This window comes from Microbacterium sp. TPD7012, assembly GCF_003075395.1.
Lineage (GTDB): Bacteria > Actinomycetota > Actinomycetes > Actinomycetales > Microbacteriaceae > Microbacterium.
The window spans coordinates 112,233-337,947 of sequence record NZ_QDFV01000005.1; the positions used below are offsets into that span (position 1 = coordinate 112,233).

Annotated in this window: 228 protein-coding genes and 1 riboswitch (2 of these 229 only partly in view); of the genes, 112 read left to right on the top strand and 116 right to left on the bottom strand. The window is 67.9% G+C overall.

Features of this window, described 5'->3' with window-relative positions; all coding sequences use genetic code 11:
• Positions 1–1,761 carry the 5' portion of a beta-galactosidase gene (locus DC434_RS14790; protein ID WP_116636076.1) on the bottom strand. Its footprint begins 339 nt before the window's first position, so only the first 1,761 of its 2,100 coding nucleotides appear in the window; it begins with the start codon at positions 1,759–1,761; the stop codon falls past the left edge of the window.
• Positions 1,762–1,909: 148 nt separating this feature from the next.
• Here DC434_RS14790 and DC434_RS14795 point away from each other — a divergent pair, with 148 nt between their 5' ends.
• Positions 1,910–2,566, top strand: a complete 657-nt coding sequence (locus tag DC434_RS14795) for a GntR family transcriptional regulator (protein ID WP_116636077.1) — start codon at positions 1,910–1,912, stop codon at positions 2,564–2,566.
• 1,001 nt (positions 2,567–3,567) lie between these two features.
• Here the strand turns inward: DC434_RS14795 and DC434_RS20165 are convergent.
• Entirely contained in the window at positions 3,568–3,717 is a 150-nt protein-coding gene (locus DC434_RS20165) for a hypothetical protein (RefSeq protein WP_165808087.1), read from the bottom strand.
• 564 nt (positions 3,718–4,281) lie between these two features.
• Here DC434_RS20165 and chvE point away from each other — a divergent pair.
• From chvE to DC434_RS14835, 8 genes are all read left to right on the top strand, one after another.
• Positions 4,282–5,436, top strand: a complete 1,155-nt coding sequence (gene chvE, locus DC434_RS14805) for a multiple monosaccharide ABC transporter substrate-binding protein (RefSeq protein ID WP_116636079.1) — start codon at positions 4,282–4,284, stop codon at positions 5,434–5,436.
• Between the two features lie 67 nt (positions 5,437–5,503).
• Positions 5,504–7,045, top strand: a complete 1,542-nt coding sequence (gene mmsA, locus DC434_RS14810) for a multiple monosaccharide ABC transporter ATP-binding protein (protein ID WP_116636080.1) — start codon at positions 5,504–5,506, stop codon at positions 7,043–7,045.
• Positions 7,042–8,220: a multiple monosaccharide ABC transporter permease gene (gene mmsB, locus DC434_RS14815; RefSeq protein ID WP_116636081.1), complete on the top strand. Its 1,179-nt coding sequence runs from the start codon at positions 7,042–7,044 to the stop codon at positions 8,218–8,220. The genes mmsA and mmsB overlap by 4 nt, the downstream gene beginning before the upstream one ends.
• 37 nt (positions 8,221–8,257) lie before the next feature.
• Positions 8,258–9,436, top strand: coding sequence for an ROK family transcriptional regulator (locus DC434_RS14820; protein ID WP_116636082.1), 1,179 nt, complete (start codon positions 8,258–8,260; stop codon positions 9,434–9,436).
• Positions 9,433–10,203: an ATP-binding cassette domain-containing protein gene (locus DC434_RS14825; RefSeq protein ID WP_116636083.1), complete on the top strand. Its 771-nt coding sequence runs from the start codon at positions 9,433–9,435 to the stop codon at positions 10,201–10,203. The genes DC434_RS14820 and DC434_RS14825 overlap by 4 nt, the downstream gene beginning before the upstream one ends.
• 37 nt (positions 10,204–10,240) lie before the next feature.
• Positions 10,241–11,047 (top strand): cyclic nucleotide-binding domain-containing protein, encoded by an 807-nt coding sequence (locus DC434_RS20365; RefSeq protein ID WP_243408946.1) that lies wholly within the window; start codon positions 10,241–10,243, stop codon positions 11,045–11,047.
• A 5-nt stretch (positions 11,048–11,052) separates the two neighbouring features.
• Positions 11,053–11,934 (top strand): NAD(P)/FAD-dependent oxidoreductase, encoded by an 882-nt coding sequence (locus tag DC434_RS20370; protein WP_243408947.1) that lies wholly within the window; start codon positions 11,053–11,055, stop codon positions 11,932–11,934.
• A gap of 10 nt (positions 11,935–11,944) precedes the next feature.
• On the top strand, positions 11,945–12,289 hold the full coding sequence (locus DC434_RS14835; RefSeq protein ID WP_116636084.1) for a UBP-type zinc finger domain-containing protein: 345 nt from the start codon (positions 11,945–11,947) through the stop codon (positions 12,287–12,289).
• A 25-nt stretch (positions 12,290–12,314) separates the two neighbouring features.
• Here the strand turns inward: DC434_RS14835 and DC434_RS14840 are convergent, their stop codons facing one another.
• From DC434_RS14840 to DC434_RS14860, 4 genes are read right to left on the bottom strand one after another with little or no spacing between them, the layout of a single operon-like run.
• Positions 12,315–14,045, bottom strand: a complete 1,731-nt coding sequence (locus DC434_RS14840; RefSeq protein WP_243408948.1) for a hypothetical protein — start codon at positions 14,043–14,045, stop codon at positions 12,315–12,317.
• Positions 14,045–14,989, bottom strand: a complete 945-nt coding sequence (locus tag DC434_RS14850) for a carbohydrate ABC transporter permease (protein WP_116636087.1) — start codon at positions 14,987–14,989, stop codon at positions 14,045–14,047. Before DC434_RS14850 ends, DC434_RS14840 begins: the two co-directional genes overlap by 1 nt.
• Positions 14,986–15,948: a sugar ABC transporter permease gene (locus tag DC434_RS14855; protein WP_116636088.1), complete on the bottom strand. Its 963-nt coding sequence runs from the start codon at positions 15,946–15,948 to the stop codon at positions 14,986–14,988. Before DC434_RS14855 ends, DC434_RS14850 begins: the two co-directional genes overlap by 4 nt.
• A gap of 2 nt (positions 15,949–15,950) precedes the next feature.
• Positions 15,951–17,261 (bottom strand): sugar ABC transporter substrate-binding protein, encoded by a 1,311-nt coding sequence (locus DC434_RS14860; protein WP_116636089.1) that lies wholly within the window; start codon positions 17,259–17,261, stop codon positions 15,951–15,953.
• A gap of 255 nt (positions 17,262–17,516) precedes the next feature.
• Here DC434_RS14860 and DC434_RS14865 point away from each other — a divergent pair, with 255 nt between their 5' ends.
• A complete protein-coding gene (locus tag DC434_RS14865; protein WP_116636090.1) occupies positions 17,517–17,960 on the top strand; it encodes a hypothetical protein in 444 nt (147 codons plus the stop codon).
• 155 nt (positions 17,961–18,115) lie between these two features.
• Here DC434_RS14865 and DC434_RS14870 read toward each other — a convergent pair whose 3' ends face one another.
• Together DC434_RS14870 and DC434_RS14875 are read right to left on the bottom strand one after the other, a co-directional pair.
• Complete coding sequence (locus DC434_RS14870; protein WP_116636091.1) at positions 18,116–19,324, bottom strand: hypothetical protein; 1,209 nt, start codon at positions 19,322–19,324, stop codon at positions 18,116–18,118.
• A gap of 51 nt (positions 19,325–19,375) precedes the next feature.
• Positions 19,376–20,608 (bottom strand): hypothetical protein, encoded by a 1,233-nt coding sequence (locus DC434_RS14875; protein WP_165808089.1) that lies wholly within the window; start codon positions 20,606–20,608, stop codon positions 19,376–19,378.
• 230 nt (positions 20,609–20,838) lie between these two features.
• Between DC434_RS14875 and DC434_RS14885 the strand changes: the two genes are divergently transcribed.
• The 7 genes from DC434_RS14885 (at position 20,839) to DC434_RS14915 (ending at position 25,352) form a co-directional block, all read left to right on the top strand.
• Positions 20,839–21,909 (top strand): M4 family metallopeptidase, encoded by a 1,071-nt coding sequence (locus DC434_RS14885; protein ID WP_116636094.1) that lies wholly within the window; start codon positions 20,839–20,841, stop codon positions 21,907–21,909.
• The gene (locus tag DC434_RS14890; RefSeq protein ID WP_116636095.1) at positions 21,884–22,198 is read left to right on the top strand and encodes a protealysin inhibitor emfourin; all 315 of its coding nucleotides are present in this window, start codon (positions 21,884–21,886) and stop codon (positions 22,196–22,198) included. The genes DC434_RS14885 and DC434_RS14890 overlap by 26 nt, the downstream gene beginning before the upstream one ends.
• Before the next feature lie 80 nt (positions 22,199–22,278).
• Positions 22,279–22,515 carry a hypothetical protein gene (locus DC434_RS14895; RefSeq protein ID WP_116636096.1) on the top strand — a complete coding sequence of 79 codons (237 nt, stop codon included), beginning with the start codon at positions 22,279–22,281 and terminating at the stop codon, positions 22,513–22,515.
• On the top strand, positions 22,505–23,194 hold the full coding sequence (locus tag DC434_RS14900; protein WP_116636097.1) for a hypothetical protein: 690 nt from the start codon (positions 22,505–22,507) through the stop codon (positions 23,192–23,194). The genes DC434_RS14895 and DC434_RS14900 overlap by 11 nt, the downstream gene beginning before the upstream one ends.
• A 42-nt stretch (positions 23,195–23,236) precedes the next feature.
• Positions 23,237–24,004 carry a ribonuclease H gene (locus tag DC434_RS14905; protein ID WP_116636098.1) on the top strand — a complete coding sequence of 256 codons (768 nt, stop codon included), beginning with the start codon at positions 23,237–23,239 and terminating at the stop codon, positions 24,002–24,004.
• Positions 24,005–24,034: 30 nt separating this feature from the next.
• Positions 24,035–24,424, top strand: coding sequence for a DoxX family membrane protein (locus DC434_RS14910; protein ID WP_116636099.1), 390 nt, complete (start codon positions 24,035–24,037; stop codon positions 24,422–24,424).
• Positions 24,425–24,638: 214 nt separating this feature from the next.
• Entirely contained in the window at positions 24,639–25,352 is a 714-nt protein-coding gene (locus DC434_RS14915; RefSeq protein ID WP_243408949.1) for a Pr6Pr family membrane protein, read from the top strand.
• Here the strand turns inward: DC434_RS14915 and DC434_RS14920 are convergent.
• The 9 genes from DC434_RS14920 to DC434_RS14960 all read right to left on the bottom strand — a co-directional run bounded on the left by DC434_RS14920 (position 25,340) and on the right by DC434_RS14960 (position 36,044).
• A complete protein-coding gene (locus DC434_RS14920) occupies positions 25,340–26,695 on the bottom strand; it encodes an FAD-dependent oxidoreductase (protein ID WP_116636100.1) in 1,356 nt (451 codons plus the stop codon). The genes DC434_RS14915 and DC434_RS14920 overlap by 13 nt on opposite strands.
• 158 nt (positions 26,696–26,853) lie before the next feature.
• A complete protein-coding gene (locus DC434_RS14925) occupies positions 26,854–27,831 on the bottom strand; it encodes an SRPBCC family protein (protein ID WP_116636101.1) in 978 nt (325 codons plus the stop codon).
• A gap of 2 nt (positions 27,832–27,833) precedes the next feature.
• Entirely contained in the window at positions 27,834–28,220 is a 387-nt protein-coding gene (locus DC434_RS14930) for a metalloregulator ArsR/SmtB family transcription factor (protein WP_116636102.1), read from the bottom strand.
• Positions 28,221–28,282: 62 nt separating this feature from the next.
• Positions 28,283–28,975, bottom strand: coding sequence for a response regulator transcription factor (locus DC434_RS14935; RefSeq protein WP_116636103.1), 693 nt, complete (start codon positions 28,973–28,975; stop codon positions 28,283–28,285).
• Positions 28,972–31,488, bottom strand: coding sequence for a DUF4118 domain-containing protein (locus DC434_RS14940; RefSeq protein WP_116636289.1), 2,517 nt, complete (start codon positions 31,486–31,488; stop codon positions 28,972–28,974). The genes DC434_RS14935 and DC434_RS14940 overlap by 4 nt, the downstream gene beginning before the upstream one ends.
• A gap of 2 nt (positions 31,489–31,490) precedes the next feature.
• A complete protein-coding gene (gene kdpC, locus DC434_RS14945; RefSeq protein ID WP_116636104.1) occupies positions 31,491–32,105 on the bottom strand; it encodes a potassium-transporting ATPase subunit KdpC in 615 nt (204 codons plus the stop codon).
• A gap of 22 nt (positions 32,106–32,127) precedes the next feature.
• On the bottom strand, positions 32,128–34,275 hold the full coding sequence (gene kdpB, locus DC434_RS14950) for a potassium-transporting ATPase subunit KdpB (RefSeq protein ID WP_116636105.1): 2,148 nt from the start codon (positions 34,273–34,275) through the stop codon (positions 32,128–32,130).
• A 6-nt stretch (positions 34,276–34,281) separates the two neighbouring features.
• Positions 34,282–35,955 carry a potassium-transporting ATPase subunit KdpA gene (gene kdpA / locus DC434_RS14955; RefSeq protein ID WP_116636106.1) on the bottom strand — a complete coding sequence of 558 codons (1,674 nt, stop codon included), beginning with the start codon at positions 35,953–35,955 and terminating at the stop codon, positions 34,282–34,284.
• Complete coding sequence (locus DC434_RS14960; RefSeq protein WP_116636107.1) at positions 35,955–36,044, bottom strand: potassium-transporting ATPase subunit F; 90 nt, start codon at positions 36,042–36,044, stop codon at positions 35,955–35,957. The genes kdpA and DC434_RS14960 overlap by 1 nt, the downstream gene beginning before the upstream one ends.
• Positions 36,045–36,472: 428 nt before the next feature.
• Between DC434_RS14960 and DC434_RS14965 the strand changes: the two genes are divergently transcribed.
• Positions 36,473–37,018, top strand: a complete 546-nt coding sequence (locus DC434_RS14965) for a hypothetical protein (RefSeq protein WP_116636108.1) — start codon at positions 36,473–36,475, stop codon at positions 37,016–37,018.
• Positions 37,019–37,054: 36 nt separating this feature from the next.
• Here DC434_RS14965 and DC434_RS14970 read toward each other — a convergent pair whose 3' ends face one another.
• A complete protein-coding gene (locus tag DC434_RS14970; RefSeq protein ID WP_116636109.1) occupies positions 37,055–37,612 on the bottom strand; it encodes a DUF6611 family protein in 558 nt (185 codons plus the stop codon).
• A gap of 121 nt (positions 37,613–37,733) precedes the next feature.
• The gene (gene hisD / locus DC434_RS14975) at positions 37,734–39,050 is read right to left on the bottom strand and encodes a histidinol dehydrogenase (protein ID WP_116636110.1); all 1,317 of its coding nucleotides are present in this window, start codon (positions 39,048–39,050) and stop codon (positions 37,734–37,736) included.
• Positions 39,051–39,126: 76 nt separating this feature from the next.
• Between hisD (DC434_RS14975) and DC434_RS14980 the strand changes: the two genes are divergently transcribed.
• On the top strand, positions 39,127–40,053 hold the full coding sequence (locus DC434_RS14980) for a LysR family transcriptional regulator (protein WP_243408950.1): 927 nt from the start codon (positions 39,127–39,129) through the stop codon (positions 40,051–40,053).
• A 296-nt stretch (positions 40,054–40,349) separates the two neighbouring features.
• Here DC434_RS14980 and DC434_RS14985 read toward each other — a convergent pair whose 3' ends face one another.
• The 4 genes from DC434_RS14985 to DC434_RS15000 form a co-directional block, all read right to left on the bottom strand.
• Entirely contained in the window at positions 40,350–41,159 is an 810-nt protein-coding gene (locus tag DC434_RS14985; RefSeq protein WP_116636112.1) for a nitrilase-related carbon-nitrogen hydrolase, read from the bottom strand.
• Positions 41,160–41,226: 67 nt separating this feature from the next.
• On the bottom strand, positions 41,227–42,396 hold the full coding sequence (locus DC434_RS14990; protein ID WP_116636113.1) for a cupin domain-containing protein: 1,170 nt from the start codon (positions 42,394–42,396) through the stop codon (positions 41,227–41,229).
• A gap of 31 nt (positions 42,397–42,427) precedes the next feature.
• Positions 42,428–43,408, bottom strand: coding sequence for an ester cyclase (locus DC434_RS14995; RefSeq protein ID WP_116636114.1), 981 nt, complete (start codon positions 43,406–43,408; stop codon positions 42,428–42,430).
• Between the two features lie 134 nt (positions 43,409–43,542).
• Entirely contained in the window at positions 43,543–44,547 is a 1,005-nt protein-coding gene (locus tag DC434_RS15000) for a LacI family DNA-binding transcriptional regulator (protein WP_165808091.1), read from the bottom strand.
• Between the two features lie 99 nt (positions 44,548–44,646).
• Between DC434_RS15000 and hisD (DC434_RS15005) the strand changes: the two genes are divergently transcribed.
• From hisD (DC434_RS15005) to DC434_RS15015, 3 genes are read left to right on the top strand one after another with little or no spacing between them, the layout of a single operon-like run.
• Positions 44,647–45,975: a histidinol dehydrogenase gene (hisD, locus tag DC434_RS15005; RefSeq protein ID WP_116636116.1), complete on the top strand. Its 1,329-nt coding sequence runs from the start codon at positions 44,647–44,649 to the stop codon at positions 45,973–45,975.
• Entirely contained in the window at positions 45,972–46,730 is a 759-nt protein-coding gene (locus DC434_RS15010) for an SDR family oxidoreductase (protein WP_116636117.1), read from the top strand. Before hisD (DC434_RS15005) ends, DC434_RS15010 begins: the two co-directional genes overlap by 4 nt.
• The gene (locus tag DC434_RS15015) at positions 46,730–47,470 is read left to right on the top strand and encodes an aldolase/citrate lyase family protein (RefSeq protein WP_116636118.1); all 741 of its coding nucleotides are present in this window, start codon (positions 46,730–46,732) and stop codon (positions 47,468–47,470) included. Before DC434_RS15010 ends, DC434_RS15015 begins: the two co-directional genes overlap by 1 nt.
• 98 nt (positions 47,471–47,568) lie before the next feature.
• On the opposite strand, the gene DC434_RS15020 is transcribed toward DC434_RS15015, so the two are convergent.
• The 7 genes from DC434_RS15020 to DC434_RS15050 all read right to left on the bottom strand — a co-directional run bounded on the left by DC434_RS15020 (position 47,569) and on the right by DC434_RS15050 (position 53,672).
• Positions 47,569–48,279, bottom strand: coding sequence for an alpha/beta fold hydrolase (locus DC434_RS15020; protein ID WP_116636119.1), 711 nt, complete (start codon positions 48,277–48,279; stop codon positions 47,569–47,571).
• Position 48,280: 1 nt separating this feature from the next.
• Positions 48,281–49,174 carry a carbohydrate ABC transporter permease gene (locus DC434_RS15025; RefSeq protein ID WP_116636120.1) on the bottom strand — a complete coding sequence of 298 codons (894 nt, stop codon included), beginning with the start codon at positions 49,172–49,174 and terminating at the stop codon, positions 48,281–48,283.
• Positions 49,171–50,043: a sugar ABC transporter permease gene (locus tag DC434_RS15030; RefSeq protein WP_116636121.1), complete on the bottom strand. Its 873-nt coding sequence runs from the start codon at positions 50,041–50,043 to the stop codon at positions 49,171–49,173. The genes DC434_RS15025 and DC434_RS15030 overlap by 4 nt, the downstream gene beginning before the upstream one ends.
• Before the next feature lie 71 nt (positions 50,044–50,114).
• Positions 50,115–51,422 (bottom strand): extracellular solute-binding protein, encoded by a 1,308-nt coding sequence (locus tag DC434_RS15035; RefSeq protein WP_116636122.1) that lies wholly within the window; start codon positions 51,420–51,422, stop codon positions 50,115–50,117.
• Between the two features lie 142 nt (positions 51,423–51,564).
• Positions 51,565–52,818, bottom strand: a complete 1,254-nt coding sequence (locus DC434_RS15040) for an MFS transporter (RefSeq protein WP_116636123.1) — start codon at positions 52,816–52,818, stop codon at positions 51,565–51,567.
• A 51-nt stretch (positions 52,819–52,869) separates the two neighbouring features.
• Entirely contained in the window at positions 52,870–53,187 is a 318-nt protein-coding gene (locus DC434_RS15045) for a metalloregulator ArsR/SmtB family transcription factor (RefSeq protein ID WP_116636124.1), read from the bottom strand.
• The gene (locus DC434_RS15050) at positions 53,184–53,672 is read right to left on the bottom strand and encodes an SRPBCC family protein (RefSeq protein ID WP_243408951.1); all 489 of its coding nucleotides are present in this window, start codon (positions 53,670–53,672) and stop codon (positions 53,184–53,186) included. The genes DC434_RS15045 and DC434_RS15050 overlap by 4 nt, the downstream gene beginning before the upstream one ends.
• Positions 53,673–53,854: 182 nt before the next feature.
• Here DC434_RS15050 and DC434_RS15055 point away from each other — a divergent pair, with 182 nt between their 5' ends.
• Positions 53,855–55,462, top strand: a complete 1,608-nt coding sequence (locus tag DC434_RS15055) for an SDR family oxidoreductase (protein ID WP_116636126.1) — start codon at positions 53,855–53,857, stop codon at positions 55,460–55,462.
• A 329-nt stretch (positions 55,463–55,791) separates the two neighbouring features.
• Here the strand turns inward: DC434_RS15055 and DC434_RS15065 are convergent, their stop codons facing one another.
• From DC434_RS15065 to map, 5 genes are all read right to left on the bottom strand, one after another.
• The gene (locus tag DC434_RS15065; protein ID WP_116636128.1) at positions 55,792–56,247 is read right to left on the bottom strand and encodes a nucleotidyltransferase domain-containing protein; all 456 of its coding nucleotides are present in this window, start codon (positions 56,245–56,247) and stop codon (positions 55,792–55,794) included.
• Between the two features lie 87 nt (positions 56,248–56,334).
• Entirely contained in the window at positions 56,335–58,341 is a 2,007-nt protein-coding gene (locus DC434_RS15070) for a BCCT family transporter (protein WP_243408952.1), read from the bottom strand.
• Between the two features lie 259 nt (positions 58,342–58,600).
• Complete coding sequence (locus DC434_RS15075; RefSeq protein ID WP_116636129.1) at positions 58,601–60,445, bottom strand: AarF/UbiB family protein; 1,845 nt, start codon at positions 60,443–60,445, stop codon at positions 58,601–58,603.
• A gap of 84 nt (positions 60,446–60,529) precedes the next feature.
• Entirely contained in the window at positions 60,530–61,150 is a 621-nt protein-coding gene (locus DC434_RS15080) for a PadR family transcriptional regulator (protein WP_116636130.1), read from the bottom strand.
• Between the two features lie 97 nt (positions 61,151–61,247).
• On the bottom strand, positions 61,248–62,021 hold the full coding sequence (gene map / locus DC434_RS15085; protein WP_116636131.1) for a type I methionyl aminopeptidase: 774 nt from the start codon (positions 62,019–62,021) through the stop codon (positions 61,248–61,250).
• A 65-nt stretch (positions 62,022–62,086) separates the two neighbouring features.
• Here map and DC434_RS15090 point away from each other — a divergent pair, with 65 nt between their 5' ends.
• The 3 genes from DC434_RS15090 (at position 62,087) to DC434_RS15100 (ending at position 63,129) form a co-directional block, all read left to right on the top strand.
• On the top strand, positions 62,087–62,368 hold the full coding sequence (locus DC434_RS15090) for a helix-turn-helix transcriptional regulator (protein WP_116636290.1): 282 nt from the start codon (positions 62,087–62,089) through the stop codon (positions 62,366–62,368).
• Between the two features lie 138 nt (positions 62,369–62,506).
• Entirely contained in the window at positions 62,507–62,740 is a 234-nt protein-coding gene (locus DC434_RS15095) for a hypothetical protein (protein WP_116636132.1), read from the top strand.
• The gene (locus tag DC434_RS15100; protein WP_116636133.1) at positions 62,737–63,129 is read left to right on the top strand and encodes a type II toxin-antitoxin system VapC family toxin; all 393 of its coding nucleotides are present in this window, start codon (positions 62,737–62,739) and stop codon (positions 63,127–63,129) included. Before DC434_RS15095 ends, DC434_RS15100 begins: the two co-directional genes overlap by 4 nt.
• A gap of 65 nt (positions 63,130–63,194) precedes the next feature.
• Here the strand turns inward: DC434_RS15100 and DC434_RS15105 are convergent, their stop codons facing one another.
• The gene (locus tag DC434_RS15105) at positions 63,195–63,500 is read right to left on the bottom strand and encodes a helix-turn-helix transcriptional regulator (protein WP_116636134.1); all 306 of its coding nucleotides are present in this window, start codon (positions 63,498–63,500) and stop codon (positions 63,195–63,197) included.
• Positions 63,501–63,581: 81 nt separating this feature from the next.
• On the opposite strand from DC434_RS15105, the gene DC434_RS15110 reads away from it, so the two are divergent.
• Complete coding sequence (locus DC434_RS15110) at positions 63,582–64,823, top strand: MFS transporter (RefSeq protein WP_116636135.1); 1,242 nt, start codon at positions 63,582–63,584, stop codon at positions 64,821–64,823.
• Positions 64,824–65,216: 393 nt separating this feature from the next.
• Here DC434_RS15110 and DC434_RS15115 read toward each other — a convergent pair whose 3' ends face one another.
• Together DC434_RS15115 and DC434_RS15120 are read right to left on the bottom strand one after the other, a co-directional pair.
• Positions 65,217–66,638, bottom strand: coding sequence for a DHA2 family efflux MFS transporter permease subunit (locus DC434_RS15115; RefSeq protein WP_207769979.1), 1,422 nt, complete (start codon positions 66,636–66,638; stop codon positions 65,217–65,219).
• Positions 66,639–66,740: 102 nt separating this feature from the next.
• Complete coding sequence (locus DC434_RS15120; RefSeq protein ID WP_116636137.1) at positions 66,741–67,307, bottom strand: TetR/AcrR family transcriptional regulator; 567 nt, start codon at positions 67,305–67,307, stop codon at positions 66,741–66,743.
• 101 nt (positions 67,308–67,408) lie between these two features.
• Here DC434_RS15120 and DC434_RS15125 point away from each other — a divergent pair, with 101 nt between their 5' ends.
• Both DC434_RS15125 and DC434_RS15130 read left to right on the top strand, forming a co-directional pair.
• Complete coding sequence (locus DC434_RS15125; protein ID WP_116636138.1) at positions 67,409–67,897, top strand: DUF2975 domain-containing protein; 489 nt, start codon at positions 67,409–67,411, stop codon at positions 67,895–67,897.
• Positions 67,897–68,124 carry a helix-turn-helix transcriptional regulator gene (locus DC434_RS15130; RefSeq protein WP_116636139.1) on the top strand — a complete coding sequence of 76 codons (228 nt, stop codon included), beginning with the start codon at positions 67,897–67,899 and terminating at the stop codon, positions 68,122–68,124. Before DC434_RS15125 ends, DC434_RS15130 begins: the two co-directional genes overlap by 1 nt.
• A 177-nt stretch (positions 68,125–68,301) precedes the next feature.
• Here the strand turns inward: DC434_RS15130 and panB are convergent, their stop codons facing one another.
• The 5 genes from panB to DC434_RS15155 all read right to left on the bottom strand — a co-directional run bounded on the left by panB (position 68,302) and on the right by DC434_RS15155 (position 71,965).
• Positions 68,302–69,171 carry a 3-methyl-2-oxobutanoate hydroxymethyltransferase gene (panB, locus tag DC434_RS15135; protein WP_116636140.1) on the bottom strand — a complete coding sequence of 290 codons (870 nt, stop codon included), beginning with the start codon at positions 69,169–69,171 and terminating at the stop codon, positions 68,302–68,304.
• On the bottom strand, positions 69,168–69,560 hold the full coding sequence (gene panD, locus DC434_RS15140; protein ID WP_116636141.1) for an aspartate 1-decarboxylase: 393 nt from the start codon (positions 69,558–69,560) through the stop codon (positions 69,168–69,170). Before panD ends, panB begins: the two co-directional genes overlap by 4 nt.
• Entirely contained in the window at positions 69,560–70,417 is an 858-nt protein-coding gene (panC, locus tag DC434_RS15145; RefSeq protein WP_116636142.1) for a pantoate--beta-alanine ligase, read from the bottom strand. The genes panD and panC overlap by 1 nt, the downstream gene beginning before the upstream one ends.
• Positions 70,414–71,238 carry a DUF2520 domain-containing protein gene (locus tag DC434_RS15150; protein ID WP_116636143.1) on the bottom strand — a complete coding sequence of 275 codons (825 nt, stop codon included), beginning with the start codon at positions 71,236–71,238 and terminating at the stop codon, positions 70,414–70,416. Before DC434_RS15150 ends, panC begins: the two co-directional genes overlap by 4 nt.
• Positions 71,239–71,377: 139 nt before the next feature.
• Positions 71,378–71,965 carry a hypothetical protein gene (locus DC434_RS15155; protein WP_116636144.1) on the bottom strand — a complete coding sequence of 196 codons (588 nt, stop codon included), beginning with the start codon at positions 71,963–71,965 and terminating at the stop codon, positions 71,378–71,380.
• An 88-nt stretch (positions 71,966–72,053) separates the two neighbouring features.
• On the opposite strand from DC434_RS15155, the gene DC434_RS15160 reads away from it, so the two are divergent.
• The 4 genes from DC434_RS15160 to DC434_RS15175 all read left to right on the top strand — a co-directional run bounded on the left by DC434_RS15160 (position 72,054) and on the right by DC434_RS15175 (position 74,376).
• On the top strand, positions 72,054–72,281 hold the full coding sequence (locus DC434_RS15160) for a hypothetical protein (RefSeq protein ID WP_116636145.1): 228 nt from the start codon (positions 72,054–72,056) through the stop codon (positions 72,279–72,281).
• Between the two features lie 70 nt (positions 72,282–72,351).
• Positions 72,352–73,014 carry a stage II sporulation protein M gene (locus DC434_RS15165; protein WP_116636146.1) on the top strand — a complete coding sequence of 221 codons (663 nt, stop codon included), beginning with the start codon at positions 72,352–72,354 and terminating at the stop codon, positions 73,012–73,014.
• Positions 73,015–73,024: 10 nt separating this feature from the next.
• The gene (locus DC434_RS15170) at positions 73,025–73,705 is read left to right on the top strand and encodes a hypothetical protein (RefSeq protein WP_243408953.1); all 681 of its coding nucleotides are present in this window, start codon (positions 73,025–73,027) and stop codon (positions 73,703–73,705) included.
• Between the two features lie 110 nt (positions 73,706–73,815).
• Positions 73,816–74,376, top strand: a complete 561-nt coding sequence (locus DC434_RS15175; protein WP_116636147.1) for a dihydrofolate reductase family protein — start codon at positions 73,816–73,818, stop codon at positions 74,374–74,376.
• Positions 74,377–74,492: 116 nt separating this feature from the next.
• Here DC434_RS15175 and DC434_RS15180 read toward each other — a convergent pair whose 3' ends face one another.
• Complete coding sequence (locus tag DC434_RS15180; RefSeq protein WP_116636148.1) at positions 74,493–75,422, bottom strand: NADP-dependent oxidoreductase; 930 nt, start codon at positions 75,420–75,422, stop codon at positions 74,493–74,495.
• A gap of 92 nt (positions 75,423–75,514) precedes the next feature.
• On the opposite strand from DC434_RS15180, the gene DC434_RS15185 reads away from it, so the two are divergent.
• A complete protein-coding gene (locus DC434_RS15185; RefSeq protein ID WP_116636149.1) occupies positions 75,515–76,015 on the top strand; it encodes a MarR family winged helix-turn-helix transcriptional regulator in 501 nt (166 codons plus the stop codon).
• Positions 76,016–76,155: 140 nt separating this feature from the next.
• On the opposite strand, the gene DC434_RS15190 is transcribed toward DC434_RS15185, so the two are convergent.
• The 3 genes from DC434_RS15190 to DC434_RS15200 are packed head-to-tail and all read right to left on the bottom strand — an operon-like array spanning position 76,156 to position 78,123.
• The gene (locus DC434_RS15190; RefSeq protein WP_116636150.1) at positions 76,156–76,752 is read right to left on the bottom strand and encodes an HAD family phosphatase; all 597 of its coding nucleotides are present in this window, start codon (positions 76,750–76,752) and stop codon (positions 76,156–76,158) included.
• A 20-nt stretch (positions 76,753–76,772) separates the two neighbouring features.
• Positions 76,773–77,411: a TetR/AcrR family transcriptional regulator gene (locus DC434_RS15195; protein ID WP_116636151.1), complete on the bottom strand. Its 639-nt coding sequence runs from the start codon at positions 77,409–77,411 to the stop codon at positions 76,773–76,775.
• A 16-nt stretch (positions 77,412–77,427) separates the two neighbouring features.
• The gene (locus DC434_RS15200) at positions 77,428–78,123 is read right to left on the bottom strand and encodes an aspartate/glutamate racemase family protein (protein ID WP_116636152.1); all 696 of its coding nucleotides are present in this window, start codon (positions 78,121–78,123) and stop codon (positions 77,428–77,430) included.
• A 168-nt stretch (positions 78,124–78,291) separates the two neighbouring features.
• On the opposite strand from DC434_RS15200, the gene DC434_RS15205 reads away from it, so the two are divergent.
• Together DC434_RS15205 and DC434_RS15210 are read left to right on the top strand one after the other, a co-directional pair.
• Complete coding sequence (locus DC434_RS15205) at positions 78,292–78,852, top strand: hypothetical protein (protein ID WP_116636153.1); 561 nt, start codon at positions 78,292–78,294, stop codon at positions 78,850–78,852.
• A 63-nt stretch (positions 78,853–78,915) separates the two neighbouring features.
• On the top strand, positions 78,916–79,476 hold the full coding sequence (locus tag DC434_RS15210) for a GNAT family protein (protein ID WP_243408954.1): 561 nt from the start codon (positions 78,916–78,918) through the stop codon (positions 79,474–79,476).
• 101 nt (positions 79,477–79,577) lie between these two features.
• On the opposite strand, the gene DC434_RS15215 is transcribed toward DC434_RS15210, so the two are convergent.
• Complete coding sequence (locus tag DC434_RS15215; protein WP_116636154.1) at positions 79,578–80,087, bottom strand: hypothetical protein; 510 nt, start codon at positions 80,085–80,087, stop codon at positions 79,578–79,580.
• 626 nt (positions 80,088–80,713) lie between these two features.
• Between DC434_RS15215 and DC434_RS15220 the strand changes: the two genes are divergently transcribed.
• Positions 80,714–81,481: a G5 domain-containing protein gene (locus tag DC434_RS15220; protein ID WP_243408955.1), complete on the top strand. Its 768-nt coding sequence runs from the start codon at positions 80,714–80,716 to the stop codon at positions 81,479–81,481.
• A gap of 183 nt (positions 81,482–81,664) precedes the next feature.
• On the opposite strand, the gene DC434_RS15225 is transcribed toward DC434_RS15220, so the two are convergent.
• Positions 81,665–81,922: a PLDc N-terminal domain-containing protein gene (locus tag DC434_RS15225; RefSeq protein ID WP_116636156.1), complete on the bottom strand. Its 258-nt coding sequence runs from the start codon at positions 81,920–81,922 to the stop codon at positions 81,665–81,667.
• A 223-nt stretch (positions 81,923–82,145) separates the two neighbouring features.
• Here DC434_RS15225 and DC434_RS15230 point away from each other — a divergent pair, with 223 nt between their 5' ends.
• From DC434_RS15230 to DC434_RS15260, 7 genes are all read left to right on the top strand, one after another.
• On the top strand, positions 82,146–83,648 hold the full coding sequence (locus tag DC434_RS15230; protein ID WP_116636157.1) for a SulP family inorganic anion transporter: 1,503 nt from the start codon (positions 82,146–82,148) through the stop codon (positions 83,646–83,648).
• 109 nt (positions 83,649–83,757) lie between these two features.
• Positions 83,758–84,453 carry a hypothetical protein gene (locus DC434_RS19990; RefSeq protein WP_133192821.1) on the top strand — a complete coding sequence of 232 codons (696 nt, stop codon included), beginning with the start codon at positions 83,758–83,760 and terminating at the stop codon, positions 84,451–84,453.
• A 233-nt stretch (positions 84,454–84,686) separates the two neighbouring features.
• A complete protein-coding gene (locus DC434_RS15240) occupies positions 84,687–85,973 on the top strand; it encodes a hypothetical protein (RefSeq protein WP_116636159.1) in 1,287 nt (428 codons plus the stop codon).
• Positions 85,970–86,596 (top strand): HNH endonuclease signature motif containing protein, encoded by a 627-nt coding sequence (locus DC434_RS15245; RefSeq protein WP_207769980.1) that lies wholly within the window; start codon positions 85,970–85,972, stop codon positions 86,594–86,596. The genes DC434_RS15240 and DC434_RS15245 overlap by 4 nt, the downstream gene beginning before the upstream one ends.
• On the top strand, positions 86,596–87,783 hold the full coding sequence (locus tag DC434_RS15250; RefSeq protein WP_116636160.1) for a DUF6361 family protein: 1,188 nt from the start codon (positions 86,596–86,598) through the stop codon (positions 87,781–87,783). Before DC434_RS15245 ends, DC434_RS15250 begins: the two co-directional genes overlap by 1 nt.
• Entirely contained in the window at positions 87,761–89,560 is a 1,800-nt protein-coding gene (locus DC434_RS15255; RefSeq protein WP_116636161.1) for a phospholipase D family protein, read from the top strand. Before DC434_RS15250 ends, DC434_RS15255 begins: the two co-directional genes overlap by 23 nt.
• Entirely contained in the window at positions 89,550–92,621 is a 3,072-nt protein-coding gene (locus DC434_RS15260; RefSeq protein WP_116636162.1) for a helicase-related protein, read from the top strand. The genes DC434_RS15255 and DC434_RS15260 overlap by 11 nt, the downstream gene beginning before the upstream one ends.
• 12 nt (positions 92,622–92,633) lie before the next feature.
• Here the strand turns inward: DC434_RS15260 and DC434_RS15265 are convergent, their stop codons facing one another.
• Entirely contained in the window at positions 92,634–93,815 is a 1,182-nt protein-coding gene (locus DC434_RS15265; RefSeq protein ID WP_116636163.1) for an HNH endonuclease, read from the bottom strand.
• Between the two features lie 99 nt (positions 93,816–93,914).
• On the opposite strand from DC434_RS15265, the gene DC434_RS15270 reads away from it, so the two are divergent.
• The 5 genes from DC434_RS15270 (at position 93,915) to DC434_RS15290 (ending at position 103,778) form a co-directional block, all read left to right on the top strand.
• Positions 93,915–97,181 carry a helicase-related protein gene (locus DC434_RS15270; RefSeq protein ID WP_116636164.1) on the top strand — a complete coding sequence of 1,089 codons (3,267 nt, stop codon included), beginning with the start codon at positions 93,915–93,917 and terminating at the stop codon, positions 97,179–97,181.
• Positions 97,174–97,854, top strand: coding sequence for a DUF4391 domain-containing protein (locus DC434_RS15275; protein ID WP_116636165.1), 681 nt, complete (start codon positions 97,174–97,176; stop codon positions 97,852–97,854). The genes DC434_RS15270 and DC434_RS15275 overlap by 8 nt, the downstream gene beginning before the upstream one ends.
• The gene (locus DC434_RS15280; RefSeq protein ID WP_243408957.1) at positions 97,851–99,680 is read left to right on the top strand and encodes a site-specific DNA-methyltransferase; all 1,830 of its coding nucleotides are present in this window, start codon (positions 97,851–97,853) and stop codon (positions 99,678–99,680) included. Before DC434_RS15275 ends, DC434_RS15280 begins: the two co-directional genes overlap by 4 nt.
• A 4-nt stretch (positions 99,681–99,684) precedes the next feature.
• The gene (locus DC434_RS15285; RefSeq protein WP_116636167.1) at positions 99,685–102,774 is read left to right on the top strand and encodes a DEAD/DEAH box helicase family protein; all 3,090 of its coding nucleotides are present in this window, start codon (positions 99,685–99,687) and stop codon (positions 102,772–102,774) included.
• A gap of 176 nt (positions 102,775–102,950) precedes the next feature.
• Entirely contained in the window at positions 102,951–103,778 is an 828-nt protein-coding gene (locus DC434_RS15290; protein ID WP_116636168.1) for a hypothetical protein, read from the top strand.
• A 172-nt stretch (positions 103,779–103,950) separates the two neighbouring features.
• Here DC434_RS15290 and DC434_RS15295 read toward each other — a convergent pair whose 3' ends face one another.
• Complete coding sequence (locus DC434_RS15295) at positions 103,951–104,559, bottom strand: MerR family transcriptional regulator (protein WP_116636169.1); 609 nt, start codon at positions 104,557–104,559, stop codon at positions 103,951–103,953.
• A gap of 70 nt (positions 104,560–104,629) precedes the next feature.
• On the opposite strand from DC434_RS15295, the gene DC434_RS15300 reads away from it, so the two are divergent.
• From DC434_RS15300 to DC434_RS15320, 4 genes are all read left to right on the top strand, one after another.
• A complete protein-coding gene (locus DC434_RS15300) occupies positions 104,630–105,160 on the top strand; it encodes a DUF4188 domain-containing protein (RefSeq protein WP_116636170.1) in 531 nt (176 codons plus the stop codon).
• A gap of 6 nt (positions 105,161–105,166) precedes the next feature.
• Positions 105,167–105,274, top strand: a riboswitch (TPP riboswitch).
• A complete protein-coding gene (locus DC434_RS15305) occupies positions 105,268–106,539 on the top strand; it encodes an MFS transporter (protein ID WP_116636171.1) in 1,272 nt (423 codons plus the stop codon). (Overlaps the previous riboswitch by 7 nt.)
• Positions 106,540–107,012: 473 nt before the next feature.
• On the top strand, positions 107,013–107,984 hold the full coding sequence (locus DC434_RS15315; RefSeq protein ID WP_116636173.1) for a hypothetical protein: 972 nt from the start codon (positions 107,013–107,015) through the stop codon (positions 107,982–107,984).
• Positions 107,985–107,999: 15 nt separating this feature from the next.
• Positions 108,000–108,230, top strand: coding sequence for a hypothetical protein (locus tag DC434_RS15320; RefSeq protein WP_116636174.1), 231 nt, complete (start codon positions 108,000–108,002; stop codon positions 108,228–108,230).
• 71 nt (positions 108,231–108,301) lie between these two features.
• On the opposite strand, the gene DC434_RS15325 is transcribed toward DC434_RS15320, so the two are convergent.
• On the bottom strand, positions 108,302–108,952 hold the full coding sequence (locus DC434_RS15325; RefSeq protein WP_116636175.1) for a response regulator transcription factor: 651 nt from the start codon (positions 108,950–108,952) through the stop codon (positions 108,302–108,304).
• Positions 108,953–109,054: 102 nt separating this feature from the next.
• Between DC434_RS15325 and DC434_RS20175 the strand changes: the two genes are divergently transcribed.
• From DC434_RS20175 to DC434_RS15340, 4 genes are all read left to right on the top strand, one after another.
• Positions 109,055–109,201 (top strand): hypothetical protein, encoded by a 147-nt coding sequence (locus DC434_RS20175; protein ID WP_165808093.1) that lies wholly within the window; start codon positions 109,055–109,057, stop codon positions 109,199–109,201.
• 109 nt (positions 109,202–109,310) lie between these two features.
• A complete protein-coding gene (locus DC434_RS15330; protein ID WP_243408958.1) occupies positions 109,311–110,426 on the top strand; it encodes a histidine kinase in 1,116 nt (371 codons plus the stop codon).
• A gap of 216 nt (positions 110,427–110,642) precedes the next feature.
• Positions 110,643–111,803 (top strand): Cmx/CmrA family chloramphenicol efflux MFS transporter, encoded by a 1,161-nt coding sequence (locus DC434_RS15335; protein WP_116636177.1) that lies wholly within the window; start codon positions 110,643–110,645, stop codon positions 111,801–111,803.
• A gap of 32 nt (positions 111,804–111,835) precedes the next feature.
• Positions 111,836–112,135 carry a hypothetical protein gene (locus DC434_RS15340; RefSeq protein WP_116636178.1) on the top strand — a complete coding sequence of 100 codons (300 nt, stop codon included), beginning with the start codon at positions 111,836–111,838 and terminating at the stop codon, positions 112,133–112,135.
• Here DC434_RS15340 and DC434_RS15345 read toward each other — a convergent pair.
• A complete protein-coding gene (locus tag DC434_RS15345) occupies positions 112,121–112,570 on the bottom strand; it encodes a hypothetical protein (RefSeq protein WP_116636179.1) in 450 nt (149 codons plus the stop codon). The two genes, DC434_RS15340 and DC434_RS15345, sit on opposite strands and share 15 nt — an antisense overlap.
• 153 nt (positions 112,571–112,723) lie before the next feature.
• Entirely contained in the window at positions 112,724–113,293 is a 570-nt protein-coding gene (locus DC434_RS15350; RefSeq protein ID WP_243408959.1) for a TetR/AcrR family transcriptional regulator, read from the bottom strand.
• 75 nt (positions 113,294–113,368) lie between these two features.
• Here DC434_RS15350 and DC434_RS15355 point away from each other — a divergent pair, with 75 nt between their 5' ends.
• From DC434_RS15355 to DC434_RS15365, 3 genes are read left to right on the top strand one after another with little or no spacing between them, the layout of a single operon-like run.
• Positions 113,369–114,370 carry an SDR family NAD(P)-dependent oxidoreductase gene (locus tag DC434_RS15355; protein ID WP_116636180.1) on the top strand — a complete coding sequence of 334 codons (1,002 nt, stop codon included), beginning with the start codon at positions 113,369–113,371 and terminating at the stop codon, positions 114,368–114,370.
• Positions 114,371–114,392: 22 nt separating this feature from the next.
• Positions 114,393–114,818 (top strand): GNAT family N-acetyltransferase, encoded by a 426-nt coding sequence (locus DC434_RS15360; protein WP_116636181.1) that lies wholly within the window; start codon positions 114,393–114,395, stop codon positions 114,816–114,818.
• A 55-nt stretch (positions 114,819–114,873) separates the two neighbouring features.
• Positions 114,874–115,260 (top strand): VOC family protein, encoded by a 387-nt coding sequence (locus DC434_RS15365; protein ID WP_116636182.1) that lies wholly within the window; start codon positions 114,874–114,876, stop codon positions 115,258–115,260.
• Positions 115,261–115,263: 3 nt separating this feature from the next.
• Here the strand turns inward: DC434_RS15365 and DC434_RS15370 are convergent, their stop codons facing one another.
• From DC434_RS15370 to gnd, 10 genes are all read right to left on the bottom strand, one after another.
• Positions 115,264–115,698 carry a hemerythrin domain-containing protein gene (locus DC434_RS15370; RefSeq protein ID WP_207769981.1) on the bottom strand — a complete coding sequence of 145 codons (435 nt, stop codon included), beginning with the start codon at positions 115,696–115,698 and terminating at the stop codon, positions 115,264–115,266.
• A 199-nt stretch (positions 115,699–115,897) separates the two neighbouring features.
• Positions 115,898–116,371: a hypothetical protein gene (locus DC434_RS15375; RefSeq protein ID WP_116636184.1), complete on the bottom strand. Its 474-nt coding sequence runs from the start codon at positions 116,369–116,371 to the stop codon at positions 115,898–115,900.
• 79 nt (positions 116,372–116,450) lie between these two features.
• Positions 116,451–117,248: an alpha/beta hydrolase gene (locus DC434_RS15380; RefSeq protein ID WP_243408960.1), complete on the bottom strand. Its 798-nt coding sequence runs from the start codon at positions 117,246–117,248 to the stop codon at positions 116,451–116,453.
• A complete protein-coding gene (locus DC434_RS15385; RefSeq protein ID WP_116636296.1) occupies positions 117,203–117,727 on the bottom strand; it encodes a PadR family transcriptional regulator in 525 nt (174 codons plus the stop codon). Before DC434_RS15385 ends, DC434_RS15380 begins: the two co-directional genes overlap by 46 nt.
• Positions 117,728–117,803: 76 nt before the next feature.
• Positions 117,804–118,295, bottom strand: coding sequence for an SRPBCC domain-containing protein (locus DC434_RS15390; RefSeq protein ID WP_116636185.1), 492 nt, complete (start codon positions 118,293–118,295; stop codon positions 117,804–117,806).
• Positions 118,292–118,627, bottom strand: a complete 336-nt coding sequence (locus tag DC434_RS15395) for a metalloregulator ArsR/SmtB family transcription factor (RefSeq protein WP_116636186.1) — start codon at positions 118,625–118,627, stop codon at positions 118,292–118,294. Before DC434_RS15395 ends, DC434_RS15390 begins: the two co-directional genes overlap by 4 nt.
• 37 nt (positions 118,628–118,664) lie before the next feature.
• Positions 118,665–119,396, bottom strand: a complete 732-nt coding sequence (locus DC434_RS15400) for a 3-keto-5-aminohexanoate cleavage protein (protein WP_116636297.1) — start codon at positions 119,394–119,396, stop codon at positions 118,665–118,667.
• A 45-nt stretch (positions 119,397–119,441) separates the two neighbouring features.
• Complete coding sequence (locus DC434_RS15405; RefSeq protein WP_116636187.1) at positions 119,442–119,669, bottom strand: DUF2188 domain-containing protein; 228 nt, start codon at positions 119,667–119,669, stop codon at positions 119,442–119,444.
• A 79-nt stretch (positions 119,670–119,748) separates the two neighbouring features.
• A complete protein-coding gene (locus DC434_RS15410) occupies positions 119,749–120,939 on the bottom strand; it encodes an aminotransferase class I/II-fold pyridoxal phosphate-dependent enzyme (RefSeq protein WP_116636188.1) in 1,191 nt (396 codons plus the stop codon).
• Between the two features lie 82 nt (positions 120,940–121,021).
• Positions 121,022–122,086, bottom strand: coding sequence for a phosphogluconate dehydrogenase (NAD(+)-dependent, decarboxylating) (gene gnd / locus DC434_RS15415; protein ID WP_116636189.1), 1,065 nt, complete (start codon positions 122,084–122,086; stop codon positions 121,022–121,024).
• A 203-nt stretch (positions 122,087–122,289) separates the two neighbouring features.
• Here gnd and DC434_RS15420 point away from each other — a divergent pair, with 203 nt between their 5' ends.
• Complete coding sequence (locus tag DC434_RS15420) at positions 122,290–123,162, top strand: serine/threonine-protein kinase (RefSeq protein WP_116636190.1); 873 nt, start codon at positions 122,290–122,292, stop codon at positions 123,160–123,162.
• Here the strand turns inward: DC434_RS15420 and DC434_RS15425 are convergent.
• Positions 123,149–124,369 (bottom strand): MFS transporter, encoded by a 1,221-nt coding sequence (locus DC434_RS15425; protein WP_116636191.1) that lies wholly within the window; start codon positions 124,367–124,369, stop codon positions 123,149–123,151. The genes DC434_RS15420 and DC434_RS15425 overlap by 14 nt on opposite strands.
• A 141-nt stretch (positions 124,370–124,510) precedes the next feature.
• Entirely contained in the window at positions 124,511–124,705 is a 195-nt protein-coding gene (locus DC434_RS19995) for a hypothetical protein (protein WP_133192823.1), read from the bottom strand.
• A gap of 257 nt (positions 124,706–124,962) precedes the next feature.
• On the opposite strand from DC434_RS19995, the gene purL reads away from it, so the two are divergent.
• The 7 genes from purL to DC434_RS15460 all read left to right on the top strand — a co-directional run bounded on the left by purL (position 124,963) and on the right by DC434_RS15460 (position 130,380).
• Complete coding sequence (gene purL / locus DC434_RS15430; RefSeq protein WP_116636298.1) at positions 124,963–127,299, top strand: phosphoribosylformylglycinamidine synthase subunit PurL; 2,337 nt, start codon at positions 124,963–124,965, stop codon at positions 127,297–127,299.
• A gap of 23 nt (positions 127,300–127,322) precedes the next feature.
• The gene (locus tag DC434_RS20180; protein ID WP_165808094.1) at positions 127,323–127,469 is read left to right on the top strand and encodes a hypothetical protein; all 147 of its coding nucleotides are present in this window, start codon (positions 127,323–127,325) and stop codon (positions 127,467–127,469) included.
• A gap of 177 nt (positions 127,470–127,646) precedes the next feature.
• Entirely contained in the window at positions 127,647–128,369 is a 723-nt protein-coding gene (locus DC434_RS15435; RefSeq protein WP_165808095.1) for a DUF2786 domain-containing protein, read from the top strand.
• A 64-nt stretch (positions 128,370–128,433) separates the two neighbouring features.
• A complete protein-coding gene (locus DC434_RS15440) occupies positions 128,434–128,784 on the top strand; it encodes a TraR/DksA C4-type zinc finger protein (RefSeq protein ID WP_116636193.1) in 351 nt (116 codons plus the stop codon).
• 24 nt (positions 128,785–128,808) lie between these two features.
• Complete coding sequence (locus DC434_RS15445; protein ID WP_243408962.1) at positions 128,809–129,147, top strand: cupin domain-containing protein; 339 nt, start codon at positions 128,809–128,811, stop codon at positions 129,145–129,147.
• A 44-nt stretch (positions 129,148–129,191) separates the two neighbouring features.
• Positions 129,192–129,629, top strand: coding sequence for a VOC family protein (locus tag DC434_RS15450; RefSeq protein ID WP_116636194.1), 438 nt, complete (start codon positions 129,192–129,194; stop codon positions 129,627–129,629).
• A 127-nt stretch (positions 129,630–129,756) separates the two neighbouring features.
• The gene (locus tag DC434_RS15460) at positions 129,757–130,380 is read left to right on the top strand and encodes a hypothetical protein (RefSeq protein WP_116636195.1); all 624 of its coding nucleotides are present in this window, start codon (positions 129,757–129,759) and stop codon (positions 130,378–130,380) included.
• Positions 130,381–130,496: 116 nt separating this feature from the next.
• On the opposite strand, the gene DC434_RS15465 is transcribed toward DC434_RS15460, so the two are convergent.
• From DC434_RS15465 to DC434_RS15490, 7 genes are all read right to left on the bottom strand, one after another.
• Positions 130,497–131,579: a tartrate dehydrogenase gene (locus DC434_RS15465; RefSeq protein ID WP_116636196.1), complete on the bottom strand. Its 1,083-nt coding sequence runs from the start codon at positions 131,577–131,579 to the stop codon at positions 130,497–130,499.
• Between the two features lie 49 nt (positions 131,580–131,628).
• Positions 131,629–132,612 (bottom strand): oligopeptide/dipeptide ABC transporter ATP-binding protein, encoded by a 984-nt coding sequence (locus DC434_RS20000; RefSeq protein WP_243408963.1) that lies wholly within the window; start codon positions 132,610–132,612, stop codon positions 131,629–131,631.
• Positions 132,609–133,616 carry an ABC transporter ATP-binding protein gene (locus DC434_RS20005; RefSeq protein ID WP_133192825.1) on the bottom strand — a complete coding sequence of 336 codons (1,008 nt, stop codon included), beginning with the start codon at positions 133,614–133,616 and terminating at the stop codon, positions 132,609–132,611. Before DC434_RS20005 ends, DC434_RS20000 begins: the two co-directional genes overlap by 4 nt.
• Positions 133,613–134,515 carry an ABC transporter permease gene (locus DC434_RS15475; RefSeq protein ID WP_116636197.1) on the bottom strand — a complete coding sequence of 301 codons (903 nt, stop codon included), beginning with the start codon at positions 134,513–134,515 and terminating at the stop codon, positions 133,613–133,615. The genes DC434_RS20005 and DC434_RS15475 overlap by 4 nt, the downstream gene beginning before the upstream one ends.
• A complete protein-coding gene (locus DC434_RS15480) occupies positions 134,512–135,477 on the bottom strand; it encodes an ABC transporter permease (protein WP_116636198.1) in 966 nt (321 codons plus the stop codon). Before DC434_RS15480 ends, DC434_RS15475 begins: the two co-directional genes overlap by 4 nt.
• Before the next feature lie 43 nt (positions 135,478–135,520).
• Positions 135,521–137,233 (bottom strand): ABC transporter substrate-binding protein, encoded by a 1,713-nt coding sequence (locus DC434_RS15485; RefSeq protein WP_116636199.1) that lies wholly within the window; start codon positions 137,231–137,233, stop codon positions 135,521–135,523.
• Positions 137,234–137,340: 107 nt separating this feature from the next.
• Positions 137,341–139,200 (bottom strand): prolyl oligopeptidase family serine peptidase, encoded by a 1,860-nt coding sequence (locus DC434_RS15490; RefSeq protein WP_116636200.1) that lies wholly within the window; start codon positions 139,198–139,200, stop codon positions 137,341–137,343.
• Positions 139,201–139,342: 142 nt separating this feature from the next.
• Here DC434_RS15490 and DC434_RS15495 point away from each other — a divergent pair, with 142 nt between their 5' ends.
• A complete protein-coding gene (locus tag DC434_RS15495; RefSeq protein ID WP_207769982.1) occupies positions 139,343–140,086 on the top strand; it encodes a TetR/AcrR family transcriptional regulator in 744 nt (247 codons plus the stop codon).
• Between the two features lie 306 nt (positions 140,087–140,392).
• Here DC434_RS15495 and DC434_RS15500 read toward each other — a convergent pair whose 3' ends face one another.
• From DC434_RS15500 to DC434_RS15515, 4 genes are all read right to left on the bottom strand, one after another.
• The gene (locus DC434_RS15500; protein WP_116636201.1) at positions 140,393–141,487 is read right to left on the bottom strand and encodes a M20 family metallopeptidase; all 1,095 of its coding nucleotides are present in this window, start codon (positions 141,485–141,487) and stop codon (positions 140,393–140,395) included.
• Positions 141,484–142,359 (bottom strand): alpha/beta hydrolase, encoded by an 876-nt coding sequence (locus tag DC434_RS15505; protein WP_116636202.1) that lies wholly within the window; start codon positions 142,357–142,359, stop codon positions 141,484–141,486. Before DC434_RS15505 ends, DC434_RS15500 begins: the two co-directional genes overlap by 4 nt.
• 100 nt (positions 142,360–142,459) lie before the next feature.
• Positions 142,460–143,008, bottom strand: a complete 549-nt coding sequence (locus tag DC434_RS15510; RefSeq protein ID WP_116636203.1) for a hypothetical protein — start codon at positions 143,006–143,008, stop codon at positions 142,460–142,462.
• A 33-nt stretch (positions 143,009–143,041) separates the two neighbouring features.
• On the bottom strand, positions 143,042–143,551 hold the full coding sequence (locus DC434_RS15515; protein WP_116636204.1) for a hypothetical protein: 510 nt from the start codon (positions 143,549–143,551) through the stop codon (positions 143,042–143,044).
• A gap of 93 nt (positions 143,552–143,644) precedes the next feature.
• Between DC434_RS15515 and DC434_RS15520 the strand changes: the two genes are divergently transcribed.
• The 4 genes from DC434_RS15520 to DC434_RS15535 all read left to right on the top strand — a co-directional run bounded on the left by DC434_RS15520 (position 143,645) and on the right by DC434_RS15535 (position 147,216).
• Positions 143,645–144,160 (top strand): gluconokinase, encoded by a 516-nt coding sequence (locus DC434_RS15520; protein ID WP_116636205.1) that lies wholly within the window; start codon positions 143,645–143,647, stop codon positions 144,158–144,160.
• A 12-nt stretch (positions 144,161–144,172) separates the two neighbouring features.
• A complete protein-coding gene (locus tag DC434_RS15525) occupies positions 144,173–144,997 on the top strand; it encodes a hypothetical protein (protein ID WP_116636206.1) in 825 nt (274 codons plus the stop codon).
• Entirely contained in the window at positions 144,994–145,851 is an 858-nt protein-coding gene (locus DC434_RS15530) for an SDR family NAD(P)-dependent oxidoreductase (protein ID WP_116636207.1), read from the top strand. The genes DC434_RS15525 and DC434_RS15530 overlap by 4 nt, the downstream gene beginning before the upstream one ends.
• A gap of 363 nt (positions 145,852–146,214) precedes the next feature.
• The gene (locus DC434_RS15535; protein ID WP_116636301.1) at positions 146,215–147,216 is read left to right on the top strand and encodes a magnesium and cobalt transport protein CorA; all 1,002 of its coding nucleotides are present in this window, start codon (positions 146,215–146,217) and stop codon (positions 147,214–147,216) included.
• A 22-nt stretch (positions 147,217–147,238) separates the two neighbouring features.
• Here DC434_RS15535 and DC434_RS15540 read toward each other — a convergent pair whose 3' ends face one another.
• Positions 147,239–147,811, bottom strand: coding sequence for a dihydrofolate reductase family protein (locus DC434_RS15540; RefSeq protein WP_116636208.1), 573 nt, complete (start codon positions 147,809–147,811; stop codon positions 147,239–147,241).
• Between the two features lie 140 nt (positions 147,812–147,951).
• Here DC434_RS15540 and DC434_RS15545 point away from each other — a divergent pair, with 140 nt between their 5' ends.
• Positions 147,952–148,626 (top strand): HEAT repeat domain-containing protein, encoded by a 675-nt coding sequence (locus DC434_RS15545; RefSeq protein WP_116636209.1) that lies wholly within the window; start codon positions 147,952–147,954, stop codon positions 148,624–148,626.
• Complete coding sequence (locus DC434_RS15550; RefSeq protein WP_116636210.1) at positions 148,623–149,660, top strand: HEAT repeat domain-containing protein; 1,038 nt, start codon at positions 148,623–148,625, stop codon at positions 149,658–149,660. The genes DC434_RS15545 and DC434_RS15550 overlap by 4 nt, the downstream gene beginning before the upstream one ends.
• Before the next feature lie 72 nt (positions 149,661–149,732).
• Here DC434_RS15550 and DC434_RS15555 read toward each other — a convergent pair whose 3' ends face one another.
• From DC434_RS15555 to DC434_RS15565, 3 genes are all read right to left on the bottom strand, one after another.
• Positions 149,733–150,209: a cytochrome C5 gene (locus DC434_RS15555; protein WP_116636211.1), complete on the bottom strand. Its 477-nt coding sequence runs from the start codon at positions 150,207–150,209 to the stop codon at positions 149,733–149,735.
• A 69-nt stretch (positions 150,210–150,278) separates the two neighbouring features.
• On the bottom strand, positions 150,279–152,789 hold the full coding sequence (locus tag DC434_RS15560) for an ABC transporter permease (RefSeq protein WP_116636302.1): 2,511 nt from the start codon (positions 152,787–152,789) through the stop codon (positions 150,279–150,281).
• The gene (locus tag DC434_RS15565) at positions 152,789–153,556 is read right to left on the bottom strand and encodes an ABC transporter ATP-binding protein (protein ID WP_116636212.1); all 768 of its coding nucleotides are present in this window, start codon (positions 153,554–153,556) and stop codon (positions 152,789–152,791) included. Before DC434_RS15565 ends, DC434_RS15560 begins: the two co-directional genes overlap by 1 nt.
• A 108-nt stretch (positions 153,557–153,664) precedes the next feature.
• Between DC434_RS15565 and DC434_RS15570 the strand changes: the two genes are divergently transcribed.
• The 3 genes from DC434_RS15570 to DC434_RS15580 are packed head-to-tail and all read left to right on the top strand — an operon-like array spanning position 153,665 to position 155,963.
• Positions 153,665–154,900 (top strand): sensor histidine kinase, encoded by a 1,236-nt coding sequence (locus DC434_RS15570; protein ID WP_243408964.1) that lies wholly within the window; start codon positions 153,665–153,667, stop codon positions 154,898–154,900.
• Positions 154,888–155,526: a response regulator transcription factor gene (locus DC434_RS15575; RefSeq protein ID WP_116636214.1), complete on the top strand. Its 639-nt coding sequence runs from the start codon at positions 154,888–154,890 to the stop codon at positions 155,524–155,526. The genes DC434_RS15570 and DC434_RS15575 overlap by 13 nt, the downstream gene beginning before the upstream one ends.
• 44 nt (positions 155,527–155,570) lie before the next feature.
• The gene (locus DC434_RS15580) at positions 155,571–155,963 is read left to right on the top strand and encodes a VOC family protein (RefSeq protein ID WP_116636215.1); all 393 of its coding nucleotides are present in this window, start codon (positions 155,571–155,573) and stop codon (positions 155,961–155,963) included.
• 7 nt (positions 155,964–155,970) lie between these two features.
• On the opposite strand, the gene DC434_RS15585 is transcribed toward DC434_RS15580, so the two are convergent.
• Both DC434_RS15585 and DC434_RS15590 read right to left on the bottom strand, forming a co-directional pair.
• Positions 155,971–156,936: an acetylxylan esterase gene (locus tag DC434_RS15585; protein ID WP_116636216.1), complete on the bottom strand. Its 966-nt coding sequence runs from the start codon at positions 156,934–156,936 to the stop codon at positions 155,971–155,973.
• A 33-nt stretch (positions 156,937–156,969) separates the two neighbouring features.
• Positions 156,970–157,419, bottom strand: a complete 450-nt coding sequence (locus DC434_RS15590) for a putative immunity protein (protein WP_207769983.1) — start codon at positions 157,417–157,419, stop codon at positions 156,970–156,972.
• A 161-nt stretch (positions 157,420–157,580) separates the two neighbouring features.
• On the opposite strand from DC434_RS15590, the gene DC434_RS15595 reads away from it, so the two are divergent.
• Genes DC434_RS15595 through DC434_RS15610 form a run of 4 tightly spaced genes read left to right on the top strand, consistent with a single transcriptional unit; the run spans position 157,581 to position 159,857 of the window.
• Complete coding sequence (locus tag DC434_RS15595) at positions 157,581–157,925, top strand: PadR family transcriptional regulator (RefSeq protein ID WP_116636217.1); 345 nt, start codon at positions 157,581–157,583, stop codon at positions 157,923–157,925.
• Between the two features lie 2 nt (positions 157,926–157,927).
• Positions 157,928–158,293, top strand: a complete 366-nt coding sequence (locus DC434_RS15600; protein ID WP_116636218.1) for a DUF1048 domain-containing protein — start codon at positions 157,928–157,930, stop codon at positions 158,291–158,293.
• A gap of 2 nt (positions 158,294–158,295) precedes the next feature.
• Positions 158,296–159,093 carry an ATP-binding cassette domain-containing protein gene (locus DC434_RS15605; protein ID WP_116636219.1) on the top strand — a complete coding sequence of 266 codons (798 nt, stop codon included), beginning with the start codon at positions 158,296–158,298 and terminating at the stop codon, positions 159,091–159,093.
• Positions 159,090–159,857: an ABC transporter permease gene (locus DC434_RS15610; protein WP_116636220.1), complete on the top strand. Its 768-nt coding sequence runs from the start codon at positions 159,090–159,092 to the stop codon at positions 159,855–159,857. The genes DC434_RS15605 and DC434_RS15610 overlap by 4 nt, the downstream gene beginning before the upstream one ends.
• A gap of 322 nt (positions 159,858–160,179) precedes the next feature.
• On the opposite strand, the gene DC434_RS15615 is transcribed toward DC434_RS15610, so the two are convergent.
• The 4 genes from DC434_RS15615 to DC434_RS20375 form a co-directional block, all read right to left on the bottom strand.
• Entirely contained in the window at positions 160,180–161,100 is a 921-nt protein-coding gene (locus DC434_RS15615; RefSeq protein ID WP_116636221.1) for a glycine betaine ABC transporter substrate-binding protein, read from the bottom strand.
• On the bottom strand, positions 161,093–162,055 hold the full coding sequence (locus tag DC434_RS15620) for a proline/glycine betaine ABC transporter permease (RefSeq protein ID WP_116636222.1): 963 nt from the start codon (positions 162,053–162,055) through the stop codon (positions 161,093–161,095). The genes DC434_RS15615 and DC434_RS15620 overlap by 8 nt, the downstream gene beginning before the upstream one ends.
• On the bottom strand, positions 162,055–163,392 hold the full coding sequence (locus tag DC434_RS15625) for a glycine betaine/L-proline ABC transporter ATP-binding protein (protein WP_243408965.1): 1,338 nt from the start codon (positions 163,390–163,392) through the stop codon (positions 162,055–162,057). The genes DC434_RS15620 and DC434_RS15625 overlap by 1 nt, the downstream gene beginning before the upstream one ends.
• 308 nt (positions 163,393–163,700) lie before the next feature.
• Positions 163,701–165,077, bottom strand: coding sequence for a methyltransferase (locus tag DC434_RS20375; protein ID WP_243408966.1), 1,377 nt, complete (start codon positions 165,075–165,077; stop codon positions 163,701–163,703).
• 89 nt (positions 165,078–165,166) lie between these two features.
• On the opposite strand from DC434_RS20375, the gene DC434_RS15635 reads away from it, so the two are divergent.
• The 11 genes from DC434_RS15635 to DC434_RS15685 all read left to right on the top strand — a co-directional run bounded on the left by DC434_RS15635 (position 165,167) and on the right by DC434_RS15685 (position 175,693).
• On the top strand, positions 165,167–166,156 hold the full coding sequence (locus DC434_RS15635) for an ABC transporter ATP-binding protein (protein WP_116636223.1): 990 nt from the start codon (positions 165,167–165,169) through the stop codon (positions 166,154–166,156).
• Positions 166,156–167,778, top strand: a complete 1,623-nt coding sequence (locus DC434_RS15640; RefSeq protein ID WP_116636224.1) for a polyketide antibiotic transporter — start codon at positions 166,156–166,158, stop codon at positions 167,776–167,778. Before DC434_RS15635 ends, DC434_RS15640 begins: the two co-directional genes overlap by 1 nt.
• A 22-nt stretch (positions 167,779–167,800) precedes the next feature.
• A complete protein-coding gene (locus DC434_RS15645; RefSeq protein WP_116636225.1) occupies positions 167,801–168,307 on the top strand; it encodes a helix-turn-helix domain-containing protein in 507 nt (168 codons plus the stop codon).
• Positions 168,308–168,421: 114 nt separating this feature from the next.
• Complete coding sequence (locus DC434_RS15650) at positions 168,422–169,201, top strand: carbon-nitrogen hydrolase family protein (RefSeq protein ID WP_116636226.1); 780 nt, start codon at positions 168,422–168,424, stop codon at positions 169,199–169,201.
• Positions 169,202–169,251: 50 nt separating this feature from the next.
• Positions 169,252–170,694: an APC family permease gene (locus DC434_RS15655; protein ID WP_116636227.1), complete on the top strand. Its 1,443-nt coding sequence runs from the start codon at positions 169,252–169,254 to the stop codon at positions 170,692–170,694.
• Positions 170,695–170,727: 33 nt separating this feature from the next.
• Positions 170,728–171,438, top strand: coding sequence for an FCD domain-containing protein (locus DC434_RS15660; RefSeq protein ID WP_116636228.1), 711 nt, complete (start codon positions 170,728–170,730; stop codon positions 171,436–171,438).
• Positions 171,439–171,703: 265 nt separating this feature from the next.
• The gene (locus tag DC434_RS15665) at positions 171,704–172,111 is read left to right on the top strand and encodes a GntR family transcriptional regulator (RefSeq protein WP_116636229.1); all 408 of its coding nucleotides are present in this window, start codon (positions 171,704–171,706) and stop codon (positions 172,109–172,111) included.
• Positions 172,108–173,025: an ABC transporter ATP-binding protein gene (locus tag DC434_RS15670; protein WP_116636230.1), complete on the top strand. Its 918-nt coding sequence runs from the start codon at positions 172,108–172,110 to the stop codon at positions 173,023–173,025. Before DC434_RS15665 ends, DC434_RS15670 begins: the two co-directional genes overlap by 4 nt.
• Positions 173,025–173,711 (top strand): hypothetical protein, encoded by a 687-nt coding sequence (locus DC434_RS15675; RefSeq protein WP_116636231.1) that lies wholly within the window; start codon positions 173,025–173,027, stop codon positions 173,709–173,711. Before DC434_RS15670 ends, DC434_RS15675 begins: the two co-directional genes overlap by 1 nt.
• 137 nt (positions 173,712–173,848) lie before the next feature.
• A complete protein-coding gene (locus tag DC434_RS15680; RefSeq protein ID WP_243408967.1) occupies positions 173,849–174,955 on the top strand; it encodes an aromatic acid exporter family protein in 1,107 nt (368 codons plus the stop codon).
• A gap of 51 nt (positions 174,956–175,006) precedes the next feature.
• Entirely contained in the window at positions 175,007–175,693 is a 687-nt protein-coding gene (locus DC434_RS15685) for a molybdopterin-dependent oxidoreductase (protein WP_116636233.1), read from the top strand.
• An 18-nt stretch (positions 175,694–175,711) separates the two neighbouring features.
• Here DC434_RS15685 and DC434_RS15690 read toward each other — a convergent pair whose 3' ends face one another.
• A complete protein-coding gene (locus DC434_RS15690; RefSeq protein ID WP_116636234.1) occupies positions 175,712–176,302 on the bottom strand; it encodes a helix-turn-helix domain-containing protein in 591 nt (196 codons plus the stop codon).
• A 74-nt stretch (positions 176,303–176,376) separates the two neighbouring features.
• Here DC434_RS15690 and DC434_RS15695 point away from each other — a divergent pair, with 74 nt between their 5' ends.
• On the top strand, positions 176,377–177,681 hold the full coding sequence (locus DC434_RS15695) for an MFS transporter (protein ID WP_116636235.1): 1,305 nt from the start codon (positions 176,377–176,379) through the stop codon (positions 177,679–177,681).
• Positions 177,682–177,702: 21 nt separating this feature from the next.
• Here the strand turns inward: DC434_RS15695 and DC434_RS15700 are convergent, their stop codons facing one another.
• On the bottom strand, positions 177,703–177,921 hold the full coding sequence (locus tag DC434_RS15700) for a hypothetical protein (protein WP_116636236.1): 219 nt from the start codon (positions 177,919–177,921) through the stop codon (positions 177,703–177,705).
• 90 nt (positions 177,922–178,011) lie between these two features.
• Between DC434_RS15700 and DC434_RS15705 the strand changes: the two genes are divergently transcribed.
• From DC434_RS15705 to DC434_RS15730, 5 genes are all read left to right on the top strand, one after another.
• Positions 178,012–178,638, top strand: coding sequence for a sigma-70 family RNA polymerase sigma factor (locus DC434_RS15705; RefSeq protein WP_243408968.1), 627 nt, complete (start codon positions 178,012–178,014; stop codon positions 178,636–178,638).
• Positions 178,635–179,090: a hypothetical protein gene (locus tag DC434_RS15710; RefSeq protein WP_116636238.1), complete on the top strand. Its 456-nt coding sequence runs from the start codon at positions 178,635–178,637 to the stop codon at positions 179,088–179,090. Before DC434_RS15705 ends, DC434_RS15710 begins: the two co-directional genes overlap by 4 nt.
• Positions 179,091–179,147: 57 nt before the next feature.
• On the top strand, positions 179,148–180,707 hold the full coding sequence (locus DC434_RS15715) for a S8/S53 family peptidase (protein ID WP_116636239.1): 1,560 nt from the start codon (positions 179,148–179,150) through the stop codon (positions 180,705–180,707).
• An 81-nt stretch (positions 180,708–180,788) separates the two neighbouring features.
• Positions 180,789–183,314, top strand: a complete 2,526-nt coding sequence (locus DC434_RS15720; protein WP_116636240.1) for a CHAT domain-containing protein — start codon at positions 180,789–180,791, stop codon at positions 183,312–183,314.
• Positions 183,315–183,732: 418 nt separating this feature from the next.
• On the top strand, positions 183,733–184,416 hold the full coding sequence (locus tag DC434_RS15730) for a CAP domain-containing protein (RefSeq protein WP_207769984.1): 684 nt from the start codon (positions 183,733–183,735) through the stop codon (positions 184,414–184,416).
• Positions 184,417–184,491: 75 nt separating this feature from the next.
• Here the strand turns inward: DC434_RS15730 and DC434_RS15735 are convergent, their stop codons facing one another.
• From DC434_RS15735 to DC434_RS15755, 5 genes are read right to left on the bottom strand one after another with little or no spacing between them, the layout of a single operon-like run.
• A complete protein-coding gene (locus DC434_RS15735; protein ID WP_116636243.1) occupies positions 184,492–185,268 on the bottom strand; it encodes a DeoR/GlpR family DNA-binding transcription regulator in 777 nt (258 codons plus the stop codon).
• On the bottom strand, positions 185,265–186,122 hold the full coding sequence (locus DC434_RS15740; protein ID WP_116636244.1) for a class II fructose-bisphosphate aldolase: 858 nt from the start codon (positions 186,120–186,122) through the stop codon (positions 185,265–185,267). Before DC434_RS15740 ends, DC434_RS15735 begins: the two co-directional genes overlap by 4 nt.
• 11 nt (positions 186,123–186,133) lie before the next feature.
• Positions 186,134–187,078: a 1-phosphofructokinase family hexose kinase gene (locus tag DC434_RS15745; RefSeq protein WP_116636245.1), complete on the bottom strand. Its 945-nt coding sequence runs from the start codon at positions 187,076–187,078 to the stop codon at positions 186,134–186,136.
• Complete coding sequence (locus tag DC434_RS15750; protein ID WP_116636246.1) at positions 187,075–188,067, bottom strand: ROK family protein; 993 nt, start codon at positions 188,065–188,067, stop codon at positions 187,075–187,077. Before DC434_RS15750 ends, DC434_RS15745 begins: the two co-directional genes overlap by 4 nt.
• Before the next feature lie 12 nt (positions 188,068–188,079).
• Positions 188,080–188,976 (bottom strand): sugar isomerase, encoded by an 897-nt coding sequence (locus DC434_RS15755; RefSeq protein WP_116636247.1) that lies wholly within the window; start codon positions 188,974–188,976, stop codon positions 188,080–188,082.
• A 320-nt stretch (positions 188,977–189,296) separates the two neighbouring features.
• Here DC434_RS15755 and DC434_RS15760 point away from each other — a divergent pair, with 320 nt between their 5' ends.
• From DC434_RS15760 to DC434_RS15770, 3 genes are read left to right on the top strand one after another with little or no spacing between them, the layout of a single operon-like run.
• A complete protein-coding gene (locus DC434_RS15760) occupies positions 189,297–190,538 on the top strand; it encodes an extracellular solute-binding protein (protein ID WP_116636248.1) in 1,242 nt (413 codons plus the stop codon).
• Between the two features lie 31 nt (positions 190,539–190,569).
• Positions 190,570–191,535, top strand: a complete 966-nt coding sequence (locus DC434_RS15765; protein ID WP_116636249.1) for a sugar ABC transporter permease — start codon at positions 190,570–190,572, stop codon at positions 191,533–191,535.
• 2 nt (positions 191,536–191,537) lie between these two features.
• Positions 191,538–192,464 carry a carbohydrate ABC transporter permease gene (locus DC434_RS15770; RefSeq protein ID WP_207769985.1) on the top strand — a complete coding sequence of 309 codons (927 nt, stop codon included), beginning with the start codon at positions 191,538–191,540 and terminating at the stop codon, positions 192,462–192,464.
• Here the strand turns inward: DC434_RS15770 and DC434_RS15775 are convergent.
• Positions 192,457–193,302 carry a TIM barrel protein gene (locus DC434_RS15775; RefSeq protein WP_133192826.1) on the bottom strand — a complete coding sequence of 282 codons (846 nt, stop codon included), beginning with the start codon at positions 193,300–193,302 and terminating at the stop codon, positions 192,457–192,459. The two genes, DC434_RS15770 and DC434_RS15775, sit on opposite strands and share 8 nt — an antisense overlap.
• Positions 193,299–194,132, bottom strand: a complete 834-nt coding sequence (locus tag DC434_RS15780) for a helix-turn-helix domain-containing protein (RefSeq protein WP_165808096.1) — start codon at positions 194,130–194,132, stop codon at positions 193,299–193,301. The genes DC434_RS15775 and DC434_RS15780 overlap by 4 nt, the downstream gene beginning before the upstream one ends.
• Positions 194,133–194,226: 94 nt before the next feature.
• Here DC434_RS15780 and DC434_RS15785 point away from each other — a divergent pair, with 94 nt between their 5' ends.
• Complete coding sequence (locus DC434_RS15785) at positions 194,227–195,075, top strand: phytanoyl-CoA dioxygenase family protein (protein ID WP_116636252.1); 849 nt, start codon at positions 194,227–194,229, stop codon at positions 195,073–195,075.
• Between the two features lie 19 nt (positions 195,076–195,094).
• Here the strand turns inward: DC434_RS15785 and DC434_RS15790 are convergent, their stop codons facing one another.
• Both DC434_RS15790 and DC434_RS15795 read right to left on the bottom strand, forming a co-directional pair.
• Positions 195,095–196,261, bottom strand: a complete 1,167-nt coding sequence (locus DC434_RS15790) for an ROK family protein (RefSeq protein WP_116636253.1) — start codon at positions 196,259–196,261, stop codon at positions 195,095–195,097.
• Between the two features lie 159 nt (positions 196,262–196,420).
• Positions 196,421–196,720, bottom strand: a complete 300-nt coding sequence (locus DC434_RS15795; RefSeq protein WP_116636254.1) for a chorismate mutase — start codon at positions 196,718–196,720, stop codon at positions 196,421–196,423.
• A gap of 62 nt (positions 196,721–196,782) precedes the next feature.
• Here DC434_RS15795 and DC434_RS15800 point away from each other — a divergent pair, with 62 nt between their 5' ends.
• A complete protein-coding gene (locus DC434_RS15800; protein WP_116636255.1) occupies positions 196,783–197,967 on the top strand; it encodes an AI-2E family transporter in 1,185 nt (394 codons plus the stop codon).
• A 76-nt stretch (positions 197,968–198,043) separates the two neighbouring features.
• Here DC434_RS15800 and DC434_RS15805 read toward each other — a convergent pair whose 3' ends face one another.
• The 6 genes from DC434_RS15805 to DC434_RS15830 all read right to left on the bottom strand — a co-directional run bounded on the left by DC434_RS15805 (position 198,044) and on the right by DC434_RS15830 (position 203,255).
• Positions 198,044–198,967, bottom strand: a complete 924-nt coding sequence (locus DC434_RS15805; protein WP_116636256.1) for an ABC transporter substrate-binding protein — start codon at positions 198,965–198,967, stop codon at positions 198,044–198,046.
• Between the two features lie 58 nt (positions 198,968–199,025).
• On the bottom strand, positions 199,026–199,760 hold the full coding sequence (locus tag DC434_RS15810) for an ABC transporter permease (protein ID WP_116636306.1): 735 nt from the start codon (positions 199,758–199,760) through the stop codon (positions 199,026–199,028).
• Positions 199,757–200,437, bottom strand: coding sequence for an ABC transporter permease subunit (locus DC434_RS15815; protein WP_116636257.1), 681 nt, complete (start codon positions 200,435–200,437; stop codon positions 199,757–199,759). Before DC434_RS15815 ends, DC434_RS15810 begins: the two co-directional genes overlap by 4 nt.
• Positions 200,434–201,297 (bottom strand): ATP-binding cassette domain-containing protein, encoded by an 864-nt coding sequence (locus DC434_RS15820; protein ID WP_116636258.1) that lies wholly within the window; start codon positions 201,295–201,297, stop codon positions 200,434–200,436. Before DC434_RS15820 ends, DC434_RS15815 begins: the two co-directional genes overlap by 4 nt.
• A gap of 65 nt (positions 201,298–201,362) precedes the next feature.
• Positions 201,363–201,665: a DUF427 domain-containing protein gene (locus DC434_RS15825; RefSeq protein ID WP_116636259.1), complete on the bottom strand. Its 303-nt coding sequence runs from the start codon at positions 201,663–201,665 to the stop codon at positions 201,363–201,365.
• A 153-nt stretch (positions 201,666–201,818) separates the two neighbouring features.
• Positions 201,819–203,255, bottom strand: a complete 1,437-nt coding sequence (locus tag DC434_RS15830) for an NAD(P)/FAD-dependent oxidoreductase (protein ID WP_116636260.1) — start codon at positions 203,253–203,255, stop codon at positions 201,819–201,821.
• 309 nt (positions 203,256–203,564) lie between these two features.
• On the opposite strand from DC434_RS15830, the gene DC434_RS15835 reads away from it, so the two are divergent.
• Positions 203,565–204,014, top strand: coding sequence for an HTH domain-containing protein (locus tag DC434_RS15835; RefSeq protein ID WP_116636261.1), 450 nt, complete (start codon positions 203,565–203,567; stop codon positions 204,012–204,014).
• A 219-nt stretch (positions 204,015–204,233) separates the two neighbouring features.
• Complete coding sequence (locus DC434_RS15840) at positions 204,234–204,482, top strand: hypothetical protein (protein WP_133192827.1); 249 nt, start codon at positions 204,234–204,236, stop codon at positions 204,480–204,482.
• An 80-nt stretch (positions 204,483–204,562) separates the two neighbouring features.
• Here the strand turns inward: DC434_RS15840 and DC434_RS15845 are convergent, their stop codons facing one another.
• The gene (locus DC434_RS15845; RefSeq protein WP_133192828.1) at positions 204,563–205,192 is read right to left on the bottom strand and encodes a hypothetical protein; all 630 of its coding nucleotides are present in this window, start codon (positions 205,190–205,192) and stop codon (positions 204,563–204,565) included.
• A gap of 155 nt (positions 205,193–205,347) precedes the next feature.
• On the opposite strand from DC434_RS15845, the gene DC434_RS15850 reads away from it, so the two are divergent.
• Entirely contained in the window at positions 205,348–205,755 is a 408-nt protein-coding gene (locus tag DC434_RS15850) for an SOS response-associated peptidase family protein (RefSeq protein ID WP_279303216.1), read from the top strand.
• 671 nt (positions 205,756–206,426) lie between these two features.
• On the opposite strand, the gene tatA is transcribed toward DC434_RS15850, so the two are convergent.
• The 4 genes from tatA to DC434_RS15865 form a co-directional block, all read right to left on the bottom strand.
• Positions 206,427–206,657, bottom strand: a complete 231-nt coding sequence (gene tatA, locus DC434_RS15855) for a twin-arginine translocase TatA/TatE family subunit (protein WP_116636265.1) — start codon at positions 206,655–206,657, stop codon at positions 206,427–206,429.
• A gap of 462 nt (positions 206,658–207,119) precedes the next feature.
• Positions 207,120–207,728, bottom strand: a complete 609-nt coding sequence (locus DC434_RS20010; protein ID WP_133192829.1) for a hypothetical protein — start codon at positions 207,726–207,728, stop codon at positions 207,120–207,122.
• Between the two features lie 757 nt (positions 207,729–208,485).
• On the bottom strand, positions 208,486–210,063 hold the full coding sequence (locus tag DC434_RS15860; protein ID WP_116636266.1) for a LuxR C-terminal-related transcriptional regulator: 1,578 nt from the start codon (positions 210,061–210,063) through the stop codon (positions 208,486–208,488).
• Positions 210,064–210,142: 79 nt separating this feature from the next.
• Positions 210,143–210,367: a hypothetical protein gene (locus tag DC434_RS15865; RefSeq protein WP_116636267.1), complete on the bottom strand. Its 225-nt coding sequence runs from the start codon at positions 210,365–210,367 to the stop codon at positions 210,143–210,145.
• Positions 210,368–211,313: 946 nt separating this feature from the next.
• Here DC434_RS15865 and DC434_RS15875 point away from each other — a divergent pair.
• Positions 211,314–212,180 carry a helix-turn-helix domain-containing protein gene (locus DC434_RS15875; protein WP_165808097.1) on the top strand — a complete coding sequence of 289 codons (867 nt, stop codon included), beginning with the start codon at positions 211,314–211,316 and terminating at the stop codon, positions 212,178–212,180.
• A gap of 2,078 nt (positions 212,181–214,258) precedes the next feature.
• Here the strand turns inward: DC434_RS15875 and DC434_RS15885 are convergent.
• A complete protein-coding gene (locus tag DC434_RS15885; protein ID WP_116636270.1) occupies positions 214,259–215,743 on the bottom strand; it encodes a polysaccharide biosynthesis tyrosine autokinase in 1,485 nt (494 codons plus the stop codon).
• 443 nt (positions 215,744–216,186) lie between these two features.
• On the opposite strand from DC434_RS15885, the gene DC434_RS20015 reads away from it, so the two are divergent.
• Positions 216,187–217,467: a hypothetical protein gene (locus tag DC434_RS20015; protein WP_133192830.1), complete on the top strand. Its 1,281-nt coding sequence runs from the start codon at positions 216,187–216,189 to the stop codon at positions 217,465–217,467.
• 74 nt (positions 217,468–217,541) lie between these two features.
• The gene (locus DC434_RS15895) at positions 217,542–217,877 is read left to right on the top strand and encodes a hypothetical protein (RefSeq protein WP_116636272.1); all 336 of its coding nucleotides are present in this window, start codon (positions 217,542–217,544) and stop codon (positions 217,875–217,877) included.
• A gap of 17 nt (positions 217,878–217,894) precedes the next feature.
• Here DC434_RS15895 and DC434_RS15900 read toward each other — a convergent pair whose 3' ends face one another.
• From DC434_RS15900 to DC434_RS15915, 4 genes are all read right to left on the bottom strand, one after another.
• Positions 217,895–218,923, bottom strand: a complete 1,029-nt coding sequence (locus tag DC434_RS15900; protein WP_116636273.1) for a hypothetical protein — start codon at positions 218,921–218,923, stop codon at positions 217,895–217,897.
• 37 nt (positions 218,924–218,960) lie between these two features.
• Positions 218,961–219,332, bottom strand: a complete 372-nt coding sequence (locus DC434_RS15905) for a hypothetical protein (RefSeq protein WP_116636274.1) — start codon at positions 219,330–219,332, stop codon at positions 218,961–218,963.
• Between the two features lie 527 nt (positions 219,333–219,859).
• Positions 219,860–220,360 (bottom strand): hypothetical protein, encoded by a 501-nt coding sequence (locus DC434_RS15910; RefSeq protein WP_116636275.1) that lies wholly within the window; start codon positions 220,358–220,360, stop codon positions 219,860–219,862.
• Between the two features lie 831 nt (positions 220,361–221,191).
• Positions 221,192–221,776 carry a biotin transporter BioY gene (locus tag DC434_RS15915; protein ID WP_116636276.1) on the bottom strand — a complete coding sequence of 195 codons (585 nt, stop codon included), beginning with the start codon at positions 221,774–221,776 and terminating at the stop codon, positions 221,192–221,194.
• 30 nt (positions 221,777–221,806) lie between these two features.
• Here DC434_RS15915 and DC434_RS15920 point away from each other — a divergent pair, with 30 nt between their 5' ends.
• Both DC434_RS15920 and DC434_RS15925 read left to right on the top strand, forming a co-directional pair.
• Positions 221,807–223,351, top strand: a complete 1,545-nt coding sequence (locus DC434_RS15920) for a class I adenylate-forming enzyme family protein (protein WP_116636277.1) — start codon at positions 221,807–221,809, stop codon at positions 223,349–223,351.
• The gene (locus DC434_RS15925; RefSeq protein WP_116636278.1) at positions 223,348–224,598 is read left to right on the top strand and encodes a beta-ketoacyl-[acyl-carrier-protein] synthase family protein; all 1,251 of its coding nucleotides are present in this window, start codon (positions 223,348–223,350) and stop codon (positions 224,596–224,598) included. The genes DC434_RS15920 and DC434_RS15925 overlap by 4 nt, the downstream gene beginning before the upstream one ends.
• A gap of 26 nt (positions 224,599–224,624) precedes the next feature.
• On the opposite strand, the gene DC434_RS15930 is transcribed toward DC434_RS15925, so the two are convergent.
• Both DC434_RS15930 and DC434_RS15935 read right to left on the bottom strand, forming a co-directional pair.
• Complete coding sequence (locus DC434_RS15930) at positions 224,625–225,662, bottom strand: zinc-binding dehydrogenase (RefSeq protein ID WP_207769986.1); 1,038 nt, start codon at positions 225,660–225,662, stop codon at positions 224,625–224,627.
• A protein-coding gene (locus DC434_RS15935; protein WP_116636279.1) for an MFS transporter crosses the window boundary here: on the bottom strand, positions 225,659–225,715 show its 3' portion. It continues 1,293 nt past the right edge of the window; 57 of the gene's 1,350 nt are visible here — the last part of the coding sequence; the start codon falls outside the window, past its right edge — the gene reads right to left on this strand; it ends in the stop codon at positions 225,659–225,661. Before DC434_RS15935 ends, DC434_RS15930 begins: the two co-directional genes overlap by 4 nt.

Consider the following 225,715-nt stretch of genomic DNA (forward strand, 5'->3'; position numbering starts at 1 on the left):
GAGGTACCAGGCGGAGCCGGTGCCGACCGCATGCCGCGTGACGGCGGGGAGGCCGTCGAGCTCGCCGCCGACATACGTCCCGCGCACCTCGACGTCGCCGTCGGCCTCGAGCCACTCGCTCCACTGCGGCACGGTGAGGCTCTCACCCGCGTAGTCGATGAGCGAGGTCAGTCCGTCGGCGATCGGCCACTGCTCGTCGACCTCGATGCCGAGCAGGTCGCGCAGCAGACCGGGCGCTCCGCCCTCGTGCACCTTCTCGGTCGCGTCCACGACACCCGAGAACGGCCCGACCACCAGATGCCCGCCGCGCTCGACGAACGCACGGAGCGCATCGGCCTGCGGCTGCTCGACGATGTAGAGGTTCGGCACCACGACCACGTCGTACGCGTCGAACGGACCCGTGGCGCGCACGGCATCCGTCGGCTGGCCGAGCGTGTACAGCGCACGATGCCAGGCGCGGGCCTGCTGCGCCCACTGCAGTCGCTGCGAGGGGAGCGACTCCACCGCGCTGATGCCCCACCAGGAATCCCAGTCGACGACCAGCGCCACCCGCGAGCGCACCCGGGTGCCGCGCACCGGCTCGAGCTTCTTCAGCTCGAGCCCGAGGGCCTTGGTCTCCTGGAAGCTGCGCGACCGCTCGCCCCGGTGGCCGAGCATCGCCGAGTGGAACTTCTCCTGCCCGTACCGGGCCTGGCGCCACTGGAAGAACATCACGGCATCCGATCCGTGCGCGACGGCCTGCAGGCTCTCGACGCGGATCTTGCCCGGTGCCTTCGGCACGTTCACGTCGCGCCAGCTCGTGGCGCTGGCCGATGACTCGAGCAGCAGCCAGGGCTGCCCGCCCTTGAGCGAGCGCATGAGTCCGTAGTTGAGCGCGGCGCCGACGTGCGAGGTCGGGTCGGCGGGCTCGGGGTAGGCGTCATCGGTGACGACGTCTTCGACGGCTGCGAAGTCCCAGTAGTCGAGGTCGCGGAACATGCTCATGAAGTTCGTGGTCACCGCGATGTCGGGCGTGGCCTCGCGGAGCACGTCGATCTCGAGCTGGAACAGCTCGAGCAGCGCATCGGACGAGAACCGCTCGAAGTCGAGGAGCTTGGTCGGGTTGACCGGACCGGGCGCCTTCTTCGGCGTCTCGATGTGCTCCCACGAGGTGTAGCGCTGGCCCCACACGTTGACGCCCCAGGCCTCGTTGAGTCCGTCGAGGTCGCCGTAGCGATCGCGCAGCCAGCGGCGGAAGTGCCGTGCCGACTCGGGGCACCAGCAGCGGGAGGTGTGGTCGCCGTACTCGTTCGAGATGTGCCACATCGCGAGTCCCGGGTGTGCGCCGTAGCGCTCGGCCATGGCGCGGGCCATGCGTGCGACGTTCTCACGCCAGATCGGCGACGACGGGCAGTAGGTCTGCCGGGATCCGAACTCGAGGCGGTGGCCGTCGGCATCCCACGGCGCCATCTCGGGGTGCGCGCGCAGCAGCCACGAAGGAGGGGTCGCGGTGGCGGTGGCGAGGTCGATCGCGATGCCGGCATCCCAGAGCAGGTCGATGATGCGGTCGAGCCAGGCCCAGTCGTAGACGCCGGGTTCGGGTTCGAGCTGCGGCCAGCTGAAGATGGGCAGGCTGACCATGTTCACTCCCGCCTCGCGCATCAGGCGGATGTCTTCGTGCCAGGTCTCCTCCGACCACTGGTCGGGGTTGTAGTCGCCGCCGTAGGCGAGCGCGTCGAGGCGGACGCGCCGGATCGGCTGGTCGGCTGCGGATGCGGGCACGACGGCTCCTCTCTGAGTTCTCCGTGCGGTTGCGGTCTCGCTCTGGTGCTTTTCCCGAACCGGCTGTATTCTGTATACAACACACTAGGACGTCGTCCGGAGGCCGTCAACCCATAGGCTGACGGGCAAGCGGCAGAACGGGAGAGGCATGGCAATCGAACGCAGGAACCTGCGCTCGCAGGTGCGTGCGGAGCTTCTGGAGCGGATGCGCGCCGGCCTCGTGCAGCCCGGCGAGGGCATCAACGAGGTGCAGCTGGCCACCGAACTCGGCGTCAGCCGCACACCGCTGCGCGAAGCACTGATCGCCCTCGAGTCTGAGGGCCAGATCGAGAGCGAGAACGGCAAGGGCTTCCGGTTCGTGCCGCTCAGCGCCTCGGAATTCCGCGATCTCGCTCCCGTCATGGCCGCCCTGGAGAGCCTCGCGCTCGAGCTCAGCCCGCCCGACGAGCTGCGCGAGATCGGCATCCGTCTGAAAGAGATGGCGGATGCCTTCGCCGACGAGCTCGTCGAACACCAGCTCGTCATCACCAAGGACGACGAGTGGCACAGCGTCATGCTGTCGGCCTGCCCGAACACGCGTCTGCTGGCGGTCATCGAGAGCGTGCGCAGCTCCTTCCACCGCTACGAGTCGCTGCTCGTCCCGGAAGACGTGAAGGTCGAGCGCGTCGCCGCCGAGCACGCCGAGATCGCCCGCCGCCTGGCCGCGGGCGACATCCCCGGCGCCGTCGAGGCACTGAAGCTCAACTGGCTGCACGGCATGCAGCGCATCCTCGACAACGCGACGAGCAGCTACTTCACCGCGTAGCGATCGCCGCCCGGATGTCGGCGATCGCCGCATCGATCTCTTCTTCGCGAGACCCGCGCAGTCCCGATCCGTTACGTGGCACCAGAGTCAGCACTTCCGGGAATACGAGAGGCGGCGTCTATGCTCTCTCGACGCGTCATGCCGACCCGCCATGATGGTCCCCGAGGTTTGAGAGGACGAATTATCAGCCTCCGCGAGTCAGCCAGGTCGATGATAATCACTGCGTAGCAGAAGAATCTGTAGGCGTGCGTGCTGTGTGCGACGACGACACTCTCCTTCGAGTACGCAGCGACCGGGGTATCTCCGTGCTCCTCCCAAACGCTGATCTCGCCACTTAGATCGACGCATATCGATCCATTCCTGAACTCCCGGCGAGGAACTCCGCCGCCGTTCTGCAGTTGCGCTTCGTCGAAAGCGATTGCCCACCCGTCGCGTCGCTCCGCGACCTTTCGTGCCAGCCGGCGGAGTCCGTGACCGCGCATCAAGATCATGACGAGCGAACCAACCGCAGTCACGCCAATGATCAGGGTCGCAACACAGCTGCCGAGAGCCATGTGGCCCAGCGTCAAGAAAGGAAGCGGGGTTGCTAGTAGTACTACGAGAAATACGACCCACGACCCGTAGTCGACCATGTACAGCTGCGGTATCAGAGGCCTCAGATCCGCGACCTCTCTGAGTCACTTTCCAGGTTATTTAGCGTTCGACCCATTCTTCCCACTCTGTGTGAGACTGCACTCATATCTACCAGCCTGACATGACGCATACCTCGACCGTACCTATCCACGCGGGCTCCAACTAATCCGGTCACGAGAAGCACAAAGATATTCCAGTCGTACCAACCCAAACACGCGCCATAACTAGATTTCTGCCACCACGCATGGACGAAGATCCATCCAAGGAGGGCTCCGGGTATCAATACCAACAAATATAATGACCTGAATGCAAAGAGAGCGAACAAGACAATGGAATCAAAGACCACGATCATGGAGTGCTTCCTCGGGTTAGCCACCCAAACGCTCGACATCCTCATTTAACCGCTGGCCGTTCTCGGGGATGTCGCGGCTCTCGATCGGCGCGGATGCCGGGAGCCTTGAACTCATCCCCTGCGCGATCTTCGCATCGGCGACCGCCGCCGAATCCGGGGTGATCACAACGAGCGTAGCGACAAGGCAGCGAGGCGAGGATGCCTCGAACAACACCGACCACAGGCGGACCCTTCGAAGGACGAACTGCGGAGGTACTGCGGCCGCATAGCTAAGAAATAGCGGATACCGAGATTCCAGCGCGACGAGAAGTCGATAACAAGTTCGCAACTACACAGATCCCGGGTCTCCCGGTGAAAGCGATCTGCACTCCAGGTTCGGCCCTTCTCAGGGTGGAAGCGGTCTCCTCAGCAGGCACTCCCATTTCCCGCTCGCCACCTCAACGGATGAGCGTCGCGCTCGCTCCACATGTCGACGTCAACATACGATGGCGGGGAAGACGTTCCTGCACGCGGTACGACGAACCGTCTGTCTTCACGTCTCGAACTCTGCGCGAACAAGCCTTTCCCGAGATTTCAACGTTCGATGGATGATCTCGTGAATGTAACGAAACCATTACAGCGGCTTGACTTCGAGTCTCGAACTCAAGAAAGTTGCTCAAGCGAACCATCACCGAAGCGGGTTCGCACGGCGTCGAGAACGACGCCGCCGTTCACAGCGAAGGAGCTCGGAATGAAGAAGAAGTATGCACTGGCCGCACTCGGCCTGGTGGGGGCGCTCGCCCTCGCGGGATGCGGTGGCGGCGGCGCCGGCTCCGCGGGCGGCGGCGACGACAAGGGCTCGGTCGACAAGGGCGACCTGCTGATCGGCGTGTCCATGCCCACGCAGACCTCCGAGCGCTGGATCGCCGACGGCAGCGCCGTCGAGGCGGGCCTCGAGGACTCGGGCTACCAGGTCGACCTGCAGTACGCCGGCGACGACATCCCCACCCAGGGTCAGCAGATCGACCAGATGATCACCAAGGGCGCCGATCTCCTGATCATCGCCGCCATCGACGGCACGGCGCTCTCTTCGCAGCTCGACGCCGCAGCGGCCGCGAACATCCCGGTCATCTCCTACGACCGACTGATCCGCGACAGCGAGAACGTCGACTTCTACGTCACCTTCGACAACTACAAGGTCGGCGTCCAGCAGGCGACCTCGCTGCTCGTGGGCCTCGGCGTGCTCGACGCGGACGGCAAGGAGACCGACGTCAAGGGCCCGTTCAACATCGAGCTCTTCGCCGGCTCGCTCGACGACAACAACGCGCACTTCTTCTGGCAGGGCGCGATCGACACCCTGCAGCCGTTCATCGACGACGGCGTGCTGGCAGTGCCGTCGGGTCAGACCGACATCGAGCAGGCCGCGATCCTGCGCTGGCAGCAGGAGACGGCGCAGAAGCGCATGGAAGACCTGCTGACCTCGACGTACGGCAACGGCACGAAGCTCGACGGAGTGCTCTCGCCCTACGACGGTCTCTCCCGAGGCATCATCACGGCGCTGCAGGGCACCGGCGGACTCGGCGCGAACATCGAGGCCGGACTCCCGATCGTGACCGGTCAGGATGCCGAGATCGGCTCGGTCAGCCTGATCAACCAGGGCGTGCAGTTCGCCTCGATCTTCAAGGACACGCGCAAGCTCGCCGAGCAGTCGGTCGTGGTCGCCGAGGCCATGCTCCAGGGTGACGAGCCCGAGGCCAACGACACGAAGACCTACGACAACGGCGTGAAGATCGTCCCGTCGTACCTGCTCCAGTCGGACATCGTCTACAAGGACAACATCACGTCGCTCCTCATCGACTCCGGTTACTGGACCCAGGCCGAGGTCGACGCGGGCGTCGCCGAATAGTCCCTGACCGTGGGGCGCGTGGCCGGACGGCCGCGCGCCCCACAGCTCGATCGGAAGGACACCGTCCATGACGACAGCCATCCTGGAGATGCGCAACATCGAGAAGAGCTTCCCGGGGGTGAAAGCCCTCCAAGGCGTCGACCTCGATGTGAAGCCCGGCGAGATCCTCGCGATCTGCGGAGAGAACGGCGCGGGGAAGTCCACGCTCATGAAGGTGCTCTCGGGCGTCTACCCCCACGGCAGCTACGAGGGGGAGATCGTCTACGAGGGCGAAGAGGCGACCTTCGGCTCCATCAACGATTCCGAGAGCGTCGGCATCGTGATCATCCATCAGGAGCTCGCCCTCATCCCGCACCTCAGCGTCGCCGAGAACATCTTCCTCGGCAATGAGCGCCGGGGCCGAGGCGGACTGATCGACTGGGACCGCGCCAACGCGGAGGCCTCCCGTCTGATGGCCCAGGTCGGCCTCGACGAGGACCCGACGGCGCCGGTGTCGCAGCTCGGCGTCGGCAAGCAGCAGCTCATCGAGATCGCGAAGGCTCTCTCGAAGAACGTGCGCCTGCTCATCCTCGACGAGCCCACGGCGGCGCTGAACGACACCGATTCCGCTCATCTGCTCGATCTGCTCCGACGCCTGCGCGACGAGGGGATGACGTCGATCATCATCTCCCACAAGCTCAACGAGATCGCCGCGATCGCCGACCGCACGACCGTCATCCGCGACGGCAAGACGATCGTGACGCTCGACATGAGCGATCCGGCGTCGACGCAGGAGACGATCATCCGCGCGATGGTCGGCCGCGACCTCGCCAACCGCTACCCCGAGCGCACGCCGGACATCGGGGACGAGGTCCTCCGCATCGAGCACTGGACCGTGCATCACCCTACGCAGCCCGGCCGCGTCATGGTCGACGACGCGTCGCTGACGGTGCGCGCCGGTGAGGTCGTCGGCATCGCCGGCCTCATGGGCGCCGGGCGCACCGAGCTGGCGATGAGCGTCTTCGGCCGCACCTACGGACGCAACGCCAGCGGCAAGGTGTTCGTGCGCGGCAAGCAGGTCGACACCTCGACGACGAGCGCGGCGATCCGCGCCGGCATCGCGTACGCCACGGAGGACCGGAAGAAGTTCGGTCTCAACCTCATCGACGACATCCGTCACAACATCACGATGGCCTCGCTGCGCATGATCAGCCCCGGCGGCTGGATCGACGCGAACCGCGAGCTCAAGGTCGCCGAGCAGTACAAGGCCGAGCTCAACATCAAGTCGCCCACGGTCCTGCAGATGGTCGGCAACCTCTCGGGCGGCAACCAGCAGAAGGTCGTGCTGAGCAAATGGATCCAGACCGGACCCGACGTCCTCATCCTCGATGAGCCGACCCGCGGGATCGATGTCGGGGCGAAGTACGAGATCTACACGATCATCAATCGACTGGTCGCCGAAGGAAAGGGCGTGCTGGTCATCTCGTCCGAGCTGCCGGAGCTCCTCGGCATCTGCGACCGCATCTACACACTGGCTTTCGGCAGGATCACCGGCGAAGTGCCGATCGCCCAGGCAACCCAGGAGAACCTCATGCACCTCATGACTGTCGAAAGGACGGCCGCATCATGAACGGCGTCAGCAACCTGATGAGTCTCGCGACGCGGAATCTGCGTCAGAGCGGCATCCTCGTCGCGTTCGTCGCGATCGTCGCCTTTTTCGCGATCCTGAACCCGACGTTCCTCTCCCCCGGCAACATCACCAACATCATCCTGCAGTACTCCTACATCCTGATCCTCGCGATCGGCATGGTGATCATCATCATCGCCGGGCACATCGACCTCTCGGTCGGCTCGGTCGTGGCGCTCACGGGCGCGGTCGCCGCGGTCGTCGTGATCCGCGGGCAGTACCCGTGGTGGGTCGGCGTGATCGCGGCGATCGCGGTCGGTCTGCTCGTCGGAGCCTGGCAGGGCTTCTGGGTCGCGTTCGTCGGCATCCCGGCGTTCATCGTGACGCTCGCCGGCATGCTGCTCTTCCGCGGACTCACGTTCCTCGTGCTCCAGAATGTCTCGCTCTCGCCCTTCGGCGGCACCTACTACCAGATCGCGAACGGGTTCATCAACGGACTCTTCGGCGGCTACGGCGTCGACGTGTTCACGCTCGCCATCTTCGCGTTCGGCGTCGTGGGGTACGCGGTCTGGCAGGTGCGCTCACGCCGTTCCAAGATCGCGCATCAGCAGACGATCGAGGCACTGCCCTGGTTCATCGTCAAGATCGCCCTCGTCGCCGCCGTCGTGATGTGGTTCGGCTACCAGCTGTCGATCAGCCGCGGTCTGCCCTTCGTGCTGATCATCCTGGCCGTGCTGATCATCGCGTACTCGGTCATCACGCAGAAGAGCGTGTTCGGCCGCCACGTGTACGCCATCGGCGGCAACCTGCACGCGGCCCTGCTCAGCGGCGTGAACGTGCGGAAGATCAACTTCTGGATCTTCGTCAACATGGGCATGCTCGCCGGCGTCGCCGGTGTCGTCTTCTCGTCTCGCACCAACGGCGCGCAGCCGGGCGCCGGCAACATGTTCGAGCTCGATGCGATCGCGGCCTGCTTCATCGGCGGCGCCGCGGTGACCGGTGGCGTCGGCCGCGTGGGCGGAGCCATCATCGGTGGCCTGATCATGGCCGTGATGAGCAACGGCATGCAGCTCATGGGCCTCGACCAGGCGACCCAGCAGGTCGTGAAGGGTCTCGTGCTGCTGATCGCCGTGGCGTTCGACGTCTGGAACAAGCGTCGCGCCGGAGCCGCGCGCTGACCTCGGCGACGACGGCGCTGCGCGGTAGGCTCCCGCTATGAGCAGATGGCCCGGCGGTTCCCAGTCGGGACTGCGCGAGGCCAACACGGCGAAGATCGTCGATGCGGTCAAGCGCTTCGGCGGGCTCACTCAGGTCGAGCTCGCCGAAGCGACGCGCCTGTCGACGGCTACGGTGTCGGCGATCGTGAAGGAGCTCTCGCAGACCGGTCTGGTGGAGACGCACCCCACCTCGCGGAGCGGGCGGCGAGCCCAGCTCGTCACGATCGCCCGCCGGGCGGGGCTCGTCGCCGCCGTGCAGATCGGCAGCCGCAGCATGCGCGTGCGACTCAGCGACGTCGGCCAGGACGTCCTCGCCGATCGCTCGATGCCGCTTCCGGCCGACCACGCCGAAGACACGGTGCTCGATCGCATCACCCTGCTCCTCATCGACATGCTCGCCATGATCGCGGCGGATGCCGACGACCTGGTGGGCGTCTGCATCGCGGTTCCCGCACCGATCGACCCCGAATCCGGACTCATCGCCTACCGCGGCGTGATGCGCCGGTGGGAGGATCAGCCGGTCGCCGAGGTCGTGCAGCAGCGTCTCGGCTGCCCGGTGCTCGTCGAGAAGGATGCGAACCTCGCCGCTCTCGCCGAGGCCACCCTCGGCACGGCCCGCGACGTCGAGGACAGCCTGTTCGTGCACGCCTCGTACACGACGAGCGCCGGCATCGTGCTGGGTTCTCGCCTCTACCGCGGAGGCTCGGGCACCGCGGGTGAGATCGGACACGTGCAGGTCGATCCGTCCGGATCCATCTGCGCCTGCGGGCAGCGCGGCTGCCTCGAGACGCTCGTCGGCGCCGAGGCCATCACCGCACCCCTGCGTGCCACGTACGGCCAGGTCACCTTCCGGGATGTGATCGCGCAGGCGGCATCCGGAGACCCCGGCTGCGCGCGCGTGATCGCGGATGCCGCCACGCTGCTCGGTCGAGTCGTCGCCGGCGTCTGCCAGTCGGTCGCCCCCGAGGTCATCACCGTCGGCGGAGAGCTGGTGGATGCCGGACCGATCTTCCTCCTGCCCTTCGCCTCGGCCGTCCGCGATCACGCACCCCAGAGCCGCGCCGCTCGCCGCGACCCGGTCCCCACCTCCTTCGGCAAGGACGCGGTGCTCGTCGGCGCGACGATCCACATCCTCCAGGCGACCGATCCGTCGCAGCTGCTCGAGGACCGCACATGAGCATCACCGCATCGCAGGCGGAACCGCTGCTCGCCATGAACGGCATCACGAAGCGCTTCGGCGCCGTGGAGGCCCTCGTCGACGTCGACTTCACGGTGAACGCGCGCGAGGTCGTGGGCCTCATCGGCGACAACGCCGCCGGAAAGTCCACGCTCGCGAAGATCATCTCCGGGGCGCTGGACCCGACCGACGGCGAGATCCGAATCGCCGGAGAGACGGTCGACATCGGCTCGCCCGCCGACGCGCACGCGCTGGGCATCGCCACCGTCTTCCAGGACCTGGCGGTCTGCGAGAACCTCGACGTGACGGCCAACGTCTTCCTCGGCCGCGAGCTGCGCACCTCGAAGGGCATGCTGCGCGAGGCAGACATGGAGTCGGCGACACGTCAGGCCATCGACGACCTCGGCGCGAGCATCCCCTCCATCCGGGCGCCGCTCAGCACGCTGTCGGGCGGGCAGCGGCAGGCGGTCGCGATCGCGCGCACGCTGATCAGCCAGCCGCGCCTGGTCGTGCTGGACGAGCCCACCGCCTCGCTGAGCGTGGCGCAGACCGCTGACGTGCTCACCCATATCGAGCGCCTGCGCGACCTGGGCCTCGGCGTGATCTTCATCAGTCACAACCTGGGCGACATCCAGGCGGTCTCCGACCGCGTCGAGGTGCTCCGCCACGGCAGGAACAACGGCTCGTTCAGCGGGCCCGAGGTGAAGCACTCCGACCTGATCGCAGCGATCATCGGAACGTCGCGGGGTACACGCCCGGCGGTCTGAGCCGAACACTGGAGTCCGTGCCCTCGGAACGACTACCGTGGACGCCACGACGATCGGAGGCACGGCGGTGGGCGGATTCGAAGAGCAGGCCGAGCCGGTCGAGATGGATCCGATCATGTCGCCGATGCTGACCGACGACCAGTGGCAGCGTCTCGTCGCGTCCGGCACCCCGCAGGATGTCGCCGTCGGCGACTACGTCTTCCGCACGGGCGATTCCCGGTACGACCTCATCGCGATCGAATCCGGTGAGGTCGAGGTGCTCCGCGACGCCCTGCCGTGGATGGGCGAGGTCATCATCACGACGATGGGTCCGCGGACCTTCGCCGGCGAGCTGGGACTGCTGAACGGGCAGGGCGCGTTCCTCTCAGCCCGCGTGACGAAGCCGGGCCGGGTGCACCGCGTGACGCGAGCGGAGCTGCGGACGCTGATGAACGAGGACGACGAGCTGTGCGACGTCATCCTGCACGCCCTCTGGGCGCGCCGCGAATCCCTCCGCGCGGGACCTGCGGCCATGACGCTAAAGTTCCTGGGGACGACGACGTCGAGCGACTTCCTGGCGCTGCGCCGCTTCGCCGAGCGCCTCGACCTGGTGCACAAGGCGGTGGCACTGTCGCCTGCAGAGCTCGGCGATCTGGGGGCTCTCGACACGCACCATTTCACGATCGACGACCTTCCGGTCGCCTTCATCCAGGGCGAGCCGCTCGTGCGCGCGACGCCGGGACTCGTCGCCGAGCGGCTCGGACTCAGCTATCAGGCGCAGGCTGACGAGATCGTCGATCTGGTCGTGGTGGGCGGCGGTCCCGCCGGGCTCGCCGCCGCGATCTACGGCGCCTCGAGGGACTGAGCACGGTGCTGCTGGATGCCGTGGCCCCCGGCGGTCAGGCCGCGGCCACGTCGCGCATCGAGAACTTCCTCGGATTCCCGTTCGGCGTCAGCGGCGGCGACCTGATCGGCCAGGCCATCCTGCAGGCGCTGAAGTTCGGCGTGCGGGTCTATGCGCCGTGCGAGGCCGTCGGGCTGTCGCGCGTCGGACCCGATCTGCTCGACGTGGCGCTGTCCGACGGCCGCCTGATCCGCACGCGCAGCACGATCGTCACCTCGGGAGCGGCGTACCGCCGGCTGGAGCTCGACCGCTGGGAGGACTTCGAGCGATCCGGCGTGTACTACGCCGCGACACCGCTCGAACTGCGCCAGGTGCAGGGAAAGCCCGTCGTGGTCGTCGGCGGCGCGAACTCCGCGGGCCAGGCGGCGCTCTACCTCGCGGCCCACGGCTCGCCGGTGCATCTCGTCGTGCGAGGGGCCGATCTGAGCACGCGGATGTCGAGCTACCTGGCGGACCGGCTCGCCGACGACCCGCGCGTGCGCGTGCACACCTCGTCGAACGTCGTCGGCCTCGACGGGAGCGACACCCTCGAGTCCGTGCGCATCGACACCTTCGGCGACGTCGACGCCCGCGGGCTGTTCTGCTTCATCGGCGCGACACCCGCGACGTCCTGGCTCCCGACGCTCGACCGCGACGCGGAGGGGTTCATCCGCACGGGAACCGACGTGGGCGTGCAGACCCTGGAGCTGTGGCAGGGTCTCGGTCGCGAGCCGCTGCCGTTCGAGACGTCCGCTCCGAGGGTGTTCGCCGCCGGAGACGTGCGACGCGGGTCGATGAAGCGGGTCGCGGCCGCCGTCGGCGAAGGTTCGAGCGCGGTGGCATCCGTCCATCGCGCACTGGCGTTCTGAAGGGAAAGACATGACCTCCGACATCGACACGAATGCAGCACCGTCCGGCACCGGATGCCGGGAGTGCGACGACCAGAGCGGGTTCTGGGTGCACCTGCGCCGCTGCGCGGCCTGCGGCCACGTGGGCTGCTGCGACACCTCCCCCGGCCAGCACGCCACCGCCCACTACCGCGAGACCGGTCACCGACTCATCCAGAGCTTCGAGCCGGGCGAGGACTGGTACTGGGACTACGTCGACGAGTCCACCTTCGAAGGACCGGAGCTGGCCGCGCCGACCAGCCATCCGGCCGATCAGCCCGCGCCGGGCCCGAAGGGACGCGTGCCGGTGAACTGGCGCGACTACATCCACACCTGATCGACGCTCACCCACCCCCGCCGCGTCACTCCGACAGCGTCACCGCGAGGTCGATGAACAGGGCGGCCGACCAGCCGAATGCCGTCGTCGCGGTGCGGGCCTTCTGCCCCGTGCGCGGGTTGAAGTACTCGTGCGGGCCGCCGCCGTGGATCACGAGCGCGACGGTCTGCTCGCGGAGCTCCCGTGCGCGATCGGCGTATCCGGACGCTTCGAGCCCCTCGGCGACGAGCATGCTCGTGTTGACCCAGATCGGTCCGCGCCACATCCGCTCGTCCGAGAAGTCGGGATCGGATGCCGCGACGGTCGGCAGACCCCACTCGAGGCCGAAGCGCTCGGGGTCATCGACGGCCGCCGCCAGGGACTCGGCGATCAACTCGGGCAGGGTGCCGGTGAGCAACGGCATCAGCCCGACGACGGTGTCGCTCAGCTGCGCCTCACCCCCGCCGAAGGCGAGGAACCTGCCGCGCTCGGCATCCCACATGTCCAGCAGCAGGGCCCGCGTGGCGGCGGCCCGCTCGTCGAACCGGGACGCATCGACGCCGGGTTCGTATCGCGCGAACAGGTCGGCGATCTCGAGGTCCTGCCGCACGAGGTACGCCCCGAGGTCAGGCGCCACCGTCGGCAGCGGCCCATCGAAGATCGGGCTGTCGTCGAGACCCGAGGAGTACGGATGCCCGTACTCCGGCATCCCGTCGTGATCGAGGTCGCTGCCCGCGAACCACCAGTCCTGCGAGCGGATGACCCTGGCCAGCTGCTCTCGCGCCCAGTCCGGTGCGTCCTCGACCTCGAGCACCTTGCGCAGCGCCCAGGCAGCGAGCGGCGGCTTCGTCAGCGGCACCGGGGCGCTCGGGTCGGCGATCTGCGAGCCGGCTCGACGCAGGTTCGCACGGTCGCTCTCGGGCAGATCGTCGCTCGTGGCGAGCACACCCTCTTCGTGCACGACATCCGGCAGCTGACCGTCGGGCTGCGGGAATCGGAACGCGATCTCCAGCTGCTCGCGGGCGAGCTCGGGGTCGCCGTGACGCAGCCCCACAGCGATAAAGTACGCGTCCCACTGCCAGAGTCCGACGTAGCCGATCTTCGACGGGACGATCGCGCGGGCGTCACCGAGCGACGGCAACTCGACGATGTTCGCACCCAGGACCCACCAGCAGAAGGCGGTCATCTCCTGCAGGTCGTCGCGCACGGTCGGGCACTTCGCGAACCAGGTCGCCCAGATGCGCTCGGTCGCGGCGAGCGCGGCCGCATGGTCGCCCGTCTCGACCGTCGCGGAGCGGTCGGCGGCGATGCGGATCCGGATGCCGTCGCCGAGCGGATGCCGCTGCACGCTGCCGTCCGGGAGCTCGAGGTGCAGGGTCAGCCCGGTCGCGCCTTCGGCAGGGCCGAGACTCAGCGTCGAGGGATCGGCGAACGTGAGCGTGGCGGTCGGCCGGGACGCTTCGACAAGCTCAGCGACCCAACCGTCCTGGGTCGCTGGGCCCGTCGACGGACCCAGCCCCTGGGTCCCTGAGCCTGTCGAAGGGCCGCCGAATGTGACCCGCCCCGGCAGCACGTCCGTCACCGGGAGCACCTGCCCCGCGGCATCCGTCAGCGTCAGCAGGTCGAGCACCCGGCACTCCGCCAGCCGTCGCTCGTACTCCGAGGTGTGCACGCGCACGCCGTCGCTCTCGCGGAACACCAGCACGCGCGACCGCGGCAGGGTGAACGGCGCCGAGACCAGATCGAGGTGACGCCCGGCCAGAGCCGCGGCATCCATCAACGCCCTCCCAGCCCCGAGGCGGCCATGCTGTTGAGGATCTTGCGCTGGCCGATCACGAACACGATCAGCATCGGCACGGTCGCGATGGCGGATGCCGCCATGACGAGGCCGTAGTTGATCGATCCGAACTGCCCCTGGAACGAGGTCAGCAGCAGCGGCACCGTGAACAGGTCCGGGGTGTTCAGCAGCACCAGCGGGAACAGGAACGCGTTCCAGACGCCGAGCGCGGTGATGATGCTGAGCGCGGCGAGTCCGGGCTTGAGGTTCGGGAGCACGATGCTCCAGAAGATGCGCCAGCGGCCGGCGCCGTCGACCAGCGCCGCCTCCTCGAGCTCGCGCGGCAGGGCCAGCACGAACTGGCGCATGAGGAACACCGCGAACGGGTTCGCGATCATGCCGGGCACGATCAGCGCGAGGTGCGAGTCGACCCAGCCGAGCTGCGACATCAGCAGGTAGAAGGGGATCAGCGTGACCTGCGCCGGGATCATCTGCGTCGCGAGGAACACGATGAACAGCACCTTGCTGCCCTTGAAGCGGATGCGCGCGAACGCGTAGCCGGCCATCGATGCGGTGATGAGCGTGCCGACCACGACGAGCACCGCGATATACGCGCTGTTCAGGTACGCCTGGCCGAACGGCACGGCGTTCCAGGCCTCGGTGTAGTTGTCGACGGTCCACGGATTCGGCAGGAACTCGAGCGGGTTCTTGAGCAGCTGCGGCAGCGTCTTGAACGAGGTCAGCAGCATCCACACGAAGGGGAACACCATCGAGATGCCGCCGATGACGAGAACGACGTGCAGCGCGGTGGCGCCGACGCGACGACGTGCCCGATCGGCCCCGGGGCCGCCACGGCCGCGCCGACGGTAGCCGGGGGCGGTGAGCGCGATGGTCGAGTCGGTCGCGGGCGCGGGGGCCGCGAGGGGAGGCGTCTGGATGCTCATGCGGGGTCATCCTCGTAGTGGACGAACTTCTTCTGCGCACCGAACTGGATCGCCGTGATGACGAGGGTGAGCACGAGCAGGATGATGCTCGCCGCACTCGACAGACCGAACTCGAACCGCCCGAAGCCCAGATCGAAGATGTGATAGACGATCGTGCGGGTCGCGTTGTCGGGTCCGCCGCCGGAGACGAGCACGTACACCGTGTCGAAGGTCTGCAGCGACGAGATGAAGGCGATCACCGACGAGAAGAACACGATCGGCGAGAGCAGGGGCAGGCGGATGCTGGTGAACAGCCGCCACGCGCCGGCGCCGTCGATGCGGGCGGCCTCGATCACCGAGGGCGAGATGTTCTGGAGACCGGCGAGGAAGATCACGACGTTCAGGCCCATGGACGACCAGATCGTGACGATGCAGACCGCGAGGAGCGCGAGCTTCGGGTCCTGCAGCCAATCCGGCGGAGTGACCCCGAACACCTTCGAGATCGTCACCGAGAGCAGGCCGTCTGCACGGAACATCTGCTGCCAGATCATCGCCACCGCGACGGTGGAGGTGACGACCGGCGCGAAGAAGAGGATCAGGTAGAGCGTGCGGGTCTTCAGCTTCTCCAGTGCGACCGCCACGATCACCGAGAGCGTGAGGCCGATCGGAACGGTCACGAGCGCGATCAGCAGCGTGTTGATGATCGAGCGACCGAGCAGCGGGTCCTGCAGCTGGTCGACGAAGTTCGCCAGCCCCACCCACTTCAGGTCGCTCAGCCCGTCCCACTCCGCGAACGCGAGCACGAGGCTCGCGCCGAACGGCAGCACCACGAAGAGCGCCATGCCCAACAGCTGCGGGGCGACGAACACGTACCCCCACCGTCGGTCGCGGCGGCGCCAGGCCGCCTCCTTCCGCAGGGGCAGGGCGGATGCCGCAGGCGCGGCCTGCGGCATCCGTCCGTTCTCGGTGAGGGTGGTCACTCTTACTTCTCCGACCGTTCCTTGATCACGTCGGCGATGGTGTCGAGCGTGGCCTGCGCGTCGGTCTTGCCCTCGTAGAGCTTCTGGAACTCCTCCGCGATCGCGGTCGGCAGGCCCGGGACCCGCGCCTCGGCGGGGTAGTCCTCGAATCCGATGTCGCGCATGTCGAGGAAGGTCTGCGCGTGAGCGGGGTAGTCGCCCTCGAGCACGACGTCGTCGGCGCCCTTGATCGACGGGACCGCGTTGCCCCCGCCCTCGAGACGGAACGTCTGTCCCTCGGCCGAGAGGAACTCGGTCCAGAACGTGAACGCCGCGTCCTTCACCTTGGTCTTGCCGTTGATGGCGAGGAAGCTCGTCGCGACGCCCGTGGGCGCGGCCTCGCCGTCGGGCGTCGGCCACGGCACGATGTCGTAGCTGTCCTGCTCGCCGGTCGCGTCGACCGTGCCGATCGTGTAGCGGCCCTGCACGAAGAACCCGGCCTTGTGCGTGACGAAGACGCTGTCGGCACCGGCACCGTCGGGGAGCGTGTCGGCGACCACGAAGGTGCCGTCCTGGAACAGGTCGCCGAACTGCTGCACGGCCTCGACCGCATCGGCATCCTCGTTCGCGACGAAGGCGCCCGAGTCGTCGTAGGGAGCGTCGATGCCCTGGGACGAGAGCCAGCTCCAGTGCGTGGCCCAGTAGTTCCAGTACATGGTGCCGGTGAGTCCCGCGTCGTGCAGCTTCGCGTTCATCTCGAGGAAGGTGTCGGTCGTCCACTCGCCGTTCTCGGCCAGGGTCGCGGGGTCCTCGGTGATCCCGGCAGCGGCGAGCGCCTGCTTGTCGTACCAGAACACGTCGGGGTTCGAGTCGTTCGGGGCGGCATAGACCTCGCCGTCGTGCTCGGCCGCGCCGAACAGTCCGGGGAAGAAGTCGTCCTTCTTCGTCTTGCTCTCCTTCGAGGCCATCAGGTCGTCGAGCGGCATGAGGCGGTTCGAGTCGACGAACTGGCCGATCATGTCGTCACCCACGTAGAAGACGTCGGGGGCGGTGTTGCTCGTGAGCTGGGCGAGCAGCTTGGAGTGGTAGTCGCCGTAGCTGGCGACCGGCTGCAGCTTGACCTTGATGTCGGGGTGGCGCTCCATGAAGTCCTTGTTGAACTCCTCGTAGCGGGTGAGCTCGTCGGGCGTGCCCCAGGTCGACCAGATGACCGTCGCCGTGCCGTCCGCACCGACGCCGCCTCCTCCGCCCCCGCCGCTGCACGCGGCGAGTCCCAGTGCCAGAGCGCCGGCGGCACCCAGTGCCAGATACCGCGTCACGTTCGCACGTGCCATCTCGCTACCTCTTTCATCATCGGAAGATCGTGTCGGGAATGCCCTGAGGGGCTCTCTCGTATTCTGTATACAGAACGCAATCCTGTCAAGATGCGGCAGTCAAGATGCGGCAGCGACGCGGCTCCCCATCGATCGGCGCACACAACTCAGCCAGAACTCGGCGCAGCGGCGACGACCACCCCTCTTTCGGGGTCTCCGGCGACGTTCTTGCTGAATTGTGCACGGGGACCTGTCGCGAAGACGGAGAATGGCGGGATGGACGCCACCGACCCGCACCTCCTCGGCCCCGGACTCCTCCCGACGCCGTTCACCGCCGATGAGATCCGCGACGCCACCGGATCCGGCAAGGTGATCCGGCTGCTCCTCGAAGGACCGGACGGTCCCCTGGGCGAGCACGTCAACCGATTCAGCGACACGGATGCCGAGGGCGCGACGCTCGACCGGTGGGACGCCGCTGACCCCAAGGCGATCGTCTCGCACCGGGTGACCTGGGCGGAGCTGCAGGGTCACGCGGCCTTCGACGCCGACACGACGAGCGTGTCGACGGTCTCGCTGTCCTCGCCGCTCGGCGAACTGACCTGCCGCAAGTACGACACCGAAGACGGCGTCTTCTGGTTCTCGATCGCGCACCCCGGGATGCCCGTGCTGTACGAGTCCGACGGCATGCGCACGACCGTGCTGGGCATCGAACAGGACTGACCGGGGCAGCCACCCGGCACGATCTGCGGACCGGCTCACGATTCGCGGACGTTCTGCGGCAGAACATCCGCAGAACGTGACACCGTCCGCAGATCGTGCCGGCACAGACGCCGAAGGGCGGGCCCGCCGCCACGGACCCGCCCTTCGGACTTCTCTCAGTGGCCGGCCGCGCCGACCACGACGAACTCGTTCGGCACGACATCGAGGACGGCGGATGCCGCCACCTCGCCCGAGTGCAGATCGATCGCCAGGATCTTGTCCGACGCCGGCTCCGTCACGTAGGCGATGTCGCCCACGACGCGCAGACCCGGGTGCGGCTGCTGCCACTCCGTCGGGCTCTCCCACGGCTCGATGACGCTCCACTGGTCGATGACCTCGCCGGCCTCGTCGAGCAGGTACAGGCTGCCGTCGGCGCTCAGCACCACGACGTTGTCGTGACCGTCACGGCCGACCCCGCGCCAGGTGTACTCGACGCCGTCGGGCAGGTCGATGACCGAGAGCTCCTGCGTGTCGGTGTCGATGCGCACGAGCTTCGAGAGCAGGTAGCCCTCGGCATCCGGATCGGTCTTGTAGTCGCCGAAGGCGATCGCGCTGGTGTCGGTGACGTACGCGTTGCCGGTGCGGCCGAACTCGTCCGGAGCATCGAGCTTGGTGAAGGCTCCGTCGGAGAACAGCAGCACGCCGTCCTCGCAGCCGAACATGACCGTCTCGCCCTTCAGCGCACCCTCGCCGTGCACGCTCGGGCACTCCTCGTTGCGGGCGAGCTCCGTGCCGTCGGCTGCGAGATGCCGCACTCCTGTGCGAGCCTCCTCGGTGCCGATCGTGGCCAGCGCTGTGCCGTCGGACAGCTCGATCGCGACGCCGTGGTGCGCGGCCTCCGAGGTGATCGTGTCGACCTCCGGGAGCGTGCCGGTGCCGACCGCGTCGGTGTCGAAGACCCGGATCTCTCCGGTGCCGTCGTCGAACAGGGCGGTGCGCCCGGCGTGCGGGGTGGCGTGGCCGGCGGCCACGGCCTCGAAGACCTCGCCGGTGAACTCGACGGTGTCGGAGGCGAGTCCGGTGTCGAGCACGTGGAAGCCGTCCTCCGCGGTGACGAAGACGTGGCCGTCATGGTCGCCGGCGCCGTTGACGCGCAGGAATCCGCCGAGCTCGACCTGGTCGATCTGCTCGAGGGTCTCGCCGTCGAGCACGACGACCCCTCCGTCGTAGGTGACGGCGACGCGGGTGTCGGCCTCGTGCTTCTCTTCGGGGGCGGCGGAACCGCCGGATGCCGTGGGCGATGCGGTCGCGCATCCGGCGAGCGCGACGACCGCGAAGGCGGCGAATGCGCCGGCCGCGAGGCGGCTGCGGACGGGTCGGGACATGGTGTCTCTCTTTCTTCGGTGTGGTGCTGAGGGGTTGCGTACGGGGCCGGGTCAGCCGACCTGGCTGAGGAAGCGGGGATCGAGGTCGGCGAACGTGCGGGTGACGATGCCGTCGGTGTGGTCGATCTCGTGCACGGCGCCGGCCGCGGGATCGGAGAGGTAGGCGTGTTCCGCGTCGACGACGAGCTGCACAGGGGCGAGGAGTGCGGGATCGGCGACGGATGTCGCGAGCAGAGGCTCGGTGCGGACGAGCACCGTGCCGTCGGCCGCGAGCACGCGCACCCGCCCCTCGGCGTCGAGCGCGACCGTGCGGCTGTCGTCGTCGCCGACCGCGACCGCCCGCAGGAGCGGCACGTCGGAGGAGAGCAGGGTCCACTGCCGGGTGCGCACATCCAGCAGCCATGCGCCCTGGTCGCCGGCGACGCCCGCGAGGTCGGGGCGGTCCGCGCGCCCGGAGAGGTCCGTGGCCGCCGCCGCTCCGGCGGGAAGCGGCAGGGGCTCCGCGGCGATCGTGCCGCCCACCTCCCGGGTGAAGAGCACCGCCCCCTCCGTGCACGCGAAGACGACGCCGACGCGGGTCAGGTCGGCATCCGCCGCCGCAGCGCAGGGAATCGCCCCGCCGGCGACGGGAGCGCCGTCGGCATCGAAGACCGCCACGGTGCCCTCCGCCGTCGCGGCGAGGAGATGCGAGGCGAAGGAGACGACGGGGCCGTCGGCCGCGATCGTCACGCGCGGTGCGTCGTCGAGAACCTCGGCGAGATCGTCGTGCGGAAGCTCCACGACCTCGCCGCTCGAGAAGTGCACGGTCGCCCGCTGCGCGCCGGCGGTCACGCGGACCTCCCCCGTGCCGTCGACGGATCCGCGCAGCTGCGGCTCCCCGAGGAAGGAGTGCGTGTGATCGCCGTGCGGCACCGTCCAACGGGCCGTGTCGATGACGTCGACACGCACGCGATCGCCGTCGCGATGGGTGACGAAGACGAGGCGGCCGTCGGCATCGATCCTCTCGACATCGGATGCCGCGGGCGAGATCACCGAGCGCTCCTCCGAGTCGAGATCGAGCATCACGACCTCGCCCTCGGCATCCGCGACGATCAGCGCGCGCGCCGGCGACGCGACCTCGGCGGCCGCGCCGGCCGGGATGCCGTGATCGTCGGATGCCGAGGTCGGCGCGGCATCCGGAGTCGACGACGCCGTGCACGCGGGGAGAGCGAGCAGGGCGAGAGCCAACGCGGTCAGCGGTGCGGCGGTGCGGCCGTCGCGGCGGCGAGAAGAGGGGGAATCCATAGGTCTCACACCTTATTGATAACGATTCTCGATCTCAAGTCGACGGTACGTTGTGCGGCGCTGACGGAGGACTTGCGCACCCGAGAAGGACGGATGCCGCGAACGCGACCTTCCGAAGCGCACTTCGCCTTCGGAGCGCATGGCGGACGGCGCGCATCCGGCACCATCCGGACACGGCTGTGGCCGAACGTCCGATGCTGAACGTCGGCGCCCCGGCGTAGGGTCGCACCATGAGCAGCACAGCATCCTTCGAACGCCACGGGGTCGTCCCCTCCTATCTGCTCGCGCGCCTCGCCGAGTCGGGCCGCTTCCCCAAGGCCGCCGCCGCAGCGCGGCAGACGCTCACCGCCGGAAGGCCGCCGTTCCGTGCGCGCATCGACCTCTCGATCGACGAGAACGGCGCCCTGGTCGCCCAGCTCTCCGACGCCCCGAACCGCACGATCAGCGACGCGGGCAACACCCAGCAGCTCCCCGGCGCCGTCGTGCGCACGGAAGACGACGGCCCCGTCGACGACACCGCCGTGAACGAGGCCTTCGACGGCCTCGGCGCGACTTTCGAGATGCTGCTCTCCGCGTTCGGCCGCAACTCGCTCGACGACGCCGGCGCTCCGCTCGATGCGACCGTGCACTACGGCGTCGACTACGACAACGCGTTCTGGGACGGCGAGCGCATGGTCTTCGGCGACGGCGACGGCGAGGTGTTCCAGGACTTCACCGGCTCCACGACGGTCATCGGGCACGAGCTCGCCCACGGCGTCGTGCAGCACACCGCGAACCTCGAGTACCAGGGGCAGCCCGGTGCGCTCAACGAATCCATCGCCGACGTGTTCGGCGCCCTGACCGAGCAGTACTCCCTGGGGCAGACGGCCGACAAGGCGACCTGGCTCATCGGCGCCGAGATCTTCACGGATGCCGTCGAGGGCAAGGCGCTGCGCTCGATGCTCGAGCCCGGCACCGCCTATGACGACGACGAGCTGGGCAAAGACCCGCAGCCGGCGCACATGAGCGACTTCGTCCGCACCACCGAAGACAACGGCGGGGTCCACATCAACTCCGGCATCCCCAACCGGGCGTTCGCGCTGTTCGCGATCGATCTCGGTGGCAACGCGTGGGAGACCGCGGGCACCGTCTGGTACCGCGCGCTCACCGGCGGGCTCTCGAGCACCGCGACCTTCACCGAGTTCGCCGACGCGACCGTCGCCGCGGCGACCGAGCTGGGCGACGAGACGGCAACAGCCGCTCGACGCGCGTGGAGCACCGTGGGAGTCTATGAGGATGAGCGAGTCCCGTCCTCCGACTGACGTCCGCGTCGTGATCGCGGTCGTGCGCTCCGGCGGCATCGCCGGCATCCGTCGTCAGTGGCGCGTGGAGGCGGAGGAACCCGACGCCGGCGAATGGATCACCCTCATCGACCGGTGCCCCTGGGACCAGGAGGCACCTGCCGCACCCGGCGCCGATCGCTTCGTGTGGACCATCCGCGCCCGCACCCCCTCCGAGCACCGCGAACGCGACCTGAGCGACGCCGAGGTCGACGGGCCGTGGCGGGCTCTGGTCGACGCCGTGCGGGAGGCGTCGAAGCGCTCCGAGTGACACCCGGCGCGGTCGCGGCATCCGATCAATCCGGTGTGAATCGGTGCTCGACACCGACGGCCGGCATCAGAATGGGACACATGGGACTGTTCCAGCACCGCAAGGATGACGAAGAGAACCAGTGGACGCTTCCGTCCGAGCCGCTCGTTCGCGAGGGCGCCGACGTCCTCGATGAGGCACCGTCGGTCGATCCGATGGCGCTCGGCCTCGGAGCCGATGTGAGTTCGATCGTGTTCCCGGTCGCGCCCGTGCCGTCCACCACCGTCTCGATCGAGAGCCGCGAACCGGACGACGATCCCGCATCCGATGGCGACTGACCCGATCGAGGCCCTTCTGGCTCAGCTCGGGCCCGACGCCGATCACCGCGACGCGGAGCGGCTGTTCGGCGATGCCGGCTGGCAGCCGTGCGGCGCGGGGGACTGGGCCAAGGCCCTGCGCTCCCCCGAGGGCGAGACCGTCGTGCGGATCAGCCCCTTCGATCCGACGGGACCGTACACGGCAGAGCTGTACCGGGACGCGGCAGCAACCGGTCAGGTCCCGAGGCTGTTCGCACACCGGCGCCTCGCGGGCGGCGGCGACCTGCAGATCATGGAGTGGCTGCGCGAGGCCGACGAAGCCGACGCCGTCGCCTTCCACGCGTTGATCGCCGACGGTGCGTCCGAGGTCGCGACGCTGGTCGACAGCATCCGTCGCATCCATGCGCGGGCGCAGGCCGAGCTGCCCTGGTGCGGTCCGCTGGATGAGAACCCGTCGAACGTGATGCGCGGCGGAGACGGCCGGCTGGTGCTGACCGACCCCTACTACGCCGACGGCCCGACTCTCTACGAGACGGCCGCCTCGGATCCGGATGCCGTGGCGGCGAGCATCCCTGCCGAGGAGAGACGGTTCATGACCGAGATCCCCCTCGCCTGCTCGGGTCCGTGGGCGGACGATTCCCGGGCGGAGATGAAGCGCGGGCTCGATGCCGCCGATGCCCGGCGCGCTGCGCAGGGCTGAGGCTCGTCCGGCGGCGTCACCGCCCACGGCTACGGTGGAGGGATGACGATCACCGCCGCCGCAGACGGCTCCGCCCTGGGCAATCCCGGCCCCAACGGGTGGGCCTGGTACATCGACGACGACAACTGGGCGGCCGGCGGATCACCGCACGGCACGAACAATCAGGGCGAGCTGCAGGCGGTGCTCGAGCTGCTGAAGGCGACGGCCGGCACCGACGAGAAGCTGCACATCTGGTGCGACAGCCGGTACGTGATCGACTCGGTGACGAAGTGGATGCCCGGGTGGAAGCGCAAGGGATGGCGCAAGTCCGACGGCGGGCCCGTTCTCAACCGCGACCTCCTCGAGGGCATCGACGAGGCCATGCGCGGACGCGACGTGCAGTTCTCCTGGGTGAAGGGGCACGCGGGCGACGACCTCAACGAGGCCGCCGACGAACGGGCGAACGCCGCGGCGACAGCGTACAAGAACAAGCAGGAGCCGCGCCGCGGCCCGGGCTTCACCCGCGGAACGGATGCCGGGGCCGCTGTCGCCGCCTCCGCGCCGATCGCGGCGAGCGCCGTCCCCGCGGCTGCGCCTGCTGCCGCCCCCGCACCGGCTGTCGCGCCGGCTACCGCGCCGGCGAGGTCCGAGCCGGCGACGGGCGAGCCGCTGTGGGCAGAGGCATCCGATCTGCTCGACGGCCTCGATGCGCCGGTCGACGACCCGATCGAGGTGCGCCTCGCACTGTCCGGTGACGAGCACGCGCGCCTGCGCGATCGCGCCGAGGCACAGGGCGTCTCGCTCGAAGAGGCCCTCCGCCGCCTCATCTGACCAGCGGATGCCGCGGCGTACACTCGCACCATGTCGACTCCCGCTCGCACCATCGGCCGCATCTTCCTGGGTTCCTCGCTCGTCTTCGCCGGGGTCTCGCACCTCACGGTCGCTCGTGAGGAGTTCCAGGCGCAGGTGCCGGAGTCGCTGCCGCTCGATCCCGATGTGACCGTGGTGGCCTCGGGGGTCGTCGAGATCGCGCTGGGCTCGGCGCTCCTGCTCGCGCGCCGCCGCCGCGGCCTGGTCGGCGTCATCGCGGCCCTGTTCTTCGTCGCCGTGTTCCCGGGCAACCTCGCGCAGTGGATGCATCACCGCGACGGCTTCGGGCTCGACACCGAGATGAAGCGCTTCGTGCGTCTGTTCTTCCAGCCCCTGCTCGTCGCGCTGGCCCTCTGGTCGACGCGCAGCCCGCGACGCTGACGCGGCTCGCGACGCTGACGCGGCTCGCGACGCTGACGCGGCTCTCGTCGCTGACGCGGCGACCTCACCGCGTGGAATCAGGCCGACGCGCGGAATCAGGCCGTTTCACGACCGATCCGCCTGAACCCGCGTGATCGCCTGAACCGACGTGGGTCAGCGAGGCCAGGGGTGCCGATCCGTAGACTCGGCTGATGGGAGAGAGGGTGACGCAGAGGTGAAGGCGCGCACCGTCTTCGGCCTGCTCCGTCTCGGCGCGGCGACCATCTGCCTCGTGGCGCTCATCCATCGACTGAGCTGGGGTCTGGCGTCGAACACCATCGCCAGTCAGAACTTCTTCGCGTACCTCACCAACCAGTCGAACATCGCGTTCGTGGTGCTGCTGGCCGTCGCGGGCGTCATCGCGCTGCGTCGCCCGGCGGATCCGCGCTGGCTGACCGTCGCGCTTGCGCTCGTGCTCTCCTGGACCATCACCGCGGGGATCGTCTTCGCCGTGATGGTGTGGCAGGGCGGCGAGCGCGGCATCCGGATCGACGTGCCATGGTCGGATCAGGTGCTGCACTTCTGGCTGCCGGCGTGCACGATCGCGGCGTGGGCACTCGCGCCGGGCCACCGCCGGGTGCCGTGGCGGGTGGTGCCGATCACGCTGGCCTATCCCCTCGTCTGGGGCGCGTTCACGCTGTGGCGGGGCCCGCTCATCGGCTGGTATCCGTACTACTTCCTCGACCCGCGGCAGGTGAGCGGCCCGCTGGAGTTCCTCACCTTCTCCGCGATCGCCCTTGCCGTCTTCGCCCTCGTGGCCACGGGGCTCGTGCTGATCAGTCGGATGCCGACGCGCAAGCAGTGGCGTTCACCCGCGGCATCCGATGACGCGGAGATCGAACCCGCCGACCGCGCGGACACGCGCGAGACCGTGGGTCAGGACGCGTAGACGGCGAGCGACTCCATCGCCGACTCGAGAGCCTCGGTGTCGTCGAGGTCGGCGAACTCCTCCGCCGCCGCGCCCCCGACGATCCCGACGAGGATGTTCTCGCCGGTCGCGGGTCGCAGGTTGATCCAGGTGCGGATGCCGACGTCGGCGCCCACGGTGTGCCAGATCGCCGCCTGCGAGTCCCAGAACGCCTCGTCGAAACGCAGCCAGATGGTCTCGATGCGCCCCATCCCGAGGGCGCCGATCGCGGTGCGGTTGACGAACGGCAGCGGCGGATCGAACTCGAGGTCCTGTTCCTGCAGCACACCGAGCGGCACGGTGACGACCACGCGATCGAAGGACAGCGCCTCCCCCGTCCCGAGCCGCACGCTGACCCCGGAGTCGTCGTAGGCGAGCCTGCTGATCGGGGAGGACAGAGAGACCTCCACACCGTCGAGCGCGTCTTCGACGAGCGGCGTGAGATCGTCGCGCGCCCCGGTGAGAGCAGCCGCGGGGAGGGCCGGCGGGAACCAGCTGGACAGCTGCGCGGCATCCGCTCCCGCCGTCGTCGCGAGCGCGGCGAGCAGGGCCGCGGTCGACGGATCCTCGGGATCGCCGCCCGCCTCGATCAGGGCATCCGCGAGGGAGATGTCGGCCGGAGCCGCCTGCGCCGCGGTGATGGCGGCCTGCAGCGGCGCACTGTCGACCGGCTCGATATCGCCCTCGGGTCCGTGCCATTGCGCGTCGGGGAGATCGACAACGCCGATCTCCCAGGCCTCCATGCGCTGCCGCAGGTCTTCGTCTCCTTCGCCGAAGAGCCAGGCGCCGAGCTGCACGGGCATGGGCCAGGAGTCGTCGACGACCGAATGGACCCGGCCGCCGATGCGGTCGCGCGCCTCGAAGACCGTGACCTGCATGTCGGCCGCGGCGAGGCGTGCTGCCACGGTCGCACCCGCGAAGCCCGCGCCGATCACGGCGATCCGCTCGCCCGCCTCCGCCAGGTCTTCGACCTCATCCGCCGCCCGCGCACCTGAGCGGATCGCGCCGCGCATGGTGCCCGGTTCGTCGGCATCCGTGGCTTCGCCCGCGAAGAACACACGATCGACGACCGGACGGGCCAGCTGCGACCGGGTCTCCGCGAGCACGCCGACCGGGGTGAAGCTCACGGCGCCGTATGAGAAGGGGTCGGTCGTCCATGAGCTGCGCAGGCGATCGGCCGGCTCGGGGACGCCCGGCTGCGGTTGCGGCTCGCGGGTCGGCGTCGGGCTCGCGGTCGGCTCCGGGTCGGGTGTGCACGACGCCAGCAGCACCGAGACGGCACCGACTCCGGCGCCCATGAGCAGAGTGCGGCGCGTGATCCTCATCGTGTCGCCACTTTATCCCGCCCCGCTGGTGTGAGCGACAGCATCCACCCGCGTCGTGCGGCGCGGTCCCCGTTCACAATTCAGCAAGAACGGCGCCCAGACAGCAGAAACCGGCCGATCCGCCACGGATCGACCGGTTCTTGCTGAATTGTGAACGCTCAGACGGCGAGCAGCTCCTTCTCGAGTCGGGCGTACGACGCCTCCATGCCGTCGGCCATGCCGGTGGCGAGGATCATGTCGCGCGTCTCCTTGTCGGGGTACTCGATGAAGAGCGTGATGAGGGTCGCGCCGTCCTCCTCGTACAGGTTGAGGTCGTTGAGCGTCTCGACCGGCATCCCGATCATCCGCTCGGTCTGCACGGAGCGGCGCGGGGCGTCGACCAGGAGTGCCTCGCCCTCGAAGCCGAACGGCTGCCCCTCGGTGTCGCCGACCGGCGCCCACGAGGTGCGGTAGGTCTGACCGACCTCGGTGGCGACGACGCACTCCGTCATCTCCCAGCCGTCGGGTCCGAGCAGCCACTGCTTCATGAGCTCCGGCTCGTTGTGCGCACGCCAGACGAGCTCGCGCGGACCCTCGACGAGACGGGTGATGCGCACGTGCGTGTCGTCGAGCAGTTCGACGTTCGTGCCCTTGCCCTGCGCGTAGTCGCGGAGGTCCTGCAGCACGGCGTCGAGCTGCGACATCGCCATCTTGATGCCCTCGACCTGGCCCATCGAGACGACCTGCTCGATGGCCTCGACCGAGGCGAAGTGGCTCGTCGTCACCATGCGCGTGCCGTCGGCGGTCGGCTCGAAGGCGAACGTCATCCGCTGCGCGGGGAAGCCCTCCAGCGGCTTGCCGTCTTCGTCGACGAACGAGTCGAGCACCTCGAAGCGGTGCGGCGCCTCGATCGCGAGGAACTCCCACGATCCCGATGAACGTTCACCCCGGGGGCCGTTCATCGTGTAGACGGCGTGCCCGCCGACCGTGTGGTCCCAGGCGCTGAAGGTCGCCGGCCATCCGGGAGGGCCCCAGAAGCGCTCGAGCTGACGCGGGTCGCTGTAGGCGCTCCACACCCGGTCGACGGGAGCGGCGAAATCGGCCACGACCGTCATGGTCAGGTTCTCGGTGTCGGTGATGACGTCGGTGACAGGCATTGTCAGTCCTCTTCCTTGGTTTCGTTATCTTCTCGCTGGGTCCCTGAGCTTGTCGAAGGGCCGGCCAGCAGGTCGTCGAGTCGGGCGATGCGCGACCGCCACAGCTCTTCGTATCGGGCGAGGAGCGCCCTGGCGCGGGCGATCATCTCGGGGTTCGCGCGGACGAGCCGCTCGCGTCCCTCGGCGCGCTTGACGATGAGGTTCGCGGCTTCGAGCACGGCCACATGCTTCTGCACCGCGGCGAACGACATCTCGTATTCGGAGGCGAGGGTCGAGACGGACTGCTCCCGCTCGATCGTCCGACGCAGGATGTCGCGCCGGGTCGACGTCGCCAATGCGTGGAACACACGGTCGACCTCCGCTTCGCTCAGTTCTCTTTGTGCAACCATTTGGTTGTACGTTATGCCTGAGTGAAGGCGATGTCAAGACATCGACGCAGAAACACCCCGCGTCACCCCACCATGCCCTCCAGCCGATACCCCATCCCCGGCTCGGTGAGGATGTGGACCGGATGCGAGGGATCGGCCTCGAGCTTCCTGCGGAGCTGCGACACGTAGAGACGGAGGTACCCGGTGTCCTCGGCGTGCTCGGTCCCCCAGATGCTCGTGAGCAGCGTCTTCCGCGTCACCAGCTTGCCCGGGTTGCGGATGAGGAGCTCGATCATCTGCCACTCGGTGGGCGTGAGGCGGATGTGCTCGTCACCCTCCGCTCCGGCGCGGACGACGCTGTGCGCGGAGAGGTCGATGGTCACGTCCCCCAGGTGCGCGATCGGCGCCGTGGTGTCCTGCGGGACGCGCCGCGTCAGCGCCCGGATCCGCGCGAGCAGCTCCTGCACGGCGAACGGCTTCGTGATGTAGTCGTCGGCTCCGGCGTCGAGCGCCTCGACCTTGTCCGCGGCGCCCGCGCGTCCGGACACGACCAGGATGGGCGCCTGCGACCATCCGCGGATGCCCTCGATCACCTCGATGCCGTCGAGCCGCGGCATGCCCAGGTCCAGGAGGAAGATGTCCGGCTGATGGTCGATCCCGGCAGCGATCGCCTGCGCGCCGTCGGGGGCGGTGACGACCTCGTACCCCTTCGCGCTGAGGGTGATCCGCAGGGCGCGGACGATCTGCGGGTCGTCGTCGGCGATCAGGATCTTCATGGTGCGTCCTCCACGGTCTCGGATGCGGATGCGTCTGCCGGCGCGGTCGGCAGCGAGATGACCATCGTGAGTCCCCCGCCCGGCGAATCCTCGGGGATGAGCGTGCCGTGCATGGCCTCGACGAAGCCGCGAGACAGGGCGAGCCCGAGTCCGAGACCGGTCGAGTTGTCGGTGTCGCCCAGGCGCTGGAAGGGCAGGAAGATGTCGTCCTTCTTCTCCGCGGGGACGCCCGGTCCGTGGTCGATGATCCTGATCTCGAGCTGACCGCCGAACGTGCTGGTGCTGATGTGCACCGGAGGTCCGTCCGGGTTGTACCGGTGCGCGTTGGCGAGCAGGTTCACGAGAACGCGCTGCAGCAGCACCGGGTCGGCGTGCGCGAGAGCGTCTCCGTGGTTCAGGGCCAGCGAGACGTCGGTGGGACCGAGATGGAGTTCGTCGAGGGCGGGCGCGATGACCTCTGCAGGGTCGGTCGGCATGTCGGCGATCGACAGCACGCCCGTCTGCAGACGACTCACGTCGAGAAGATCGGTGACGAGCGTCGCGAGAGCCGTGAGGCTCTCATCCGCGGTCTCAAGGAGCTCCTGCTTGTCCGCGGTCGCGAGCTCGGGGCCGGCCGCGCGCAGGCCGCCCACCGCCGCGGATGCCGCCGCGAGAGGACGACGGAGGTCGTGGCTGAGCGCCGAGAGGAGCGCGCCGCGGACGCGATCGGATGCCGCGATCGGCTCGATCTGCTTCGCGGTGTGCTCGAGCTGCTGATGCTCGAGGGCCGCGGCGAGCTGCGCCGTCACGACCGCGAGGAGCCGCCGCTCGGATGCCGCGATGTCGGCGCCGTGCAGTTCGAGGACCGCGTCGTCGCCGATCCGCACCTCGGTGTGGCGATTGTCCGGGAGCGGTTCTCCGGCACGCGCGAGGACGTCCTCTCCCCGGACGAGACGGACGCCGGGCAGCTGGAACGCCTCGCGGGTGCGGTCGACGAGCGCCTGCACCGCGTTGTCTCCACGGAGCACGCTGCCCGCGATCGTCTGGATGAGCTCGGATTCGGCCGCCGATCGACGCGCGGCTCGGGTGTACCGGGCGGCACGATCCACGATGAAGCTCACGAGGCTCGCGATGACCACGTACAGGCACAGCGCGAGCAGGTGATGCGGCTCGTGGATGTGGATCGTGAAGAGCGGTTCGATGAAGAGGTAGTCGAGCGTGAGACCGGAGAGCACGGCGGCGAACAGCGCCGGCCAGATGCCTCCGACAAGAGCCACCACGACGACCAGGAGCTGGAAGCTCAGCACGTCGGTGGTGATCGACTCCGGACTCCGGAACACGCTGAGCAGCGCGGTGAGCAGCGGCCCGCCCAGGAGAGCGACGACGAGACCGAGGATCCGGCGCTTGCGGGTGAGCGCGCCCGTCAGCGGAGGAAGCGCGAAGCGTCGTCCGGCAGCCCCGTGATTGACCATGTGCACGTCGATGTCGCCCGACTCCCGCACCACCGTCGCGCCGATCCCCGGGCCGGTGAAGGCCGCGGCGAGGCGTCCGCGACGGCTGGCGCCGAGGACGAGCTGCGTCGCGTTCACGGAGCGTGCGAACTCCACGAGCGATGTCGGGATGTCGTCTCCGATGACCTGGTGATAGGTCCCGTTGAGCTTCTCGACGAGCGTCCGCTGCTCCGCGAGGGCGACCGGGTTGCTCGCGCGCAGGCCGTCCTGACTCGTCACATGCACGGCCAGCAGCTCGCCGCCGGCCGAACGCGACGCGATGCGGGCGCCACGACGGAGCAGCGTCTCTCCCTCGATGCCGCCGGTGAGGGCGACGACGACGCGCTCGCGCGCCTCCCAGGTCGAGTCGATGCCCTGCTCCTGCCGGTAGCCCTTCAGTGCCTGGTCGACCTCGTCGGCGAGCCAGATCAGGGCCAGCTCGCGGAGCGCCGTCAGGTTGCCGAGCCGGAAGTAGTTGGACAGCGCCGCGTCGATGCGCTCCGCCGGGTAGACGAACCCGCCGCTGAGGCGGTCGCGCAGCGCCTGCGGGGCCAGGTCGACGACCTCGATCTGATCCGCGCTGCGCAGGAAGCTGTCGGGCACCGTCTCGCGCTGGGGCACGCGCGTGATCTGCTCGACGACGTCGTTCAGGGATTCGATGTGCTGGATGTTCAGGGTCGAGATCACGCTGATGCCGGCATCGAGGAGGACCTCGACATCCTGCCAGCGCTTCTCGTTCTCCGAACCCGTGGCGTTGGTGTGCGCCAGTTCGTCGACCAGCGCGATCCGGGGTCGGCGCGCCAGCACGGCGGCCAGATCCATCTCCTCGAGGTCGACCCCGCGGTGGGCGAATCGGGCGCGCGGCACCGCGGGTATCCCGTCGGTCATCGCGGCCGTCGCCGCACGTCCGTGCGTCTCAACGATCCCGATGACGACGTCCTTGCCCTCGGCCAGCAGACGCCGGCCCTCCTCGAGCATGGTGAAGGTCTTGCCGACGCCGGGGGCGGCGCCGAGCAGGACGCTGAGCCGCCCCCGTTTCGACATCGTCATCCCTCCCGTTCGTCCAGGGCGAGGTTGAGCTCGAGCACGTTGACCGTGGAGGCGCCGAGATAGCCGAGGTCGGGACCGTTCGTGTGCGCGGCAACGAGCGCTCGCACGTCATCGACCGAGAGGCCGCGTTCCTCGGCGACACGGGCGACCTGGATCGCCGCGTACTCCGGGCTGATGTGCGGATCGAGGCCAGACGACGATGCGGTCACCGCGTCGACGGGCACATCCTCCTCGGCGACGCCGTTGAACTCGGCGACCTGCGTCTTGCGCTCGGTGATCGCGGCGATGAGATCCGTGTTCTCGGGCCCGTAGTTCGAGCCCGATGACGCACCCCCGTCGTAGCCGTCGCCCGCGGCGGACGGACGCGGCTGGAAGTACTCCGGAAGCGGGTCGCCCTCGGCATCCGCGAAGGACTGGCCGATCAGCGAGGAGCCGACCGGCGAGCCCTGGGAGTCGGTCACCATGGATCCGTTGGCCTGAGCCGGCAGCGCCAGCTGGCCGACCAGGGTGATCACGAGCGTGTATACGACGCCCAGGACGATGGTGAAGAGCGCCATCGCGCGGGTGGCGACCCAGATCGTCCGTCCCGCTTGGCGGGTTGAGGTGTTCATTTCTTTCCTTCTTTCGCGGCTGTCAGAAGCCGGGGATGAGACGCACGAGGAGGTCGATCAGCCAGATGCCGATGAACGGGGTGATCACGCCGCCGAGGCCGTAGACCGCGAGGTTGCGTCCGAGGATGCTCGAGGCGTCGCCGGGCCGGTACTTCACGCCTCGCAGCGCGAGCGGGATGAGGAAGACGATCACGATCGCGTTGAAGATGATCGCCGACAGCACGGCGGATGCCGGGGAGTGCAGCCCCATGATGTTCAGCGCTCCGAGCTGCGGGAACACCCCCATGAACATCGCCGGGATGATCGCGAAGTACTTCGCGATGTCGTTGGCGATCGAGAACGTGGTCAGCGCGCCGCGCGTGATGAGCAGCTGCTTGCCGATCCGGACGATGTCGATGAGCTTCGACGGGTCGGAGTCGAGGTCGACCATGTTGCCGGCCTCCTTCGCCGCCGACGTGCCGGAGTTCATCGCCACGCCCACATCCGCCTGCGCGAGTGCGGGAGCGTCGTTCGTGCCGTCGCCGGTCATCGCGACGAGGTTGCCGCCGTCCTGCTCCTTGCGGATGTAGGCGAGCTTGTCCTCGGGGGTCGCTTCGGCGAGGAAGTCGTCGACTCCGGCCTCCTTGGCGATCGCCGCGGCCGTCAGCGGGTTGTCGCCCGTGATCATGACGGTGCGGATGCCCATGGCGCGCATCTCCGCGAACTTCGCGGGGAGCCCTTCCTTGACGACATCCTTCAGATGCACGACGCCCAGAAGACGGCCTTCGCCCGCACGGTTCTTCGTCGCCACGACGAGCGGGGTGCCGCCCGACTGGGAGATCGCCTCCACGGCATCCTCGATCTCGGCCAGCGCGCTGCTGGGCAGGCGATCGCCCTCGCCTTCGAGCCAGGCGACGACCGCCGACGTGGCGCCCTTGCGGATGCTGACCCCGTCCGGGGTGTCGAGCCCCGACATGCGGGTCTGCGCGGTGAACGGGACGATCTCACCCTCCGCACTCGATCCGACGATCGCACCCTTGTCTCTGGCGAGCTCGACGATCGAGGCGCCCTCCGGCGTGGGGTCCGCCAGCGAGGACAGCGCGGCCGTCAGGATCAGCTCCTCCTGCGGCACGCCGCTGACGGGCACGAAAGCGCTCGCGCGGCGGTTGCCGTAGGTGATGGTCCCCGTCTTGTCGAGAAGCAGGGTGGTCACGTCGCCGGCCGCCTCGACGGCACGGCCGGACATCGCCAGGACGTTCCGCTGGACGAGCCGGTCCATGCCCGCGATGCCGATGGCGCTGAGCAGCGCACCGATCGTCGTGGGGATGAGGCAGACGAGAAGCGCGATCAGCACCGTGACGCTCACCGGTGCGGCGGCGTACGACGCGATCGGGTTCAGGGTCAGGGCGACGACCACGAAGATGATCGAGAGCGAGGCGAGCAGGATGTTCAGCGCGATCTCGTTCGGCGTCTTCTGTCGCGACGCCCCCTCGACCAGGGCGATCATCCGATCGACGAAGGTCTCACCCGGCTTGGAGGTGATGCGCACGACGATGCGGTCGGACAGCACGCGGGTGCCGCCGGTCACCGCAGAGCGGTCGCCACCGGATTCCCGCACGACCGGGGCGGACTCGCCCGTGATGGCGGATTCATCGACCGAGGCGATGCCCCAGACGATGTCTCCGTCGCCCGGGATCAGCTCGCCCGCCGAGACGACCACGACATCTCCCAGCGACAGCTCGGCAGACGACACGTCGGACGACGGCGTGCGCTCGGCCGGAGCATCGCCGAGTGCGTCGTACTCGGCGACGCGATGGGCCATCGTGCTGGTGCGGGTCTTGCGCAGGGTCTCGGCCTGGGCCTTGCCCCGTCCCTCGGCGATGGACTCCGCGAGGTTCGCGAAGAGGACCGTGAGCCACAGCCACACGGCGATCGCGCCGGTGAACGACCAGGGCACGGTCGTGCCGCCCGAGTCCGCTGCGCCGCCGATGAAGGGCTCCGCGACGGCGAGAACCGTGGTCAGAGCGGCGCCGAGCCAGACCAGGAGCATGACGGGGTTGCGCCACTGCTCGCGCGGGTCGAGCTTGCGGACTGCGCCGGGGAGCGCGGCTCGGACCTGCTCCCAGGTGAACCCTCCGCGTTGCGCGGGTTTCGCCGCCGTTTCCGGACGGGTTTCGGTTGTCGTCGACATGATGTTTTACATCAGCCCTTCTGCCAGGGGACCCAGCGCGAGAACGGGGAAGAACGTGAGTGCGGTCACCAGGACGGTGACGGCGGTGAGCAGCCCCACGAACATCGGTCGATGCGTGGGCAGGGTGCCCGAGGTGGTCGGGACCTTGTCCTGGGCTGCGAAGGAGCCGGCGAGCGCGAGCACGAAGACGATCGGCACGAATCGTCCGAGCAGGATCACCACGCCGAGCGCGGTGTTCAGCCACGGAGTGTTCGCCGTGAGACCGGCGAAAGCCGATCCGTTGTTGTTCGCCGCCGATGTGAACGCGTACAGGACCTCCGACATCCCGTGGATGCCCGGGTTCCAGATCGAGGTGCTCTCGAGCTCCTCTCGCACACCGGGGATCGCGAAGCTGAGCGCGGTCCCGCCCAGCACGAGCGTCGGCATCACCAGGATGTAGAGGGCGGCGAGCTTGATCTCCTTCGGACCGATCTTCTTCCCGAGGTACTCGGGGGTGCGACCGATCAGCAGACCGGAGATGAAGACGGCGATCACGGCGAGGATCAGCATCGCGTAGAGACCGGAGCCGACACCACCCGGCGAGACCTCGCCGAGCATCATGTTGAGCATCGGCATCATGCCGCCGAGCGCCGTGTAGGAATCGTGCATGGAGTTCACTGCACCCGTCGAGGTGCCGGTGCTCGTGGTCGCGAACAGCGTGGATCCGATGATCCCGAATCGCTGCTCCTTGCCCTCCATCGCGCCGCCGGCGAGCTCGGGCGCCGTGCCCTTGCCGACCGACTCGAGTGCGGTGAGGATCACGAACGACACCGTGTACAGGGTGGCCATGACGCCGAGGATCGCGTAGCCCTGACGGTTGTCGGAGACGATCCTGCCGAACGTGCGCGGCAGGGAGAACGGGATCAGCAGCATCAGGATGACCTGGAAGACGTTCGTCCACGCCGTGGGGTTCTCGAACGGGTGCGAGGAGTTCGCGTTGAAGAAGCCGCCGCCGTTCGTGCCGAGGAGCTTGATCGCCTCCTGCGAGGCGACCGGGCCGCCCGGGATGGTCTGCTCACCCCCGGTGAGGGTCGAGACGGTGGTGAAGCCGTTGAAGTTCTGGATGACTCCGCCGACCAGGAGGACGACCGCTCCGATCACCGCGATCGGGAGCAGCAGACGCAGCGTCCCCCGCGTCAGGTCCACCCAGAAGTTGCCGATCGTGCCGGAGCGACGGTAGGCGAAGCCGCGGACGAGCGCGATCGCGACGGCGATGCCGACGGCCGCGGAGACGAAGTTCTGCACGGCGAGGCCGGCGAACTGGACGGTGTAGCCCACCGTCAGCTCCGGCGAGTACGACTGCCAGTTCGTGTTGCCGACGAACGACGCCGCCGTGTTGAACGACAGGTGCTCCGACGGCGCCCCGAGACCCAGGGAGTACGGCAGCCACTGCTGCGTGCGCTGCAGGACGTAGACGATGAGCAGTCCGACCGCGGAGAACGCGAGCACTCCGCGCAGGTAGGCCTGCCAGGTCTGCTCGGCCTGGGAGTCGACGCCGATGATCTTGTAGATCCCGCGTTCGACCCTCCAGTCCTTGCGCGAGGTGTAGACCCACGCCATGTAGTCGCCGACGGGCCGGTAGAGGACGCCGATGACGAGCGCGACCGAGGCGAAGGCGAGAAGTGCGTACCACCACGTCATCAGAATCGCTCCGGTTTCACGAGGGCGACGACGAGATAGACGATCGCCGAGATGCCGAGGACGGCCGCAAGGAGCTCGAACACGATCACAGCTTCTCCACCGCCTTCCCCAGGAATCCGACAACCACGAACAGGACGATCACGCCCAGCACGTAGACGATGTCAAGCACAACAAGCTCCATTCGAAGGACCACGTCAGCACACGCTGACCGGACTGCCCACTGCGGGCGCAATCACCGATCAAACACCCGGCGGCGGCCCGGGAATGCCGTTCTAACGGAACGCATACGCCGACTCCGACGACTCTCATGGGTCCCTAACGAATCCGGGATGAGACGCCGAAGTCCGACCCGGGATCCCCCTTCCGCAGCTGCTGCGCGTGCTCTCCGACGACCCGCATGAGTTCCGTAGAGACGCGTTCCCCGCGGCGGGAAGGCGCCGTAGGACTGAGGCATGAACTCCATGGAGATCCCTCCCACCCGACGACCCGGCAGTCCCCCAGCTCGGACGGATGCGTCGTGAGCATGCTGCACAGCATCTTCGCCACGTCGCTGCTGATCCGACAGCAGGCGCAGCGCCGTCGCATCTCGGCCTGGCCGGCGGAGACGACGGTGAGGCCGCGAGACATCGCCGTCGCGGGGAGGTCGCTGACCGACCTCGCCCGCACTCGCGGCACACCCTGCGTCCTCATCGCCCGCGCGGGCGACGCCGACCGCGAGGACGGACGCCGCACGGTCGTCCTCGCGACCGTCCTGGGACGCACGGAGGGTCATCACCGCCGGCCCGCGGAGATCACCGTGGACTGCGATCTGCGCATCATCGGCCCGCGACTCCTCGATGCGCTGCTGCTCAACGGTCCCCGTACGCGAGAGCGCACCCGGCTCCTCGTGCAGCAGCGGGACCGCCAGGCGCCCCCGCTGCAGGTCTTCCTGCCCGCCGACACCTCACCGGGAGACCTCCTGACCTTCGTGTGCGAGGGCACCATCGCCGCAAGTCAGGTCCGATCGCACGACCGTGATCCCGGCGCGGCCGATGACGGTTGGCCCGGGCGCTGCATGAAGTGAGCGGGGACGACGCCCGAGGAGTCCGTGCGGGCGGCCTCAGCGCGACGGCAGGGAAGCACCATCCGCCGACCGGGCGCGGCGAGCATCCGCGTAGACCGAAGCCCAGATGCGCTCGAAGGTCTCCCGCGTGATCAGTCCTCGCCGCAGGTCATCGCAGGCGTTCTCCATCACCGAGGAGTACAGCGCGAGCATCTCCTCACGCCGTTCGTCCGCAGGATCCGATCGGAACCCCGCCCGGTTCGACCACAGCGAGATCGTTCGACTCCGCACCGCTCGCGCTCGCCGCCACAGATGGATGCCGACGGGAGCGATGAGGCAGAGGAGCGTGACCGCGGAGTGCTCCGGGGAGACGCCGAGTGCGATCAGGAGCAGCCAGCACGAGGTACCCGCGCCCACGGCGATCGGGGCGAAGTCGTGGAGACGATGCGCCCAGCGCCGCTCGGCATCCGAGGCATCCGGCGGGTACACGACCAGCCGCGTGGTCACGACGCCATGACGAGCCACCGCCTGCTGAAGATGGCCCCACCGCACGGGTCGGGACTTGCGCCCCTGCGTGCGGGTCAGGCGATCATCGGGAGCTTGTTCGAGAGGCATGCAGAGAAGGATCGGACATCCCGCTCCGCGGCACCAGCACTCCACACGGAACCCATACGCGACACCACGAAGTGCCCGCCACCTGACGGCGACGGGCACTTCCGGGTTGATCGCACGGGGCTCACTCGTAGGTCGCGAGCCTCATCGTCGCGGTCGCGCTGTGTGCGGCCATGCCCTCGGAGTCGGAGATGACCTGCACGGCGTTCGCGAGCTCGGGCGTCGCCTCGCGTGCGATGCGCTGGTAGGTCAGCGGCTTGAGGAAGCGCGAGACCGAGAGTCCGGCACTGTGCTTGGCCCCGCCCGCCGTCGGCAGCACGTGGTTCGTGCCCGCCATGCCCTTGTCGGAGTAGGCGACCGTGCTCCACGGGCCGATGAAGAGCGAGCCGTAGTTGCGCAGATTCGCGTGGTACCAGTCGTCGTCGGCCGTGATGAGCTCGAGGTGCTCGGGGGCCAGGTCGTCCATGAGGGCCGCGGCGGTCTCGCGGTCCTTCGCCACCGTGACGACACCGTAGTCGCGCCAGGCCGGACCGCAGATCTCGGCGGTGGCCAGGGTCTCGAGCTGACGCTCGACGGCGGCGATCACCGCGCGGCCATGCTCTTCGGATGTCGTGACGAGAGCTGCCGGAGAGTTCGGGCCGTGCTCTGCCTGACCCAGCAGGTCGGCGGCCACGATCTCGGGGTCGGCCGTCTCGTCGGAGATGACGGCGACCTCGCTCGGGCCCGCCAGCAGGTCGATCGCGACCGTGCCGAACAGCTGCCGCTTCGCCTCGGCGACGAACGCGTTCCCGGCACCCACGAGCATGTCGACGGGCAGTTCGCCGAGCAGTCCGTATGCCATGGCGGCGAGCGCCTGCACACCGCCGATCACGAACACGCGGTCGACACCCGAGAGGTGCGCGGCGTAGACGACCGCGTCGTTCGCGTTTCCGTCGGGCTGCGGGGGCGTGCAGGCGATGACCGTGGGGACGCCGGCGGCCTTCGCGACGCCGACCGTCATGAAGGCGCTCGCAGTGAGGGGGAAGCGCCCGGCGGGGAGGTAGGCGCCGACGCGCGAGACCGGGATGTACTTGGCACCGGTCACGATGCCGGGGACGAGCTCGGTCTCGAAGTCGGAGAGGTGCGCGCGGGACTCCTTGGCGAAAGCCTGGGTCCGAGCGGCGCCCAGTTCGATCGCGGCACGGAGGTCGGGCGCGAGGCGGTCGCCGCTGGTCGCGATCTGCTCGGCGGTGAGCTCGATGTCGGCGCCCTGGTAGTTGTCCAGCTTGCGGGCGTAGTCGAGCACGGCGTCGAGACCGCGCTCGCGGATGTCGGCGAGCATGTTCGTCACGGTCTCGATCACGGCGGGATCGCGCTGCGCGGCCGGTGCGTCGATGAGTGGGGTCTTGAGGTGGTGGAACGCTCCGTCGAGGCGGGCGAGCACGGGTGAGGAGTAACGCATGCTGGAAGGCTAGATCGATACCAACCATCCGACAAGCCTGATGGTCCGAGGCCTTGCATCGGGTTTACCATTGGCTGTGACCATCACCCAGTTGACCGCCTTCCTCGCCGCCCTGGAGCACGGCTCCTTCACCGCGGCCGCCGCGAGCCTCGCCATGACCCAGGCCTCGGTGTCGGAGCTCGTCGCCCGCCTCGAGCGCGAGCTCGGCGTCACCCTGTTCACCCGCGGCAGCCGACGACTCGTGCCCACGGCGGCCGCGCTCGAGCTGCGTCCGCACGCGACGCAGGCCGTGAGCGCGGTGCAGAACGGCATCGACACGATCCAGGCACTGACCTCTCTCGACCGCGGAACCTGCACGTTCGGCGTGCTCCGCAATGCCGCGTACTACGCTCTCGCGGACCTCGCCGAGACCTTCCACCACCGGCATCCGAACGTGCGGCTCCGCCTGGTCGGCATCAACTCGGCCCACGTCGCGCGCTCGATCGCGAGCGGCGAGCTCGAGGCCGGACTGCTCGTGCTTCCCATCGATGAAGACGGCCTCGAGGTGCGCCCGCTCTTCCGCGACGAGGTGCTCTACGCCTCGGCCACCCGCCCTGCCGACGCCGGACCCGTCACGATCGACGAGGTCGCCGAGGCGAAGCTCGTGCTCTACGACGCGTTCGCCGGGTGGGACGATCCGACGAGGCGCCAGCTGCTCGAGCGCGCACGACTGCGCGGCCTGTCGATCGAGCCCGCGGTCGAGGTCGAGAACGTCGAGACGGCGCTGAGCCTGGTCGCCGCGGGCGCCGCCGACACCATCGTGTCGCGGTCCATCACCGAGGCGGAGGGCTTCGCCGCCGGCATCCGCACCTTCCCGTTCGCGGAGCCGATGCACGACACGATCGCACTCGTGAAGCGCGAGGGGATGCTGCTGTCGCCCGCGACCCAGCGGCTCGCCGAGCTGGCGGAGCGGATGCTGCGCGAGAGGCTCCCCGAGCACCAGGGCCGCACCCCGCTCGACTGAGCTCTTCGACAGGCCCAGGGACCCACCCAGGCTCAGGGTCCCCCGCTCGCCCGGGAGGACTTCGCATCCGTGGGCGGAGCCTCGGACGCCGATGCTCCTCCCCACGCAGAGTTCTCCTCCCGACGGCGCGCCGTTCGACAGGATCAGGGACCCACCTAGGCTCAGGGTCCCCCGCTCGCCAGGGAGGACTTCGCACCCATGGGCGGAGCCCTGGGCGCGGATGCTCCTCCCCACGCAGAGTTCTCCTCCCGACGACGCACCCCGGTCGTTGAGCGAAGCGAGACGAAACGCCTGCCTCAGTACAGGTCGCCCCGACGGTCGTCGAACAGGTGGTTGTGCGGCGGCAGCGACTTCTCGCGCACGGCCGCGAGCGAGAGCACGGCGGTCGCGCCCATCACCGCGCGGAACGCGACGATCCAGCCCTGCTCGTCGATGATCGCGGTGCCGTCGGTCCAGTCGACTCCGCGCTCGGAGCCCCAGCGGTCGGCGACGACCACCGGCAGGCGCGAGGAGCGGGCGGATGCCATGGCCTGGATCAGCTCAGGGGCGTGCTCGCCCTCGGGCCGCGGCACCAGCGGCCAGTTGACCGGCAGCGCGAGCACGTCGGCCCCGGCGAGCGCCAGGCGGCGCGGCACCTCGGGGAACTCGTTGTCGTAGCAGATCGCGACGCCGAGGCGCCCGAACGAGGTGTCCACGACGAGGCCCGCCTCGGCGCCGACGTCGAACACGAGCTTCTCGGCGCCCCAGAGGTGCGACTTGCGGTAGTCGGCCAGGTGGGCGTCATGGGTGAGGACGGCGGCGGTGTTGTACAGCCGCTCGCCGTCGATCTCGGCATAGCCCACCACCACGACGGCATCCGCGGGGATGACCTCCTGGATCGACGCCCAGCGCGCGTCATCCGCCGTCATGCCCGCCCTCTCGGCCTCGGCGCGATCCTCGAACACGTACCCGCTCGTGGCGAGCTCGGGCAGCACGATCAGTCGCGCGTCACGGCGGGCCGCGGCCGAGACGGCATCGCGGATGCGGCCGAGGTTCGCGTCGACGTCGCCGATCACGACCTCCGGCGACAGGGCGGCGACGCGCAGGTCGTCGACAGGTGCAGTCATGGGTCCATCCTCTCCTCGGAGACGACGAAGCGCGAGGAGCCGTCGGCCCCTCGCGCTCCTTCGATTCTCAGTCGTCTTCCGTGGCGGTGACCATCACTCCGAGCGGAGCGAGGTAGCCGTTCGGGTCGATCGTCCAGTCGGCCGCGGCGGCCGCCTCGACGACCTCCGGTGCCCACTCGAGGTAGACGCGGTCGTCGCCGCCGTTGATCACGAGCACCGTGCCGGAGCCGGTCTCGTCGCCCTCGACGCAGCGGTATTCGCGCCAGGCTCCCTCGGGAACGGAGAACGTGTCTCCGGCGCCGAGGTTCACGGTCGTCGACGGATCGCCGTTGAGCGTGACCTCCCAGCGCCCCGTCTTGAACAGCAGCGCCTGCGTCTTGTCGTGACGGTGACGCAGCACGCCCTGACCCGGCTCGGCCTTCACCCACGCGAGGTTGAACGAATGCGGCTCGGTCACGTTCGGCACCTGGCGGCGGTTCTCGCTCATGCCGTAGCCGATCGCGGTCGCGAGCTCGACGCGTCCGCCGTCGACGGCCGCGCACAGCAGCGCCGCCGCAGAGTACCTGCGGTCGCCCGGCTGGATCACGCGCGAGCGCATGTCCTCGACCGTGTAGGTCGTGAGCTCGTCGATGTAGTGCTGCTTCATCGGCGTGATGAGCGGCACGTCATCGGGGAGCACGTCGCCGGCGACCGTGTCGATCAGCTTGTTGTCGGCCGTGAGGTGGAGCCCGTAGGACTCGGCCTCGCGCAGGACCGAGGGGCCCCAGATGATGCCGCCGTTGTCGTCGCGACCGAGCACGGTGTAGAGGATGCCGTCGTCCGGACCCTCGTTCGTGAATCCGCGGAAGATCCACGTGGGGATCGTGACGATGTCGCCGTCATGGCTGATGTACTCGCCCTGCTTGCCGTCGACACCCCAGCGGAGGCGGAACTCGCCGCCGAGGTTGATGAACACCTCGGCCGTGAAGTGCAGGTGCAGGTTGTTCGAGATGCCGTTCGGCATGCCGGCGGCCCCGGTGTTGAACCCGTGGTTGACCTCGAGGTTCACGTACTGGCTCGCGTTCTGCGAGACGCCGGCGCCGATGAAGGAGTAGTTCTCCTTGCGGTCGGAGCCCGGGGTGCGGCAGTCGATGAACGCCGAGTTGCACGGCACCCAGTCGGAGCGACGGATGGTCCGGCGTTCGATCTCGTTCGCGTCGACGATGACGTCGGTCGCGTCGACGATGGCGTTGCTCATTTCTTCTTCTCCTTGGTGATCGGGGGATCGATCAGTAGATGTTGGCGAAGGCCACGGGCTCGTCGCCGCGCTGGCCTTGGATCTGCGCGCGAAGCGCGATGTCGTCCCACAGACGAACCTCTTTCACGAGGGCGCCGTTGTGGAAGGTGAACTGCGAGATGCCCAGCACGTCGACCGGCTTGCCCGTGAGCGGTCCGTAGTTCGGGACGCCGTTGTAGTCGCCGACGAACTTCCACACGACGGCCACGCGGAGACCCGCGTACCGCACGTCGTAGTTGGTCTGGATGTCGCGGATCTCGAACTGACCGCCGGGGAACGACTCGAGCAAGCGCAGCAGTGCGCGACGGTAGCCCTCCGGACGGATGACGAGGCGGTTGCCGACCGTCAGGAGCACGAGGTCGCGCTCGAAGAACTTCTCGACCTTCTGCAGATCGCGATCGTTCCAGACGGTCTTGATCAGGTCGATGACCTTCTCGACCTCGGCGCGGTACTCGTCGGGGCGCTCTCCGGAGTCGCCCTTCGCGATGGGGTCGGCGGGTGCCGGCTCGTTCCAGGATCCGGAGAAGCCGCGGAAGGTCTGCGCGCTGGCGACCTCGTCGAGGTCCTCGCCGCGTGCGAGGGGCCCCGCGAGCGTGTCGCGGACGACCCACTCCTCGACCATGCGGCCGCGCCGGTAGAGGCAGTTGGCGATCGTGCGGCTGAACTCGGAGGTCTGCAGGTGACCGGAGAGCACGAGGTGCGAGCTGAGGAACGCGTCGTCGCCGCGCGCCTCCCAGATGACGTCTTCGGCCTGCCCGGTGCGGTCGGGGGTCGCCGAGATGCGCATGAGCGAACCCTCGATGACCTCGTCACGGTTCGAGGAGGTGCCGAGACCGCCGTGCACGATCGAGTCGGGCTCGTAGTTCTCGCGGATGTAGTGGATCGACCGATCGACCCAGATCAGGTCGGTGACCTCACGGATGAAGTCATCGGGGTCCTTGTACGGCAGATAGGCGACCGGATCGAGAGGCACGCTGTTTCACTCCTTAGACAGATGAGTCCGCGTTTCGTCGGTGATCGCGGGCTTCTTTCGTCAGTGTATGCGTATGCACAAACGAGTGCAAGAGAGACTTTCCTGACACACGGGTGTCAGAGGCGGATGCCGCGTCAGCCGGCCGCGGCGGCGGCGAGGGTGCGACGGGGCACGAACGACGACGCGAACCGCACGTTCTCGATCGGAGCCTCGCGGTTCTCGATGCGGCGCACGATGAGGTCGGCCGCGGCCTCCGCCATCCCGATGATGTCGTAGCGGACCGTGGCGAGATCGACGATGGGCCAGGCGGCCTCCGGCAGGTCGTCGAAGCCGACCACCGAGAGATCCTCGGGAACGCGGAGGCCCGCGCGATGCGCGGCGTTCAGCACGCCGTAGGCGACCACGTCGTTGCCGCAGAAGAGGACAGTCGGACGATCGTCGCCGCTCAGCAGCGAGGCGGCCGCCGCCTCACCCTCGTCCGCGCTGAACCGGGAGACCTTCCGGGTGTCCGCCTCGGCGAGGGTCAGCCCGTGCGAGAGGACGGCGTCGCGCAGCGCGGATTCCCGCGCCTGCGCCGTGCTGGTGTTGGTGGGGCCGAGCACCGCGCCGATGCGGCGGTGTCCCAGCTCGACGGCTCGGTCGACGGCCTGCTTGTAGCCGTCGACGGGATCGACCACCGTGGCATCCGCTTCGATCAGCGAGCCGATCCGGTTGAAGTACACGAAGGGGAGACCGCGGTCCTTGAGACGCAGCGGCGCCGCCGACTCCACCGTCGTGGTGGCGAGGATCAGGCCGTCGAGCCCGTTCGCGAGCAGACGCTCGACGATCGTGTCGTTGTCGGCGGTCTCGGTGTGCAGCATGAGCTGATAGCCGAGAGCCTCGAGCTCCCGGTGCACCGGCGCGATGATGTGCGAGTAGAACTGGTTGTCGAGGTCGGTCAGCAGCAGACCGATGCGCCGGGTGCGACCCGAGGAGAGCGCGCGGCCCGCCTCGCTGGGCACGTAGCCGAGCAGCTGGGCGGCCTCGCGCACGCGCACCTTGGTGGCTTCCGACACCCGGGAGTCGTCCCGCAGAGCCCGTGAGACGGTCGGCTGCGACACCCCCGCCAACCGCGCGACATCGCGACTCGTCACGACCATGTGATGCCTCCCCCTCAACGCGGGAAATTCTAGCGCCTTGACGCGTCCGTGCATACGCGGTCATAATCAGAGCATACGTATGCAACGAAAGGATGGGCCATGCCCCTGCATCTGAAGTCCGCGCCGACGAAGACGTTCGCGGACACCGCGCAGCAGGATGTCGCCGAACGCGTCCGCGCGATCATCGGCGACATCCGCGAGAACGGCGACGTCGCCGTTCGGCGGTATGCCGAGCAGTTCGACAACTGGAGCCCGGAGTCGTATCGCCTCTCGGATGCCGAGATCGAGCAGATCATCGGCACCCTCCCCCCGCAGGTGATCCAGGACATCGAGTTCGTGCAGAACCAGGTGCGCCGCTTCGCCCAGGCGCAGCGCGACTCGCTCGTCGACATCGAGGTCGAGACCCTCCCCGGCGTCTTCCTCGGTCAGAAGCACGTTCCGGTGCAGGCGGCCGGCGCCTACATCCCCGGCGGCAAGTACCCGCTCACGGCATCCGCCCACATGACGATCATCACGGCCAAGGTCGCCGGCGTCCCCCGTGTCGTCGCGTGCACCCCGCCGATCCGCGGCGAGATCCCCGCCGCCACGGTCGCCGCGATGAAGATGGCCGGCGCCGACGAGATCTACATCCTGGGCGGCGTGCAGGCGGTCGCGGCGATGGCCGTGGGCACCGACACGATCGAGCCGGTCAACATGATCGCCGGTCCCGGCAACGCGTATGTCGCCGAGGCGAAGCGTCAGCTGTTCGGCGAGGTCGGCATCGACCTGTTCGCCGGACCGACCGAGATCCTCATCGTCGCCGACGAGCACGCCGATCCGTTCTTCACCGCCGTCGACCTGCTCTCCCAGGCCGAGCACGGCCCCGACTCCCCCGCGGTGCTGGTGACGACGTCTCAGACGCTCGCGGAAGAGGTCATGGACTGGATCGAGAAGATCCTCCCCGGCATGCCGACGCGCGACTACGCCGGTCCGGCCTGGCGCGACTGGGGGCAGGTCATCGTGGCCGACGACCTCGACGAGGCCTACCGCATCGCCGACGCCTTCGCTTTCGAGCACGTGCAGATCTTCACCGAGAACCCGCGCGAGGCCCTCACGAAGATGCACGACTACGGCGCGCTCTTCCTCGGCGAGAACACCTGCGTCTCGTACGGCGACAAGGTCATCGGCACCAACCACGTGCTGCCGACGCTCGGCGCCGCCCGTTACACGGGTGGTCTCTGGGTGGGCAAGTACCTGCGCACCGTCACGTACCAGGAGGTGCAGAACACGGAGTCGTCGGCCGAGCTCGGCGCCGTCTGCGGTCGCGCCGCGCGCGTGGAGCTCTTCGAGGGCCACGCCCGCTCGGGTGACGCCCGCGCCTGGCGTCACGCCGGCACGGAGTTCGCCTGGATCGAAGAAAGCCAGGCGGCCGCAGCGAGCTCGCGATGACCGATCTCACGGGCCGGACGGCCGTGGTGACCGGCGGCGGCAGCGGACTCGGGGCGGCCATCGCCCGCTCGCTGCACGCCGCCGGCGCCGAGGTCGTGCTCGTCGGCCGCGACGAGACGAAGCTCGCCGCCACGGCATCCGCTCTCGGCGAGCGCGCCCGCGGGATCGCGGGCGATGTGTCGGATGCCGCATCTGTCGACGCCCTGCGCGACGCGCTGTCGGGCACCGAGGTGTCGATCCTCGTGAACAACGCCGGGATCCCCGGTCCGGTCGCGGCGCTGACCGACATCGGCGTCGACGACTGGGACGAGGTCTTCGCCGTGAACGTGCGCGGCACGTTCCTCGTCTGCAAGGCGCTGCTGCCCGGCATGATCGCGCGCGGCGACGGCGACGTGATCAACATCGCGTCGGTGTCGGGCAAGCGTCCGCTCGCGCATCGCACCCCGTACTGCGCGTCGAAGATGGCCGTGATCGGACTCACCTCGACGCTCGCGTTCGAGGTCGGCCCCGCGGGCGTGCGCGTGAACTCGCTCTCGCCCGGGCCGGTGCAGGGACCGCGGATGGAGCGGAACTTCCGGCTCGAGGCCGAGCGCTCAGGCACCACGGTGGACGATGCCGAGCAGGTGTTCGTCTCGCGGGCCGCGCTCGGACGCATGGTCACCGAGGAAGAGGTCGGCGCCGCGATCCTCGCGATGCTGGCGATGCCGGGCATGTGCGGGGCCGACGTCGACCTGTCCGCGGGTATGGTCGCCTGATGACGTCCTTGCGTGCGCGGGCTCTGGCAGGGGAGAAGCTGCTCGGCGCTCTGCTGCGGATGCCGTCGGAGGAGCTCGTCGAGATGCTCGCGGTCGCGGAGTTCGACTTCGTGCTCATCGACTGCGAGCACGGACCTGCCGACATCACCGCCCTCCGCAACCACATCGCCCTCGCTGCCGTGCACGGCGTCCCCGTGATCGTGCGGGTCGGCGAGAACGACCGCGGTCAGATCCTGCGCGTGCTCGACCAGGGGGCCGAGGGCATCCTCGCCCCGCACCTCGACACCGCGGCGGATGCCGCCGCTCTCGTCGACGCGTCGCTGTATCCGCCGGTCGGCAACCGCGGCTTCGCGACGTACAGCCGCGCCGGTCGCTTCGGCGAGGTCGACCCGGGGGACCACCTGGAGTGGTACCTCGAGAACACGCTCGTGCTCGGCATGATCGAGTCGCCGGACGGCGTGCGCAACGTCGGAGACATCGTCGCGACGCCGCGGCTCGACGGCATCCTGGTCGGTCCCGCCGATCTCGCGGCGTCCACCGGCCCCGACGACCAGCCCGTTCCGGAGGCCATCGCCGCCGTGCACGCGGAGCTCGCTCGCGCGGGCTCGCTGCGCATGGACATCGTCGGCACGCGAGCTGCGGCCGAGGCGTCCTTCGCCGCCGGCGCTGACCTCGTCATCTACAACCTGGCGTCGTCGCTCATGCGGCATCTGCGCGACCTGGCCTCGCCGGAGCGCTGAGCCGCCGGCATCCGCCCATCACAGAGTTCTCCGCCCCAAGAAGCGCAGCACGCACAGGAGACGCGCGGCGCCAGGAGGACACGCGAAGGCCGGAACCCTCAGCGCCGCCCGGCGCCCGCGGCGGCATCCGCCAGCTGGGTCTGCCACGAGCGCAGCAATGAGCCGAAGGCCTGCGGGCGCTCGATCGGCAGCAGGTGCCCGGCGTCGAGGGTGACGAGCCGGGCGTCGGGCATCCGCGTGACGATCTCGGTGTGAAAGTGCGGCGGCGTGATCACGTCGTCGAGCCCCGAGACGACCAGCGTCGGCACAGACAAGCCCGGCAGTCGCCCGAGCAGGTCGCCCCGGCTGAGCTGCAACTGCAGCTGCGCCCGCAGCCGCGCCTCGCCCGTGACCGTGCCCATCGCGAGGGTCCGCTCCACCAGGTCCGGTCGATCGCGCACGGCCTCGGCGCCCAGCAGCGCGGGAAGGATGCTCTCCTGCAGCTCACGCGCATCCGCGCCGGCATCCATGCGCCCGAGCCAGTCGCGCCACCCCTCGCGTTGAGTCTCGGTCGGCGCCTTCGCATTCGTCGAGACCAGGCACAGTCCGGCCACCCGCTCGGGAGCGGCCAATGCGACCGACATCGCGACGATGGCCCCGAGCGAGTGCCCGACGAGCACGAACCGCTCCGGAAGCGAGTCCAGCAGCGCCTCGACCTGGTCGGGGATGGAGGGGCGATCCAGCACCGGCTGGATCGCCCCGTCTGGTCCGGCATCCGCCCACAGATCGGCGGTGCAGTTCATGCCGGCAAGCAGCACCAGCGACGACACGTCAGCCCTTGACGGCGCCGTCGCTGAGTCCCGCGACGAGATACTTCTGCGCGATGAATGCGATCACGAACACCGGGATCGTGAGGAGCATGGATGCCGCTCCCGCCTGTTGCAGCATCGGCAGGGTCTGCCCGAGCTGCGTGGCGATGAAGACCGGCACCGTCTTCGACGACGTGTCGGTGAGCACGAGCGCGGTGAGGTACTCCTGGAACGCGAAGAGGAACACGAAGATGCCGGCGGTGAGGATGCCGGGTCCCATCAGCGGGATCATGACGCGGCGCAGCATCCCGATCCTCGTGCAGCCGTCGATCATCGCGGCCTCATCGAGCTCCTTGGGGATCTCGGCGAAGAAGTTGCGCAGCAGCCAGATCGTGAACGGCTGGTTGATCGCGACCAGGGCGATCGCCAGCGCGAACGTCGTGTCGTAGATGCCCAGCGCCCGGCTGATGTCGTACATCGGCAGCACCACCGCGAAGCGCGGCAGCGCACGGAAGATCAGGGCGAGCACCAGCAGGATCGCCGAGACATAGCTCGGGAACCGCGACAGCGCATAGGCCGCCGGGATGCCGATGACCAGCGCGATCACGGTCGACACGATCGCGACGACCACGGTGTTCACGAGGTAGTCCGCGAAGTACGTGGTCTGCCACAGATCGACGAACGCCTGCAGCGTCGGCTGGTAGTCCCAGAGCACCGGCGGGTTGGAGAACGCGACGTCGGTCGGCTTGGTCACCGACAGCGTCATCCAGATGAACGGACTGAGCACGACGACGCAGAGGATGCCGAGCAGCAGACCGGTGATGTACGGCGGGCGGTTCTGACCGCGGCGCTTGCGCTGCGGTGCGCCCTTGGTGACGATGGCCCTCGTCGAGAGCTCTGCGGAGGTGAGACTCATCGTTCGGCCTTCGCTTCCTTGAAGATGCCCCGGATGAACGGGATCAGCATGATGAGGATCAGGAGGATGGTGAGGACGTTGATCGCACTGCCCAGCCCGAGGTTCTCGGCGCCGTCGGCGAACGCCACCGAGTAGACGTAGAGCATGATCGACTCGTTCCCGATGTTCTGCGCCTGCGGCGACAGCGGGATCAGGTTGTCGAACATGCGCAGCACGTCCATGATCGTGATCAGGGTCACGAAGCCGAGCACCCCGCGGATGGTCGGGATGATCACGTTGATGTGCGTCTGGAAGCCGTTGGCGCCGTCGATCTTGGCGGCCTCCTTCAGCTCGTTGGGCACGCCCTGGAGCCCCGCCAGGATGATGAGCATCGCGAACGGCAGCATGTGCCAGACGGTGTTCGCGATGACGAGGATCGCGTTCGGCACCTGGTCGGTGAACCACAGCACCTGCGAGCCGCCGAAGAACCCGATCAGCCTGTTCACGACGCCGCCGAAGTTGTCGTCGAACAGCCACGAGAACGCGACGGCGCCGACGAGGTTCGGCAGCACGTACGAGACGAGCATGATGCCGAGGACGAGCGGGCGGGACGTGGTGATGCGGTTGATGCCGGTGGCGATGATGTATCCGAACACCAGCAGGATCGCGGTGGTGACGACCGTGACGGCGACGGTGAAGAGCACCGCCTTGTGGAACCGGGGATCTGTCAGAGCGTCGGTGAAGTTCTCCAACCCGACGAACGTCCCCGGTGTGCCGTAGCGGACCTGCTCGAAACTCCACTGCACCGTGCGCACCAGCGGGAGCACGAGGAGTGCACCCATCACCAGCAGGCTCGGAGCGAAGAGCAGCCAGAATTCGCGTGCCTTCATGTGCGTCCTCCCTTGGACGGACTGTGGCCTGAACTCGCGCTCAGGCCACAGTCATGGACGTCGGTCCGTGGTCAGCCGGCGACCTTCTCGCCGGCGGCCTGCATCTGGGCGAGTCCGTCGTCGACGGACACCTGGCCGTTGAGGATCGAGACCAGGATCGGACGGATCTCGTTCGTGATGTCGGCGATGACCGGCGACACGATCGGCGGCATCGCGCTGGCGATCGAGTCGTTCGCCGCCGCGCCGTAGGGAGAGTTCTTCTCCGTCACCATTCCCTCGCGGGCCGGGTAGGCCGCGGGGACGGATGCCTTCGAGGCGTCTTCGCTGACGGCCGAGGCCATCATCTGGAACAGCATGTCATGGTCGAGCTTCGTGTTGAATGGGATCGACCAGCCGTCGATCGAGAGGCGGTTGTACGAGTACTCCGCGTCATCGCTGACCTTCGGCGCACCGGCGAAGCCGAACGAGTCGGACAGCTTCGAGTTGGCCGGGAGCGTCAGGTCGAACATGCGGCCGGAGAACATGATCGACATGGCCGCCGTCCCGTTGAACATCTGCTGCTGCACCTTGGGCTGGTCGAAGGTCGTGACCTGCGGGTCCATGTAGGGCTTCAGCGAGAGCATCGCCTCGACGGCCTGCTTGGCCTCGGGGGTGTCGAGCGTGACCTCGCCGTCCGCGGTGACGAAGTCGGCGCCGAGGGAGTTCATCGCGCCCTCGAAGCCGGTGGTGACGTCGGCCGTGGCGAGCCACGGCAGCGCGATCGGGTACTCCATGAGCCCTGCGCCCTTGATGGCTTCGGCGGCGTCGATCATCTCGTCGAACGTGGTCGGGACCTCGAGGCCGAGGTCTTCGAAGACGTCGGTGCGGTAGGCCATCACGAACATCTGCGCCTGCATAGGGATCGCGTAGATGTCGCCGTCGTACGACATCCCCTCGACCATCGACTCGCTGATCTCGTCGAGGCCGTAGTCGGCGGCGTACTTGTCCCAGAGGTCGTTCAGCGGAACGAGCTTCTCCTCTTCGCCGAATCCGGGGATGACGAAGCCGTACGTCTCGATGATGTCGTAGGTGCCCGTGTCACCCGCGAGGGTGGCCGTGGTCTTGGTGACCTGACCGCCGAAGTCGATCGGGTCGTGCTTGAGCGTCACGTCGTCGGTCGAGCAGCTCGACACCATCGTGTCGGTGAAGGGGTCGATCGCCGAGGAGTTGTAGGCGAGGACGTTGACCGTCGTCTTGCCCTCGGGTGCCGTGTAGTCACATGACACCGTGGTCGAGTTTTCGTTGTCGGTGCGGGAGCCCGCGCCGCAGCTGGTGAGGGCGACGATGCCCACGGCTGCGAGAGCGAGAACCGGCAATGCCCGATGCTTGTTGAGTCCCATAGGGGTGATGGTATACGTATGCAGTCAACTTAGGGAAGCCTATTTTTCGGGAATGTATTCCCTCTGAATACGTATACGTAACGATTGCCCGCAGGCTCTTGCGGGCGACGCGCGGAATGCCGGCCGAAACGCCCGGGCGGCGTCACTCCGAGCGAGGTCGCCGCTTCTCCAGAGCCCCGGAGAGCAGGACGGCCACCACCCCCGCCACCGGCGCGATCAGGAGTCCGGCGCGCAGGCTCTCGGTGTCGGCGATGAAGCCGACGAACGGCGGTGCGAGCAGGAATCCGACACGGAGGAGCCACGAGACGATCGTGAGCCCGGCGCCGTGCCGCAGGCCGGGCAGCTCGTCCGCCGCATGCATCGCCGCGGGGATGAGCGTGGCGATGCCGAAGCCGAGCGCAGCGAAGCCGACGATCGTCCCCGGGATGCTGGGGAAGGCGAGGGCGAGCCCCATCCCCGTGGCCGCGATCAGTCCGCCGGCACCCGCGACGAGGCGCTGACCGAACCGGTCGGTCAGCCGGTCGCCGAGGATGCGGCCGACGAACTGCGCGAGCATGAGGGCGATGAAACCGAGCGGTGCGATCGCGGCGGCCGCGTCGAGCGAGTCGGCGAGGTAGAGCGTCGCCCAGGAGTTGCCGGCATCCTCACCCACCGCCCCGGCCATCGCGATGAGCGTGAGCGCCGCGAGCAGGAGGACCGTGCGCAGGCTCGGGCCACGGCGCCCGGCTGGGCGGATCCCGGGGCTGTCGGCGACGGCATCCGCATCTTCTGCCGCATCCGCCGACTCCTCGTCGCGCCCGGGCAGGCAGAAGCGCAGCGCACCGATGGCGACGGCGGCGAACACCGTGGTGGAGATGGCGAGATGGATGCCGACGGGCAGGCCGACCGCGATCGCGACGGCGGCCATCGCGCCGCCGACCACCGCGCCGATCGACCAGATCGCGTGGAAGGAGTTGATGATCGAGCGACCGTACCGGCGCTGCACCCGCAGACCGTGAGCGTTCTGCGCGACGTCGGTGATCGCGTCGCACGCGCCGGTGAGGAACAGTGCGCCGGCGAACAGCAGCGCCGACGGCGACAGACCGGCGAGGAGGTAGCCGATGCTGGTGAGCGCGGTGCCCAGCACCGCGAGGCGGCCCGAGCCGAACCGGCGGATCAGCACGGCGGCGGCGAGACCGGCCACGATGGCCCCGGCCGGGAGCGCGGCGATCGACAGACCGTAGGCGGTGTTGTCGAGACCCAGCGTCGCCTTGATCTCGGGGTAGCGCGGCAGGATGTTGGCGAACAGGGCGCCGTTGGTCAGGAAGAGCGCGGACACGGCGATGCGCGCGCGGCGGGCCGCGGCATCCGGGCCCGGTCGCGCGGCGGTGACCGTCTCGTCGCTCGGATCGTCCATCGCGCCCATCCTTCCACGAGCGCCCTGCGTCCCGTCGCAGAGGCGCCGCGGTCAGAGGCCCTCGGCGATCTCCTTGATCGCGGCGAGCCGGCGATCCCAGGCACGTCCGATCGCGTCGAGTTGCGCGGCCGTGGCGGCGAGCTCGGTGCCGATCACGCGGTAGCGCAGCTCGCGGCCGACGGGCACGGGCTCGACGAGCCCGACCTCCTGCAGCACCGCGAGGTGCTTGGCGATGGCCTGACGACTCACAGGCAGACGCCCGGCGAGAGCGGATGCCGAGGCATCGCCCTCGCCGAGAGCCGTCAGGATGCTCCACCGCGTCTCGTCTGCCAGCGCCGAGAACATCGGGATCAGCGTGCCTGTGGTCATGCGTCGCCCTCGACGGCATCCGCTTCGACGAGCGCGACCAGCTTGTCGAGCTCGAGGTCCCAGCCGGTGCGGTGGCTCTCGAGGTTCTTAAGCGGTGCGGACGTGCGCTCGAAGCCGCTCTCGACGACGGTGAGCTGGGTGCCGCCGTCGATCTCGTCGAGGGTGAACGTGAAGACGGTCGAGGTGGTCTCGTCGACCGCGTCGGGGAGCCGACCGAGCGCGTCGTCGTTGTTCCATCGGTAGCTGATGAGATGGGGCTCGTCGCAGGCCTCGACCCGCAGCGGGATCACGTCGTAGTCGGGGAAGGTCATCGTGCCGGTCGCGCCGACACCCGTGCCGTCGAGCACCGTGCGGCCGAACCAGCGCGAGATGTGCTCCGGCTCGGCGACCGCCCGCCAGACCTTGTCGATGGATGCCGCGATGCTGATCGTGCGTCGGACCGAGAAGGTGTCCTCGTCGACCACGGAAGCGGTGTTCTCCGTCATGTTCACCATGATGCGTCCTTTCTTCGCGGAGCAGCGGGATCGCCACTCACCTGCAATTACAGAGTTGCACATGTTGACGTGCACTGCAACCCCTGGGTTGCATTTCGATGGCGCCCTTACATGCCCGCCCCGCCGCGCGCCACCCGCTTCTCCGCATCTCCGCCGCGGCCTACGCTCGAGCCATGACCGAGCTCACCCAGCCCACCGGACAGGAAGAGGCGCTGCGCGCCGTCCCGCGCGAAGACGGCACGGCACCCCGCGCCCTCGTGCTCGGAGCGACCGGATACATCGGGGGCCGCCTGACCCCCCGTCTCCTCAACGCCGGCTACCGGGTGCGGGTCCTGGCGCGCGACGCCGTGCGCGCGGCATCCTTCCCCTGGGGTCCCGCCTGCGAGATCGTCGAGGGATCGGCCGATGACGCGGATGCCGTGGCCGAGGCCATGGACGACGTCGACGTCGTCTACTACCTGATCCACTCGATGACCGCGGGCAAGGGGTTCGAGGAGAGCGATCAGCGCGCCGCGACGACGGTGGCGGATGCCGCGGCCCGCGCCGGCGTGCGCCGCATCGTGTATCTCGGCGGACTGCACCCCGACGACGTGAAGCTGTCGCCGCATCTGCGTTCGCGCGTCGAGGTCGGAGAGACGTTCCTGCACTCCGGGGTGCCGACGCTCGTGCTCCAGGCGGGCGTCGTGATCGGCTCGGGATCGGCGTCGTTCGAGATGATCCGACACCTGACCGATGTGCTGCCCTACATGCCCGCTCCGAAGTGGGTGCGCAATCGCATCCAGCCGATCGCCGTGCGTGATGTGCTGCACTACCTGCTCGGGGCCGCCCGGGTCGACGCGGACGTGAATCGCGCCGTCGACATCGGCGGACCCGATGTGCTGCGCTACGGGCAGATGATGAACGGCTATGCGGTCGAGGCGGGCCTGCCGCAGCGGGCGATCGCCGCACTGCCCGTGCTCACCCCGGGGCTCGCCTCGCACTGGGTGAACCTCGTCACGCCCGTGCCGCGGTCGATCGCGCGGCCGCTCGTCGCCTCGCTGCAGAACGAGTGCGTCGTGAAGGACCGCACCGTCGACGAGCTCATCCCGCCGCCCGCCGACGGCCTGACCCCGTACCGCCGAGCCGTCGCGCTGGCTCTCGGACGCCTCGACGCCGACACGATCGAGACGAGCTGGCAGGACGCCGAGGTGAGCGGAGCCCCGAGCGATCCTCTGCCGAGCGACCCCGACTGGGCGGGGCGCACGGTCTTCACCGACGCGCGGTCGCTCGCGACGAAGGCATCCGTCGACGACCTGTGGCGCGTGATCATCGGGATCGGCGGAGAGAACGGCTGGTACTCGTCGCCGTTCCTCTGGGCGGTGCGCGGCGTGATGGACCGGCTGGTCGGCGGCGTCGGACTCCGCCGCGGACGCCGGAGCCGCACCGCCGCGCGCATCGGCGACGCGATCGACTTCTGGCGCGTCGAGGCGGTATCGCAGCCGCATTCGGGCGAGGAGGATGCCGGGCTGCTGCGCCTGCGCGCCGAGATGAAGGTTCCCGGTGAGGCATGGCTCGAACTGCGGGCGATCGCCGAGGGCCCGGGCGCCCGCTACGAGCAGCGCGCGGTGTTCTTCCCGCGGGGCCTGGGCGGACGGCTGTACTGGCTCGCCGTGCTGCCCTTCCACGGCTTCATCTTCGCGGGCATGGCGGCGCGGATCACGGCCGCGGCCGAGACGGGCGGTGCCACAGCCGCGAGATCAGACGACCCTGGCGATGCCTCCCGTTCAGACGTGACCGCCTGATCCGATCTCCGCCTGCACCCGAGCCGCAAGCTCCGGAAAGGCCGTGATCACCGTGCGCCAGAGCAGATCTCTGTCCACGCGGTCATAGTGATGGACGACGAAGTCTCGGTTGCGGGCCGCCTGACGCCAGACCAGGTGAGAGAACCGTGCCTCGTCGGCGTGCACGAGCCGCTTCGAGAGATCACCGATGCGATTCGAGAGCGCCTCGAAAGCCAGAGGCAGAGCAGGGTCTACGTCGAAGGCATCTCGACCGCGATCAGCGAGATCCGCGGCTCGGGCGAGGGTGTCTCGAAGATCGCCGAGCCATCGGTCCACTCGATCATCGGGATTCACAGCCGAACGGCTTCCCGCAGGATCGTCGCATCGTGCTCGGGATTCAGCGCCGCCGTGCTCACGACGGATACCGGCACCCCGAGCAGAGCCTCCATGTCGATCTCGAACTGGGCGACGTCGAACAGCGTGGCTTCCGCGTGCGGCGTCACCAGCAGGTCGACGTCACTGAGCTCGTTCTGGTCTCCACGTGCGATGGATCCGTAGACCTGCACGTCACCGAGATGCGAGAGCGCGGCCAGGCGTTCGATGAGTGTGCGCTGCGCACGCAGCCGATCCAGCCCGATCCTCGTCGACCTCCCCTCGGTCAACGCGAGAAACCGGTCGTACGGGAGGAGCGCTGCTTGCGGCCGACGGTGAGATCCGATGATCACCGGCTCATCGGATCCCTCGCGAAAAGACCCGATGATGCGCGAGAGGCCGGCCCGCGCATCCGAGACCGAGGTCACATCCATCACAGCTCCTTCACATTCTGTACAGAAGATTGTACAGAATGAGCATCCGAATGACGAGGAAGTGGCGTCGCGACGGCGGGCGGCTCCTCAGTCGACCGGACGCTCCTCCGACCGCGGGTGCTCGCCCTGCACCGCGCCCTGGGCGCCCGCCGACTCCGCCGTCTCCTCGGCGAGTCCGTCCAGGGATGCTCCCGCGTCGGCATCGGCATCCGCATCGGTCGCGGCATCCGCTGTCGGGACGATGTCGATCGCCTCGGTGGCAGCCTCGTAGACCTCGGCGAGGGTGTCGTCGACCGTGTCCTCGTCGATCCAGGCGAGGTCGTCTTCGGAGTGGTCGTACTCGACCGGGACGAGCGCGAAGTCGTCGCCGTACTCCTCGAGCCCGGCCATGACGCTGTGCCGCACGGCCATCCGCGCATAGCGGTCGCGGAGTATCAGCGGATCGCGCCGCAGGTCCTTCATGAAAGCGACCATCATGAACGCCATGATCACCGCGAACGGCAGCGCGGCGATGATGGTCACGTTCTGCAGCGAGCGGAGTCCGCTCCCCTCCTCGCCCGAGATGAGCAGCACTGCGGCGATCACGCCGACCAACACCCCCCAGATGACCGTCACCCAGCGCGCGGGCTCGGGACGGCCCTGCTGCGACAGCGTGCCCATCACGAGCGAGGCGGAGTCCGCGCCGGTGATGAAGAAGATCGAGATCAGCAGGATGAGCAGGATGCTGGTGACCAGCGGGAACGGGAGATTCCCGAGCACGCCGAAGAGCACCTCCTCCGGCGGGTCGACGTTCAGTCCGGCACCGTCCATCTGCTGCTGAATGGCAGTCGTGCCGAAGATCGAGAACCAGACGAGCGAGATGGCCGAGGGCACGACGATGACGACCGACACGAACTGACGGAGGGAGCGGCCGCGCGAGATCTTCGCGATGAACATGCCGACGAACGGCGACCACGAGATCCACCACGCCCAGTAGAAGATCGTCCAGGTCGACAGGAAGGTCTGGGCCTCGTCACCCTGCGAGGCCGAGCGGGCGATCATCGTCGGCAGGTCGCCGAGGAACTGCACAGCGACGGACGGGATGACGTTGAGGATGAGCAGCGTCGGTCCGACGAAGAACACGAAGAAGGCGAGGACGAGAGCCGCGACCGCGTTGATGTTCGACAGCGCGCGGATCCCCTTGGAGACGCCCGAGACCGCCGACGCGATGAAGCAGGCGGTGAGCACCGCGATCGCCGCGATCAGCACCCCGTTGCCGAGTTCGCCGATGCCGCTGACGATCTCGACCCCGTGGCCGATCTGCAGAGCCCCGAGTCCGAGGGATGCCGCCGTGCCGAACAGCGTGACGATGATCGAGAAGATGTCGATCGTGCGTCCGAGGGGTCCCGTCGTGCGGTGCTCGCCGAGCAGCGGCGCGAAGATCGAGGAGATGAGCGGGGTGCGGCCGCGGCGGAATGCGCCGTAGGCGATGGCCCCGCCGACGAGCGCGTAGAACGCCCAGGCCTGCGGACCCCAGTGGTAGAGCACCTGCGCCTGCGCGGTGTGCATCGCCTCGAGGGTGTTCGCCTCGACGGTCCCGGGCGGCGGGTTCTCGAAGAAGGTGAGGGGCTCTGCCGCGCCCCAGAACACGAGCCCGATGCCCATGCCGGCCGCGAACAGCATCGAGATCCACGAGAACATCGAGAACTCGGGCTCTTCGTCGTCGCGGCCGAGGGGGATGCGTCCGTAGCGGCTGAACCCGACGAACAGCATGAACACCAGGATGACCGTGGCGATGGTCGTGAAGAAGAAGCCGGTGTACTCGACGACCGCGTCGAGGACGGTCCGGGTGGTTCCGGCGAGGTTGTCGCCCGCGAACACACCCCAGGCGATGAAGGCGACGGTCAGTGCGACCGCGATGCCGAAGACGAGCGGATCGGTGCGGTACGAGCGGCCCGTCTCCTCGACCGAGACGCCGGGCACGAGCGCCGGATGCACGCTGCGCGGCGGCACCGCGGCGATGTCGCGGACGATCTTCTTCGCGGTCGGGACGATGCCCGTTCCCGGCGGTGGTCCTTCAGAGCGTGCGGCGGGCTTCTCGTCAGGGGTCTCCATGGAAGACCATCCTTCCACGGCCCTTCGACAGGCTCAGGGACCCAGCCTTGGATTCGGGGACCCCGCCCTGAGTGCGGGGCCAGCCATGAGTGCGGGGCCCCAGTCCTGGGTTGCTGAGCCTGTCGAAGCACGTCAGCGCGGCATCCGCTGTACGTCTCGCGAGGAGAATCGCGCTTCCGAAGGCCCGAATCCCGGATTCCATCCTTCTGAAGCGCACATTCCCTTGTCGGATGCCCGAGTGCCGCGCGCCGGAAGCGCGTCAGCGCGGCCCGCGCCGCCCGACTCCCGCGAAGACCGCGTGCAGCAGCGGCAGCGCCGAGACGCAGATCAGCGTGATGCCGAGCGGGGGCAGCGGCGTCACGAGCAGCGCGCCTCCGACGAGCATCGCGGCGAAGAGCACGCCCGAGGCGATTCGGCGCGCGAGACCCTCCAGACGATCGAGTCGACGCTCGAGACGCGAGGTGTCGAAGGACACGTTGCCGTCGTCGATGCGCGTGATGATGTTGTCGATGCGCTGCGGCAGCCGCATGGTCACGGCGGCGGTCGCCATGGCCCGCTTCGCCACGTCCTGGATCAGGTTGCCCGACTCGTCGCGCAGCAGGCGGCCGGCGTACGGCTCCGCGGCATCCCACACGTTGAAGGCGGGGTTGAGGCCGCTGCACATGCCCGACGTCAGCGAGACGGCGCGGATCAACAGCAGCATGTTCTCGGGCAGCTGCAGCGGAAGCGACCGCACCATGTCGCCGAACTCGTCGGCGAAGGCCGTGAACTCGCGCGGGTCGACGGTGCTGAGCTCGGCGAATCCCATGCCGCCGAACCTCGCGAACAGAGCGGTGAGCGCGCGCTCGAGCTCGTTGGTGTCGGCCGACGGCAGCAGCACGCCGATCTCCTTCGCGGCCGCGACGAGTCCTCGGCTGTCGCGGCCGGCGACGGCGATGAGGAGCGTGCGCAGACCGTTGCGGAGGTTGTCCGGCACCTCGGCCATCATCCCGAAGTCGATGAAGGTCAGCCGGAAGTTCCGCGCCTGCGCCCCCGCGCCCTCCCCCTGGGTCCCTGAGCCCTCACCCCGGGCCCCTGAGCCTGTCGAAGGGCCTGTCGAAGGGCCCGCCTCAGGGACCGGCGTCACGAAGATGTTCCCCGGATGCGGGTCGGCGTGCACGAAGCTGTGCGTGAACACCTGGTCGAACATGACCTCGGCGAACACGTCGGCGACCTGCGAGGGGTCGATGCCGGCGGCGCGCAGCGCGTCGATGTCGTTGATCTTGATCGCCGTGACATCCGAGAGCGTCAGCACGCGACGGGTCGACCGCTCCCACACGATCTCGGGGGTGTCGACGCGCGGGTCGTCGGCGAAGTTCTCCCGGAACCGCTCGGCGCTCGCGGCCTCGTGCAGGTAGTCGATCTCCTCGAGGCTCGTCTCGGCGAACTCCTCGACGAGCGCGGGGGCGTCGACCCGATCCGAGACGAGCCGCACGCGCATCGCCCAGCGCGCCACCCGGCGGAGGGCGGCGAGGTCGACCGCGACGATCTCGTCGATGCCCGGACGCTGCACCTTCACGACCACCGTGTCGAGTCCCGTGTCGGCGGCGTCCTGCTCCGAGAGCCGGGCGCGATGCGCCTGACCGAGGGATGCCGCGGCCACCGGAGTCTCGTCGAACCAGGCGTACGCGCGGGTCAGCGGCATGCCCAGCTCGGCCTCGGCGACGACGCAGAGGTCGGCGAAGGGGACGGCGGGCACCTCGTCCTGCAGCCCCTCGAGCTCGGCGGTGATCTCGGGCGGGAGCACGTCGAGGCGCGACGACATGAACTGCCCGACCTTGATCATGAGCCCGCCGAGGTCGACCGCGAGCACGTGGAATCGCCGGGCGAACTTCTGCATCCGCGGTCCACGCGTGCGCTCCGCGACCGATGACATGCCGAGGCGCGGCAGCACGAGCTCGTACCACCAGACCTTCAGGAACTCGCGTGCCGCGAAGTTGAGGATCCGTCTGTAACGGGCACGGTGCCCGGGTGCCGGCCGTGGATCGCGGGCCGCTGCGCTGCGTCCGCCCGTCCCCGGAATCGTCGGTGGCGCTGCGAAGCGCCCCTCGCCGGCATCCGTCATTCCGTCATCCTCTCGAACCGCGTCGACACGCTGTGACCATGTCAGCCCTCCCCCGACCGCTGAGCCGCGGACCGCGGCATCCGATCAGTCCTGCGCGAGGATGGAGTAGAGCTTACGGCGCGCGTCGTCGAGGACGTCGATCGCAGCCTGCACCTGCTCGGGTGAACCGCTGCGACCCACCGCGGCGGCGGCACCGGCGAGGTCGACGCCCGCCTTGGGGAGCGCGGTGAAGCGCGGGTCATTGCGGTGGCCGTCCTTGTCGGACGACTCCCACGGAGCCTTCGTCTCCGACGACTCGTCGGCGACGGCGCGACCCGCCTCGGTCAGCGAGTAGGTCTTGCGACCGTTCTGCTCCTCGGCCGAGATGAGACCCTCGTCGGCGAGCAGCTGCAGGGTCGGGTAGACCGATCCGGCGCTGGGCTTCCAGGTTCCGCCACTGCGCTCGGCGATCTCGTTGATGATCTGGTAGCCGTGCATCGGCTTCTCGGCGAGCAGCGAGAGCACCGCCGTGCGCACGTCGCCGCGGGCCATGCGCGAGCCGCCGGACGGGCGCTGCTCGAACGACTTGCGGAACTGGTCGAACGCGTCGAACAGAGCGCCGGCCGGGCCGTTGGCGCCGCCGAGGCCGCCGGTGCCGAAGAGGCCGCCGAGCGGGTTGTCGGCGTTGCTGCTGCCGGATGCGCCAAAGGGGAATGTGTTGTTCATGATGACCTCCAGATGGGGTGGTGAACGATAGTCAACGATATATCGTTCAGCCTGGAGGTTGGGTGGGAGTTTCGGATGCCGTGGGCAGGCGGCTACCTCAGCTGCGCGGCAGGGTGAGGATCTCGGCGCCCTCCGCCGTGACCGCGATCGTGTGCTCGGTGTGGGCGGTGCGGCATCCGGTCGCGCTGCGCAGCGTCCAGCCGTCGGCGTCGGTGACGAGCTCGTCGGTGTCAGCCATGACCCACGGCTCGAGCGCGAGCAGCAGCCCGGGGCGCAGGATGTAGCCGCGACCGGGTCGACCGTCGTTCGCGACATGCGGATCCTGGTGCATGGTCGAGCCGATGCCGTGCCCGCCGAACTCGAGGTTGACCGTGTAGCCGGAGCCACGCAGCACGGTGCCGATCGCGCGCGACAGGTCGCCGATGCGGGCGCCGGGCCGCACAGCCGCGATACCGGCGGCGAGCGCGCGTTCGGTCGCGTCGATCAGGGCCAGATCCTCGGGCGCCTGCGTCTCTCCCACGATGAAGCTGATCGCCGCGTCGGCCGAGATGCCCCGGAGGGTGACGGCGAGGTCGAGCGTGAGCAGATCGCCGTCGGCGAGGACGTAGTCGTGGGGCATGCCGTGGAGCACGGCATCGTTCACCGCGGTGCAGACGTAGTGGCCGAAGGGTCCGCGTCCGAAGGAGGGCGAGTAGTCGACGTAGCAGGATTCGGCTCCGGCATCCTCGATCATCTGCTTCGTCCAGCGGTCGAGATCGAGCAGGTTCACGCCGACGGCGGTGCGCTTCTTCAGCGCCTGCAGGATGCCGCCGACGAGGGCGCCGGCGTCACGCGCACGGGCGAGTTCGTCGTCGTTCAGGATCTCGATCATGGTTCTCTCTCCGGTTCCGATAACTATCCCGGTAATACTATCCCGGGATTAGTATGGGCATCATGATGGTCCGGATGCCGCTCACCCCCGCCGAGGTTGAACGCGGCGAGCGCCTCGGCGCCCTGCTGCGCCGGGCGCGCGGCGAAAGGTCGATGCTCGCCGTCGCTCTGGACGCCGGAGTCTCCCCCGAGACGCTGCGCAAGATCGAGTCCGGCCGCGTCGCGACGCCCGCCTTCTCGACGATCGCGGCGATCAGCGGCGTGCTCGGCCTCTCGCTCGACGCCATCTGGTCCGAGATCGGGACGGATGCCGAGCGCCGCACCACCGCGGCACGCATCGCTTCCTGACCACTTCTGCACAGTCGGGGTCCGCGAGAATCCGCCCACGGATCGCGTCTCCCGTCTCGGACCGCGGTGGCGCATCCCCGAGGGTGGACGCATGAGAGACTCTTCCCCTCCCTCGGAGAGCGCATGCATACTGTAAGCATGCCGAACGTTCTGATCCGTGACCTCGATCCCGGCGTCCATGCCGTGCTCGCCGCCCGGGCCGAGGCGCACGGCCAGTCGCTGCAGCAGTACCTGACCGCTGAGCTCACGCGCCTCGCCGGGCAGCCGACACTCGGCGAGCTGTTCGCCGACCTCGCGAGCCGTCCACCGCAGCCGCCGATTCCGGCGAGCGCGATCGTGTCGGCGATCCACGACGGCCGTCGCGCAGGATGATCGTCGTCGATGCCTCCGTCGTCGTCGATCTGCTGACCACGACGGGCGAGCCGTCGCGGCTCCACGAACGGCTGGTCACCGAACATCTGATCGCGCCCGAGATCCTTCCGATCGAAGTCGCCTCCGCCCTGCGCGGATTGAACCGCGGCGGCATACTCAGCGACGAACGCCTCGCCCGCGCGGCATCCGACCTCCCTCGACTTCGGGTCGAGCTGTATCCGTCACTGCCACTCGTGCCGCGCGTGCTCGACCTGAGGCATAACCTCAGCGCCTACGACGCCGCGTACGTCGTCCTCGCCGAGGTCACGCTATCGGCGCTGCTCACTCTCGACCAGCGTCTGGCTCGCGCAGCCGCGGCGCGCTGCGCCGTGGAGGTGCCGTCACGCTGAGCGTTCGTGAGCGGTCGGGCGCGCGAGCACGGCGGGCGCGCTGAGCGGTCGGGCGCGCTCCGCTCTCAGCCCCGGAGTACGGAGTCGAGCAGCCCGGGGAAGAGCGTGTCGAGATCGTCACGTCGGAGCGTCAGCATCCGTCGCCGTCCGTTGGGTTCGTTGCGGATGACGCCGGCCTCGCGCAGCACCTTCATGAAGTGCGACTTGGTCGACTTCGGCAGATTCGGGTCGGTCGCGTGGCAGGCGGCCATGTCGAGCGGGCCGTCGGCGAGCTGACGAGCGATGGCCAGGCGCTCGGGGTCGCTGAGCGCGAAGAGCACGTCCGTGAGCTGGATCTCGGAGCGCTCCGGGTGGGGAAGATCGCCGGGCATAGTTCGAGAATAGTTGAACAATCACGGAATGGCGAGTACGCTCCGATAGTTCGATGATTCTCGAACCCTTGAGGAGCACGCATGACCACCACCCAGCCGATCGTCCGACCGTCGGCCGAGGCCGCCGCCCTTCCGCAGGCGCAGGGATCCACGATCCCCCGCGCCCGGTTCGGATTCGCGCTCGCGATCGTCGCCCAGGTCGCGATGATGATCGCAGCGAGCGCGCCCTCGCCGTTCTACCCGGTGCTCGCACAGGACATCGGCTTCGATGCGATCGTGATCGCGGCGGTCTTCGCCGTCTACGCCGTCTCCCTGCTGCTGACCCTCCTGACCGCCGGCTCGCTCTCCGACCACGTCGGCCGTCGGCCGGTGGTCATCGCGGGCCTGCTGCTCCTGGCGGGCAGCATGTTCCTCTTCTGGCACGCGGATGCCGTGGCGACGCTGTTCTTCGCCCGCATCCTGCAGGGCATCGCGAGCGGTCTGCTCATCTCCGCGCTCTCGGCGACCGCGCTCGACTTCGCGCCGGGCGGACGCGCGGGCGTCGCGGCCCTGTGGAACGCACTGAGCCCCGGCATCGGTCTGGCGCTCGGGGCGCTCGCCTCCGGCGTGGTGCTCGACCTGAGCGGGGAAGCGCTGCTCGACGTGTTCGCCCCGCTCAGCACCGCCTACCTCGCGCTGGCCGTGCTGTTCTTCCTCATCCCGGAGACCGCACCGCGCAAGCCCGGCGTCTGGGCATCGCTCAGCTTCCGCCTCTCGATCCCCGCGGCGATCCGGGCGGACTTCTGGCGCGGCGCTCCGGCGGTGGTCGCGGGCTGGGCCACCGGCGGACTGTTCCTGTCGCTCGGTGCGAACATCGTGCACAACGAGCTCGGCGGCTCCGCCCACGTCTGGCAGGGGCTCGCGGTCGCGATGCTCGCCGGCGTCGGGGCGATCACCGCGTTCCTGATGCGCCGCCGCCCGCCGCGCACCTCGGTCGTGTTCGGCACCACGGCGCTGGCCGTCGGAACCGCCCTGTCGCTCGCGGCGCTCGGACTCGGATCGCTCACCTTCTATCTCGCCGCGACCGCCGTGACCGGCATGGGCTTCGGCACCGCGTTCTCGGGAGTCGTCGCCTCTCTCGCCCCGCGCATCCCCGCGACGCAGCGCGCCGACACCTTCGCCGTGATCTACCTGCTGGCCTACCTCGCATTCGGGGTGCCCGCGGTGATCGCCGGATCGCTCGTCGGCATCGTCGGGCTCGGAACAGTGTGCGTCGGATACGGCATCGTGGTGATCGCGCTCGCGCTCGTGGCCCTGGTGTCGCGGCTGCGCCGCGCGGACTGACCACGGGCGCTCGAGGGGCCGAGAGCCTCGGGCCGCTCCAGCGCCGAGAGCCTCGGGCCGCAGCAGCGCCGAGAGCCCGGAGCCGCAGCGCGTCGGGAGGAGAGCTCGCGCGTGGGCGGAGGAATCCGTGAGGATCCTCCGCCCGACGACGAGTTCTCCGCCCATTACTGAGGCTCGGCGCCGCGCCGCACCCTCACCCGCGGCGCCACACCGCGACGACCCCCGCACCGAGCACGGCCAGCGCCGAGACCCTCGGGCCGCAGCAGCGCCGAGAGCCCGGAGCAGCAGCGCGTCGGGAGGAGAGCTCGCGCGTGGGCGGAGGAATCCGTGAGGATCCTCCGCCCGACGACGAGTTCTCCGCCCATTACTGAGGCTCGGCGCCGCGCCGCACCCTCAGCCGCGGCGCCACACCGCGACGACCCCCGCACCGAGCACGGCCAGCGCCGCAGCACCGAGGAAGAGCCAGGCGAAGCCGCCGGTGAGGGCATCCGCCGTCGAAGCGCCATCCGCCTCGAGCGACGCCGTGCGCAACCCGGCGATCGTCCCGAGCACGGCCAGCCCGACTGCGCCGCCGATCTGCTGGCTGGTGTTGATGAGTCCTCCGGCGAGTCCCGCCTCGCCGCCCTCGACGCCGTCGACCGCGAGCTGGGTCGTGGCGACGAAGGCTCCGCCGAGGCCGACGCCGATCAGCAGCGTCGGGCCGAGCAGCTGCGCGACGAACTCGGCATCCGAGGGTGCCGCCGCGAGCCAGACCAGCCCGCCGGCGAGCACGAGCAGCGAGCCGATGAGCACGGAGCGCACACCGAGCCGTCCCATCAGGCTCGGCACCGCTCCGGCCACGAGCACGAGAGCACCGGCGAGCGGAAGCTGCGAGAGCCCGGCGGCGAGCGCGTCGTAGCCGAGCACCGCCTGCATGTAGACCGACAGCGCGAAGAACAGCGCGACCATCGCAGCGCCGCCGAGCACCATCACGACGTTGCCGAGCGCGAGGCTGCGGTTGCGGAACACCGACAGCGGCACGAGCGGCTCAGCACTCCGGCGCTCGATCACGAGGAAGGCGGCTCCCAGCACCAGCGCGCCCGCGAAGAGCACGAGGGGGAGCGGATGCAGGAACCCGAGCTGCTCGACCGCGCTGAAGCCGCCGACCAGGGCGACGAGCGCAGCCGTGACGGTGACGGCGCCGGCGACATCCAGGCGTCCCGGTGCGCGAGCACCGTCGCGGGTGATGAGCAGCGGGATCGCGATGAGCACGATCGCGCCGACCGGGACGTTCACGAAGAACACCGACTGCCAGCCGAGGGTCGCGGTGAGCACACCGCCGAGCAGCACGCCGGCCGCCGAGCCGATGCCCGCGACTCCTCCCCACACGCCGAGTGCCGTGGTGCGCTCCTTCGCATCGGGGAAGAGGTGCGTGAGCAGCGCCAGTGCCGCCGGGGCGAGGAGCGCGGCCGACGCGCCCTGCAGGGCGCGAGCCGCCAGGAGCATCTCGGCCGAGAACGAGAGGCCGGCCAGGGCGGATGCCGCGACGAACACGGCCGTCCCGACGAGGAACACCCGGCGATGGCCGTAGCGGTCGGCCAGTCGTCCGCCGAGGAGCAGCAGCCCGCCGAAGGCGAGGACGTAGGCGGTGATCACCCAGGCGAGGGCGGCGGTGTCCATGCCGAGCTGCTGCCCGAGCACCGGGAGCGCGATGTTCACGATCGAGGCGTCGAGCACGACGAGGAACTGCGCGAGCGCGAGGATGCCGAGTGCGAGCCAGCGGCGCGAACTGCGCGGGGCCGCCTGCGTGATCGACGGGGTGGTGAGAGCGGTCATGATCTTCTCCTTCTCGGTGGTGCGATGTCGGTGGATCGATGGATGAGTGATTGCTCACTCACTCTTGAGAGCAAGCGAAACCGGCGCGAGCCGGGTGGCGGTTCAGTCGGGGTGACGGATGCCGCGGGTCAGCAGGGTCGCCCACTTCTCGGGGCGCCCGTCGAGCTGCGTGGTGACGATGAGGTGGCACAGCTGACCGAACGCGATGAAGGTCTGCACGTCTTCGTCGGAGCCGCCGGAGCGGCTCTGCGCGTACGTCGTCACGCGGCCGAGTCCCGCTCGGAGCGCGGCGCCGATCTCGGGGATCTCGGCGACGGACTGCGCGTGCACCTGCAGCATCAGCAGCTTCCGGTCCGAGATGAGGTGCGCGTAGGCATCGCCCATCGCGTCGAGGATGGCCTCCGGGGTCTGCGCCGAGGCGGCATCCGCTCCTTCTTCGAGGGCGACGATGATGGCCTCGAAGCAGGCCTCGAGCGCCGCGATGAACAGCGCCTCCTTGCCCGCGTAGAGCTTGAAGACGTAGGCCGGGGAGATCTTGGCCTCGCGGGCGACATCCGCGACGGTCGTGCCGTGATACCCGCCGCGTGCGAACTCCGCGAGCGCCGCTGCGGCCACGAGGGGCCGGCGGGCGTCTGCCGTGGAGAGGATGGAGCTGCGCGAGGTGGGCATATGAGTGACTGTACACTCACTCTTCGCCCGCGGCAACGCGTGGTTGCAGAATCTGTCGATAAACGATAGATTCCTGTTGTTCTTCGATGAGAGGTGAAGCCATGCGAAAAGCGACGATCGTCGTGCTGCAGGTCGTGATCGCGATCGCCCTGGTGGGATCGGTGGCCGTTCAGGCCCTGATCGCCCCACTGCTCTGGCTCGACCTCGGCGAGGGCGAGCTGCTCGGGCGCATCTTCCTGGTCGGCATCGTCGTTCTCGGCGTCGGCACGCTGCAGGTGTTCGGCATCTGCGTGTGGCTGCTGCTGAACAAGGTGCGTCGGGGATCGATCTTCTCGGAGTCGTCGTTCCTCTACGTCGACGTGATCATCGCCGCGATCCTCGTCGCCGCGATCCTGGCCCTGTCGCTCGCGATCGCTCTCGCCCCGGGCGATACGGCCCCCGGAGTCGTGGGACTGATCTGCGGTGCCTCGCTCGTCCTCGGCGGGATGGCGCTGCTCGTCGTCGTGATGAAGGCGCTGCTGCGTCAGGCGATCGCCAGCGAGGCCGAGGCGCAGACGCTCCGCGCCGAACTCGACAACGAGGTGATCTGATGCCCGTCGTGGTCGACATCGACGTGATGATGGCCCGCCGCAAGATGAGCGTCGGCGAACTGGCCGAGCGAATCGGCATCACGCCCACCAACCTCGCGGTGCTCAAGAACGGACGCGCGAAGGCCGTGCGCTTCACGACCCTCGACGCGCTGTGCGAGGTGCTCGAGTGCCAGCCCGGAGATCTGCTGCGCTGGGAGGCCGAGGGCGCCGAAGAGGCCGACTCGTAGGGTCGGCACCCGGCACCCGGCACCCGGCATCCGGCACCCGGCATCTGACCCCGCACCACCCGACCCCTGACACCCAGACAAGGGAATGTGCGTCTCCGGAGGACGGAACCCGGAAATCCGCCCTTTCGGAGCGCACATCTCCTCGCGAGACACACAGCGGATGCCGCGCCGCGGGGACTACCGCCGCGCCAGCAGCTCCCCCAGTCGCGCGGCCTCGTCCGCCGGCATCGCGTATCCGTGCTCGGCGCCCGGGTACACCCCGCCGCGCACCTCGGCCGCGTACTCGGAGACGCCGGCGACGGCCGCATCGCGCAGGGCCGCGTAGCGCTTCACGAACTTGGCCGCGCCGCCGTCGTACAGGCCGAGCAGGTCGTGGAAGACGAGCACCTGGCCGTCGGCATCCGCTCCCGCTCCGATCCCGATGACCGGGATGTCGAGCAGGGGCATGAGCGCCGCGGTGACCTCCGACGGCACCGCTTCGATCACGAGCATCGAGCAGCCGGCATCCTGCAGAGCGAGGGCGTCGTCGATCACGGCGAGCGCGGCCTCGGCGGTGCGTCCCTGCGCGCGATAGCCGCCGAGGGCGGTAGCGGTCTGCGGGGTAAGGCCGACGTGACCGACCACCGGGATGCCGACGCGCACGAGGGCCCGCGCCCGGTCGACGGTCGATCCGCCGCGCTCGATCTTGACGAGGTCCACTCCGGCCTCCTTGACGAAGCGCTGGGCGGTCGCGATCGCGAGCTCGTCGGAAGCCTCATAGGAGCCGAAGGGCAGGTCGCCGACGAGCAGCGGAATCGTGAGCCCTCTCCGCACGGCTTTGGTCAGCATGAGCATCTCGTCGACCGTCACCGGCACCGTGCTCTCGTAGCCGAGCACGGTCATCGCGGCGGAGTCGCCGACGAGCACCATGTCGACGCCGGCATCCTCGACGATCTGCGCGCTCGGGTGGTCATACGCGGTGACCATGACGATCGGGTCGCCGGCCTCCTTCTTCGTGGCGAGACTCGCGAGCGTGACCCGCTTGCGAGGTGCCGCGTGCGCGCTCACAGCGCTGCCTCCGTCAGCAGGCGGTCGACGGCGTCGTCGACCTGGATGATGCTGTTGGAGCGATCGACGTGCACGACGCGCGGTTCGTAGGTGGCGAGGTCTTCCGCGGAGTAGTCCGCGTAGGAGATGACGATGATCGTGTCGCCCGTGTGCACGAGGCGGGCGGCGGCGCCGTTGACCTGGATGACACCGGCTCCGCGCTCGCCCACGAGCGTGTAGGTCTCGAAGCGCGCGCCGTTGTCCACGTCGACGACGTGCACCTGCTCGTGCGGGAGGATGTCGGCGGCCTCGAGCAGGTCGGGGTCGATGGTGATCGAACCGACGTAGTGGAGGTCGCTCGCGGTGATGGTCGCGCGGTGGATCTTCGACTTCAGCATGGTGCGTCGCATCAGGCATCCTTCGTTGCGGAGAGGGTGTGGTTGTCGATCAGCCGGGCGGCGCCCACACGGGCCGCGACGGCGAGGAGCGCGTCGCTCTCGACGCGGTCGACGGATTCCAGCGTCGATGCGTCGCGGAGTTCGAGGTAGTCGGGCGTGATCCCGGCATCCGCGAGCACGCGTCGTGCAGCGGAGAGGATGCCGTCGGCGTCGCGCTCCCCCGCCGCGAAGCCGGATGCCGCGGCGTCGAGCGCCCGGTTCAGCGCGGTCGCCTGCGCGCGAGCATCCGCGTCGAGGTAGACGTTGCGCGAGCTCATGGCGAGTCCGTCGGCTTCGCGCACGATCGGGCACGCCTCGATGCGCACGTCGAGGTCGAGGTCGCGCGCGACGCGGCGGACGACGAGGACTTGCTGCGCATCCTTCTGCCCGAAGTAGGCGACGTCGGGGCGGACGATGCCGAACAGCTTGGTGACGACGGTGGCGACGCCGTCGAAGTGGTGGGCTCCGCGGGCGGCTCCGTCGAGCACGTCGGTGAGCCCTGCGACGTGGATGCTCGTGGCGAAGCCGTCGGGGTAGATCTCGGATGCCGCGGGCGCGAAGAGGATGTCGACGCCCTCCGCCTCGGCGAGCGCGGCGTCGCGGGCCTCGTCGCGCGGGTAGGCACCGAGGTCTTCGTTCGCACCGAACTGCGTCGGGTTGACGAAGAGCGAGACGACGACGAGGTCGTTCTGCGCGCGGGCGCGGCGCATGAGGGAGAGGTGACCCTCGTGGAAGGCGCCCATGGTGGGGACGAGGCCGACGCTCTGGTTCTCGCGCCGAGCCGCGCTGACGGCGGCGCGGACCTCGGCGATCGTGCGGAGGATCTTCATTCGGCCGTCGCCTCCGGTTCGGGGATCACGGTCGGCGGGGTGCCGGAATCGATCGTGGGGATTCTGGTCGTTGGGACTCTGGTCGCGCGGTGGGCGACGGCGCGCGTCGCGGTGACGAGTTCGGTGAAGAGCGGGGTGAGGTGCGGTGCATCCGCGTCGATCGCGTCGCGCTGCCGCTCGATCGTGCTCGCATCACCGCGGGCGATGGGCCCGGTGAGCGCATCCGGGGCGCCGACGTCCGCCCAGTTGTCGACGCTGCGGCGGACGAGCGGGGCGAGGAGCTCACGCGCGTCGTCGGCGGGGATGCCGGCCTCGGCGGCGAGCTGCTCTGCCGCGTCGAGCACGGCGAGCACGAAGTTCGACGAGAAGGATGCTGCCGCGTGGTAGGTCGCTCGATGGGCGTCGTCGACGGTGAACGGGCGGGCGCCGAGGGCGCGGGCGAGCTGCTCGGCGATGGCTCGGGCTTCGTCGGTGCTGCCGGCGATCGCGGCTCCGATCCCATCGAACACGTCGGGCGTCTCGGATCCCGTGAAGGTCTGCAGCGGATGGATGCTGAAGTCGACGTCGTCGAGCCCGGTCGCACCGGAGACGTGCCCGACGAGTCGCACGTGCGGGCGGGCGACGAACGCGACCGCCGGGATCGCGGCATCCGGAACGCAGAGCAGCGCGATGTCGGCGGACGGCATCGACTGGTCGCGGCGAAGCGGCCCGAGTACGTCGAACCCCGCCGTCCGGAGCGACCGGGCGAGAACGCCGCCGAGACGTCCGGCGCCGATCACGGCGATGGTCGTCTCAGGCGCGAGAGCAGAGGCAGGATTCATGATGAGGACCGGTCGAACATGGCGACGCGGATGCCATGAGTATCCGCCGTCAGCGGCATCCGCTCCAAATCGGAGAGCAATATGACATCGAATACACATCCGAGCCTTGTCAAATATGCAGTCACATCCCCTTTTGCATCTACACATTGCTCTCACGCATTCCATGAGGACGCGCGAGGAGTGCGACGAGCACCCCGCCGACTAGGCTCCCTCCATGCCCCACCGGACCACCGAGCTCCACGTCGATCGCGACAGCGTCGCCATGGGCGATGACGTCGTCTCGCACGCCGGCGTCCTGTCGGTCCCCCGGGGAACGCTGCTCAGCGCGGCACTCGAGCTGGCCTCGCCCGAGATCCGCTCGCCAGGGTGGTCGTGGGTCGCGGTCGTCGATGGCGCGACCACTGCCGTGTGGTCCGGCGACCACGGCGTGCAGCTCCTCGTCGCCGACCGGAAGCTCACGCGCGGACCGGTCGACGTCTTCTTCCGCTACTTCGTCCAGATCGACCCGGCATGGCTCTTCGACCGCCTCGCGCACGGCGTCCGTGCTGATCGACGCGCGCTCGAGGAGGAGTATGCCCCGATCGCGCGCGAGAAGTACCGGGCGGAGCTGCGCCGTCGCGAGCGCGAGCTCGACGGCCGATTCCTGAGCACGGAGTGCGTCGATGCCCTCCGGCACTTCGGCGCCGAGATCACCCTGCACGCCGACGTCGCCTGCGACTTCACTCATGACGGCGATGCCTGGTCGGTGAGACGCGCAGACACCATGTTCCAGGTCTTCCGGGGGCGAGGCGGGCCGGTCGCCTCGATCCGGCCGCATGTCCTCGGCGAGGCCTGGCTGGTCGGCATGCTCGGCGCGCACCGCGGCAGGGCGTACCGATCTGCCCGATGTCGAGCCCCTCCCCGGCCTGGAGTTCACGGCATCCGGTGGCCGGTGGATGTCCCGCGGGGCGACGGTCGTCCAGGTGCGATCCGAACTCGCCGCGCGAGTCGCGCAGCTCGCGCACGGACGTTCCGTCGCCGAGGTCCGCGCGTTGCTGACCTGAGACTTTTGTCACTCCTTCCGATGACACGGGGACACTGTGCCCGCCGTCGACGATGGAGTGCGATGGAAGGATGTCCACTCAGCAGATCTCCATCGCTCATCCCGAGCCCGTCCGCTTCTGGCGGAGACCCTTCCGGGTCGTGCGCGAGAACATGCGCGTCTACCTCATCCTCAACGCTGCCGCCTACGGGCTCGCTCTCCTCGGCTTCGCGATCGGGATCATCTTCCCCGATCTCGTCGCCGCCCGAGCCGCAGGGCTGGAGGAGGACGGAACGGGCGAGCTCGTGCGCTGGCTCGTCAACACACCTCCGCTGTTCGCGCTGACGATCCTCGGCGTGAACCTGTTCCGCCTCAGCGCTCTGACCATCGTGCTGCCGTCGCTGATCGTGCCGTTCGCGGGACTCGCGTTCTTCGGGTACTGGTCCCTGACCACGGGGATCACTCTCGTCCCGAGCTCGGGCACGGGGTGGGTCGCGCTCATCCCGCACTCGCTGACGTTCGTCATCGAACTGCAGGCCTACGTGCTGTTCCTGCTGGGAGCGTTCCTGGTGGGCAAGTACTGGCTCTTCCCGCGCACGGCGGGAGTGAAGAACCGGCGCCAGGGCTATCTGCGGGGCCTCCGTCAGCTGGGCCTGCTCGCACTCCCGGCGCTCGTGCTGCTCATCATCGGAGCCGTCTGGGAGGCGTATTCACTGCGCTACCTGGTGCATCCGCTCGCACAGCTGCTGCTCTGAGAGGACCACCATGTTCGATGAAGACGATGCCGACGCGCTCGGCATGCTCGGCGATGCGGACGACGGCACGATTCCCCGCCGCCAGAAGCGCGGAGACGGGCGTCCGCTTGAACCTTTCCGCTGGTGGCATCTGGTGTCTGGTCGAAAGCTGTTCGCGCTGGTCGTTCCGCGGCCGGGCGCGCCGGATGTGACCTATGCGGTCGATGTGCGGTCCCATGAGGACGGCGACCCTCGCGCCTACCTCTATCGCGACGGGGCGCAGGCCGTCGTGTCGAGGCTGCCGGCGAAGTTCGCCGTCGAGGGCGGCGTGATCCAGGTGGCGGCGGGCTCGTACGGTCTCCGGCGGATGCACTACGTCACGCCCGACCGGTCCGAGCGCCGACTCACCCCGCATCCGAGATCGGCGGTCGGCCGCCGTCTGCGACTCGAGCAGACGCATCCGGTCGCGAGCCGGTGGATCGCCGCCACAGCGATCGTCATCCTGATCGTCGGTGTGGGAGTGAATGTCCCGCAACTGGTGCAGGTGATCTCCGAGATCCCACCGATCGCGGAGCGCTTCGGCACGTTCGTCTCGCCCATCCATCTCCCTCTGTGGCTCAACATCGCCCTCGGCGCCGGTGCGGCGCTGGCCAGCATGGAGCGCGGCCTCCGCCTCCGCTACCACTGGATGCTCGACGGCCTCGGCAACTGAGCGACCGAAGCGAGCACCCTGGGTTGCTGAGCTTGTCGAAGCGCCCGTGACAGTGCGCCACCACTCTGCTACCGTCCGACGAAACGCGCGCATCGAAGGAGAGCGACGAGATGAGACCACTGCGGTACGCGATCAACGTCACGCTCGACGGCAGCGTGCATCACGAGGCGGGGCTCACTCCCGATGAGGAGTTCATGGACTTCTGGACCGCCGAGATGGATCGGTCAGACGCCGAGATCTATGGCCGCGTGACCTACGAGATGATGGAGTCCGCCTGGCGGCGGCCGGCGGATGGCGTGTGGCCCGACTGGATGAATGAGTCGGAGATCCGCTTCGCCGAGCGCATCGACCGGGCGAAGAAGTACGTCGTGTCGAGCAGCCTCGCCACGGTGGACTGGAATGCCGAGCTGGTCGAGGGCGACCTGGAAGCGGCGATCCGCACGCTGAAGCAGGAACCTGGCAAGGGCCTCTCCGTCGGCGGCGTGACGCTCACCCTCGCACTGGCAGATCTCGGCCTGATCGACGAGTACACGTTCGCCGTGCATCCGGTGCTCGCCGGAAGCGGTCCGAGACTGTTCGACGGGCTGCGTGAACGCATCGAACTCGAGCTCGTGGAGCGGCAGGAGTTCCGGTCGGGCGTGGTCGTGCAGAGGTACAGGCCGCGGGGGTGAGCTTGTCGCGCTGCGCGCCTCCGCAGGAGATGTGCGCTTCGCGAGGACGGATGCCGACAAACCGACCTCGCGAAGCGCACTTCACCTTCCGGGGCGCACACCCCGACCAAGCTTGATCACGGAAGGATGATGACCTTGCCCACGATCCGCCCCGCGGCCGCCTCCGCGTGCAGCGCCGGAAGCTGCTCGAGCGGGATACGCCGCGTGACCTCGAGGCGGAGAGCCCCGCTGTCGACCAGCGACACGAGCTCGGCCAGTTTCTCGGCATCGCTGCGGACGAAGACGACGACGGACCGCACATTCCGCTCGGCGTCGTCAGGTGCGGGCATCCAGGCGGTGGTGCTGACGACGACTCCCCCGTCGCGGACCAGCCGCACGAGCGCGGTGAACTCGTCCGGTTCGATCGGCGCGAGGTTGAGGAGCAGGTCGACGGGCTCGGAAACCGCGTCGAGCACGACGGTCTCGGTGTGGTCGATGATCTCGTCGGCGCCTGCGGCGCGCACAGCATCCGCACTCCGAGGGCTCGCGGTGGCGATAACGTAGGCGCCTGCGCGCGTGGCCAGGGCGATCGCGTACTTGCCGACGACGCCGCCGGCGCCGACGATGAGCACGCGCTGTCCGGCCTGGAGGTCTCCGTCGTCGAAGAGCGCCTGGCGCGCGGTGAGGGCGACGGAGGGGAGCGCTGCGGCATCCGCGAGCGGCACTGAGGTGGGCGCTGCGGCGAGCGCCTCCGCCGGAGCGACGACGTATTCGGCCGCTCCGCCGTCTTCGGCCATCGGCAGGAAGCCGATCACGGCGTCGCCCACCGCGAAGCCCTCGACGCCGTCGCCGATCGCGTCGATCGTGCCCGAGACGTCGTAGCCCGGCACGTGCGGGAGCACGATCGGGATGGGGAGGAAACCGGCGCGCATGCCGTTGTCAGCGGCACTGAAAGCGGATGCTGCGACGCGCAGCCGCACCTGCCCCGCACCCGGAACAGGCTGCTCGATGTCGCCGTACTGGAGCACCTCGGGTCCGCCCACTTCGTGGAACCGTACTGCCTTCATGATCCTTCTCTCTTTCGTAGGTGCTTCGAATTCGAAGCAATAGGAAGACCGTAGCACTGCTTCGAATTCGAAGCAACACGTATACTGGGTGCATGAGCACACAACCTCCTCGGCTCTCTCCCACGGAGCTCGCGGCCTACTTCGCCTTCACCGAGGTGAGCAGCCTGCTGCGGCACGCGGTCGAGAAGCAGCTGAAGGATGTCGGGCAGCTCAGCTACGTGCAGTTCCAGCTGCTGGCGCGGCTCGGCGATGCCCCCGACGGCAGTCAGCGGATGACGGATCTCGCGGACGGCGTCGTCTACAGCCGCAGCGGCCTGACCTATCAGGCGCAATCCCTCGAGGAGCGCGGTCTGGTCACGCGTGCGCCGTCACCCGAGGACGAGCGGAGCACGATCGTCGCGATCACGGCCGAGGGCCGCGAGGTGCTGGCCACGGTGTTCCCGGGACACATCGAGGCCGTGAAGAGTCTGCTGTTCGAGTCGCTGACGGACGCCGACGTCGAGGCGCTCTCGCGGATGATGACGCAGGTCAGCGGACACCTGCGGGCGAATCCCCCGCGGTCCGCCGGCCGACGCAAGGCGAAGGCCGACTGACACCCCTGGGTCGCTGAGCTTCCCCCACCCCCGGTCGTTGAGCGAGCGAAGCGAGACGAAACGCCCCGGGGTCGCTGACCTCGACCCGTTGGGTCGCTGAGCCTGTCGAAGCGCGCCACCCCCGCGCCCCGCAACGCGCTTCAGACCCCGACCCCCTCCGCCCGCAGCGCGACACGAAGCCCGTCCGCTGACGTGAAGCGATGTGTCGGCATCCCCAGTTCTTCCGCACCGACGAGCTTCGAGGCGGAGTCATCCGTGAAGAAGACCTCCGCACCCGCGAGCCCGAGGGCGTCGAGCACGTGCTGGAACGCCCGGATGTCGGGCTTCGCCCAGCCGATCTCCGCGGAGTTGAAGATGGCGTCGAAGTGCGCGGTGAGGCCCAGCGCCGCGGTCTCGGCGGGGATCGTGTCGGTACCGTTGGTGAGGATGGCCGTGCGGATGCCGGCGGCACGAAGCGCGTCCGCGATCGCGAGCACCTCTGGGTCGACCTCAGATGGCTGTCGCCCCCACTCTTCTGCCGCCGCCACCGAGCCGAGCGATGCGCCGACCCGGTCGACCCACAGGCGACGGGAGATCGCGCCGGTCGTCACCTGTTCGAGCAGATCCGGCTCGAAAGCCGTCTGTAGCACAGCGCCGGGTGCGAGCCCATGTCTGGTCTCGATGTCGGCGGTGAAGTCCGCATCGAAATGGCGGACGACACCGTCGAGGTCGAAGAGGACTGCGCGAATCGGAGGCATGCGTTCAGGGTGCCGAAGAGTCACCGCCCGCTGCCGCCAACCGACCCGAGGATCGCGGTGAAGCCCGCTTCGAGCGACCCCGCGAGCGCCGGGGCATCGCCGAGGTAGCCGTTCACCATCGCGCCGTCGCGGAGGATCATGAGCTGGTTCGCGACCGAAGTCACGTCGCGCGCGCCCGCCTGACCGGCGATCCCGGAGAAGAAGTCGATCAGCCAGGCTCGGTGCGCGTCGACGGCCACGCGGACCGGATCCGCGGGGTCGGGATACTCCGCGGCCGCGTTGATGAACGCGCATCCGCGGAATCCCGGGCTGCAGCTGGCCGCACCGATACCGGCGGCGATCCTGCGCGCTGTCGCGAGCGCGTCCCCCTCACGGACCGTGCTCTTCATCCACGTCTGCTCGGCGGCGGACTGCTGCTCGAGGTAGGCGACGACGAGGTCGCTCTTCGCGCGGAAGTGCCGGTAGAACGTGACCTTGGTGATGCCGACCTGCTCGATGATGCGGTCGGCACTCGTCGCGCGGATGCCGTGGTGGTAGAACAGCTCGTTGGCGGCGTCGAGGATCCGCTGCCGCGTGTTCGCGCCGCTCGACGGCTTCGCCGCGGGGGCGGGCGTCTCATCGTGCACGTCGGACTCCGGTCTGGTTCGGGCGGATGGCATCAGCGCCTCCAGGATTTCATGGTTCCTGCAGCGCTGCGGCGAGCGCGGCATCGACATGGAGTGCCGTGGTCGGGAAGACGGGCACCGGCGAATCCTCCGCAGACACCAGCAGTTCGATCTCGGTGCAGCCGAGGATGACGCCTTCGGCGCCCTGCGCCACGAGCTCGTCGATCACCTCGCGGTAGAACGCGCGGGACTCGGGGCGGATGACACCGTGCACGAGCTCGTCGTAGATGACGGCGTGCACTCCGGCGCGCTGCTCAGCGTTCGGGATGAGGACCTCGATCCCCTGGGCCTCGAGCCGTTCGCGATAAAACGGCTTCTCCATCGTGAAGGCGGTGCCGAGGAGCCCCACCCTGCGGATGCCGGCGCCGAGCACGGCCGCGGCGGTGGTGTCGGCGATGTGGAGGAACGGGATGCCGATCACGGCTTCGATGCGGTCGGCGACGAGGTGCATGGTGTTGGTGCAGAGCACGATGAGGTCGGCGCCCGCGCGCTCGAGACCACGAGCATGGTCGGCGAGCAGCGTGCCCGCGGCGTCCCAGTCGTCGCGGGCCTGCAGGTCTTCGACCTCGGCGAAGTCGAGCGAGTCGAGGATGATGCGCGCGGAGTGATGCCCGCCGAGCTGTTCCCGCACGCGTTCGTTCGCCAGGCGGTACCACTCGAGCGAGGATTCCCAGCTCATCCCACCGAGCACGCCGATCGTCTTCATCGGCGTCGCGCGATCTGCTCGTGGATGGGGAGAAGGGTCGGTCGCATGCACTGAATGTATCCCCGGAGCTGATGTGGTCGCTTGCGCTCGATGTCGAGGCAGGCTAGCGTCCATGTAGACGTACTAGTAACTCTACTGGTCGATCTCCATCAGAAAGAACCGCTGAACATGTCTGAGACCCCCTCCTCCACCTTGAGCAGCGCCCTGCGCCGCCTCTACTTCGTCCGCTTCGGGTTCACACTCGTCTGGGCGGCGCTGCTGTTCCTGACCGGCGGCGCCATGGGTCCGTTCCTCACGATCCTGCTGATCGTGTATCCGCTGTTCGATGCGGCATCCGTCTACTGGCAGATCCGCGCGGAGGGCGATGATCGCCGGGCGAAGGTCTCGGAGTGGATCAACGTCGTCGTCAGCGTGCTGGTCGCGATCACGCTGGGCTGGACGTCGACGGTGTCCACCTCCGTCGCCCTGACCGTGTGGGGCGTGTGGGCGATCGGCGCCGGACTTCCGCAACTGATCACCGCCATCCGCAACCGCCGCTCCGGCGGGCAGGTTCCGCAGATGCTGTCGGGCGGCATCTCGCTCTTCGCCGGCGGGGCGTTCGTCGCGCAGGGGTTGGCGGGCAGCGAGATGATCGTCGGGGTCGCCGGGTATGCGCTGGTCGGTGCGGTGTTCTTCCTGGCGTCGGCGGTGCGGCTGTCGGTGGTGCTGCGGAGGAAGGTCGAGGCGTGACCTAGGGCGTGTCTGACAAAGATGAGCGCGTGATCCGGGTCATTCCCGCGGGATGATGGGCGAGTGTCCTCTTCCCTTATCCCGCCGTGGCCGGTGACGCCGCCCACGCATGGCCGGGTGTCGCTCCGTTCAGTCAGGGACGATGACGTGACGATGGTGCGGGAGTTGGCGACTGACCCGTATGTGCCGCTCGTCGGGTCGTTACCCGCCCGCGCGAGCGATGCGGAGGCCCTGGCTTGGGTGGCGCGCCAGCAGTCACGCCGCTTAGACGGAACTGGCTTCTCCTTCGCGGTTGCCGACGCGCAGACGGGCGCGGCCGTGGGGCATTGTGGGCTGTGGCTCGCGGAACTTGGAGAAGGTCGCGCGACCGCGGGCTATGCGATTGTTGAGTCTGCCCGCGGCCGCGGATACGCGACCGACGCGCTCATCGCAGTCACTCAGTTTGGATGGACGATCCCTGGCTTGTTCCGCATAGCGCTCTACATCGAACCGTGGAACACAGCCTCTCTTCGTACCGCTGAACGCGCGGGATACGCATTGGAGGGCGTCTTGCATAGCCATCAGGAGATCGGTGGCGAACGTCGCGACATGCGCGTCTACGCCGCGATCCGCCCTGAGGAGTAGCACCTCGCCCTCCTATCTGGGCGGGAGCACCAAAGTGTCTTCCGCGCCGCGATGCTTCTCAACGCGGTCATCGCATGGTCCAAGGCATTGTCAGACCCGCCCTAACTGCGCGCGAGCAGCCCTTCGCCGTCGCGAACCCAGGTGAGATTCGAGCTGTCGCGGAATGACATCCCGACGATGCGGCGTTTCCTCGACTTGGTCACCGGGCGGATCTCGTCGTCGAAGGAACGCAGCCGTGACGCGAACTCCCACGCGTAGGCCTCGTCGCTCTCGCCGAGGTAGTAGGCACCGGGCGGAAGGATCGTGAGCTGGATCGGGCGCCGTTCGCTCTCGTACGCATCGGTGACGCGCACCTCGACGTCGTAGATCGCCTGCTCGGAGGAGTTCACCACCACGACACCGTAGGTCGTCTGCTCCTCTCCGATGCGGGATGCGACCCAGGCGAACACCTTGCTCGCCTGCGACTGCATCTCCCGCGCGGTCGCGGCTTCGTCTCGCTTGGCTTCGATGCCGAAGAGACGACCTGCGTGTTTCGCGCCGAGGACGGCCGCGAAGAGCGCGCCGATGGCGGTCAGGGCAGTGATGACGTCTGCGACGGAGCCGAGTTGCATGCGGCCACTGTACGAGCGTCATCCGGCGTCTCGCGGGCGACCGGCCGGGAGATCACGGCGGCATATCGGTGTACTCGTCGGTCCCGCTTCCGTCACGTTGGCCGGGACTCGACGGATCGTCCAGCCGTAGCTGACGATCCGTCGATCATTCGTCAGCGCTGGCGACAGTGATCGCACATACGGTATCCGCCGGTTCCGGCTACGCGGTTCCGCGGCGGAATCTGACTGCCGCTGGGACAGTCGTTGTACACGTGGTGGACGTCCGGGTTGCTGGGATTGCTCGAGTGGTAGGCCGGGACTCGCATGAGGCTGCTCCTTTGCATCGTAAGTACCGGACGATCTCCGGCACTTCATGTATCAGGAGTTCGCAACGACGCTCCTGATACATGGAGTGGGCGCTGACCAAATCGCGACATCGCCGACCCCGATATATCGATAGTGTTCGCCCATACCCGAACAGAGAGCCGGCAACGATGCCACAGACATCTCAGGGCTGGTACGCCGACCCGAATCAGTCCGCCCAGCAGCGTTGGTGGGATGGGACGCAGTGGACGGAGCACACCGCTCCGCTCGGCCAGGCCCCGGTTGTCGCGGCGGACCCGCCGGCGAAGTCGTCGAAGCGCACGGTGGCGCTGATCGTCGGCGGCGTCATTCTGGTGATCCTGCTGGTGACGCGCAGCCTCGGAGCGATCCTCCTTCTCGCCGGAGCCGTCCTGTTCTTCGTCGCGATCTATGGAATCGTGCGCGGCTCGGCCAGGTTCTTCCGGGTGCGGTCGCGGGGAGCCGCCTGGGCGGCCCTCGGTATCGCCCTTGTGCTGATGTTCGTCGGGACCGGAGCCAACGCTGCCCTGGGAGGCCCCGGGTCGAACCCCGGGAACGCGGGCAGCGACGCGGAGGCCAAGCCGTTCGCGTCGACACCTACCGAGAAGCCATCCCCCTCACCGAAGCCGACCACCTACAAGAACGTCGAGGAATCCACCTCGATCCCGTTCGAACGCGCCGCCGTGGAGGATCCGAACATCGATGTCGGACAGACCGTCATCACGACAGAGGGGGTCAACGGAACGAAGGTGACGACCTACCGCGTGACGTACGTGGACGGCAAAGAGGTCTCGCGTGAAGTCTCGGGCGTGGTCGTGACCGTCCCGCCGGTGAACGAGGTGACATCCACAGGCACACGGCAGCCGGCTCCGCCACCCGCGCCTGTGCCGTTTGTGCAGCCAGCCGGGGATTGCCACTCGAATTACGCAGGTGTCTGCGTTCCGATCGATTCCGATGTCGACTGTGAGGGCGGAGGCGGCAACGGTCCGTCGTACATCAGCGGACCGTTGACCGTCGTGGGGCCGGATGTGTATGAGCTCGATCGTGACGGAGATGGCATCGCCTGCGACTAGCCATTCGTCAGTGACGCTCGTGCGGTGCTGAGCCCTTCGCGGCAGACGCCCTTCCCTGGAGCTCCTATGTCTGCAACGACGATCAGTGATCGAGCCCGTTATCGGGCGAATCCCACGGTGCTTCAGGCGCTGAAGAATCCGCGGATCTGAGCGACGATCAACCCAGCTTGATCGTCGCTCCGGTCACGCCGCGTCCGAACCCGCGGCGGCGGCTTTCCTCCGCGCTTCGGCACGCCTCAGGCGTCGACTTGCGATCAACCACACCGATGCACCGATGACCGGAATCAGGATGATCCCGAGCGCCCAGAGTGTTGCTGCAGCCGCGCCGACCGCTGCCTTCGTTCGGTACAGCGTGATCAGGGCGACCACCGCAAGGGCCACGGCCGCAATCCAGGCCACGGACCAGGCCACGTCCCAGGGTCCTGGAATCAACGGGTTCATGAATCTCCTTCGCGCGGCAGCCGGGCCCGACCAGACTACGACCCGTCGCGAACCCCCAGATGGAGCGCGGGTCCGCCATGATCGATGACATGCCGGCCACTATCCAGGACCTGTCCCGGCAGTCCGACGGTGGCTGAGCGGCAACGAGTCCTTCGGCTTTCGGCATCCGCTCTACGCTGGAACGTCTGCCTCTTCCCGCAGGCGCCCTTCCCCTGGAGCTTTCATGTCTGCAACGACGGTCGACGATCGTGCCCGTTATCGGGCGAATCCCACGGTGCTCCAGGCGCTGAAGAATCCGCGGATGCTGACGCGCGAGGTCCTGGCCGGACTCGTCGTCGGGCTCGCGCTGATCCCCGAGGCGATCGCGTTCTCGGTGATCGCCGGGGTCGACCCGAAGGTGGGGCTGTTCTCATCGTTCATCATGGCGGTGTCGATTGCTTTCCTCGGCGGACGTCCGGCGATGGTGACGGCGGCGACCGGAGCCGTGGCGCTGGTGATCGCTCCGGTCGCGCCGACGTACGGGCTGGACTACTTCATCGCGACGGTGATCCTCGCGGGGGTTTTCCAGGTGATCCTCGGGGTGCTCGGCGTCGCGAAACTGATGCGGTTCATCCCCCGCAGCGTCATGGTCGGGTTCGTGAACGCGCTGGCGATCTTCGTGTTCAGCTCGCAGTTCCCGCAGCTGATCGATGTGCCGTGGCTGGTGTATCCGCTGGTGGCGCTCGGGATCGTCGTGATGATCGTGATGCCGAAGATCACCAAGATCGTTCCGGCTCCGCTCGTGTCGGTCGTGATCGTGACAGGAGTCGTGCTGGCGTTCGCGATCACCGTGCCGACCGTCGGCGATCAGGGCGAGCTGCCGCGCAGTCTTCCTTCGCTGTTCATCCCGAACGTGCCGCTGACGTGGGAGACGTTCACGATCATCGCGCCGTTCGCGCTCGGAGTCGCGGTGGTCGGACTGCTGGAGTCGCTGCTCACCGCCAAGCTCGTCGACGAGATCACCGACACCCACTCGCGCAAGGGACGCGAGGCGTGGGCGCAGGGAGTGTCGAACGTGCTGTCGGGCATGTTCGGCGGCATGGGCGGCTGCGCCGTGATCGGTCAGACGATGATCAACGTGAAGGCGTCCGGGGCGCGCACCCGCATTTCGACGTTCTGCGCCGGGGTCTTCCTGTTCCTGCTGGTCGTGGTGTTCGGCGACTTCGTTGGGACGATCCCGATGGCGGCTCTCGTAGCCGTGATGATCATGGTCGCGATCGGGGCGTTCGACTGGCACAGCGTGCGTCCGTCGACGTTGAAGCGGATGCCGAAGAGCGAGACCTTCGTGATGGTGGCCACGGTTGTTCTGGTCTTGGTGACGCACAATCTGGCGGTCGGGGTTGTGGGTGGGGTGCTGGTGGCCTCGGTGCTGTTCGTGCGGAGGGTGGCGCACTTCGTGACGGTTCGTCGGGTGCTGAATGAGGCTGGGGAGGTGGTGACGTATGTCGTGGAGGGGGAGCTGTTCTTCGCTTCGAGCAATGATCTGACGACGTTGTTCTCTTACTCAGACGATCCGGAGCGGGTGGTGATTGATCTGTCGGGGTCGCATGTGTGGGATGCGTCGACCGTTGCGGCGTTGGATGCGATTGAGACGAAGTATGCGGCGTTGGGGAAGACGGTGGAGATCGTTGGGATGAATGACTCGAGCGGATGCTTCCACGCGAGCCTGAGCGGAGGGTTCGAATAGATCCGCACCCCCTGTTTCCGCGGACCGCGTCTCGCTCCAACGGGCATCCTCTGGACCGACGCCGACTGCGCCTGATGCAGTACGCCCTCCGGATCTGAGATCCTGAGGCATGCTCTCTCCATGTCCCCCCGGATGGCTCTGTCTCGCGCTGCCAAACCTTGAGTGGGGATCCCTAGCGGAGTGGGCGACCGCCGCAATTGCGGCAGCCGCTCTGATCGCCGCCGGATTTTCGGCCTTCTATGCGCTGCGAGCCGCAAACCATGCTCAGAAGCAAGCCGAGATCGCTCAAGAATCGCTGACCGCAGACACGAAAGTTCGCGAGGAGCAACAAGCGCGTTTGGTGTACGCGGTTGAAAAGAGTTGGGAAGTATCTGAGCGAGGAGAGGAGCATGATTCCTACTACGAGAAGACCGCGAGCGATCCCGCACTCCTAACACGGGGCCCGGAAGGCAGTCAGGTTTACACCCGCAGCGTCGTGGAGTTCGGATTCACCGTGCGCAACCTAAGCGACGAGCTTGTGGGCCCGCTCGCCGTGTGGGCGAGGGACCGAAACAGCCGTGCTTTCTCAGCACTCCTAGCGACCTCCACGGTGCTCGAGCCGCAAAGCTCGGCCGAGTTCCTTGTCCTCTTTCCGATCCCGGACGGCATTGACCTCAGGGATGCGGAGGAGCAGGGGGTTTTGCACCTGGAACCAGTGATCGTTTTTCAAGATTCTTCGGGTGCCGCGTGGCGCCGAACCGGCCACGACACGATACGGCGTGACGAACACGGCCCCCTGTCTCCGGCCCTGTCACAGTTCGAATAGCGCACGTCCGATGCAGCTGGCTCATCTTGCTATCGGTTCACCTCATTTCCGCAATAGCCCCATACCAGCGTTCCGTGGCAAGAGAGCCGCCGTCGAATCACATCCCACCCGCGACATGACTCTCCGATGAGCTGCGCCATCGTCTTCAAACCGGCGCGTGGCGCCGATGTCGGTCAAATGAGCCATTATCTTCAGTAGGCCCATCGGCGGGCCGAGGACGAAGGGCATCAGGCATGGACGATGTGGATCTCTCAGAGATCGAGCTGATTGCAGATGGGGACGGGCTCGCGCTTATCGGACCGTCTACCGCCGTGGAACAGTTCTTGACTGCCAACCGCCTCGAATCTCGCGACCTCGAACTGCCGCGGCTCGGCAAAGCGTTCGGTGGAGGGTCCGCCGCTCTCAAGGCGGGTTCGGAAATCACGGCAAACTCCGGCCGTTGGATGAAGCTCACCGAGGAATCGTGGGCCGCTGCCCAGAAGCTTCCAAAGGTGACTAATACGTCAAGCGGAAATCTGCACGCGACACTCCGAGCCCCGAGCGGCCAGTTCGCGAAGAATCTGCAGTTCCTCAAGACACCGGGGGCGATGCTAACGAATCCGGCAATGCTCGCGGGCGTCGCGGGGATCATGGCCCAGCTCGCTATGCAGCAGACCATGGACGAGATCACCGACTACCTCGCGATCATCGACGAGAAGGTCGATGACGTGCTCCGAGCGCAAAAGGATGCTGTGCTCGCCGACATGATTGGCGTTGACATGATGCTCGAAGAGGCACTGACGATCCGCAAGGAAGTCGGTGGCGTCTCGGAAGTGACCTGGTCTAAGGTTCAGGGATCGTCGATGACGATCGCGCGCACGCAGGCATACTTCTTGCGGCAGCTCGATGCGCTGGCAGAAAAGCTGGAGAGCAAGTCAGTGAACGAGCTCGCTGACCTGTCGAAGAAGGTCGACCGTCAGGTGCAGGATTGGCTGGCGGTGCTCGCACACTGCTTCTACCTGCAGGAGTCGACCGGCGTCATCGAGATCGACCGCGTCCTCCAGACCTCGCCGGAGGAACTCGACCGACACCGAATCGCACTCCGCACAGCTCGCGCGAATCGCGCGGAACTGATCACGCGAACGACGCGGCAGCTCCTCGAACGGATGGACGCAGCGGCGGCTCTTGCGAACTCGAAGGTGCTCCTCAACCCGATCGAGTCGCCGGCTATCGTCCGCTCCAGAAATGCCGTCAGTAATTCTGTAGGGACCTTCCATGAACGTCTCGGCATCGAAGCAGCCGCCGACGCACTTGAGTCCCGTCGCTGGTCGAACGCAGTCTCGGATACGCGCGACGACTGGCTCAAAGCCGGCGGTGACAGCGTTGACACGGCGCTCCGCATCGGCACGGAAGGCGTGGAGGCGGCCGCACGTATCGGCGCCGAAGGCGTGGACAAGGCAAAGGAAATCGCAGGATCGTTCGCCGACTTCGCTGGACGCGCTTTCCGACGCCGTGCGCCGAAGGGCGAGGCTGACGAGTGAGCAGCAGCGCCGCGATCGACGACGGCGGTACTGTCGCGAGGACCTACTTCGAACTCTTCGCTATGCCGAAACCCGTCCGCATCATGGGCCGCAGTTCGAGTATCACCAACTCGTTCGTGAATGGAGTCATCCCCGTCGTCATACCGAGTGAGTCGGAGGTGCGGGAGGCGCTCCACACTCTCCGGATGCTTGAACAGATCTCTTGCGCATACTGCGGAGACACGAGCACCGAATGGGATCACCTTCGGCCCCTCGTCGAGGGGCAGCGACCTACCGGGTACATCTCCGAGATTCGCAATCTCGTACCCGCTTGCGGCAAGTGCAATCAGAGCAAGGGCAACAAGCACTGGCTCACCTGGATGCGCAGCGCCGCGCGGTTGTCACCCACGAGTCGGGGCATCGTCGATATCGAGGAGCGGATCGCCCGACTCCAGGAGTACGAGAGCGGCGGCGTGCCGACGAAGATCGACTTCGAAACGGTCGCCGGCGCCGACCTCTGGGAGCGCCATTGGGAGCATCACAAGCGGCTGCTGGAGCTCATGCGCGAAGCCGACGCGGATGCACAGCAGATCCGGATCCGCGTCCGTGAAGCTTACGACGCGCAGCGCACGGTGGCCGGCTGATGGCATCGGTCGTGACCTGGCTCGACGTTTCTGCCGAGGAACAGCGGCGGATGCGGGAGCTAGCCGCACTGTTCACCGTCCGGGACAGCCGTGATGAGCTCGGACTGGGCCTGCTGCGCGACAGCATCTCTGACGCACTCTTCCCGGGCACTTCAACCCTGCACACCCGCGCCCGCTATCTCCTCTTCGTCCCCTGGTGCTTCCAGCACGCCGCCCGCGCAAAACCAGAGCAGCGCTGGCGACGATTGGACGAGACCGAGCGCTCTATCATCTCTCCTCTTCGATCGTCTGCCGATCCGACCGGCCTTCTCGGCGAGCGTGCAGGCGCAGCACTCAAGAATCTTCCATCGTCCGCATACTGGTCGATGCTGCAGCGCTACGGGATCCTCTCTCATCCGGCCACCCGCGCTGAGGCCCTCGCTGCCTCCGCTATGAGGCGTTCCGTCGACGACGACGGACAGACGACTGCCTCATCGATCTGGTCTGTACCGTCTATACCGGACGGGTTCCCCGAGAGCATCCCCGAGGGGTTCGCCCTCGCGCATGACGAGGCCACCTGGCTACGCGACCGCATACTCGAACATGCACAGGGCTCTCTCCTCACGCACCTCGTACAGCACCGCCCCGAAGACGATAGTTCGGCGCCATGGACGGATGCTGCCGCCATCGCCGCTCCGGAGCGTGCCGCCCGAGTGCTTCAGCAAGCCGAAGACTTCTCTGCTGTGATGCACGGCGCGCAGCTGCTCTACAACCTCATGCTCGCCAGCGACGCTCACCGTCTTGACGTCGCCGATGAATCCCGGATCATCGAATACCGCGAGCGGCTCGAGGCGTGGGATCGAGAGTTGACTCCCCGAGCTCACAAATGGCAACTGAGCGATCTCCTTCATGTCCTGCGCGAGGAGCACGGCTCCGCTCCGACGGTCGCGCCGAGCACTCGCGACTTCATCACGCGATGGACAAGCCTCGTGCAGAGCACGAACGCCGGCGCGCTCGTCGATGATGAGGGTGCGAAGGCGCTCATAAGACAGAGGGAGCGTGTTGCGAAAGGCGCCAAGGCACGCTTGAACAACCAGCGACGGCTCGCGAGCTGGGGTGGCGCATCGGGTAGTGCACGGCTCACGTTCCGCTGGAGCACAGTGCGCGGGATCCTCACTGACATCGATGACGGGCTCCAACGTGCTTGAGCCCGATTCGCGGTCCCTGCTGTCCGAGCTCCTACACCCACCGCCCGGGTTCACGCTCTCACATGCGGTCGGCACGACATTCACGCTGACGCTCGAAGCCGCCCTCGCCGTGCCGCTCTCTCTCGTCGGCTCAGGAACTACCGACGACGATGCGGTCGGGATGATCAGCGCGGTGCGACGTGCGGTCGAGCGCACCGACGTGTTCGCTCAAGCCGGATACATCGGTCTCGGCGCCGCGAGCGACCTGGTCGCAGTACTCGAACCGATGATTCATCCGGTCGTGACCAAGCCGGGCCGGCTGTTCCACCCCAAGGTATGGTTCCTCGAGTTCGCTGCCGGTGACGAGCGCCGCTACCGCTTCGTCTGCAGCAGCCGCAATCTTACGAACGACCACACGTGGGATGCAGTCGTCGCGCTTGACGGCGTACCAGCCGAGGCGGCAGACGCTTTGACGCGTCGTACGAACGACGGCATGGCGCATCTTCTGCGCTGGCTGTCCGCGGAAACCCGCGTTGCGCCGCGGATGAGTGCTGCCCGCAGCGCACGCATAGCCGAGCTCGCCGAGTCGTGGCAGACGATCCGTTGGGAGCATCCGGAGCACGTGCGTCGCCTTGCGGTTCATGTGCTCGGCATCGGTGTCGATACTGCTCCTTCCGTTAGAGGCTCCCACACGCTGATCGTGTCGCCGTTCGTGACCGACGACGGCCTCAAACACGTGCGCGCTCTGCGTAGCGGCGAGACGATTCTCGTGAGTCGTCCCGAGCAGCTCGACCGGCTGAATCCGCCCTCGTTCGACAATCTCTCTATGCGGATCCTTGACGGCTTCGTCGATCAGGCGCTGACCGGAGCCGAAGCTGGCGAAGCCGTCACCACTGGACTGAGCGGCCTCCATGCCAAAGTGATCGTGCATGACCGCCCGGGTGGTGGTTCGACGATGCTCATCGGTTCTGCGAACGCGACCGGTCCGGCCTGGAGCTCGAACGTCGAAGTAATGGTGGAGCTCGACGGCCCAACCAAGAAGCTCGGCGTCGCCTGCGTCTCGGAGGCTATCGCACCGTTGCTCGAGGAGTACGTGACGGCAGGCGGAGCCACGGCGACCGATGACGAGACAGCCGAACGCAACCTCGATAGCGCTCTCAGGGGTCTCGCCTCCTCCCTTATCGCGCTGCGGATTCACGAGGGCGATTCCTACACGTTCTCGCTCTGGGCACACGATCCCATCCCGACGGTCCCTGAAGAGCTCTCTATTTCTTGGCGTCTCTTAACCCAGGCTGACGCCGTGCTCGGCGCATTCCCTCCGGAAAACGCTCCGTTCATATCGCGATCGATGTCGCTCGCCGAGATCACACCATTCATCGTGGTGTTTCTCGAAGATCAATCGGGCCGGCGCGCGCAGACGATTCTCGTCGCCGAGGTCATCGATGATGTGCCCGAAAGGCAAGATGCGATCGTCGCGGCCCATCTGACGGAGCCCGACGCTTTTGCCCGGTTCGTCCGGCTCATGCTCCAGCAGCCGGGGACCGGCTTGGGATCGGTCGGAGGGGCCTTTGGTTCGTTCCGCTCGGCCTTCGGCGGAGGCGTCACCGAAGACGGTTCGGGATTGCTGGAACTGCTGGTGCGCGCCGCGGCGACGAACCGGGAGGCCCTGGCGGACATCGAGCGCGTGCTGTCGCATCTGCGTCTCGACGACCGCGCCGCTACCTTGCCCTCGGGATTCAGCGAGGTCTGGGCGTCCGTGATCGGTTCTCTCGAGATGGAGGCCTTTGATGGCCGTTGACGTCGAAGCGGTCATGCGGGGGTTGAAAGGCTTTCAACGCGACGCCGTCAGCCATGTGATCGATCGCTTCTACGGTGATCGCGACGGCAGCGGAAGGTTCCTCGTCGCCGACGAGACGGGCCTCGGTAAGAGCGTGATCGCGCGCGGAGTGATCGCGAAGACGATCGAACATCTGCAGAATGCCGACGGTGTCGATCGGATCGACATCGTCTACATCTGCAGCAATGCCGACCTCGCGAATCAGAATCTACGGCGGCTGAACGTCACCGGAGACAAGCACATCGCAGTCGCAACCAGACTGACTCTGCTGGCCCGCGAGAGCCACCGGCTCACAGAGCACGAAGGGTCGAGCGGCAAGAAGGTCAACCTCGTCTCGTTCACCCCCGGCACCTCGTTTAAAGACAGCGGCCTCCGCTGGGGCAGCGCGGAGGAACGCGCACTCCTCTGCATCCTCCTCGAAGGAATCTTGCGGCCCGAGCGCGAGATAAAGCGCGCGGGCCGGTTGATCCTGCAGGGCGCGGTGCAGAAGCTGTCGAGCTTCGAGCGGCGCATCAGTCGGATGCTCGACGACCTCGGCCCCACCGGTCCCGACGAACGAATCACGGACGTTTTTGCCAACGCCATCGAAGCGGACGGCACACTCCAGAGGGTCGTCGCCCTGCAGGAGCGCGTGCACGTTCACGGACGCAAGCCGGATTCGGGCGATTTGTGGCGTGAGGCGGCCGACCTCGTGGCTGCGTTGCGGCGCCATCTTGCGCAGGCCAGTGTCGATGCACTCGAGCCCGACCTGGTCATCCTCGACGAGTTCCAACGGTTTCGATCGCTCCTCGATCCGTCAAGCGGCAGCGAGGCCGCGGAGCTCGCCGACAGCCTTTTCACCTACGGCGACGCGAAAGTGCTGCTCCTCTCGGCGACACCATATAAGCCGTTCACCACGGCTGACGACGCCGACGACGATCACCAGCGCGACTTCCTCGAGACGATCGGGTTCCTCGCCGGGCGTGACGTGTCACGGGTCGCGGAGGTTAAGACCGCGCTGGAGGCTCACCGCCTAGCGCTAGTCACCGGCGGCGATGCGGCAGCGTCTGCGGCGTCCGTTCGCAACGCACTGCTTCCCTACATGTCGCGCTCCGAGCGCCCTCCGCTGGCTCGCAACCAGGACATGGTGATCGATCGCCCGCTCGACGGAGGCGTACCGAGCGCGGCCGAGATCGCCGACTGGGGATCACTGCATCGCCTCGACCGACATCTGGGCGCGCACATCGACATCGAGCAGTGGAAGTCGATCCCCTACTTCGCGACGTTCATGGACACGTACAAGTCCGGCTCACGCGTGCGCGACCTGCTAGATGGCGACGGCAGCAAGACCATCGCCCCACTACTTTCCGCTGCGCGCGGGATCCGGTTCGACGATGTCCGAGCCCGGGCGGAGATCGATCTCGGAAACGGGCTGCTTCGCGCCCTCGCAGAGGATACGGTCGGCCGAGGGTGGTGGAAGCTTCTGTGGATGCCGCCCTCGATGCCGTACCTGCGACCTGGACGGATCTACTCCAGCGTCGATGGCGACGTGACGAAGCACGTCGTCTTCTCCGCGTGGAACGCAGTACCCACGGCGATCGCCGCCCTGCTGAGCCACGAGGCTTCGCGGCTGGCACACCGCGGCCGGAGCCGAGCATCGGATTCGAGCGCTGCGCGCTTGGCATGGTCGGTCAACGAGGACGGACGACCCACGCAGATGAGTGCTCTGGCCCTGTTCTGGCCGCACCCGGGTCTGGCGTTCGCAGCGGATCCGCTGTCGTCGGCGCGTCGGGCGGGTGGGCCCACGGATGCCCGGACGGTGGCGGAAATGGTGGACTCGAGCGGAGACGATATCGAACCCTCGTCAGCCTTCTTCACCTACCCCGGGGCGATCCCGCCCGGGGTCAAGCCGTCCCAGGTGGCGGCCATGGTCGGCGGAGAGCCGGATGTCGAGGAGTCGGAAGCGAGTGGCCGGTTCGCCGACTATCTCGAGGCAGCAACCGGGGCGATGCGTGGTGCAACATCCGGACACCCCGATCTGGGATGGCTGGCCGCCCATGCGCCGGGTTCGATCGCATTCCGCGCAATGCATGCGGCCTCGTCCCCGGAAGCGTCTGGGGCGGGTGTCTGGCGAGCCGCTTGGCATCTGTCACTCGCGTTGCGTTCGCTATTCGCGAGACCCGAGACCTCGGCGCTGTTGGACACTCTGGACGAGACGGATGCTCCCTACTGGAGAGTCGTGCTCGACTACTGCGCCGACGGCAACCTGCAGGCCGTGTTGGACGAGTATCTTTATCAGCTCCGCAGCGAGGCCGGTGGCGGGCTGCTCGACGACGAGGGTCTGATGCTCGCGGCGATACAGATCGGTGGGGCGGTACGGATGAAGCCCGCCATGTTGCAGGGGCACGAGGCGACGGCAGAACGTTTGCCGATACGGTTTCCCACGCGCTTCGCCGTTCGGTATGGCGGAGCAGGCACGGATGCTGACGAGAAGGTCGCCGCGCGTCAGAGCGGCGTGCGGGCAGCGTTCAATAGTCCATTCGCACCATACGTGCTCGCGTCGACGAGCGTCGGACAGGAAGGCATCGACTTCCATTGGTGGAGTCATGCTGTTGTGCATTGGAACCTGCCTTCAAACCCCGTCGACTTCGAACAGCGCGAAGGCCGCGTGCATCGTTACATGGGTCACGCTGTCCGGAAGAACGTCGCGGCGCGGCACTGGGACGACGTGCTGTCGTCGGAGAATGCGCCGTGGGACGCGGCCTTCGACGCGGCGCTCGCTTCATCGGCGACGTCAGACTTGGGGCAGTTCGCACCGTGGTGGGTCTACGACGGTGATGCCCGGATCCATCGACGTATCGCGTCGTTCACGTTGAGTCGTGACCATGACCGATACAAACGATTGCTGGATGCGTTGACGTTGTACCGCCTGACCTTGGGACAACCCCGGCAAGAGGACATGCTGAGACTGATGCGGCAGAACGGAGTCGAGAGGGATCTCGAAGCGGGGGCGATAGACCTGCGAGCCCCCGGAAAGGGATAGACCGCCGAGAAACTAGGAAAGGCTCCGCTGCCATTGCGACCATGCGTGCTCTAGGGCGAGATCGTGTGGACGGTGCGGGAGGTGCGCAAGCGATTCTCTCGTGATCCCCAACTCCGCAAGCGTTCTGCCTTCGCGGGTCGCCACTCTGAGAGACTGCGGCTCAATTGCCCAAAGTGACGAGTCAAGCATCCGGTGGTGATTGCTACATAGAGCTATGCCGTTGCGGGGGTCGTCAGCGCCACCAGAGGATTTTGAGCGAAGGTGCGCCGCCTCGATAACGGTTGAGATGGCAAGATCGCACACCGCGCAGAGGTCGCCGTAGCGCTGCTTGACCCTGAACGCGAACCGCGCCTGGTTGGGTCGCGAACGTCTGAGAGCCCAGCGATCGGTATCGTCAAGAGAAACGAGACTGAAAGGCAGTTCGTCTTCGGCGGGGGCAGGCGGCAACGTCGCGTCCTCAAGGAAGGTGAGAAGAGCGGTCGACGTAGATTCGTCTATTTCTTCGACGAACGCCCGGTAGACCGCCCGCATCTGGGCGCTAGCCTTGGCGAGAGTGATGACGAACACCGGCATCGCCAGCTCGTACGCTCGCCGGGTTGCATTGATCTCGGCGCGATCACGGCCCCCGGTACTTGTGGCCGGGAAGTGGTAGACAACACCGGATTCAGAGATCTGGTTGGCGTACTTGACCCCAAGGTCGAGGAACGTTAACGCTATGCCGTGCGGAGCATGCTCGTGTCGCGTGTTCTCGACATCGACGTAGATTCCTCGAGCTCCCGCGTAAAGCCCTGCCTTGCGGACCTCTTGTGGTGCAACGAACGTAACATCCACGCGCGTGACGAGTTCGCTCCACAGCTTCTCCCGCCGCACTACCTCGAGATCGTGCCCGGCGGCGCCGGATCGGTTCAAACCCTCGGATACCGACCATCCCTCCTTCGTCAGCGCCCAGATGCCATCGGCTCGCGCCTCGAGCAAGCCTTGTTCGACCATGCGCTGACGCTCGAAGGACGTCCGGTTCCGCCATTTGGTCTCGAACTGACGCGTGGTTTGAGGCAAGAGATCGTCATCTGACCAGAGATGGCCGTAAGCCTCCTCGAAGGCATCCAACACGTCTCGCCTCCGAGCGCTCCCTCCGGCCGCGACAAGTTGTAACAGGAGCCGAGTACGAAGGGCGGCATGCGAGGTGAGGGGCATGGACTCAGCATGCCGGTATATCGCTCGGCCTGTGAGGTCCCGTCGACAGATCGCAAGCCAGGGAGCGCCACACGGTGCAGGTATGGGAAGCTAGCAACAATGCGCATCATCGACAACGTCAGCGACCTCCTCGGGGATGATCTCAAAGCCGAGATCAAGCCCGGGTCGAAGGTCCGAATCGCTGCGTCAACTTTCTCGATCTTCGCATTCGAGGCGCTCCGCAAGGAGCTCGAGCAAGTCTCGGATCTGGAGTTTATCTTTACCTCGCCATCGTTCGTCACAGAGAAAGTCACAGACAAGCTTCGCAAGGAGCGACGCGAGTTCTTCATTCCGGGTGGTCCACGCAAACCGGCCGAATCGAGCCTGGCCGGCTCTGACTTCGAGATCAGACTGCGCAACAAACTCACTCAACGTGCGATCGCTCGTGAGTGCGCCGACTGGATACGTCGGAAGGTGACGTTCCGTTCGAATGCCACAGGTAATCCGATGCAGCAGTTCGCAGTGCTCGACGACACGAGCGCCTACACGCAGCTGCAGGGCTTCACCACCGCTGATCTCGGCTATGAACGGGGCAATGCGGTGTCGAGCTTCGTGAATCGCCTCGATGAAGCGCCCATGACGGCGCAGTACCTGCAGCTGTTCGAACAGATCTGGAACAACCCGGATCAGGTCGAGGACGTCACCGAAGCCGTGAGCGAGCAGATCGCGAGCGTGTATGCCGAGAACAGCCCCGAGCGGATCTACTTCCTGATTTTGTACAACCTCTTCTCCGAGTTCCTCGACGACCTCAGCGAAGATGCACTACCAAACGACCGCACGGGGTACCAGGACACGAAGATCTGGCAGAGCCTTTACAACTTCCAGCGAGATGCGGCAACGGGGATCATCAACAAGCTCGAGACGTACAACGGCTGTATCCTCGCTGACAGTGTGGGCCTGGGTAAGACGTTTACAGCGCTAGCGGTCATCAAGTACTACGAACTGCGGAACAAGAGCGTGCTCGTCTTGGCGCCGAAGAAGCTCGCTGACAACTGGACGAACTACAACTCTCCCTACACGACGAACCTGTTCCACGAGGATCGGTTCGGCTACACCGTTCTCGCGCACACGGATCTTTCCCGGACGCGCGGCGAGTCGCTCGGCAAGGATCTTTCTCGCCTCAACTGGGGCACGTTTGATCTAGTTGTGATCGATGAGTCGCACAACTTCCGCAATGCTGGCTATTCGGAGGAGCGGGAGAGTCGCTATCAGCGGCTCATGCGTCAAGTGATCCGCGAGGGCGTGAAGACCAAAGTGCTGATGCTCTCGGCGACTCCAGTGAACAACCGCTTCAACGACCTGAAGAACCAGTTGCAACTGGCCTACGAAGGAGAGAGCGAAGAGCTCGAAAAGCACCTGACCCTATCCACTTCGGTCGAGAATGTTTTCCGAGACGCGCAGCGAGCTTTTAACGTCTGGTCGAAGCTCGAGCCGTCGGAGCGAACCGCGGAGCGAATCCTGCAAATGCTCGACTTCGACTTCTTCGAGTTGCTCGATGCCGTCACAATTGCCCGGTCGCGCAAGCACATTCAGGCCTATTACGACATGACCGACATCGGCGCCTTCCCGCGTCGTCTGCCGCCGGTAGCGATCCGGGAGCCGCTGACGGATCTCTCGGATGTCCCCGCGTTCGATGAGATTTTTGAGCGCCTCGAGCAACTGACCCTCGCCGTTTACCGACCGCTTTCTTACGTGTTCCCTAGCCGGCGCGCGATCTATGAAGCGGCTCTCGGAGAGAAGAACGTGGACAATTTCCGCGGTGGCGCCGGACAGCAAGGGCGCGAGCAGGGCGTCAAGAAGCTGATGACGGTGAACCTGCTGAAGCGCCTCGAAAGCTCCGTCGAGGCGTTCCGGCTTACGCTCGGAAGGATCGAGAGGATCACCGATACGACACTCGGTCAGGTGAAGCACGGCAACTCCGTTGTGAGTGCCGATGATGACGATCTCGAGCTCGATGTTGACGACCCAGACGATGCTGAGCTGAGTTCGTTCCTCATCGGAGGCGGCCTGCGGATAGCGCTGAGCGATATCGACACGGAGTCCTGGAACCACGACCTAACCCATGATCTCGAGGTCTTGCGGCAGCTGCTCGACGAAGTGCGCCGCGTGATCCCTGATCGCGATCTCAAGCTGCGCCGTCTGCATAAGGTAATCGAGGACAAGATCGATAACCCGCTTAACTCTGGCAACCGGAAGGTGCTGATCTTCTCGGCATTCGCAGACACTGCGGACTATCTGTACCGTGAGCTCGGCCCCGTACTCGCGCGGCGCGGGCTGGAGACCGCGGTCATCACGGGCTCCAGCCACGGCGTACGTACAACGCTCGGAACCGGGTTCGACGCGCAAGAAGCGATGTCACTGTTCTCCCCGCGCTCGAAGCATCGCGAACTGACGATGCCCGGAGAGACTTGCGAGATCGACATTCTCATAGGCACCGACGTGATCAGCGAAGGCCAGAACCTCCAGGACTGCGACTTCCTCATCAACTACGACATCCACTGGAACCCCGTGCGCATCATCCAGCGCTTCGGCCGCGTGGACCGCATCGGCTCGACGAACGACGTGATTCAGCTCGTAAATTTCTGGCCGGATATCTCGCTGGACGCGTACATCAACCTCAAGGAACGCGTGGAAGGGCGAATGATCATCGCAGACATCGCTGGCACCGGCGACGACAATGTCCTCGATCCGGGAGGCGCCGAAGCCGCGTACCGGCGAGAGCAGCTGCGGCGCCTGCAAGACGATGTCGTCGATCTCGAGGACGTACGAACTGGCGTATCAATCACCGATCTTGGACTCAACGACTTCCGTATGGATCTACTCGGGTTTATGAAGCAGCACGGCGATCTGCACGGTCACCAGATGGGGTTGCATTCTGTCATCGCAGCTGATGAGGCCGAGGGGCTGCCGCCGGGAGTGATCTTCGCGCTGCGAAACGTGAATGCACCGAATGACGTGAACCGCGGCAACCGTCTGCATCCGCACTATCTTGTCTATCTCGGCGAAGACGGGCGCGTGATCGCTGACCACACCGAGGCAAAGCGTCTGCTCGACCTGCTCCGAGCTGGCTGCCGAGGCATTGACCAACCAATGGTCGATGTCGTCGCAGCATTCAACGCTGAGACGCGCGATGGCGCTGCGATGAGTCGTTACTCGACACTGCTCACAGACGCGATCCGATCCATGATCGACGTCACAGATGAACGTGACATCGACAGCCTCTTCACCGCCGGTCCGACGACGGCACTGATGCAGGGCATCAGCGGGCTGGACGACTTCGAGTTGATCGCCTTCGTCGCCATCGTCGATGAGTCCGCCAATGACTGATCACGTCCTCTTCCGATGGCCCGAACGCGCGGCCTTCGGCCGCACCGTACCAAAGACGCGATTCTACGAGCGAGGCAACATCCATGCCGGGATGCGTGAGAAGTTTGTGGACGACATCCAGCGCATCACCTGGGCCTACAAGCTCGCCGACGATACAATCCATCTCCGCGGCACCGCCACGGTACCGGAGATCCAGGTCTTCACCGTTGAGACCAAAGGCGCGGATGTCTCCGACGACGTGCTCACCGCCATTGACAAAACGGTGCACTTCCCAATCATCTTCGAGATCGTCGGCAACATGCGCGTGCGTACTGTCGCCGCGCAGAAGACACTTCACAGTAGTACCCCGACCATCGGCGCCTACTTCACCACCGAATGGCATCCAGCCGAGACTTCGCGCCGTCCGCTCCCGACGGCACTCGATCTACCAGGCCTGTACGAGGCGATTCTTGCAGCACTATTGCCCATGGCGACGCGCACCGGTGAGACAGTGTCGGCAGCCACCGGCAGGCTGGACCGCGCCCGAAGACTTCAACGCGAGATCGCCATACTGGAGCGCAAGCTGCGCACCGAGCCACAACTCAACCGCAAGATCGAACTCCGCAGTCAGATCAGGGAACGCACGGCAGTGCTTACCGAGCTGACCGGCCCCGAATCGAGCAGCAAGGAATGACCGTGCACAAGCGCAAGATGCTTTCGCCAGATTTCACCCAGCGCAACATAGACCTGATCGCCGAGCTGTTCCCTGCGGTTGTCACCGAGTCGAGGGATGCGGAAGGCAACATTACTCTCGCCGTTGACTTCGATCTGCTGCGCCAGGAGCTCTCCGACCATGTCGTCGATGGGCCGCAGGAGCGCTACCGGCTCGACTGGCCCGGCAAGCGGGCCGCCGCCTTCGCGGCGAACGCGCCGATCTCGAGGACTCTGCGCCCCGTGCTCGAGGAATCTGTCGACTTCGACACTACGAAGAACCTGTTCATCGAAGGCGACAACCTCGACGCCCTCAAGCTTCTTCAAGAGTCCTACCTCGGCAAGGTTAAGCTCATCTATATCGACCCGCCCTACAACACAGGCAACGACTTCGTCTACGAGGACGATTTTGCCCAGTCGAGCGCCGATTACCTCGCCCGCTCAGGCCAGACTTCCAAGACGGGTGAGCGCCTCATGGCAAACACGGAGGCTAATGGTCGCTTCCACTCCGACTGGCTGAGCATGATGTATCCACGTCTTCGACTTGCACGCAACCTTCTGCGGCCTGACGGCGTCCTGCTGGTCTCGATCGATGACACAGAGATTGCGAACCTCCGGGCCATGCTCGATGAGATTTTTGGGCGCTCTAACCTCATCACCCAGATCGCGCATAAGGCTCGTGCCTCGGTGTCGAACGACAAAGTCGTTTCTCAGAACCACAACCACATCCTTCTGTATGCTCGCGACTTCGAAGCCGTGTTTGCGCAGCGCGCTTCGATCGGGCTCGACCCCGACCTCAGCGGCTTCGCCAACCCCGACAATGATCCCAGAGGTCCCTGGAAGGCAACGCCCGTCGATGGCCCCGGCGGGGCAAAAAAGGGAAACCCGTTCTACGAGTTCCTCGGCGTAGAAGGGCACTGGCGCTACTCCAAGGAAACGATGGGTCACAAGCACGCCGATGGGCTGATCATCCGCACCGCGTCTGGCCTTCAGCAAAAGTATTTCCTGAGCCAAGCACGCGAGAGCCGAAAGACAGTCACGAGCTGGTGGGACGACGCCGGGTTCACGTCAACTGCAACGCGCCGCCTGACTCAGCTAATGGATGGCGCTCTCTTTGACACACCGAAGCCGGTCGAGTTACTGGACCGGATGATCAATATGTTCACCTTCAGCGACAAGAACGCGATTATCTTGGACTTCTTCGCTGGCAGTGCGACAACTGGACATGCTGTCATGGCCGCCAACGCCAAAGACGGCGGCGACCGCCGTTTCATCCTTGTGCAACTCGATGAGAAGCCCAACGCGAAGTCTGAGGCCGCGGCTGCCGGGTACACTTCGATCGCCGCGGTCGCGCGCGAGCGATTGCGTAGGGCGGCCCAAGCGGATGGGGCCGACGCAGCGGATCTTGGCTTCCGCGCTCTCACCGTGGACTCAACTAACCTTGCCTCCGTTCTAGCCACCCCTGATGAAACAGGGCAAGGCGAACTCCTCGGCCTGGTTGACAGCATCAAACCCGATCGTTCCGGTGACGACTTACTATTCCAAGTGCTTCTGGACTGGGGTCTCGATCTTGCGGCACCTATTGCGCGAGAAGAGGTCGCCGGGCGAGAGGCGTTTTCCGTAGACGACGACGCACTTATCGCGTGCTTCGCTACAGAGGTTTCGGACTCGGTCGTGCGAGCGATCGCGGACCGCCACCCGTTGCGCGCCGTGTTCCTGGACGTGGGCTTCGCAAGCGACGCGGCGCGCATCAACGCCGAGCAGATATTCCGCGAGGTGTCCCCCGAGACAGAAGTTAGGGCGATCTAGCCTGATGAAGCTTCAGTTCAAGGTTCAGGATTATCAGACCGAGGCCGTCGATGCCGCGGTCGAAGTGTTCGCTGGGCAGCCGTACGCCGATGGGGTGAGGTACCGCATCGATCCCGGCAAGGACGCTGCGCTGACGCTGCTGGACGACGCCGGTCTGCGTAACACCGAGATTGCGCTCACACCGCCTCAGTTGCTTGAGAACGTGCATGCGGTGCAGCGTGCGCGCGGGCTGGAGCTGTCTAAGGAGCTCAAGGACCCGGTCAAGAAGTCGGCGGCACCGATCAACCTCGATATTGAGATGGAGACCGGCACGGGCAAAACATACGTCTACATCAAGACGATCATGGAGCTACACAAGCGGTATGGGTGGTCGAAGTACATTGTGGTCGTGCCGTCGATCGCGATCCGTGAGGGCGTAAAGAAATCGTTCGACATCACTGCCGAACACTTCCAACAGCTGTACGGCACCAGGCCGCGCACGTTCGTCTACAACTCATCGCGACTTCACGAGCTGGAGCGGTTCTCCTCGGACGCGGGGGTGCAGGTGATGATCATCAACATCCAGGCATTCAACGCCACCGGCAAGGACGCCCGGCGCATCTACGAGGTGCTCGATGACTTCCAGTCGCGCAGGCCTATCGATGTGATCGGAGCGAACCGGCCGATTTTGATCATCGACGAGCCGCAGAAAGTCGAGGGCGACGCCAAGAAGCCGTCGAAGTCGCTAGAAGCGCTCGGGCTGTTCAACGCCCTGTTCGCACTGCGGTACTCAGCAACCCACAAGATCGAGCGGACGAAGGTGCACCGCCTCGACGCGGTCGACGCCTACAACCAAAAGCTGGTAAAGAAGATCGCGGTGCGGGGCATCACCGTGAAACACTTGGCCGGTAGTACCGCGTACCTTTACGTGGATGGGTTGGAGGTCGGCAAGGGCGCGGACTTCCCCAAGGCCCGCGTCGAGCTGGAGGTGCAGACCGCCAGCGGTATTAAGCGTCAGGTTCGGCGGCTGAGTCAGGGCACGAACCTGCACGACATCTCCGGCGGCATCGAGGCGTATAAGGGCCTTTTCATCCGGAATGTCGACGCGAACCGCGACATCATCGAGCTGAGCAATGGTGACACCCTCGGCGCCGGCGAAGTCACGGAGGACGTCGCCGAGGACCAGAAGCGACGCATCCAGATTCGCGAGGTCGTTCGCGCGCACCTGAATAAGGAGCGTGAGCTGTTCGCGCAGGGCATCAAGACACTGTCGCTTTTCTTCATCGACGAGGTTGCAAAGTACCGCGACTATGACCGCGAGGACACCCTCGGCGAGTATGCCCGAGTGTTTGAGGAAGAGTACGCGGCGGTGCTCGCCGACTACCTCGGCCAGCTTGACCTCGACGAATCAGCCGAGCGCTACCGCAAGCACGTTGAGGCGATCCCGGTGCGCTCGACCCACGAGGGCTACTTCTCCATCGACAAGAAGACTAAGCAGTTCGTCGATGGGAAGATCGCAGCGCGCGGCGATTTCGCCGGCCAGTCGGACGACGTGGATGCGTATGATCTGATCCTCAAAGACAAGGAGCGGCTGCTGTCCTTCGAGGAGCCGGTGCGGTTCATCTGGTCGCACTCGGCGCTACGCGAGGGTTGGGACAACCCGAACGTGTTCGTGATGGGCATGCTAAAGAAGAGCGACAACACCACGACGAGACGGCAGGAGATCGGTCGAGGCTTGCGATTGTCGGTCGACCAGCACGGCGAGCGGATGGACAACCCCGTCACCGTTCACGACATCAACGAGCTGACCGTCGTCACCGACGAGTCATACACTGACTTCGTCACCGCCCTCCAGAAGGAGATCATCGAGTCGCTGTCTGCCCGACCGCGCACGGCGAGCGTCGACTACTTCACCGATAAGCACATCACGCTCGGCGACGGGTCTATGAGCGCAATTCACAAGGCAGCCGCGCAGGCTCTGTATTTCCACCTGATTAGAAACGATTATATCGATGAGGCAGGCCTCGTGACGCAGACATACAAAGAGGCACGAGCCGACGGCACCCTCGCGACCCCGACGTCGGATGTGCTCAAACCGATCATAGATTTCGTCTGGCCCCTCGTCGATGCGCTCTACCTCGATGTGCCGAAGCCTACCGATGGCCGCAAGCCGAAGAAGATCCCGTTCAACGAGGCGAACTTCAAGAAGCGCGAGTTTCAGGAGCTGTGGGGACGAATCAATCGCAAGGCCGTCTACCAGGTCGAGTTTGACTCCAATGAGCTGATTGCCAACTGCATTCGCACGCTCGACACGTCGCTCAACGTCACGGTCATGCAATACATCGTCGAGGCCGGCAATCAGATCGTCGGTCTCGAAGTCGAGCAGCTGGAGGCTGGCACCGGCTTCAAAGTCTCGGAAACGAAGGTCGAACACTCGGCCGTGTCAGCAGGCTCGACGGTCAAGTACGACCTGCTGGGGGAGATCGCTGAGAAAACGCACCTCATTCGCCGCACCTGCGCGGCGATCCTGGCAGGTATCCAGCCGGGTACTTTCGCAAAGTTCAAGCAGAACCCGGAGCAGTTCATCACCGAAGCCTCACGGCTGATCAACGAGCAGAAAGCCACGGTGATCGTCGAGCACCTCAGCTACGACCCTCTCGACGCCCGCTACGATTCGTCGATCTTTACGGAGAACCAGACCGCTCAGGACTTGTCTAAGGCGGGTGACAAACTGAAGAAGAGCGTGTACGAATACACCATCACCGACTCCAAGGTCGAGCGGTCGTTTGTCGAGAAGCTCGACGTCAGCGACGAGGTGGTCGTGTACTCGAAGCTGCCACGCGGGTTCTTCATACCTACCCCGGTCGGCGACTACAACCCCGACTGGGCGATAGCGTTCCGCGACGACGACACAAAGATTAAGCACGTCTACTTCGTCGCCGAGACCAAAGGCTCAATGTCGACTATGCAGCTCAAGAGCATTGAGAACGCCAAGATCGAGTGCGCCCGCAGATTCTTCGCGTCACTCAACGAGGCTTCTGAGGGCGGCATCGTCAGCGTCAAGTACGACGTTGTGGACAGTTATGACTCGCTGCTCTCAGTCGTTGGGGCGTAGCTGCGCACCGGGTTGCAAGCCACCTGCCGCGGACCGCGAGTTCAGACGGCACGCCGGCGAACTCAGCGTCGTATCACGGCGACTCACTCTGGATCGTCACCTCAGATCACGGCGGCACAACGAAGACCCGCTCGCTTCCATCCCGCCCGCACACGCGGCGCAACGATAATGGACGGGTGTATAACCTGATTGTCGGCGCCACAGGCGGATCCATCCATCGCAGCAGGATGCTGGAGTTCACATCGGAAGATGCCACCCAATTCGCTGAATCAAGCCCTCGCTACCAGCGCCTCCTGACCCTCCCCACCCTGCTGATGCCTGAGTTGAACGACACGAGCGAACCACCATACGCGCGTGTCGGCAAGATAGACGAGATCACGCTCGAATCAGGCACAACTGTCGCCTTCAGGTTTCGGGCGAACGATGCGGTTGCAGCTATCCAAAGCGATCGCATCGCTGAATTGACCAGTGAACTGGGCGTAGACAGCTGGGAGCTTGATCGAACACATTGGGCCGTTAAGAACGTCGACCTCTACGATGCCGTCTTGACGCGCGAATCGGGTCCAGGGTCAGAATCTGCTGCCCTTTCGATCCCGACTCACCTTGCTCGCGAGAGAGACCTCGTCGCCGTAATGATGCCGTTCGCTGGCTTCGATCACGTCTACGACGCCATACGGAGCGCCGCCGCTGATGCCGGCCTACGGTGCCTGCGCGCTGACGACATCTGGGAAAGCCATAACATCATGGACGACGTTCTTAGTTTGATTTGGCGGGCCCAGATCGTAGTTTCCGACCTCACCGGTAAGAATTCCAATGTCTTTTACGAGACCGGGATCGCGCATACGCTCGGTCGACATGTAGTCCCGCTCGCCCGGACACTTGCGGACGTTCCCTTTGATCTTCAGTCGATACGTACGCTCGAGTACCTCCCGAACACCGAAGGCTTGGAGGCCCTTCGATCTGCTCTCACTCGGCGCTTGCGGACTCTCGCCATGTCGGGCTGACGAGAGACTTGCCATCCCGATTCCATGCAGCGTATGTAGGAAGCACAGATTGACCCCGTCGCATGGGCGCATTCGGTTTCAACTCAGTTTCTCCATCACTTATCACCTTGCGACCACGTTGGCGCAGCATGGCGATGCCATCCGAACGCACGACCGAGGCGTCGTCTCGAGGCTAGGCTCCTCCAAATCGTTCCCCCGAGCTCACCTGCTGCGCCACCCGCCGCAACGCCAGCAACAACGGCTCCACCAGCACCGACCCCAGCACGACGTACCGCACCGCGGCCTCCGCGGACTCCGTCGGCACCCCGGCGATCTCGGCATCCGCAATTCGTCGCATGCTCGCGAGGTACTCCGCCATCGCGGCATCCGGCACGACGAACCCCGCACTCTCCAGCCCCTGCAGCGCCCGCGCCACTGCGCTCAGCACCGCCGGATCGCACATCCCCGGCTTCCACCCGAGCCCGGTCACAAGAAGCTCGGCCTCCGTCAGATCCAGTGCTTCATCCGCCGGCGGAGTGATCGCCGCATGCGCGGTCCCCAGCAGGTCGTGCGGGCTCTCCGGCGGATCATCCAGCGCCGCCAGCACACGTCGCGTCTCAGCGATGCTCACTCCGGCATCGAGCAGCGCCCGGATCACCCGCAGCCGCTCCACGTGCTTCCCGCCATAGGCGGCCTGGGTCGGCGCGCTGCGCTCACCCTCGGGCAGCAGCCCCTCGCGCAGGTAGTACTTGATCGTCGGCACGGTCACGCCCGTCTGGGCTGACAGTTCAGAAATTCTCATGGCCACCTCTTGACTTCGATAGTAGCGCTATCCATTATGGATAGTGAAACTATCCAACCAAGGAGACATCATGTCGAAAGTCATCACGGGCCGCATGACCCACCGCCACGAGGGCGAGCTCGTCGTGTTCCACATCGGGATGCAGATCAACCGCTGGTGGCGGCCCGACCTGTGGCTGCCGACGTTCTTCTCGATGCCGCCGATGCTGCGCGAACTCTCGACCGACCCCGATTCGGGCATGCTCGGTTACCAGCTGCTCTTCGGATCCGGCGGACCCTACGTCGTGCAGTACTGGTCCTCGGTCGACAAGCTCTACGCCTACGCGTCCAGCCCGTCACAGGAGCACCGCCCCGCCTGGACCCGCTTCAACAAGATGGCGCGCAAGGCTCCGGGAGCGGTCGGCATCTGGCACGAGACCTTCCTCGTCGACCGGGCCGAGAGCGTGTACGTGTCGACGAAGCCGATGGGGCTGCCGAAGGCGACGGAGATGGTCGAGGTAGGGAAGCGGCAGGATCGGGCGCAGGCGCGGTTCGCGGACGGGCGGACGGTGTCTGGCCAGGCGCAGTCCCCGGAGATCTTGAGCGAACCGCGCCTCCCCTAGACTTCCTTCCAACCACAGGGGAGTCCCGGCAGGGGCTGAGAGGGCGCTGACGCAGCGCCGACCCTTACACCTGATGCGGGTCATGCCGCCGTAGGAAGTCGAGTCATATGTCGCGCCTCATCACCGAGCCCGAAACGTCCTCCCGAGCACGAAAGGCCGTTCGCGGCGGATTGCTCGGCAACTTCGTCGACCAGGTCGATATCTTCCTGCCGGTGATCGCGCTCGCCCCCGCAGCCGCGGTCGTGCTGGGCCCCGACCCCGCTCAGACCGGCCTGATCTTCGTCGCCACCCTGTTCGGACGCCCGCTCGGAGCCGCCATCTTCGGAAGCCTCGCCGACCGCTACGGCCGCACGAGCACCACCAAGGTCGCGATCGCCGGCATCGCGATCACAACGCTCTTGATCGCCCTGATCCCCAACCACGACCTCGGTGGTGAAGCAACCCTCTGGGCGTTCGTCGCCCTCCGTTTCGTCGGCGGCATCTTCCTCGGCGGCGAATACTCCGCGGCGATCCCGCTCGCCATGGAATGGTCTGCCCCACGCCGGCGCGGCCTGCTCAGCGGCGGCATCATGGCCATGTCCCCACTCGCGAACTCATTCATCGCCGCGCTCACCCTGACGCTCCTGCAGGCGCTCGGAGCCGACGACTACGCGATGTGGGGATGGCGGATGCCGTTCATCGCCGGCGCCCTGCTCGCGGTGGCGCTGCTCTTCTACTACTCCGCCGGGGTCCACGACTCCCCGGTCTCGACGAGCGTCCCCCACCGCACCCGACCTCTGACCGACATCCTGGTCGGACCGTTCCGCCGCCAGCTCTGGCAGGTGTTCACGCTGATGACCGCCCTCTGGCTGTTCACGCAGATGGCGATCCCCGTGCTGACCGGCCTGTTGAGCAAAGCACCCCAGATCGGCCCGACCACCGTGCCGCTCATCATGCTGGTCGCCACCCTCGTCTCGGCTGCGGCAATGATCGCCAGCGGTGCGATCTCGCAGCGGATCGGACGGCGCCGCTTCTTCGTCGTCTTCGGAGGCCTCGCGATCATCGCCGCTCCACTGGCCCTCCCGTGGGCGATGTCCTCGCAGGGAGCTGGCGCCGTGCTGGCCGTCACCGTCGTGCAGATCGTCACCGTGTCGGCCTACGGCCCGGTCGGCGCCTACCTCGCCGAGCGGTTTCCCGCTGCCGTGCGGTCGAGCGGATACGGGGTCGGCTACTCGCTCTCCATGGTGATCCCAGCGCTCTACCCGTTCTGGCTGCCCGGGTTGCAGAGCATGCTCGGCGCGGGCCCTGCGGTGGCCGTCGTGCTCGCCGCGGCGGCTGCGCTGCTCATCATCGGGGCGCTCCTCGGGCCCGAACCCGACCGGGAAGCGCGGTTGGAGTGAAGGGCGCGGGGATGCGGCCGCGGTGCCGCAACCCTTCGCTCGTCCGCCGACCGCTCACCTGGACCCCAGTCTCCGAAGGGTGGGCCGCTCCGCTCGTCGCTCGCGCTGAGCGACGATCGCGAAGCCGAGTGCTGTGAGGAAGGCGAGCATGGCAAGCCCCCATGCGAGGACAGCGAAATGCACGGGAAGCATCAACGATGCGAGCAGAAACGTCAGGCCGACGATCGGAAGAGCCACCGTCAAGCGCTGCGCGAGAGTCTGGGGCATCGTCGTCCTTCTGGTCGGCCGCGGCGAGTTCATCGGGCTTCACCAGAGGCGCTGCCCGCATCCATCGTGACCATTTCGGCAGCGTCAGATCAAGGCATGAGGCGCTCCGTGGCCCCAGGGCCACGAACTGGTCGAGCGGCTGTACCGGCTGGTGGCCGCCACGTACGGTGAGCCGGAGTTGGTTCTCACCGGTGAAAGGAAACCGCATGAAGACTCGATTCCGTCGCACGCCGCTGGTCGCGGGAGCGGCATTATTCGCCCTGGTACTCTCTGGCACGACTCCCGCATTCGCTGCTTCCGATGCAGACCCGGATGCGGTTGCCGAGGCTGTGACAGCAGCGGCACCGACCGCCCTGGATGCGTTGGCTGTCGAGCAGGCTGGAGATCAGTTGCGAACCTCCTTCACTGAAGGCGGGCAGGCGGAATTCAACGTCGACCCCGTCGACGGGTTGTCGTTCACCACCGATACCGGCGAGGCTGGCGCGTCGTTGTCGTTGCCTGGCGCGGCAGACCTGGGCTCGGCGGTTGTGAGTGATGACGGTTCCGTGACTTACGCCGGCGATGCTCAGGTTCCGTCCGTGAACATTCTGGCCGCGGACGACGCCGTACGGGTCAGCACCGTTATCGCTGCCGCCACCCAGACCGAGTCTTTCGCCTACGACTTCGGCGCCGGCGCAACTGTGGAGATCCAGGAGGACGGCAGCGCACTCGTGCTGACCGACGGGGAATCGACGGGCGGTGAGGATGTCGAAGTGATCCTCGCTCGCGTGGATGTCCCCTGGGCCACGGACGCAGCGGGGAAGACCGTCGAGACGCACTATGTGGCCGACGGGAGTGTCCTGACGCAGGTCGTGAAGCACCAGTCCGAGGGAACCGCGTATCCCGTGGTGGCGGACCCGTCGTTTGATCAGCCGAACATCTTCCAGTACCGCGTTCGGTTCAACCGTGCCGAGACTGCGACGATCGCGCAGTACGGTCTCGCCTCGCTCGGTGGCGCAGTGTGCGGTCCGGTCATGGCCCTCGCCTGCATCTTGGCGGCGGGTGCCGTAGCGTGGAACGCAGGTGTTGCGCAGAACTCGAATCCCAAGCGTTGCGTGCAGATCACGGCCACGAACACGTACTCGGCCGCGAACATCATCTGGTGGGTCGACACGTACGCCGGCGGACCATGCAAGTGATGAGGAGAAGCGATCATGACCAACTCGGTTCACGCTAAGCAGTCTTGGTTCCAGACCATCACTCGACCGGCTTCACGGATGGTCTTCACGATTCTCGCGCTCGTCGCGTTCTTCGCCGGCGTAGCGCTTGGCGTGGCCTTTCCGGAGTATCAGCTGTGGTTCCAGGTACCGGCGGTGATAGTCCTGATGGCCTGGTTCGTCGTCATGACGCAGCGATATCGCCGCGCAAGGGCACCGCGCGCGTGATCATTCGGTGAAGAAGGTGGGTGCCGCGTATAGCGGCACTCCACCTTCTGGCTTTGGATCGGCCAGCCCCCTCAGATGCTGATGATTCCGAACTCCGTGGCCCGAAGCACGATCTGGAGCCGGTTCTCGACGCCCCAAGCATGGTTGATGCGGCGGATGTCCGCCTTCACGGTGCCCTCCGCGTAGTGCAGTTCCTGGGCGATCTCCGCGTTCGACAGGCCCTGGGCAATCAACTCGATCACCTGGTGTTCGCGATCACTCAGCACGGGCGCATGCGTCTTCCCGACATCTCCGGAATCGATCGCGGCACGAACGAATCTCGACTGGATCTCCGGTGAGACGACGCGGTCGCCGGCGTGAGCTGCGACGACAGCGGCGATGATCTCATCGGGAGTCGAGTTCTTCACGAGGTACCCGCACGCGCCGGCGCGAAGGACCTCGAGCGCGCGCCATTCGGTCGTGAAAGTGGTCAGAGCGACGACACGGCAGCGCGGGTTCCACTCAAGGACGCGCCGGGTTGCCTCGACCCCGCCGATGTCGCGCATCTTGATGTCCATCAGGATGACGTCGGGCGAAGACCTCTTGCACGCCTCGATCACCTCTGAACCGTCGGACGCCTCGCCGACGAGCGTGACCCGGTCATCGGAAGTGAGAAACGCACGAAGAGCATGACGCACCAGTGCTTCATCGTCGACGACGAGTACTCTCACGGCTTCTGTCACCTGTTCACGCTATCGCGCGCTGTGCTGGCGAGATCTAGCCCTGGGGCCACGCTTTCGAGTCCTGGGGTGAGAGCCGCCTAGGGTTGACGACAGAATCATGCCGTGTTCCACGACGAGTCGTGGCCCGAAGTTGAGGAGACCCACGTGGGACTGAACCTGTTTGGCATCGGCTTGCTGGCACGAGTCTTCGCCGGGAGCAACGCCGATCTCGGAAACTGGCTGTGCAAGACACTCGGCATCTGTGCGTGAATCACCCCTGAGCGGCGTTCGAGCGCTGCGCGCCGCAGAGGGTGCGCGGCTCTCGATGGGACGATTGATCCGTTCGCGCAGATTCTGGGAGCAGCGCTCACTCCATCCCGTGGCACGGCTCTTCTTGGTCGCAGTCGTGGGCGTGCTGGTGTGTATCGCGATCGGATTCATCGTCGCGCACGGAACGTTCAGCCGCTTCGACCTCCTCGCGATCGCCTTCTACGCCGCCCTTGCCACCTTCGCCTGGCACCCGACGATCGCAGCGCTCATGGTGATGTTCATCGGCAGCGTCGGGGTAGTGTTCACCGGCAGCGGCGGAGACCTCCTGGAACTCGCGATTGCCCTCAGCCTCGTCGCTGCAACCTGCGTCCCCTGGGTGATCATCGCTCACGGATTGCTCCTCGCTGCTCTCACGACATACATCGCCGTCAGCGGATCGACCCTGGCAACGGGGGGCGTCTTCGGCATCTTGGGCATCGCCATCATCGCCTTTCTGGCCGGACTCGCGTTCAGGCTGGTCGCGGCGCGCGAGGCGATCCTCGTCGCCGAACGCGCGCGCGTCGTCAAGGATCTCGAGGCGATCGCACGCGAAGAGCAGGAGCGGATCGCCGACGAACTTCACGATGGAATCGCTCACGACCTCACTCTCATCCTCTTCCACGCTCGCGCCCTGCCGAAGCAGACGGATGACACGGAGCGGGAAGTGTCACTCACCACGATCGAGGAGTCCGCAGAGCAGGCCCTCGACAGCATCCAATCGCTGCTCTCCCTGATGCGGGACACACAGACAGAGGCACCCGCAGCGCGGCCCAGCAGATACGACGGAGTCGCGCGGGAGGCGATCAGCTCGCTCGGCGGTCTGCTGAACGACGCAGGCATCCCCACCCGGGTATCAGCGCCGAACACGCAACTCGCAATCTCATCCGTATCCGAGCGTCTCCTCACTGAGATCGCGATCGAGGCGGTCACGAACATCATCAAGCATGCACCGAACTCGCCGACGGCGAGCCTCGACATCATCGACAAGGTCGACGGGGTGGAGCTTGTCGTGAAGAACACCGCCCCCTCCAACCTCGCGGCGAGACCGATCAGTTCGGGCGGACGGGGGCTGAGCCGTGCGCGGCAGCGCCTTGCTCGCGACAACGGCGAGCTGGAGTGGGGGCACACGGACGAAGGATGGGTTCTTCGAGCCATCGTCCCTGCCACGCCCGAACAGCGCAGCTGACTGCGCAGTCTGTAGGGGCACGAGAGGCTCCGGGTAAACTCACTCCCATGTCGAGTCCCGAGTCAGACAGGTCAGGGGCTGCCGGTCACACCGCCAGCCCCCGGATCCGCTGAACCCGACGCCCGCTGTCTGTGCGGGCGCCGATCCGTCGTCTCCGGGCGATGGCCGTGGTGACCAAGAAGCTCCCTTTCTTGATCTCTCACCTCGGAGTACTCGATGCCTTTCTCTCTCTATCTGCTTGCCTTGGCGGTCTTCGTCATGGGCACCTCGGAATTCATGCTCGCGGGGCTGCTTCCCGCCATCGCGAGCGACCTCGACGTCTCGGTCGGCACCGCCGGCCTGCTGACATCGGCCTTCGCTGTCGGCATGGTCGTCGGCGCACCCCTCATGGCCGCCTTCGCCCGCCGCTGGCCGCCACGCCTCACCCTGATCGCCTGCCTGCTCGTCTTCGCCGGATGCCACGTCGTCGGAGCCCTCACCCCGACGTTCGCGGTCCTGCTGATCACGCGCATCCTGAGCGCTCTGGCGAACGCGGGCTTCCTCGCCGTCGCGCTGACCACGGCGACCGCACTCGTCCCCGCCGACCGAAAGGGACGCGCCCTCGCGGTGCTGCTCTCGGGCACGACCATCGCCACCGTCGCCGGCGTTCCGGCGGGCGCCCTGTTCGGCACCGCACTCGGATGGCGGTCGACCTTCTGGGCCATCGCCATCCTCTGCCTTCCGGCCGTGCTCGGTGTGCTGCGCGGCATCCCGAAGACGGCAGGACACAGCGCCCCGTCGTCACTTCGACGTGAGCTGCGTGAGCTGACCTCACCGCGCCTCCTCATCGCGATGGCCCTGGGAGCCCTGGTCAACGGCGGCACGTTCGCGGCGTTCACCTTCCTGGCACCGGTCGTCACCGACATCGCCGGACTGGATGCCGGATGGGTCTCGGTCGCGCTGGTGCTGTTCGGCGTCGGATCTTTCCTCGGCGTCACGATCGCGGGACGGCTGTCGGACCGTCACCCCGGAATCGTGCTCGGCGTCGGCGGACCGCTGCTGCTCGCGGGCTGGATCGCGATGGCCCTGACCGCCGCGCATCCGGTGCTGCTGCTCGCGCTGGTGTTCCTGCAGGGGATGCTGTCGTTCGGCGTGGGCAGCACACTCATCGCGCGGGTGCTGTACGCGGCATCCGATGCTCCGACGATGGGCGGATCGTACGCGACAGCCGCGCTGAACGTCGGGGCGGCGGTCGGGCCTGTGCTCGGCGGAGTCGCGCTCATCGCGGGAGTGGTCGCGCCGATGTGGGTGGCCGCAGGGCTGACGGCGCTGGCACTCGTCGTCGCGGTGGTGTCGCGGCGGTCGATCGCACCTGCCTCCGCGGGCGCGGCGGGCTGACACCCCGGTGGAAACCCTGCGAGGATCGCACAGTGAGCGCGACCGTGACGATCCCCGCAGGGATCACCGTCATCGTCGACGACGGCAGCCGCCACGACCTCACCCCCGGGACCTATCCCGTCCACGCCACCACCGCGACCGGACAGCAGGTGCCCACCGGCGACCGCCCCCACTTCCTCGAGGTCGATCTGCCGACCGGCGGCACGACCGGCATCGGCATCATCCTCGTCCGCATCCCGGCATACGACGACGAGTTCCCCGTGCAGACCGCGGGCGGCACTGTGCGGTTCGCGATCAACGACCACCTGACCGCCAACTCAGGGGCGCACTGACGGCACGCGCCAAACCCTCACTTTCCGCCGCCTGTGGACGTACGACATGATCGTGTACCAGACGAGCATCGGCGCCAGCGTCACGACGATGATCGTCGGCTGCCAGTCAGGGCGAAAACCAGCGAGGGCCCAGCCCGCCGCGCCGATCGCGTTCACCGCGGTGGTCCCCACGAGGTGGCTCGTGGGACGCGTCAGAATACCGAACCAAGACACCTTCTCGGGAAATGACTCTTCGTACCTCGCCATCATGAGGAGGTGCCAGGTGACGACCCCGAGCACAGCGGGCCCGTTGAACCACCAGCGATGATCGGGCATCGATACGCCCGCGGTGATGAGCGCAGCGAAGCCGACCAGCACAGTGCAGGTCACCCATCGGGGAGCCCCGGGCTCGAAGATCGTCGCGAACCACGATCGCGGGTGTGAAGCATCAGGCATCGGCGCCTCCTTCATCTCAGGGCGCTTGTGTAACCCTTAGAGAAGTACACATATGAGGACGTTTGCAATATACGGCGTCGGAGCGGCGCAGACGTTTCGTCTCCTCGCTGCGCTCGTCGCTCAACGACCGGGCGGGTTGGCTCAACGACCGGGTCAGGCCGCGATCCCCCGCAGCAGCACGCTCACCGTCGCATCGACCCGCTCGTCTCCCAACGGCCGCCCGAGCAGCGCGGCGTAGCTCGCCATCGCGACGAACTGGTCCGCGATGGCGGCGGCATCGGCATCCGCCCGCACGTCGCCGGCCTCGACCGCCAGCTCGACCCGCGCCGACACCCACTCGCGGATCGGCGCCGCCAGCTTCTCGTTCAGCGCGAGCCCGAGCTCGGGATCGGATGCCGTGATCACGATCAGCGCCCGCGCGATCGCGACGCCGTCGGCATCCGCGAGGGCGGTGCTCATCGCCGAGAACCAGGCGCGCAGGTCGGCGGCGAGGTCCGCGGTGAACGGCACCGCGACGTCCGCCCCGGGCAGCCCGCCCTCGAGCAGCGCTTCGCCCAGGATCGCGGCCTTCGACGGCCACCACCGGTAGATGGTCTGCTTCGAGACGCCCGCGGCCTCCGCCAGTCCCTCGATCGTCACGGCCTCGTACGCGTGCCTCGTCAGCGCGGCGCGCATCGCGTCGAGCACCGACTGACGGGCTTTCTCACTGCGAGGACGAGGCACGTTCTCAGGGTACTCAGGCGTATGCTGATCTATAAATAGACGCTCCGTTGCGTAACTCGAACAAGGAGAACGAGCATGGCCCTCACCGCCCACTCCACCATCGGCGACTGGATGAACGACCCGACCGGCGGGCCGCTCATCCGCGCACTGTTCGAGAAGACGGGCGCCGACCCCTCTCTGCTGACCCCCGTGCTCGGACTCCCGCTGCAGCAGCTCGTCGCGATGAGCCAGGGCGCCATGCCCCAGTCGATCGTCGATGACCTCGTGCGCGCAGCCAACGGCGGCGAGATCCCCGCCGACGACGAGTCCGCGGGCTGGACCGAGAAGCCCACCTCCGGCCGCTTCGCCGGCAAGACCGTGATCGTGACCGGCGCGGCATCCGGAATCGGCAAGGCCACGGCCTCGCGCATCGCCCGCGAAGGCGGACGCGTGATCGCCAGCGACATCGCCGCGGAGAAGCTCGACGCGCTGAAGGCGGAGCTTCCGGATGCCGACATCGTCACGGTCCCCGGTGACCTCACGAAGCAGGACGCGATCGACGCCGTGCTCGCCGCCGCGGGCGACCGCATCGACGGCCTCGCGAACGTCGCCGGCATCAACGACGACTTCTCCCCCGCCGGTGAGACGACGGATGCCGTCTGGGACCGCGTCATCGCGATCAACCTCACCGCGCCGTTCAAGCTCATGCGTGCGGTGCTCCCGGTCATGGAGGCTGCGGGTCGCGGCGCGATCCTCAACGTCTCGAGCGAAGCGGGTCTGCGCGGAAACTCCTCGGGCAACGCGTACACCGCCAGCAAACACGGGATCATCGGCGTCACGAAGTCGGCGGCATTCATGTACGGGCCGAAGGGCATCCGCGTGAACTCGGTCGCCCCGGGTGGCGTGGCCACCGGCATCCCGATGCCCCCGAACATGTCGGAGTACGGCTCCGGCCGTCTGGGTCCGTTCCAGCAGGCGATCCCGACCGTCGCCACGGCCGAGCACCTCGCGGCATCGATCACGTTCCTGCTGTCGGATGACGCGGTCAACATCAACGGCGCGATCCTCGCCAGTGACGGGGGATGGTCAGTGCAGTAGGGGCTGACCTAGTCTGAACCGCATGGTTCGGATCTCCCACATTCTCGCCGCCGACGACGACGCTCTCACCGCGTTGAACCGGCTGCTGCCGCAGCTCTCATCGACCGCGAAGGTCTTAGAGATCGCCGATCTCCAAGAGATCGTCTCCGCAGACACGACACTGTTCCTGGCATATGTGGATGAGGTCGCGGTCGGCACCCTCTCGCTGATCTTCTACCGGACGCCGTCGGGTCTACGGTCGCGGATCGAAGACGTCGTCGTCGACCGATCTGCGCGCGGTCACGGCCTCGGGCGGGCGTTGACGCGCGCGGCAGTCGATGCTGCTCGCATGCGCGGAGCGCGCAGCATCGATCTCACCTCGCGTCCGTCGCGCGTGGCCGCGAATGAGCTCTACAAGTCGGAAGGCTTCCAGTTGCGGGAGTCGGCCTCGTACCGCCTTTCGCTATAGACCCCGCCGCGCAAGGGGCTGGCCGCCCTCGACAACCGCTTTCTACAATCGCCTCATGCTCGCCATCGTCTCGATCGTCATCCGTGTGAACGACCTGCCTTCTCAACTCGAGTTCTGGAAGGCCGCCCTCGACTACATCGAGCGCGATGCGCCCAGCGACGATTGGGCCGTGCTCAAGCCGCGCTATGCCGATGCTCCGTGCATCGCGCTCGACGCTCATCACTCCGAACGCGTGCTGCCTCCGCGCATCCACCTCGACATCTATGCCGAGGATCAGGCCGCTGAGGTCCGGCGACTCGTCGACCTCGGAGCGCGCGAGGTGCCGTGGGACGGACGACCCGACGACGCCGACTACATCATCCTGGAAGACCCCGAAGGCAACCGCTTCTGCATCGTCGACCGCCCGCACTGGCCGGGCTGGCAGCGGATCCCCGCGCGCTGAGGGTCACAGCGGCCCGAGCACCCTCCCCGGATCAGCATCCAGCTCCAGCGTCTCGAGCACCGTGAGCAGCTGCCGCTCCTCGAAACGGAAATGGCTCTCCATGATCGCCGCGATCCCTTCGAGGTGCCGCGACAGCTCGTCGGGTGGGGCCGCCGAATCCACCGCGGCCTGCAGCCCGCCGATCAGGTGCCCGATCATCGAGTGATCCTGCTCGAGCTTGCGCAGCGTGTCCCGCAGTTCCGGGTGCGCCGCGGCGATCGCCGGGAACAGCTCCCGATCCTCGCCCTCGTGATGCGCCGTCAACGCCATGCAGAAGCCATGGCAGAACAGCAGCAGATCGCGAGTCGCCGATCCACCCGGCGGTTCGCCGGAAGCAAGAGCCTCCTGCGTGATCGACAGTGCTTTGCGCAACCGCTCGTGGACGCTGCGCAGTTCCATGCTCCAGGCCACGAGCCTGGTCTTCTCGCCCTCAGTCACGTGAGGGCGAAGGGGTCGACGTGTTCATCGTCGTGCTCCTTCGGATCCCACGCCTCCATGTCTGACACAGCCTGCCACCGACACGCGACGCTTCCGACACGCTAACAGGCCGACATCCGTCGCGGCCACCGGGTCCACCGCACGGGGGATGCGCCCTACTTCACTGAGAAGGGCGTTCGACTCGCACAGAGCTAGGCTCGCTCGACTCGTCGTCCGCGTCCGCGTCCGCGTACGCACCCTCGTCCCGCCCGCGCGCTCCGACAGCACGGAAGTAGGCCTTCGACGAGGAGTGGAACATCAGGAGCACGGCGACGAGCGCCATCCCCGCTGCCAGGAACATGAGCGCGAAGAACCCCACCCCGCCCGACAACACGGCGAGGTAGCCCAGTGCGGCCGGGAGCAGGAGCATCCCGAACCGTGCCCACGACCGGCCGAGCATGACCAACACCGTCAGCACGGCGATCACGAGCCACACGGCGGTTCCGATCCACCCGACAGGCGACCCCCAGGCGATGGTGAACAGGGCGACCGGAGCGAACGCCACGGCCACCGCCAACAGGATGACGCTCACCACCGTGAGAGCCACGATGAGGATGGGTGGCATCGAGTTGCGGTTCTGCTCAGCGGTCGGCATCCGTCCAGTATCGCCTGCGCCCCTCGCCGATCCCGTGCACTCACGCGTGCCGGCGCTCGCTCGACGACCGGGGCCAACGTCAGGGGACCACGTCGCGGTCCACGAAGTCGACGATGGTGCGCGTGAACAGATCGGGGTCCTGGATGCTCCAGATATGACGCATCCCGGGCGCCACCCAGGTGCGCGTCTGCGGCATCGCCCTCGTCAGCGCCGTGAACGCCACCCGCACGTCCTTCGGCTCGCGCTCTCCCGCGATCGCGAGGAGGGGCCCGGCGTAGTCGAACCGGCCGGCGGGCATCGAGCCCGCGAAGATCTCGCCGTACATGCCGTGTGCCGTCTCCGCGCTCACCCCTCGCCCGGCGGCGATGAACTGCTCGCGAGCATCCGCGGGAATCCGGAACATCGCCGCCTGCATGCGCCAGAACCACCGTCGGTCCCACGCGCGCAGCTGCCACTCCGCCAGACGCCGCTGGGTACCTCGGATGCCGGTCATCATCGCCCCGGTCACCATGCACGAGCGGATGACGTCCGGATGCCGCGCCGCCAGGTGCACGGCGATCACACCGCCCATCGACAGCCCCACCACATGGGCCTTTCCGTCGACCGCCCGCTCCCGGATGATCGCGGCGACGTCATCCGCCGCCCCATCCAGCCCCGGCCAGCGCTCGGCGGCCCGCGTGTTGAAGCCGACTACGTCGGGCGTGATCAGGTGTCTTCCGGCGAGGCGCTCGACCTGCGGCTCCCACATCCAGTTGCCGACGTTGCCGCCGTGCAGCAGGATGATCGACTCGCCTGCCCGCTCACCATGCTCGATCGGATATTCCGCGTCCATCACGAGCCCTCCGCGGCGACGGCGCGCCTGGTCGACGCGAGCCATTGCAGCTCGGCCTCACCCTGCCGGATGCCCGCATCGAGAGTCGCCATCCGCAGCACGGCACCGAGGTCACCGGTCGCCGAGGGAAGAGCGCGCAGCTGTTCGAGCCCTTCGCGGATCGCCGCCTCGCGCTCGTCGAGCAGGGCGAGGATGCCGTCGACGCCGAGCGATGCGGCGAAGAACAGCCGTGCGAGGAAGGGCTCCTTCGGCTGCAGATCCTCGAGCGGCGAGCCGAGCCATGCCGCGAGCTCGTGCCGTCCGGCATCCGTCAGAGAATGCACACGACGGTCGGGCCTCCCCTGCTGCGGGATCGTCTCGGTCGCGATGGCCCCGTCGGTCTCGAGACGGTCGAGCGTGCGGTAGATCTGCGACTGATCGGCATGCCAGAAGTGGGCGACCGATCGCTCGAACGCGCGACCGAGGTCGTACCCACTCTGCGGGGCCACGTCGAGGAGGCCGAGGATCGCGTGTCGGAGCTGCATGACGATATAGGACCACACATATATAGGACTGCGCAAGTATGTTCATGCGCCGACGATTCAGTCTCGACGTCGGGCTTCACGCCGACGCCTCCTGCTCGACCAGCTCCGCGAGCGCGGCGGTGACAGAACCCCAACCGTCGAAGAAGCCCAGCTCCTCGTGGTGCGCACGCGCCGCGGGAGTGCCGTGCCGCACGATGACGCGGTAGTCCGTGCCGTCGGGGTGGTCATCGAGGATGATCTCCGCGGTCATGGCGACCGGCTCCGGGTCGGCGGGGCGCCACGCGCTCGTCACCGCATTGGTGAACACGAGCCGGCGTCCTTCCTCCACGACGAGGAAGATCGAGTCGACGTGCGGCACGAACTCATCCCCGTCCTCACTCATCCGCGTGACGAACCCGCCGCCCGGGGTGACGTCGAGTCGGTCGACCCGGCTGACCATGGGGGCCGGGATCCACCACTTCTCGAGCCGCGCAGGCTCTGTCCACGCTCGCCAGACGTCGGACGGCGATGCGCGGATCACACGCTGCAGGCTGAGATCGTGCTCGGGGTCGATGGTCACGTCGGTCATGATGTCTCCTGAGGATCGGTGAGGAAGTTCTCGAGGCGGTCGGTGCGCTCTTCCCAGAGGCTCCGCTGCTCGGCGAGCCAGTCGTCGACGACGGCCAGCCGCTCGCGGTTGAGCGTGCAGGTGCGCACCCTCCCCGACTTAGCCGTGCGGATGAGCCCGCTCGCCTCGAGCGCCCGCACGTGCTTCATGAACGACGGCAGGGTGATGGGGAACGGACGCGCCAGGTCTCCGACGCTCACCGGCCCGCGCCCGAGACGCCGAACGACCTCTCGTCGGGTCGGGTCCGCGAGGGCGAGGAACACCTCGTCCAGCGGCTGTGAATGGTTAGCCATGCGGAACAGTATTGCGGACACTATGCCTAAGGGCAAACTATTCTTTCGAACGCACCGGCATCCGCCCCACGGCGGCACGCACCATGGCGGCGTTGGTCGAGGCAGGCATCCCGTCGGGGAGCGTCAGCACGTCTTCGAGACCGATCCGCGTATCCAGACCCCGTTCGACGGCGAGGTCGAAGGCCGCCCACGCGGAATCCTCCTCGCCGTGCAGGAGGATCGGGATGCCCGGCTCCTCGGCGGTCACGTGTGCGATCAATCCCTCGGCGTGGCCGCGCACGACGTCGGCCGCCTCGTCGGGCAGCTCGATCAGCACCCGCAGGCAGTCGCCGCGCACGGGCGAGCGCCGCCACGCCGCAAGTCCCGACGAATCCCACACCCCCGCCTCGACGCCGACGCCGCGGCTGAGCAGCAGCGCGGCCACGTCGTCGGCGCCCGCCTCATGCCAGTTCACCGAGGCGAAGTCGGGGAGCTCAGTCCATCCGGCGATCGCCGCGAGCCGGAGCTCGACGTCGGGCTCGGCCCATGCGCCTGTCGTCACGCCCACGGGGACACCGGGGCACGCCGCCCGCACCGCGCGGAGCCACTGCGCGACATCGCCGGCCTCGAGGCTGTCGCGACCTCGTTCATCCTTCGGGTGCACGTGGATGGCACCGGCTCCCGCAGTCACCGCCTGCGCCGCGTCACCCGCCACGACGCTCGCGTCGGTGCTCAACCACGGATGCTGTGCCACATCTCGCGCGCCGTTGACGCATGCCTGCAGCAGCATCCGTCGACCGGGACGGTCATCGGCATCCGCCTCGGGCAGCACCCGTCAGCCGATCAGGTCGCGCGGGTGGACGGCATAGACGCCGCTGTCGGGAGAGGGGCCCTCTTCGGTGCGCACGGTGTGGGTGACCTGACGCGCGACGGCCGCACCCCGCCCGACCTTGATGGCCTCTGCCTCGGTCAGGAAGCTCGCACCCAAGGTGCGCGACTCCCCCTCGATGCGGTTGAACCAGATCCCGTCGCGCTGAAATGTCTCGATGTCGCCTGCGGCCATGCCGTATCCCTTCTCTCGCATTCCTTTCTACGATGCGGCGCCGACATGCGAGAGCCCCTTGACAGAGAAATCGGCCGCGTCAGAGTGCGCGAGTCTCCAGCGCTTCGCCCATGGCGGAGAACGCCTCGGCGAGGATCGGGCGGGGCGTCGCGAACACCACCCGCACGAAGCCTTCGTATCCGTGGCCGAGCAGACGGCCCTCGGTGAGCACGACCCCGGCCTGCTCGCGGAAGAACGCCGCGGGCGGGCCCTCGATGTCGAGCGCGCGCGTGTCGATCCAACCGATGTATGTCGCTTCGGGGATGCGATACGCGGCGCCGGGAAGGTGAGCCGCGACGAGGTCACCGAGAACGCGGCGTGATCCGTCGAGGTAGTCGACGACGTCCGTCAGCCAGCGGCGACCGTGTCGGTAGGCGGCCGTCGACGCGACGACGCCGAGGGTCGCCGCACCGTGCTGCACCGCGAACCCGAACTGCCGGTAGCGCTCCTGGTCGGCGTCGTTCGAGGTGATCAGCTGCGCGGTCTTGAGACCGGGGATGTTCCAGGCCTTCGAGGCGCTCGTGCCGGTCACCGTGTGCGCGGCGGTCGCCGCCGACACCGAGGCGTAGGGGACGAACGGGCTGCCGTCGTAGCGCAGCGGGGCGTGGATCTCGTCGGCGAACACACGGCCGCCGTGCCGCTCCACGATCTCGGCGATCGCCTCGAGCTCGGCCCGATCGGCGATCGTGCCGGTGGGGTTGTGCGGGTTGCACAGCACGAGCGTGCGGGCACCGGCGGCGAAGGCCTCGTCGATGCGCTGCAGGTCGTGCCGCCACCGTCCGTCGACCTCCACACCGGGAACCTCGATGACCGGATGCCCGATCGCCGGGAGATATGTCAGGAACGGCATGTAGGCCGGCGTCGGCACGATCACGGCCGATCCGGCGGGGGCGTACTCCTGCACCGCGACGCCGAGAACAGCCATCACGTCGGAGACCGGATGCACGCGCTCGGGGTCGACGGCCCAGTCGTACTCCTCGCGCATCCAGTCGGCCGTCGCCACTCCGAGGTCCGCGGCCAGCGGCGGCGACAGGTACCCCAGGTTCTCCTCGTCGATCGCCCGATGCATCGCCTCCGCGATCTCGGGAGCGACGCCGAAGTCCATCTCGGCCACCCACGCGCCGATCCGACCGGGATGAAGGCTCCACTTGCGACTGTGCGGCCGGTCGAGGTGCAGGCGCGTGCGCGCGTCGAACGGGTGCGACGGGAGGGGCGGACAGTCCTCGCTCATCTGCCCCAACATACGGACGATCCCGCCCCGACGCATGCCGCGTTTCCGTGCATGACGGCTCCGCGAGCCGACTCCGCGCCGCTCAACTGCCCTTGCCGGACTCCGCCCGGCGGCTGCCGGCTTCGAGCACGTCGCCGGCCGGGAGCTCCTGGTGCCCGCCGAACTGTAGTCGCATGGCCGACAGCACCTGGTTGGCGAAGCGGTCCTCGTCGCGCGACGCGAAGCGCTCGAAGAGGGATGCCGCGAGCACGGGGACCGGAACGCCCACGTCGACCGCTGCCTTGACCGTCCATCGCCCCTCTCCAGAATCCGACACGCGCCCAGCCAGGCCGTCGAGCGTCGGGTTCTGGTTCAGCGCCGCCGCCGTCAGGTCGAGCAGCCACGACGACACCACGGATCCGCGACGCCAGAGCTCGGAGACCTTCGCGGTGTCGATCGGGAACTGGTAGAACTCGGGCTCCTCGAGCGGGGCGATCTCGGCCGAATGCTGAGCCTCGCGAATGCCGGCATCCGCGTTCTCGAGCAGATTGAGCCCTTCGGCGAGCGCGGCCATGATCCCGTACTCGATGCCGTTGTGCACCATCTTCACGAAGTGCCCGGCCCCCGAGGGGCCGCAGTGCAGGAAGCCCTGCTCCTCCGGAGCGAACTCGCCGGTGCGGCCGGGCGTGCGCTCGATCTCACCCGGACCCGGCGCGATCGTGCGGAAGATCGGCTCGAGGCGCTGCACCGCGGCATCCGGCCCGCCGACCATCAGGCAGTAGCCGCGCTCCAGCCCGAAGACGCCGCCGCTGGTGCCGACGTCGATGTAGTCGATGCCGCTCTCGCGGAACGCGGCCGCGCGACGCACGTCGTCGCGGTAGTTCGAGTTGCCGCCGTCGATGAGGGCGTCGCCGGGTTCGAGCACCGCGGCCACCTCGTCGGCCACCTGACCGGTGAGCGAGGCGGGCACCATCATCCAGACGGCACGCGGCACCTGCAGCTTCGACACCAGGTCGGGGATGCTGTCGGCGCCGACGGCCCCCTCGGCGACCAGCGCCTGCACGGCATCCGCGTTCACGTCGTAGACGACGCAGTCGTGGCCTGCGCGCATCAGCCTGCGAACGATGTTCGCACCCATCCGTCCGAGTCCGATCATCGCCAGCTGCATGGGATTCCCCTCCGAGTACGTGTGCGATCGTCGGCGCGCCATGCGCGCCTGGTGGCGATGCTACGCCTCCGCGGTGTCGGCATCCGGTCGGGATCGGCTCTCACCCACTGTTTTCGCGGCGCGTCAAGGCAGGAGATGCCCAGGATGGCGCGGGATACTGTCAGTGGAATACAAGACCCGGATGCCGGAACGAGGAGTGCGTGATGACGCTGGAGGTTCTCTCTCCTTCGTCCGCCCTGCTCGACGGACGCTATGTCCTCCAGGATCGGGTCGGACAGGGCGGCACCGCCACCGTCTATCGCGCCGAGGACACCTACGTCGGACGGACCGTCGCGATCAAGATGCTCCACCGTGGCGAGGGTGCGCTGCGCAACGCCGATCGCGCGCGGACCGAGGAGGCCCTTCTCGCCTCGCTGAGCCACCCCTCTCTCGTCGCGCTGTTCGATGCGCAGCTGCGGCGACGGCGTCCGCAGTACCTGGTCATGGAGTTCGTCGACGGTCCGACCCTCGCCGAACGCATGGCTGCGGGACCGGTGCCCGCCCGGCAGCTCGCGCATCTGACGCGCGATCTCGCCGAGGGCCTGGCCGCGGTGCACGCCGCCGGCATCGTCCACCGTGACGTGAAGCCCTCGAACGTGCTCCTCGCGCCCCGTCGCACCCGCCGCGGAGGACAGTGGGCCGCGAAGCTCGCCGACTTCGGCATCGCCTGCGAGCTCGACGATGCGCGGATGACCTCGTCGGGACACGTGCTCGGCACACTCACCTACATGGCGCCGGAGCAGCTGCGCGATGCCGACCCCGGCACCGCGGTCGACATCTTCGCCCTCGGCCTGGTGATGCTCGAAGCCCTGACGGGTGAGGCCGGATACGCCGCGCTCGGGACGGGCCGCGTCGCCGCGATCCGACGCCTGACCACGAAGCCGTTCATCCCGGCCTCTGTCGATCCCGACTGGCGACGGCTGCTCGAGCACATGACGCGCCTCGACCCGCGCGAGCGCCCGACGGCCGTCGAGGTGGCCCGTGCCGCTCGCGCCCTGGTGCGCGGGGACCGGCGCGTGGAGCTCAGCGCCGCCTGACCCCTGCGGATCCTGCCTCGACAGGTCGTCCCGACGCCGCGGGAGCCTGCAGGAAGCTCGTCCCCCACGCGACCACGATCGCCACGACCGCGATGCCCATCCCGACGATCACCGCGAACGCCTCTCCCCACTGCTCAAGTGCGATCCCGCCGGCGAGAGATCCGAAGGCGATCCCGACGTTCACCGCGGACGCCGGGAGTGACGCGGCGAGGGGCGCCCCGGGACCGGCGAGAGCCACGACGCGATGCTGGATCGACGGGGCTGTGCCCATCCCCAGCATCCCGATCCCGAGCACGGAGAGTCCCACGATCCACGGGTTTCCGCCGAACAGCAGCAGGGCGCCCAACGAGATCAGCACACCGAGGGCCCCGACGATCAGCATCCGTGCGGCGTTCGCATCGGCGAAACGCCCGCCGATCGCCGATCCGAGAGTGGTCGAGATCCCGTAGACGAGCAGGTAGACCGTGACGAGCGGGCCGGTGAGTCCGGTCAACTCGGCGAGGAACGGAACGAGATACGTGATCGCCGCGAGCATCGCCGCGAAGGTGAGGAAGCTCACGCTCAGCACGGCGAGCACACGGGGAGCGAAGGCATGCCGCGCCTGTCCGACAGCGCCGCTGCCCGCGTCCGTCGGGACCGACGGCAGCACGACGAACAGCACGACGAGCACCGCGGCCGCGACGATGACGACCGCGACGAACGATCCTCTCCAGCCGACCGACTGCCCGAGCAGGGTCCCGATCGGAAGGCCGAGCGCGCTCGATGTCGCGAACCCCGAGATGACCACCGACATCGCGCGGCCGGTGCGCTCCGGCGGCACGATCGACGTGGCAGTCACCATCGCCGCGGCGATGAACAGGCCCTGCGCGGCACCGATCACGACGCGTGCGACGAGGAACATCGGGTAGTCCGCGAACAGCGCGGGCAGCAGATTCGCCGCCAGGAAGACGGATGCCGTCGCCAGCAGCACCTGCCGCCGGTCGAAGCGCGTGGTGAGGAAGGTGAGCAGTGGCCCACCGATCGCGAGCCCGAGCGCATTGGCGGTTACGAGCGCTCCCGCAGCAGCGAGCGAGACCGACAGATCGGCGGCGATGAGGTCGATCATCCCGACGACGAGCATCTCGGCGCAGCCCATGACGAATGCTCCGGCGAACAGCGCCGCCAATACGGCTGCCGGGCGGACGCGCTTCCGGGTGGTCGCGATCATGATCTCTCCTCGCTGTCTGCAACTCCACAGTTGCACAAAGAGTGCCCTAGTGCAACCCCCAAGTTGCAGTTCGATGCTCCCGTGGCAGTTGTGGCGGGTGTTTCGGCCGCAGACCCGCCACAACTGCCACGGGAGCGCGACTCAGGCGACGTCGAAGCCGGCGGACGGCTCGACGATCTCGGCACCGTCGGCGAGGCCGTCCCAGGAGCGCGTGAGCCGGTCGAGCGACTCGGCTCGCGCCGACTGGAAGAACGTGCGGTCGGTTCTCGCGTCGGGTCGAGCCGGCGGTGGCGGCGGCATCCGGATCGTCGGCCCGGAGGAGCTGCGTGCGGCCACCTCGGCTCTGGCCTCCCGTCTTGCCGCGGCATCCAGCTACGCCTGATCGGGCGGGCGGTGTGCACGATTCAGCAAGAATGCGCTCGAAGCGCGAGCACCGTCGCGGATTCACTCGGAAGCCGGTTCTCGCCGCGGAGTTTTTTGCTGAATTGTGCACGCGGTGGGACCCGCATCCGGTCCCACACGCCCCGAATCCGGCCGCACCCGACCGCCGGTAGACTGGAACCGCCCCGCCGGCCCCTTCCTTTGGAGTGCGCGTGACCACCGCCCCTGCACCTGTCCACAAGCACGTCCCCGACTCCGTCGAGAACGCGATCGCGACGCCCGAGAAGGAGCAGCCGTACGGCGCCCTCGGCCTCAAGGATGACGAGTACGCGCGCATCAAGGAGATCCTCGGCCGCCGCCCCACGTCGGGCGAGCTGGCGATGTACTCGGTCATGTGGTCGGAGCACTGCTCCTACAAGTCGTCGAAGAACTACCTGCGCCGCTTCGGCCAGAAGGTCTCCGATGAGATGAAGGAACGCCTCATGGTCGGCATGGGCCAGAACGCGGGCGTCATCGACGTCGGCGAGGGCTGGGCCGTCACCTTCAAGGCCGAGAGCCACAACCACCCCAGCTTCATCGAGCCCTTCCAGGGTGCGGCGACCGGCGTCGGCGGCATCGTCCGCGACATCATCTCGATGGGCGCCCGCCCGGTCGCGGTCATGGACGCCCTTCGCTTCGGCGCGATCGACCACCCCGACACCGCCCGCGTCGTGCACGGCGTGACGAGCGGCATCAGCTTCTACGGCAACTGCCTGGGACTGCCGAACATCGGCGGCGAGACCGTCTTCGACTCGGTCTACCAGGCCAACCCGCTCGTGAACGCGCTCGCGGTGGGCGTGCTCCGCCACGAAGACCTCAAGCTCGCCAACGCGACCGGCGTCGGCAACAAGGTGGTGCTCTTCGGCGCCCGCACGGGTGGCGACGGCATCGGCGGTGCCAGCATCCTGGCATCCGATTCCTTCGACTCGACCGGCCCGACCAAGCGTCCCGCAGTGCAGGTCGGTGACCCCTTCGCCGAGAAGGTGCTCATTGAGTGCTGCCTCGAGCTGTACCGCGGCGAGCTCGTCGAGGCGATCCAGGACCTCGGCGCGGCAGGCATCTCCTGCGCGACCAGCGAGCTGGCGGCCAACGGCAACAGCGGCATGAAGGTCTCGCTCGACAACGTGCTGCTGCGCGACCCCACGCTCACGGCAGAGGAGATCCTCATGTCGGAGTCGCAGGAGCGCATGATGGCGATCGTCGCGGCCGAGAAGCTCGACGCCTTCCTCGAGGTCGTGAACAAGTGGGAGGTGGAGACCTCCGTGCTCGGCGAGGTCACCGGAGACGGCCGCCTCATCATCGACTGGCAGGGCGAGCGCATCGTCGACGTCGACCCCTCGACCGTCGCGGTCGACGGCCCGGTCTACGACCGTCCGGTCGCGTACCCGACCTGGATCGACGCGCTGCAGGCGGATGCCGCGGAGAACCTGCCCCGCTCCAACGACCCGGAGGTGCTGCGCGAGCAGTTCCTGAACCTGGTCGCGTCGCCGAACCTGGCCGACACGAGCTGGATCACCAACCAGTACGACTACTACGTGCTCGGCAACACCGCTCTCAGCTTCCCCGATGATGCCGGCATGATCCGCGTCGACGAGGAGTCCGGCCTCGGGTTCGCGATCTCCACCGACGCGAACGGCCGCTACTGCCAGCTCGACCCGTACGCCGGCGCGCAGCTCGCGCTGGCCGAGGCGTACCGCAACGTCGCCGTCACGGGCGCGGTGCCCACCGCCATCACCGACTGCCTGAACTTCGGATCCCCGGAGAACCCCGAGGTCATGTGGCAGTTCGGTCAGACGGTCGACGGCCTCGCCGACGGATGCTACGAGCTCGGCACCCCGGTCACCGGAGGCAACGTCTCGTTCTACAACCAGACCGGCGACGTGCCGATCCACCCGACCCCGCTCGTCGGCGTGCTCGGCATCATCGACGATGTCTCGCGCCGCATCCCCTCGGGGTGGCAGGACATCGGCCAGAACATCTACCTGCTCGGCACGACCTCGACCGAGCTCTCCGGTTCGGCCTGGGCCGACGTGGTGCACCAGCACCTCGGCGGACTGCCCCCGAAGGTCGACCTCGCCGGCGAGAAGCGCCTCGCGGGCCTGCTCTCGGCAGCACGCGACGAGTGGCTGATCTCCTCGGCGCACGACGTCTCCGAGGGCGGCCTCGGCCAGGCCCTCGCCGAGGGCGTCTCGCGCTTCGGCGTCGGCGCCCGCGTGTGGCTGAACGAGATCATCGAGCGCGATGGTGTGGATGCCGCGTCGGCGCTGTTCTCGGAGTCGACCGGCCGCGTCATCGTGACGGTGCCCCGCGAGGACGACGTGAAGTTCCGCGGCCTGTGCGAGGGTCGCAACTACCCGGTGCTGCGCATCGGCGTGACCGACAGCGAGCCGCAGCTCGAGGTGCAGGACGTCTTCACGGTCTCGGTCGACGAGCTGCGCGAGCGCTCGAAGGCCACGCTGCCGTCGTACTTCGGCCCGACCGTCGCGGAGCCGGCCGACTCCGGTCGTTGAGCGACAGAGGCGAGACGAAACGCATGAGCGAACTGAGCAAGCCCGACGACGACTACGGCGACCTGGGCGAGCCGCGCAACCGCCGCATCCGGATCATCGCCTGGACGGTCATCGTCGCGCTGATCCTCGGCGGCGGCGGCGCGACCGTGCTGACGCTGATCTTCGGCTGACCCGCGGCTCTGCCGCACTCACCCGGTCGCGGGGCTCGTCGACGCGCGCAGCACGACGGGTCGATTTCTCGTCCACAGCGAGCCGCTGAACGACCTTCTTCACCGACCCCGGCGAAGGGCGCCGGAATGGGAGACCCCCCTCGGAGGATGCAGAGCACCACGAGCAAAGGGGACCCCATGACCGAAGCGAAACTGGACCTGATCGCCCAGCTGCTGGCGAAGGCCGAGAGCACGACGCCCGAGGAGGCAGAGGCGCTCACCGAGCACGCCGAGCGGCTGATGGTGAAATACGGCATCGAGCAGGCGCGCCTCGACGAGCGCCGCGCCCGATCCGGTCAGTCCGGTGAGGAGATCGTCCAGGAGCGGATCGTCTTCACCGGCACCTACGCGCGCGACATGCGTGAGCTCGGCACGCGGGTGGCGCTGGCGCTCGACACGGTGCGCCCGTTGCACGCCGACCAGGCGGCCGGGTCGGTGCTCTACCTCGTGGGCTACGCCTCCGACGCGCAGCAGGCGCGCGTGCTCACCGCGAGTCTCGAGGTGCAGGCGATGGTGGCGATGCGGGCGTGGTGGGCCGCCCAGCGCGACAGTTACCGGTGGGGCACCGAAGGCGACAGGCGGCGCGCGCGCAGCGGGTTCATCCGGGGGTTCGCGGCCGGCGCGGCCGAGCGCATCGACGACAGCCGGCGCCGCATCATCGAGGAGTCCGGAAGCGGAACCGACCTCGTGCTCGCCTCCCGCCGCGAACGGGTGGACGCCGTGATCGACCGGATGCCGACGCGCCGAGCACGCGGGCGTCAGGGAGCGGATGCCGGGGCCTATGTGCACGGGCACCGCTCGGGTCGCGAGGCGCGAACCGGCGAGCGCGCCGTGACGCCCGGCCGCGGGGTCGCACGATGAGCCGACCGATGCGCACCGACGACGCGCACTGCGGCGTGTCGGTGCCTCTGCCTAGGGTGAGGGGATGACGACCGACCTGCGCGCACTCCTGCAAGAGCTGCGCGCGCAGGCGGCGGAACGGGTCAGCACTACAGCCGCGACCCTCGACGAGCTCACGCATGATCGCGAGGGCTCGAACGACGACGACGAGCATGACCCCGAGGGCGTCACCCTGTCATCCGAATGGTCGCGCCTGACGGGTCTGGCCGAGGCCGCGGCATCCGAACTGCGGCAGGTCGACGAGGCGATCGCTCGGATGGATGCCGGCACGTACGGCGTCTGCGCGAACTGCGGTCGGCCGATCCCGCCGGCGCGCCTCGAGGTGCGGCCTTTCGCCGTCCACTGCGTCGCCTGCGCCGAGAAGCTCGGCCGCTGAGCGCGATCGGCGTACCCTGAGGGCGTGAACGGAGGAGCCGTGACCATCCACCCCAGAGACGTGAGCCGCGACGAAGACATCGAGGGTCGTCTGCTCGGCTCGCCCGTGAGCATCATGCGCGAGTACATCACCACTCCGGGCCGCGGGCCTCGACTGCACCGGCATCCGTACGCCGAGACATTCGTGATCCACCACGGCCGCGCGCTGTTCACGGTCGGCGAGGAGCAGGTCGTGGGCGTGGGCGGGCAGATCCTCGTCGTCCCCTCGCTCGTCACCCATCGCTTCGAAGTGCTCGACGGCGGCACCTACGAGGCCACCCACGTGCATGCGAGCGACCGCTTCATCACGGAGTGGCTCGAGTAGATCCGGCCGAACCCGACGTCGGCGTGCGCGAGTAGCATCCCCTCATGGCAATCAGACTTGAGAACGTCGGCATCGCCGTGCGCGACCTCGACGAGACGATCTCCTTCTTCTCCGACCTCGGGCTCTCCGTGCTCGGCCGCGACGAGGTCAGTGGAGAATGGGCCGACACAGCCGTCGGTCTCGACGGCAACCACGCCAGGATCGCGGTGCTCCAGACGCCGGACGGCCAAGGGCAGATCGAGCTCTTCGAATACATTCACCCCGAGGCGATCGAGACCGAGCCCACGCTGCCCAACGAGATCGGGATGCACCGCATCGCCTTCGCCGTCGACGACATCGACGAGTCCCTGGCGATCGCCGCCCGGCACGGCTACCACCCGCTCCGTGGCGTCGCGAACTACCAGGACGTCTACAAGCTCACGTATCTCCGCGGCCCCAGCGGCATCCTGGTGATGTTCGCGCAGGACCTCACGAAGAGCTGAGCATCCCGCGCCAGATCAGCTCGGTCGCCGCCCGGAGGCGCGCGACCACCACCGGCTCGCTGATCCGATCCCCGCGCACGACCAGCCGTCCCAGCGGATGACGCCGCGGTCTGGCTACGATTCCCGTGTGGACAAGCAGACGACGACCGCGCTCCTCCGCGAGCACTTCTTCCCGCTCCTGAAGGGGCAGGGGTTCGCGCGCAACGGGGACGTGCTGCGCCGCGCCGACGACCCGGTCGTGCACGTCGTCGAAGTCGTGCACCAGCCACGGCGCGGCGTCTTCCGCATCGACGTGGGCGTGCATCTGACCCTGCTGGGCGACATCTCTCGCCACGTCATCGATCCGACGAAGATCCGCGAAGCGGACTGCGCCTGGCGGTCGTCGATCATCCCCGGGTTCCGCAACAATCACGACCCCGACTTCGTCTACGGTTCGACCGCCGAGCAGGCGCAGGAGTCGGTGTCGTTCCTCGTCTCGGAGTGGGACCGGCAGTCCAGCGCCTTCTTCGGCCGGCTCGCCACCTGGCCGCAGGACTTCCACGAGGCGGCGCGCGCGGCAGTGGTCGATCCTCCGCATCCGGCCCACCTGCTCACCTGGGCGCGGGTCGCGGCGCTGGCCGGTGACCTCGAGCTCGCCCGTCGCTGCGCCGAGATCTCCCTGCCGAGCGTGCCCGAGCGCGCGACCGGTCTGCGCGCAGATCTCGAGGCGATCGTGAACGACCCGAGCACGGCGGTGCCGCAGCTGCGCTGATGGTCCTCGGCGGTACGCGTCGTCGGGAGGAGTTCGCCGCGTCGGGCGGAGGTTTTCCGTGCGCACGTCCGCCCGACGGCGGGAACTCCTCCCGAACGAGTGGGCCGAGGCGATCCCTACCCCGCGACGGCCTCCGCGATCGCGGCACCGAGCTCGACCGTGGTCGCCGTGCCGCCGAGGTCGGGGGTGAAGGGCGCGGCATCCGCTCCGCGGGCGAGCACGTCCTCGATCGCGGCGAGCACGGCGGCTCCGGCATCCGGGTGGCCCAGGTGCTCGAGCATCATGGCGCCGCACCAGATCTGCCCGATCGGGTTCGCGATGCCGCGCCCGGCGATGTCGGGAGCCGAGCCGTGCACGGGCTCGAACAGGCTGGGGAAGTCCCCCTCCGGGTTGATGTTGGCGCTCGGCGCGATGCCGATCGTCCCGGTGCAGGCGGGACCGAGATCGGAGAGGATGTCGCCGAACAGGTTGCTCGCCACGACCACGTCGAACCAGTCGGGGTGCAGCACGAAGTTCGCCGTGAGGATGTCGATGTGGAACTGGTCGCGGCGCACCTCGGGGTAGTCGGCGCCGACCGCGGCGACGCGCTCATCCCAGTAGGGCATCGAGATCGAGATGCCGTTGCTCTTGGTCGCCGACGTCAGGTGCTTGGCCTCGCGGCGTTGCGCCAGGTCGTACGCGTAGCGCAGCACCCGGTCGACGCCGGTGCGCGTCATCACGGTCTCCTGCAGCACGAACTCGCGGTCGGTGCCCTCGAACATCCGGCCGCCGATCGAGGAGTACTCGCCCTCGGTGTTCTCGCGCACCACGTAGAAGTCGATGTCGCCCGGCTCACGACCGGCGAGCGGCGAGACCACGCCGGGCATGAGCCGCACCGGCCGCAGGTTCACGTACTGGTCGAACCCGCGCCGGAACTGGATGAGGCTCCCCCACAGGCTCACGTGATCGGGCACGACGTCGGGCCAGCCGACCGCCCCGAAGTAGATCGCATCGAAGCCGCGCAGCGTCTCGAACCAGTCGTCCGGCAGCATCCGCCCGTGCTGCTGCCAGTACGTCGCGCTCGCGAAGTCGAACTCCGTGAACTCGAGGTCGATGTCGAATCGGGACGCCGCGGCGCGCAGCACCCGCAGCCCTTCCGGCATCACCTCGGTGCCGATGCCGTCTCCGGCGATCACGGCGATGCGGTGGGTGGTCGTCATGGGGTTCCTTCCGGTAGCAGCAGGGCGATCGTTCCGGTCGAGGCGGGGGTCAGAGAACGTCGAGCTCGTCGGGGTGATGGCAGGCGACCCGGTGGGTGCCGCCGTGGTCTTCGAGCTCGGGCACCACCTCGGCGCACACCTCGGTGGCCTTCCAGCAGCGGGTGCGGAAGCGGCATCCGCTCGGCGGCGACACCGGACTCGGCACGTCACCGGTCAGCACGATGCGCTCGCGCGCCCGCTCGGCCCGCGGGTCGGGAACCGGGATCGCCGACAGCAGCGCCTGGGTGTACGGATGCCGGGGCCGCTCGTACAGGTCGTCGACGGGTCCTTCCTCCACGAGCTTGCCGAGGTACATCACTCCGACGCGGTCGCTGAGGTGTCGCACCACGGACAGGTCGTGCGCGATGAACAGGTACGTGAGCCCGAGGTCGCGCTGCAGATCGTCGAGCAGGTTCAGCACTCCGGCCTGCACGCTCACATCGAGGGCGCTGACGGGCTCGTCGAGCACGATCACCTCGGGCTCGACGGCGAGAGCCCTGGCGATGCCGAGCCGCTGCCGCTGACCTCCGGAGAACTCGTGCGGGAAGCGGTCGGCGTGCGCGGGGTTGAGCCCGACCTGCGCGAGCAGCTCCTCGACCCGGCGCTCGTGCTGGCCGCGGTGCAGCCCGTGGATCACGAGCGGTTCGGTCAGCGTCGCCCGCACGGACTTCCGCGGATTGAGCGAGGCGTACGGGTCCTGGAACACGAACTGCACGCGCCGGCGCAGCGCCCGCAGCCGCCCGCCCTCGACGCCGGTGATGTCATCGGCGCCGAGCCGGATCGAGCCCCCGTCGCTGGTCTGCAGGCGGGCGACGCTGCGGCCGAGCGAGGACTTGCCGCATCCGCTCTCGCCCACGAGGCCGAAGGTCTGTCCGCCGTCGATCGAGAGGCTGACGTCCGACACGGCCTGCACGACGTCGCGCGTGCGGCCGAAGAGACCGCCACCGACCTTGTACTCCTTGACGAGGTTCTGCACGGTCAGGCTCGTGCTCATGACGCCGCCTCCTTCTGCCATTCGTCCACGCGCACGCAGGCCGCTGTATGCCCGGAGCCCACCGGCACCGCGGGCGGAACCGCCGCATCGCACAGCCCCGCGACCGCGTGCGCGCAGCGCGGAGCGAAGCGGCACCCGGCAGGCCATGCGGTCGCCACCGGCGGCTGACCCGCGATCTGGTACAGCCTCTCGTCGCGCGACGCCCGCCGGTCGATCCGCGGCAGCGACGCCAGGAGCCCCGCCGTGTAGGGGTGCGCGGTTTCGTAGAAGAGCGGATCGACGTCGGCCGTCTCGACCAGCCCGCCCGCGTACATGACCATGACCCGGTCGGCGGTGCCGGCGACGACGCCGAGGTCGTGGGTGATGAGCAGCACCGTCGTGCCGGTGCGGCGTTGCACCTCGCGCAGCACCTCGAGCACCTGCGCCTGCACGGTCACGTCGAGCGCGGTCGTCGGCTCGTCGGCGATCAGCAGGTCGGGTTCGTTGGCGATGCTCATCGCGATCATCACGCGCTGGCGCATGCCACCCGAGAACTCGTGGGGATAGCGGTCGACGCGCAGTTCGGGCGAGGGGATGCCGACGACGTCCAGCAGCTCGATCGCCCGTGCCTTCCGCTCGGCCGTGGTGGTGTCGGGACGGTGCACGCGCACGGCCTCGATCAGCTGCTCGCCGACGCGCATGACCGGGTTGAGAGCGGTGAGCGCGTCCTGGAAGACCACGGCGATGTCCTTGCCGCGCACCTCGCGCAGCGCGGCATCCGACATCCCCACCAGCTCGGTGCCCCGGAATCTGATCGACCCGGTGACGACCGCCTTCTTCGGCAGCAGCCCCATGATCGCCATCGCGGTCATCGACTTGCCGGATCCCGACTCCCCGACGATCCCGACCGTCTCGCCCTCGCGCAGCACGAACGACACGCCCTCGATGGCCCTGGCGAGTCCGGCATCCGTCGGGAAGCTGACCGACAGGTCCTCGACCTCCAGCAGCACCTCGCCGCCGCTCACAGGTTCTTCCCCTGCGGGTCGAGCGCATCGCGCAGTCCGTCGCCGATGAAGTTCACGCACAGCACGGTCACGAGGATGAAGAGTCCGGGGAAGTACAGCAGGTACACCTGCGGGGTGCCGACGTAGCCGGCGGCCTGGCTGAGCATCGAGCCCCAGCTGGTCTGCGGCGGCTGCACCCCGAACCCGAGGAAGCTCAGCGTCGACTCCGCGATGATCGAGGATGCAACGGCCAGGCTCATCGCGACCACGATCACCCCGGCGAGGTTCGGCAGCAGGTGCGAGACGACGATGCGGATGCCGGATGCTCCGATGCCGCGTGCCGCGTCGATGAAGTCCTTCTCGCGGAGGGACAGCACCTGCGCCCGCACGACCCGGGCGATGTAGGTCCAGCCGAGCGCCGTGAGCGCGAGGACGATGGTCGTCGGCGAGGGCCCGAGGCCCTGCAGGATCACCGCGAGCAGGGCGATCGCGGGGACGATGAGGAAGAGGTCGGTGATGCGCATGATGAGCTCGCCGATCCAGCCGCCGACGTAGCCCGAGATCGCGCCGAGGGCCGTGCCGACGACGGTCGCGAGCAGGGCGACGGCGAGGCCGATCGCGAGCGAGATCTGGCCGGAGAAGAGGATCTCGCTCAGGTAGTCGCGGCCGAGCTCGTCGGTTCCGAGCCAGTGCGCCCCCGAGGGCGGGGTGGGCCCGGTGAGGAGGTCCTGGCGCCCCTGCGGATAAGGAGCGATCCAGCCGGCGCCGAAGCACGCGATCAGCAGGATCACCAGCACGATCAGGCTCACCACGCCGAGTCGGTGCCGCAGGAAGCCCTTCAACAGCTGACGGGTGGGCGCCTTCTGCGGCTCCTGCTCGGCGAGCAGCTCCTCGCGCCCCGCGATGCCGGCACCGCTCATGACAGTCTCACTCTCGGGTCGAGCACCGCGTAGGCGATGTCGGCGACCAGGTTGCAGATCACGACCGCCACGGCGACCACGATCATCCAGGGCAGCAGCACGAACACGTCGCCCGCGACGAGCGACTGCAGGAACAGACGCCCCATGCCGGGGATCGCGAAGATCTGCTCGGTGACCACGAGCCCGCCGATGAGGATCGCCGCATCCAGCGCGACGACCGTGACGAACGGGGCGAGCGAGTTGCGCACCGCGTGCCGCCAGATCACCTGGCGGCGCGGCACGCCCTTCGCCCGGGCCGTGCGCACGTAGTCGCTCGAGAGCGCATCGAGCATCGCGGCACGGCCGAACCGGCTCCACGACGCGATGAGGGCGATCATGAGCGCGGCGACGGGCAGGATCAGATGGCGGATGTAGTCGAGCACGCCGGTCTGCCCCGGCGAGTTGAGCCCGATGAAGTACAGCGGCGGCTCGCTGAGCCCGAACGCCTCCTTCGGCCAGACCGCGAACGTCTGGATGAGGATGAGGCCGAACCAGAACGCCGGCATCGCGATACCGAGGTACGAGGCACCCGTGAGCAGATTGTCGCCCAGGGAGTACTGCCGCACCGCCGAGTAGACGCTCACTCCGCCCGCGATGAGGACCGCGATCAGCAGCCCCCAGAACGCCAGCTGCAGCGTGGGCCACAGCGCCTCGCCGATCAGCGGGAGCACCGGGGTGCCGGTGCGGGTGCTCAGACCCCAGTCCCCGACGACCATCGACCGCAGCCAGAGGAAGTACTGCTCGGGGATCGAGCGATCCAGGCCCAGCCGCTCGATCTCGCGGGAGAGAGCGGTCGGATCCTGCGCCAGGCGGAGCTTGGCGAGGGGGTCGAACGTCGCTCGCACCGCCCAGAACAGCACGAAGGAGGCGACGAGGATCACCGGGATCGAGTAGAGCACCCGTCGTGTGATGAACGTGATCATGACGTCGCCTCCTTCCTGTCCGCGTCCGTGTCCGACCGCGGGCTCAGCCCGCGAGTCCCCACTCGGCGAGGTTCCAGAACGGACCCTCCATGGGGTTGATCTGCAGCGGACCGCCGATCTTCTCGTCCCACAGCAGCACGTTCGGTACGGTGTCGAGCGGGAGAGACGGCACGTTCTCGGCGATCAGCGCGTCGGCCTCGTGCGAGACCTCGATGCGCGCATCCGTGTCGATCTCGTTGTCGACCTGGCTGAGCAGATCATCGAGTCCGGGGATGTTCGTGCGGTAGAAGTTGATGCCGGAGAAGCCGTTCGCCTCGCTCGGGATGTTGACCGACGAGAAGGTCGCGCTGAGCGTGGGGTCGGCGAAGGTGTCGACGAGCGCCCAGATGCCGGCCTGGAAATCTCCCTCGGGAGCGATCGTGCCGAACAGGTCGGCAGGGGTGACCTGGTCGATCGTCATCTCGAACCCGGCATCCGCCAGCTGCGACTGCAGCACCTGCACCGTGAGGTCGCGGCGCTTGTTGCCGGCGAGGGTCTTGATCGAGAAGGTCGCGGTCTCGCCGCCCTTTGCCCAGACGCCGTCGCCGTTCTTCTTCCAGCCGTCGCCCTCCATCAGCTCGTCGACCTTGTCGAGATCGAGCGAGTACTGCGAGAAGTCGTCGGATGCGAACGGCGCGACCATGGGCGAGTTGAAGCTCTGCTGCGCCTCATCGATGCCGAGGCTGCCGAACAGGCGCTTCACGATGGCGTCGCGGTCGATCGAGTAGGCGAGCGCCTGGCGCACGGCGACCGAGTCGAAGGGGGCGGCGGCGTTGTTCAGCCAGATCGCCTCGAGGTTGCCGCTGCGTGCGTCGACCTGGGACTTGATGCCGGGGAGCCCCGCCTCGATCTGCGTGAGGGCGTCGAGCTGCGGCGACGGGTAGAGGGCGCTGACCTGTCCGCTCTTGAGGGCCTGGAACGCGGCGGTCGTGTCGGGGAGGAAGAGGAACGTGACCTTGTCGAGGTGCGGCTTCTCGCCCCAGTAGTTCTCGTTCGGCACGAGCGTGACCGAGGTGCCCCTGGTCCACTTCTCGATCTTCCAGGGCCCGCCGCTGAAGTCGTAGCCCTCGGCCATGATCGCCGCGCGATCCTGACCCTCGAGCAGGTGCGAGGGCATCACGCCGTACACGCTGAAGAGCGTGCGCCATCCCGCATACGTGGAGTTCAGCGTGACGACGACGGTCTTCGGATCGCTCGCGTCGATCGCGGTGATGCGGTCGTAGCCGGTCTTGTCGAAGATGTCGTCGCCGTCGCGGATCTGCAGCGCGGTGTACTCGAAGTCGGCCGAGGTGATGGGCTCGCCGTCGGACCACACCGCGTCGGGGTTGATCTCGTAGGTGATGGTCTGCGTGCCGTCGGCGGCGACCTCGGTGGTGGGCTCGCCCGTGACGAGATCCGAGGCCACCGGCTGCCACTCGTCGTCGACGAGGCGGGTCTGGAAGACACCGGGCATGGTCGGGATCTGCATGATGTACGAGCCCCAGATGGAGCCGCCGCAGGTGGCGATCCAGTCGGTGCAGTCCGGCTCCTGCTCGGCGCCGATGACGATCTCGCCGCCGTCGACGACGGCGACCTCCTCGTTCGTCCCGGTCGGGGCGGGCGACGGGCTGCAGGCGGCCAGGGAGCCGATGAGCGCGGCCGCGGTCAGAGCAGCGAGGATGCCGCGACGGGAAGGCCGGGAAGAGGGTACAGCGGTGCGAAGCAGTGATTTCGACATGGACGGATCTCCAGTGAGCGTGCGACGAAGGAACAGTGCAAGAGGTGCTGTGGTGCGGGTGGTGGTCTGACTCTAGAGCCGACCGGAAGAGATAGCAAGCACTTTAGTCAATGTTCGTGACTAGGAGCGATGCCAGTGGCGTCCCAGCGCTCTCCGGCAAGGGTGCGGAGGGCCAGTTCCTGCATGCGGCGCTGGTCGTGAGCGGCGCCTTCGAGCCCGGTGGGCTCATGCCCGCCCTCGAAGATGTCGAGCACGGCGTCGCCGCCGCCGGCGCGCAGCCGGTCGACGTAGCCCTGCACGCCGACCACCGGGGTGCGGGTGTCGATCGAGCCCTGATTGATCCAGACCGAGGCGCGCACGTCATCGAGGTACGAGATCGCCGAGAAGCGGGAGACGAGCTCGGGCGGGACCCACGAGCTCCAGACCGAGCGCACGGCCGGATTCATGGCCTGGATGGTCACCGACCAGTCGGCGACCGCCACGTGGGCGAGGCCGCCGGCGAACAGCTCCGGAAGCCGGCCGACGCTCAGCAGCGTCATGTGACCGCCGTACGAGGCACCGGTGATGAAGGTCGATGCGGGGTCGGCGAGACCCTGCTCGCGGAGCCAGGCGATCGCCGCGGCGACGTCCTCGATCTCGCGGTCGCCGCCGACGTTCCAGAACCCCTCGCGGAAGTCGCGACCGAAGGTCACGGAGCCGCGGTAGTTGAGCGACGCGAAGGCGAAGCCGGCCTCCAGCCACGCCTGCGCGGCCGGGTCGTACCGATCGACCGTGACCAGGTTCGGCCCGCCGTGGATCTCGAGGATCGTGCCGATCGGCTCGCGATCGGCGGGGCGCCCCGACCACAGCTGCACCCGGGTGCCGTCGGCGCTCGTGACCAGGGTCGAGGTGAGCGGCCGCCCCGGCGGCACGGGCGCCGGGGCGATCAGCGTCGTCTCGGTACCATCGTCGGCGATCTCCGTGACGTGCAGCGGCACCGCCCAGCTCGAGCGCAGGGCGCGGACGGCGCCGCTCGGCGCGTAGTACGACGTCCAATAGTGCGGATGCAGGTTCGCGACGTCGGGCTCCACGAAGCTGCCGCCTTCGCGCACGATCCGCACCGAGCCGTCCGCCTCGTCGATCTCGAGCAGACGATGGATGCCGGCGTCGACGTGCACCGCGAGGAGGCGCCCGCTCGGCGCATGCCAGTCGAGCGCGATCACCTCTCCGGCGAGCGCGGGCAGGTCGAAGTCCTGACGGGCGCCGGTGCGGACGTTCCAGATCGCGGGACGCGAGAAGCCGCTCCGCTCGGTGTTGAGCAGCAGGCGCTCGTCGCCGGGGAAGGACGAGAACCGCACCGCGCGGACCGGGCCGCCGGGGAGGTCGTCGAGCGTCGCGACGGTCGCGCCGGTCGCGGCATCCACCACCGTGATGCGAGGACGACGGATGCCGGGATTGTGATCGGTCGTGTCGATCGACACCAGCGTCGCGTCGGACGAGGGCTTCCCGAACCAGGCCTCGATCGGGTTCGAGTACACGACCGTCGGCTCGCCCCAGGGGGCAGCCGGGATCGTCAGCACGTGGAAGCCCTCCTCGTCGACGACCGTGGCGATGAGCGCGGAGCCGTCGAACGAGAACTCCAGCCCGCGCAGGACATAGGGCTCGCGGCCGGGGGTGAGCGCGATGCGCTCGGATCCGTCGACGGATGTCGCGACGAGAGCACCGACCTCGGAGCCGCCGCCGTCGTCGAGGTCGACGACCCAGCGCCCGTCCGGCGCGACGATCGCCCCCATGCTCACCGCGAACGGCAGCAGCTCCCCCGGGGCATCCGGCGCATGCCAGAGGCGTCCGCGCGCGCCGTCGGGGTGGTTCTCGACCACGAGGGCCGCGTCGGACCCGCCCGCGGCGGGGCGCACGGTCATGAGGTACGGCACGGCGAAGCGCTGATCGATCGTCGCTGCCGTCGAGTCTTCCGGGGTGTGCAGCATCCTTGCTTCTCCTCGTCGTCGCCAATGCCGTTGACTATAGCATTGGCTACGTCACCGGACCAGGGATCCCGGCATTGTCGACGAGCATGACAGGAGCCGTGACCAGCGTGGGGTACCGTGATCTCTGCGCGAACGATGCGCGATGACGACAGCGGAACGGAGCATCTCGATGGCGACTCGGAAGGCCGCAGGTCCGGCGAAGGCGCCGACCCGCACGAGCGGCAGCCCCGCACGTCCTCGCCGCGCACGCGACTCGCTCAGCCGCGAGATCATCGTGGCCGCCGCGGACCGCGTCGTGGAGCGCGACGGCCTCGATCGCCTGACCTTCCAGGCCATCGGCGAAGAGCTCGGCGCGCACCCGACATCGATCTACCGGCACTTCCGCGACAAGGACGAGCTGCTCCTCGCCCTGATCGACACCCTCCGGGCCCGCTCCTACAGCGGCGGCATGGTCGCGACCGACGACTGGCTGGCCGACCTGCGAACGCAGGCGCACCTGATCCACGGCCACTACATGCGCTACCCCGAGTTCGCGCTGCAGATGGCGCTGCGACGCCCGACGGACTTCTCGTCGATGGAGTTCTCGATCGGAGCCCTCCGCCGCGGGGGATACGACAAGGAGCAGGCGGCGCTGTACGCCCGCGCGCTCGGACAGCTGATCCGCTCGGCATCCAGCATCCAGGCCGCGCTCACGGCGCTCCCCGCCGACGTGCAGGACGCCGACGAGCTCACCTGGCAGATGGACTACCGTCGGCTCGACCCCGAGGAGTTCCCGAACATCGTCTGGGCCGGCGACAGCCTTCCGGGCGTGCGCGACCCGCGGGCCTGGGAGTCGGCGCTCGAGCTGCTGCTGGAGAGCATCGAGCGGCACGCACCCGGCGCCTGAGCCTCAGGTGCTCTGCGGTCGGGCAGCGGTTGCGATCAGGCATCCCGTTCCGAGCATGCACACGTTGTGAGCACTCACCACGAAGGAGATCTCACGCTTGGGAGGAGCATCCGGGCTCAAACCTCCTCCATTGCGTGAGATCTCCTCCCGAACGTGCGCTGCGGATGCCGCCGCGGCAGGCTTCTGCGCTCCGGATGCCACCGCCGGGGAGAGCACCCACTACGGAGGAGATCTCACGCTTGGGAGGAGCATCCGGGCTCAAACCTCCTCCGTACCGTGAGATCTCCTCCCGAACGTGCGCCGCGATCAGCCGCCGGCCGTGAGCTCGTCGAGCATCCCGGTGAGCAGCTCGATCCGCTCCATCATCGAGTCGATCGACACCCACTCGTGGTCGGCGTGCGCGCCCGCGCCGCGTGGCCCGAGGCCGTCGAGCGTGCGCGCCCCGACCGCCGCCGTGAAGTTGCCATCGGATGCTCCACCGGCCGAGACCGCCTCGACGTCCGGATGCCCGAGACGCGCGGCGACCCGTCGGGCGCAGTCGAGCAGCTCGGCCGAGGAGCTCTCCTCCATCGGCGGACGGTTGATGCCGCCCGAGACCGCGACGCTGACGCCGTCGGTGTGCGCCCCGAGCCGCTGCATCTCGACGTCGACGCGCTCGAGCTCGCCCAGCGTCCAGGCGCGTACGTCGACGCGCACCTCGGCGTGCTCGGGGATCACGTTGGTCACCGTCCCCGCCTGGGCGACCGTCGGGCTCACGGTCGTGCCGGCCTCGGCATCCGCCAGCTCCGGCAGGGCCAGCACGTGATGCGCGAGCTCGGTCAGGGCGCTCCGCCCCTTCCACGGTTCGAGCCCGGCGTGCGCCGCCCGGCCCGTGAGCGCGACCCGGTAGATGCTGCCGCCGCGGCGGGCGATCTTGAGCGCTCCGTCGAGACTCGGCTCGAGCACCAAGACGGTGCCCGCACGGGCCGCCTCCCGTTCGATCAGGGCGCGCGAGGTCAGCGAGCCGACCTCCTCGTCGCTCGTCAGCAGGACGGCGACCGCACCCGGCCGCGCCACCTGTGCGAGCGCCGCCGCCATGATCACGATGCCGGCCTTCATGTCGAAGACCCCCGGTCCCGTGGCGCGGTCGCCGTCGATCCGGAACGGCCGGTCGACGATCGTCCCCTTCGGGAACACGGTGTCGAGGTGACCGATCAGCAGCACCGCGGGCGCCTCGCCTCCCGGCCAGCGCAGGTGCGAGATGCCGTCGACGGTCTCGATGATCCCCGGCTCGCCCATCACCGGATCGAGCCAGGAGCGCACGAGCTGCTGCGCGGTCGCGAGGCCGACGGCGTCGCCCGTGGGCGTCTCGATCGACACGAGTTCGGCCAGGCGCTCGACCGCGAGCGACCGCGCGCTCATGCCGCGACCTCGGTCACCGCGAAGAACTCCCCGAGCGCGGCGGCGGTGACCGCCGGCGCCTCTTCGGCCAGGTAGTGGTCGGCCTCGACCGCCGCACCCGTGACCCCGGGGGCGTAGGGCGCCCAGGTCGCGAGAACGTCGAAGTTCCGACCCACATAACTGTGCGCACCCCAGAGCGCGACCGTCGGACAGTCGACGGTGCGGCCGGCTTCCCGATCCGCGCGGTCGTGGTCGAGGTCGATGGTCGCCGCGGCCCGGTAGTCCGCCCCCGAGGCGAACACGGTGTCGACGTCGAAGCAGCGCAGGTACTCGTCGTACGCATCCGGGAGCCGGTCGCCGTCGTGCCGCCTGCCGGTGAACCTGCTGCGCAGCCACGTCTCACGATCCGCGCCGATCAGCGCCTCCGGCATCCCGTCGTCCCGCGCGAGGAAGAACCAGTGAAAGTACGCGGTCGCCATGGCACGGTCGACGTTCTCGAACATGTGCAGGGTCGGCACGATGTCGAGCACGGCGAGCGCCGTCACGGCATCCGTGTGGTCCAGGGCCATCCGATGCGCGACGCGTCCGCCCCGGTCGTGGCCGGCCACGGCGAAGCGGGGAAAGCCGAGCTCGCGCATCAGGATCACCTGGTCGCGGGCCATCTCGCGCTTGGAGTAGTGCGCGCCACGGGGCTTCGCCGAATCGCCGTAGCCGCGCAGATCAGCCGCGACGACCGTGTGGTCCACGGCCAGGGCCTCGGCGACGTCGTCCCACATGGCCTTCGTCTCGGGGTAGCCGTGCAGCAGCAGCACCGCAGGACCGGCGCCACGCACCTCGGCCGCGATCCTGATGCCGTCGCAGTCCACCGCGACCTGCGTGCGGGGTGTGGTCATCGTCGTCCCACTCTCGGAGAAGTCCAGTCAACAAGTCAATCTCGTTGACTATAGCAATGACCAGAGCGCCGGGATAGCCCGGGATCCGACGAACCCGACGTCAGAGTGCGGCGAACCCCGCGGCGGCGCACGCGATGCCGACGCCGAGCAGGACGGGAGCTGCGAGGATGCCGCACCAGAAGCTCCGCGCCGCGGGCTCATCTTTCACGACCGCAGCGACCACGGCATCCGTGACCAGCAGCACTCCGACGAGGAAGTAGATCGGCTGCGCGAAGACCCACGCCAGCGGGAGGAAGTGGATGCCGACGACGCCCAGCACGAGAGGCGCGATGAGGTCCTGCCGCTTGCGCCTCGTCGCCCAGATCGCCAGGACGACGATCGCGATCACCTCGACCCAGAAGATCACGATGTACCAGATGAACGCCGGTCCGCCCACGACGATGGCGGTCGGCGACGACCAGTTGCGGATCACGGCCGGCACGCTGACCCCGGCGAGCGCCGCACCGCCGAGACTCAGCACGCCGAGCAGGACGCGCCATGCCCCGTGCTTCGGCGGTCGCTCCTGGCCCCACCCCGCCCATACGAATGCGGCGACCCCGAAGATCGCGCCGGTCATCAGCAGGTCGCGCGGGAACTCGGTGATGATCATGCGGCCCAGGCTAGTCGGGTGCGCGGTCGCCGGTCAGGAGGGATTCCGGTCGCCGACAGCGGCGACGAGTCGCGACATCCCGGGTGCCGACGTGTCGACCCGCAGCGTCGTGCCGGCGGAGGAGCGCACCACCAGCATCCGTCTTCCCCACCGATCGACCGTGCGGTGCGACACGATGTCGCGGTAGCGGATGCTGCGCTCCGCGCCGAGGACCGTGCGGAAGGCGATCGCGTCGACACCGGGCAGCACGTACCGGTTGCGGTACGCGAGCAGCACCAGCAGACCGACGACGAGCAGCACGACCGACGCGATGCGGAACGGCATCGGGTCGCGCATGTCCCCGCTGCCGAATCCCAGCAGCGAGGCGACGACCGCGAGGGCGAGCAGCACCCCGGCGGTGATGGCGACGAAGCGGGGCAGACGGATGCGGGCGTCCGGGGCCTTCCCGCGCTTCGAGCGACCGAAGAACGAGCGCACGAGCACGATGACGAAGACGAGCGCCGACGCGAAGAGGACGATCTTCAGCACGAAGGCGGGGATCATCCTCCGACGGTATCAAGCGCCGGGGCGGTGGCGGCATCCGCTGCGCCTCTCATGGTTCGATAGGAGGGTCCGTCCCGCACACGAGGAGCACCGATGACGCCGCACAGCCCGATCGTCGTGATGGGTGTCTCGGGCGTCGGCAAGACGACAATCGGCGAAGAGTTGGCGCGACGCCGAGGCACCCGGTTCCTCGATGCCGACGACCTGCACAGCCCGGCGAACGTCGCGAAGATGAGCGCCGGCATCCCGCTGGTCGACGACGATCGCTGGCCCTGGCTCGACCTCGTCGGCGCCGCGCTCATCGCCGAACCCGGCGTCGTCGTCGCGTGCTCGGCGCTGCGGCGCGTCTACCGTGACCGCCTGCGGGCGACGGCTCCCGCGACCCTGTTCGTGCACCTCGCCGCCGCACCCGAGAGAGTCGCCGCACAGGCGGAGGCGCGCGAGGACCACTTCATGCCGCCGGCCCTGCTGCGCTCGCAGATCGCCACGCTCGAGCCGCTCGGCGATGACGAGCACGGTATCACCGTCATCGTGGATGCCGACCCCGACGAGCTCGTCGACCGCATCATGGGTCTTCTGGCAGGTGAGCGGGAGCAGTCCGAGAAGTAGGCTGATCCCATCATGCAAGAGTTCTGGCTCTGGGCGGGCAACTACTGGTGGCTCATCTTCCCCGTCATGGGGATGGCCGGTGGCGCCGCGAAGGCCTGGGAGCAGAGCGCGAAGCGCCGTCATGAACGGCGCCTCGAGACCCTGAAGATGAAGGCCCAGCTGAAGACCGCCGAGATCGAGGCGAGGGCACTGACCCAGCAGGCGAAGCGCCGCGGGCCGTCGGTCGTCGACACCACGGCATCCGTCGCTCCGAACGATCTGCTCGTGCGCCTGTTCGCCGAGCACGACGAGATCACCGCCCGCTGGCTGGACTACGAGCTCGACGTCGCGAAGCTGATCGCGTTCCCGGCCATGAGCGACGGCCGTCAGCCGCTGACCGCCGCGTTCCTGCGGGCCAAGAAGACGGCGGATGCGCTGCGCCCGGCATCCGCGGAGGCGAAGGTCACCGAGCATCAGGTGGCCGAGTACCTGCAGGCCGTGGGCGACTACGCGGTCGCATTCGAGATCGCGGAGAAGGACGCCCGGCGCCTGCGCGACTCGACGTTCACCGAGCCGGAGCGCAAGCGGCTCGAGCGCGCACAGCAGCTGCTGAAGGTCGCGGTCGACGAATCGGCGACGCAGGCCGAGCGCAATGTCGCCTACAAGCGCGTGCGCGAAGAGCTCGACGGTCTCATCCTGCTCTCCGACGATGCGGTCACGGTGCTCGAGAAGCAGGTGGCGAAGGAGTTGTCGGCACCGGTCGTCACGCCGGAGCCTCCCGCCGCCCTCGAGCCCGAGCGGATGCCGGTCGCCGAGCCCCTGCGCCCCGCCCCGCCCGCGCGCCGAGAAGGCGCATGAGTCCCGACGGCGCTGCGCGCCGCCGGACGGTCGTCATCACCGGTGCATCCGACGGGATCGGCGCGGCCGCTGCCCGGCAACTCGCGGCATCCGGAGATCGTCTGCTGCTCGTCGGCCGGTCGCGCGAGAAGACCGCGGCGATCGCGCGGGAGACCGGAGCCGAGCACCTCACGGCCGATTTCGCCCGTCTCGACGACGTCCGCGCACTGGCGGAGGAGATCGCGGGCCTGGTCGGAGACGACGGCATCGACGTGCTGGCGAACAACGCCGGCGGGATCTTCGGAGATCAGACGCCGACCGTCGACGGCTTCGAGAAGACCATCCAGGTGAACCATCTGTCGCCGTTCCTGCTGACGAACCTGCTGATGCCGCAGCTGCGGAAGGCGGATGCCGCGGTCATCAACACCTCGAGCGTCGGCCACCGCCTGTTCGGCCACATCGACGTCGACGACCTCGACAACCGGAAGAAGTACAGCGCCAACAAGGCATACGGCGACGCGAAGCTCGCGAACGTCCTGTTCACGAAGAGCCTGCACACCAAGTTCCACGCCGAGGGCATGAGCGCGGTGGCCTTCCACCCTGGCGTCGTGCGGACGAACTTCGCCGCCGAGTCGTCGAGCGTGATGCGACTGATCTACCGCACGCCCCTCAAGCACCTGCTCACGATCGGCACCGACAAGGGCGGCGAGACGCTGCGCTGGTTCATCGAGGGCACGCCCGACGAGACCTGGTTCTCCGGCGCGTACTACGACGAGCGCACGCTGAGCACCCGCGTGAACCCCCAGGTCGACGATGCCGACCTGGCCGAGGCGCTCTGGCAGAAGAGCGCGGAGCTCGTCGGTCTCGAGTACTGACCGCCGCATCCGCGCCGAGGGCGATGTCGGATCGAGAACGCATCGCACGCTGTCGTCTCCGAGGCGTTTCTGATCCAGCGTCCGAACGAGAGCCGTGCGATGGTGCGACCCTCCCGGTTTCGAGGAGTAACATGGCCCCTCGGGTCGTCCGACCCGAAGAGAGTCCGAAAGGCGGTGATGGCGATGTCCGGTGATAGTTACGACGCCGCCACCGCTGCGTCGCGACTCCCTGCGCTTTCGCGTTGAGCATCTGCTCCGCGTTCTCGCACGTCCTTCCGCAGCGTCGGCGGCGTCTCCCGCCCCTTGACGAATCTGCGCACGGAGCTCTCTGCTGCCGTGCGCCTGCTGGAACGGAGCCGCATCATGGCCCTCATCGACAACGGCGTGTACGTCCACGGACGTCGCGTGGAGACCCCGAAGAACCTGGACGAGACCTACCGGATGCTGGATGCCGCGGGCGGTACCGCCTGGATCGGCCTCTACCGCCCGAGCCCGGAAGAGGTCACGTCGGTCGCGCGCGAGTTCGATCTGCATCCGCTCGCCGTCGAAGACGCCCTGTCCGGTCACCAGCGGTCGAAGGTGGAGCGCTACGGCGACACGCTCTTCGCGGTGCTGCGCCCCGCGCGCTACCGCGACAAGGAGGAGTCGATCGAGTTCGGCGAGCTGCACCTGTTCGTCGGCCCCGACTTCGTGGTGACGATCCGCCATGCCGAGTCGCCGGACCTCGCCGCCGTGCGCCGGCGCATGGAGGCCAACCCCGACCTGCTCGCCATGGGCCCTGAGGCCGTGCTCTACGCGATCCTCGACGAGGTCGTCGACGGGTACGAGCCGATCGTCGCCGGTCTGCTGAACGACATCGACGAGATCGAGGACCAGCTCTTCGGCGACAGCGACGACGACCAGCTCTCCCGCCGCATCTACGAGCTCTCGCGCGAGGTCATCAACTTCCAGCGGGCCGTGCACCCCCTGAGCGGGATGCTGGAGTGGCTGCGCCGCGGATCCGAGAAGTACCGCATCGACGAGGAGCTGCAGCGGTCGCTGCGCGACGTGCTCGACCACACGATCCGGGTGAACGAGCGGGTCGACTCGTTCCGCGCGATCCTCGAGAACGCGCTGACCGTGCACTCCGCGCTCGTCGCCCGCCGCCAGACCGAGGCCGGGCTCGCGCAGAACGACGAGATCAAGAAGATCTCCTCGTGGGCGGCCATCATCTTCGCGCCGACGCTCGTGGGCACGGTGTACGGCATGAACTTCGAGGTCATGCCCGAGCTGCACTGGGCCTTCGGCTACCCGATGGCGATCGGGGCCATGGCCGCGTTCGCCGTCGCGCTGTACGGGGTGTTCAAGTACAAGAAGTGGCTCTGAGCCGGGCGCGCCCCGGCATCCGTCAGTGCGTCACGTCGTAGACGACCTTCACGACTCCGTTCGCGTACGCGGCGGACTCACGGAGCGAGAGCTCCTGGCCGCGCGGGACGGACGGGAAGATCGTCTTGCCGGAACCCAGCAGCACGGGGAACACCAGCAGGTTGTAGCGGTCGATGAGGTCGGCCTCGGCGAGGCGCAGGGCGAGCTCGGCGCTGCCGTGGATGAAGATGCCTCCTCCTTCGCCGTCACGCAGCCTCGCGACCTCGTCGGTCGAACGGAGGATGCTCGTCTCACCCCAGCCGTCGACCAGATCCTCTTCGGCGAGCGTGGTCGACACCACGTACTTGGGCAGATCCCGATACGCGGCGTGGTCCTCCGAGTCCCGCCAGAACGGTGCGAAGGCCTCGTAGCTGCGGCGCCCGAACAGCAGCGCCGTGGTGTCGGCCAGCTCCTCGCCCTTCAGCGAGTAGGCGTCGGCGTCGAACGGTGTGCGGAACCCCCACCCGCCGTTCGGGTGGCCTTCGACCGCGCCGCCGGGGGAGTCGACGATGCCGTCAGCGGTGATGAATCCGGTGTAGACGAGTTCGCGGGTCATGCTCTTCCTCCTGGTCGGGGTCGCCGTTCGACCCTCTCATCATGACGTCGAACGGAGACCGCCGAAATCGACATCCCGCATCCGAAAAACTTGACCTTGACACCGTGACAAGGTGTGAGATGGCTGATGGAGGTGGTCCCATGACCGACGACGACCGCGAATCCGCTGCGGTGGGGCAGCTCAGCGCTGCCCTGACGGCCGAGTCCGCATCGACGCGCCTGCAGGCGGCGATGACGGCCGGCACGCACCCGCGCACCGCCTACGTGCCCGTGCTCATCGCGCAGTGCCGCACGGAACCGGACTTCTCCGTGCGGGAGACGCTCACGTGGGCGCTGACACGACACGATCCCCAGGTCACCGTCGAGCTCCTGCTGCCCGAGCTCGGCTCGACCACGGCACAGGCGCGCAGTCAGGCGCTGCACTCGCTGTCGAAGATCGGCGACCCGCGCGCCTGGCCGGCGATCACGACGGCACTGCTCACCGACGACGACACCGAGGTCGCGCGAGCCGCGTGGCGCACGGCCGCCGGTCTCGTCCCCGACGACGAGAAGGGGCGGCTCGCCGAGGTCCTCTCCACGCAGTTCGCCCGCGGCGACCGCGACCTGCAGCGCAGTCTGAGTCGGGCCTTCGCGGTGCTCGGCGCGCCGGCGACGGCAGCGGTCGAGAAGGCGGCGACATACCCCGCACCGGAGGTGCGCATCCACGCGATCGCGACCGCGCACGTGATGGAGAATCCCGACGACGGCTTCGACGCCGCCGTCGCCGAGGCCCAGCGCATCGTCGCACTGCGCGCGGCGCCGCGGACCGGGGAATGAGCATGCTGATCGGCGAGGTGGCGCAGCGGACCGGCATCAGTGCACGGATGCTGCGCCACTACGACCGCATCGGGCTCGTCTCGCCGACAGAGCGCACGGCCGCCGGGTACCGCCGCTACTCGGATGCCGACGTGCAGCGCCTCTTCCGGGTGGAGGGTCTGCGGTCGCTGGGGCTGGGTCTCGCCGAGATACCGGCGGCCCTCACCGACGAGCACTTCACCACGCGCGGCATGATCGATCGGCTCCTCGAGCGCTCGCGCGACCGCCTCGCCCAGGCGCAGGAACTGGTCTCCCGGCTGGAGCAGGTGCACGCGTCGGAACCCGAGGCCTGGCCCGACGTGATGCGCACGATCGGGCTCATGCGAGGCTTCGAGGCGCAGGATGCGTCCACCCGCCAGCGACACGCGCTCTCCCTGCCGGACGGTGACGAGCGCGATGTCGGCGTGCTGGTCGAAGCCGTTCTCCGCGAACAGGATCCCAACGCCGCCGGCGCGATGGCCTGGGCCGTGGCACGCGCGGGCGACACGGCGATCCCTCTCCTCATGGCCGCTCTCGACTCACCGGACGACGACCGGAGGCATCGGGCCCTCCGGGCGCTCGAGAAGATCGGCTCCCCTGCCGCTCTGCAGGTGCTGACCGGCCTCGCCGAGCACCGCGATCCGCTCCTCCGCGGCCGCGCGCACCTGGCCCGCGGGCGCTCGGGCGACGCCGAGTCCATCGACGCGATCGTCGAGCTGATCGTCCTCGGCACCGGGGACATCGAGGCCCTCGAGGTCCTCGAGGACCTGGCGGCGTCGGACGACCTCGCGCCCCGGATCGCACATGCCCTGGCGGCGGCCGCGGCATCCGACGACCCGGCGGTTCGACGTCGCCTCGCCGGCGCACTCGGATCCCTCCCCGGCGACGGCGCGGTCACCGCGCTCCGCGAACTCGCGGAGGACCTGGAGCCGTCGGTCGCCCTGACGGCGAGGGCCCTGCTGCACGCCGCGCCGTCACAGCGCGCGGTCCGCGCTCGGCGACCCGCGCCCGGCTGAGCGCACCGCGGCTGCCCGCACCCGTCCGAGCGCACCCGCGCGGGTACACGCGGCCCGGTGCGCACGGCCGCCTCACTGCGGGGCGGAGCCGTCCCGATCCCTGACCTCGATGTTGGCGATCTCGAGCTCGTCGTCGAGCTGCACCAGGATCCGCGAGTCGGGGAACTGCTTCGGCGCATCGAAGGCGAGCAGCACGGCATCCGCGAAGACGACGACCGAGGTCGCCTCGAGGTCGTCGCGCAGGTCGACCTGCTCGATCACCGGCTCGTCGTCGACCGCCTCGTCGATGTCGTCGGCGACCTCGTCGATCACGGCCCGCCAGCGCGTCTCGTTCACGGACAGGATGCGGGCGAGGGCGGCGACGAGCTCCTCGCCGTCGAGCGCGTCGTCATCGTCGTCGAGCTCGGGGTCGACGTTGACCGTCACGACGGTGCCGGCGGCGTCGATGCTCGCACGGCCGTAGATGAGGCCGTTCTCGGCGACCGGTTCATCGAGCAGTCCACTGTCGACGATGCGGGCGAGGAGGTTGTCGAGAAGCGGGGAGGTCATGAGACCAGTCTTTCGCATCCGGCCGCCGTGCGGGCGGCCGGATGCGGAGACGCGCGATCCGGGATCCGGCTACTGCCGCGAGCCGATCTCCTCGATCGGCCGCGTGCGCATCGCGGCGATCGTCGCCACCCAGAGCGACAGCAGCGCGAGCGCGCCCATCGACCCGATGATCGCCAGCGACGGGAGCACCGGCAGCGCCGGGATCGGCTGACCGGAGATCCCGATGCTCATCCCGATCAGCGGCGGCACGGCCACCAGCACTCCGAAGACGACGGCGATGGTCGCGACCATCGTCGCCTCGACGCGCATCATCGCCCGCACCTGTCGCCGCGAGGAGCCGATCAGCTGCAGCAGCGCGAGCTCGCGCGACCGCTCCCCTGTGGCCATGACGAGCGTGTTGATGACAGCGATCGCGATGTACCCCAGGATCACGATCAGCGCCACAAGATTCACCCAGCCCTGCTGGGACTGCGCGTCGGCACCCGCGGCCTTCTGCCCGCGCGCATCGGCCGTCAGCAGCCCCGCGTCGACGAGAGCCGCACGCACCTGGTCGAGAGCGCCGTCGTCGACGGCCACGAGGGCGAAGGCGTCCAGCCCGGTCGTGGTGTGATCGCGCACCGCTTCGACATCCATCGTGAGGTCGCCGAAGCCCAGACCGCGCTCGTAGATCGCCACGACCGTCGCCTCGAGCGGCATCCCGTCGCCGAAGCGGCCGGTGACCGTGTCGCCGATCCCGACGCCGAGGGTCTGCACGGCATCCGTGCTCACCGCCACGGTCGATCCGTCGTCGAGCCCACCCAGCGTGCCCTCCTGCACCTGCAGGTCGAGTGCCGTGTCGACCGACGACGGGTCGACGCCCTGGAGCACGTGCTCCCCGCGCTGCACCTTGCCCTCGAAGTCGAGGGAATCGATGATCGCACTGCTGATCGCGATCCCGGAGGCGCCCGACACCCCGGGGATCGAGCTGATCATCTCGATGGATGCCGGGCTGAGGCCCGCGGGTGCCGTGACGCGGAGGTCGGCCGTGACACCGGCCTGCGCCTGCGCGGCGGCCTCGCTCGCGATGACCGCGGGGGCGCCGATCTGCACCAGCCCCAGGCCGATGCCCAGGGCGATCGGGAGGATCGCGCTGGCGAGCCGACGGCTGTTCGCCGCCGCGTTCGCCGCCGCCAGGAACCCGGCCGCGGAAAGCCGCCGCAGCACGGAGCCGATCAGTCGCACACTGAGCGACACCAGCCACGGCCCCAGCAGCGCGAGCGCGACGATCAGCATCATCGCCGCTCCCGCCGAGGCGCCGGCCGCGTATTCGCCGCGCACGACCAGCGGCACGGTCGACACGGAGATCCCGGCGGTCGCGAACACGATGCCGGTGATGATCCGCGGCAGTCCGCTCGCCGCGGGGCCCGTGGCCGATTCCCGCAGCGCCTCGATCGGGTCGAGCTTCGCGGGTCGCCGAGCCGCCATGCGCGCCGCACCCCACGCGGCGCCGAGCACGAGCAGCACGGCGCCGACCGCGGGGATCGGACCGATCGCCAGAGCGAAGTCGCCGGGGATCACGCCGCCCGACACGAAGGCTCCCTGCAGCACGGTCGAGAGCAGGTAGCCGGGAGCGATACCCGCGAGCGCGGCGATCACGGCGACGGACAGCACCTCGCGGGCGACCAGTGCATGGACCTGCTTCGAGCTCGCGCCGACCGCGCGGAGGAGGGCGTAATCCCGACGGCGCGACTGCACCGAGAGCGAGAGCGTGCCGGCGACGATGAACATCGCCACGAGGATGCATGTGCCGACGAAGGCGCTGCCGATCGCGATGAGCGTCGACCGTGCGGCCCCGGAGTCGAGGAACTCGATGTCGCCTCGGCCGTCTCCCGTCTGCGCGGCGACGCCGGGGAGCGCCTCGCGGATCGCGGCGGCGGTGCGGTCGGCCTCGCCGGGAGCGGTGAACACTCCCAGCACCTGCGCGGCGCCGCCGTGCGGGTCGAGCTGGGCGATGCGCTCCTCGGTGAGGAAGACGTGGCTCGCACGCTCGGGCACGACCGGACCGTCGACGACGCCGACGACCCGATACTCGGCCGTGACGCCGCCGTGCGAGAGGGTCACGGCGTCGCCCACGGCCTCGCCGGTGACGGCCGTGACGACGACCTCGTCGCCGGAAGCGGGTTCGCGACCCTCGCGCAGGACGAACCCGGTCAGGGCCGTCGAGGCCCAGGGGTGCGCCTCGACGGGCGCTGAGTCCTCACCCGCGGTGAGCGGGACCGTGACGTCGGAGACGACGCTCTCGACGCCGTCGATCGCGGCGATCTCCTGCGCGGCATCCGTGGGAAGCGGCGCGCGCTCGCGGAGCGGGAGCGGCATGTCCTCGGGGACGTCGACGTACTGCGAGGAGCCGACGACCACGTCGACCTGGGTGTAGCGCTCGGGGGCGAGCCCACCGCGGATGCCGGATTCGACGAGCACGCCCAGCCCCGTCACCAGGATGCTCGCGACGAAGATCGCCACCGCCACCCCGGCGAAGCTGGCGCGATTGTGGCGCAGATCGGCGCGCACGAGGCCGCCGAAGCTCAGACGCTGACCGGTCATCACCACTCCCCGAGCGAGCTCATGCGATCGGTGATCTGCGCGGGGGTCGCCCCATCGAGGTGCCCGGCGAACGAGCCGTCCGCGAGGAAGATCACGCGGTCGGCGTGCGAGGCCACGACCGGGTCGTGCGTCACGACGACGACAGTCTGGTCGAGCTCCTTCGCCGTGTGCGCGAGCAGGTCGAGCACCTGCTTGCCGGACCGGGAGTCCAGCGCTCCCGTCGGCTCGTCGCCGAAGACCACGTAGGGCCGGGTGATCAGCGCGCGGGCGATCGCGACGCGCTGCTGCTGGCCGCCGGAGAGCTCGGACGGACGGCGGAGCCGCCGATCGCGGAGCCCGACCGCGTCGAGCAGGAAGTCGAGCCACCCCGGGTCGAGCCGCTTGCCGGAGAGCCGCAGGGGCAGCGTGATGTTCTCCTCGACGTTCAGGGCGGGGAGCAGGTTGTACGCCTGGAAGACGAAGCCGACGTGGTCGCGCCGGAACGCCGTGAGCTGTGCGGCGCGCAGCCCGGAGATCTCCGTTCCGCCGAGCCGCACCGTGCCGCTGGTGGGCTTGTCGAGGCCGGCCGCGCTGTGCAGCAGCGTGCTCTTGCCCGAGCCGGACGGGCCCATGATCGCGGTGAACGAGCCCTTCGCCAGGACGAGATCGACGCCGCGGAGCGCGGACACCGCGCCGACGCCGGCGCCGTAGGTCTTGACGACGGATTGCAGGCGCAGCGCCTCGGCCGGACGAGCGTCGACGGCGGATGCGAGTGATGTGGAGGTCATGCTTCGACGCTACGAACAGCGGCGGCGCGGTCCCATCCCGCTGTCCACCCGAACGATGGTGGTGCTGGCTATACCGCGCCGGCATCCGCTCTCCGGCAGACTTGCAGAGTGAAGGACGGACGGATGCGGCGCTGGCTGCGGGACTGGCGGTTCCTGGCGGTCGAGTTCGCGGCATCCGTCGTCTCCCTCGTGCTGTTCTGCGTCGGGCTGGTGCTGCTGCCGCTGATGATCATCACCGGTGGCGTGCTGATCCTGCCGCAGGCCGTGCGCGTGCTGCATGCGTGGAGCGACCGCAACCGTCGGCGCATCGGCTCGTTCCGCGGGGTGGACCTGCCCCCAATCTCGCGCGTGCTTCCGCCAGGGGCCACGATCGACGACCGGCTGCGCTTCGCCTTCTCGAAGTCGACCGGACGCGACGCGCTGTGGCTCGCGGTGCACGCCCTGCCGGTGATGTGGGTGTCGGTGATCACGGTCACGCTCCCGCTGGCCGCGGTCAACACGCTCGCCGTGACGTACTACTGGCAGTTCGCGCCGGCCGACGACCCGGTCGGCTCTCCGTATCCGGTCACCTCCTGGGAGCTCGCGGCCACGATGCCGCTGGTCGCCGTCGCCTACGCGCTGATCTCCTGGTGGCTCATCCCCGCCGTCGCACGCCTGCTGTCCTGGACGTCGGCGCGGCTGCTGGCGACACCCGAGAAGTCCCGTCTCGCGGCGCGCGTGGATGCTCTAACGCTCAGCCGCGCCGCCGCCCTCGACGCCCACGGCGCAGAGCTACGCCGCATCGAACGCGACCTGCACGACGGCGCGCAGAACCGCCTCGTGAACGTCGTGATGATGCTCGGGATCGCGGAGCGCGCGCTCGAGACCGATCCGAGCGGCGTGCTCGAACCGCTCCGTCGGGCGCAGGATGCCGCGACCGACGCGCTCGCCGGCCTGCGCCGCACGGTGCACGACATCTATCCGCCGATCCTCGACGAACTCGGTCTGGAGGGGGCGCTGGCCTCGCTCGCCGGCCGCAGCGCCGTGCCCTGCACGATCGAGGCCGCCGAGGTCGGGCGCGTGCCGGCCGCGGTCGAGTCCGCCAGCTATTTCGTCGTCGCCGAGGCCCTCACGAACGTGAACAAGTACAGCGGCGCGACGCACGCGACCGTGCAGGTGAGCCGCGAGGGAGAACGGCTGATCATCACCGTCGAAGACGACGGAGCGGGCGGCGCCGTGGAGCGTCCGGGCGGCGGGCTCGCCGGCATCCGCCGCCGCGTCGAGGCCTTCGAGGGCACGACGGAGCTGACCAGCCCGGCCGGCGGACCCACCACCCTGAGCGCGGAGCTGCCATGCGGATCGTGATCGCCGAAGACGACACCCTGCTGCGGGAGGGACTCGCGCTGCTGCTGCGCAGCGAGGGCTTCGACGTCGTCGCCGCGGTCGACAACGCCGACGACTTCCTGCGCCGGCTCGACGATGCGGATGCCGCGGTCGTCGATGTGCGGATGCCGCCGACGTACACGAGCGAGGGCCTGAAGGCCGCGGCGGAGGCACGGGCGCGTCGCCCGGGGTTCCCCGTGCTGGTGCTGTCCGCCTACGTCGAGGACCGCTACGCCGGGGAGCTGCTCGCCGCGGGCGCCGACGGGCTCGGGTACCTCCTCAAGGAGCGCGTCGGCAAGGTCGCCTCGTTCATCGACGCCCTCCACCGTGTGGCAGCGGGCGGCACCGTCATGGACCCCGAGGTCATCTCGCAGCTCATGAGCAGGCGTCGGGCCGACGATCCCGTGCAGTCACTCACGCCGCGGGAGCGCGAGGTGCTCGGCCTCATGGCCGAAGGCCTCGACAACGCCACGATCGCCGCACGGCTCTTCGTGACGGAGACCGCGGTGAGCAAGCACATCGGCAACATCTTCGCCAAGCTCGGGCTCGCGACGAGCGACAGCGGCCACCGCCGGGTGCTCGCCGTGCTCGCCTACCTCCGCGACTGAGCGGGCCTCTGGACACGTCGCCCGGACGAGCGCATGCTGAGACCATGACCGCCTTCCAGACCACACACGCGTTCAGCGGGTTCAGCGTCGACGACATCGACGCGGCTCGCTCGTTCTACCGCGACACGCTCGGCATGGACGTCACCGACAACGCCATGGGCTTCCTCGAGATCGCCCTTCCTCAGGGAGGGTCGATCCTCGTCTACGGCAAGCCCGACCACACGCCCGCGAGCTACACGATCCTGAACTTCCCGGTCGACGACGTCGAGGCCGCCGTCGACGAGTTCAACGCGAAGGGCGTCGTGACGAAGATCTACACCGACCCCGACCTCGGCACCGATGCGAAGGGCATCTCGCACGGCGCCCCGGGCAAGGGACCGGACATCGCCTGGTTCACTGACCCCGCAGGGAACGTGCTCTCGGTGCTCGCCGGCTGACGCGGAGTCAGAGCCGGTCCGCGAGCCACCCGGTCTGCCGGTGCCACTGCACGATCTGCCCGCCCTCGTGGCCGTTGAACTCGTAGACGGCGATCTCGGCATCCGCAGAGCCGCAGTGGTTGAACGCCGCGAACACGCTCGACGGCAGCACGACGGCATCCATCAGGGCGACGGAGAACAGCACCGGCGCCGTGATGCGGCGCGCGAAGTTCACACCGTCGAAGTACGACAGCGTCTCAAAGACGTCATCGGCCCGCGCGCGGTGCACGGCGAGATAGCGGCCGATCTCGGTGAAGGGGAGCTCGGGCGTGAGCTGCACCGACCGCCGGAAGTGGCAGAGGAAAGGCACATCCGGCATCGCCGCGGAGACGTCCGGGTGCAGGGCTGCGGCCGCGAGGCTGATGCCGCCGCCCTGGCTGCCGCCGGTCACGCTGATGCGGCTGCCGTCGACGGCATCCAGCTGCTTCACGGCGTCGATCAGCAGCACCGCATCCGTGAAGACGCGGCGGTAGAAGTACGTCTCGGGATGCTGGATGCCGCGGGTCATGAAGCCGGGGATCGACCCCTCCGACCCGTGCGGGTCGGGGGTGTCGCCGCCTGAACCCCACCCGCTGCCCTGGCCGCGGGTGTCCATCAGCACGTGCACGTAGCCGGCGGCCGCCCACTGCAGCCGCTCGCCGGGGATGCCGCGACCGCCGTTGTACCCGATGTACTCGACGACGGTCGGCAACGGCCCCTCCGCCTGCGGACGGGTGATCCACGCGCGGATCGGCTCGCCGCCGAATCCGCTGAACGTCAGATCCTCCACGATCAGTTGCGTGATCGGGGACGCGACAGGCTGGACCACGGGCGCGGTCGCGAGCGCCCGTGATTCGGCGAGCGTGCGCGCCCAGAAGTCGTCGAAGTCCGCGGGCTCGGCCACGTCGGGCCGGAAGGAGCGGAGCTGGTCCAGGGGGAGATCGGTGAGAGCCATCGGCGACAGGTTATCCGATGACGAGGCGGGGGATCATCGTCCCCGCGGGAAGCCGATCGCGCGCAGCTCCGGTGCCAGCCTCTCCCACTGCCAGTCGCGTTCAGCAGCCCGGCCCGCGTCGCCGCGGTGGAGTCCGACAGCCTTGGCCGCGTAGGTCGCGGCGTGCGGCGAGTGATCGAACATGTGGGCCACGGCGACCGCCTGTCCGGCGGCGCGTGCGGCAGCGACGGCTGCTGGGGCATCCGCCGCCTCCCGTGCCGCGGCGTGCGCGGCGAAGGCGGCCGTGCGGCACTCCGTCATCGGGATCTCGCCGCGCATCCAGGCGCGCAGGGCGGCGATCGCGGCGCGCGGCCTGTCGTCACCAGGACGCAGCTCGTCGAAGATCGGCAGCGCGCGCTCGGCGCAGGCGGCAGCCCACTCCGCGATCGCGTGATGTACCGGCAGTTCAGGGTTCGCCCACTTCTCCTTCTGATCGTCACTCACCCGATGATCGTGTCAGGAACCTCCGACGCCCGCCGGATCCCGGTCGCAGAACCTCCCTGAGGAGATTTCAGTATTCGGTGTTGCTAAGTACCGGTACTCAGTGTTACTTTGTACCGGTACCCAGCAACACTGAGTACCGACAGAAACGAAAGGAGGACCTGATGGGCAAGCAGATGACCGAGATGCTCAAGGGCACTCTGGAGGGCATCGTCCTGGCCCTCCTGGCCGAGCAGCCGGCTTACGGGTACGAGATCACCGCGCGAGTGCGCGAACACGGGTTCACCGACATCGCCGAGGGCACGATCTACGCACTGCTGGTGCGGATCGAGCAGAAGAGTCTCGTCGACGTCGAGAAGGTCCCGAGCGAGAAGGGCCCGCCGCGCAAGGTGTACAGCCTCAACGCCGCCGGCACGCAGGAACTCGAGGACTTCTGGAACACCTGGAGCTTCCTCAAGAAGCACATCGAACAGCTGAACACGAACAACACCGAGAACAAGGAGAACTGATCATGGCCGCGAAGTGGATCGAAGCACTCACCGGATCGCTCGAGGAGAAGAAGCAGTACAAGCAGGCGCAGGCCCGCATCAACGCCCTCCCGGAGCCGTACCGCGAGATGGCGAAGGCCCAGCAGCGCTACAACATGTACTACGGCGGCGTCACCGACGGCAACATCATCGTGCAGATGTTCCTCGACATCGCGGATCTGTGGGAGCGCGCCGCGATCGACGGCACCCCGGTCAGCGCCATCGTCGGCGACGACCCGGTCGAGTTCGCAGAGAACTACGCCACCGCGTACGGCGGACGGCAGTGGATCGACAAGGAGCGCGCGCGCCTCATCAAGGCGTTCGACGACGCGAAGAAGAAGGAGAACTGATCATGAGCACCGCAGCCATCAGCGTGAAGGGCGTGCAGAAGTCCTACAAGGACCTGCATGTGCTGCGCGGCGTCGACTTCGAGGTCGAGAAGGGCAGCATCTTCGCCCTGCTCGGCTCGAACGGCGCCGGCAAGACCACCATGGTGCGCATCCTCTCGACCCTGCTGAAGGCGGATGCCGGCACGGCATCCGTGCAGGGCGTCGATGTCGCGACCGATCCGCTCGGCGTCCGCGAGAGGATCAGCCTCACCGGGCAGTTCGCCGCGGTCGACGAGATCCTCACCGGACGCGAGAACCTCGTGCTGGTCGCGAAGCTGCGCCACCTCGCCGACGCCGGGAAGGTCGCCGACGATCTGCTCGCGAAGTTCCGTCTGACGGATGCCGGTGGACGCAAGGTCGGCACGTACTCGGGCGGCATGCGCCGCCGGCTCGACATCGCGATGAGCCTGGTCGGACACCCCGAGGTCATCTACCTCGACGAGCCGACCACAGGCCTCGACCCCGAAGCCCGCATCGAGGTGTGGGACGTGGTCAAGGAACTCGCGAACACCGGAACCACCGTGCTGCTCACGACGCAGTATCTCGACGAGGCGGAGCAGCTGGCCGACCGTATCGCGATCCTGCACGAGGGCCGCATCATCGCCAACGGCACCCTCGCCGAGCTGAAGAAGCTGCTCCCGGCCGCCAAGGTCGAGTACGTCGAGAAGCAGCCCACCCTCGAGGAGATCTTCCTCACCCTCATCGGCCCGTCGCCTTCGACAGGCTCAGGCACCCAGGTCCAGAAAGGACACGCAGCATGACCACGCACTTCGCGGCGGACACCGCGACGCTCACCGGCCGCTCCATGCGGCACATCTTCCGCAGTCCCGACACCATCATCACCACGGCGGTCACCCCGATCGCGCTGATGCTCCTGTTCGTGTACGTCTTCGGCGGCGCTCTGAAGACGAGCACCGGCGCCGAGAACTACGTGAACTACCTGCTGCCCGGCATCCTGCTCATCGCCATCGCATCCGGCATCGCCTACACGGCGTTCCGGCTGTTCACCGACATGCAGAGCGGCATCTTCGAGCGGTTCCACTCCATGCCGATCGCCCGATCGAGCGTGCTCTGGGCGCACGTGCTCACGTCACTCACCGCCAACGCGATCACCCTGGCGATCATCTTCGGCGTCGGCTTCCTGATGGGCTTCCGCACCGGGGCGAGCCCGCTCGCATGGCTCGCCGTGATCGGCATCCTCATGCTGTTCACGCTGGCCCTCACCTGGCTGGCGATCATCGCGGGCCTGAACGCCAAGACGGTCGACGGTGCGAGTGCGTTCTCGTACCCGCTGATCTTCCTGCCGTTCATCAGCTCGGCCTTCGTGCCGACCGACACGATGCCGGGTCCGGTGCAGTGGTTCGCCGACAACCAGCCGGTCACCTCGATCGTCAACACCATCCAGGCGCTGTTCGCCGAGAAGCCCGTCGGGAACGACATCTGGGTCGCTCTCGCCTGGTGCGTCGGCATCCTCGTGGTCGCCTACGTGTTCGCGATCATCTCCTACCGGAAGAAGGTCAGTTGACCTCTTCGAGCGGGACGGAACGCTCCGTCCGGGGTTCATACCCCGGCCGGGGCGTTTCGCTGCGCTCGGGGTGCGGCGCGCGGGGCGCTGCGGCCGCGCGGAACGGAGGAGATCTCGCGGAATGAAGGAGCTTTCGTGAGAATGCCTCCTCCATTCCGCGAGATCTCCTGCGCAACGCGTGCGGACCGGATGCCGGAGGCGACGCGGGAGCCGCGGGCTTGGGCTGACTTCTCCCTCTCGGGCTGAGGTTTCCGGCAAGATCCTCAGCCCGACGGCGAGATCCCCTCCGCAACGGGTGGGCTAGCGGATGCTGCGCCTCAGGTCAGCTGCTGACGACCCAGTCGAACTGGTCGCCGTTCTCCTCGAGCCAGGCGTCGACGGCTTCGGCCTCGCGGCCCTCGCCGTACTCGTTCACGACCAGGTCCTCCAGCGAGCCGTACTGCTCGTCATCCAACACGATCTTCGAGATGAGGTCGGCGGCCTCGGGGAACTCGTCCGCGAAGCCCTTCGTGCCGAGGAAGTGCAGGCCCTCGGCCTCGCCCATCGCGCCTTTGGGGTCTTCGAGGTCCTTCACGGGGAAGGCGTCGTTGGCCCAGAACGGACGCCACAGCGTCACGGCGATGTCCTGCTTCTTCTCGGTCGCCGACTTCAGCTCGGTGAGCATCGCCGCGGTCGAGGAGGTGACGAGCTCGTACTGGCTGTCGAGACCATACTCCGGCAGCATCTTCTGCGTCTGCGCGGTGAGGCCGGCACCCGGCTCGATCCCGTAGATCTTGCCGCCGAGGTCAGCTCCCGCGAGGTCGTCGATCGTCTCGAGCTCGGAGTACTCCGGCACCGCGATCGTGAGCCGCGCGTTGTCGTAATACGTGCCGAGGTCCTCGATCGATTCGCCGTAGGTCTTCATGTACTCGGCGTGCGTGACCTCGGGCCAGGCCGACGGGAACAGGTCGACGTCGCCCTGCGCGAGCCCGGTGTAGAGCGGGCCCGCCTCGGTGAGCGTCTTGAGCTCGACGTCGTAGCCGATCTTCTCGAGCTGGTCCTGCAGCAGGTACGCGGTACTGAGGCCGTCGGTCCACGACGGGAGGAACCCGAGCGTGATGGTGCCCTTGTCACCTCCGCCGCCGGCGCTGCCGCCTCCGCCGAGCTCGATCGTGCCGCCCGCGCCGTCGCTCGCGCAGCCGCTGAGGGCGAGTGCTCCCGCGGCGCCGATGGCCGCGATGGTGATGATCCTGCGCTTACGCATTCTGGAGCTCCTTCTCTTCGACGGGCTTCTCCGGCCCCTCGGCGACGGGGTCGGATGCCGCGGCGACGGCATCCGACTGACGCTGCGCCCCGCGACGGCGGAGGAACGCCAGCAGGGATGCCGGGTTCTGCCCGAGCGTGCCGAGCGCGGCGGTGACGCGGTCGAGGAAGACGGCGATCAGCACGACGCCGAGACCGGCCTCCACACCCTTCGCGATGTTGACGGTCGAGATCGCCTCGACGACCATCTTCCCGAGCCCGTCTGCTCCCGCCATCCCGGCGATGACCGCCATGGAGAGCGCGAGCATGATGACCTGGTTGATGCCGGCGAGGATCGTCGGCATCGCGAGCGGAAGCTGGATGCCGCGCAGGATCTGCCCCGGCTTCGCGCCGAAGGCCTGCCCGGCCTCGACGGTCTCGGAGTCGACACCGCGGATGCCGAGCTCGGTCAGTCGCACGCCCGGAGGCAGCGCGAAGATGACCGTGGCGACGAGTCCGGGGACGACGCCGATGCTGAAGAACACGATCGCGGGGATCAGGTACACGAACGCGGGCATGGTCTGCATGAAGTCGAGCACGGGCTTGAGCACCGCGCGGACCGTGGCGTTGCGCGCCGACCAGATGCCGAGCGGCACGGCGATCACGACGGCGACGAGTGCGGCGACCAGCACGAGGCCGAGCGTCTGCATCGCGGGGACCCACAGGCCCATCGCGACGATCAGCGTGAACGAGACGACCGTGCCGATCGCCAGCTGCCACGAGCGCACCGTCCACGCGATGAGCGCGGCGAGCGCGATCACGACGAAGAAGTAGGGGAGAAGGAGCAGCGAGGTGAGTCCGTCGACGAGGAACGTCACCACGAACGAGACGACGTCGAGCAGGCCGTCGAGGTTGACCTTGACCCAGTCGACTCCGGCTTCGACCCAGCTGCCGAGGGGGATGCGGAAACCATCCATCAGCGCACCTCCTCGATCGTGTTCTGCGTTTCATCGGTCACTGAGCTTGCCGAAGAGTCAACGACCGGGGATTCGGCCGTCCATCCGTCGTCGAGCACGGCGTCGATCTCCGCCTGCGGCATGGGCATCAGCGGGAGGATGATCTCCTCGGTGGCGCCCGGCCCGGGGCCGAGGGCGGCGAGCAGGGTCACGCGCGGGATGACGCCGACGAGCCGGCCCTCGGCATCCGTCACCGCCAGCGGCAGCGGCGACTCGACCGCCGGAACGAACAGGTTCATCAGGACCTCGTCCTCGCGGACGCTCTGCAGCACGGGCTTGAGCACCGAGTCGAGCCTCGTCGCACCGGAGCGCACGAGCTTCACGGCATCCCGGTCGGTCACGACGCCGAGCAGCTGCCGGTCGCGGCCGACGACGTAGGTCGCCGACATGTAGGCGTCGCGCATCTGGCGGAGCGCGGTGCGGGGGCCGGCCGTCTCGGGGACCACGGGGCGCGGACGCTCCATGACGTTCGCGGCGGTGAGCACGCGAGCGCGGTCGACGTCCTGCACGAACTGCTCGACGTAGTCGTTCGCCGGGTCCATCAGGATGTCCTCGGGCGTGCCGATCTGCACGATGCGGCCGTCGCGCATCACGGCGATGCGGTCGCCGAGGAACATGGCCTCGTTCAGGTCGTGGGTGATGAAGACGATCGTCTTCTGGAGCTTCTCCTGGAGTTCGAGCAGCTGCTCCTGCATCTCGCGGCGGATGAGCGGGTCGAGCGCGCTGAACGCCTCATCCATGAGCAGGATGTCGCTGTCGGCGGCGAGCGCACGGGCGATGCCGACGCGCTGCTGCATGCCGCCGGAGAGCTCGGACGGCATCTTGTCGCCCTGGCCTTCGAGCCCGACGAGCGCGAGGATCTCCTCGGCCTTCGCGAGACGCTCGGCCTTGCCCACGCCCTTCAGCTCGAGCGGGTAGGCCACATTCGCGGCGACGGTGCGGTGCGGCAGCAGCGCGAAGTGCTGGAACACCATCGAGATGCGATCACGACGGATCTCGCGCAACTGCGATCCCGGGATGCCGGTGATCGGTTCGCCGCTCACCGTGACGGTGCCGGAGGTCGCGTCATGCAGACCGTTGAGCATCCGGATGATGGTGGACTTCCCGGAACCGGACAGGCCCATGATGACGAAGATCTCACCGCGGTTGACGGTGAAGCTCGCGTCGATGACGGCTGCCGTGCCCGCGTCATCGACGGCGGTGCGGCTCTCACCGGCCTTCAGACGACGGACAGCCTGGCTCGGATTCTTCCCGAACACTTTGAACAGATTGCGCGCTTCAAGAGCGATTTCGGACACGTTTCCCCCGCGGCTCGGCCTCGGGCGGCTGAGCCTGCTTCGGTTACGCCCGGGTGATCCTCACGAGGCCGTTCGACATGACTGCTGTGGCGGCACGGGCAGCGGATTTCGGATCCGCCGCAGAGAGCATCGACCGTACGTCCACGCCTCTTCGCAGCACAGCTCATCGAAAGAAGGACGTGGTCGCGGACTGGTCTTTCGGGCCAGAAGACCCACAGACCAACGTAACGAAATGGCTGATCAGGGGCAAATCCGTGGCCGCAGGACCGTCCGGGTTTCCCCTGCTGACCGGGGGATTGGTCATATGTTCAGCGACGGATGCTGCGCGTCACGGTGAACTTGGACGTGCGGTGCAGCTGCTCGGTCGGCCCGATGATCCGGGCGAGCTCGGCACGGTATCCGAGCGAGGAGTTGAACACCGTGAAGAGCTCCGCGCCCGGGCGGAGGATGCGCGCGGCAGCCTCGAACAGACGGGTCGCCGCACCGGTGTGGACGCTGGTTCCGAGGTGGAACGGCGGGTTGAGCAGCACGACGTCGGCACTCGCATCCGCGAGCTCGGATCCGGCGTCGTCGTGCATGACGATGACGCGGTCGGCGACGCCGTTCGCGAAGGCGGTCGCGCGAGCGGAGGCCACGGCCGCCGCCGACCGGTCGGTCGCGACGACCCGGTCCTGGGGGTGCGCGAGCGCCCACGACGCGGCGAGCGCACCGGTGCCGCACCCGAGGTCGATCACAGTCCGCGACGCTTCGACGGGCTCAGCGACCCATCCCGCGGGCCCCTGAGCTTTGGGTCCCTGAGCGCTGGGCCCCTGAGCTTGTCGAAGGGCCGCACCCCCGTGCACAACTCCGCCAGAACTGTCGTGCTCGGCCCCGTTCGGCCGCTTCTCCGACCGAGCCCCGTCGTTCTTGCTGAGTTGTGCACCACTGAGTCCGAGCACCTCCAGCAGCGCCCGCGTGCCGATGTCGAGGCGCGGACCGGCGAACGCGCCGCCGTGGGCGACGAGGGTCAGTCCGTCGTGCGCGGCGGTCACCGGGAACGGCGGCTCGACCGGCACCGGAAGGGCCTCGGAGGCGACCACGAGCCGCGACTTCCGCTCGGCTCGCTCGGCCTGCACGTGCGCGAAACGGCGGCCGAGCACCTCGTTCTGCCCGAGGGTCATGTGCTTCACGCGACCCCCGGCGACGAGCACGACGTCGGGCGCGGCCCAGCGGGCGACGGCATCCGCGATCTCCTCGAGCTCGGCGAGCGACTTCGGCAGCTGCAGCAGCACGAGCCGCGCACCGGTGAGCAGTTCGGGGCCGAGATCGTGCGAGGCGAAGAGCGCCGGAGAACCCAGATCATTCGGAGCGGTGGCGGCGCGTCCGGCATCGACACCCCGAGGGGATGCCGATTCGTCTGCGTTTCCCGCGACGAACCCCGAGAGTCCGAGTTCCTCGGCGTTGAGCGCGAGCGCCCGGCGCCCGGTCGCGAGGTCCTGATGCACGCGGATGCCGTGGCGCCCGGCATCCGCCAGAGCCAGGGTGATCGCGCCGTAGTCGTCACCGATCACGGCGATCTCGGAGCCGGGAAGCCCGAGCGCGAGCGCCCGTTCGACGAGCAGGATGTCAGTGACGTCGTGCGCCTGGAGGTTCTCCGCTTCGACATCCGGCCGGCGGCGCAGGCGACTGTAGGGGAACTCCGGCACCAGCCCACTGTACGCGGCGCCCGTAAGGATTCCGCATGCGTTTTTTCGCACTATTCACAACTTTGTGAAACGGGCGTAGCGTCGCCGCCATGACCACAGTCATCGACACCCGGAGCCTCACCAAGCACTACGGTCACGTGCACGCCCTCGACGGACTCGACCTCATCGTCGAGCACGGACAGGTGCACGGCTTCCTCGGCCCGAACGGCGCGGGGAAGTCGACGACGATCCGCATCCTCCTCGGTCTCGCACGGCGTACGAGCGGCGAAGCGGCCGTGTTCGGCGAGGACCCGTGGAACCACGCCGTCGACCTGCACCGCCGTATCGCCTACGTGCCCGGCGACGTCAGCGTGTGGCCCACGCTCTCGGGCGGTGAAGCCGTCGATCTGCTCGCCCGACTGCGCGGTGCGCACACGAAGGATGCCGCGTACCAGCACGAGAAGACGCGGCTCATGGACGCGTTCCAGTTCGATCCGCGCAAGAAGGGGCGCGCGTACTCGAAGGGCAACCGGCAGAAGGTCGCCCTCATCGCCGCGTTCGCGGTGCCCGCCGATCTCTACATCCTCGACGAGCCGACCAGCGGCCTGGATCCCCTCATGGCGGTGATCTTCCAGCGCGAGGTCGCCCGAGCCCATGCGAACGGCGCGACCGTGCTGCTGTCGAGCCACATCATGAGCGAGGTCGAGCAGCTGTGCGACCGGGTGTCGATCATCCGCGCCGGCCGCATCGTCGAGAGCGGCACCCTCGCCGAGCTGCGGCATCTCACCCGCAGCGACGTGTCGTTCACCGCATCCGGCATATCGCTCGACCAGGTCGCCGGGATCCCCGACGTCCTTGATCCGACGGTGCAGAACGACCGCATCCGCGTCACGGTCGACAGCGATCGCACCGCGGCCGTTCTTCCCGCGCTCGCGGCCCTCGGGATCAGCGACCTCCGCGTCGCGCCGCCGTCGCTCGAGGAGCTGTTCCTCCGCCACTACGGCGACGACCTCGCGGCGCTCGAAGCCGCGGAGGAGGGCCCGACGGACGACGCCCGGCCGCAGACCCGCCGCGCGCGCCGCGCGAAGGAGCAGGCGTGATGTCGACCTTCCGCGTGCTGCTGCGGCAGCGCATCCGGCGCGACTGGCTCCAGCTCACCCTGTGGATCCTCGGCACCGCGGCGATGGCGGGCGCCGGATACGCCGGCGTCACCCAGTCGTACTCGACCCTCGAGGACCGGCAGAACATCCTGGCCGCGGCGCTCGCGAACCCGGTGATCCTGATGTTCCGCGGGCTGCCGTCTGGCACGTCGGAGGGAGCGTTCCTGGCGTTCGAGATCCTGCCCTGGCTCGCGCTGCTCGCGGCGCTGATGAGCACGTTCCTCGCCGTCCGGCACACGCGCGGAGACGAGGAGGCGGGACGCTCGGAGCTCGTCTGGGCTACCCCGGCGGGGAGACGGATGCCGACGATCGTGACCATCGTGCACGGCATCCTCGCCAATCTCGTGCTCGCCGTGCTCACCGCTCTGGCACTGCTCGCGACCGGCCTACCGGCAGGGGGGTCGCTGCTCTCCGGAGCCGCGGCCGGCGCCACCGGCATCGCGTTCCTCGGCATCGGGCTGCTGGCGGCGCAGCTGATGCGCACCTCCCGTGGCGCGAACTCCCTGACCGTGTGGGTGCTCGTGGCGACGTTCCTCATCCGCGGCCTCGGCAACGCGGCCGGAACGCCGAACGACGACCTCTCCGGGATGACGAGCGCCTGGTTCGCGTGGATCTCGCCCTTCGCCTGGGCCGAGCAGACCCGGCCTTACGACGCCGACCTCGTGGGACCGGTCTTCCTCGGCCTCGGCCTCGGTCTCGTGCTCGCCACGGCATCCGTCGTGCTGCAGTCGATGCGCGACATCGATGCGAGCTTCGTAGCCGAGCGTCCCGGTCGGATCTCGGCCCGATCCGGCCTCGCCTCTCCGCACGCGCTGGTCTGGCGGCTCACGTCGGGCGCGATCGTCGGTTGGGCGGTCGGCGGAGCGGTCACCGGCATCCTCGCCACCACCCTCAGCGGTCTCGTCGACCAGATCTCGGGCGAGAACCCGGCCGTCGCCGACATCCTGAAGAAGATCGGCGGGGCGACCGGCGGGCTCGACGAGGTCGTGATCACGGTGTTCTTCACGCTGCTCGGCATCCTCGCCGCGTGCTGCGCCGTGCAGACGGTCGTGCGCGCGCGGCAGGAGGAGGCGCGCGGCACGGCGGAAGCCGTTCTGTCCACTCCCGTCGGTCGCGTCCGCTGGCTCGCCGACTACGTAATCGTCGGCACGATCGCCGTGCTGATCGTCGTCGCCGCGGCCGTCCTGGCTGGCTGGGCCGGGATCCGGGCGACGGATGCCGACGACTCGCTCTACCGGATCGTCGCGGTCGCGGGACTCGGGCAGGCGATCGCCGCGTCGGTGTTCACCGTGCTCACCGCGCTGGTGTTCGTGCTCGTGCCGCGCGCCACGATCGGCGTGGCCTGGACCCTCGTGCTCGTCGCGACCATGCTCGGGATGTTCGGCCCCCTGTTCGGCCTCCCGGAGTGGACCGCGAACATCTCCCCGTTCGCCGTGACCCCGGTGGTCGACGGCGAGGGCGTGGATGTGCGCGGACTCTGGTGGCTCGTGCTGGCCGTGGGCGCGGGACTCGCAGCATCCCTCTCGCTCATGCGACGCCGCGAGCTCGCGACGGGCGGCTGAGCATGCGGACGAGGGAAGCGTGATGGCGGACGACGAGAGGGCGGATGCGGCGGCGTCCGCGACGGGTGTGCACCGCGCGATCGGTCCCGCCGAGCAGGCCGCGGCGATGCTGACGGCCGCGGGGATGTCACGCATGCCGGCCCGCGTGATGATGGCTCTCGTCGCCGCCCCCGACGGCGGTTACACGGCCGCCCAGATCGGCGACCGGCTCGGGGTCTCGGCAGCAGCGGTGTCGGGTGCCGTCCGCTACCTGCAGCGGCTGCACTTCATCCAGCGCCGCTCCTCGCCGGGTGATCGCCGCGACCGCTACGAGTTCGTGCACGACACCTTCGCGAGCTCGATGGCCGGGAACGTGCCCGTCTACACGAGCCTCGCCGGGTACATCGACGACATCGCCGCCGAACACGACGACGACCCGGGCGCTCAGGACCGGGCCGTCGAGCTCGCCGAGTTCTTCCGGTACCTCTCCGCCCGGATGCCGCAGATCGTCGAGGAGTGGCGCGCGCTGCGCCGCGACATCACGGACTGAGCGACCCGTTCTGCGTTCAGGCCCTTGCGGATGACACGCGAACGAAACACAATGGACACCAAATAGATCACTTTGAGCTGTTTGATAGGTGCATCGACGCACGAGGAGCATCGCATGACCCTGACCATCGCCGGACTTCAGCATCACGGCACGCCCGGCGATGTCGATGCCAACCTCGCCGTCGTCGCCGCGGCCGCCGGCGAAGCGGCTGCGAGAGGCGCGCGCATCCTCGTCACCCCCGAGATGTTCGTCACGGGCTACAACATCGGCGACCGCCTGGCACCGCTGGCGACGCCGGGCCTCATCGACCGGATCACCCGCATCGCCCAGGACAGCGGGATCGCCATCGTCGCCGGCCTCCCGGAGACGCTCGAAGACGGCAGCATCACGAATTCCCTGGTGATGGTCGACCGCGACGGCACCGAGCTGCTGCGCTACCGCAAGACCCACCTCTTCGGCGCGCTCGACCGCCGCCTGTTCACGCAGGGCGACATGCTCCCCGACATCGTCGAGGTCGATGGCGTGCGGGTGTCGGTGTTGATCTGCTACGACGTCGAGTTCCCCGAGACCGTGCGTCGGGCCGCCATCGGCGGCGCGGATGCCGTCATCGTGCCGACCGCGCAGATGGAGCCCTTCGCGCACATCGCCGAGCGGCTCATCCCGGTACGTGCGTGGGAGAACCAGATCCACGTGATCTATGTCAACCGCGTCGGCGTCGAAGGCGATCTCACCTACGTCGGACGCAGCAGCATCGTCGCTCCCGACGGCGAGGCGCTCGCCTCCCTCGGCGCGACGGACATCGGCCTCATGATCGCCACGATCGATCCCGATGCGACCCGGCGAGCCCGGCAGGAGAACCCGTACCTCGCCGACCGTCGACCCGAGCTCTACTGAACGCCCTCCCCTTCCGCGTCCGCCACCGGACCCTCTGCGAAAGCGACACCATGACCGTCTCCCCTCTCGTCGAGCCGCGACAGCGCCTCGACGGCCAGCTCGGCACCGGCGCCATCGTCTTCATGGTCATCGCCGCGGCCGCTCCCCTCACCGTCATCGGCGGCAACGTCCCCATCGCCATCGGCGCTGGCAACGGACCAGGGGCGCCGATCGGCTTCGCGCTCGCCGCCGTCATCCTGCTCGTCTTCTCCGTGGGCTTCGTCACCATGACGCCCTTCGTGAAGGAGGCCGGCGCGTTCTTCTCGTACGTGACCGCGGGCCTCGGCTCGCGACTCGGACTGGGCTCCGCCTTCACCGCCCTGGTCGCCTACACCGCGATCCAGGTCGGCATCTACGGATACATGGGCTGGGCGGTCGACGATCTCGTCACGTTCTTCGGCGGCCCGAGCCTGCCGTGGTGGCTTTACTCCTTCGCGACGATGGCGATCGTCGCGGTGCTCGGGTATCGCCACATCGATCTGAGCGCCAAGGTCCTCGGGGTGGCGCTCGCGCTCGAGATCCTGGTGGTCGTCGTGCTCGATGTGGTCATCTTCGCGACCGGCGGCGCCGAGGGCATCGCGCTGGAGACCTTCGACCCGTCGTACGTCTTCTCGGGCGGCATCGGGGTCGCCGTGCTCTTCGCCCTCACCGGGTTCATCGGCTTCGAGGCCACGGCCGTCTTCCGCGACGAGGCCCGCAACCCGGAGAAGACCATCCCGCGTGCGACCTATCTCGCCGTGATCATCATCGGCGTGTTCTACGCCATCTCCTGCTGGGCACTCGTGACCGGCGTCGGAGCGAGCAACGCGGTCGCGGTCGCACAGCAGACGCTCGCCGGCGAGGGCAACCTGCTGCTCGACACCACGACGCAGTACCTCGGCCCGATCCTGCGTGACGTCGTGCAGGTGCTGCTCATCACGAGCCTCTTCGCGTGCGTGCTGTCGTTCCACAACGTGATCGCCCGCTACCAGTTCACGCTCGCGCAAAAAGCCGTGCTCCCCGCGCGACTCGGCCGCCGCCACGCCTCGCACCACTCGCCGGCGTTCTCGTCGGTCGTGCAGACGATCACCGCTGCGGTCCTGCTCGCGATCCTCGCGCTCCTCGGGCTCGATCCGCTGGTCGGCGTGTTCGGCTCGATGGCCGGCGTCGCCACCGTGGGCATGGTGCTGCTCATGCTGACGACGTCGATCGCGGTGCTGGTGTTCTTCGTCCGCCGTCCGGAACTCGTCGCCGGACGCTCCCTGGGCGCGAGGGTCTTCCCGATCCTCTCGGTCGTCGGACTCGCCTTCGCACTCTGGCTGGTGCTGTCGAACTTCACACTCGTGACCGGCGGGAGCGTCGCCGTGAGCGTCGCACTCGCGCTCATTCCCGTCGCGGCCATGGCCATCGGTATCGTGTTGGGCAGGCGCTTCCGACTCGACACCCAGCCGGTCGAGGAGACCACGGCGGACTGAAACGCGCCGACCGACACGAGACGGGGGAGTGCGATGGACCTGGCCTCCCCCGCCCTCGGCTCGATCCGCCGCACGACCGCTGTCGACACGGTTCGGGCGCGGATCTCACTCGCCGTCGAGCTCGGCATGCTCTCCCCGGGGCAGCGCCTCCCCGGGCCGGAAGACACGGCACGGGCGTTCGCGGTCAGCGAGATGACGGTGCGACGCGCCTATCGACTGCTCAGCGACGAGGGCGTCGTGGTGCGACGTCCGGGTCACGCCGGCGGCACGTTCATCGCAGACGCCCCCACCGTCGGCACCGTGGTCGAGATCGACGCGTACCGAGCGGATGCCGCGCACGTTCACGCGCTCATCGATCAGCGCGCCACGATCGAGGCGGGGCTCGCAGCCCTCGTGAGCACGCGTCCGGATGAGGTCTCGCTGGCGCGCATGGACGCGCTGGTCGAAGACATGCGGAGCGCGGCGGACTGGACCGGCTTCCGTACCGCGGACAGCGCCTTCCACGCCGCCCTCGCCGAAGCATCCGGTGTCAGCGGCGCAGCCGAGCTCCACCACCGGGTGTCCCACGAGCTCTACGCGTACTTCATCCCGTACCGGATCGACTACCTCCGCGCCTCGAACGATGAGCACGCCCGCCTGGTCGACGCCCTTCGGGCGCAGGATGCCGCCACGGCGAGCCGCCTCGCCTTCGACCACGTCGCCGAGCTGCACGCCTCGATGTACGTCGGCCTCCCCCGCACCTGACGCCCCCGCCTCCGGCATCCGCCGGCCGTCGCCCCTCGCCCCCGGCATCCGCCGGCCGTGCACGACTTCGGAGTCCGGACGCGACACGCCGACCGACCGGTCGCCGTGTCGGCGCGCCGCGGGGAATCTCCGAAGTCGTGCAGTCGCCTGCTCCGAAGTCGTGCCCGGCCGACGACATGATCCGCGACGCGGAAGGGGTTGACACCCCGCCGGGTTCTATGGTTAGTTACTCATGTAAGTAACCCACCAACCCCGCGGAGGACTCGTGATCGAAGAAGGCAAGCCGCTCTTCCTCCAGATCGCCGAACAGATCGAGGACTCGATCGTCGACGGTTCCCTCGCCGAGGAGGCCCAGGCGCCGTCGACCAACGAGCTGGCCTCGTTCTACCGGATCAACCCCGCCACCGCAGCGAAGGGAGTCGCCATGCTCACCGACAAGGGAGTGCTCTACAAGCGCCGAGGCATCGGCATGTTCGTCGCCGACGGAGCGAGGGATCTGCTCCTCGGCGAGCGCCGTTCGGCATTCGCCGACCGCTACATCGACCCGCTCCTCGCTGAGGCCCGCACGCTCGGCCTCAGCCCCGACGACCTCGCGGCTCTGCTCCGGCAGCGCGCCGCACAGACGACCCGGGAGACCCCGGCCACCATCGCAGAAGGGAAGACCCCCGCATGACCGCCGTCATCGAGGTGCAGAACCTCAGCAAGCGCTACAAGGAGAAGCGAGCGCTCGACAACGTCTCGCTCAGCATCGAGGGAGACGCCATCTACGGCCTGCTCGGCCGCAACGGCGCCGGCAAGACCACGCTCATGTCGATCCTCACCGCGCAGAACTTCGAGTCCTCCGGCACCGTCAAGGTCTTCGGCGAGCACCCGTATGAGAACGCGCACGTCCTCGGCCGGATCTGCTTCGTCCGCGAGAGTCAGAAGTACCCCGACGACGCCTACCCGAAGCACGCGTTCAAGGCGGCGCGCCTGTTCTTCCCGAACTGGGACCAGGCGTTCGCCGACGAACTCGTCTCCGAGTTCCAGCTGCCCATGAAGCAGACGATCAAGAAGCTGTCCCGCGGTCAGCTCTCCGCGGTCGGCGTGATCATCGGTCTCGCCTCCCGCGCCGAGATCACCTTCTTCGACGAGCCGTATCTCGGGCTCGACGCCGTCGCCCGGCAGATCTTCTACGACCGCCTCGTCGAGGACTACGCCGAGCACCCGCGCACGATCATCCTGTCGTCGCACCTCATCGACGAGGTCTCGAACCTCATCGAGAAGGTCATCGTGATCGACAACGGCCAGATCCTCCTGAACGAGGACACGGATGCCGTCCGCGAGCGCGCCGTCACCGTCGTGGGCGACGCCGCCAAGGTCGACGCCTGGGTCTCCGGCCGCGAGGTGCTGCACCGTGAGGCTCTCGGCCGCGTGGCATCCGTCACCGTGCTCGGGCGACTCTCCGCCGAGGAGCGGGCCGAGGTCACGGCATCCGGGCTGGACCTCGCTCCGGTCTCGCTGCAGCAGCTGGTCGTCCGACTCACCCAGAAGGCCGAGTCCCGCTCCGCAACCACAGACACCACCACGAAAGAGGAGGTCCGCTGATGCGACGCACGATCAACGTCATCCGCCTGCAGCTGATCAACAAGGGCACCTTCGTCTGGTACCCGTTGATGATCCTCGCGGCGGCGACCCTGATCTCGATCCTGATCTACGCGATGATCCCGGTCGACACCCCGAAGTACGGCGGCGGAGGCCAGGCTCCGCTCTGGTACTTCTTCGCGATCGGGATGTCGGCGATGACCCTGACCTTCCCGTTCTCGCAGGCGATGAGCATCGCCCGTCGGGAGTTCTTCTTCGGCACGCTGCTCACCGCGATCCTCGCCAGTGCGCTCATGGGCGTGCTGTTCCTGATCGGCGGCGGCATCGAGGTCGCCACGAACGGCTACGGCGTCAACGGCTACCTGTTCTACCTGCCGTGGCTGTGGAATGCAGGTCCGGGCGGGGCCTTCGTCGTCTTCTTCACCCTCGCGCTCTTCTTCTTCGTGCTCGGCTTCACCGGGGCGACGATCTACAAGAGCTGGGGTCAGCTCGTCCTCATCATCGTGAGCGTCGCGCTCTCTCTCGCGCTGATCGGCCTGGTGTTCCTGGTGACGCGACTGGACCTGTGGAACCACGTGGGCGCGGGGATCATGGACCTCGGCGCGCTCGGGCTCGCGCTCTGGGGTCTCGTCGTCACCGCGGTGCTCACGGCGGTCTCGTTCCTCGCCTTCCGGCGGACGATCCCCTGATCCGCATCGATCCGTCCGACGCCGGTCTCCCCTCGGGGCGGCCGGCGTCGGCGTGTCAGGCGGCACGCGCTACCTGCCATCGGCTCGTGATGCAACCGGGTGTCCGCGGCGGATGCCGACGACTAGCGTCGCTGCACGTGAAGACCTCCCCCCTGCGCACGCGCCGATCCGGCATCGCGCGCTCCCTCCGCGAGGCCGTGCTCCCGGCGCGGCTGCTCTTCGTCGCGAAGACGACGCTCGCCGTCGGCCTCGCCTGGACGATCGCGCCGCATATGCCAGGGGTCACCGACGAGTACCCGTACTACGCACCCCTCGGTGCCCTGGTGAGCATGTACCCGACCCTCATGGGTTCGGCGAAGACGAGCCTGCAGACGCTGCTCGGACTCGCGACCGGGATCGGCCTCGCGACGTTCGTGATCCTCACGATCGGCCCAACCTGGTGGACCGTCCCGCTCGTCATCGGCGTCGGAGTCCTGCTGTCGGGCACCGGCTGGTTCGGCGCCGGACGGGAGTACGTGCCGATCGCGGCGCTGTTCGTCCTCGTCGTCGGCGGACAGGATGCCGATGACTACTCCCTCGGCTACCTCACGCAGATGGCGGTCGGCGTCGTGATCGGGCTGCTGGTCAACGTGCTGATCGCCCCCGCTCCCCTCACGAAGGCGGCGGAGGCACGGGTGGATGCCTTCCGCGCACAGCTGGGATCGCACCTGCACGACATCGGCTCCGCGGTGTCGGAATCATGGCCACCCGAGCACCAGCAGTGGGCCGACGATGCCGCCTCCCTCGCGGACACAGCCGCCGAACTGCGCTCCGAGCTCGCGGAGGCCGACGAGAGCCGGCGTGGCAACCCCCGGGCGTGGGGTCGGCGCGGTGACACGCAGCACATCCACGACGAGCTGGCGACCCTCGACCGGGTCGCGCACCTCATCCGCGACATCTCGGATGCCACGGCCGACACCATCTGGGATCGTCCGGCCGCCCTGCCGCTCGACCCCACCCTGCCGGAGCCCCTGTCGGCCGCCTGTCACGCGGTCGCGGAGGTGATCGCGCAGGAGGATCCCTCGTCGAGCGAGAGTCATCGGGACCGCGGCGAGGCGGCGCGCGCCATCCGTCTGCTGCTCGAGCAGGTCGACGACCGCACCTTCGACGTGCGCAGCTCCATGGGTCCCGGTGTGCTCACGGCGATGCACCTGCGCCGGATCCTCATCCTCAGCGGAGGCGAAGCGAGGAACCACGACGACTGACCGATGTGTCGGTGTTGAATGGACGCACGACAGAGGGAAGGGAGCGCTCGGATGCCACAGCCGACGAAGCTGCCGCCGGGACAGCGCGCCGTCATCGGCTTTCCCCGGTTCGGCATCGACCTGCATTCGCCTCCTCCGGTGACGGCATCCGAGATCGACATCGAGATCACCGGCGCTGTGACGGGAGCAGCCGCCGTCTCCGATGCCACCCTCGGATCGCTGCCTCGCGCATCGATCGACGCCGACTTCCACTGCGTCGCGGGCTGGTCCGCGACGGGCCTGAGGTGGGAGGGATGGCGCTTCGAAGACGTGCTGAACCAGCTCATCCTTCCGCAGGCCGCCGACGGCGGACGCATCGCCTTCCTCGTCTTCGTCGGAGCGGACGGGTACCGCTCCATCGTGCGGCGGGAGGATGCCGTCGGCGCGAACGTGCTCCTCGCCGATCGGCTCGACGGTGAGCCGCTCGCACCGGAGCACGGCGCCCCCGTCCGACTGGTCAGCCCCGACCAGTACGGGTACATCAACACGAAGCACCTGACACGCATCGAACTGCATGTCGACGAACCCGAAGCAGTCTTCCACCCGCGGCGGAGCGTGCAGCGTGCGCTTCGGGCGGTCCACCCGCATGACAGGGCTCGCGTCTGGCAGGAGGAGCGGCATCGCCACCTTCCGTCGTGGCTCACCCGACCGCTGTACCGCCTCGTGGCGCGGCTTCCTGCTCCGCGTGCCGAACGCTAGGGAGGCAGCGAGCGGCCGCTAGATCGTGTCGTCTGCCGCGATCAGGTCCATCTGCCAGAACCGCCCGTCCGGATCCTCGTCGTCGTGCGCCTCGTCGGCGGCCGACAGGACCTCGTGGATCTTCACCATGACGTCGTCGAACTCAGCCTCGGTGAGTCGGATCGTGCGCTGTGTGAACGCGGCATGGATCTCGGTCGTCCGGCCGGCGACATACTCGGGCGTCCAGGCGATCACGCGCCGGATCAGTTCCTGATGATCGTCGGCGAGCGCCGCGATCACCGCGGTGCCCAGGGCTTCGTCGGCGACGGGGCTCTCCGGGCCGCCGACGTTGAGCGCCCCCTTCCGAGCGGTCCACACCCGGTCGCGGCGGTCGCGCGCCTTCTCCGGCGCCTCCTCGATGAGGCCGGCATCCGCGAGGGTGCGCAGGTGGAAGCTCACGCTGTTCGCCGGAACAGCGAGCTCGGCCGCGGCATCGGCCGCGCGGATGAACTCGCGGCGGGCGATCAGTCGCAGGATGCGGCGCCGCAGCGGGTGGGAGTACGCCTTCAGCATCGCCGAGGTCATCCACTGCGGATCCTCGTCCGATCCCGTCACCGCATCCGCCGCCATGTCCCGATCATACCTGCACCCAAACTTGCGCAATTAAACTTGCGCAAGTGTTCTTGCACATCTATCCTCGGATCATGAGCACGACGAGCGCCCCGCACCGCCTCTGGCGCAATCGCCGCTATCTCACGTGGCTCGTGAGCGATACGAGCAAGGGCCTCGCCGCGTCCCTCTTCGGCTTCGCGATCCCCCTGCTCGCGCTCATCGTGACGAACGACCCCGCGCAGGCCGGCATCATCGGCGGAGCGGGCATGGTCGCCCGGCTCCTCATGACCCTCGCCGGCGGCATCCTCGCCGACCGTCACCGCCGCATCGCCCTCATGATCCTCGGGTCGCTGATCGGCATCGTGCTCGCCGGCGGCTTCACGCTCCTCGCCCTCGGCGATGCGCTCACCTTCGGCTCCCTGCTGGTCATCGACATCCTGCTCGCCGCGCGCAGCGGGCTGTTCGACGTCGCCGGCGAGAGCGCGATCAAGGAGATCGTGCCGGATGAGGCGATGGGACGCGCGCAGGCCGCGAATCAGGGCCGGGATGCCGCGCTGCAACTGGCCGGCGGCCCGATCGGCGGACTCCTGCTCGGCGTCGGCGGGTGGCTGGTCGGGGTCGCGATGACCCTCTGTCACCTGGTCGCCGCCGTCACGGCCTGGATGCTCGGCCGCGAGGCGCGCCGCGCCGGGATCGTGGATGCCGGAGCCGAGAGCGACACCTCCGCGAGCGCGGACGAGGCGAAGGCGAAACCGAACGCCTGGGCCGAGCTGCGCGAGGGCTTCGGGTGGCTGATGTCCCGCCCCGACCTCGGCGGCGTGCTGCTCATCATCACGATCATCAACCTCGGATTCAACGCGGCGACCACGGCGGTCATCTACTCCCTGCAGCAGGAGGGATACCCGGAGATCCTGATCGGCGGGATGACCGCGGCGGTCGGCGCGGCCATGCTCGCCGGCGCTGTCGTCGCCCCGCTGCTCGTGCCCCGGGTGCGGGCCGGGGTCTTGGCGATCATCGGGCTGTCGTCCGCGGCGGCAGGTTCCGTCGTCCTCTCGATGGTCACCGAACCCTGGGCGATCGTCGTGGTGCTGGGAGCGGCGGTGCTGATGCTCCCCGCCCTGAACGCCGGGATGATGGGCTACTTCATGGTCGCGACGCCGACCCACCTGCTCGGGCGGGCGAACAGCGCCGCCGGCGTGCTCGGCATGGGCGCCCTGCCGCTCGCGCCGCTCATCGCCGGCTTCGGCCTCAGCTGGCTCGGGCGGGAGTGGACGCTCCTCATCTGCGCAGGGCTCTGCCTCGTCGCGGTCGCCCTCGCCCTGGGCAACCGGGCGCTGCGCGCGCTGCCCGTCGAGTCGCAGTGGGCCGCGCACGCGAAGCAGTACGAATCGGCCTGACGGGCCTCGGTCGCGATCCGGTCAGAGCGCGCCGGTGAGGGCCGCGATGCCGAGCAGCACCGAGACCAGCGCGAGCACGAGGGCGATCGAGATGAGCACGACGTGCACCGTGAGGAACGTCGTCGCCTTGCCGTTCTCGTCGCGCGCACGCGGATCCCTCGCGACCCGCTTGTAGAACTGCGGCCACACGATGGCATTGAAGGCGGCATTGAGGAAGAGCACGATGGCGAGGGGGATCACTCCTCCACCGTAGCGACGGAATTCTTGGACGCGGACATGTATCAGGATGCTCTTGCCGTGCTCCTGGTAGGTGTGATCACAATGGGCTTCATGATCGACGGTGCACCCGGCGCCGCTCTCGATCCTGCATCGGGCGGCGGCCCTGCACGCTGGGAGCGAGCCGCAGACCTGTTCGACGCATGGCGCGAGGGCGACGGTCACGCGATGGACGAGCTCGTGCGTCTGATGACGCCCGTGCTCTGGCACGTCGTGCGCGCCTACGGGCTCGAGCGCACGCTCGCCGAGGACGCCGTGCAGACCACCTGGCTGCAGCTGGTGCGCGGGCACGGCTCGATCGCGGACCCGCGGGCGGTGTCGGCCTGGCTCACCACCACGGCGCGACGCGAGGCCTGGAAGGTCGGCAAGGCGCACGGCCGCGTGGACACGACGGATGCCGATGACCTCGATGCCCTGCTCCCCGAGCAGGCGTCCGCCGAAGAACACGCGGCCACCGGCGACGAGAACCGCCGGCTCTGGTCGGCGGTGCAGCGCCTTGCGGAACGCTGCCAGCGGCTGTTGCGCGTGATCGCGTTCGACGACCGGCCCGACTACGCACGGATCGCGGCGGACCTCGGGATGCCGGTCGGCAGCATCGGACCGACTCGCAACCGCTGCCTCGCCAAGCTGCGCGCCCTGCTGGACGCACCTCCGACGCCGAAGACGGGAGGACTCCCATGAGCGACCACGAGGACGCCGAGGTCTTCGCCCGCCTGCGCACGCTCTGGCGCGAGGTCGACCCGATGCCCGCCGATCTGATCGACCGCATGGTGGCCGCGGTCGCCGCCGACGGCCTCACGCGGGAGTACGCGCTCCTCACCCTGGTCGAGGGTGAGCTCGGCGCCGTGCGCGGAGACGCGGATGCCCTCACCCTGCAGTTCAGCGACGGCACCACCAGCATCCTGCTGCACGTCACGACGACGGCGACGGGGCGACGGAGGGTCGACGGCTGGGTCGATACGGCCACCGCCGAGATCGTCCTGACCCAGGGGGAGAGGTCGGTGTCGACGTCACCCGCCGAGACCGGGCGCTTCGTGTTCGACGAGGTGCCGCCCGGTCTCACCCGCGTGCGACTGACGACGGGCGAGGGCGACGCGGCGCGCACGCTGGCGACCCCGCAGTTCGAGCTGTGAGCACGGGCGCTGCCCGTCGATGACACCGCGGGGCGACCCGCACGGAGAGGATGATCCATGGAGCAGCCCAAGGGATGGACCTGGCAGGACCGCGCGGAGGGGTCGGTGCGTCGCGGCACGGCCCTCGACCCGAGCCTCGAGCCCGTCGACGGCATCCGCGCGTTCCCCACCGCCTATCTGCCGCAGCGGCTGCTGATCACGCGGACCGATGACGATCAGGAGGCGTACGACCAGGAGGTGCGCACGCTCCGCGATGCCGCCGACACGTTCGGCTGGCAGCTCGAGATCGAATCCGAGGCGCGGAGGACCGTCGATCTCGTCCCCGGTGTACCCGGATTCCGGCGCGCGTACCTGACGACACCCGACGAGCCGAGCCGCGGTGAATCGCCCGTCGCACCCGACGCCTGGCGGGTGCTGCAGCGCGCGCGACGCATGTCGCGCTCGACGATGCCGCGCACGAGCCTCGAGCACGTGCTGTCGATCGACCCGGTCGGGCTCAACCCCTTCACGCGCACCAACCCGTTCACGCGGACGAACCCGTTCACGCGCACCAACCCGATCCGCGGCGCCGGAGCGGGCGGCAGCGACGACTACCTCGAACCCGGTCGCGGCGCACGGCAGCCGGTCAGCTGGCTGGGACCGGCTCCGCAGCGCGGGCCCGACCCGAAGCGCGGTCGGCGACCGGTCGTCGCGGTGCTCGACACCGGCTGCGGTGAGCACGCCTGGCTGCCCGCCGACATCGTCACCCGTCAGGTCGAGCTCGACGGCGTGCCCGTCGGCCTGACCGATGACGCCGATCCGGAGCGCTACCCCGATCTGTACGGTCAGCTCGACGGCGAGATCGATGCCGTCTCGGGTCACGGCACGTTCATCGCGGGCATCGTTCGGCAGGCGGCGCCGGATGCCGACATCCTCTCGGTGCGCGTCGCCGGAGCCCTCGGCGTGATCGATGAGAGCGCCCTGCTGATCGCCGTCTCCCAGGTCGTCGAGCTGCTGCGCCGGCATCGCGCGGATCCGAGCACGGGCTTCCCGATCGACGTGCTCAACCTCTCGCTCGGGTACTACCACGAGACCCCGACCGACGGACTCTTCAGCATGACGCTGTACGCGCTGCTGGCGACAGCCCGCGCGCTCGGCTGCGTGGTCGTGTGCTCGGCGGGCAACGACGCGATCGACCGTCCGTCGTTCCCCGCGTCCCTCTGGCCGTGGCCCGGATCCGACAACGGCATCCGTCCCGACGACGCGGCGCCGCACGTCTCGGTCGGCGCGCTCAACCCGTCGGCGCAGTCGGTCGCCCTGTTCTCCAACGTCGGCCCGTGGGTGCAGACCTATGCCCCGGGGGCGTCCGTGGTGAGCACGTCCCCCGCCTTCGTCGGCGGCGAACAGGCGACCTCGAGGGCCGACCTCGACGGTCTCCGCCGCGAGACTCTCGATCCGGACGACTACCGCGGGGGCTTCGCGGTGTGGAGCGGCACCTCGTTCGCCGCCCCGTACGTCGCCGGGCGCATCGCAGCACAGCTCGGCACCGTGCCCGTCGAAGGAGTGAAGACGGATGCCGCCGCCGCGGCCGTGGCGGCCGTGCTCAAGAGCCTCCCCGCCCCGGTCGATCGGGACTGACGCCGCGGCATCCGCTCGGCGTGGGGTACGCAGGGCGCCCGCGCTCTTCCGCCGAACCTCGGCGCACGGCATCCTGGACGGATGCCCCTGTCCGCGAGCGAGCTGCACCGGCGCGGCGTCGAAGCGGCGAACGCCCGACGTTTCACGCAGGCGCGGCGTGCGCTCGACGCGGCCTCCGCGCGCACGGACGACCCCGATCTGCGGGCCCGGATCGACGGGACGATCGCGTACGTGCTCGGCCAGACCGGTGAGCCGGCCGCGGCCGAGCAGCTGTGTCGCGCGGCGCTCGCCCGCCCGGGCCTGACCACCGGGACGATCACGGTGCTCAGCGGTCAGCTCGGCACCCTCCTCTCGCACGCCGGTCGGCTGGAAGAGGCCGAGACGACGCTCACGCAGGCGATCGACGCACTCACGGCCGTCGGCGCCGAGACGATCGAGCTCGCCAACTGCCTGATGAACCGCTCTGTGGTCCGGATGCAGCGGCACGAGCTCGACGCGTGCACCGCCGACCTCCGACGCGCGGTCGCCGTGTACGAAGCCGCCGATGCGGCGGAGCCCCTCGCCGAAGCGCGACACAACCTCGGCTATGCGGCCCTGCTCGGCGGAGACCTCGTCACCGCGCTGACCCTCATGACACGCTCCCGTCCGACCCTCGCTGCGACCAGCGATCTCGCCGCGGCGATCAGCGACCTCGACCGCGCCGAGGTGCTCCGAGACGCCGGCCTCACGACCGAGGCCGAGACGCTGCTCGCGCAGGTCGCCCGCGAGTTCGGGGCGCAGCGCATGCGCCAGGCGCGCGGAGAGGCGGAGTTCCATCGCGCGCGGTCGCTCCTGCGCCACGATCCGGCCGCCGCGGAGCGGGCCGCGCACACGGCCCTGCGACGCTTCACGGCGCTGGACAACCACGCGTGGGCCGCGCGCGCCGAGGCCGTGCGGCTCGAGGCGCAGCAGCGGGCACGGCCCCGGAAGCCTCCCGGCGCCGCGGAGTTCGTGCGCGTCGCGAAGACGCTGGAGCGCAGCGGATTCCGCACCGAGGCTGCAGGACTCCGACTCAGCGCGCGACGGGACGGAACAGGACGGATGCCGCGGGTCGACCCCGCGGCACCGACCCCCCTGCGCCTGCACGCCCACGAGGTGCGGGCGGCTCGGGCCGCCGCAGCGGGACGCGACCGGGATGCGCTCCGTGCCGCGGCCGAGGGTCTCGACCTGCTCACGGCATGGCAGCGGTCGTTCGGCGCGCTCGACCTGCAGGCATCGATCGCGATGCACGGGAGCGACCTGATGTTCGCGGGGCTCTCCGCCGCCGCACGCCTCGGCGATCCAGCGGTGCTGTTCGAGTGGTCGGAGCGGGCGCGGCACCTCAGCCAGCAGGTCGCGCCGGTGCGCCCGCCGCACGAGGAGGACCTCGCGGTCGACCTCGCGGAACTGCGGATGCTGCGCGCCGAGCTCGCCGGCCAGGACTGGACGACCGACGCCCGAGTGCGGAGTCTGCGCGATCGCGTGCGCGAGCGGCAATGGGCGACGACGCGGTCCGGCGGCACCCGCGACCGGCTCGGGCTGGCCGAGGCGACGGCCTCGCTCTCCGGCGACACCGCCGTGCTCTCGTACGTGTTCACGGGCACCGATCTGCTCGCCGTCGTGGTGACGGCGTCCGGGGCGACGGTCGTCGGCCTCTCCTGGCCGCGCGTACGCGCCGCGCTCGACGGGCTGCGCGCCGACCTCGACATGGCCGCACTCACGCGCGGCGGCGTGATGGGTCCGGTGACCGAACGGGCGCTCGCGGCACGGCTGCGGCTGCTCGACGCCGAGCTCCTCGCCCCCGCGCGCGGTGCCGCCGTGGACGCCGACAAGCTCGTGATCACGGTACCCGGCGCGCTGGGCGGCGTGCCCTGGGCGATGCTGCCCGGCATGGTCGGCGTCGCCTTCACGCTGGCGACGTCGGTGTCACGCTGGCGGGCCGTTCACGATTCAGTCCGAACTCGCGTCCGACTCCCGGAATCCGCCCCCACGGGCGATGGCGAGCAAGTTCTTGCTGAATTGCGTGCGCTCGGTCGCGGTGCCCGCTCGGCGCAGGTCGGCTTCGCGGCGGGTCCGCGGGTTCCTCGTGCGGGCGAGGAGGTGCGTCGGGCGGCGGGCGCCTGGCCTGCGGACGCCACGGGGATCCTCGAGGGACCCGACGCGACGGTCGCCGCCGTGACAGCCCTCGCCGCCGAGGTCGACCTGCTGCACATCGCCGCCCACGGTCGGCACGCCGTCGACAACCCGCTGTTCTCCGGCTTCGAGCTGACCGACGGCACGCTGTTCGGCTACGACGTCGACCTCATCCCCCGCGTGCCGAGCACGGTCATCCTCTCGGCGTGCGAGCTCGGCCGCTCATCGATCCGGTGGGGCGAGGAAGCCCTCGGGATGACGCGGGTCTGGCTGCACGCGGGGGCGGAGTGCGTGATCGCCGCCCCGGTGGCCGTGCCCGACGACGTCGCCTGCGAGCTGCTCGGCGCCGTGCATGCCGGGATCGCCGGGGGCGATGCTCCTGCGGTCGCACTGGCCACGGCATCCGACTCCACCGGCCTGCGAGCGCCGTTCCAATGCCACGGGAACGGATTCTGACCTTTTTCTCCATTCGATGTATCAGAACCGATGCGGGGCGCTCCTGTCTTTCAGAAGGTGCCATGCGAAGGACCTCGAAGGTGTGAGGTGCGAGGAGGCGCAGTCGGCTGGGGACATCCGCTCGCTGGGGAGCGCGGATCCGACACGACACCCTCTGCTCTGGGAGCGCCGCGGCTGGGAGGCCGCGGCGCTCTCGCAGGGCCTCGGCGATCTGGGGACGCCGGGGCCCTTCTGCGTGCCGCCGGATCTTCACATTTCTTCGCGCAGGGGTTTGTTGCACCTAGGGTAAAAAGGTCGGCGCACCCCCGGACACATATCCCCGCCTACGTCTATACGCATACTGCGCCGGCATGGAGGTTCCATGTTTTTCCAACGACTGACGGATCATGCTCGTCGTCACAGCACGTGGTGGAGCGTCGTGAGCGCTCTCCTCGTGATCACCACCTTCTGCGGTCACTACTCCCTGACCCAGAGCGTCGCGACGCCGGCAGCGGCGCACTCCGCCGAACCGACGGCAGCGCCGACGGCTCAGCCCACGCACACCCCGGAGCCCGCACCGACCCAGGCACCGAAACCGACGCCGACGCCGATACCGACGGCGGCACCCACCCCTGTCCCGGAGCCCGCACCGGCACCGACCCCTGAGCCGGAACCCGCACCGGAACCCGCGCCCGAACCCGCACCGGAACCGGCGCCGGTTCCGGTGGCGACGGATGCCGATTCCGCCGCGGCGGCCGAGGTGCTGCGGCTGGTCAACGTCGAGCGCGCTGCAGCCGGCTGCGCGGCCGTCACGGTCAACCCCGTCCTCGCGGAGGTCGCTCGCGCGCACAGCCAGGACATGGCGGATCAGGGGTACTTCAGTCACACGTCACTCGACGGCCGGTCCCCGTGGGATCGCCTCGAGGCGGCCGGCTACTCCGACGGAAGCGGCGAGAACATCGCGGCGGGTCAGAGCACGGCGCAGGACGTGATGTCGAGCTGGATGAACAGCGAAGGGCACCGCGCCAACATCCTGAACTGCAGCAGCACGACGATGGGAGTCGGCATCGGCCACGGCGGCTCGTACGGCATCTACTGGACGCAGGTGTTCGGCCGCTCCTGACGGTCAGCGCTCTTCTCAGGAACGTGCAACGAGGGTCCGGGGCCACGCGGCCTCGGGCCCTTGTCGCGCGAGGGCTCAGGCGAGCAGTACCTCGTGTCCGGCTTCGCGGAGAGCGTCGACGACGTCGGCATCCGCTCCGGCATCGGTGATCACGGTGGGGAACAGATCCACCCCGCCCACGGCGGCGAACGCCACGATGCCGAGCTTGCTGCCGTCGGTGACGACGACGGCGCGGCGAGCGCGCTCGGCCATCATCCGGTTCACGGCGGCCTCGCGCTCATCCTGCGTGGTGGCTCCGGCGTCGGCATCCATCCCGTTGACCCCGATGAAGGCGATGTCGAGGCGCACACCCCGCAGCAGCTGTTCGACGAAGGGACCGACGAGCTCGTAGCTGCGCGAGTGGATCACCCCGCCGGTCACCACGACCTTGATGTCGGGGCGCGTGGCGAGCTGCGCGGCGATGTTCACGGCATTCGTGACGACGGTGATGCCGCCGTTCGCCGCGAGATCGTCACGGGCGGCGAGAGCCGCCGCGATCGCGGTGGTCGTGGTGCCGCCCGACAACCCGACGACGGTTCCCGGTGCGACGAGCGCGGCGGCGGCCTGTGCGATGCTCGCCTTCTCATGGGCGCGCAGGTGGCTCTTGTAGCGGATGGGCAGCTCGTACGCGACGGTCTGCGCGACCGCACCGCCGTGCGTGCGGGTGAGCAGCCGCTGCTCGGCGAGACTGTCGAGGTCGCGCCGCGTGGTCGCTGCCGACGCCCCGAACCGGTCCACGAGCTCATCGATCGTGACCTCGCCGGCTTCGGCGAGCAGATCGAGGATCGCGTTGAGCCGCGCCGCCCTCTTCATCCCGCCACCGTATCGCTCCCGGTCAGCGCGAAGAGACGCAGCATCCGCGCGGCCTCGGCGGCGAGGGCGTCGCGCGCAGGCGCGAGGTACTTCCGCGAGTCGACCAGCCGCTCGTCGGCGGCCAGCTTCTCGCGGATCGCGCGCGTGAAGAATCCGTTGAGATGCGTGGAGACGTTGATCTTCGTCATCCCCGCGCGCACCGCGGCGGCGATCACGGCATCCGCCACCCCCGACGACCCGTGCAGCACCAGCGGCACGGGCAGAGCGGCGCGCAGCCGGGCGATCAGATCGAGATCGAGCGAGGCGGTGCGGTCGGTCATGGCGTGCGAGGAGCCCACGGCGACGGCCAGGGCGTCGACGCCGGTCGCGGCGACGAAGGCCTGCGCCTCGTCGGGGTCGGTCCGGACACCGGGCGCATGCGCTCCATCCTTGCCCCCGACCTCGCCGAGCTCGCCCTCCACGTAGACGCCGGCCGCATGCGCCCGGGCCGCGACCTCCGCCGTGAGCGCCACGTTCTCGTCGTAGGGGAGCGCACCGCCGTCGAACATCACGGAGCCGAACCCGAGGGCGATCGCCTCGTCGACGAGCTCCGGACGCTCGGCGTGATCCAGATGCACCGCGACCGGCGTCTGCGCGCGCCGGGCGATCGCGAGCGCGGCCAGCGCGACCGGCTCGAGCCCGCCGTGGTAGTCGGCGCAGTTCTGCGAGATCTGCAGGATGACCGGAAGCTGCGCGAGCGCCGACGCGCGCACGAGCCCCTCTGCCGTCTCGAGGTGGATGACGTTGAACGCGCCGATTCCGGTGCCGGCGGCGGATGCCGCGGAGACGAGTTCGCGGGCGGAGACGAGGGTCACGAAGGGTCCTTTCAGGACGATGCGGGCCGGAACGATGAAGGATCGGGGTGGGTGACACGGAGCTGCTGCTCGAGCGCGGTCCACTGCGGGGAGATGTCGCCGGCGAGGGGCATCAGCACGGCGGCGGCCGACCATGCCGTGGCCCGGCGGAGGATCTGCTCGGGGTCGCGGACCCCGGCCGCGTAGAGCACGGCGCAGGCTGCCACGCCGGCGTCGCCGGCACCCGTGGGGTTGCCGGCCAGCGGCTCGTCGAGACGGGCGTGCACGAGCTCGGATGCCGTGACGGCGAGCATCCCGTCGACACCGAGAGACAGCAGCACCAGTTCGGCGCCGCGGTCGATCAGCGATCGCGCGCCCTCGACCGGGTCGGCGATGCCGGTGGCCTCCGCGAGCTCGGCCGCGTTCGGCTTGAGCACGGTCGCGCCGGCATCCGCGGCGCGCAGGAGCGCAGGACCGGACGTGTCGGCGATCACCGGCACACCGGCATCCTTCCCGACCGCGATCAGCATGGGGAGCAGCGGGTCGGGTGCGCCGGGCGGCAGGCTTCCGGAGACCACGAGCACTCGCGCGCTGGGCAGCCGCTCAACGACCTCGGCGAGCACCGCCGCCCACTCGACGTCGGTCGGGTTCACGCCGCGCTCGTTGACGATCGTCGTGTCGCCGAGCGTCTCGTCGACCACCGCGATGCTGCGGCGGGTCTCGGCGGCGACCGGGACGAGCGCATGCGGGACGCCGCTCGCGCCGAGCTCGGCAGCGAACTCGTCGCCGACGCGCCCGCCGATCGTCGTGACCGCGAGCACCTGCTCGCCTTCCGCGTGCGCGACCCGCGCCACGTTCAGTCCCTTGCCGCCCGCCCGGGCGATGCCGGCATCCGCGCGATGCGTGCCACCCTCGACGAGCCGATCGACGCTCCAGGTGAGGTCGAGCGCCGGGTTCGGGGTCACCGTCAGGATCACGTGAGCTCCCTCGCACGCAGCGCGGCGCCGAGGAGCCCCGCGTTGCCCGAGAGCTCGGCCGGAACCAGTTCCGGGATGCGGTGGAAGCTCAATCGCGCCGCGAGCCGACCGCGCAGCTCGTCGAACAGCGCGCCGCCGGCGCGGGAGAGCCCCCCGCCGATGACGACGGCCTCGGGGGCGACGACGGCCGTGAGCTGTGCGAGCGACATGGTCAGCGCGTCGAGCGCCGAGTTCCAGATCTCGGCGGCGACCTCGTCACCGGCGGCGGCACGGGCGATGACGTCCTTCGCACCGTCGGGAACCACACCGGTCGCATCGCGGTACCGTCGCGCGATCGCTCCGGCAGAGGCCACCGCCTCGAGGCAGCCGCGGGCCCCGCACGCGCAGATCGGCCCGTCGGCGATCGGCGAGTGGCCGATCTCGCCCGCGTACCCGCCGGCGGTGTAGGGCACCCCGCCGACGAGCAGAGCGCCGGCGATCCCCGTTCCGATCACGAGCACGACCGCGTCGGCGTAGTCGCGGGCACCGCCGAGCCGGCGTTCGGCCCAGCTCGCGGCACGCACGTCATGGTCGAAGGCGACCGGCAGCCCGAGTCGGGCGGTGGCGAGATCGCGCAGCGGGGAGTCATGCCACCCCAGGTTGCTGGCGAACACGCCGAGTCCGGCATCCGCATCCACGATCCCCGGAACGACCAGACCCGCCGCCATCGGCACGACATCGGGGTGCGCGGCGCGGAGTTCGCCCGCCAGCACCTCGAGGCGCTCGAGGAGCACGTCGGTGCGGTCTCCCTCGGCGACGGGGGTCGGCGTGCGCCGCAGCCCGAGCGCGTTGCCCTCCGCATCGAACAGCGCGGACTTGATGTCGGTGCCGCCGACGTCGAACGCCAGCACGGGAGAACCCGCGCCCAGCGTCCGCACGGCGGCGAGTCTCTCGCCCGCAGCGTCGCGCTCGACGTCGGCGACGGATGCTGCGCCGTCAGGTCCGGTCATGGATGGATCCGCTCATGCATCCAGGATGACGGATCGGGTGAGGTTGCGGGGCTGATCGGGGTCGAGGCCGCGGGCGACGGCCCGGTCGAGAGCGAGGCGGTGCAGACGCACGAGGTCGGCCATGGGGTCGATCGCACGGTGCTCGAACCGTGCCCCGGTCGCCGTCACCTGTGCGGCGAGTCCCTCAGGAGCAGCGCCGAAGTGCCAGGTCACGCGGCCGGGAGCGGCGATCGCGATCGGACCGTGACGGTAGTCCATCGAGGGGTAGGACTCGGTCCACGACTGCGAGGATTCCCGCAGCTTCAGCGCGGCCTCGTGCGCGAGACCGGTCGCCCAGCCGCGACCGAGGAACGTGTACTGCTCGGCATCGCGGAGATCTTCGTCGTCGGTGTCGGCCAGCACCGAGGCCGCGTCGGCGATCGCCGCGGTGAGGTCTTCGCCGAGAGAGGCGCGGAACAGGGCGAGCGCCGTGGTCGCGAAGCGGGTCTGCACGACCGAGGTCTCGTCGGCGAACGGCAGCAGGACGGCCTCGTCGACCATCGAGACGAGCGGCGAAGTCGGGTCGCCGATCACGCCGATGGTCGGGATGCGCCCCTTGATGCGCTCGACGAGCTCGAGCACCTCGGTGGTGGTGCCGGAGCGGGTGAGTGCGACGACGGCGTCGTACCCCCGATCGACGAAGGCCTCGGAGGCGGCGAAGGCGTCGGTCTCGCCCTGACCGGAGGTCTCGCGCAGGGCGGCGTAGGACTGCGCCATGAACCACGAGGTGCCGCATCCGACGACGGCGACGCGGGCCCCGGGGGCGGGAAGCAGACCCTGCTCGGCCTTGAGGTCGGCGGCGGTCGCCCAGGTCTGGGGCTGCGAGTGGAGCTCTTCGCGCATGTGTGCGCCGGGCAGCGATTCGGTCATCGGGGTGCCTTTCTCGGGCGGTCGTTGCATAGTTGTGATTGTTTAAGGCTTGATTCGATCATAGTATGACGATCAGGAACATCAAGATCAGGTTTTTCTTGATTTGTTTGTTCCCTTGACAAATAATCGAACAAGTTCCACCACCCCGACGGCGATCCTGCCGTCGAACTCCGAGCCTCGGCTTGAACGATCGCAGCTGCCCCCGGCGAAGCGATCACCACGCACTGTCGCGTGATCGTGCTTGCGACTGTGCACCACACCCCGTCCGGACACGGCCTCCGCATCCGGAGCGGACACTCACAGTGAGGAATGCAATACACATGAAGAAGTCACTGCGGTTCGGCGCCGCCGCCATTGCGGCCGTCGCCACGCTCTCGCTCGCTTCGTGCGGGTTCGGCGGTTCGGCCGGAGACGGCGGCGGAGACGACGCGAACACCATCGATCTCCTCGTCCCCAGCTACTCCGACGGGACGAAGGCGAACTGGGAGACCGTGATCGAGGGGTTCGAGAAGGCCAACCCCGACATCAAGGTCAAGCTCGAGCTCCAGTCGTGGGACAACCTCGAGAAGGTCGTCTCGACGAAGATCCAGGCCGGCGAGGCGCCGGACATCTACAACGGCGGTCCGTTCGCCGGCTTCGTCGGCGATGAGCTGCTGTACCCGGTCGAGGACGTGGTGTCCGAGGACACCTTCGCCGACTTCCAGGACTCGTTCATCAAGAACGCCGAGGTCGACGGCACCGCGTACGCCCTGCCGCTGATCGCCTCGGCTCGCGCCCTGTTCGTCAACAACACGCTGCTCGCACAGGCGGGCGCGACGGCGCCGACCGACTGGGACTCGCTGCTCGACGCCGCGACCAAGGTCTCCGCCCTCGGCGGCGGTGTCGCCGGCTACGGCATGCCGCTCGGATCCGAAGAGGCGCAGGCCGAGGCGGCCGTGTGGCTGTGGGGCGGCGGCGGCTCGTTCGGCGACGCGTCCGAGATCACGATCGACACCCCGGAGAACCTCGTCGGTGCCGAGCAGATCAAGAAGATGATCGACGCCGGTGCGACGCAGGCCGACCCCGGCTCGACGCAGCGCTCGCCGCTGATGGACATCTTCATCCAGGGCAAGATCGGCATGCAGGTCGGCCTGCCGCCGACGGTCGGCCAGATCGAAGAGGGCAACCCCGACCTGGACTACTCCATCGTCCCGATCCCGACCAAGGACGGCTCGCCGTTCACGCTCGGAGTCATGGACCAGCTGATGGCGTTCCAGAACGACGGCGACAAGGCCGAGGCGATCACGAAGTTCTTCGACTACTTCTACTCCGCTGACGTCTACGTGCCGTGGGTGCAGGCCGAGGGCTTCCTGCCCGTCACGAAGTCCGGCTCCGAGCAGCTGTCCGGCGAGGAGGCCCTCAAGCCGTTCCTCGACGTGCTGCCCGACGCCAAGTTCTACCCGTCGACGAACGCCCAGTGGTCCGCTGCCGACGGCGCTTTCAAGTCGCTGTTCGGTCAGCTGCAGTCCAAGCCGGCTCAGGACGTCCTGACCGAGATCCAGGCGCAGGTCGACGCGGGCTGAGCCCGCTGAACGGAGAGGTTCGGGTATTCCCATGAGCCAGACAACAGAGTCCTCGAACCTCGCGGGGGCGGCCACCGGTCGCCCCCGCACTCCGGGCGCCGTCTCACGGCGCACGTCGCGCGGCAAGGACCTCGTCCAGGCGCTGCCCTGGATCGCGCCCGCGCTGCTGCTGATCGTCGGCGTGGTGTTCTTCCCCGCCGGGGTGATGTTCTTCAACTCCACGCGCGACATCTCCCTCTCGGGCCTCGACAAGGGCTCGGTCGGGTTCGACAACTTCGCGACCGTGTTCGCGTTCGCGGAGTTCTGGCCGATCCTCGGCCGCACGATCATCTGGGTCGTCTCGGTCGTCGCGTTCACCGTCGTGATCTCGCTGGGCCTGGCGCAGATCCTGAACAAGGCGTTCCCGGGACGTCAGATCGTCCGCATGGCCGTGATCGTGCCCTGGGCGGCATCCGTCGTGATGACGACCATGGTGTTCTACTACAGCCTCGAGCCGTACTTCGGGGTGTTCAACAAGTTCCTCTACGACATCGGCCTCTCGGACGACGCGGTCGGATACGGGTGGACCAAGAACCCCGCCACCGCGTTCGCCTGGTCGATCGTGATCGCGATCTTCGTGTCGTTGCCGTTCACGACGTACACGATCCTCGCCGGGCTCCAGTCCGTGCCCGCCGACGCGATCGAGGCCGCGAAGATGGACGGCGCCGGTCCCGTCCGCACGTACTGGTCGATCATCCTCCCGCAGCTGCGCAGCGCCCTCGCGGTCGCGATCCTCATCAACATCATCAACGTGTTCAACTCGCTGCCGATCCTCAAGGTGATGACCGGGTCCATCCCCGGCTACGGGGCCGACACGATCATGACGATGATCTTCAAGTACATCGAGCTGCAGAAGAAGGTCGACGTCGCCAGCGCGCTCTCCGTCGTCGCCTTCCTCATCGTGATCGTGATCGTCGCGATCTACGTGAAGGTCGTCAAGCCCATGAAGGAGGTCTGATCATGACCGTGACCGAGACCGAACTCGTCACCACCACCGGCCGCGGCGGACGCCCCCTTCCCCCGCTGAACGGCCGCAAACGCCGCTACACCGAAGACCAGGTCACCCTCCCGCGCGTCATCCTCCGCACCGCCGCCGGGTTCCTCGTCCTCGCGATCTTCGTCCTCCCGTACCTGATCATGTTCTTCGGGTCCGTGAAGACGAAGCCCCAGATCCGCTCCGTCGACCCCACCTACCTCCCGACCGAATGGCACTGGGAGAACTACCTCACGATGTGGTCGACGCCCGAGACGCCACTGCCGTACAACCTCATCTCGACGATCATCATCGCCGTGTTCGCGACCCTGCTCGTGCTGCTCGTCTCCCTCCCCGCCGCGTACTACACGGCACGGTTCAAGTTCCCCGGCCGCATGGTGTTCCTGTTCCTCGTGATCGTGACCCAGATGCTGCAGCCGGCCGTGCTGACCTCGGGCCTGTTCCGCCAGTTCACGACCCTCGGACTCGGCGACACCTGGGCGGCGATGATCTTCATCAACGCCGCATTCAACCTCTCGTTCGCCGTCTGGATCATGCACTCCTTCTTCGCCGGCATCCCCAAAGAGGTCGACGAAGCAGCCCAGATCGACGGCGCGGGACGCTTCACCGTCCTGTTCAAGATCAACCTGCCCCTCGTCTGGCCCGGCATCGTCACCGCGATCGTGTTCACGTTCGTCGCCTGCTGGAACGAGTTCGCGGCCTCGCTGGTGATCCTGTCCACCGACAAGAACCAGCCGCTCTCCGTCGCACTGACGAAGTTCGTCGGTCAATACGAGACCAGCTGGCAGTACGTGTTCGGCGTCTCCATCGTCGCCATCCTCCCCGTCGTCATCCTCTTCATGCTCATCGAGAAGCGCCTCGTCGGCGGCCTCACCGCCGGCAGCGTCAAATAGGGCGCTCGGGGGCGGACTCCGGGCGATAGCGGTCGCGGAGGACGCGCTGCATCCAGCGATTCGATGATTCGGGATCGCGGAGCGGGCGGCGCGACCCCGGCGCGCTGGGGGCGTAGTCGACGGGGCCGAACTCCGCGAGGAACGTGACGGGGCGGCCTTCGCCGCGCAGCCTGTGCACGATGAGATCCCACCACCGCAGGTGCTGCTCGACGACGTCGCGCCACTCCTCGGCTTCCGGATCGTTCACCTGCGGCCCTTGAGGATGACCGATGCGCGCATGGACGTGGTCCGCACGAGCGATCGCGAGCTCGACCGCGGCCAGCTGATCCGCGAGCATCGACTCCGCGACCACCAGCCAGTGCGAGACGTCGAAAGTCACCCGGAGACCGGGGTGGCGTTCGAGGATGCGACGCGCGGCGTGCGCCGCGTACAGCATCCGTGATCGGTGCAGCTCGACGAGGACGTCGAGCCCGGTGGCGGCGCGACTCTCCACGACCCGCTCCGCGAGGCGGTCCTGATCGGCGTCGCTCCAGTGATCCCGACCCGCGTGCAGCGTGACGTGCAGCGGGGTGAGTCCGCTCTGCGAGATCTCCTGCAGCTGTCGCTCGATCTCGGCTATGTGGGCCGTCGGCTCGGGATGCGCGCTGCCGACGAGGAGGGAGAGCTCGGCACCGGCGCCCGCGACGGCCGTGCCGAGACGTCGCTGCCCCTCGAGGTCGCGCGGCCACCAGACCTCGACACCGTCGTAGCCCTGCTCGATGGCGCGGGCGACGAGGACCTCGGCCGGAGCGGCGAACACCCAGTCCGTCATGAGCACCAGCGGCGCTGCCGCCCTCACAGCCGGTCATCCGTCAGCGTGGGCATCCGGCGCTGCTCGCGGCGGAACAGACTCGGCGAGCTGCCCCGGCGCTGTGTGAACTGCCGCGAGAAGTACGAGGGATCGTCGAATCCGACCTGCTGTGCGATCACGCTCACCTCGAGGTCGGTCTCGACGAGCAGCGACTGGGCGCGCGCGAGCCGCGATTCGATGAGCAGCTGCAGCGGAGTCAGACCGGTCGCCGCCACCGTGGCGGACCGCAGCTGGGAGACCCCCATCCCCAGTTCGTGCGCGCGGGTCTCCATCGAGATCTGACGGGTGGCACCGCGCGTGAACGCATCGATGAGATCGGGGGCGGCGTCCCGCATCGTCGAGGTCGCGAGTGCGACGATCCAGGCGTAGCTCACCGCCGATGCCCGGAGCGCGCCGATCGAGCCGCTGTCCGCGAGCTCGTCCCGCAGACGATCGAACGTCGTCGTCAGGTCGTCGGGTGTGCGGTCGAGCGCCACCACGGGGACCGCGCGCCGCCACGCCCCCAGCTCGTCGAGCGCACGGGTGGCGGCGCCGGAGAACAGGATCCAGTGCTCCGTCCATCCGGAGCGATGCGGCCCGTAGCCGTGCGCGACGCCGGGGAACAGCCAGATGAGGGCGGGAGCCTCGACCCTGACATCTCCCGTGAGCGGGCTCGAGTACCAGCCGCTCCCCTCGCTGATCACGACGACCGCATGGGAGCGCAGACGACGACCGCGGAAGCCCTCGTGACTTCCGCCGTACTCCCCCGCGCCGAGGCAGGCGACCGTGACGTCGGTGAGCCCGCGGGCGGGATTCGCGTAGATCGCCCAGTTGTCCATGATCGTCCAAGTGTGTCCGGGAGGGCGCGAAAATACAAGCGTTGAGAAGGGAAGTCCATGGACAGATCGTCCTAGCCGCGGCGAGAATGGGGTCATGATCACGTCCAACGGCTATGTGCTCGACGAGAGACCGGAGCGATTGGGTCGCCTCGAGGCCGTGCCGACGACGCTGCGCGACGACAAGGATGCCCTGTGGGAGCGCCTCCGCCGCGACGGGTACCTCTACCTCAGCGATCACCTCGACCCCGAGCTCGTCCGCGACTTCCGGGCCTACTACTTCGGAAAGCTCGCACCGACCGGTCTCGTGCGGCCTGGGGGTGATCGTGACGGGATCGACTCGCACGACGACGTCGACCTCGCCCTGACCCGCCGCGTGCTCTTCGAGGACGTCGTTCCGGGCGACCGCTATGCCGCGCTCACCGCGCATCCGACGATCCGCGGATGGTTCCAGTGGTTCCTGGGCGACGACGTGCATCTCCACAAGCGTCGCATCATCCGCCACACGCGGCCCGGCGAGACGGGCATCGGCACCGCCACCCAGGCGCACTACGACCTCGTCTACCTGCGCGAGGGCACCGACCGCGTGCTGTCGATGTGGATCCCGCTCGGTGACTGCACGGTCGCGAACGGCGGTCTCGCCTACCTCGAGGGAAGCCACCATCGTGTGATGGCGCAGGAGCGCGCCGGAACGCTGAAGATGCCGGCCGCCTCGATCACGGCCGACCTGCCGGGCCTGGCCGACGAGTACGAAGCCCGATGGCTGATCAACGACTATCGTGCGGGCGATGTCATGGTGCACTCGGCCCACATCGTGCATGCCTCGACGGACAACGTCGATCCGGATCACCGCATCCGCCTGTCGACCGACATCCGCTATCAGCGTGTCTCCGACCCCATCGACTGGCGGTGGCAGGAGCACTGGTCCGACGACGACGGCCTCTGACGAGACGTCGGCGGTCGCGTCAGGACGCGGGAGCGGATGCCGCGAGCAGCTGCTCCGGACTCCAGCGCACCCCGAGCGCCGCAGTCAACGCGGCCTGAGCCGCGCCGGCGGAGAGCGCGACGCGCGGATCGGCGTAGCGGATGGGCACCTGCGCGGTTCCTCGTGACGAATAGTCCGTCTCGCTGCGGACGCGCTCGAGGAATCGCGGCCCGAGGACGGTGGCGGGCCCCCCGATCACCACTTCCGTCGGATCGAGGAGTGCGCTGATGAGCTTGACGGCGCGAGCGAGGGCGCGGGCGCCGTCGTCCAGCTGCCGCGCATCGGCGCGGGCAGCGAGCACCGCGATCTCCGCCGCATCCATGGCGTCGGAGAAGCCCTCGCCGAGCATCGCCCCCATGGCGGATGCCGACTCGAGGCACCCGCGTCGGCCGCAGCTGCAGTCGCGCGCCGCCTCACCGAACACCACCTGCACATGGCCGATCTCACCGGCCCGGTCGCGCGGCCCCGGAGCGAGCTCGCCGTCGAGGGTCACCGCGGCGCCGATCCCCCCGCCGATGTGGATGAAGAGCCGGTAGCCCGCGGGGGACTCCTCGCGCCCCGCCTCGGCGATGGCCTCGGCATCGACGTCGTTGACCAGCAGGACCGGAGCCTTCAGAAGGCGCTCGAATCGGTCGGCCAGCGGCACGTCCTGCCACTTCAGCTGCACGCTCTCCAGCACGGAGCGCCCGTCCGTCGTGCCCGGCAGCTGCACGCCGGCGGCGAGCAGGCGGTCGCCGAACTCGGTGGCGATGTCGGCCAGGGCCTCATCGAGAACGCGGTCGCGGTCCTCCGCCGAGTACGTCACGCGTCGGACGTCGACCTCCGTGCCGTCGAGGGCGACGAGCGCGACGTGCGCATGGCGGGGCTGGATCACGATGACGAGGATCAGGTGGTGGCTCGCATCGATGCTGAGGGTCGTCGCCCGCTTCCCTCCGGTGCTCGCTGCCTGCTCGCCCTCGACGATGAGACGGTTCTCGAGCAGCTCGGCGACCAGCGACGATGCGGTGGCCGCGGTCAGCCCCGTGGCCCGTGCGATCCCGGCCCTGGTCTGCACGCCGGGGTTCCGGAAGACCAACTGCAGCGCCCGTCTCAGGTTGGCGCGCCGGACCGATGCCTGGGTGTCGAGGGCGTCATCCGTGTTGAGCATGGGGTTCCGTTCAGGCACTCGCGTGCGAGGTGTTGACAGATCGGGCGCCGATCCGTAGTCTCTCCGTAAGTTTATTCATTGAACTTAGTTGGCCGAAAGGCCTCCCCCAGCTCCGGACGGGCGAGTGCTGCACACACCGTCGCCCGTCCGGCACTTCTCTCAGCGGCCCTCGGCCGCCTCGGTGTGGTGGCGGATGACCTCCGCCACCACGAAGTTGAACCACTTCTCCGCGAACTCCGGGTCGAGATGAGCCTCTTCCGCGAGTGCGCGAAGGCGAGCGACCTGCTGCTCCTCACGATTCGGATCGGATGCGGGCATCTCGTGCTCGGCCTTGAGATGCCCGACCTGCTGGGTGGCGCGGAAGCGCTCGGCCAGCATGAAGATCAGCGCGGCGTCGATGTTGTCGATGCTGGCGCGAAGTCGGAGCAGTTCGGCCTTCGGGTCCTCAGCGGCTGTCATGCCCCTACTCTAGAGCCGCCGAACGCCCGTGATCCGACGACGCTCACCGCTATCGTGAGCACATGAGCAACGAAGAGTCGCCGGCCTCCGCACCCACCGACGACGCGGCATCCGAGACCTCGTCCGATGCTCCCGGCCGACAGAGGACCGAGACCGTGCCGCGTCCCGTCGTCGAGCCGATGGCGCCGCGCGGATCGTTCTGGACCCGCATCGATCGCCCCTTCGTCTTCGGCTTCCTCGTGACGCTCGGCGGCCTCGGCGCCTTCGTGCTGGGCCTGGCGCTCACGAGCCTCTCGACGGTCCTCATCTACATCGCACTCGCCCTCTTCGCGGCCCTCGGCCTCGACCCCGCGGTGCGCATGCTCGAGCGGCGCGGCCTGTCCCGGGCCATCGCGGTCCTCGTCGTGACGCTGGGGCTCATCGTGGTGTTCGCGCTCCTGCTGTGGATGGTCATCCCGATCGTCGTCGATCAGATCTCGAGCTTCGTCCGCTCGGTGCCCGGCATGGTCCAGGAGTTCACCCGGAGCGATCTCTACGCGACGCTGGAGAGGCAGTTCGGCGAGCAGTTCCAGGACCTGGTGGCAGAGGTGCAGAAGTTCCTGTCGGACTTCGGGAACCTCGCCACCATCGGCGGCGGTGCGCTGAAGGTCGGCGCGTCGATCGCCACCGGCATCTCCGGCACGATCATCGTCATCGTGCTGACCCTCTACTTCCTGGCGAGCCTCGCCGGGATCAAGACGAGCCTCCTGCGCCTCGTGCCCGCCCGCGACCGCGCCAGGGCCGGCGACATCACCGACCAGATCACCGACTCGGTCGGCGGGTACGTCATGGGGATGGTCGTGCTCGCGTTCTTCAACGCGCTGCTCGCGTTCCTGCTCTACTTCTTCCTCGGTCTGCCGTTCCCGCCGCTGATGGCGACCGTCGCCTTCTGCATCACGCTGATCCCGCTCGTCGGCTCCGTGATGTTCTGGATCATCGGCACCGGCATCGCGCTGTTCACGAACCCGATCGGCGCACTGATCTTCGCGATCGTCTATCTCATCTACATGCAGATCGAGGCGTACGTCATCACGCCGCGCGTCATGAACCGCGCGATCTCGATCCCCGGCTCGCTCGTCGTCATCGGCGCCCTCGCCGGCGGCACGCTGCTCGGGCTGCTCGGCGCACTCGTGGCCGTGCCGGTCACGGCATCCATCCTGATCATCATCAAGCAGGTCTGGGTTCCGCGCCAGGACGCCAGGGTCTAGCCGCGCCGCACGCAGAAGCGCCCGGACCCGCTGCAGGAATCAGCAACGGGCCCGGGCGCTTCCGGAACGAGGGGGCTCAGACGAGGTCGTTGTCCTCGAGCCACTTCTTCGCGATGTCGGCCGACGACTGCTGCTCGACCGTGCTGAGCACGTTGAGCGACACGAGCTCCTCGGCGGTCAGCTTCGCGCTGATCGCGTTGAGCACCTCGGACACCTTGTCGGCGATGTCGGTCGAGACGATCGGCACCACGTTCGACGAGATGATGAGGTTCTTCGGGTCTTCGAGCGCGACGATGTCCTCGGTCTCGAACGCCGGGTCGGCGGTGTAGATGTCGGCCACCTGGATCTCGCCGGCGAGGAGCGACTCGAGCGTGGTCGGACCGGTGGCCGAGAACGCCAGGTCGACGCCGTAGACCTCCTTGGCAGCTGCCGGGTTGTACGGACGCTGCTCGAACTCCGGCGGGGCGCCGATCGTGACCTGCGAGGTCACGTTCTTGAGGTCTTCGATCGTCTTGAGGTTGTTCGCCTCGGCGAAGCTCTTGAGCACCGTGTAGGTGTCCTGGTCGGATGCCTCGGCGTAGTCGAGCGCGGTCAGGCCCTCGGGCAGCGCCTCGGTGAGGGCCGAGTAGACGTCTTCCGGCGAGGTGACGTCGACGTCGTCTTCGGAGAGGTACTCCAGCAGGCTGCCGGTGTACTCGGGGAAGACGTCGATCTCGCCGGACTCGACCTCGGGCATGTACGCGTCGCGCTGGCCGATGTTGAGCTTCTTCTCGACGGTGAACCCGGCGCCCTCGAGCGCCTGGGCGTAGATCTCGGCGATGATCTCGTTGGAGTAGTACCCCTGCGAGCCGACGACGATCGTCTCGGAGTCGCCCGACCCGGATCCGGCGTCGCTCGACGGCTCGTCGAGCGGGTTGCCGCCGCAGGCGGACAGGGCGAGTGTCGCCGCGGCCACCAGGCCGACGGCGAGGACGGAGCGCTTGCCTCGTGCTGTGAACATGGACTTCCTCTTCTTCTCTGGGGACTTCTTCTGGTGCTGTGAAAGCGGGACGGAGAGATCAGGCGGTGGATGCCGCCGGCGCGGGGGCCGGCGTGAGCGGACGGGTGCGGCGGCGAGCCGGGCGACCGGTGCGGAGCCCGCGCGGAACAGCAGCATGCTGCGCGGCGGCGAGCAGCAGGTCGACGAGCAGCGCGAGCACGGCGACGATGAGGGCGCCGCCGAGCACCTGATCGAAGCGACGCAGCGGGATGCCCTGGATGATCGGCCAGCCGAGCCCGCCGAGATTGACGTAGGCGGCGATCGTGACGGTCGCGATGACCTGCAGCAGCGCCGAGCGGATGCCGCCGACGAGCAGGGGAAGACCGAGGGGCACCTCGACCTTCCAGAAGATCTGCCACTCGGTCATGCCCATGGCCCGCGCCGCATCGATCACGCGGCGGTCGATCGCCTCGAGGCCCGTGTAGGCACCGGCGAGGAGCGACGGGATCGCGAGCAGCACGAACGTCGTGATGGCGGCCTCCGGCACTCGGAGCACTCCGAGGAGGAGGACCAGGAGCACCATGAGACCGAACGCGGGAATGGCACGCGCGGCTCCCGACACCGCGACGGCGATCTCGCGGCCGCGGCCGGTGTGACCGATCAGCCAGCCGAGCGGCAGGGCGATGATCGCGGCGATCAGCACCGAGATCGCGGTGAGCGCGAGGTGCTCGCCGAGGAGCTTGGGCAGGGCGTAGTTCCCGGTCCACTGCGCCGGGGCGAGCATCCACGCGATGGCGTCTGCGAAGAGATTCATGCGGCTGCCCTCACGGGAACGGCGCGGGTCGCGGAGACGCGACTCGTCGCGGTCGTCCACGGCATCAGAGCGCGTCCGAGCAGCAGCAGGATCAGGTCGATCACGAGCGCGATGATCACGACCGCGACGACGCCGGCGAAGACCTCGGCGATGATGCGACGCTCGAGCCCGTTCGTAAACAGGTAGCCGAGGTTCGTCACGCCGATCAGGATGCCGACGGTGGCGAGCGAGATCGTGCTGACGGCGGCGACCCGCAGCCCCGCGAGGATCACAGGGCCCGCCAGCGGGAACTCGACCGCCCAGAAGCGGCGGAACGGCGCGAAGCCGGTGGCGGTCGCCGCCTGGCGGACGCCGTCGTCGACCGAGTCGAGGCCGTCGGCGACCGCGCGGACCAGGATCGCCACCGCGTAGATCGTCAGCGCGATCACGAGGTTGGTCTCGCTGATCGCGGAGTAGCCGAGAGTGGCAGGCAGCAGGATCAGCAGGGCCAGCGACGGGATCGTGTAGAGCAGGCCTGTGAGCACGATGATCGGACCCCGCACGAGCCGGTACCGCCACGCGACCCAGCCGAGCGGGAGCGAGAGCACGAAGCCGAGCACGATCGGCACGATGCTCTGGCGCAGATGCACCAGCGTCAGCTCGAAGATCAGGCCGAGGTTGTCGGTGACCCAGTTCACGACAGTCCGTCCTGCCCGGCGGTCGTGGCGACGGCATCCGCCTCGGTCTCTGCCACGATCGCTCCCTGCGTGCGCCCCTCGGAGTCGACGACGACGGTGCCGTGCGGAGTCTCCTTGAGGTGCAGCGCGCGGCGTCCGCGGTCAGCGCCGATGAACGCGGCGACGAAGTCGTCGGCAGGATTCTCGATGATCTCGCTCGGGCTGCCCACCTGCACGATGCGCGCGCCCTTGTCGAGGATGACCACCTGGTCGCCGAGCAGGAACGCCTCGTCGATGTCGTGCGTGACGAAGACGACCGTCTTGTCGAGCTCGTGCTGCAGTCGCAGGGTCTCCTGCTGCAGGTCGGCGCGGACGATCGGGTCGACGGCGCCGAACGGCTCGTCCATCAGCAGGATGTTCGGGTCGGCGGCGAGCCCGCGAGCCACCCCGACGCGCTGCTGCTGACCGCCGGACAGCTGGCTGGGGTAGCGCTCGGCGAGCGCCTGGTCGAGGCCGACGGTGTCGAGCAGGGCGCGGGCCCGCTTGTGCGCCTCGGGCTTCTTGACGCCGGTGAGACGGAGGACGGTCGCGACGTTGTCGATCACCGAGAAGTGCGGCATGAGGCCGGAGTTCTGCATGACGTAGCCGATGCGACGGCGCAGCTGCACGGGATCGCCGACGAGCACGTTCTCTCCGTCGATCTCGATGTCGCCGGAGGTCGGCTCGACCATGCGGTTGATCATGCGCAGCAGCGTGGTCTTGCCGCATCCCGACGATCCGACGAAGACGGTGGTCTTGCGCGACGGAAGCACGAGGTTGAAGTCGTTGACGGCCACGGTGCCGTCGGGAAACTGCTTGGTGACGTTGCGGAACTCGATCATGGGCTACTTTCCAGACGGTCGATCGACGAGGCGGGCATCGGCGCCTCGGCGCCGGCAGACGGTCGTCATTCGGAGATCTCGACCCGCGGATCGAAGGCGACGAACCCGGAGAAGTCCTTGCCGACGCGGTCGAACGCCGACGGGTACGGGGTCGGATACGACCACGCGTAGTCGGTGTGAAGCTGGTCTCCGGCCTGCACCGAGTAGTACTGGGCCGCGCCCTTCCACGGACACGTGTACGGAGTGGGGCTCTCGACGAGCGCACCGGTCGCGATGGATGCCGGCGGGAAGTACCAGTTTCCCTCGATGCGGGCGAGATCGCTCTCGTCGGCCTCGGCGATCACGGTTCCTGCGAGTACAGCCTTCATGGTCCTGCCTCCTCAGATGTGGGTTCGAGCGTATAAGACGTGTGCGACATCCGGGTCGGGGTTGCGCGCAGAGCCGTCAATGTGAGAAACAATCCTGGATCTGTTCGGTGCCGAGACGACAGCGGATTGCGCGATCGCGCCGCATCCCGCCTGTCAGGCGGACTGGCGCCCGTAGCCCTCCAGCAGGCGGAGCCAGATCTCGCTGATCGTCGGGTACGCCGGCACCGCGTGCCAGAGCCTCTTGATCGGCACCTCTCCGACGATCGCGATCGTGGCGGCCTGCACGAGCTCGGCGACCTCGGGGCCGACGAACGTCGCACCGAGGATCACGTCGCGCGCGGTGTCAATCACGAGACGCGCCTGACCCTCGAAGCCGTCCTCGTAGACGCTCGCACCGGCGACCCAGCCGAGGTCGTAGTCGACGACCTCCACCTCGTGCCCCGCCTCGCGGGCCGCGGCTTCGGTGAGTCCGGCGGAGGCGACCTCGGGGAACGAGAACGTGACCTGGGGCACGGCGGCGTGATCGGCCGTGGCGACGTGCCGACCCCAGGGGGCGTCGTCGACCTCCTCGCCCTTGGCCCGCGCGGCGATGACGTCTCCGGCCGCCCGCGCCTGGTACTTGCCCTGATGCGTGAGGAGCACGCGGCCCGTCACGTCGCCCACCGCGTAGAGCCAGTCGCTGCCGGGCACGCGCATCGTGTCATCCGTCTCGATCCAGCGTCCGGGCTCGAGCCCCACGGTCTCCAGACCGATGTCGCGGTTGTGCGCCGAGCGGCCGGTCGCCGCGAGCACCTCGCTCGCGATGATCTCCTCGCCGCCCTCCAGCGTGATGGTCACGCCGTCATCGCCGCGGCGGACGGAGGTCGTGCCGGTCGAGGTGCGCACGTCGACGCCCAGCTCCTTCAGTCCGGCCGCCACGCGCTCGCCCGCGAAGGGCTCCATCGTCGAGAGCAGGTCGCCCCGGGCGATCAGCGTCACGGTCGACCCGAGCGACGCGTAGACCGTGGCCATCTCGACCGCCACGACGCCGCCGCCGATGACCGCGAGGCTCTTCGGCAGCTCCTCGGCGCTCGTCGCCTCGCGACTGGTCCACGGAGCGGCTTCGCGCAGCCCGTCGATCGGCGGGATCACCGCTTCCGACCCGGTGCTGATCGCGACCGCGTGACGGGCGCGCAGCACGCGCGTGCCGCCGTCGGCATCCGTCACGGTGACCTCGCGCTCACCGGTGAGGCGGCCGAAGCCGCGGGCGAGGTCGATACCGGCCGAGTCGAGCCACTTGACCTGGCCGTCGTCCGACCAGTTGCTGGTGAAGGAGTCGCGGCGGTCGAACACCGCACGCACGTCGAGGGTGCCGGTCACCGCCTGCGACGCTCCGCCCACGTGCTGCGCGGCACGCAGGGCCTGGGCCGGACGCAGCAGCGCCTTCGAGGGCATGCACGCCCAGTACGAGCACTCGCCTCCGACGAGCTCGCTCTCCACGATGATCGCGGTGAGTCCGCCCTGCACGGCGCGGTCCGCGACGTTCTCGCCCACGGCACCTCCGCCCAGGACGATCAGGTCGTACTCGTCGGTCTTCTCGGCAGCAGTCATGTCGCACCTCTCCGTCGCCCAGTCTCGCTCAAGAGCAACGTCGAGTCACGGGTGAGTTGTTCCCTGGAGCACGGTACGGATGTCGGGAGATCGGACGGATGCCGGGGCGGACCGCGGCCTGTCGCCCGGCATCATCGGTACTCGGGTACGTTGACGGGCACGGCCTCCAACTTCTGGGGGCGCCCTGTGCCTGGACCGGGCCGAACAACACTCTCTACACCTACCAGGGCGGCTAGTTGCACCGGGGGAAGGGGTTTGGTCGGACCTCACCCCGTCTCTCGCGAACCGTCATATGAAGAAGGGACTGGGATGACGACGAACGAGCAGGACATCTCGGCCGAGCTGAGACGACTCATCGCGATGGAGCACATTTCAGAGGATTCTCTGCATTCCTTGACGCAGATTTCGCGAGGAAAGCTCCAGGCTTTCCTGAGAGAAGACTCTCCGAGTTATCGCGGGCTGACGGTAGATGAGCAGCCTCTTTCACCGGACGAAAACGGTCGCATTGCAGTTCTGGTTGCGCAACTGACATACGGACTCGACCTCGACGATGACGAGCGTCTTCGAGCGATCATGGAGTCGCTGACGACCGAGTGCAACCTCACTGTTCACAACATCGCCAACCTCACAGGGCTGGATGTCGGAGACCTCGAGATCTGCCTCAATGCTCCCCGGTCGCTTCCGGCCGAGACAAAGTACGCGATTGCTTTGAGGACCTCTTACCTCATCAGCGCGGCCACTCAGGCACGCGCACGTTAGAGAGAGAAACGCCCGTCTCAGAGTTTGTGCTGCCGGGCTCAATCGCTTGGATCGCCTCACGCACAGACGCTGTCGCGAGGACGCGTCGCCAAGAGTGTCATGTCTCGTGGCAGCGGGCACTCGGTCGTCCGCCTCGGATGCCTCACGAACCGATCCGTTCGTGGGGTGAGAGCGGCGCGCCACAGCGGCGGCCGGACACTCCCCGCTAAGGTCGCCCCCATGGGCATCTGGCTACCTGCCGTCATCGCGCTGACCGCAACCGTTATTGGCGCCCTGATCGCGGTGCTCGGAGGCCTTTTCGCAGGATCAGCTCAAGGCCGCCGTGAACACGAGAAGTGGCTCCGCGAGAAGCGCCTGGAGGCGTACGTGCCTGCCGTCGCCTTCCTCACCGACTACGAACATGCCTACGCCGGGCACCACGATCTAAGCGATCGGATCAGCGGAGCAACGGTGAGCACGTACTGGTAACTGGCTCCGACTCCAGCGTGCATGGCGAATCCGTCAGTGCACTGAGTTTCCGCGCCGGCGGGTTGCGTTTTGGCGCCGCCTCAATGGGGCGCGTTGTCGTTATCTCGCCCCGCGTCAGTAGCTTGGGGCTTCTTGGTATCGAAAGTGACAGCGATCCCACGAGCGCGAACCTTCTCCACAGCCGCTGCAAGTGCTTCCTGTGTGCTTTCGTCATTGCGAATGGGAGGGGTGACGATGAGCCCGGTTCCGTCATCCGTGAGCGTGACGCTCATTCCAGCGAAATCTGATACTGACTGAGTCAGTTCCATAGCGGCCGCCATGACCTCTTCGCGGCTATGTGCCGACTGGATGATCTCTAGATTGATGCCCTGGGCTGCGGCCTGGGGAGCCAATTCGATAAGTTCCGGTGGGACTTCGCCGTTCCAGGTGACGGCGTATCGCTTCTCTGAGACTTCGATCTGACCTGTGACCATGTGGCCGGCCGTGCCTTGTGCCGAGATCTGCGAAACGTGATCGGCTAGCGCCAAGTACGGCTCCTGCGCAGCTTGGCGCGCAGCCTCCTCAGGAGTGAGCTCCGATCCATTTTCTGGAGGAGTGTCCTTGAGGTCGGCAGATGCTGATGGTGAGGAGGTAGCGGCGACGGCCACACTGCTGCCAAACAGCATGAGTCCGAAAGCCGCCGTTACGGCGACCCATCGAGAAGCCCTCATCGCATTCTCCTCATCGCCGAATGGCACAGTTTGATGCGCGAATGTTACCTCATCGCTCCTGATTTGCTATTCCTGCGATGGCGGGAGGGTGCTGACGCAGTCGCTCGCTCATTCAAACGACTGGGCGATCAGGTGACAAGGCCCCCACCTCGAAGATTGGTTGTCGGTGGTGTCCGCAAGCGAATCGGTCCGGGAGAAGACCCCCAAAGACGCCGCACTTCCTCCACGGCGACGGGCTGCTCTTCGCAGCAGGCCTCACCTGGTCGATGGAGCTCGCGAACGGGCAGCGGTCTCGGCGTTTCGTCGTCATCACCCGAGAGGCACGAGACGCCAGCGGCGAGGTGCACGACCGGATGCCCGCATGCCTCACCCCTGACACCTGGGATGCGTGGCTCACGCCGGAGAAGCTCACCGGTGAGCGGAAGGTGGAGACTCTCGCCTTGCTCGAGCACACCTCCGCCGACGTCGCCGCCCCCATCACCGAGCACATCGTCGACCGCAAGGTCAGCAACTCCCGCACAGTTGACCCCACCGGCCCGACGCTGCTCGAACCCGTCTTATAAGCAGCGGGCGCGCCCCCCAAGGTAGTAGCAGACGAGGTAACCCACCTGGCCGCATCATCATGGCCGTGGTCGGAGGGCGATCCTCTGCATGTATATCGTGAGAGGTGTGTCCGGTCACACTTACTCTGAACCCTGGTCAACGCGTGTATTACTGGTGTGTGCAGCGCTGAGCGTCGCACACGTACTCATCCACCTTGCGACCGTTCCGCTCCTCACGGGGCTCGCACCGCTCGCACCGCCCGCTTACGCACTGGTGGCGGGGTTGCACAGCGTGATGCCGTTTCTGGCTCGTCGAGTCACGGGAGTGTCTGGGTCGGCGATCGTCACCAGCGGTATAGCGGCGGTCCTGGTCGCGCCGACGAGCTCGTCGGGGTTGATTGCGGCGATTCCAGTTGTATTGGCCGGATGTGTGATCGATCTGATGTTGTGGCGCTCTCAGCGAAGCCGGATCTCGGAGTGGCGCTACGTCGCCGCTGCCGGTGCTGCTGGCGTTGTCCTTTTCGTGGTGTCCCTTGCTGTGTTCTCGCCCGCACATCTCACACCGGTGATGATCATCGGCACTTTGACCGGCCGCCTATTGGGGGAGGGCGGCGCTGTCGTAATCTCTCGCCTCCTAGCGGGAGGCCTCGCTCGAGCAGGAGTGGGGCGTCCAGCGGGGGACTAGGTTCTCGCTACTGCCGATCAGCCGCGGACGGAGTCCCTGGGCCTCTGCCCGTGTCGGTTTTGACGGATGACGGGCTGTCGTCGTCGTCTTCTTCTTTCATGGCTTTCATTTCGCCCTTGAAGACGCGGGCCGACTGGCCCATGCTCTTCGCGAGCGCCGGCAGCTTCGCAGCACCGAACAGAAGGAGGATCACGGCGAGCACGATGAGCAGGTGCCAGCCTTGCATTCCAGCGAACATATCGATTTCCTGTCTTCGGTGAGCGATGCATCGAGCCTACGGTTCGGGATCGGCCCATGTCTCCCGATCAGAGGTGCTATTCGGAACGCCGTGATGCGAGCTCGTACGCAGATTCTCAGAATTGGAGCGAGTCACGCACGTTCCTGCTAGGGGAGCGAGAGCATACGTGACCCGCACGGTGTGCCGTGCGCGCACCGCAATTGGAGACTAGGGAGAGCGCCCTCGGTCCCGCGACATTTCCGAGCGAATTCACCCGCAGGTCATCCCTTGGTTTGCGTGACTATCTCCCGTGGTTGCCGTAAATATATGAGTACGCAGGTGTTTCTCAGTTTCCCCAGCTGGCCTTGCGATCCCACGGGTAGGGGTCCGTCGTCTCACGAGGAAGACGACGGACCATGGGGATAGAGATAGGCATCTGCACGGAGCGAGGTTCGACGCTTGGCTGAGCTCGCGAACGTGGCTTCAGGGCACTCGAGAGCCTGATGTCTTTTCGCTGAGGAACTCGGATGAGAGTGACGTGTTCACGTACGTTGGCTCGAGCGGGCCACCTGCTGAGGGGAGGAGCCAAACGACAGGCAAAGGCACGAGGTTCTCACTGCCGTTGAGCACACCGCTGTACGTGTACTGGGCAGAGCCTGATGTTCCTGCAGCGGGTGCCGCGCCGATGCGTGACCAGCCGTTGAGTGCGCGTTCGTCCAGGCGGTAGCTGGCGGGTGACGGAACACCGTTACCCGCTCCCCATTGGACGGTCACTGTGATGAGTCCGGAGCGGTAGGTGCCGGCAGGGACGCTTTCACCAGTATCACCATTGAAGGCGTTGAAGCCGACATTCTGGCCCGTGTTCACCTGCACCCTGTTGGGTTGCGTGACCGTCCAGGTTTGCACGGAGGTGCCCCCCTGCCACACCGAGAGTCCTCCACCCGGCGCAGGCTGTGGCTCCGGGACGCTCGCGGCCGCGAGCGGTGTCGATACCGCAAGGGCGACGACTGGAACTGACCATGCCGCCGCTTTCACGACTGTGCGACGAGCGATGGAGTGCTGCTCCCGCTTAGGTTCTTCCAAAATGCCCATGATGAATCTCCTGTAGTGATTACACCGGCGCAGCAATGAGGGCGTGTCGCGCGTCGACACGCCCTCATTAGGCGGGTGGGTGCTGATTGACGAAGCATTCTCGCTGTGGTCACTGGCGATCGTGGCCAGCGCCTAGACGTCATCGACGCTAACAATGGAAATGCCAGACCAGTCACGATCTAGAGGAGGATCACCCGGGTGAGACCCAGGTGAATTCAGGGGCCGCTCTTAGGACGCGAGTAGATGGAGGATCGTTGTGATGGTCTCTGCGCTCGTTGTGAGGTCGTAGTGGTGAACGAACCCGCGGCTGTCTTCAATCGTCATGGCAACCTGCACTCTCTCGCTGGTGAAGGTGTCCTGGTTTGTGGCGATGGTTGACGGGTGCAAGTGAATGCCTATCTCGAATGTGGTCGGGAGTATTGCCGAGTTCGGGCCGCCGTCCCCAGGCCGGCGGCCCAAATCTCAGCCCCAGGCGGAGAGCCCGGCTCCCTCCCCACGAGGTGCCGAGCTCTCCATTGCGCGCTCTCGCGACACCCCAGGTGCGCGATGACGTGCTCTACCCATGAGACGCGGAAGGTCGCGTGTGATCACGCACCAGGGCGTGTGAATCGAGGGTGAATTACGATCAGGATTCTCGGGGCCACTTGAGGCCTCCCTGGATGTTCTCATTGCTCGTCCGTTGTCGTCTCGCCGGGGATCCAGCCATCTGGTCAGAGGGTCGCCGGTCTGCGCAACATAGGTGAGCAGGTCATGGCAGCTAGAGAAGCCCCAGGTCATGCGCACGGGCCAGGGCTTCGTCACGGTTGTTGACGCCAAGTCGACGGTAGAGCGCCTTGGCATGGGTCTTCATTGTGTTCACCGACAGGTGTTGCCGTGCGCCGATTTGGCGAAGGGTCAGACCTTGGTCGAGGCCTTGTAACACCAAGACCTGTTGGGAGGTGAGCCCCGCCGTTTCTGCGTTCGCGGGCAGTATTTCTCGTCGGTCCGGCTCAGTAGCGTTTCCGTCGTCGTGCAGATCACGTCGTGGGATTGACAGGGTGATGAGTGCCAGACCGTTGGCCTGCGCGGCGGCCTCGAAGTCCGAAGACGCGATCGAGGTTTGAGTGCCGTCACGCAGGAGACTTGTGGCTGTTTGTACGGCGAGTGCTTCCACACGCGTTCGGGTGGAGTAGCTATCGCTGAGAGCAGCGGCAGCATAGCGCGAGGCCGCGTCGTAGTCCGCAGCGGCGAGTTCCACTCGAGCGCGCGCTACGCGGGTGACAGGGTGCTCTGCGCTGTTGGCCAGTGCGTGTCGAGCGGGGTGCACGCGACCGAGGGAAAGCAAGAGATCAGATTCAGCCATCTCGAGAAGGGGGCCAAGGGTAGTTCCTTCAACCAGCCACTCGGCGTACCGCTGTCGATCTCGTCGCACATTCTCGACGGCCCCATGTCGATCGCCCCACGCGAGTGCGAACCGCGCGTGGGCATATGTGACCCCGGGGCCCCAACTCTGCTCAGCGTTGACGGGCTGATCGAGTCTGGCCAAGGCGGTTGCAGCCTCGGCCTGGTGGAGTTCTTCGGTGGCCACAAGAGCGCGGGCGATGTCCGCGGTGAGGGCTATCCGGGGCTTGAGCCACCCGTGAGCGTGCGGAGACTCATCGTGGCGCCGCAGCCAAGTGGCCGCCATAGTCATGTCGCCCGAGAGGGCGAGGAAGAACGCGGATTTCCCCGCAGCGTCGCGTTCGACATGTTCCTTCCCGGCGCTGGGCCCCCGTTCATAGGCATCGCGAAGAGTGAGAAGCGCACCGGGGATATCGTCGGCGAGTCCTCGCGTGATCCCGGCCTGCAGAAGCGCTACGGGGAGACGAGGGGAGATTCTGGCAGGTTGGTGGACCCCCGCTATGTGTCCGAACCTTTCCAGCAACTCAGCAAGCTGCCGGGCGCGCGCAAGACGCCCCCGCACGCGAAACGCAATCATCCGTACGGCGATGACGCTGAGGAGGCTCAGCGCTCTCGGCGACCGAGCGACCTCGTCGAGGCCCACCAGGTCGTCCCAATCGGGTAACACGGCCTCGCCCAACATCCGATCCACCTCGTCTGCCGCCACGTGCAAACGAATATCTCGGATAGCTGCGGCGCGAGCGTCCTGAGCAAACGCCGGCAACGGGATCACTCGCAGAGCGTCGTCGAGCACCTCGCGAAGATCGTCGAGAAGCATCGACCAATGCGCCCCCACCACCCCCACTGCTCGTGTCCAATCCTCCATCGCGAGTGCTTCGCGCAGTTCCGCGACTATCGCACTTGTCGGCGCAATTTCGGCTGAAGGGGCGCTAAGGAGCGAGGGTACGGTCTCCATGCTTTTTTGCTCTCCTGAAGAGGGTCGGCGCTCGGCAGCGATTCGGGTGCTGCGAGCTCGAAGGGCAAGAACGAAGGGTTCAGCGAATCGACAGCCAAGTCTCTCGGTGGAGCGCCGGCGAATACTCCTTACTCAGCATCCCGTCTCCTCGACTTAGTGATCTCGTTGCTCGGATCGCGAGTGCGACACCGCCAATGACAAGGGTGAGGAGCCCCGCGACATGCAGCCAGGTTATCTCGTAGCTTATGGCGACGAGCTCCCGGGTCAGCTCCGCGCTCACCCGGAGCACGAGTTCACTTGTCATCAAGATCTCCTCTCCATCGCACGGAGCCGTCAGCGTCTGGGGGAGCGGAGAACGAGTCGCCCTCGAGCCTTCTTGACTTCCTGCGCCTCGGCATCCCAGCGCACGGCGGTCACGCCACTCTCGAGCGTCACGCGCAGTGCAGACTCGACGCCTGCGAATGTTCCATGTCCCGGTAGGCCGGCTTGAAAGAAGTGACGCCACTCCGATGCTTGCCAGAGGACTCGCTTGCCCCACAGCGTCCAGTGCACGGTCGCGATCGCGAGATCATCGCGCTGCATCTGCTTTCCACACGTTTTGCATGTCCAGCGTGAGCCTGGACGCACGGCCCAAGGCGTCTTCCCGTTCCCCGGAGGGAAGCCCTGGCGGAGCCTGTCTGATGGTGATGAGACAAGTGGAGCAGTTGATGGCGCCGCGTCGAGGGCCGGTTCGCGAAGCGAACGTCGAGTCTTCGTCATGGCATCCTCGTATGTCGCTGAGAGAGACCTTTCAGTTATGGACCTCCCGTCGGAAGGCTGACACATGACGGACGGGCTCATCTCGGGTGTCAGCTCATCTGCGACTTTCTGCTTCAACTGAGAGACAAACCAAGTGACCGATACACCACGGTCCGTGGATGATGACCAAGAAGAAGCGCACCCAAATGGGTGGATCTCTTCACCCTCGATTCACCCGGGTGAATCGGCGCCGATGAGTCTTTTTTGCCTGATCGTGTGACTAATCTCCTCAGTGGACTACGGGCCGTGCTTGACCCCGCGTGGGGAGCAGACGTCCGTATGTCGGCCTGGCTCCTCACCCGCTTCGGGTAAGAGAGCTGCTTCACGTGTATTGCCTCGGGGAGGGGTGCGATGTGGTGGCTAATTGACCTGCTCGGCGCTCCTGTGCGCCCAGAGATGTCGTTGCTGTTCAAGCGACTATCAGCTGAGCGGTCAGCGGTATGAGGAAGAGTGTGATCGAGCGAGGGGTTTCGCTCAACGGATCACGAGCAAAGGAGTGGCTGCGCACCCGGGGCTGGGATGCGACGGCGCTGAATCTTCATGTCTTCGCTGATGTGTTCGATGCACCTCGTTTTGGCTATTCGCGTACGTGGCTTGCAGCCGGTCAGTATGAACGCATCGGCTCCGAGGAATCTTCTCGCGTCAGAGCGTTGCTGCTCGTGGAAGGCAGCGCGGAGTTGGGCCTTGGCCATCAGATGTCTGACTTTGGGGTCGGAGATTTGGTTCTCGTCGGGGGGGCGTCACCGGTTGTGCTGTCCGCTACCGCGCCGGTGGCGATCTATGAGATCGTCACGGACTACGACCGGATGGGGTTGGGGAGGTATGAGCTTCCGCCCACGTCAGGACCTCACGCTACGTCTCCCAATTATTGGCCGGCGCTGACAGGCCTCATCAATCAGGTGTTGGCATCGTCCGTGACAGCAGAAGACTTCGGTATTAGCAGCGTCCGAACTGCCGTCGACAATCTTCTGCTTGCCTCGTTGAAGGAATCGACGGCGATGTCGGCGCGGAAGAGGTTTGCAGAGAAGAACCATCTCCTGAGCCGGGCACGAGCGATCATCCAGGACGAGGCGCACTCGTCGGATCTGACCGTTGCGCGTCTTGCCGAGCTGGTGCGGGTGTCGCGTGCGCACCTTCACCGCCTCTTCTCAGCGGATAACTCCACACCACTAGCGGAGATTCGTGCTGCACGGGTCGAGCTGGCGCAGCTACATCTCACAGAGGACAGTGGCTTGCAGGAGTCAAACTTGCTCGATGTCGCCCAACGGTCGGGATTCAAGACGGTCTCCGCTTTGCGTCGGGCACTCCGGCGGGCATGAGGGTCAAACCCGGTATCAGCCTCACAGGAGCACCGTAGTTGCGACCCCCGGATTGTCCGACACACCTAGCCCACAACGTCTACGGTCGGTGGGCGTCAGGAATGTCGCCTGACGGCGATCGTATGATCTCCTCTTCCGGCTTAGGGAAAGAACCAAGTCGCTTCCGCGTAAGAAGCAGCTTCCGAATCCATCTCTATTAGTGGAGGTTCTCACCTCCTTGGCGGTCACCCAGGTCCGCCACGCCTGGCGGGAGAACGCCCCCTCTCGCCAGGCGTCTCCGAGCTGGGTAAATGTTCTTTCGGAAAGAAGAAACCGTGGCTCTCTGGCTTGACCTTGCTGGCCTCTTCAACGTCCTCAGCCTGGCTGGAACGATGCTCGCTGTCATCAGCGCCATAGCCGCGGGTATCGCGTTCGCTATCGTAGGGACCCCGTCCGGTGGCGGTGTGGCTACCGTCTGGTGGTTGGGAGCTCTTGTTCCCACCATGTGCGCTCTCCTAGCTGGCAATTGGCTCCTTCCCGGAATCGCGGCCGCAGCTTTGCCCGTTTCATTGATCCTGGCGGGCATCGTCGGTCTGATTCGTGCTGGGTGGCCGACACCTACTGCACGGGTGGCGCGCCAATAGGCCTCACAACGGGCAACCACACCCAAGCAGGTGTAGTTCATTTACCTGGGCGTGCTCAGGCGAGCACCCCCAGTGCCACTGCAGTAAGCAAAAGGAGAGCCGCATCGAGCATCAGCACGATGTGCCAGCCGTTCTCTCGCGCAGTACGCCTGGTCATGGAGCCGCGCTCCGTGACCGACTGGGGGAGAGCAAGCGATATCGAGGCGGCGACGATCGAGGCGAGAGTCAACACAAGAACCACGGCTGTCCCGCTTTTCATTGCACTCGACGCTTTCTAAGCCCGGCCGCTTGATCGGACCGACCCGTGCGCCCCGCCTTAGGAAGGGACACCGTCTCCGTACCGGATCCAGCACACGAATAGTGGACTATTCGTGTGCTGCGCTCGATCTGCGCAGAGCAGGGCGCAGCGTGCCTACGAACCTGAGCGCTCGTGCCAAGAGCAGAGACAATGGAAGCGCACCTACGGCAACGGCTGGCATGATCCAGTTCCCAAGGACGAGGCCGCTGCACACAGTCAAGGCGAGACATATCAACCAACCAGCGGACGCCATTCCCCCGCCTGCGGGGGAGCCGAGGAAAGTGAAAGCGATCGCCGCGGTGACCGCAGCTCCGATCGCAAGCGCTGCACCGGCCAGACCGAGGAACGTGAAGGCGTCAAGAAGATCAAGCCAGAGGGCCATGTTCTTCTCACCCAAAGTGAGCTGGTGCGGGGGCGTTGCGTGGACCGCCGTCTCCCAGTTGATGCTTGACAGCGTCGATGGCGGTCGTCCCTGTGTGACACCTTCATGCATGGTTCGTGAGCTCTCGACCAGTAGGAGCGTCCGCCGCTATTCCTGCCGCGCGATCGATGAGGGGACCTGTTGCTCGGGCGATGAGGTAGAAGATCGGGGATGCGACAAGCACAGTGAGCGGCGCCCACCATAAGGAGATTGGAGCCGAAGGAAGAGTCACGGCAGCCACACAGATCGCCCAGACAGCGATACACCGCCTCCGAGAACTCGCTGCAGCCCGCCCCCGCTCTGTGGCTGCAATCAGGCTGACGAGTCCTGCAACGAGGAGTGAGCACACCAGAACCATGCATGTCATGGCCATCATGGATTCTTCAAAGTTGACGGCGAGGGACTCCGATGTGGATCTCATGAGCACGAGACCAACCCCTCGACTGACCTCAAACACGGCTGCTCCCTCTACCCGCCCTGCCGCCCGCTATGGAGTGGCTAGCTCGAGGATGGGGGATGCGTCTGGTGCGTTCTTCCGCGAACATGCGTCAGCTTCCTATAGACCTCGGTGAATACGTCGATTCCTGCCTACCGGGTTTTCGCGACCCGCCGGCACGATGATGAACTGATCGGAGACATAGCGCTCGAAAATGGCGAGGTTCGAGCGGAATGGTGAGCGCTGACGTGGTGTCAGGTTTTTCCCGCTTATAGGAGAAAGCGTGCGTGACGTCCGTTCCTACTTCGTAGCGCTCGCTCGAGCCCCAGCTCCAGCACCGCGACGGCGCGGGCCCGGCTCCACTGGAATCTGCTTGTCGACATCCGGCTCTGCGTCCCGCCCGTATCCGCGATAATCGCCGTAGTATTCCCTGCCGTAGTACGCCGACTCGGCTCCCTTGCGGGGGACGCGGTTCAGGACGACGCCGAGCACACGACCCGTCGTGCGGGTGATGTTCTCGATGGCGCGCTGCAGCATGTCGAAGGTGGTCTTCCCCGACGACACGACGATCAGCACGCCGTCCGCGCCGGCGGCGAGCACGGCGGCATCCGTCACCGGCAGCACCGGAGGGGAGTCGAGGATCACGATCGCGGACTTGCTGATCTCTGCCAGGAAGTCGCGCATGCGGTGCGAGCCGAGGAGCTCGCTCGGGTTCGGCGGGATGCGCCCAGCCCCCACGACGGCCAGCGGCACGTCGCGCGACGGGCGGTGCGCGACATCCTGCAGGTCGGCACGCCCGGCGAGAACGTCGGTGAGGCCGACATCCTTGGACATCCCGAAGATGTCGGCGATGACCGGGCGACGCAGATCGCAGTCGATGAGGATCGCCCACTGGCCCGCGGCGGCGAGGCTCGAGGCGAGGTTGACCGACACGGTCGACTTGCCGTCGCCGGGCACCGAGCTGGTGACGACGATGACGCGCGGCGGGTTGTCGACGTCGATGAACTGCAGATTCGTGCGCAGCTCGCGCATCGATTCGATCGTGTGGTGCGAGACGCCGTGCTGCGACTCCAGCGAGAAGTCGATCACCTGGCGCTCGTCGGACATCGACTTCTCGAGCGGGAGCGTGCCGATGACCGAGACGCCGGTCTCGCGCTCGATGTCGCGCGGGTGGCGGACCCGACGATCAACCAGATAGCGCAGGAGCACATACAGCAACCCGAGGGCGAGGCCGAGGACCGCACCCGTGACGATATTGAGCCGAGTATTCGGAGAGGAAGGGGCGGCGGGGAGACGCGCGGAGTCCCCGACGATCAGCTCAACGGCAGCCGATGTAGTTTCGGTGCCTCCCTCTAGTTTCTCGACCTCAATAGCCATACCTCGCATCCACGCTTCCGCGAGTTGCTGCGCTGACTTTGGCGTCGGCCCCGTCGCGGTTACCTGCAGTGCCGTCGTGTCGACGGGGTTCGTCACCGTGACGTGGTTGACGAGGACGTCGGGGGAGGTGTCGAGGTCGAGCTCGTCGATCGCGTGCTCGGCGACGGCGCGCCACGAGCCCAGGTTCAGGTACGACTTCACCCGGCTCTGGGCGAGCTGGTTGCCCACGAGAGCGCTGCCGCTCGTGCCGTCGCCGCCGACGGCGGTGACGATGCCGGTCGTGTCGGCCGAGTACACGCGAGGCTGCATCGCGCTCCAGCCAAAGGCGACACCACCACACAGCGCCGTCACCACCACGATGACGATCCAGTGGGCACGCAGTATGCGGACATAGTCGCCGATGCTCATCCGTGAATCCTCCTTCGATTTCCCGAGGACTCATGCACGGGAATCACCAGGGGAGAGCATAGGAGCCTGATTGTCCAACTGACCAAGTGATAGGCCGTCAGGTGGAAACATCACCGCAGCTTGATCAAGAAGTCTCCAGTTTCAGTGGGTGCGTTTCGATTTTGACCCCGACCGTGGTGGCTCACTGGGCATCCAGGAACGACATCCCATCTAGTCCCAGATTGCAAAAAGTAACTACACGGACGCTGAACATCTCCTGTTCCTCCAGATCGCTATGCTCCGCGCCCTGGCCCAATGACGATTGCTCAGAACGGGGTCTATGCCATAGACCTCCTGCTCGGGAGGGGGAATGAGGATGGATTCACGTCCGGAGTTCGAAGGCGCAAGATCTTGCCCTCCTGCCGCGAACCGACCGCATGACCGAACCACAGGAAGTACTGCACATGACTGACTCTGAGACACCTTCCGTCGTCGAAAAGCCTCGCTCGACACTGACCCGACGGACCGTCGTTCAGGGCGCAGCGTGGAGCATTCCCGTCATCGCCGCGGCGGTTTCAACGCCTCTAGCGGCGGCATCTGTCGCACTCGAGCTGACGTTCAACAGCCCGACATATCCAGGGACCGCATGCACCACCATCACGGGTGTGCAGGTAACCGCGACGAGCGGCGGGGCGACGGCTCCCAACACCTCTGTGACGGTGACGCTCGCTTCGGGCTACACCTTCGCTGACGGCTCTACGAGCTTCACCGGAGTCACCGACGGAACGGGCTCGCTCACGCTACCGGCAGTTCGTGTGCCTGCGGAAGGTGGCGACGCGAACTTCCTGGCTACATCCGGCACCGCAACCGCGACCGCGACCGCAACTGCCCCGATCACGGGTTCGTTCGGCTGGATCAGCCAGAACACCTACAAGGATGCTCCGGCTGTCCCGCCGGGATCGACTCCGGCGTTTGGTGGCCTGTTCCTCACACCGGACAACCGGCTCATCGGTCCGGATGGAACTGTGTTTGCCAACAATGTTGCCGAGGTGGGGCAGGGTTACAGTGCCGCCGTCTCCTATCACCTGGGATTGCGTCTGACTGACGGTACCTTCGCGTGGCTCAACGACGGGGTCTACTCTCCTGCGCCCAACATTCCTGCTGGGTCGACGTTGGCCTACGGTGGTCTCTGGCTCACCCCAGACGGTCGGCTCATCGACGCAGCCGGGACCGTCTATGCCACCGATGTGGTGGCGATCAGCGACGGTCACGATGGTGGCGACTCTTGGCACCTAGGTGTTCAGCATGCTGACGGCACCTTCGGATGGATCAACACCGGCGTGTACGCGGCTTCGCCGGCGATCCCGGCAGGGTCTACGCCGGCATACGGAGGCCTCTTCCTCACACCGGACAACCGGCTCATCGACTCGAGCGGCACCGTCTACGCCACCAATGTGCGCTCTTGGGGTCAGGGCTACGCCACGACGACCAGTTGGCACCTGGCGCTCGAGCACACGGACGGCACCTTCGGGTGGATCAACACCGGCACGTATATCGCGGCCCCGGGAATTCCGGCGGGATCGACCCCGGCGTTCGGCGGTCTTTGGCTGACCCCCGACGGGCGAATCATCAGCGCGGACGGAACCGTCTTCGCCAGCAATGTTGAGTCCATCGGCGATGGATACAACGTTGACGGCGACTGGCACTTGGGCATCAAGCTGAGGCCGACCGCCTGCGCCTGGTAACCACGCACGAACAAGAACGGGTGCCCCTTGTCTTCGCAGATAGGGGGCACCCCTGTTCTATAGGAGGAGCAGGCTTGACGAGGGTTCTCCGGATCACTGCTACGGGCAGAAGCCGCTTCATCGATGTCGACGCGTTCGGCGACTACGAGCGCGAAGTTGGAGGCGCTGTCGCAACGATGCCTCTCGGCGACGACCATCTCCTAATCCTTGACGGAGAAGCAACTTTCGCCGGTCACCCGAACAGCCTCGCCATGGCAGCTGTGGCACACCTGGCGAGTAGCATGACGCACGAAGATGTGATTCGGGGCACGGTGCTCGTCGTGCGCTTAGACGCCGCCGGGCGGTGGTGCGATGTCGACGACAGTATCGACCACGAGATCAGTGGTTTGGCGGCTTTGCTCCGCTACTAGAATCCGTGCGTTTGTGACTACTGAACCCACGATAGTTGGATCGGATCGGCGGCGAAGTCGACCTGCGGCCACAGCAGATAGCTTTGCGACGTGTACTCCCACTGGTCATCGCCGTCTTGTGACCTGAAGGTCAAGTCCACGCTCAGGCCCTGTGCGACGCGTACGGTCGTGAGTTCTCCGTGCAGCAGGATGACCGGCAGGTTTCCGAGGGCCGCCTGGTCCTCGGGCGCGAGTGTCCGTTGCGCGGACCCTTCGGTAAAAGTCCCGCGAACCTTCGCCAGGTCCACACCGATGCCGCAAGGGGTCGAAGTTCCGGTCATCGCGAGGCATTCTCCGAGAGACGTACTGACCAGTTCAGCGAAGGTCTTCACCCCTTTCTCGGAGAGAACCACCTTTGTCTGTTGCATTTGCGTGACGTCTGCGTCAGACGTGAGGGTGAATTCGGTGTCCCCGTAGAACGCGAAATAGTCTGAGCCGAGCGAAATCTGGTACCTCCCCGGGAAGACGACCGTGTCTCCCTCCGGAAGCGGAGTCCCGTTGATCTGCACGCTCGCCCCAGTGAAGCCTCCGTACGCGGGCACTGCGGTCAAAGCGTCTGTGATCAGCCAGCCCTCACCGTTCCGCTTCACATCGAACGTTCTGCTGACATCGGTGTCCCCGACGCTGAACGCTGCCATGATCACGCCGTTTTCGTTTGCGACGTCGATTGTGCGGATAGGTGCGAGTTCGAGAGACGCGTCCAGGACCTCTTGAGTGAGAAGCGATGCATCCGCTTCCGTGTGAACGAGGCTCTTAAGCGTCTTGAGGTCTCCGTCAGCGAGAGCAGCCAGGAACTGCTCGACGGCTCGCACCGGCGCGTTTTGGTTGTAGCTCCAGATAGCAACGGCCGCACTTGCCCCGCCTAACAAGAGGAGGACGGCTGCGGCGCCGATGATGCGCCCCCGGTAGCTACGACGCGGGGGCTTTGACACATTTTCGACCGCGAGCGGAGTCGGTGGATGCTGGATGAGCAACTCGCCTCGGCCTTCGGGCTCAGATGACTCCATCACCTTGTCCTTCCTGAAGTTCGCCGTTGCGGATCTCTTAGACACTGACTTCACGCCCGAGTACGAGTACGAGACCGTGATCCTGATGGCGAGGGGGTAGCGGGTGGACAGCCCCGGGCCTGCGAGTCATCGTGATGTGCAACATCCGGGTTACTCCGGTCACCAGTAGCACGAGCGGCAATGCCGAGATGGCGACCGCCGGCAAGATCCAGTTGCCGAAGAAGCAACCGCACAGGCTGAGCATCACCGCGACGAGCCAGCCGGCTGTGGCGAGCCCCCCACTGCTAGCGCTTGAGAGCGCGAATGCGATCGCTGCAAAACCTGCACTCGCGAAGGCCGCGATCACTCCCACGTGCGCAAGCAGGCCGAACATTTCACTGAGGTCACGCACGAGTGCCGCGGAGCCCATGGTTCTTCTTCCTTGTGTGCCCTTGAATTCTCGGGATATGGAGGTGAGGGGGTGCCTCACCTCCATATCCCGAGCCATTCCGGGGGGCGCTAAGTGGAGGCAGGCGCCTCCAATTAGTAGACGGCTTTAGCTCAGCTACGTCACGCGGGATACCCATACCTGCAGGCGAAGACGCGGAACTGGAGACTTTCTGAAGCGGGACGTCACATTCCGCCGCCGTAACAGGTGGCCGATTCGTAGGTCTGCCCATAGCGGCGTTAATGAGGCGCTTGCATCGGCGATCCGGTCTGACACGAGTTCCCTGATGCGACGATCACCGGAAACGATCGTTTGTGGCAGGCCAACCGCCTTCGGCGCTCAGACACGCGACACGCCGGCAATCGGCCCACCGAAAACCCCTGCCGAAACAGCAGGCCACCGAAACCTGTGTTGTACCCTTTCGGCGCGACACCAGGTCGTGGTGATTGTTGGCGTGGAAGATCTTGGTCTGGTGCTGCACGTCAGGTGAGTTTGTTTGATGATCGTAGTCAGGCGCGGTTTCGAACGCCTCGCCTCACCAGGGGCCGGATGGCTGCCGCCGTCATCAGTATGAGGGCTGCTGCCGCTGATGAATATAGGATCCAGGCGTTGGACGCGACTCCACCCGGGCTAGTTGTGATGGCGGCGATGATCGCAAGTATCACGGTCACGACGGTGATTGCGAAGATCCAGGTCTCAGCGTGTGCGGTCGTCTCGATGGGGCGAGCGGTCGCCCGAATGGCGGCCACGATCGCCATTGCTGCGGAAAGCAGAAGCCCCCCAATGGTGGCGAGCGTCATCGCCCAGCCGAACACTACGACGGCTGTACTACGTGCTCCACAGGTCACGAGGAGTGGCGCGAACGTGTACGAGAAGTCAGCCGTGCAGTGCAGGTCGCGGGTTTGACTCCAAGACGCCACCGAGACAATCAGTGGGATGATGACGCTGACGCTGAGCGCCGCCCATCCGATAGAGATGGGCGGCCTCCAACGGTTCTGGTTTTTTTCCATCAATCAATTGTGGAGCAGTCCCAAGGGAGCGCAGGGTCGTTTCCGAAGTTGCCTGAGTACTAAGAAATTCGGAGCCATACCTGGAGAGTCCGATGATGGCGCGTTGTTCAACGCCATCCGATTTGAGGTTGGTCCCGGCCCAGGATCGTTTTCCGGCGTTACGCCCATGCAGTCCATGAATGGCATCGAGGGGAACGACTCGCACCACGAGCGGCTTACCGGCTGCACGATCGCGCCGAGCACGCTCTGTGCGTCGTTCCCTTTGAGCGGGTACAGGTAGAGGTTCAGGGCCCCACCGCGAGAATCACCGCCCCGCCGCACGCTGCTCCGGCCAACCTCTTATTCATATCTCCTCCGATTCGAGAAACTACCCCCGTCCGAGTACTGCCAACGAGCTGATCGCTGGTCAAGCATTCTTCGTCGCCGTATCGCCACGGCGCTCATCCGGCGGTCGCACGCTATCGCTTCATGGTCTCGCGTGTGTCCGTTAGGGGATCGGTCCATGAGACACGCGGCAGGCGCTGTCGGATGCCCGCGATATCTTGAATTGTCCGTCTCACGGAAGGTGTTCGCCCTCCGTCTCATGGACGGTCACCTCAACGAGAAGCGAACGTGGGCGACCGCGATGCGTCGAAAGAAGCATCCGCAGCGGAGTTGCCCTCGTCCCAGTCGAACCTGATCGATCGGCGCCGCCTTGATAGCGCTCGTCGTCGTGGCGACGATCGACCACTACGACGAGTACCCGCCGCCCGGAGCACGGACCCTCGTGTCGGAGTCCAGCGTGATTCACGTCAGGACACGGGAGCGACGACGCGGATCCAGCGACCGCCGTCAGAGCGCGGCCGGCTCCTGCACGGACCGACGGGCGGGGAACGCCCGCGGATATGCCCGCTGCAGCGCGACGACGACCAGCGTGGCCGCCGCCACCTTGATGAGATCTCCGGGGAGGAACGCCAGGCTCGATACGGCGGTGGGAACGAGGGGCACGCCGGTCACGAGTGCCTGCACCGGGATCCCGAGGGCGTAGACGACGAGGACGCCGCCGATCAGAGAGGCCGCAGCGGCCCGCCACCACGTCACGCGTCCCGTCCGCATCAGCAGGCCGATCACGACCACGCCCGCGATCCAGCCGAGGAGGTATCCGGCGCTGGGGCCGACGAACACCCCGAGGCCGCCGCGCCCACCGGCCAGCACCGGGAGTCCGAGTGCGGCGAGCGCCAGGACGAGGATGACGGCGAGAGGCGCGACCCGCGGCCCGAGCACGAGCCCGGCGAGCATGACCCCGAGCGTCTGCGCGGTGATCGGCACGCCGCCGGGCAGCGGCACGATGACCGTGCCGAGCACGACGATCAGCGCGGAGAACACCGCGATGCGGCCGAGCCCGGCGCTGGAGACGGCGGGGCGGGAAGTCGACATGAATCCTCCTGAACACTGTTCACCTGAACGGTGTTCACTACAGTAGAGGCGTCGTCCACGTCCTGCAAACCCGTCCGAGGAGCGATCACGTCCATCACGCCCGCGCTTCGTCGCCTCGCCGCCGAAGACCCCACCCGTTCCGCGATCGTCGACGAAGGCGACCGCCTGACGTACGGCGACCTGTACGCGGAGTCGCGGCGGATCTCGGCGGCCCTCGACCGCCTGCTTCCGGCGTCTGCGGTCGACTCGGAACCTCCGATCGTCGCCGTCTGCCTGCGCACGGCGTTCGACACCGCGCGGATGGTCGTGGCGGTGGAGGCGGGCGACCGCATCCTCACCGTCATCGACGCGCACTGGCCGGTCCCGCTGCAGACGCAGCAGCTCGCCACGACCCGGGCGAGCGCGATCGTCACGGACGCACCCGCCCTGCGGGGTGCGCTGCGTGCCGCGGAGTGGCCGGGACTCGTCCTCGGACTCGCCGACCTGGAGTGCGCAGACCTGGACCTCATCGAGGCGGTGCCGGCCGACCCGACGCCGATCGCCGAAGACGCGCCGTTCCTCCTGCTGACCTCATCGGGGACGACGGGAACGCCGAAGGTCTTCCTGAAGACGCGGGCCCAGTACGCGGCGAACATCGACGTCTCCCGCCGCCACCTGGGCACAGCGGACGACATCGCCACCTTCGCTCCCGGGCCGATGTCGTACAGCCTGACCCTCTACGCACTGTTCGAGGTTCTCGCCACCGGCGGTCGGCTGCATGTCGCCGACCGTCTGGATGACCTCTGGCTCACCTCCCGCGTGCACGATGAGGGCATCACCCGCCTGGTCACCGTTCCCGCGGCGCTGCACGCTCTCGCCGACGCCGCGACACGCGCCCCCGGACGCTACGACGGCATCGAGCTGATCGTCACCGGCGGCGCCGCACTCTCGGCGGACGCGCGAACCCGGATCACCGCGGCGCTCCCGCGCGCCCGCGCGATCGGCTACTTCGGCACCGGTGAGCTCGGTTTCATCGGCGACGACCGTGCGGGTGGGGAGATGATCCGTCTCTATCCGCAGGTGCAGGCGCAGGTGCGCGACGATCACGGCGCGGTGCTGCCACCCGGCGCGTTCGGCACTCTGTGGGTGCGCTCACGCTCGTGCTCGACCGGATACCTTCCCGGCACGACGACGACGTCGTTGACGGATGCCGACGGCTGGGCGAGCGTGCACGATCAGGGGCGGCTTCGGGATCGGGAGTTCACCTTCGTCGGAAGGCGCGGCGACGTCGTCACCACGGGAGGATACACGGTCGCACTCGACGAGGTGGAGCGCGCGTTCGACGGCATGCCCGACCTCGGTGCAGCGTGCGCGATCGCCGAGATCCGGCCTACTCTCGGCGTGCGCATCGCGCTGGTCGTCGAAGGAGAGGGGCCGCCTCCGGCGGAGTTGCGCGCCTGGGCGAAGGGCCGGCTCGCACCGGCATCCGTTCCTCGTCGCTGGTACTCCCTGCCGGAGCTTCCGCGCACCTCGGGTGGCAAGATCCGCCGCGCCGCCGTCGCCGAGCTCATCGCCGTCGGGCAGGGTCGGGCATGAACCCGAAGAGGTCCGCGGTCGTGACGGGCGTCGGCGCCGTCACTCCCAGCGGCCTGACGGCCCCGGCCCTGTGGGCGTCCGTGCGGGCCGGACGCAGCGGGATCACGCGCCTTCCCCCGGAGCTCTCCAGCTCCGGGCCGGTGCAGGTCGGCGGAGTCATCCGCGGGTTCACGGCTCCCGGAGACCTCCCGACCCCGCTCATCCGCCACCTCACTCCGATGCAGCAGTGGGCGATCGCCGCGGCCGATGAGGCGATGACGTCTGCGGGCGCGACGCAGGGCCCCGACCTGCCGTGGGGCCCGCACGCGGTGCAGGTGATCGTCGCGACGGGTTCGGGACCGGTCGACGCTGTCCTGCACGCGGATGCGGCTCTGCGTCGACGCGGTCCCCGCGCGGTGCCGCCGGGCCTCTCCGTCTTCGGAACAGCGGATGCCGTCACCGGCGTGCTGAGCCGACGATACGGACTCCTCGGCCAGACTCACGCGGTCGCCGCGGCCTGCGCGAGCGGTGCCGTCGCGATCGGAGAGGGCATGCGGCGCATCCGCCACGGATATGCGGACGCCGTGCTGGTCGTCGGGGTGGACGACTGCCTCGGTCCGCTGCACCTCGCGGCACACGCGAACCTCCGGTCCGTGGTCACCGGCTTCGCCGACGACCCGGCAGCGGCCTCCCGCCCGTTCGACCGCGCACGCCGCGGCTTCGTCATGTCGCAGGGCGCGGCCGCGGTGCTGCTCGAGGCCGGCGACCTCGCGGAGGAGCGCGCTGCGCGGCCGGTCGCGACCGTGGCCGGGTTCGGCGCGACCGGCGACGCGCACCACGCCACCGCGCCGGACCCTGCGGCGGTCGGTGCGACCAGGGCGATCGAGGACTGCCTCACGGATGCCGGTGTCGCCGCATCCGAGATCGATCACGTGAACACGCACGGCACGGGCACGGTGCTCGGCGACGACGCCGAACTCGTCGCGCTGCGGAACGCGCTCGGCCGTCGCGCGCGGGCTGTCCCGCTCACGGCGACGAAGTCCACCACCGGGCACCTGCTCGGCGCGGCCGGCGTCGTCGAGGCCGTCATCGCCGCGATGACCCTGCGCGATCAGTCCCTGCCGCCGACCATCAACCTGAGCGATCCCGCCGACGGCTGGGACTTCGTCCGCGACACCGAGCGATCGCATCCGGTCCGCACGATCCTGTCGACCTCGTTCGGCTTCGGCGGTCACAACGCGGCTCTGCTGCTCGCCGGCCCTGACTGAGCTCGCGCCGCGGAAGAACCGACACGCTACGGCACCAGCACGACCTTCCCCCGCTGCCGGCGCTGCTCGATGGCGTCGTGCGCCGCCGCGGCATCCTCGAGTCGGTACTCGTCGACGGGCGGAACGGTACGGCCTTCCGCCACCGCGGCGAGCGCTCGGGTCTCGAGCAGCCGCAGGTCCGGCAGGGCTCGTCCGAGCGGAACGGTGACGGTGAGGGAGCGCTCGACGATGTCTCCGGAGTCGAGGCGAAGGACCTCGCCGCTCGACCAGCCGATGATCACGACACGGGCCCCGCGGCCGAGTGTCTCGAGCACTGCTCGACCCGTCGCGCCGCCGACGCCGTCCAGCAGGACCGAGGGCTGTCGCTCGCCGAGGAGCTCGGCCATCCGAGCCGGCCACGACTCGTCGGTCGCGTCCAACGGCACGAGCCTGCCGCCGGCGAGCTTCTCGCCGCGCGCGAGCTGCTCGACCACGGCGCGCTTCGACTCGCCGCCGTGAAGTGCGACGACCGTGGCCCCGGCCGACAGGGCGAGCTGCGCGAGCTGGCTTCCGAGACCGCCCGATGCCCCGGGGATGACGACGACGTCTTCCGGCCGGATCTGCGCGGAATCCAGCACGAGCTGAGCCGTGCGTCCGGTGCCGATCGTGGCGACGGCCTGCGGGAAGGTCACCCCATCGGGGACGCGGTGCAGGGCCTCGACCGGCGCCAGTGCGTATTCGGCGTAGCCGCCGCTGCGGAAGCCCACGTGGGCGACGACCCGCGATCCGGCGATGGCCGCGTCGACGCCCGGCCCCACGGCATCGACGACACCGGCCACCTCACGCCCGGGCGTCATCGGGAGCTCGGGTCTCGGCATCGACGGCGGACCGGCATCCTGTCGGATGGCGGTGTCGACCGCATGCACACCGGCCGCGGCGACAGCGACGCGCACCTCCCCCGCGCCGGGCTCGGGCAACGGCACCTCTTCGACCTGCAGCACCTCGCTGGCCCCGAACTCACGCTGCACGACCGCCCGCATGCTCCGCGCGCTGGACGAGCCGACGGTCACCGCATCCGCGCTCATGCGCCGACCTCCTCGCCGGTCGCGACGCTTTCGGCATCCGCCCGCATCCGGGG

Bases quoted from the DNA above. Each gene is read 5' to 3' on its own strand.
- DC434_RS15320 (WP_116636174.1), top strand. From the start codon at position 108,000: ATGACCAACTCGGTTCACGCTAAGCAGTCTTGGTTCCAGACCATCACT.
- DC434_RS15030 (WP_116636121.1), bottom strand. From the start codon at position 50,043: ATGAAGGCACGCGAATTCTGGCTGCTCTTCGCTCCGAGCCTGCTGGTG.
- DC434_RS15370 (WP_207769981.1), bottom strand. From the start codon at position 115,698: ATGGAACTGCGCAGCGTCCACGAGCGGTTGCGCAAAGCACTGTCGATC.
- DC434_RS15480 (WP_116636198.1), bottom strand. From the start codon at position 135,477: ATGATCACGTTCATCACACGACGGGTGCTCTACTCGATCCCGGTGATC.
- DC434_RS14970 (WP_116636109.1), bottom strand. From the start codon at position 37,612: ATGCCTCTCGAACAAGCTCCCGATGATCGCCTGACCCGCACGCAGGGG.
- DC434_RS15450 (WP_116636194.1), top strand. From the start codon at position 129,192: ATGGCAATCAGACTTGAGAACGTCGGCATCGCCGTGCGCGACCTCGAC.
- DC434_RS14885 (WP_116636094.1), top strand. From the start codon at position 20,839: ATGAGCAGCACAGCATCCTTCGAACGCCACGGGGTCGTCCCCTCCTAT.
- DC434_RS15075 (WP_116636129.1), bottom strand. From the start codon at position 60,445: ATGACGGATGCCGGCGAGGGGCGCTTCGCAGCGCCACCGACGATTCCG.
- DC434_RS15110 (WP_116636135.1), top strand. From the start codon at position 63,582: ATGACCACCACCCAGCCGATCGTCCGACCGTCGGCCGAGGCCGCCGCC.
- DC434_RS15845 (WP_133192828.1), bottom strand. From the start codon at position 205,192: ATGAGGGCTTCTCGATGGGTCGCCGTAACGGCGGCTTTCGGACTCATG.
- DC434_RS15550 (WP_116636210.1), top strand. From the start codon at position 148,623: ATGAGCATGCTGATCGGCGAGGTGGCGCAGCGGACCGGCATCAGTGCA.
- DC434_RS15645 (WP_116636225.1), top strand. From the start codon at position 167,801: ATGGCGGACGACGAGAGGGCGGATGCGGCGGCGTCCGCGACGGGTGTG.
- DC434_RS15620 (WP_116636222.1), bottom strand. From the start codon at position 162,055: ATGGATGGTTTCCGCATCCCCCTCGGCAGCTGGGTCGAAGCCGGAGTC.
- DC434_RS15205 (WP_116636153.1), top strand. From the start codon at position 78,292: ATGTCTGAGACCCCCTCCTCCACCTTGAGCAGCGCCCTGCGCCGCCTC.
- kdpA (WP_116636106.1), bottom strand. From the start codon at position 35,955: ATGACGTGGTGGTACGCACTTCTCGCCTTCGCCTCGGTCGCGCTCGTC.
- DC434_RS15885 (WP_116636270.1), bottom strand. From the start codon at position 215,743: ATGAGCATCGGCGACTATGTCCGCATACTGCGTGCCCACTGGATCGTC.
- DC434_RS15800 (WP_116636255.1), top strand. From the start codon at position 196,783: ATGAGCAACGAAGAGTCGCCGGCCTCCGCACCCACCGACGACGCGGCA.
- DC434_RS15695 (WP_116636235.1), top strand. From the start codon at position 176,377: ATGAGCACGACGAGCGCCCCGCACCGCCTCTGGCGCAATCGCCGCTAT.
- DC434_RS15830 (WP_116636260.1), bottom strand. From the start codon at position 203,255: ATGACTGCTGCCGAGAAGACCGACGAGTACGACCTGATCGTCCTGGGC.
- DC434_RS15100 (WP_116636133.1), top strand. From the start codon at position 62,737: ATGATCGTCGTCGATGCCTCCGTCGTCGTCGATCTGCTGACCACGACG.
- DC434_RS14890 (WP_116636095.1), top strand. From the start codon at position 21,884: ATGAGCGAGTCCCGTCCTCCGACTGACGTCCGCGTCGTGATCGCGGTC.
- DC434_RS15580 (WP_116636215.1), top strand. From the start codon at position 155,571: ATGACCGCCTTCCAGACCACACACGCGTTCAGCGGGTTCAGCGTCGAC.
- DC434_RS15025 (WP_116636120.1), bottom strand. From the start codon at position 49,174: ATGAGTCTCACCTCCGCAGAGCTCTCGACGAGGGCCATCGTCACCAAG.
- DC434_RS15335 (WP_116636177.1), top strand. From the start codon at position 110,643: ATGCCTTTCTCTCTCTATCTGCTTGCCTTGGCGGTCTTCGTCATGGGC.
- DC434_RS15265 (WP_116636163.1), bottom strand. From the start codon at position 93,815: ATGCCCCTCACCTCGCATGCCGCCCTTCGTACTCGGCTCCTGTTACAA.
- DC434_RS15055 (WP_116636126.1), top strand. From the start codon at position 53,855: ATGACCGAGCTCACCCAGCCCACCGGACAGGAAGAGGCGCTGCGCGCC.
- panD (WP_116636141.1), bottom strand. From the start codon at position 69,560: ATGCGACGCACCATGCTGAAGTCGAAGATCCACCGCGCGACCATCACC.
- DC434_RS19990 (WP_133192821.1), top strand. From the start codon at position 83,758: ATGCTCTCTCCATGTCCCCCCGGATGGCTCTGTCTCGCGCTGCCAAAC.
- DC434_RS15170 (WP_243408953.1), top strand. From the start codon at position 73,025: ATGTTCGATGAAGACGATGCCGACGCGCTCGGCATGCTCGGCGATGCG.
- DC434_RS15750 (WP_116636246.1), bottom strand. From the start codon at position 188,067: ATGACCGGACCTGACGGCGCAGCATCCGTCGCCGACGTCGAGCGCGAC.
- DC434_RS15305 (WP_116636171.1), top strand. From the start codon at position 105,268: ATGTCGCGCCTCATCACCGAGCCCGAAACGTCCTCCCGAGCACGAAAG.
- DC434_RS15765 (WP_116636249.1), top strand. From the start codon at position 190,570: ATGAGCCAGACAACAGAGTCCTCGAACCTCGCGGGGGCGGCCACCGGT.
- DC434_RS15465 (WP_116636196.1), bottom strand. From the start codon at position 131,579: ATGACGACCACCCACCGCATCGCCGTGATCGCCGGAGACGGCATCGGC.
- DC434_RS15435 (WP_165808095.1), top strand. From the start codon at position 127,647: ATGACCGAAGCGAAACTGGACCTGATCGCCCAGCTGCTGGCGAAGGCC.
- DC434_RS15155 (WP_116636144.1), bottom strand. From the start codon at position 71,965: ATGAGTGAAGTCGCAGGCGACGTCGGCGTGCAGGGTGATCTCGGCGCC.
- DC434_RS15565 (WP_116636212.1), bottom strand. From the start codon at position 153,556: ATGACCTCCACATCACTCGCATCCGCCGTCGACGCTCGTCCGGCCGAG.
- DC434_RS15200 (WP_116636152.1), bottom strand. From the start codon at position 78,123: ATGAAGACGATCGGCGTGCTCGGTGGGATGAGCTGGGAATCCTCGCTC.
- DC434_RS15595 (WP_116636217.1), top strand. From the start codon at position 157,581: ATGGGCAAGCAGATGACCGAGATGCTCAAGGGCACTCTGGAGGGCATC.
- DC434_RS15650 (WP_116636226.1), top strand. From the start codon at position 168,422: ATGACCCTGACCATCGCCGGACTTCAGCATCACGGCACGCCCGGCGAT.
- hisD (WP_116636116.1), top strand. From the start codon at position 44,647: ATGCCCCTGCATCTGAAGTCCGCGCCGACGAAGACGTTCGCGGACACC.
- DC434_RS15260 (WP_116636162.1), top strand. From the start codon at position 89,550: ATGGCCGTTGACGTCGAAGCGGTCATGCGGGGGTTGAAAGGCTTTCAA.
- DC434_RS15655 (WP_116636227.1), top strand. From the start codon at position 169,252: ATGACCGTCTCCCCTCTCGTCGAGCCGCGACAGCGCCTCGACGGCCAG.
- DC434_RS15365 (WP_116636182.1), top strand. From the start codon at position 114,874: ATGCTCGCCATCGTCTCGATCGTCATCCGTGTGAACGACCTGCCTTCT.
- DC434_RS15275 (WP_116636165.1), top strand. From the start codon at position 97,174: ATGACTGATCACGTCCTCTTCCGATGGCCCGAACGCGCGGCCTTCGGC.
- DC434_RS15615 (WP_116636221.1), bottom strand. From the start codon at position 161,100: ATGCGTAAGCGCAGGATCATCACCATCGCGGCCATCGGCGCCGCGGGA.
- DC434_RS15495 (WP_207769982.1), top strand. From the start codon at position 139,343: ATGACGACAGCGGAACGGAGCATCTCGATGGCGACTCGGAAGGCCGCA.
- DC434_RS14865 (WP_116636090.1), top strand. From the start codon at position 17,517: ATGGACGCCACCGACCCGCACCTCCTCGGCCCCGGACTCCTCCCGACG.
- DC434_RS14825 (WP_116636083.1), top strand. From the start codon at position 9,433: ATGAGCATCACCGCATCGCAGGCGGAACCGCTGCTCGCCATGAACGGC.
- DC434_RS15755 (WP_116636247.1), bottom strand. From the start codon at position 188,976: ATGACCGAATCGCTGCCCGGCGCACACATGCGCGAAGAGCTCCACTCG.
- DC434_RS15525 (WP_116636206.1), top strand. From the start codon at position 144,173: ATGCAAGAGTTCTGGCTCTGGGCGGGCAACTACTGGTGGCTCATCTTC.
- DC434_RS15500 (WP_116636201.1), bottom strand. From the start codon at position 141,487: ATGAGCGCGCGGTCGCTCGCGGTCGAGCGCCTGGCCGAACTCGTGTCG.
- DC434_RS15285 (WP_116636167.1), top strand. From the start codon at position 99,685: ATGAAGCTTCAGTTCAAGGTTCAGGATTATCAGACCGAGGCCGTCGAT.
- DC434_RS15065 (WP_116636128.1), bottom strand. From the start codon at position 56,247: ATGGATGTGACCTCGGTCTCGGATGCGCGGGCCGGCCTCTCGCGCATC.
- DC434_RS15795 (WP_116636254.1), bottom strand. From the start codon at position 196,720: ATGACAGCCGCTGAGGACCCGAAGGCCGAACTGCTCCGACTTCGCGCC.
- DC434_RS15835 (WP_116636261.1), top strand. From the start codon at position 203,565: ATGACGACGAACGAGCAGGACATCTCGGCCGAGCTGAGACGACTCATC.
- tatA (WP_116636265.1), bottom strand. From the start codon at position 206,657: ATGTTCGCTGGAATGCAAGGCTGGCACCTGCTCATCGTGCTCGCCGTG.
- DC434_RS15280 (WP_243408957.1), top strand. From the start codon at position 97,851: ATGACCGTGCACAAGCGCAAGATGCTTTCGCCAGATTTCACCCAGCGC.
- DC434_RS15690 (WP_116636234.1), bottom strand. From the start codon at position 176,302: ATGGCGGCGGATGCGGTGACGGGATCGGACGAGGATCCGCAGTGGATG.
- DC434_RS14850 (WP_116636087.1), bottom strand. From the start codon at position 14,989: ATGAGCATCCAGACGCCTCCCCTCGCGGCCCCCGCGCCCGCGACCGAC.
- DC434_RS15250 (WP_116636160.1), top strand. From the start codon at position 86,596: ATGGCATCGGTCGTGACCTGGCTCGACGTTTCTGCCGAGGAACAGCGG.
- DC434_RS15600 (WP_116636218.1), top strand. From the start codon at position 157,928: ATGGCCGCGAAGTGGATCGAAGCACTCACCGGATCGCTCGAGGAGAAG.
- mmsA (WP_116636080.1), top strand. From the start codon at position 5,504: ATGACGACAGCCATCCTGGAGATGCGCAACATCGAGAAGAGCTTCCCG.
- DC434_RS15685 (WP_116636233.1), top strand. From the start codon at position 175,007: ATGCCACAGCCGACGAAGCTGCCGCCGGGACAGCGCGCCGTCATCGGC.
- DC434_RS15475 (WP_116636197.1), bottom strand. From the start codon at position 134,515: ATGAGCGGTGCCGGCATCGCGGGGCGCGAGGAGCTGCTCGCCGAGCAG.
- DC434_RS15540 (WP_116636208.1), bottom strand. From the start codon at position 147,811: ATGACCCGCGAACTCGTCTACACCGGATTCATCACCGCTGACGGCATC.
- DC434_RS15300 (WP_116636170.1), top strand. From the start codon at position 104,630: ATGTCGAAAGTCATCACGGGCCGCATGACCCACCGCCACGAGGGCGAG.
- DC434_RS15530 (WP_116636207.1), top strand. From the start codon at position 144,994: ATGAGTCCCGACGGCGCTGCGCGCCGCCGGACGGTCGTCATCACCGGT.
- DC434_RS15160 (WP_116636145.1), top strand. From the start codon at position 72,054: ATGTCCTCGGCGAGGCCTGGCTGGTCGGCATGCTCGGCGCGCACCGCG.
- DC434_RS14925 (WP_116636101.1), bottom strand. From the start codon at position 27,831: ATGCCTGTCACCGACGTCATCACCGACACCGAGAACCTGACCATGACG.
- DC434_RS15915 (WP_116636276.1), bottom strand. From the start codon at position 221,776: ATGTCGACTTCCCGCCCCGCCGTCTCCAGCGCCGGGCTCGGCCGCATC.
- hisD (WP_116636110.1), bottom strand. From the start codon at position 39,050: ATGCGTTACTCCTCACCCGTGCTCGCCCGCCTCGACGGAGCGTTCCAC.
- DC434_RS14910 (WP_116636099.1), top strand. From the start codon at position 24,035: ATGTCGACTCCCGCTCGCACCATCGGCCGCATCTTCCTGGGTTCCTCG.
- DC434_RS15150 (WP_116636143.1), bottom strand. From the start codon at position 71,238: ATGAATCCTGCCTCTGCTCTCGCGCCTGAGACGACCATCGCCGTGATC.
- kdpB (WP_116636105.1), bottom strand. From the start codon at position 34,275: ATGTCGACGACAACCGAAACCCGTCCGGAAACGGCGGCGAAACCCGCG.
- DC434_RS20000 (WP_243408963.1), bottom strand. From the start codon at position 132,612: ATGAGCACGAGCCTGACCGTGCAGAACCTCGTCAAGGAGTACAAGGTC.
- DC434_RS15555 (WP_116636211.1), bottom strand. From the start codon at position 150,209: ATGACCTCCCCGCTTCTCGACAACCTCCTCGCCCGCATCGTCGACAGT.
- DC434_RS15185 (WP_116636149.1), top strand. From the start codon at position 75,515: ATGAGCACACAACCTCCTCGGCTCTCTCCCACGGAGCTCGCGGCCTAC.
- DC434_RS14930 (WP_116636102.1), bottom strand. From the start codon at position 28,220: ATGGTTGCACAAAGAGAACTGAGCGAAGCGGAGGTCGACCGTGTGTTC.
- DC434_RS15270 (WP_116636164.1), top strand. From the start codon at position 93,915: ATGCGCATCATCGACAACGTCAGCGACCTCCTCGGGGATGATCTCAAA.
- DC434_RS15400 (WP_116636297.1), bottom strand. From the start codon at position 119,396: ATGCTGCTGCAGGCATGCGTCAACGGCGCGCGAGATGTGGCACAGCAT.
- DC434_RS15385 (WP_116636296.1), bottom strand. From the start codon at position 117,727: ATGCAGCTCCGACACGCGATCCTCGGCCTCCTCGACGTGGCCCCGCAG.
- DC434_RS14920 (WP_116636100.1), bottom strand. From the start codon at position 26,695: ATGAGGATCACGCGCCGCACTCTGCTCATGGGCGCCGGAGTCGGTGCC.
- DC434_RS15215 (WP_116636154.1), bottom strand. From the start codon at position 80,087: ATGCAACTCGGCTCCGTCGCAGACGTCATCACTGCCCTGACCGCCATC.
- DC434_RS15095 (WP_116636132.1), top strand. From the start codon at position 62,507: ATGCCGAACGTTCTGATCCGTGACCTCGATCCCGGCGTCCATGCCGTG.
- DC434_RS15035 (WP_116636122.1), bottom strand. From the start codon at position 51,422: ATGGGACTCAACAAGCATCGGGCATTGCCGGTTCTCGCTCTCGCAGCC.
- DC434_RS14900 (WP_116636097.1), top strand. From the start codon at position 22,505: ATGGCGACTGACCCGATCGAGGCCCTTCTGGCTCAGCTCGGGCCCGAC.
- DC434_RS15165 (WP_116636146.1), top strand. From the start codon at position 72,352: ATGTCCACTCAGCAGATCTCCATCGCTCATCCCGAGCCCGTCCGCTTC.
- DC434_RS15485 (WP_116636199.1), bottom strand. From the start codon at position 137,233: ATGTCGAAATCACTGCTTCGCACCGCTGTACCCTCTTCCCGGCCTTCC.
- DC434_RS15230 (WP_116636157.1), top strand. From the start codon at position 82,146: ATGTCTGCAACGACGGTCGACGATCGTGCCCGTTATCGGGCGAATCCC.
- DC434_RS15380 (WP_243408960.1), bottom strand. From the start codon at position 117,248: ATGGCTCGCGTCGACCAGGCGCGCCGTCGCCGCGGAGGGCTCGTGATG.
- DC434_RS15180 (WP_116636148.1), bottom strand. From the start codon at position 75,422: ATGAAGGCAGTACGGTTCCACGAAGTGGGCGGACCCGAGGTGCTCCAG.
- DC434_RS15865 (WP_116636267.1), bottom strand. From the start codon at position 210,367: ATGACAAGTGAACTCGTGCTCCGGGTGAGCGCGGAGCTGACCCGGGAG.
- DC434_RS15255 (WP_116636161.1), top strand. From the start codon at position 87,761: ATGACGGGCTCCAACGTGCTTGAGCCCGATTCGCGGTCCCTGCTGTCC.
- DC434_RS15670 (WP_116636230.1), top strand. From the start codon at position 172,108: ATGACCGCCGTCATCGAGGTGCAGAACCTCAGCAAGCGCTACAAGGAG.
- DC434_RS15510 (WP_116636203.1), bottom strand. From the start codon at position 143,008: ATGATCATCACCGAGTTCCCGCGCGACCTGCTGATGACCGGCGCGATC.
- DC434_RS15770 (WP_207769985.1), top strand. From the start codon at position 191,538: ATGACCGTGACCGAGACCGAACTCGTCACCACCACCGGCCGCGGCGGA.
- DC434_RS15010 (WP_116636117.1), top strand. From the start codon at position 45,972: ATGACCGATCTCACGGGCCGGACGGCCGTGGTGACCGGCGGCGGCAGC.
- DC434_RS15410 (WP_116636188.1), bottom strand. From the start codon at position 120,939: ATGAGCGAGGACTGTCCGCCCCTCCCGTCGCACCCGTTCGACGCGCGC.
- DC434_RS14860 (WP_116636089.1), bottom strand. From the start codon at position 17,261: ATGGCACGTGCGAACGTGACGCGGTATCTGGCACTGGGTGCCGCCGGC.
- DC434_RS15790 (WP_116636253.1), bottom strand. From the start codon at position 196,261: ATGCTCAACACGGATGACGCCCTCGACACCCAGGCATCGGTCCGGCGC.
- DC434_RS15505 (WP_116636202.1), bottom strand. From the start codon at position 142,359: ATGACCACACCCCGCACGCAGGTCGCGGTGGACTGCGACGGCATCAGG.
- DC434_RS15175 (WP_116636147.1), top strand. From the start codon at position 73,816: ATGAGACCACTGCGGTACGCGATCAACGTCACGCTCGACGGCAGCGTG.
- DC434_RS14990 (WP_116636113.1), bottom strand. From the start codon at position 42,396: ATGAGCAACGCCATCGTCGACGCGACCGACGTCATCGTCGACGCGAAC.
- DC434_RS15045 (WP_116636124.1), bottom strand. From the start codon at position 53,187: ATGACCACAGGCACGCTGATCCCGATGTTCTCGGCGCTGGCAGACGAG.
- DC434_RS14935 (WP_116636103.1), bottom strand. From the start codon at position 28,975: ATGAAGATCCTGATCGCCGACGACGACCCGCAGATCGTCCGCGCCCTG.
- DC434_RS15640 (WP_116636224.1), top strand. From the start codon at position 166,156: ATGTCGACCTTCCGCGTGCTGCTGCGGCAGCGCATCCGGCGCGACTGG.
- DC434_RS15515 (WP_116636204.1), bottom strand. From the start codon at position 143,551: ATGATCCCCGCCTTCGTGCTGAAGATCGTCCTCTTCGCGTCGGCGCTC.
- DC434_RS15130 (WP_116636139.1), top strand. From the start codon at position 67,897: ATGCCCGTCGTGGTCGACATCGACGTGATGATGGCCCGCCGCAAGATG.
- DC434_RS15710 (WP_116636238.1), top strand. From the start codon at position 178,635: ATGAGCGACCACGAGGACGCCGAGGTCTTCGCCCGCCTGCGCACGCTC.
- DC434_RS15355 (WP_116636180.1), top strand. From the start codon at position 113,369: ATGGCCCTCACCGCCCACTCCACCATCGGCGACTGGATGAACGACCCG.
- DC434_RS15040 (WP_116636123.1), bottom strand. From the start codon at position 52,818: ATGGACGATCCGAGCGACGAGACGGTCACCGCCGCGCGACCGGGCCCG.
- panC (WP_116636142.1), bottom strand. From the start codon at position 70,417: ATGAAGATCCTCCGCACGATCGCCGAGGTCCGCGCCGCCGTCAGCGCG.
- DC434_RS15610 (WP_116636220.1), top strand. From the start codon at position 159,090: ATGACCACGCACTTCGCGGCGGACACCGCGACGCTCACCGGCCGCTCC.
- DC434_RS20015 (WP_133192830.1), top strand. From the start codon at position 216,187: ATGACTGACTCTGAGACACCTTCCGTCGTCGAAAAGCCTCGCTCGACA.
- DC434_RS15735 (WP_116636243.1), bottom strand. From the start codon at position 185,268: ATGAAGAGGGCGGCGCGGCTCAACGCGATCCTCGATCTGCTCGCCGAA.
- DC434_RS15090 (WP_116636290.1), top strand. From the start codon at position 62,087: ATGGTCCGGATGCCGCTCACCCCCGCCGAGGTTGAACGCGGCGAGCGC.
- DC434_RS15660 (WP_116636228.1), top strand. From the start codon at position 170,728: ATGGACCTGGCCTCCCCCGCCCTCGGCTCGATCCGCCGCACGACCGCT.
- DC434_RS20010 (WP_133192829.1), bottom strand. From the start codon at position 207,728: ATGGGCATTTTGGAAGAACCTAAGCGGGAGCAGCACTCCATCGCTCGT.
- DC434_RS15805 (WP_116636256.1), bottom strand. From the start codon at position 198,967: ATGTTCACAGCACGAGGCAAGCGCTCCGTCCTCGCCGTCGGCCTGGTG.
- DC434_RS15190 (WP_116636150.1), bottom strand. From the start codon at position 76,752: ATGCCTCCGATTCGCGCAGTCCTCTTCGACCTCGACGGTGTCGTCCGC.
- DC434_RS14820 (WP_116636082.1), top strand. From the start codon at position 8,258: ATGAGCAGATGGCCCGGCGGTTCCCAGTCGGGACTGCGCGAGGCCAAC.
- kdpC (WP_116636104.1), bottom strand. From the start codon at position 32,105: ATGAACACCTCAACCCGCCAAGCGGGACGGACGATCTGGGTCGCCACC.
- DC434_RS15240 (WP_116636159.1), top strand. From the start codon at position 84,687: ATGGACGATGTGGATCTCTCAGAGATCGAGCTGATTGCAGATGGGGAC.
- DC434_RS15195 (WP_116636151.1), bottom strand. From the start codon at position 77,411: ATGCCATCCGCCCGAACCAGACCGGAGTCCGACGTGCACGATGAGACG.
- DC434_RS15720 (WP_116636240.1), top strand. From the start codon at position 180,789: ATGCCCCTGTCCGCGAGCGAGCTGCACCGGCGCGGCGTCGAAGCGGCG.
- DC434_RS15375 (WP_116636184.1), bottom strand. From the start codon at position 116,371: ATGCCGACCGCTGAGCAGAACCGCAACTCGATGCCACCCATCCTCATC.
- DC434_RS15860 (WP_116636266.1), bottom strand. From the start codon at position 210,063: ATGGAGACCGTACCCTCGCTCCTTAGCGCCCCTTCAGCCGAAATTGCG.
- DC434_RS15910 (WP_116636275.1), bottom strand. From the start codon at position 220,360: ATGGAAAAAAACCAGAACCGTTGGAGGCCGCCCATCTCTATCGGATGG.
- DC434_RS15440 (WP_116636193.1), top strand. From the start codon at position 128,434: ATGACGACCGACCTGCGCGCACTCCTGCAAGAGCTGCGCGCGCAGGCG.
- DC434_RS15345 (WP_116636179.1), bottom strand. From the start codon at position 112,570: ATGCCTGATGCTTCACACCCGCGATCGTGGTTCGCGACGATCTTCGAG.
- DC434_RS15810 (WP_116636306.1), bottom strand. From the start codon at position 199,760: ATGAATCTCTTCGCAGACGCCATCGCGTGGATGCTCGCCCCGGCGCAG.
- DC434_RS15820 (WP_116636258.1), bottom strand. From the start codon at position 201,297: ATGATCGAGTTCCGCAACGTCACCAAGCAGTTTCCCGACGGCACCGTG.
- DC434_RS15825 (WP_116636259.1), bottom strand. From the start codon at position 201,665: ATGAAGGCTGTACTCGCAGGAACCGTGATCGCCGAGGCCGACGAGAGC.
- DC434_RS15015 (WP_116636118.1), top strand. From the start codon at position 46,730: ATGACGTCCTTGCGTGCGCGGGCTCTGGCAGGGGAGAAGCTGCTCGGC.
- DC434_RS15840 (WP_133192827.1), top strand. From the start codon at position 204,234: ATGGGCATCTGGCTACCTGCCGTCATCGCGCTGACCGCAACCGTTATT.
- DC434_RS14905 (WP_116636098.1), top strand. From the start codon at position 23,237: ATGACGATCACCGCCGCCGCAGACGGCTCCGCCCTGGGCAATCCCGGC.
- DC434_RS15635 (WP_116636223.1), top strand. From the start codon at position 165,167: ATGACCACAGTCATCGACACCCGGAGCCTCACCAAGCACTACGGTCAC.
- gnd (WP_116636189.1), bottom strand. From the start codon at position 122,086: ATGCAGCTGGCGATGATCGGACTCGGACGGATGGGTGCGAACATCGTT.
- DC434_RS15780 (WP_165808096.1), bottom strand. From the start codon at position 194,132: ATGGACAACTGGGCGATCTACGCGAATCCCGCCCGCGGGCTCACCGAC.
- DC434_RS15405 (WP_116636187.1), bottom strand. From the start codon at position 119,669: ATGGCCGCAGGCGACATCGAGACATTTCAGCGCGACGGGATCTGGTTC.
- DC434_RS15120 (WP_116636137.1), bottom strand. From the start codon at position 67,307: ATGCCCACCTCGCGCAGCTCCATCCTCTCCACGGCAGACGCCCGCCGG.
- chvE (WP_116636079.1), top strand. From the start codon at position 4,282: ATGAAGAAGAAGTATGCACTGGCCGCACTCGGCCTGGTGGGGGCGCTC.
- DC434_RS15535 (WP_116636301.1), top strand. From the start codon at position 146,215: ATGGCCCTCATCGACAACGGCGTGTACGTCCACGGACGTCGCGTGGAG.
- DC434_RS15105 (WP_116636134.1), bottom strand. From the start codon at position 63,500: ATGCCCGGCGATCTTCCCCACCCGGAGCGCTCCGAGATCCAGCTCACG.
- DC434_RS15360 (WP_116636181.1), top strand. From the start codon at position 114,393: ATGGTTCGGATCTCCCACATTCTCGCCGCCGACGACGACGCTCTCACC.
- DC434_RS15080 (WP_116636130.1), bottom strand. From the start codon at position 61,150: ATGAACAACACATTCCCCTTTGGCGCATCCGGCAGCAGCAACGCCGAC.
- DC434_RS14875 (WP_165808089.1), bottom strand. From the start codon at position 20,608: ATGGATTCCCCCTCTTCTCGCCGCCGCGACGGCCGCACCGCCGCACCG.
- DC434_RS14840 (WP_243408948.1), bottom strand. From the start codon at position 14,045: ATGGATGCCGCGGCTCTGGCCGGGCGTCACCTCGATCTGGTCTCGGCG.
- DC434_RS15315 (WP_116636173.1), top strand. From the start codon at position 107,013: ATGAAGACTCGATTCCGTCGCACGCCGCTGGTCGCGGGAGCGGCATTA.
- mmsB (WP_116636081.1), top strand. From the start codon at position 7,042: ATGAACGGCGTCAGCAACCTGATGAGTCTCGCGACGCGGAATCTGCGT.
- DC434_RS15490 (WP_116636200.1), bottom strand. From the start codon at position 139,200: ATGCTGCACACCCCGGAAGACTCGACGGCAGCGACGATCGATCAGCGC.
- DC434_RS14985 (WP_116636112.1), bottom strand. From the start codon at position 41,159: ATGACTGCACCTGTCGACGACCTGCGCGTCGCCGCCCTGTCGCCGGAG.
- DC434_RS15930 (WP_207769986.1), bottom strand. From the start codon at position 225,662: ATGAGCGCGGATGCGGTGACCGTCGGCTCGTCCAGCGCGCGGAGCATG.
- map (WP_116636131.1), bottom strand. From the start codon at position 62,021: ATGATCGAGATCCTGAACGACGACGAACTCGCCCGTGCGCGTGACGCC.
- DC434_RS15560 (WP_116636302.1), bottom strand. From the start codon at position 152,789: ATGACCGGTCAGCGTCTGAGCTTCGGCGGCCTCGTGCGCGCCGATCTG.
- DC434_RS15715 (WP_116636239.1), top strand. From the start codon at position 179,148: ATGGAGCAGCCCAAGGGATGGACCTGGCAGGACCGCGCGGAGGGGTCG.
- DC434_RS14870 (WP_116636091.1), bottom strand. From the start codon at position 19,324: ATGTCCCGACCCGTCCGCAGCCGCCTCGCGGCCGGCGCATTCGCCGCC.
- DC434_RS15575 (WP_116636214.1), top strand. From the start codon at position 154,888: ATGCGGATCGTGATCGCCGAAGACGACACCCTGCTGCGGGAGGGACTC.
- DC434_RS15050 (WP_243408951.1), bottom strand. From the start codon at position 53,672: ATGACGGAGAACACCGCTTCCGTGGTCGACGAGGACACCTTCTCGGTC.
- DC434_RS15585 (WP_116636216.1), bottom strand. From the start codon at position 156,936: ATGGCTCTCACCGATCTCCCCCTGGACCAGCTCCGCTCCTTCCGGCCC.
- DC434_RS15760 (WP_116636248.1), top strand. From the start codon at position 189,297: ATGAAGAAGTCACTGCGGTTCGGCGCCGCCGCCATTGCGGCCGTCGCC.
- DC434_RS14795 (WP_116636077.1), top strand. From the start codon at position 1,910: ATGGCAATCGAACGCAGGAACCTGCGCTCGCAGGTGCGTGCGGAGCTT.
- DC434_RS15675 (WP_116636231.1), top strand. From the start codon at position 173,025: ATGCGACGCACGATCAACGTCATCCGCCTGCAGCTGATCAACAAGGGC.
- DC434_RS15785 (WP_116636252.1), top strand. From the start codon at position 194,227: ATGATCACGTCCAACGGCTATGTGCTCGACGAGAGACCGGAGCGATTG.
- DC434_RS15070 (WP_243408952.1), bottom strand. From the start codon at position 58,341: ATGGAGACCCCTGACGAGAAGCCCGCCGCACGCTCTGAAGGACCACCG.
- DC434_RS15395 (WP_116636186.1), bottom strand. From the start codon at position 118,627: ATGGCTAACCATTCACAGCCGCTGGACGAGGTGTTCCTCGCCCTCGCG.
- DC434_RS15115 (WP_207769979.1), bottom strand. From the start codon at position 66,638: ATGACCGCTCTCACCACCCCGTCGATCACGCAGGCGGCCCCGCGCAGT.
- DC434_RS15605 (WP_116636219.1), top strand. From the start codon at position 158,296: ATGAGCACCGCAGCCATCAGCGTGAAGGGCGTGCAGAAGTCCTACAAG.
- DC434_RS20180 (WP_165808094.1), top strand. From the start codon at position 127,323: ATGAGCGAACTGAGCAAGCCCGACGACGACTACGGCGACCTGGGCGAG.
- DC434_RS15000 (WP_165808091.1), bottom strand. From the start codon at position 44,547: ATGGTCGTGACGAGTCGCGATGTCGCGCGGTTGGCGGGGGTGTCGCAG.
- DC434_RS15425 (WP_116636191.1), bottom strand. From the start codon at position 124,369: ATGATCGCGACCACCCGGAAGCGCGTCCGCCCGGCAGCCGTATTGGCG.
- DC434_RS14940 (WP_116636289.1), bottom strand. From the start codon at position 31,488: ATGTCGAAACGGGGGCGGCTCAGCGTCCTGCTCGGCGCCGCCCCCGGC.
- DC434_RS15420 (WP_116636190.1), top strand. From the start codon at position 122,290: ATGACGCTGGAGGTTCTCTCTCCTTCGTCCGCCCTGCTCGACGGACGC.
- DC434_RS15125 (WP_116636138.1), top strand. From the start codon at position 67,409: ATGCGAAAAGCGACGATCGTCGTGCTGCAGGTCGTGATCGCGATCGCC.
- DC434_RS15225 (WP_116636156.1), bottom strand. From the start codon at position 81,922: ATGAACCCGTTGATTCCAGGACCCTGGGACGTGGCCTGGTCCGTGGCC.
- DC434_RS15545 (WP_116636209.1), top strand. From the start codon at position 147,952: ATGACCGACGACGACCGCGAATCCGCTGCGGTGGGGCAGCTCAGCGCT.
- DC434_RS15905 (WP_116636274.1), bottom strand. From the start codon at position 219,332: ATGGGCTCCGCGGCACTCGTGCGTGACCTCAGTGAAATGTTCGGCCTG.
- DC434_RS15925 (WP_116636278.1), top strand. From the start codon at position 223,348: ATGAACCCGAAGAGGTCCGCGGTCGTGACGGGCGTCGGCGCCGTCACT.
- DC434_RS15705 (WP_243408968.1), top strand. From the start codon at position 178,012: ATGATCGACGGTGCACCCGGCGCCGCTCTCGATCCTGCATCGGGCGGC.
- DC434_RS15390 (WP_116636185.1), bottom strand. From the start codon at position 118,295: ATGACCGACGTGACCATCGACCCCGAGCACGATCTCAGCCTGCAGCGT.
- DC434_RS14895 (WP_116636096.1), top strand. From the start codon at position 22,279: ATGGGACTGTTCCAGCACCGCAAGGATGACGAAGAGAACCAGTGGACG.
- DC434_RS15520 (WP_116636205.1), top strand. From the start codon at position 143,645: ATGACGCCGCACAGCCCGATCGTCGTGATGGGTGTCTCGGGCGTCGGC.
- DC434_RS14835 (WP_116636084.1), top strand. From the start codon at position 11,945: ATGACCTCCGACATCGACACGAATGCAGCACCGTCCGGCACCGGATGC.
- DC434_RS15900 (WP_116636273.1), bottom strand. From the start codon at position 218,923: ATGGAGTCATCTGAGCCCGAAGGCCGAGGCGAGTTGCTCATCCAGCAT.
- DC434_RS15295 (WP_116636169.1), bottom strand. From the start codon at position 104,559: ATGAGAATTTCTGAACTGTCAGCCCAGACGGGCGTGACCGTGCCGACG.